Origin of the sequence: Gloeocapsopsis sp. IPPAS B-1203 (assembly GCF_002749975.1) — a bacterium.
Lineage (GTDB): Bacteria > Cyanobacteriota > Cyanobacteriia > Cyanobacteriales > Chroococcidiopsidaceae > Gloeocapsopsis.
Window position 1 is genome coordinate 1 of the sequence record NZ_PEIG01000004.1, and the last position, 230,686, is coordinate 230,686.

General features: G+C 41.3%; 190 protein-coding genes, 1 tRNA gene and 6 pseudogenes (1 of these 197 cut by a window edge). 110 read left to right on the plus strand and 87 right to left on the minus strand.

Annotated features, from left to right (window positions below; genetic code table 11):
- The 7 genes and pseudogenes from CSQ79_RS27545 to CSQ79_RS08220 form a co-directional block, all read left to right on the plus strand.
- Positions 1-188 (plus strand): DUF5615 family PIN-like protein (locus CSQ79_RS27545; RefSeq protein ID WP_289500874.1); only part of this gene is annotated, 188 nt, incomplete at its 5' end.
- Positions 189-301: 113 nt separating this feature from the next.
- Positions 302-688, plus strand: a pseudogene (locus tag CSQ79_RS27550) (transposase); the annotation flags it as partial.
- Between the two features lie 56 nt (positions 689-744).
- Positions 745-1,203 (plus strand): hypothetical protein, encoded by a 459-nt coding sequence (locus CSQ79_RS08200; protein ID WP_099700711.1) that lies wholly within the window; start codon positions 745-747, stop codon positions 1,201-1,203.
- Positions 1,167-1,400, plus strand: coding sequence for a hypothetical protein (locus CSQ79_RS08205; RefSeq protein WP_143755439.1), 234 nt, complete (start codon positions 1,167-1,169; stop codon positions 1,398-1,400). Before CSQ79_RS08200 ends, CSQ79_RS08205 begins: the two co-directional genes overlap by 37 nt.
- A gap of 94 nt (positions 1,401-1,494) precedes the next feature.
- A complete protein-coding gene (locus CSQ79_RS08210; RefSeq protein WP_099700713.1) occupies positions 1,495-1,719 on the plus strand; it encodes a hypothetical protein in 225 nt (74 codons plus the stop codon).
- A gap of 443 nt (positions 1,720-2,162) precedes the next feature.
- A complete protein-coding gene (locus tag CSQ79_RS08215) occupies positions 2,163-2,996 on the plus strand; it encodes a ParA family protein (RefSeq protein ID WP_099700714.1) in 834 nt (277 codons plus the stop codon).
- A gap of 42 nt (positions 2,997-3,038) precedes the next feature.
- Complete coding sequence (locus CSQ79_RS08220; protein ID WP_099700715.1) at positions 3,039-4,076, plus strand: ParB/RepB/Spo0J family partition protein; 1,038 nt, start codon at positions 3,039-3,041, stop codon at positions 4,074-4,076.
- A 123-nt stretch (positions 4,077-4,199) separates the two neighbouring features.
- Here CSQ79_RS08220 and CSQ79_RS08225 read toward each other — a convergent pair whose 3' ends face one another.
- Positions 4,200-5,456: a hypothetical protein gene (locus tag CSQ79_RS08225; protein ID WP_289500876.1), complete on the minus strand. Its 1,257-nt coding sequence runs from the start codon at positions 5,454-5,456 to the stop codon at positions 4,200-4,202.
- Positions 5,457-6,021: 565 nt separating this feature from the next.
- Here CSQ79_RS08225 and CSQ79_RS27555 point away from each other — a divergent pair.
- Complete coding sequence (locus CSQ79_RS27555; protein ID WP_289500877.1) at positions 6,022-6,162, plus strand: hypothetical protein; 141 nt, start codon at positions 6,022-6,024, stop codon at positions 6,160-6,162.
- Positions 6,163-6,330: 168 nt separating this feature from the next.
- Positions 6,331-7,344, plus strand: a complete 1,014-nt coding sequence (locus CSQ79_RS08230; protein WP_099700717.1) for an NAD(P)/FAD-dependent oxidoreductase — start codon at positions 6,331-6,333, stop codon at positions 7,342-7,344.
- Between the two features lie 28 nt (positions 7,345-7,372).
- Here the strand turns inward: CSQ79_RS08230 and CSQ79_RS08235 are convergent, their stop codons facing one another.
- Both CSQ79_RS08235 and CSQ79_RS08240 read right to left on the minus strand, forming a co-directional pair.
- Positions 7,373-8,536, minus strand: a complete 1,164-nt coding sequence (locus CSQ79_RS08235) for a cysteine desulfurase family protein (RefSeq protein WP_099700718.1) — start codon at positions 8,534-8,536, stop codon at positions 7,373-7,375.
- A gap of 5 nt (positions 8,537-8,541) precedes the next feature.
- Positions 8,542-9,168, minus strand: a complete 627-nt coding sequence (locus CSQ79_RS08240) for a type I restriction endonuclease (RefSeq protein WP_099700719.1) — start codon at positions 9,166-9,168, stop codon at positions 8,542-8,544.
- A gap of 268 nt (positions 9,169-9,436) precedes the next feature.
- On the opposite strand from CSQ79_RS08240, the gene CSQ79_RS08245 reads away from it, so the two are divergent.
- A complete protein-coding gene (locus tag CSQ79_RS08245; RefSeq protein WP_099700720.1) occupies positions 9,437-10,297 on the plus strand; it encodes an FAD-binding domain-containing protein in 861 nt (286 codons plus the stop codon).
- Between the two features lie 107 nt (positions 10,298-10,404).
- Here the strand turns inward: CSQ79_RS08245 and CSQ79_RS08250 are convergent, their stop codons facing one another.
- Positions 10,405-11,460, minus strand: a complete 1,056-nt coding sequence (locus tag CSQ79_RS08250) for a potassium channel family protein (protein ID WP_099700721.1) — start codon at positions 11,458-11,460, stop codon at positions 10,405-10,407.
- A gap of 128 nt (positions 11,461-11,588) precedes the next feature.
- Here CSQ79_RS08250 and CSQ79_RS08255 point away from each other — a divergent pair, with 128 nt between their 5' ends.
- From CSQ79_RS08255 to CSQ79_RS08295, 9 genes are all read left to right on the plus strand, one after another.
- Positions 11,589-12,014 carry a hypothetical protein gene (locus tag CSQ79_RS08255; RefSeq protein ID WP_099700722.1) on the plus strand — a complete coding sequence of 142 codons (426 nt, stop codon included), beginning with the start codon at positions 11,589-11,591 and terminating at the stop codon, positions 12,012-12,014.
- A 250-nt stretch (positions 12,015-12,264) separates the two neighbouring features.
- Entirely contained in the window at positions 12,265-14,046 is a 1,782-nt protein-coding gene (locus CSQ79_RS08260; RefSeq protein WP_099700723.1) for an ABC transporter ATP-binding protein, read from the plus strand.
- A 207-nt stretch (positions 14,047-14,253) separates the two neighbouring features.
- Positions 14,254-15,252, plus strand: a complete 999-nt coding sequence (locus CSQ79_RS08265) for a helix-turn-helix transcriptional regulator (RefSeq protein WP_099700724.1) — start codon at positions 14,254-14,256, stop codon at positions 15,250-15,252.
- A 45-nt stretch (positions 15,253-15,297) separates the two neighbouring features.
- On the plus strand, positions 15,298-15,867 hold the full coding sequence (locus CSQ79_RS08270; RefSeq protein ID WP_099700725.1) for a Uma2 family endonuclease: 570 nt from the start codon (positions 15,298-15,300) through the stop codon (positions 15,865-15,867).
- Positions 15,868-15,893: 26 nt separating this feature from the next.
- Entirely contained in the window at positions 15,894-16,379 is a 486-nt protein-coding gene (locus CSQ79_RS08275) for a DUF29 domain-containing protein (RefSeq protein ID WP_289500882.1), read from the plus strand.
- Between the two features lie 178 nt (positions 16,380-16,557).
- Entirely contained in the window at positions 16,558-19,149 is a 2,592-nt protein-coding gene (locus CSQ79_RS08280) for a TonB-dependent siderophore receptor (protein WP_099700726.1), read from the plus strand.
- A gap of 61 nt (positions 19,150-19,210) precedes the next feature.
- Entirely contained in the window at positions 19,211-20,179 is a 969-nt protein-coding gene (locus CSQ79_RS08285) for an ABC transporter substrate-binding protein (RefSeq protein WP_289500883.1), read from the plus strand.
- On the plus strand, positions 20,176-21,192 hold the full coding sequence (locus CSQ79_RS08290) for a ferredoxin family protein (RefSeq protein WP_099700728.1): 1,017 nt from the start codon (positions 20,176-20,178) through the stop codon (positions 21,190-21,192). Before CSQ79_RS08285 ends, CSQ79_RS08290 begins: the two co-directional genes overlap by 4 nt.
- Before the next feature lie 209 nt (positions 21,193-21,401).
- Positions 21,402-23,231, plus strand: a complete 1,830-nt coding sequence (locus CSQ79_RS08295; protein WP_099700729.1) for an ATP-binding cassette domain-containing protein — start codon at positions 21,402-21,404, stop codon at positions 23,229-23,231.
- Positions 23,232-23,344: 113 nt separating this feature from the next.
- Here CSQ79_RS08295 and CSQ79_RS08300 read toward each other — a convergent pair whose 3' ends face one another.
- Positions 23,345-24,025, minus strand: coding sequence for a Uma2 family endonuclease (locus CSQ79_RS08300; protein WP_099700730.1), 681 nt, complete (start codon positions 24,023-24,025; stop codon positions 23,345-23,347).
- On the opposite strand from CSQ79_RS08300, the gene CSQ79_RS27560 reads away from it, so the two are divergent.
- Positions 24,024-24,146: a hypothetical protein gene (locus CSQ79_RS27560; protein WP_289500886.1), complete on the plus strand. Its 123-nt coding sequence runs from the start codon at positions 24,024-24,026 to the stop codon at positions 24,144-24,146. The two genes, CSQ79_RS08300 and CSQ79_RS27560, sit on opposite strands and share 2 nt — an antisense overlap.
- Before the next feature lie 74 nt (positions 24,147-24,220).
- Here the strand turns inward: CSQ79_RS27560 and lepA are convergent, their stop codons facing one another.
- Positions 24,221-26,032, minus strand: a complete 1,812-nt coding sequence (lepA, locus tag CSQ79_RS08305; protein ID WP_099700731.1) for a translation elongation factor 4 — start codon at positions 26,030-26,032, stop codon at positions 24,221-24,223.
- Between the two features lie 374 nt (positions 26,033-26,406).
- Between lepA and CSQ79_RS08310 the strand changes: the two genes are divergently transcribed.
- Positions 26,407-26,634: a hypothetical protein gene (locus CSQ79_RS08310; protein ID WP_099700732.1), complete on the plus strand. Its 228-nt coding sequence runs from the start codon at positions 26,407-26,409 to the stop codon at positions 26,632-26,634.
- A 181-nt stretch (positions 26,635-26,815) separates the two neighbouring features.
- Positions 26,816-28,540, plus strand: coding sequence for a sensor histidine kinase (locus CSQ79_RS08315; RefSeq protein WP_099700733.1), 1,725 nt, complete (start codon positions 26,816-26,818; stop codon positions 28,538-28,540).
- Between the two features lie 7 nt (positions 28,541-28,547).
- Here the strand turns inward: CSQ79_RS08315 and CSQ79_RS08320 are convergent, their stop codons facing one another.
- Positions 28,548-28,844, minus strand: a complete 297-nt coding sequence (locus CSQ79_RS08320; protein ID WP_099700734.1) for a hypothetical protein — start codon at positions 28,842-28,844, stop codon at positions 28,548-28,550.
- Positions 28,845-28,956: 112 nt separating this feature from the next.
- On the opposite strand from CSQ79_RS08320, the gene ligA reads away from it, so the two are divergent.
- The 13 genes from ligA to CSQ79_RS08385 all read left to right on the plus strand — a co-directional run bounded on the left by ligA (position 28,957) and on the right by CSQ79_RS08385 (position 46,003).
- Positions 28,957-31,005, plus strand: coding sequence for an NAD-dependent DNA ligase LigA (gene ligA / locus CSQ79_RS08325; RefSeq protein ID WP_502693920.1), 2,049 nt, complete (start codon positions 28,957-28,959; stop codon positions 31,003-31,005).
- Positions 31,006-31,046: 41 nt separating this feature from the next.
- A complete protein-coding gene (locus tag CSQ79_RS08330; protein WP_099700735.1) occupies positions 31,047-32,513 on the plus strand; it encodes a polysaccharide deacetylase family protein in 1,467 nt (488 codons plus the stop codon).
- A 140-nt stretch (positions 32,514-32,653) separates the two neighbouring features.
- On the plus strand, positions 32,654-34,111 hold the full coding sequence (locus CSQ79_RS08335) for a sensor histidine kinase (protein ID WP_289500893.1): 1,458 nt from the start codon (positions 32,654-32,656) through the stop codon (positions 34,109-34,111).
- Positions 34,083-34,748 carry a response regulator transcription factor gene (locus tag CSQ79_RS08340; RefSeq protein ID WP_099700736.1) on the plus strand — a complete coding sequence of 222 codons (666 nt, stop codon included), beginning with the start codon at positions 34,083-34,085 and terminating at the stop codon, positions 34,746-34,748. The genes CSQ79_RS08335 and CSQ79_RS08340 overlap by 29 nt, the downstream gene beginning before the upstream one ends.
- A 212-nt stretch (positions 34,749-34,960) precedes the next feature.
- The gene (locus CSQ79_RS08345; protein ID WP_099700737.1) at positions 34,961-36,328 is read left to right on the plus strand and encodes a glycosyltransferase family protein; all 1,368 of its coding nucleotides are present in this window, start codon (positions 34,961-34,963) and stop codon (positions 36,326-36,328) included.
- Positions 36,329-36,346: 18 nt separating this feature from the next.
- On the plus strand, positions 36,347-37,576 hold the full coding sequence (locus CSQ79_RS08350) for a glycosyltransferase (RefSeq protein WP_099700738.1): 1,230 nt from the start codon (positions 36,347-36,349) through the stop codon (positions 37,574-37,576).
- A complete protein-coding gene (locus CSQ79_RS08355; RefSeq protein ID WP_099700739.1) occupies positions 37,576-38,745 on the plus strand; it encodes a glycosyltransferase family 4 protein in 1,170 nt (389 codons plus the stop codon). Before CSQ79_RS08350 ends, CSQ79_RS08355 begins: the two co-directional genes overlap by 1 nt.
- A gap of 3 nt (positions 38,746-38,748) precedes the next feature.
- A complete protein-coding gene (locus CSQ79_RS08360; RefSeq protein WP_099700740.1) occupies positions 38,749-40,593 on the plus strand; it encodes an ABC transporter ATP-binding protein in 1,845 nt (614 codons plus the stop codon).
- Entirely contained in the window at positions 40,580-41,860 is a 1,281-nt protein-coding gene (locus CSQ79_RS08365) for an aminoglycoside phosphotransferase family protein (protein WP_289500896.1), read from the plus strand. Before CSQ79_RS08360 ends, CSQ79_RS08365 begins: the two co-directional genes overlap by 14 nt.
- Before the next feature lie 10 nt (positions 41,861-41,870).
- The gene (locus CSQ79_RS08370) at positions 41,871-42,884 is read left to right on the plus strand and encodes a phosphotransferase (RefSeq protein WP_099700742.1); all 1,014 of its coding nucleotides are present in this window, start codon (positions 41,871-41,873) and stop codon (positions 42,882-42,884) included.
- A gap of 10 nt (positions 42,885-42,894) precedes the next feature.
- Complete coding sequence (locus CSQ79_RS08375) at positions 42,895-44,442, plus strand: iron uptake porin (protein ID WP_099700743.1); 1,548 nt, start codon at positions 42,895-42,897, stop codon at positions 44,440-44,442.
- Positions 44,443-44,574: 132 nt separating this feature from the next.
- Entirely contained in the window at positions 44,575-45,498 is a 924-nt protein-coding gene (locus tag CSQ79_RS08380) for a DMT family transporter (protein ID WP_099700744.1), read from the plus strand.
- Between the two features lie 46 nt (positions 45,499-45,544).
- Positions 45,545-46,003 carry a hypothetical protein gene (locus CSQ79_RS08385; protein ID WP_099700745.1) on the plus strand — a complete coding sequence of 153 codons (459 nt, stop codon included), beginning with the start codon at positions 45,545-45,547 and terminating at the stop codon, positions 46,001-46,003.
- Between the two features lie 57 nt (positions 46,004-46,060).
- On the opposite strand, the gene CSQ79_RS08390 is transcribed toward CSQ79_RS08385, so the two are convergent.
- The 3 genes from CSQ79_RS08390 to CSQ79_RS08400 form a co-directional block, all read right to left on the minus strand.
- Positions 46,061-47,371 (minus strand): MFS transporter, encoded by a 1,311-nt coding sequence (locus tag CSQ79_RS08390; RefSeq protein WP_099701018.1) that lies wholly within the window; start codon positions 47,369-47,371, stop codon positions 46,061-46,063.
- 191 nt (positions 47,372-47,562) lie between these two features.
- Positions 47,563-48,546, minus strand: coding sequence for an iron-siderophore ABC transporter substrate-binding protein (locus CSQ79_RS08395; RefSeq protein ID WP_289500898.1), 984 nt, complete (start codon positions 48,544-48,546; stop codon positions 47,563-47,565).
- Positions 48,547-48,577: 31 nt separating this feature from the next.
- Positions 48,578-51,196, minus strand: a complete 2,619-nt coding sequence (locus tag CSQ79_RS08400; protein ID WP_099700746.1) for a TonB-dependent receptor domain-containing protein — start codon at positions 51,194-51,196, stop codon at positions 48,578-48,580.
- A gap of 556 nt (positions 51,197-51,752) precedes the next feature.
- Here CSQ79_RS08400 and CSQ79_RS08405 point away from each other — a divergent pair.
- The 13 genes from CSQ79_RS08405 (at position 51,753) to CSQ79_RS08465 (ending at position 97,207) form a co-directional block, all read left to right on the plus strand.
- The gene (locus CSQ79_RS08405; protein ID WP_099700747.1) at positions 51,753-57,119 is read left to right on the plus strand and encodes a non-ribosomal peptide synthetase; all 5,367 of its coding nucleotides are present in this window, start codon (positions 51,753-51,755) and stop codon (positions 57,117-57,119) included.
- Between the two features lie 3 nt (positions 57,120-57,122).
- Positions 57,123-61,673, plus strand: a complete 4,551-nt coding sequence (locus tag CSQ79_RS08410; RefSeq protein WP_099700748.1) for a type I polyketide synthase — start codon at positions 57,123-57,125, stop codon at positions 61,671-61,673.
- 58 nt (positions 61,674-61,731) lie between these two features.
- Complete coding sequence (locus tag CSQ79_RS08415; protein ID WP_099700749.1) at positions 61,732-65,085, plus strand: non-ribosomal peptide synthetase; 3,354 nt, start codon at positions 61,732-61,734, stop codon at positions 65,083-65,085.
- Positions 65,086-65,156: 71 nt separating this feature from the next.
- Positions 65,157-68,930, plus strand: coding sequence for a condensation domain-containing protein (locus CSQ79_RS08420; RefSeq protein WP_099700750.1), 3,774 nt, complete (start codon positions 65,157-65,159; stop codon positions 68,928-68,930).
- 15 nt (positions 68,931-68,945) lie between these two features.
- Entirely contained in the window at positions 68,946-78,518 is a 9,573-nt protein-coding gene (locus CSQ79_RS08425) for a non-ribosomal peptide synthetase (RefSeq protein ID WP_099700751.1), read from the plus strand.
- Positions 78,511-84,195, plus strand: coding sequence for a type I polyketide synthase (locus tag CSQ79_RS28610; protein WP_099700752.1), 5,685 nt, complete (start codon positions 78,511-78,513; stop codon positions 84,193-84,195). The genes CSQ79_RS08425 and CSQ79_RS28610 overlap by 8 nt, the downstream gene beginning before the upstream one ends.
- A 91-nt stretch (positions 84,196-84,286) precedes the next feature.
- Positions 84,287-85,840, plus strand: a complete 1,554-nt coding sequence (locus CSQ79_RS08435; protein WP_099700753.1) for a condensation domain-containing protein — start codon at positions 84,287-84,289, stop codon at positions 85,838-85,840.
- Positions 85,837-86,844 carry a TauD/TfdA family dioxygenase gene (locus CSQ79_RS08440; protein WP_099700754.1) on the plus strand — a complete coding sequence of 336 codons (1,008 nt, stop codon included), beginning with the start codon at positions 85,837-85,839 and terminating at the stop codon, positions 86,842-86,844. The genes CSQ79_RS08435 and CSQ79_RS08440 overlap by 4 nt, the downstream gene beginning before the upstream one ends.
- A gap of 27 nt (positions 86,845-86,871) precedes the next feature.
- Positions 86,872-90,036 carry a non-ribosomal peptide synthetase gene (locus CSQ79_RS08445; protein WP_099700755.1) on the plus strand — a complete coding sequence of 1,055 codons (3,165 nt, stop codon included), beginning with the start codon at positions 86,872-86,874 and terminating at the stop codon, positions 90,034-90,036.
- Between the two features lie 195 nt (positions 90,037-90,231).
- Positions 90,232-94,713 carry a non-ribosomal peptide synthetase family protein gene (locus tag CSQ79_RS08450; RefSeq protein ID WP_099700756.1) on the plus strand — a complete coding sequence of 1,494 codons (4,482 nt, stop codon included), beginning with the start codon at positions 90,232-90,234 and terminating at the stop codon, positions 94,711-94,713.
- A 65-nt stretch (positions 94,714-94,778) separates the two neighbouring features.
- Positions 94,779-96,188, plus strand: coding sequence for an aspartate aminotransferase family protein (locus CSQ79_RS08455; protein WP_099700757.1), 1,410 nt, complete (start codon positions 94,779-94,781; stop codon positions 96,186-96,188).
- 38 nt (positions 96,189-96,226) lie between these two features.
- On the plus strand, positions 96,227-96,439 hold the full coding sequence (locus CSQ79_RS08460) for an MbtH family protein (protein ID WP_099700758.1): 213 nt from the start codon (positions 96,227-96,229) through the stop codon (positions 96,437-96,439).
- 18 nt (positions 96,440-96,457) lie between these two features.
- A complete protein-coding gene (locus tag CSQ79_RS08465) occupies positions 96,458-97,207 on the plus strand; it encodes a thioesterase II family protein (protein WP_099700759.1) in 750 nt (249 codons plus the stop codon).
- Between the two features lie 76 nt (positions 97,208-97,283).
- On the opposite strand, the gene CSQ79_RS08470 is transcribed toward CSQ79_RS08465, so the two are convergent.
- Positions 97,284-99,425: an acylase gene (locus CSQ79_RS08470; protein WP_099700760.1), complete on the minus strand. Its 2,142-nt coding sequence runs from the start codon at positions 99,423-99,425 to the stop codon at positions 97,284-97,286.
- 387 nt (positions 99,426-99,812) lie between these two features.
- Between CSQ79_RS08470 and CSQ79_RS08475 the strand changes: the two genes are divergently transcribed.
- Together CSQ79_RS08475 and CSQ79_RS08480 are read left to right on the plus strand one after the other, a co-directional pair.
- Positions 99,813-102,839, plus strand: a complete 3,027-nt coding sequence (locus CSQ79_RS08475; protein WP_099700761.1) for a DUF8508 domain-containing protein — start codon at positions 99,813-99,815, stop codon at positions 102,837-102,839.
- 259 nt (positions 102,840-103,098) lie between these two features.
- Complete coding sequence (locus tag CSQ79_RS08480) at positions 103,099-103,587, plus strand: DUF2721 domain-containing protein (RefSeq protein ID WP_099700762.1); 489 nt, start codon at positions 103,099-103,101, stop codon at positions 103,585-103,587.
- A 61-nt stretch (positions 103,588-103,648) separates the two neighbouring features.
- Here CSQ79_RS08480 and CSQ79_RS08485 read toward each other — a convergent pair whose 3' ends face one another.
- Positions 103,649-104,038 carry a hypothetical protein gene (locus CSQ79_RS08485; protein ID WP_099700763.1) on the minus strand — a complete coding sequence of 130 codons (390 nt, stop codon included), beginning with the start codon at positions 104,036-104,038 and terminating at the stop codon, positions 103,649-103,651.
- Between the two features lie 565 nt (positions 104,039-104,603).
- Complete coding sequence (locus CSQ79_RS08490; protein ID WP_099700764.1) at positions 104,604-105,515, minus strand: hypothetical protein; 912 nt, start codon at positions 105,513-105,515, stop codon at positions 104,604-104,606.
- A gap of 623 nt (positions 105,516-106,138) precedes the next feature.
- Here CSQ79_RS08490 and CSQ79_RS08495 point away from each other — a divergent pair.
- The 7 genes from CSQ79_RS08495 to CSQ79_RS08525 all read left to right on the plus strand — a co-directional run bounded on the left by CSQ79_RS08495 (position 106,139) and on the right by CSQ79_RS08525 (position 113,964).
- The gene (locus CSQ79_RS08495; protein WP_099700765.1) at positions 106,139-106,936 is read left to right on the plus strand and encodes an SDR family NAD(P)-dependent oxidoreductase; all 798 of its coding nucleotides are present in this window, start codon (positions 106,139-106,141) and stop codon (positions 106,934-106,936) included.
- A 73-nt stretch (positions 106,937-107,009) separates the two neighbouring features.
- Positions 107,010-108,299: a 2Fe-2S iron-sulfur cluster-binding protein gene (locus CSQ79_RS08500; RefSeq protein WP_099701020.1), complete on the plus strand. Its 1,290-nt coding sequence runs from the start codon at positions 107,010-107,012 to the stop codon at positions 108,297-108,299.
- Between the two features lie 142 nt (positions 108,300-108,441).
- Positions 108,442-108,813, plus strand: coding sequence for a nuclear transport factor 2 family protein (locus tag CSQ79_RS08505; RefSeq protein WP_099700766.1), 372 nt, complete (start codon positions 108,442-108,444; stop codon positions 108,811-108,813).
- Positions 108,814-108,862: 49 nt separating this feature from the next.
- On the plus strand, positions 108,863-109,354 hold the full coding sequence (gene msrB / locus CSQ79_RS08510; protein ID WP_099700767.1) for a peptide-methionine (R)-S-oxide reductase MsrB: 492 nt from the start codon (positions 108,863-108,865) through the stop codon (positions 109,352-109,354).
- A 201-nt stretch (positions 109,355-109,555) separates the two neighbouring features.
- On the plus strand, positions 109,556-112,210 hold the full coding sequence (locus CSQ79_RS08515; RefSeq protein WP_099700768.1) for an MGH1-like glycoside hydrolase domain-containing protein: 2,655 nt from the start codon (positions 109,556-109,558) through the stop codon (positions 112,208-112,210).
- A 126-nt stretch (positions 112,211-112,336) separates the two neighbouring features.
- Positions 112,337-112,690, plus strand: a complete 354-nt coding sequence (locus CSQ79_RS08520; RefSeq protein WP_099700769.1) for a DUF1622 domain-containing protein — start codon at positions 112,337-112,339, stop codon at positions 112,688-112,690.
- 182 nt (positions 112,691-112,872) lie between these two features.
- Entirely contained in the window at positions 112,873-113,964 is a 1,092-nt protein-coding gene (locus tag CSQ79_RS08525) for a catalase family protein (RefSeq protein ID WP_099700770.1), read from the plus strand.
- A 99-nt stretch (positions 113,965-114,063) separates the two neighbouring features.
- Here the strand turns inward: CSQ79_RS08525 and purU are convergent, their stop codons facing one another.
- From purU to CSQ79_RS08550, 5 genes are all read right to left on the minus strand, one after another.
- Positions 114,064-114,915, minus strand: coding sequence for a formyltetrahydrofolate deformylase (gene purU / locus CSQ79_RS08530; protein WP_099700771.1), 852 nt, complete (start codon positions 114,913-114,915; stop codon positions 114,064-114,066).
- Complete coding sequence (locus tag CSQ79_RS08535; RefSeq protein WP_099700772.1) at positions 114,912-115,529, minus strand: DUF4340 domain-containing protein; 618 nt, start codon at positions 115,527-115,529, stop codon at positions 114,912-114,914. The genes purU and CSQ79_RS08535 overlap by 4 nt, the downstream gene beginning before the upstream one ends.
- 172 nt (positions 115,530-115,701) lie before the next feature.
- Positions 115,702-117,240 carry a GldG family protein gene (locus tag CSQ79_RS08540; protein WP_099700773.1) on the minus strand — a complete coding sequence of 513 codons (1,539 nt, stop codon included), beginning with the start codon at positions 117,238-117,240 and terminating at the stop codon, positions 115,702-115,704.
- Positions 117,241-117,435: 195 nt separating this feature from the next.
- On the minus strand, positions 117,436-118,248 hold the full coding sequence (locus tag CSQ79_RS08545; RefSeq protein WP_099700774.1) for an ABC transporter permease: 813 nt from the start codon (positions 118,246-118,248) through the stop codon (positions 117,436-117,438).
- On the minus strand, positions 118,245-119,273 hold the full coding sequence (locus tag CSQ79_RS08550; RefSeq protein WP_099700775.1) for an ABC transporter ATP-binding protein: 1,029 nt from the start codon (positions 119,271-119,273) through the stop codon (positions 118,245-118,247). Before CSQ79_RS08550 ends, CSQ79_RS08545 begins: the two co-directional genes overlap by 4 nt.
- Positions 119,274-119,369: 96 nt before the next feature.
- Here CSQ79_RS08550 and CSQ79_RS08555 point away from each other — a divergent pair, with 96 nt between their 5' ends.
- The 5 genes from CSQ79_RS08555 (at position 119,370) to CSQ79_RS08575 (ending at position 122,275) form a co-directional block, all read left to right on the plus strand.
- Positions 119,370-119,963: a methyltransferase domain-containing protein gene (locus CSQ79_RS08555; protein WP_099700776.1), complete on the plus strand. Its 594-nt coding sequence runs from the start codon at positions 119,370-119,372 to the stop codon at positions 119,961-119,963.
- Between the two features lie 72 nt (positions 119,964-120,035).
- On the plus strand, positions 120,036-120,302 hold the full coding sequence (locus CSQ79_RS08560) for a BrnT family toxin (RefSeq protein ID WP_099700777.1): 267 nt from the start codon (positions 120,036-120,038) through the stop codon (positions 120,300-120,302).
- Between the two features lie 2 nt (positions 120,303-120,304).
- Positions 120,305-120,559 (plus strand): BrnA antitoxin family protein, encoded by a 255-nt coding sequence (locus CSQ79_RS08565; RefSeq protein WP_099700778.1) that lies wholly within the window; start codon positions 120,305-120,307, stop codon positions 120,557-120,559.
- 420 nt (positions 120,560-120,979) lie between these two features.
- Positions 120,980-121,654, plus strand: a complete 675-nt coding sequence (locus CSQ79_RS08570; RefSeq protein WP_099700779.1) for a HEAT repeat domain-containing protein — start codon at positions 120,980-120,982, stop codon at positions 121,652-121,654.
- Positions 121,655-121,711: 57 nt separating this feature from the next.
- Positions 121,712-122,275 carry a phycobiliprotein lyase gene (locus CSQ79_RS08575; protein ID WP_099700780.1) on the plus strand — a complete coding sequence of 188 codons (564 nt, stop codon included), beginning with the start codon at positions 121,712-121,714 and terminating at the stop codon, positions 122,273-122,275.
- Positions 122,276-122,385: 110 nt separating this feature from the next.
- Here CSQ79_RS08575 and CSQ79_RS08580 read toward each other — a convergent pair whose 3' ends face one another.
- Together CSQ79_RS08580 and CSQ79_RS08585 are read right to left on the minus strand one after the other, a co-directional pair.
- Positions 122,386-122,955 carry a hypothetical protein gene (locus CSQ79_RS08580; RefSeq protein ID WP_099700781.1) on the minus strand — a complete coding sequence of 190 codons (570 nt, stop codon included), beginning with the start codon at positions 122,953-122,955 and terminating at the stop codon, positions 122,386-122,388.
- A gap of 22 nt (positions 122,956-122,977) precedes the next feature.
- Positions 122,978-125,125, minus strand: a complete 2,148-nt coding sequence (locus CSQ79_RS08585; RefSeq protein WP_099700782.1) for a hypothetical protein — start codon at positions 125,123-125,125, stop codon at positions 122,978-122,980.
- A gap of 78 nt (positions 125,126-125,203) precedes the next feature.
- Between CSQ79_RS08585 and CSQ79_RS08590 the strand changes: the two genes are divergently transcribed.
- Positions 125,204-126,559, plus strand: a complete 1,356-nt coding sequence (locus CSQ79_RS08590; RefSeq protein WP_502693921.1) for a proton extrusion protein PcxA — start codon at positions 125,204-125,206, stop codon at positions 126,557-126,559.
- A gap of 117 nt (positions 126,560-126,676) precedes the next feature.
- Here the strand turns inward: CSQ79_RS08590 and CSQ79_RS08595 are convergent, their stop codons facing one another.
- On the minus strand, positions 126,677-127,351 hold the full coding sequence (locus CSQ79_RS08595; protein ID WP_099700784.1) for a hypothetical protein: 675 nt from the start codon (positions 127,349-127,351) through the stop codon (positions 126,677-126,679).
- Between the two features lie 181 nt (positions 127,352-127,532).
- Here CSQ79_RS08595 and cobU point away from each other — a divergent pair, with 181 nt between their 5' ends.
- From cobU to CSQ79_RS08625, 6 genes are all read left to right on the plus strand, one after another.
- Positions 127,533-128,078: a bifunctional adenosylcobinamide kinase/adenosylcobinamide-phosphate guanylyltransferase gene (cobU, locus tag CSQ79_RS08600; RefSeq protein ID WP_099701021.1), complete on the plus strand. Its 546-nt coding sequence runs from the start codon at positions 127,533-127,535 to the stop codon at positions 128,076-128,078.
- Positions 128,079-128,213: 135 nt separating this feature from the next.
- The gene (locus CSQ79_RS08605; RefSeq protein ID WP_099700785.1) at positions 128,214-128,642 is read left to right on the plus strand and encodes a hypothetical protein; all 429 of its coding nucleotides are present in this window, start codon (positions 128,214-128,216) and stop codon (positions 128,640-128,642) included.
- A 318-nt stretch (positions 128,643-128,960) separates the two neighbouring features.
- Entirely contained in the window at positions 128,961-129,671 is a 711-nt protein-coding gene (locus CSQ79_RS08610) for a hypothetical protein (RefSeq protein ID WP_143755440.1), read from the plus strand.
- Between the two features lie 3 nt (positions 129,672-129,674).
- On the plus strand, positions 129,675-130,352 hold the full coding sequence (locus tag CSQ79_RS08615) for a response regulator (protein WP_099700787.1): 678 nt from the start codon (positions 129,675-129,677) through the stop codon (positions 130,350-130,352).
- 183 nt (positions 130,353-130,535) lie between these two features.
- Entirely contained in the window at positions 130,536-132,419 is a 1,884-nt protein-coding gene (locus CSQ79_RS08620) for a sensor histidine kinase (protein WP_099700788.1), read from the plus strand.
- 272 nt (positions 132,420-132,691) lie between these two features.
- The gene (locus CSQ79_RS08625; RefSeq protein ID WP_099700789.1) at positions 132,692-133,468 is read left to right on the plus strand and encodes a DUF928 domain-containing protein; all 777 of its coding nucleotides are present in this window, start codon (positions 132,692-132,694) and stop codon (positions 133,466-133,468) included.
- A 37-nt stretch (positions 133,469-133,505) separates the two neighbouring features.
- Here the strand turns inward: CSQ79_RS08625 and CSQ79_RS08630 are convergent, their stop codons facing one another.
- Positions 133,506-136,103, minus strand: a complete 2,598-nt coding sequence (locus CSQ79_RS08630; protein ID WP_099700790.1) for a CHAT domain-containing protein — start codon at positions 136,101-136,103, stop codon at positions 133,506-133,508.
- A 311-nt stretch (positions 136,104-136,414) separates the two neighbouring features.
- Between CSQ79_RS08630 and CSQ79_RS08635 the strand changes: the two genes are divergently transcribed.
- A complete protein-coding gene (locus tag CSQ79_RS08635) occupies positions 136,415-140,134 on the plus strand; it encodes a two-partner secretion domain-containing protein (protein WP_099700791.1) in 3,720 nt (1,239 codons plus the stop codon).
- Between the two features lie 31 nt (positions 140,135-140,165).
- Here the strand turns inward: CSQ79_RS08635 and CSQ79_RS08640 are convergent, their stop codons facing one another.
- On the minus strand, positions 140,166-141,416 hold the full coding sequence (locus CSQ79_RS08640) for an RNA-guided endonuclease InsQ/TnpB family protein (RefSeq protein WP_099700792.1): 1,251 nt from the start codon (positions 141,414-141,416) through the stop codon (positions 140,166-140,168).
- Between the two features lie 179 nt (positions 141,417-141,595).
- Here CSQ79_RS08640 and CSQ79_RS08645 point away from each other — a divergent pair, with 179 nt between their 5' ends.
- On the plus strand, positions 141,596-143,428 hold the full coding sequence (locus CSQ79_RS08645) for a S8 family serine peptidase (protein WP_099700793.1): 1,833 nt from the start codon (positions 141,596-141,598) through the stop codon (positions 143,426-143,428).
- A 23-nt stretch (positions 143,429-143,451) separates the two neighbouring features.
- Here the strand turns inward: CSQ79_RS08645 and CSQ79_RS08650 are convergent, their stop codons facing one another.
- The 3 genes from CSQ79_RS08650 to CSQ79_RS08660 form a co-directional block, all read right to left on the minus strand.
- Complete coding sequence (locus CSQ79_RS08650) at positions 143,452-144,222, minus strand: SDR family oxidoreductase (protein WP_099700794.1); 771 nt, start codon at positions 144,220-144,222, stop codon at positions 143,452-143,454.
- Between the two features lie 159 nt (positions 144,223-144,381).
- Positions 144,382-145,098, minus strand: coding sequence for an HAD family hydrolase (locus CSQ79_RS08655; protein ID WP_099700795.1), 717 nt, complete (start codon positions 145,096-145,098; stop codon positions 144,382-144,384).
- Positions 145,099-145,113: 15 nt separating this feature from the next.
- Positions 145,114-145,980: a methyltransferase domain-containing protein gene (locus CSQ79_RS08660; RefSeq protein WP_099700796.1), complete on the minus strand. Its 867-nt coding sequence runs from the start codon at positions 145,978-145,980 to the stop codon at positions 145,114-145,116.
- 323 nt (positions 145,981-146,303) lie between these two features.
- On the opposite strand from CSQ79_RS08660, the gene CSQ79_RS08665 reads away from it, so the two are divergent.
- The 4 genes from CSQ79_RS08665 to CSQ79_RS08680 all read left to right on the plus strand — a co-directional run bounded on the left by CSQ79_RS08665 (position 146,304) and on the right by CSQ79_RS08680 (position 149,015).
- Positions 146,304-147,077 carry a DUF3891 family protein gene (locus CSQ79_RS08665; RefSeq protein ID WP_099700797.1) on the plus strand — a complete coding sequence of 258 codons (774 nt, stop codon included), beginning with the start codon at positions 146,304-146,306 and terminating at the stop codon, positions 147,075-147,077.
- Positions 147,078-147,104: 27 nt separating this feature from the next.
- Complete coding sequence (locus tag CSQ79_RS08670; protein WP_099700798.1) at positions 147,105-147,665, plus strand: Uma2 family endonuclease; 561 nt, start codon at positions 147,105-147,107, stop codon at positions 147,663-147,665.
- Between the two features lie 205 nt (positions 147,666-147,870).
- Positions 147,871-148,302, plus strand: coding sequence for a hypothetical protein (locus CSQ79_RS08675; RefSeq protein ID WP_099700799.1), 432 nt, complete (start codon positions 147,871-147,873; stop codon positions 148,300-148,302).
- Between the two features lie 197 nt (positions 148,303-148,499).
- Positions 148,500-149,015, plus strand: a complete 516-nt coding sequence (locus tag CSQ79_RS08680; RefSeq protein ID WP_099700800.1) for a hypothetical protein — start codon at positions 148,500-148,502, stop codon at positions 149,013-149,015.
- Positions 149,016-149,071: 56 nt separating this feature from the next.
- On the opposite strand, the pseudogene CSQ79_RS08685 reads toward CSQ79_RS08680, so the two are convergent.
- From CSQ79_RS08685 to csaB, 4 genes and pseudogenes are all read right to left on the minus strand, one after another.
- Positions 149,072-149,230: pseudogene (locus CSQ79_RS08685) on the minus strand (diguanylate cyclase domain-containing protein); the annotation flags it as partial.
- A gap of 293 nt (positions 149,231-149,523) precedes the next feature.
- The gene (locus CSQ79_RS08690) at positions 149,524-150,183 is read right to left on the minus strand and encodes a bacteriorhodopsin (RefSeq protein ID WP_099700801.1); all 660 of its coding nucleotides are present in this window, start codon (positions 150,181-150,183) and stop codon (positions 149,524-149,526) included.
- Positions 150,101-150,490, minus strand: coding sequence for a hypothetical protein (locus tag CSQ79_RS27045; protein WP_143755441.1), 390 nt, complete (start codon positions 150,488-150,490; stop codon positions 150,101-150,103). The genes CSQ79_RS08690 and CSQ79_RS27045 overlap by 83 nt, the downstream gene beginning before the upstream one ends.
- Before the next feature lie 330 nt (positions 150,491-150,820).
- Positions 150,821-151,864, minus strand: coding sequence for a polysaccharide pyruvyl transferase CsaB (gene csaB / locus CSQ79_RS08695; protein ID WP_099700802.1), 1,044 nt, complete (start codon positions 151,862-151,864; stop codon positions 150,821-150,823).
- A 126-nt stretch (positions 151,865-151,990) separates the two neighbouring features.
- Here csaB and CSQ79_RS08700 point away from each other — a divergent pair, with 126 nt between their 5' ends.
- The 4 genes and pseudogenes from CSQ79_RS08700 (at position 151,991) to CSQ79_RS08715 (ending at position 154,432) form a co-directional block, all read left to right on the plus strand.
- The gene (locus CSQ79_RS08700) at positions 151,991-152,365 is read left to right on the plus strand and encodes a DUF2499 domain-containing protein (protein ID WP_099700803.1); all 375 of its coding nucleotides are present in this window, start codon (positions 151,991-151,993) and stop codon (positions 152,363-152,365) included.
- A gap of 98 nt (positions 152,366-152,463) precedes the next feature.
- Positions 152,464-152,805, plus strand: a complete 342-nt coding sequence (locus CSQ79_RS08705; protein WP_099700804.1) for a DUF3593 domain-containing protein — start codon at positions 152,464-152,466, stop codon at positions 152,803-152,805.
- 58 nt (positions 152,806-152,863) lie between these two features.
- Positions 152,864-153,661 carry a 1-(5-phosphoribosyl)-5-[(5-phosphoribosylamino)methylideneamino]imidazole-4-carboxamide isomerase gene (gene hisA, locus CSQ79_RS08710; RefSeq protein WP_099700805.1) on the plus strand — a complete coding sequence of 266 codons (798 nt, stop codon included), beginning with the start codon at positions 152,864-152,866 and terminating at the stop codon, positions 153,659-153,661.
- A 225-nt stretch (positions 153,662-153,886) separates the two neighbouring features.
- A pseudogene (locus CSQ79_RS08715) lies at positions 153,887-154,432 on the plus strand (Uma2 family endonuclease).
- Here the strand turns inward: CSQ79_RS08715 and CSQ79_RS08720 are convergent.
- The gene (locus CSQ79_RS08720) at positions 154,429-154,665 is read right to left on the minus strand and encodes a hypothetical protein (RefSeq protein WP_071882445.1); all 237 of its coding nucleotides are present in this window, start codon (positions 154,663-154,665) and stop codon (positions 154,429-154,431) included. The pseudogene CSQ79_RS08715 and the gene CSQ79_RS08720 overlap by 4 nt on opposite strands.
- Before the next feature lie 216 nt (positions 154,666-154,881).
- Between CSQ79_RS08720 and CSQ79_RS08725 the strand changes: the two genes are divergently transcribed.
- Positions 154,882-155,775: a LysR family transcriptional regulator gene (locus CSQ79_RS08725; protein ID WP_099700807.1), complete on the plus strand. Its 894-nt coding sequence runs from the start codon at positions 154,882-154,884 to the stop codon at positions 155,773-155,775.
- 2 nt (positions 155,776-155,777) lie between these two features.
- On the opposite strand, the pseudogene CSQ79_RS08730 reads toward CSQ79_RS08725, so the two are convergent.
- Positions 155,778-156,483 (minus strand): annotated as a pseudogene (locus tag CSQ79_RS08730) (IS1 family transposase).
- 5 nt (positions 156,484-156,488) lie between these two features.
- On the opposite strand from CSQ79_RS08730, the gene CSQ79_RS08735 reads away from it, so the two are divergent.
- From CSQ79_RS08735 to CSQ79_RS08750, 4 genes are all read left to right on the plus strand, one after another.
- Positions 156,489-157,970: a GMC oxidoreductase gene (locus CSQ79_RS08735; protein ID WP_289500917.1), complete on the plus strand. Its 1,482-nt coding sequence runs from the start codon at positions 156,489-156,491 to the stop codon at positions 157,968-157,970.
- 302 nt (positions 157,971-158,272) lie between these two features.
- On the plus strand, positions 158,273-158,581 hold the full coding sequence (rbp, locus tag CSQ79_RS08740; RefSeq protein WP_099700809.1) for an RNA-binding regulator: 309 nt from the start codon (positions 158,273-158,275) through the stop codon (positions 158,579-158,581).
- 263 nt (positions 158,582-158,844) lie between these two features.
- Positions 158,845-159,486, plus strand: a complete 642-nt coding sequence (gene ccmP / locus CSQ79_RS08745) for a beta-carboxysome protein CcmP (RefSeq protein WP_099700810.1) — start codon at positions 158,845-158,847, stop codon at positions 159,484-159,486.
- 58 nt (positions 159,487-159,544) lie between these two features.
- Complete coding sequence (locus CSQ79_RS08750; RefSeq protein ID WP_099700811.1) at positions 159,545-160,378, plus strand: pentapeptide repeat-containing protein; 834 nt, start codon at positions 159,545-159,547, stop codon at positions 160,376-160,378.
- A gap of 193 nt (positions 160,379-160,571) precedes the next feature.
- On the opposite strand, the gene CSQ79_RS08755 is transcribed toward CSQ79_RS08750, so the two are convergent.
- From CSQ79_RS08755 to CSQ79_RS08775, 5 genes are all read right to left on the minus strand, one after another.
- A complete protein-coding gene (locus tag CSQ79_RS08755; protein ID WP_099700812.1) occupies positions 160,572-161,123 on the minus strand; it encodes a hypothetical protein in 552 nt (183 codons plus the stop codon).
- A 1,006-nt stretch (positions 161,124-162,129) separates the two neighbouring features.
- Positions 162,130-162,714: a hypothetical protein gene (locus CSQ79_RS08760; protein WP_099700813.1), complete on the minus strand. Its 585-nt coding sequence runs from the start codon at positions 162,712-162,714 to the stop codon at positions 162,130-162,132.
- A gap of 542 nt (positions 162,715-163,256) precedes the next feature.
- A complete protein-coding gene (locus CSQ79_RS08770) occupies positions 163,257-163,811 on the minus strand; it encodes a hypothetical protein (RefSeq protein WP_099700815.1) in 555 nt (184 codons plus the stop codon).
- A 33-nt stretch (positions 163,812-163,844) separates the two neighbouring features.
- Positions 163,845-163,979, minus strand: coding sequence for a hypothetical protein (locus CSQ79_RS27575; protein WP_289500919.1), 135 nt, complete (start codon positions 163,977-163,979; stop codon positions 163,845-163,847).
- A 32-nt stretch (positions 163,980-164,011) separates the two neighbouring features.
- Positions 164,012-164,434 (minus strand): Rho termination factor N-terminal domain-containing protein, encoded by a 423-nt coding sequence (locus CSQ79_RS08775; RefSeq protein ID WP_099700816.1) that lies wholly within the window; start codon positions 164,432-164,434, stop codon positions 164,012-164,014.
- A 356-nt stretch (positions 164,435-164,790) separates the two neighbouring features.
- On the opposite strand from CSQ79_RS08775, the gene CSQ79_RS28615 reads away from it, so the two are divergent.
- Positions 164,791-165,012, plus strand: coding sequence for a helix-turn-helix domain-containing protein (locus CSQ79_RS28615; protein WP_354000899.1), 222 nt, complete (start codon positions 164,791-164,793; stop codon positions 165,010-165,012).
- A 40-nt stretch (positions 165,013-165,052) separates the two neighbouring features.
- On the opposite strand, the gene CSQ79_RS27580 is transcribed toward CSQ79_RS28615, so the two are convergent.
- Positions 165,053-165,220, minus strand: coding sequence for a hypothetical protein (locus CSQ79_RS27580; protein ID WP_289500920.1), 168 nt, complete (start codon positions 165,218-165,220; stop codon positions 165,053-165,055).
- Positions 165,221-165,471: 251 nt separating this feature from the next.
- Between CSQ79_RS27580 and CSQ79_RS27585 the strand changes: the two genes are divergently transcribed.
- Genes CSQ79_RS27585 through CSQ79_RS08795 form a run of 4 tightly spaced genes read left to right on the plus strand, consistent with a single transcriptional unit; the run spans position 165,472 to position 167,070 of the window.
- Complete coding sequence (locus CSQ79_RS27585; protein ID WP_289500922.1) at positions 165,472-165,618, plus strand: hypothetical protein; 147 nt, start codon at positions 165,472-165,474, stop codon at positions 165,616-165,618.
- A 1-nt stretch (position 165,619) separates the two neighbouring features.
- A complete protein-coding gene (locus CSQ79_RS08785) occupies positions 165,620-166,090 on the plus strand; it encodes a hypothetical protein (protein ID WP_099700817.1) in 471 nt (156 codons plus the stop codon).
- On the plus strand, positions 166,080-166,820 hold the full coding sequence (locus CSQ79_RS08790; protein ID WP_099700818.1) for a hypothetical protein: 741 nt from the start codon (positions 166,080-166,082) through the stop codon (positions 166,818-166,820). Before CSQ79_RS08785 ends, CSQ79_RS08790 begins: the two co-directional genes overlap by 11 nt.
- Positions 166,810-167,070 (plus strand): hypothetical protein, encoded by a 261-nt coding sequence (locus CSQ79_RS08795; RefSeq protein WP_099700819.1) that lies wholly within the window; start codon positions 166,810-166,812, stop codon positions 167,068-167,070. The genes CSQ79_RS08790 and CSQ79_RS08795 overlap by 11 nt, the downstream gene beginning before the upstream one ends.
- On the opposite strand, the gene CSQ79_RS08800 is transcribed toward CSQ79_RS08795, so the two are convergent.
- The 21 genes from CSQ79_RS08800 to CSQ79_RS08905 form a co-directional block, all read right to left on the minus strand.
- A complete protein-coding gene (locus CSQ79_RS08800) occupies positions 167,051-167,575 on the minus strand; it encodes a hypothetical protein (protein WP_099700820.1) in 525 nt (174 codons plus the stop codon). The genes CSQ79_RS08795 and CSQ79_RS08800 overlap by 20 nt on opposite strands.
- A 272-nt stretch (positions 167,576-167,847) precedes the next feature.
- Entirely contained in the window at positions 167,848-168,189 is a 342-nt protein-coding gene (locus tag CSQ79_RS08805; protein ID WP_143755443.1) for a hypothetical protein, read from the minus strand.
- A 504-nt stretch (positions 168,190-168,693) separates the two neighbouring features.
- On the minus strand, positions 168,694-169,008 hold the full coding sequence (locus CSQ79_RS08810) for a hypothetical protein (RefSeq protein ID WP_099700822.1): 315 nt from the start codon (positions 169,006-169,008) through the stop codon (positions 168,694-168,696).
- A gap of 161 nt (positions 169,009-169,169) precedes the next feature.
- Positions 169,170-170,207: a hypothetical protein gene (locus CSQ79_RS08815; protein WP_099700823.1), complete on the minus strand. Its 1,038-nt coding sequence runs from the start codon at positions 170,205-170,207 to the stop codon at positions 169,170-169,172.
- Positions 170,208-170,209: 2 nt separating this feature from the next.
- On the minus strand, positions 170,210-170,866 hold the full coding sequence (locus tag CSQ79_RS08820) for a hypothetical protein (RefSeq protein ID WP_099700824.1): 657 nt from the start codon (positions 170,864-170,866) through the stop codon (positions 170,210-170,212).
- Between the two features lie 2 nt (positions 170,867-170,868).
- Positions 170,869-171,171 carry a hypothetical protein gene (locus CSQ79_RS08825; protein WP_143755444.1) on the minus strand — a complete coding sequence of 101 codons (303 nt, stop codon included), beginning with the start codon at positions 171,169-171,171 and terminating at the stop codon, positions 170,869-170,871.
- Positions 171,134-171,370: a hypothetical protein gene (locus CSQ79_RS08830; RefSeq protein WP_099700826.1), complete on the minus strand. Its 237-nt coding sequence runs from the start codon at positions 171,368-171,370 to the stop codon at positions 171,134-171,136. The genes CSQ79_RS08825 and CSQ79_RS08830 overlap by 38 nt, the downstream gene beginning before the upstream one ends.
- Positions 171,370-171,603 (minus strand): hypothetical protein, encoded by a 234-nt coding sequence (locus tag CSQ79_RS08835; RefSeq protein ID WP_099700827.1) that lies wholly within the window; start codon positions 171,601-171,603, stop codon positions 171,370-171,372. The genes CSQ79_RS08830 and CSQ79_RS08835 overlap by 1 nt, the downstream gene beginning before the upstream one ends.
- Positions 171,600-172,163 (minus strand): hypothetical protein, encoded by a 564-nt coding sequence (locus CSQ79_RS08840; RefSeq protein ID WP_099700828.1) that lies wholly within the window; start codon positions 172,161-172,163, stop codon positions 171,600-171,602. The genes CSQ79_RS08835 and CSQ79_RS08840 overlap by 4 nt, the downstream gene beginning before the upstream one ends.
- 940 nt (positions 172,164-173,103) lie before the next feature.
- On the minus strand, positions 173,104-173,535 hold the full coding sequence (locus tag CSQ79_RS08850; RefSeq protein WP_099700830.1) for a hypothetical protein: 432 nt from the start codon (positions 173,533-173,535) through the stop codon (positions 173,104-173,106).
- 32 nt (positions 173,536-173,567) lie between these two features.
- Complete coding sequence (locus tag CSQ79_RS08855; protein WP_099700831.1) at positions 173,568-173,927, minus strand: hypothetical protein; 360 nt, start codon at positions 173,925-173,927, stop codon at positions 173,568-173,570.
- A gap of 109 nt (positions 173,928-174,036) precedes the next feature.
- On the minus strand, positions 174,037-176,568 hold the full coding sequence (locus tag CSQ79_RS08860; protein WP_099700832.1) for a DUF3987 domain-containing protein: 2,532 nt from the start codon (positions 176,566-176,568) through the stop codon (positions 174,037-174,039).
- Positions 176,569-176,643: 75 nt separating this feature from the next.
- On the minus strand, positions 176,644-176,820 hold the full coding sequence (locus CSQ79_RS27590) for a hypothetical protein (RefSeq protein WP_289500924.1): 177 nt from the start codon (positions 176,818-176,820) through the stop codon (positions 176,644-176,646).
- Positions 176,821-176,944: 124 nt separating this feature from the next.
- Positions 176,945-177,973 (minus strand): tyrosine-type recombinase/integrase, encoded by a 1,029-nt coding sequence (locus CSQ79_RS08870; protein WP_289500925.1) that lies wholly within the window; start codon positions 177,971-177,973, stop codon positions 176,945-176,947.
- A gap of 77 nt (positions 177,974-178,050) precedes the next feature.
- Positions 178,051-178,123: transfer RNA gene (locus CSQ79_RS08875), tRNA-Ala, on the minus strand.
- A gap of 131 nt (positions 178,124-178,254) precedes the next feature.
- On the minus strand, positions 178,255-179,187 hold the full coding sequence (locus CSQ79_RS08880) for a PhzF family phenazine biosynthesis protein (protein WP_099700835.1): 933 nt from the start codon (positions 179,185-179,187) through the stop codon (positions 178,255-178,257).
- A 484-nt stretch (positions 179,188-179,671) separates the two neighbouring features.
- Entirely contained in the window at positions 179,672-180,322 is a 651-nt protein-coding gene (locus tag CSQ79_RS08885) for a hypothetical protein (protein ID WP_289500927.1), read from the minus strand.
- A 72-nt stretch (positions 180,323-180,394) separates the two neighbouring features.
- Positions 180,395-181,342, minus strand: coding sequence for a prolyl aminopeptidase (gene pip / locus CSQ79_RS08890; RefSeq protein ID WP_099700836.1), 948 nt, complete (start codon positions 181,340-181,342; stop codon positions 180,395-180,397).
- 196 nt (positions 181,343-181,538) lie between these two features.
- Positions 181,539-182,564: a ketol-acid reductoisomerase gene (gene ilvC / locus CSQ79_RS08895; protein WP_354000902.1), complete on the minus strand. Its 1,026-nt coding sequence runs from the start codon at positions 182,562-182,564 to the stop codon at positions 181,539-181,541.
- Positions 182,565-182,638: 74 nt separating this feature from the next.
- On the minus strand, positions 182,639-183,406 hold the full coding sequence (locus CSQ79_RS08900; protein WP_099700838.1) for an SDR family NAD(P)-dependent oxidoreductase: 768 nt from the start codon (positions 183,404-183,406) through the stop codon (positions 182,639-182,641).
- Between the two features lie 211 nt (positions 183,407-183,617).
- Entirely contained in the window at positions 183,618-184,499 is an 882-nt protein-coding gene (locus CSQ79_RS08905; RefSeq protein ID WP_099700839.1) for a DUF6544 family protein, read from the minus strand.
- A 188-nt stretch (positions 184,500-184,687) separates the two neighbouring features.
- Between CSQ79_RS08905 and CSQ79_RS08910 the strand changes: the two genes are divergently transcribed.
- The 3 genes from CSQ79_RS08910 to CSQ79_RS08920 are packed head-to-tail and all read left to right on the plus strand — an operon-like array spanning position 184,688 to position 187,572.
- Positions 184,688-186,964 (plus strand): FdhF/YdeP family oxidoreductase, encoded by a 2,277-nt coding sequence (locus tag CSQ79_RS08910; RefSeq protein WP_099700840.1) that lies wholly within the window; start codon positions 184,688-184,690, stop codon positions 186,962-186,964.
- A gap of 28 nt (positions 186,965-186,992) precedes the next feature.
- Complete coding sequence (locus CSQ79_RS08915) at positions 186,993-187,247, plus strand: TIGR03643 family protein (protein WP_099700841.1); 255 nt, start codon at positions 186,993-186,995, stop codon at positions 187,245-187,247.
- A gap of 31 nt (positions 187,248-187,278) precedes the next feature.
- Entirely contained in the window at positions 187,279-187,572 is a 294-nt protein-coding gene (locus CSQ79_RS08920; RefSeq protein WP_099700842.1) for a hypothetical protein, read from the plus strand.
- 490 nt (positions 187,573-188,062) lie between these two features.
- Here the strand turns inward: CSQ79_RS08920 and CSQ79_RS08925 are convergent, their stop codons facing one another.
- The 4 genes from CSQ79_RS08925 to CSQ79_RS08940 all read right to left on the minus strand — a co-directional run bounded on the left by CSQ79_RS08925 (position 188,063) and on the right by CSQ79_RS08940 (position 193,370).
- The gene (locus CSQ79_RS08925; protein WP_099700843.1) at positions 188,063-189,925 is read right to left on the minus strand and encodes an alpha-amylase family glycosyl hydrolase; all 1,863 of its coding nucleotides are present in this window, start codon (positions 189,923-189,925) and stop codon (positions 188,063-188,065) included.
- A 272-nt stretch (positions 189,926-190,197) separates the two neighbouring features.
- Entirely contained in the window at positions 190,198-191,199 is a 1,002-nt protein-coding gene (arsS, locus tag CSQ79_RS08930) for an arsenosugar biosynthesis radical SAM (seleno)protein ArsS (RefSeq protein ID WP_099700844.1), read from the minus strand.
- Positions 191,200-191,356: 157 nt separating this feature from the next.
- Positions 191,357-192,325 (minus strand): arsenosugar biosynthesis arsenite methyltransferase ArsM, encoded by a 969-nt coding sequence (gene arsM / locus CSQ79_RS08935; protein WP_099700845.1) that lies wholly within the window; start codon positions 192,323-192,325, stop codon positions 191,357-191,359.
- Between the two features lie 139 nt (positions 192,326-192,464).
- On the minus strand, positions 192,465-193,370 hold the full coding sequence (locus CSQ79_RS08940) for a carbohydrate ABC transporter permease (protein WP_099700846.1): 906 nt from the start codon (positions 193,368-193,370) through the stop codon (positions 192,465-192,467).
- A 3-nt stretch (positions 193,371-193,373) separates the two neighbouring features.
- Here CSQ79_RS08940 and purN point away from each other — a divergent pair, with 3 nt between their 5' ends.
- The gene (gene purN, locus CSQ79_RS08945) at positions 193,374-194,030 is read left to right on the plus strand and encodes a phosphoribosylglycinamide formyltransferase (protein WP_099700847.1); all 657 of its coding nucleotides are present in this window, start codon (positions 193,374-193,376) and stop codon (positions 194,028-194,030) included.
- A 304-nt stretch (positions 194,031-194,334) separates the two neighbouring features.
- The gene (locus tag CSQ79_RS08950) at positions 194,335-194,520 is read left to right on the plus strand and encodes a hypothetical protein (protein WP_099700848.1); all 186 of its coding nucleotides are present in this window, start codon (positions 194,335-194,337) and stop codon (positions 194,518-194,520) included.
- A gap of 10 nt (positions 194,521-194,530) precedes the next feature.
- Here the strand turns inward: CSQ79_RS08950 and tnpB are convergent, their stop codons facing one another.
- On the minus strand, positions 194,531-195,757 hold the full coding sequence (gene tnpB / locus CSQ79_RS08955) for an IS200/IS605 family element RNA-guided endonuclease TnpB (RefSeq protein WP_099700849.1): 1,227 nt from the start codon (positions 195,755-195,757) through the stop codon (positions 194,531-194,533).
- A gap of 136 nt (positions 195,758-195,893) precedes the next feature.
- The gene (locus CSQ79_RS08960; RefSeq protein WP_289500936.1) at positions 195,894-196,058 is read right to left on the minus strand and encodes a hypothetical protein; all 165 of its coding nucleotides are present in this window, start codon (positions 196,056-196,058) and stop codon (positions 195,894-195,896) included.
- Positions 196,059-196,305: 247 nt separating this feature from the next.
- On the opposite strand from CSQ79_RS08960, the gene CSQ79_RS08965 reads away from it, so the two are divergent.
- The 5 genes from CSQ79_RS08965 to metK all read left to right on the plus strand — a co-directional run bounded on the left by CSQ79_RS08965 (position 196,306) and on the right by metK (position 202,178).
- Positions 196,306-196,566: a hypothetical protein gene (locus CSQ79_RS08965; protein WP_289500938.1), complete on the plus strand. Its 261-nt coding sequence runs from the start codon at positions 196,306-196,308 to the stop codon at positions 196,564-196,566.
- A gap of 612 nt (positions 196,567-197,178) precedes the next feature.
- Positions 197,179-197,535, plus strand: coding sequence for a hypothetical protein (locus tag CSQ79_RS08970; RefSeq protein ID WP_099700850.1), 357 nt, complete (start codon positions 197,179-197,181; stop codon positions 197,533-197,535).
- Positions 197,536-197,556: 21 nt separating this feature from the next.
- Complete coding sequence (locus tag CSQ79_RS08975; RefSeq protein WP_099700851.1) at positions 197,557-198,075, plus strand: DUF5132 domain-containing protein; 519 nt, start codon at positions 197,557-197,559, stop codon at positions 198,073-198,075.
- 12 nt (positions 198,076-198,087) lie between these two features.
- Positions 198,088-200,997 carry a cation-translocating P-type ATPase gene (locus tag CSQ79_RS08980; RefSeq protein WP_099700852.1) on the plus strand — a complete coding sequence of 970 codons (2,910 nt, stop codon included), beginning with the start codon at positions 198,088-198,090 and terminating at the stop codon, positions 200,995-200,997.
- The gene (gene metK / locus CSQ79_RS08985; protein ID WP_099700853.1) at positions 200,994-202,178 is read left to right on the plus strand and encodes a methionine adenosyltransferase; all 1,185 of its coding nucleotides are present in this window, start codon (positions 200,994-200,996) and stop codon (positions 202,176-202,178) included. Before CSQ79_RS08980 ends, metK begins: the two co-directional genes overlap by 4 nt.
- A 19-nt stretch (positions 202,179-202,197) precedes the next feature.
- On the opposite strand, the gene CSQ79_RS08990 is transcribed toward metK, so the two are convergent.
- The gene (locus CSQ79_RS08990) at positions 202,198-202,425 is read right to left on the minus strand and encodes a DUF433 domain-containing protein (protein WP_099700854.1); all 228 of its coding nucleotides are present in this window, start codon (positions 202,423-202,425) and stop codon (positions 202,198-202,200) included.
- A 310-nt stretch (positions 202,426-202,735) separates the two neighbouring features.
- Here CSQ79_RS08990 and CSQ79_RS08995 point away from each other — a divergent pair, with 310 nt between their 5' ends.
- Positions 202,736-202,990, plus strand: a complete 255-nt coding sequence (locus tag CSQ79_RS08995) for a hypothetical protein (protein ID WP_099700855.1) — start codon at positions 202,736-202,738, stop codon at positions 202,988-202,990.
- A gap of 92 nt (positions 202,991-203,082) precedes the next feature.
- On the opposite strand, the gene CSQ79_RS09000 is transcribed toward CSQ79_RS08995, so the two are convergent.
- The 3 genes from CSQ79_RS09000 to CSQ79_RS09010 form a co-directional block, all read right to left on the minus strand.
- On the minus strand, positions 203,083-203,502 hold the full coding sequence (locus tag CSQ79_RS09000) for a tetratricopeptide repeat protein (protein ID WP_289500943.1): 420 nt from the start codon (positions 203,500-203,502) through the stop codon (positions 203,083-203,085).
- 170 nt (positions 203,503-203,672) lie between these two features.
- Positions 203,673-204,500, minus strand: coding sequence for a metal ABC transporter permease (locus CSQ79_RS09005; protein WP_099700857.1), 828 nt, complete (start codon positions 204,498-204,500; stop codon positions 203,673-203,675).
- A complete protein-coding gene (locus CSQ79_RS09010) occupies positions 204,497-205,225 on the minus strand; it encodes a metal ABC transporter ATP-binding protein (RefSeq protein ID WP_099700858.1) in 729 nt (242 codons plus the stop codon). The genes CSQ79_RS09005 and CSQ79_RS09010 overlap by 4 nt, the downstream gene beginning before the upstream one ends.
- A gap of 43 nt (positions 205,226-205,268) precedes the next feature.
- Between CSQ79_RS09010 and CSQ79_RS09015 the strand changes: the two genes are divergently transcribed.
- The 5 genes from CSQ79_RS09015 to CSQ79_RS09035 all read left to right on the plus strand — a co-directional run bounded on the left by CSQ79_RS09015 (position 205,269) and on the right by CSQ79_RS09035 (position 210,274).
- Positions 205,269-206,294, plus strand: coding sequence for a metal ABC transporter solute-binding protein, Zn/Mn family (locus CSQ79_RS09015; RefSeq protein WP_099700859.1), 1,026 nt, complete (start codon positions 205,269-205,271; stop codon positions 206,292-206,294).
- 98 nt (positions 206,295-206,392) lie between these two features.
- Positions 206,393-206,728: a 2Fe-2S iron-sulfur cluster-binding protein gene (locus CSQ79_RS09020; RefSeq protein WP_099700860.1), complete on the plus strand. Its 336-nt coding sequence runs from the start codon at positions 206,393-206,395 to the stop codon at positions 206,726-206,728.
- Between the two features lie 49 nt (positions 206,729-206,777).
- Positions 206,778-207,230: an SRPBCC family protein gene (locus CSQ79_RS09025; RefSeq protein WP_099700861.1), complete on the plus strand. Its 453-nt coding sequence runs from the start codon at positions 206,778-206,780 to the stop codon at positions 207,228-207,230.
- Positions 207,231-207,441: 211 nt separating this feature from the next.
- Entirely contained in the window at positions 207,442-208,926 is a 1,485-nt protein-coding gene (locus CSQ79_RS09030; protein ID WP_099700862.1) for a TldD/PmbA family protein, read from the plus strand.
- Between the two features lie 7 nt (positions 208,927-208,933).
- Positions 208,934-210,274 carry a TldD/PmbA family protein gene (locus CSQ79_RS09035; RefSeq protein WP_099700863.1) on the plus strand — a complete coding sequence of 447 codons (1,341 nt, stop codon included), beginning with the start codon at positions 208,934-208,936 and terminating at the stop codon, positions 210,272-210,274.
- Between the two features lie 19 nt (positions 210,275-210,293).
- Here CSQ79_RS09035 and CSQ79_RS09040 read toward each other — a convergent pair whose 3' ends face one another.
- Positions 210,294-211,577: an MFS transporter gene (locus CSQ79_RS09040; protein WP_099700864.1), complete on the minus strand. Its 1,284-nt coding sequence runs from the start codon at positions 211,575-211,577 to the stop codon at positions 210,294-210,296.
- Positions 211,578-211,605: 28 nt separating this feature from the next.
- Between CSQ79_RS09040 and CSQ79_RS09045 the strand changes: the two genes are divergently transcribed.
- The gene (locus tag CSQ79_RS09045; protein ID WP_099700865.1) at positions 211,606-212,289 is read left to right on the plus strand and encodes a Uma2 family endonuclease; all 684 of its coding nucleotides are present in this window, start codon (positions 211,606-211,608) and stop codon (positions 212,287-212,289) included.
- Positions 212,290-212,336: 47 nt separating this feature from the next.
- Here CSQ79_RS09045 and CSQ79_RS09050 read toward each other — a convergent pair whose 3' ends face one another.
- The 3 genes from CSQ79_RS09050 to CSQ79_RS09060 all read right to left on the minus strand — a co-directional run bounded on the left by CSQ79_RS09050 (position 212,337) and on the right by CSQ79_RS09060 (position 216,977).
- Entirely contained in the window at positions 212,337-213,290 is a 954-nt protein-coding gene (locus CSQ79_RS09050) for an ABC transporter substrate-binding protein (protein ID WP_099700866.1), read from the minus strand.
- A gap of 25 nt (positions 213,291-213,315) precedes the next feature.
- Positions 213,316-215,832 carry a TonB-dependent siderophore receptor gene (locus tag CSQ79_RS09055; protein ID WP_099700867.1) on the minus strand — a complete coding sequence of 839 codons (2,517 nt, stop codon included), beginning with the start codon at positions 215,830-215,832 and terminating at the stop codon, positions 213,316-213,318.
- Between the two features lie 140 nt (positions 215,833-215,972).
- Positions 215,973-216,977 carry a helix-turn-helix transcriptional regulator gene (locus CSQ79_RS09060; RefSeq protein ID WP_099700868.1) on the minus strand — a complete coding sequence of 335 codons (1,005 nt, stop codon included), beginning with the start codon at positions 216,975-216,977 and terminating at the stop codon, positions 215,973-215,975.
- 673 nt (positions 216,978-217,650) lie between these two features.
- Between CSQ79_RS09060 and CSQ79_RS09065 the strand changes: the two genes are divergently transcribed.
- Both CSQ79_RS09065 and CSQ79_RS09070 read left to right on the plus strand, forming a co-directional pair.
- Positions 217,651-218,592 (plus strand): Na+/H+ antiporter NhaC family protein, encoded by a 942-nt coding sequence (locus tag CSQ79_RS09065; RefSeq protein WP_289500949.1) that lies wholly within the window; start codon positions 217,651-217,653, stop codon positions 218,590-218,592.
- A gap of 14 nt (positions 218,593-218,606) precedes the next feature.
- Complete coding sequence (locus CSQ79_RS09070) at positions 218,607-219,368, plus strand: SDR family NAD(P)-dependent oxidoreductase (protein ID WP_099700870.1); 762 nt, start codon at positions 218,607-218,609, stop codon at positions 219,366-219,368.
- A gap of 8 nt (positions 219,369-219,376) precedes the next feature.
- Here the strand turns inward: CSQ79_RS09070 and CSQ79_RS09075 are convergent, their stop codons facing one another.
- The 5 genes from CSQ79_RS09075 to CSQ79_RS09095 all read right to left on the minus strand — a co-directional run bounded on the left by CSQ79_RS09075 (position 219,377) and on the right by CSQ79_RS09095 (position 221,858).
- Positions 219,377-220,471, minus strand: a complete 1,095-nt coding sequence (locus CSQ79_RS09075) for a precorrin-8X methylmutase (protein WP_099700871.1) — start codon at positions 220,469-220,471, stop codon at positions 219,377-219,379.
- Positions 220,472-220,491: 20 nt separating this feature from the next.
- Positions 220,492-220,722 carry a hypothetical protein gene (locus tag CSQ79_RS09080; RefSeq protein ID WP_099700872.1) on the minus strand — a complete coding sequence of 77 codons (231 nt, stop codon included), beginning with the start codon at positions 220,720-220,722 and terminating at the stop codon, positions 220,492-220,494.
- Positions 220,719-221,123: a nucleotidyltransferase domain-containing protein gene (locus CSQ79_RS09085; RefSeq protein WP_143755445.1), complete on the minus strand. Its 405-nt coding sequence runs from the start codon at positions 221,121-221,123 to the stop codon at positions 220,719-220,721. The genes CSQ79_RS09080 and CSQ79_RS09085 overlap by 4 nt, the downstream gene beginning before the upstream one ends.
- A gap of 149 nt (positions 221,124-221,272) precedes the next feature.
- Entirely contained in the window at positions 221,273-221,575 is a 303-nt protein-coding gene (locus CSQ79_RS09090; RefSeq protein WP_099700874.1) for a Txe/YoeB family addiction module toxin, read from the minus strand.
- Positions 221,556-221,858: a type II toxin-antitoxin system Phd/YefM family antitoxin gene (locus tag CSQ79_RS09095; RefSeq protein WP_099700875.1), complete on the minus strand. Its 303-nt coding sequence runs from the start codon at positions 221,856-221,858 to the stop codon at positions 221,556-221,558. Before CSQ79_RS09095 ends, CSQ79_RS09090 begins: the two co-directional genes overlap by 20 nt.
- Positions 221,859-221,975: 117 nt before the next feature.
- Here CSQ79_RS09095 and CSQ79_RS09100 point away from each other — a divergent pair, with 117 nt between their 5' ends.
- The gene (locus tag CSQ79_RS09100; RefSeq protein ID WP_289500953.1) at positions 221,976-223,913 is read left to right on the plus strand and encodes a heavy metal translocating P-type ATPase; all 1,938 of its coding nucleotides are present in this window, start codon (positions 221,976-221,978) and stop codon (positions 223,911-223,913) included.
- Here the strand turns inward: CSQ79_RS09100 and CSQ79_RS09105 are convergent.
- From CSQ79_RS09105 to CSQ79_RS09110, 3 genes are all read right to left on the minus strand, one after another.
- Positions 223,873-224,955 (minus strand): AI-2E family transporter, encoded by a 1,083-nt coding sequence (locus CSQ79_RS09105; protein WP_099700877.1) that lies wholly within the window; start codon positions 224,953-224,955, stop codon positions 223,873-223,875. The two genes, CSQ79_RS09100 and CSQ79_RS09105, sit on opposite strands and share 41 nt — an antisense overlap.
- Before the next feature lie 124 nt (positions 224,956-225,079).
- Positions 225,080-225,220 (minus strand): hypothetical protein, encoded by a 141-nt coding sequence (locus CSQ79_RS27050; protein WP_143755446.1) that lies wholly within the window; start codon positions 225,218-225,220, stop codon positions 225,080-225,082.
- A 31-nt stretch (positions 225,221-225,251) separates the two neighbouring features.
- Positions 225,252-226,193, minus strand: coding sequence for a GNAT family N-acetyltransferase (locus CSQ79_RS09110; RefSeq protein ID WP_099700878.1), 942 nt, complete (start codon positions 226,191-226,193; stop codon positions 225,252-225,254).
- Between the two features lie 212 nt (positions 226,194-226,405).
- Between CSQ79_RS09110 and CSQ79_RS09115 the strand changes: the two are divergent.
- Positions 226,406-227,054: pseudogene (locus CSQ79_RS09115) on the plus strand (IS1 family transposase).
- Here the strand turns inward: CSQ79_RS09115 and CSQ79_RS09120 are convergent.
- From CSQ79_RS09120 to CSQ79_RS09140, 6 genes and pseudogenes are all read right to left on the minus strand, one after another.
- The gene (locus tag CSQ79_RS09120) at positions 227,047-227,370 is read right to left on the minus strand and encodes an NAD(P)-binding protein (RefSeq protein WP_099700879.1); all 324 of its coding nucleotides are present in this window, start codon (positions 227,368-227,370) and stop codon (positions 227,047-227,049) included. The pseudogene CSQ79_RS09115 and the gene CSQ79_RS09120 sit on opposite strands and share 8 nt — an antisense overlap.
- Positions 227,371-227,532: 162 nt before the next feature.
- On the minus strand, positions 227,533-228,261 hold the full coding sequence (locus CSQ79_RS09125) for an acyltransferase (RefSeq protein ID WP_099700880.1): 729 nt from the start codon (positions 228,259-228,261) through the stop codon (positions 227,533-227,535).
- 41 nt (positions 228,262-228,302) lie between these two features.
- Positions 228,303-228,638: a hypothetical protein gene (locus tag CSQ79_RS27595; RefSeq protein ID WP_289500956.1), complete on the minus strand. Its 336-nt coding sequence runs from the start codon at positions 228,636-228,638 to the stop codon at positions 228,303-228,305.
- A gap of 93 nt (positions 228,639-228,731) precedes the next feature.
- Positions 228,732-229,196 (minus strand): sulfotransferase, encoded by a 465-nt coding sequence (locus CSQ79_RS27600; RefSeq protein ID WP_289500957.1) that lies wholly within the window; start codon positions 229,194-229,196, stop codon positions 228,732-228,734.
- Between the two features lie 92 nt (positions 229,197-229,288).
- Positions 229,289-230,422 carry a glycosyltransferase family protein gene (locus tag CSQ79_RS09135; RefSeq protein WP_289500958.1) on the minus strand — a complete coding sequence of 378 codons (1,134 nt, stop codon included), beginning with the start codon at positions 230,420-230,422 and terminating at the stop codon, positions 229,289-229,291.
- Between the two features lie 262 nt (positions 230,423-230,684).
- Positions 230,685-230,686 (minus strand): annotated as a pseudogene (locus CSQ79_RS09140) (NAD(P)H-dependent oxidoreductase) (it continues 1,310 nt past the right edge of the window).

Genomic DNA, 230,686 nt, shown 5'->3' on the forward strand with positions numbered 1-230,686 from the left:
CTGATGATGACGTGCTTGATATCGCGAGCAAAGAAGGTTGTCTACTCATTACTTCAGATAAAGATTTTGGTGAATTGGTTTTCCGATTGCAACGGATAACAGCAGGCGTGATTCTAGTCAGGTTAGCGGGGACTTTACTTGATGTGAAAGTAGAATATTATTTCACGCGCGATCGCCACCTATGCTGAACAACTTTCTTGTGCTTTTACAGTCATCTCTCGAAGTTCTATTCGCATTCGCAAACTCCTTTGATCTGATGAGCCATTTCCCGAGCACAATGCCGTAGCGCTACTGGTGTGAGGATGAAAGTCGCTTTGGACTCAAAACAATTGAACGTCGTCGCATCACTGCCCGAGCCATACAGCCTATAAGCATCCATCAGTGGGTGTTTGAGACCTTCTGGCTCTATAGAGCCGTTGAACCCAAAACGGGAGAGTCGTTTTTCTGGGAGTTCTCCCACCTCGATTCGCTCTGCTCTGAGCGCTACCTGCAGTATCTGAGTGAGGCGTATCCAAACCAGATGCATCTGATGCAGGTGGATCGCTCTGGAGCACATACAGCCGTTGAGCTTCACGCTCCAGACAACATTATTCTGCTGTTTCAACTCCCTTATGCACCGCAACTCAACTCCATTGAGCGGTTCTGGCGATGGCTCAAAGACCGATTGGTATGGCAGTTATGGTTCTAATCGAGCGGAATTGATTTGAGAGTTGGAATTTTACCTGCGTCAGTTGAGTTGTTCCATTGTTTCTTCATGCTGCTGAACAAATTGATTCGCTAGCTTTAGCTATCTTTAACCATGAGTTTAAAAATAAAGCTACTCTGATCGGGCATGACACAGGAATTGGTAAAACTCGAATTGTTTGTGGTCTAGCACGATATGCACAGCAGCCAGGACTGACACCAGTTATTGTTACAGCAGATCCCGTACTCTACACAGACATTCTGACAGGGGATGGTGTAGATACAGGCAACAACTTCAACTCGTTGATCGCAAATAACGGAATGAGAGTGAAACTGACCTCGCCAGATGGCACTTTGACCGGATCAAAGAAGATGTCGTTAAGCAAATTAGTGCAGACTTTGCTTTATCTGGAGAAGCTGCACAATCAAACAATCCGGCGTTGGGAGACGCCGACGCAACTAGTACAATTTTTACGAGCGTTTTGCACAACCTTACCGCCGTTACTGCTTTGGGTTTAAAAGCTGAAGAAACGGCAAATGCAGCGATCGCTGACATCGAACAGGGGCGCAAGCCAATTATCATGCTGTTCAACACAATGGAATCGACCATCAAGAACTTCATTGATACGCATAACGAGTTGGCAGATGCACATAATGCTCAATTCCCCGACTCCTTAATGAAGCGGAAAGCGGATCGAAGTTGGCGATGCAATTAATATTAACGCTGGAGAGTTATTCGCGCGCTACCTCGAAAAGTCGCGCACAATCAAGATTACTGAACCCTATCTTGATAAATTAACTGGAAAACAGGTGACACGTTCGCATCGCTTAACTGATGCAGAATTAGGTGAAGCGGGAGTTGCCGCCTTTAATCAGGCTGAAGCCGCGATCGCCTCCGACAGTGCGCTTAGCGCGATCGCCACTGCTGATTGGAGCCAACTACCTATATCGCCGATTGATTATATTAAGCAAAAAATTGAAGCTGCAGGGCATTCAATTGGAGAAATTACCGCACGCACTCACGTCCTTAAATAAGAATCAGCCGCAGAACTCGCGTCTGGGGTTATTACCTATGCCACTAGAGAACATGGCACTGCTCAAAAAAAGTAGGTAATGGACGATTTTCAGAACGGCAGGATAGATGCTGTTATCACTTCTACAACCGGCTATTCTTTGCACGCAGCACGCAACTGTTGCCGATCAGCGGCAGCGAGTTATGTACATGGAAGCATCAGATTGATTTTTTTTGAATATTGAATTTATGAGAGTAACTACCTTGTTGAAGTGCGACAACTTAAGATTCAAGCGGTCTTTACTCTGTCTTGCCTAGGTTTATATAGTGTACTTTTGCTCTTTACACGTCTAATCTAAAGTACAAGTTATATTTGATACTTTCCAGACGTTCTCTTAGCCGTTGTTGCTTTTTATCAAATACTTGTAATATTACTACTGAAAAGTAGAAGATCGATCTTCCTAAAATGCCCAAAGCCAAGAAAAGTAAAGATTTAAAGGCAGTTCGGCAAATTATCTTGTGGATTGTTGCAAATGCAGGTGGAATTGGTAAGACAACGCTGGGCGTTCATTTAGGATATCGACTTGCCCAGTTGGGGTTTAACACATTATTTGTTGACTTAGACACAAATGGTTCATTGGCTCGCTTTTGTGGATTAGAACCAGAACTTGATCCCAGCCTGACAACAGCAGCCTTATTTGATCGAACCTTTGCAGGAGATTATCCAATCCAGACACCAATATGGGGAACTCCACAAGGGAAATTTCAAATTTGCCAAGGTGGTCCAGTAATGATGCAGGTAGGAGTAGATTTACCAACTCGGACTGGACGTGAGTTTGTGTTGAGAAAAACATTGAAAAAATACCCTATTGTTTACGATGTAATCATTCTAGATTCACCAGCATCTTTAGATGTACTAAGTTCCTGTGCCTTAGCTACAGCAACTCACATTTTGATTCCTCTACCAATGTCAGTCAAGTTATCTGGAGTTGATTGGCTGTTGCAGTGGATTCGGGATGAGGCGGAAGCTCTTGATCTCGATCCAGTACCAAAATTGTTAGGTGGTGTTCCCGTACGTGTTGCGAGCAATGCTGACCAGCAGGTGTTTTATAGCGAGATTGGACAAGTGTTAGCCGCACAAGGTATCCCTTGCTTTCCTGGAATTCGATATAGTGCTGAGTTTGAGAATGCATCAAATCGTGGAGTAGCTCCCCTCTATCTTCACCGCCCTAGTCATAATGCGTGCAAGGATTTTGAGCCAGTCATCAACGTATTAACTAAAGAGTTGACACAAACGTAATCTAGATAGAAGATCGATCTTCTAAAAATCAGGAAGAGTTCAATGAGTAAAACACGTCCCAATGTTTCAACTTTTTTATCAGGTAGCAATCGAGCACTGCAGACACAACGGGAATTAGCAGATGCGAAAGAGCAAATTGCTCAATTAGAAAAAGAAATAGAAACAGAACGTCAAGAAATTCAGTCAATTTTGTCAGAACATAAAGTTAGCCAAGCAACTGTCCCTATTGCTCAGATTCTGCATCGTCCCTACCAATCGCGGCGTGAGAAAGAGCCTCAAGCATTTGAAGCACTGATTCAAAGTATTAAACTGTATGGTTTTCGGGGTGCTATATGGGTACAACGTTTAGCGAATGGTCAATTACGACTCATTGCTGGTGAAACACGGTTAGATGCTGCAATTGAAGTTGGGTTAACTGAGATTACTGTAGATATTGTTGAAACTGATGATATTACGGCAGTTAAGCTGTCTCGCATGGAGAACTCTAGACGCAGAAATCTAAATGCGTTAGATGATACTGAAGAAATTTTATATTTGTTGACCTTGGTCTTGGATCAACCACGAGACAAAGTAATATCGCTACTATATAGGTTTAAAAATGCAACAGAAGGAAAATCTTCATTAGATCCAGAGATTCGAGACAAGATTGAATCTGTGTTTCAAGAAGTTGCACCAGAGTTAGGAGTAATGACATATGTAACTTCTCGATTACCGTTACTCAATCTACCTAGCGATATATTGGAAGCTTACAACATGGGAATGTTACAGTACACAAAAGCTGTTGAGTTAGGACGAATTGAGGATAAAATACTCCGCCAAGAATTATTAAGCGAGACAATTGAGCAGGGGTTATCCCTAGCAGAGCTTAAAGCTCGAATTCGTCCTACAAAATCTCCACGCACAGTTGCTGACCGAATAGAAAAGATACGGGAGCAGATTAACAGCATTAACCAGAAGTCTGTTAGCAAGTTATCTAAGCAACAACGACAGCAATTGAAGAAAACAATTGAAGAACTAGAAATATTGCTTCAGGAAAAGCGTAAAGAGCTAGATTGGGACAATCGATTAACTGACAACTAGGCTACTAGAAAAAGACAAAGGAATTGCTAGCGCTTTGTTGTTGAGCAAGACTTTTCTGTACTTGTACTCTTTACCATCTCTTTACATAATAGGCTTACAGAAGCTAATTTATGGAAAACTATATTATTTGTCTTTCAATATCAGTGTATATGCACCTAACTGACCAGGTACGCTTTTCCAGCGCCCTTGTTTAGCACCATTCCAGAGGATTTTGCCAACTTGCGCTTTAGCTTTAGTCAAAGCCTTACCTTCAATTTCCCCATATAATGCTCGTGCCACTTTTTCAGGAGTCAAAACCTCGCTATGCTGTTCTTCTACTATCATTGTCACTGCTGCTGTGAAACTCATGTTTTGATAGCGCGCTAAGAGTTGCTCGTTCGATTTGGTTATTTGCTTTTGTTGGCGAGATTTAGTATCCTGAGCCGGCGAGTTTGATGCAATCAGTTTGAGGTCAATCGTATAGCAACCAGGAGAATCTGGGACTTTCTCCCAAAGTCCTTTTTCTACTCCCTTGCGCAGAGTATCATTCATCCTCAACCTTTCTGCTTTGAGGTCTTGTGGCTCAACTTCTCCATGTACAGCACGAACAATGTAATCTAAGTGCAAAATACTGCCTTCATTTTCCTGCAATAACTGTTCAACAGCTTCAGATTTACTCAAGTGCTGATACTGTGGCAAAAGTGGTGTTTTGAGAAATTGCGATTGTGCTTTGTGCAACTTTGGAGAAGGCAATTGCTGGGGATGCTCCAAGAAAGTAGAATGCTCTGGATCTGGGAATTGAATGGGTGAGTCAGATTCTGAGTGCTGTTGTTCGTCTTGCTGGCGATTGAAAGCCGAGTTAACCACCTCTTTTTGGAGAAAATTTGTAGCAACAGATTGTTCTGAGTGTTCCGGTACTTGCTGTGACGGTTGCTGTTCGCTTTCATGGAGCAATTGGGTTAATACTTCATCAACTAACGTCGGCGAAGAAACCTCGCTATCTCTTGAAATATCAAGATGCTTCGGCTCGACAGTTGAGGATACCTCTGTGCGGGAGGTTTCTCCACGAATAGGAGTGTCCGGTGCTGATTGGATAATCTGAAGCTCGTTGTGCTGTAAGATGAGCTGGTCTGCTAAGAGTGCGTTAATATGCGCAATTTGCTCTTTAGCACTTTGGGCTTTTGAGTGTTGTTGTGCGTGTTGTGTTTGGTAGTGCGCTCGGAGTTGAAGTAGACTTTCCGTCAGTTGCTGTTGTTCGACTAACTGATCCACTAACAAAGCATGAATACGATTAAGTTGTTCAGTTGCATGCGAAATCGCACTGGCGCATTCTTGCACAATTCCTTGATAGCGATCGCGCAGTTCAATGAGGCTATGAATGAAGTGTTGGTTTTGAAGCATTTTTCGCTCTTGAGCGTGGAGTGTCGCTAGCATAATATGGACAGCAGTGTGATACTTCTAACCTATGCCATCTAAGAGAGTTCATGTTAGAGAATACACCGTCAGAGCGCACGAGCGAGTGATTCATACACGAGTGTAACAGATCAGGCACAAACAAGACGGGAACTGGCTTTCCTATTAGGTTGTAATGAATTAACGATATATCGTTTTATGAGTTTTCGCATCTTGATTATGCCTGTTTTCAACGGTTTATTGACCTATTTGCGGCTGAAGAACCAGATAGTCTGAATTTGTTCACTTAGACCAAGCTATTTGTCACATTGCTACGATGTACTAGCACAAAAGGTTAGTATAGAAGGGGAGGAAGACTGAATCGGGAAATATACAGGCAGATCCGTCTCCATGCTAATGCGGCTCTAACTGTAAACAAAAGACGTGAAGTCAAATGACTGCACGAGGAAGAAGCAATGAAGATCAAAGCAATGGCGGAACGATTTCGAGTTCATAGCAGAACAATTCGACGCTGGATAGAGTGCTCAATTCCCGAAGAAAAAGCAGTGCACCATTGCAACCAAAACAAGTAGTGACAGAGGCTGACAAAGAAGCAGTGTTGGCATATCGAGCGCAACATCTGACTGAAGGAGCAAACCGAATTGCACAAGCACTCAAAGCCGAACTCAAGCTGTGGCAGTATCATTATAACTAGACTCGTCCGCATCAAGAGATTGGCAATCAGACTTCAATGCAGGTCTATCGACAAAACTCTGCTTTGCATGCTGCCACTCGCATGCTAACCTCATGTGTCATTACAACTAGTGGCTAGTTCTGTGTCACATCTATAGAACTTAAAGAATTCACGCTTGTTCTAGAAAGTATGTGTAACAAATTGATTGATGTACTCATTCTTGGTGCAGGACCCGCAGGCACTGCGACAGCGATACAATGTGCTCAAGCTGGACTTGATGTCACAATTGTTGAACGCGAACAATTTCCGCGCGATCGCCCTGGAGAAACACTGCACCCAGGAATTGAACCTTTACTACAACAATTAGGTGTTGCTGAAACTTTAACTTCTGACTTATTACGTCACACAGGAATATACGTGCAATGGAATCAATCGCAATTTATCCCCTACGGGAAAGATGATGCAGGCGTATGGCGTGGCTTTCAGATCTGGCGGGCAGATTTTGACGCTGCTTTACTCAACCACGCTAAAAAGTTAGGAGTCAAAGTGCTACAACCGTGCCACGCTAAAGCAATACTATTGAATCATAATCGAGTTGTCGGTGTAGAAACATCACAAGGCGCTTTACATTCAACCTTTGTTGTGGATGCAACCGGAAGTCACCACTGGCTAGCGCGTCAATTAAAATTATCGATTACACATTACACCCCACGCCTGATTGCCCGCTACGGTTACGCTATGGGAGAATGTTCCCAACAGACACCAGCGATCGCCGCAGATAACCAAGGTTGGACATGGACAGCCCAAGTACGTCCCCAACTGTATCAATGGACGCGATTATCCTTCAACCAACCCATCGATAAACACTGGATTCCCCCACAATATACCCAACTGCAACCCTTTTGTCAGCCCAACTCCGCCGATGTCACCTGGCGCATTGTTGAACATCTAGCAGGTAATGGTTACTTCCTCGTCGGTGATGCAGCATCCGTACTCGATCCAGCCGCCTCCCACGGCGTACTCAAAGCAATTATGTCTGGTATGATGGCAGGACACGCGATCGCCCAAATTCTCAATCACACCCAACCCGAACAAACCGCAACTCAAGCCTACAATCACTGGCTACACACCTGGTTCCACCACGACATCCAAAAACTCAAACAACTCTACACTACTCTACCAACCCCTCCTCAGTGGCTCTAATCCTCTGCGTTACGCCTAATAAGGTTCGTTACACAATCATCGCCTGCTGACGCAGACTAGCAATCGTTGCGATCGCATATTCTCCCACGCGATCAATCTCCTCATCTGTATTAAACCGCCCAATTCCAAACCGAACCGACGCATAAGCGAGTTTCTCAGTACGCCCCAACGCCATCAGAACGTGAGAAGGTGCTGTTTTTGCCGAAGAACACGCTGCACCAGAAGAAACCGCCATCACAGGCTGCAATCCGAGTAACAACGCCGCACCATCTACACCCTCTACAGAAATATTCAAATTTCCTGGTAATCTTTGCGTAGGATGTCCATTCAGATGAATTCCAGATTGACTCAAGTGTTGCCACAACTTATCTCTTAACGCAACCAAGCGTCTAGCTTCAGTTTCTTGTTCTGCTAACGCAATTTCTACCGCTTTCGCAAATCCGACAATTTGTGGTGGATACAGCGTTCCCGATCGCATTCCGCGTTCGTGCCCTCCACCATGTAACTGTGGCGCAATTTGTACCCTAGGATTGCGCCGCCGCACGTATAATGCACCAATACCTTTAGGACCATAAACTTTGTGTGCAGTCATTGATAATAAATCAATTTTCATCGCTTGCACGTCTAGCGGAATTTTACCAATTGCTTGCGCGGCATCAGTATGAAATAGAACATTGCGATCGCGACACATTTGCCCAATGTTTGCCAAAGGCTGCAACACGCCAATCTCATTATTAGCCGCCATCACGGAAACTAAAACGGTATCAGGGCGAAAAGCCTTTTCCAACTCAACTAAGTCGATTAATCCATCTTCTTGTACAGGTAAAAATGCAACTTCAAAGCCAAGCGATCGCAAATACTCACACGGGTCAAGCACTGCATTATGCTCAGTTTGGACAGTAATAATATGCCGTCCTTTTTGGAAGTATGCTTCTGCAGCTCCTTTAATTGCTAAATTATTTGCTTCTGTCGCCCCACTTGTAAAGATAATTTCTTCTGGTGTCGCACCAATTGCCTCTGCTAATATATTGCGTGCTTGTTTAACCGCCGCTTCTACTTCCCAACCATAAAGATGACTTGTACTTGATGGATTACCAAAGTGTTCGGTAAAGTACGGTAGCATTGCTGCTAACACGCGCTCATCTACAGGTGTGGTTGCATGGTTATCTAAATAAATTGGGCGATTAGCCATATTCCCTAACTTAATACTTGTCCTATATTTTTTAATATACCGAGAACTTTATATAACTCATTTTCGCGCTTGAGCAGTGTAAACTGCTCGGACAATGCATATTGAGGAATATCTTGTTTCAGTAGCTTGAGAAATATAAATTCGCTACCATTCGTAACTAATCCAAATACTAGGTTTTCTGGATAAGGGTTGCTTAGCATATAAGCTAGAGCTTGCGGTATTGCTGTATACAAAGAAAATACAGTACTTTTTGATTCGATAACAAGTAGCCAAAACTGATGCTTTAAGACTAATACATCAATCCTACCTTTTACGACTTCTCCTTCATCTTCTTGTCTAATTTCTATAGACTCCTCAGTCTCTACATAAAAAGGAGGACGATAAAAGCTTGCTAAATCAAGTAATGGTGATAACACTACCATTTTTACTAATTCTTCAGAAACAGCATGACGCTCAATTAAACTGAAATAGTTTGTTTTTACTCTATCTAGTTGCTGTCTCTCTGGATCAGAAATATTTGGTAAATTTTCAAACCACTCGTTAAAGAAGTTCTCATCAACAGCAAGATGCAAGTTAAACTTTTCTTTTAAGTAATAAAGGCTGATGTTTTGTGCTGAAATGACTTGAACCATAGTTTTTTTAATTTTTATGGTATTTTTCTTAAACAAATGACAGACAAACAAAAAAAGATTTTAGATTATTCATAATAATTAAGCGTTTAAAAATAATTATAATGTTATTTCTCAATGTATTCCAATGTATTCCTTATTTTTCTAACTTAGGCTTTTAAGGATATAATTATTATAGGTTATAAACACTTCAAGCATAAATAGCCTTCTCAAATAATTATATAATCTTTAATCTAAATTATAATTTAAAATATAGAAAAGAGCAGTACCAATGAGTAAAAACCTACGACGTGAATTTGGTAGCCGTGATGAATTAGCTGCCTACTTACGCGAACAATTTCCGGATGCAGCAAAACGCGACAATCATATTTCTCAAATAGTAGGAGGACGAGCATCTGCAGAAGCAGCGTTAGCAAAAATCGATGCAGCACAATACGCTAAGTCACGAAATTTCTTAACAGGTGCAGTAACAAAGCTTTCACCATATATTCGTTATGGAGTTTTGAGTTTAGCTGAAATTCGAGATTATGTTTTGCAAATCCAACATCAAGATGAAGCCACTAAACTCATTAACGAACTCGGTTGGCGTGACTATTGGCAGCGATTGTATGTCAAATTAGGCAATGGTATTTGGGAAGATCAAGAACCTTATAAAACTGGCTATAAAGTTCAAGAATATCAACAAGAATTACCAGATGATATTGCTAATGGAACAAGTGAACGAGTCTGCATTGATAGCTTTAGCCGCGATTTAAGAAAAATTGGCTATTTACACAATCATATGCGAATGTGGCTAGCAGCATATATTGTCCATTGGCGGCGCGTTCGTTGGCAAACAGGAGCAAAGTGGTTTTTAGAGCATCTTTTAGATGGCGATCCAGCAAGTAATAATATGTCATGGCAATGGGTTGCGAGTACATTTAGCCATAAGCCCTATTATTTCAACCGCGAGAATTTAGAAAGATACACTGCAGGAGTTTATTGTCGGGAATGTCCTTTATATGGGAACTGCGATTTTGAAGGTAGTTATGAGGAGTTAGAACAAAAACTATTTCCTCAAGGAGAGTTTAGCAACAATCGTGGTAGTCAAAGTTGGCAACGGGGAAGAAAGGGGCGAAAAGCGCGGGGTTAGGAGTGTGGGAGAGATTTAATTATTGTTCTTTACTACCCGCCTACCCTACTACTCTACTACCCAACTACCCCCCTACTCTCTTACCCAACTACCCGCCTACTCTCTTCCTATCTTTGGGAACCTCGATATCTCATATCGCGTTTTAACACGTAATTTTTGGCAAATTGAGGGATGTCCCCACGATGTCCCATGACAATGACTGTATCGCCGACTTCGAGTAACATCTCGTGTTTGGGGTGAATGACCATTGTACCGTCAGTTTTTCGTAATGCAACAACAATAAAGGCTCCTTTACCTCGAATCTCAATATCACTTACAGTTTGATTTGCTAAGGGAGAATCAGCAGGAATTGCTAACTCATCCACTCGTACATCTATTTCTGCTAAAAGTTCATTTAAAGTGTTGCGTCCGTCATCTTGCTGTAAAAAGTCCATTGCAGCAGGATGCGTAATCATATGTGCCATTCTCTCAGCACCGATCGCCGCTGGTAAAACAACTTGATCTGCACCTGCTAGGCGGAGTTTCTTTTCGGTTGAAGGTAATTCTCCACGGGCAATAATTTGCAAATCGGGGTTAAGTTCGCGGGCGGTTAGTGTGATAAAAACATTAACAGCATCATCAGGAAGTACGGTCGCTAGAGCTTTCGCTCGTTGAATTCCAGCAGCGTGTAATATTGTTTCATCTGCTGCATTACCTTGTTTGACTAAATAGCCTTTTGCTTCAGCTTTAGCAATGCGATCGCCACTGCCATCAATCACAATAAACGGTTGATTAACTCGTGCTAAGCGTCGTGCCAGAATTTCTCCAATGCGCCCAAAACCACAAATAATGACGTGCTGCTGTAGCTTGTCCATTTCGCGTTCCCTGCGTCTAGAATGTAGCGCTTTATTGATTTCACCTTCTGTCACCATCTGCACAACACCACCGACGATAAAAACCACCGATGTATAGCCTGCAACAATGACTAAAATTGTAAATACTCGCAGCGCAGGTGAGGTAATCGGTCGTACTTCGCCATAACCTACACCAAAAATGGTGATAGCTGACATATAAACGGCATCTAGTAAACTCCAGCCCGCAAGAACATACCCCATCACCGCAATTATGATGGTAGAGACAAACGCAATCGCTCCCAGAACAATATTTCTAAACGAGCTTTTCATTCAAATTGAAGTAAATGTAGCGTAATTCTCGTCTACCAGAGCAAAAAAATGTGATTTCAAGCACCATCTAATCAATAACAGCTAATGGCATAATTTTCTAGCTACTGCAAATACTCTTCCAGAATTTAATGAATCAACCGATTATTTGGGTACATGGTGATTGTCTCAGCCCATACAATCCTGCACTAAAAGCTTACCCAGGTGCTCCCGCAATTTGGGTGTGGGACGATGTACTGATCGCAGAATGGCAATTAAGCCTCAAACGCCTAACTTTTATTTACGAATGCTTACTCGAATTACCTGTAACAATCCGACGCGGAGATGTCGCCACCGAAGTGGTTGCTTTTGCTCAAGAACACAATACTAACCTTGTTGTCACCGCAGAAAGTCCTAGCCCGCGCTTCGATACGATTTGTGATGAAATTGAAAACTCGATGTCATTAGAAGTGCTAGCTATCGAACCATTTTTAGATTATGACGGCTATATTGACCTCAAGCGTTTCTCTCGTTACTGGAAAATAGCACAGAAGTATGTATTTGGTAAGAAATGGTAATTGGTAATGGGTGATAGTTGAAATTATATTATTTAATTAAAGCTTATGTCATCTTAAATTGATGATTTTTTCTATACAGATTATTGTGTAATACAAATTCTCCAAACTGAAAGTTTTATTAAGTTAAAACTTACCCATAATAAGCCGATAAATTACGTCATCATGCCAAAAAAATCTGCTTATATTATTACCAATTACCGATTACCATTTACCACCAAAATTATTCGTAATTATTGGCTTCTCACCTACTATGAATGTTCCTCTTAAACAGTATACTAAACTACTAAGTAGCTACTTGAAACCGCAGCAAGGTCGTGTTGCGTTGTTTGCTGTTGCGTTGCTTACAAGCATTGGTTTACAAGTACTTAGCCCGCAAATTTTAGGCTATTTTATTGATACTTCAATTGCTGGTGGATCAGGGCAAGTTTTATTTGGTGCAGCATTACTTTTTATTGGTGCTGCTTTCCTAACACAGTTATTGTCGGTTGTCGCAACCTATTTAGGTGAAAACGTTGCGTGGACTGCGACTAATGCACTCAGAGCAGATATTGTAGAACACTGTATCCAATTAGATTTATCGTTCTATAAATCACGCACATCTGGCGAGTTATTGGAAAGAGTAGATGGTGATGTTAATGTTCTATCGCGTTTCTTTTCGCAGTTGGCAATTCATACATTAGGTAATGCTATCTTGCTACTAGGTATTCTAGTAGCGTTATTTTTCGAGAATTGGTTAGCAGGAGTCAGCTTAACGCTATTTGCGCTCTTTGCCTTGACGATATTATTGGGTTTACATTCTTTTGCAGTAGCACCTTGGACAACTTATTTACAAGTCAGTGCAGAATTTTTTGGCTTTATCGGAGAACACTTAGTCGGAAGAGAAGATATTCGCGCGAATGGTGCGGTTAGCTATGTGATGCGGCGTTTTCATCAAATTTTACAACGCTGGCTGCGAGTTTACCAAAAGGCTCGTTTTACAAGTACAATTCTCTGGTCTACATCAGTTGGTTTATTCACGATTGGCAATGCGATCGCCCTTGGGGTGAGTGCCTATCTCTGGAATCAAAATGCAATTACTCTCGGCAGTGCTTACCTGATTTTTCACTACACTAACTTACTAAACCAACCTATCGAGCGCATCCGCGAAGAACTCGAAGATCTGCAACAAGTCGAAGCAAGTATTCACCGCATCCGCGAAATCTTACAAGTACAGTCGCGTTTAGGTACAGGAGGCGATCGCCCTCTTTCTCAAGGTGCGCTGTCAGTATCTTGCGAACAAGTTTGGTTTGCTTACGAATTAGCACAGCAAACAGCCTCAAACTCCTATCTCACGCCTCAAGAGTGGACACTTCAAGACATCTCGTTTTACCTTCCTGCGGGTCAAGTTTTGGGTATATTAGGGCGTACAGGTAGTGGTAAAACAACATTAGCTCGACTGTTGCTCCGGTTTTATGACGCGCAATTGGGTTGCATTCGTTTAGGGGATGTGGCGATCGCGCAAACACCATTAACAACACTCCGACAACGTGTTGGTTTAGTCACGCAAGATGTGCAACTATTTCAAGCAAGTGTGCGCGATAATCTGACCTTTTTTGATTCCACAATTCCCGACGCCCAAATTTGGCAGACACTAGAACTGTTAGGACTTGCACCCTGGCTGCGATCGCTTCCTGAACACCTCGACACTCAGCTTGATTCTAACGCTGGTGGACTTTCTGCTGGACAAGCACAACTTTTAACTTTTGCGCGTGTTTTTCTCAAAAATCCTGGTTTAGTCATTCTTGATGAAGCATCTTCTCGTCTCGATCCGCTCACCGAAGATTTAATTGAACAAGCAGTAGACAAATTACTCAACCGCTGTACAGGAATTATTATTGCCCATCGCTTACAGACTGTACAACGCGCCGATCAAATCTTAATTTTGGATCAAGGACGCATACTAGAGTACGGCGATCGCCACAGCTTGCTCAATAACCCTCATTCTCGTTTCTCTCAATTATTAAAAGCAGGAACAACAGATTTTTTGGTGTAGTCTGGTGACTAAAGTCACGGCTGAAAAACTAAGTCCACCTGCGCGGACTTATACAAAATAAGCGCTCTATAAACCTTTACTCTCCCGCTGCTTCACTTCTTACATAGCTGCTCTTTCAACCACTAAGCTCTTTTCTGACGTATGATTAATTAATGCAAAATATTAGCATTTATTCTCCTGTGTTCTGATTGTGTTGGAGATTGCTCAATGAGCTTAAAACTTTCAGATGCAGATTGGGGTGAATTGTGGCAAGAAGACACCACGATCACACAATCCGATTTTTCTGAACAAGTCTGCAAATTTTCTGGGCAAATCGGGAAGGGAAGCGATCGCTATATTGCGCTACGCAATGGACTGTACTTGATTATTTGCGATTATCAACTGTGGGAAGATGTAACTTTAGATAACCTATCTTCTTATGATTACCCAAGCAGTCTTTGTATCAGCTTTGTCGTTTCTGGAACGGTAAGAACGATTCATCACGGGCTAACAGACTATGTTTTTGAAGTGCCTGGAAAAAACCACATAGAATTTGTGTCTGAAGGTAGAGAGACTGAAGATTGGTCGGCGGGCGATCGCATTATTAAAATTCGAGTAGGCATCACAACAGAAGCACTACGGACAATGAGTCATGATTCCGTTACTACCTTGCCTAAAGAATTCAAACTACTCGTTGAAGAACAAGAATTACCGCCTTTCTATCGCCTAGAAACAACCACTCCTGAAATGCATATAGCGCTACAACAGATCTTAAATTGCCCTTATCAGGGATGGACGCGTCAGTATTATTTAGAAAGTAAAGCATTAGAATTACTCATTTTGTGGTTAACCCAAGCATCTGAACTTGACAAAACACTGAGATTATGTAGCCTTTCTTCTAGTGATATTGATTGCCTTTATCGAGCAAAGGATCTTTTAACCTGTAACTTAAGGCAACCTCCTTCATTACTAGAACTAGCGCGGCAAGTTGGTTTGAATGACCGCAAGCTAAAGCAGGGTTTTCGTCAAATGTTTGGTACAACAGTTTTTGGCTATTTGCACGATCGCCGAATGCAGCAAGCACAACAGTTGCTAATTGCAGGGCAGATGAATATTAAAGAAACAGCGCGATTAGTCGGTTACGCCAGTCAGAGTTCGTTTAATGCAGCATTTAAGAAAACATTTGGTATAAATCCTAAAGCATTACAACGAGGAGTGAAGCACTAACTGCATATACTGAAGCTAGATGATAACAGCATCAGGAGTAGCACGATGAGTCAAACGGCAACTGGGCAAGTGCGGTGGACGATCGCTGATGTCGATCTGCTAGCAGCAGATGAGTGGAAGCGCTACGAAATCATCGATGGGGAACTATTTGTGACGAGAGCACCGCATTGGGGACATCAGGATACAGCAGGCAATATTCATGCAGAATTACGTACATGGTCACAATCTACTAAACAAGGTAAAGCAGTGCCAACACCTGGAATTATTTTTACGGAGACAGATAGTGTGATTCCAGATGTGGTGTGGATTAGTAGCGATCGCCTTGCTGTGTTGCTTGATGAGGCAGGTCATTTGACAGGCGCACCTGAATTAGTTGTGGAGGTGCTGTCGCCAGGAGTAATAAATGAACGTCGAGATAGAGAAGCCAAACTGAAACTTTATTCGATTCAGGGAGTTCAGGAATATTGGATTGCCGATTGGCGTTTAAAGCAAGTAGAAGTTTATCGCCGAGATAATGCTCAGTTGACGTTGGTGATGACGCTATTGGTTGGCGATGAAATCACTTCGCCATTGTTACCTAATTTTTGTTGTGCGATCGCGCGATTTTTTGTATGAAAGTCTAACACTAAGAAGAGATTGCTATGAGTGCACCTTTAGAAACGCAAATAGGCATGACTCAGTATGAAACAGATTTTGTGACCTGGGTTGAACAACAGGCGGCGCTGCTAAAGGAAGGACGCTTGAGTGAACTAGATGTCACAAATCTCATGGATGAGGTGGAGGAGTTGGGACGATCTGAAAAACGGGCTTTGCGCAGTCAGCTTATCCGAGTGATTAAGCATTTATTGAAACTAAACTACCAACCCAATGCCTTTTACTACCTCAACAGTTGGCGCAGCTCGATAGCCGAAGGACGTACTCAACTCAAACTAATTCTACAAGATTCACCTAGCCTCAAACCCTATCTTGCACAGGTGCTTGCCGATTGTTACCAAGATGCTGTTACTGAGGCAGTCACTGAAACCGGATTAACTAAAAGGACGTTTCCTCAGGAATGCCCCTATTCCCAGGAGCAAGTACTCGATCCGATGTTTTTACCGTCCGATGATACTGTTGAGGATCGCTAACCATGCTTTACCACTTGTTGCCTAAGATTTAAAAAGTCCGGTTGGAACAAAAAAAAGTCCCGTTGGAACAATTTGCGATCGCTCATTGTACGCCGATACCTTGTAAGATTTTTTGCAAAAGATTATCAACTAAGGGATAGCGAAGAGGTATTCCTACTCCCTCAAGGTGTGTGGAGCAATGCAAAGTCAACAGTATCGACTAATTTGGATCGCGAGTGCTTTTTCAATTCTCATCGTTTCTCCAAGCTGGGCAAGTGAAGCGGTGGAAACCCAGAACAGGCAAACATTAGGCAGACAAGCGGAAATTAAGCAATCAATGTCATTCCAGGAGATTCCGGCACTCAATGAGATTGAACAACCTGCAAGAACATTGGACGAATGGCGCGATCAAATTGCTCAAACCATAATTGTGCCAATTACGGGAATTCGGCTGAGTATGACCGATGTAGGCGTTGAAATTATCTTAGAAACCGCAGATGGACAATTGTCTGAACCATCAACTTCTATTGTAGACAATACCTTGATTGCAGAAATTTCTAATGCCGTGATAGAACTGCCCGATGGTGATGAGTTTCAGCAAACAAATCCAGTAGAGGGGATTGCATTAATCAGTGTTACAGGTTTACCAGAAAACCGAATTCGAGTCGCTATTACAGGTACAAATACTGCTCCAACCGTAACTGTGAGAGAAGAGGTGCAAAGATTAGTACTGAGTGTAGTTCCAGGATCAGAAGTTGCTGAAGAATCTGAAGAGACGATTCAGGTCGTAGTGACAGCACAGCAAGAACAAGGCTATCAAGTTGATCGTGCGACTACTGCGACGCGCAGCGAAACGCCACTCTTGGATGTTCCTCGATCGGTTCAGGTCGTACCGCAACAAGTGATTGAAGACCAGCGAGTTACAACAGTGGGAGATGCACTTCGCAATGTCAGCGGTATTGCCCAAGACTCTACTCCACTCAGTATCTTCAGTGATTTTATTCGGGTACGTGGATTTACGATTGGTCGCGATTACTTTACGAACGGTATCAGAAATGAATTTACTGGTTATAACCTTGGACAAGAAACTGCCAATATAGAACGCATCGAAGTCTTGAAAGGACCCTCTTCAGTCCTTTATGGTCAGGGTGCACCAGGTGGAGTCATCAATATCTTAACGAAACAACCATTAACTGAACCCTATTATGCATTTGATTTTACGGCAGGCAGTTTCAACTCCTACCGCCCCACCATTGACTTTTCCAATTCCCTAAATGACGCTCGCACGATTCTTTATCGTTTAAATGTTGCCTATCAAAACTCTGGAACTTTTGTAGACGACATCGATCTTGAAAGATTTTTTATTGCACCTGTAGTGAGTTTTCAGTTGGGTAGCGCAACCAACTTAACAGTAGAAGGTCAGTATCTCGAGTTTTCAGGATTACTCTTTTCAGGTTTACCCGCAGAAGGGACAGTCTTGTCTAATCCTCTCGGTGAGGTGTCGCGATCGCAGCCCTTAGATAACTATCCTGGATTAGACAATCGCGATCGCAGTGTCGGTAACATTGGCTATCGCTTGGAACATGACTTCAGTGAAAATTGGTCAATTCGGAATGCGTTTCGATATGAGTTTCTTGATACCAACGAGGAGGAGGTGTTTCTTAATGATTTATTAGAAGACAACCGAACTGTGACTCGCGGTTCATTTAGGTCAGTAGGACATGATGAGAACTATGTGTTTCAAACTGATGTCACAGGTCGTTTTGCAACAGGATCGCTCGCTCACAATCTAGTGATTGGCACAGAATTTCGTCGAGTCACTACTGCTGGCGAGCTTTTTAACGCGGATGTTCCGCCGATTGATATCTTTAATTCAAATGATGCGGACAGCCCGCCGCTAGACTTCATCCAAACAGGAGATGGTCAAACTTTTCAAAACATTTTTGGTTTCTATGCTCAAGATTTGATTTCTATTGGAAATCAATGGAAAATTCTCCTAGGCGGACGACTCGATGTGGTCGATCAAACTGTTAACAACTTTTTAACAGGAGAAGACTATAAACAGCAGGACACGGCTTTTAGTCCTCAAGTTGGAGTAGTCTATCGAGTGGCTGAACCAGTGTCTTTATTCACAAGCTATAGCCGTTCATTTGCTCCTTCGTCCGCAGATTTTAGAAATGCAGATGGCAGTACTTTTGAACCGACCCGTGGCGAACAATTTGAAGCAGGGATAAGAACAGAATTCATCCAAAATCGCTTAATTGCGACTCTTACTGCTTACCATCTAACAAAGCAAAATGTGGTCACTGACGATCCTAACCGTCCTGGATTCAGTATTCAAATTGGTGAAGAGCGTAGTCAAGGCATTGAACTAGATGTCATTGGCGAAGTTCTACCAGGGTTCAACATCATTGCTAGCTATGCCTACACAGATGCAGAAATTACACGCGATAATAGCGGAATTGAAGGTAATCGTCCTTATAATATCCCCCTACATAGTGGTAGTTTGTGGTTAACCTATGAATTTCAACAAGGTGCGCTGGCAGGATTAGGCTTCGGCAGCGGTATATTTTTGATGGGCAATCGACAAGGAGATCTCGATAACAGCTTTGAGTTACCTAGCTATATGCGAACAGATGCTACTATTTTTTATCGACGACCGAACTGGGAAGTAGCGTTAAATGTCAAGAACCTGTTTGATGTAGATTATTTTGAAAGCTCTTTCAGTCGAACATCTGTGATTCCAGGTGCACCGTTCACGATATTAGGAACAGTTTCAGTTCGATTTTAAGATGCAAAAATTCATTATCTGGTTGGACATTTTGCGCTTACATAATCGAGGTAAGGGTCGTATGGCAATTCAACAGCGTTATCAACGTGTCCTGAAATTTTTCGTTTTGTTAAACTTTGCCATTCTGACTATTTCTGCTTGCGGTATTTCTTCGTATCGGGAATTAGAAGCAGTTTCTAATAACTGCCGTATTATTGCACACGCGATGGGTGACACTTGTGTTCCCCTCAATCCTCAGCGAGTTGTCGTTTGGGGTGGTACAGAATTAGACCCTGTATTGGCGCTGGGAGTCAAACCGATCGCCGGAACGCCCAATGTTCTCACCTATGTAAAGGAAAAGTTACCATCTGAACAATGGCAAGGAATTGAAGATATCAGCAATCCGCAAGGACCGAATCTAGAACGGCTCTTAAAACTGAAACCTGATTTAATTTTGGGGCATAAATCAAGAATTGAACAAGTTTATCCCCAGTTGTCAAAAATTGCTCCGACGGTTCTGGATGGGGCAGACGACTGGAAGAGTACGTTAAGGTTATTTGCTGAGGCATTGGGTAAGACTGACAAAGCACAGCAAGTAATGGACACCTATGATGCGCGAATCAAGAGGTTTAAAGCTGAAATGAGCAATCAGTTGCCATTTACGATATCTGCCATTGAGGTACGTGCAGATGCGTTCGTTCTTAGCACAAAAGACTCTTTTGCAATGAGTGTCATTCAAGAAGCAGGATTATCCTTGCCTCCGGCTTTGACCCAATATACCTGGAGAACCTGGACATTAAGCAAAGAACGGCTTTATGAACTCGAAAGTGATGCACTGTTCTTAAGAAGTTGGGGTGAAGTTGGTAAAGAGCAGTACAAAGCACAATCTCAACTTGAAAAATTAAAAACTGATCCACTCTGGATGCAATTACAAGTTGTCCAGCAAAACAAAGTATATGAAGTAGGTGATTATTTTCAAGGTGCTGGACCAATTACGGCAAACTTTGTTCTTGATGACTTATTTAAGCATCTCATTACAACACAATCATGACTCAAATTGACATTATTAAAGAATGCCAAATCTGCTCTGAAGTTTCTCAAGCTAATGGTGAAGCTTTGATCGGTTCAGCTGGCAACTACAATCATTTCCTCTTTGTGGAAATGGCAGAACCCTGGGCGAGAAATTTTGTCTATGAACATCCCCAGCTTGGTGCAATCTATGCAATGGCGGAAGATTTAGAACAAGAGCAAGTAAATATCAGAGTCATGGCGATCGCTCCTGATTACCATCATTCAAATTCCAATTTAACTCGTGTATTGCACTACCAACGCCCCACAGGGCAATTTGCCAGATTTGAGAAACAGGAATTTCTCATTCCTCATGAGAAGATAATGTCATTGGCGATCGCTCTTTTGAAACAACTCAGTGAGCTATCTCAGTTTGATGCTTATCGACAACAAACCAACCATATTCGAGACATGATGCTCTGTACGCATGGCAGCTACGATCTTGCCTGCGGTCGATTTGGCTACCCACTTTATCGCCAGTTGCGCTCTGAATATGCCGCTAATGCTGAGAGTAGATTTCGAGTCTGGCGATGCAGTCATCTTGGTCCACACAACTTTGCGCCTCTGCTCGTTGACTTTCCAGAAGGACGCTACTGGGGACATCTGAAACCTGAAATCTTACCGCTATTGGTACAGCGTAATGGTTCAGTTGCTAAACTTTATCCTTTCTACGTTGGCTGGGCTGGAATAAGTTGGGCTGAACAAATTGCTGAACGCGAGATCTGGATGCAAGAAGGCTGGGATTGGGTTAATGATCGCAAAAGTGGACAAACACTAGCGATCGACCCTTCAGACGAAGATTATCCTGATTGGGCAGAGGTTCGTATCGATTTTACCTCAGTTAATGGTCATTCTGGTGCGTACGAAGCCCGAATTGAAGCGAAAGGCACGGTTAAAACGATGTGGACTTCAGGAAAAGACCAACCGCTGTGGGAAGTGAAGCAGTATCATGTTAGCCGCTTAGATAAAGTCGTTAAGTCACAAATTCTGAGTTGACGAGAATCAAAACTGTTTTCCTGACTTAGGGGCTTCTTCCCAACTTTAGACTAATTAACTGCCAAATTACTGACTGGGCAAGGTAAATGCTTGCGCAGAAAATATATCATTTTATAGCTGTAAAAAGTATCAGTCCGCTAATGCCACAAAAATGACCTGTCACTAACACAAACATAAAGAAGTATGGCGATCGCCTTTCCCTTATCTGAATGAAAAACTCTGTTTCTATTTGGCAACTTCTCTGGCGGATGATTCTTTATACGCCAAGACTTTATTCAGCAGACACGATACTGTGGCTGTTTATCATGGGATTACCTGCAATTCCAGGTCTACTTGTCCGCGAGTTCTTTAATACTCTCACTAATGACTCACAACTCAACGCATCTCCTCAAACACTTGTTGCATTATTGTTAGCAACTGGGTTAGCAAGAATTCTCGCAATTTTTACAGGTCGCGTTACCAAAACTCAGCATCGGTTTACGATGAGTTCTCTGCTACGCCACAATCTTTTAGCACAGTTGCTGCAACGTCCTGGCGCACAACCTTTAAGTACCAATTACGAGGTTGCTACAGTATCTCCTGGAGAAGTATTGAGTTATTTCCGCGAAGATGCTGCCCAAGTTGAAGATAACGTCGTTGGGACTAATGAAATTTTAGGCGAAGGAGTTTTCGCACTGATCGCATTGGTGATTCTTTTAAGCGTCAATGTGTGGTTAACTTTGTTTGTGTTTTTGCCATTAGTCGCGATCGCCATTGTTATTCAACGCGCTGAAACCCGTATTAAACGCTATCGCCGTGCCAGTCGCCAAGCAACGCAAAACGTGACAGGATTAATTGGTGAAATCTTCAGTTCAGTGCAAGCAATTCAAGTTGCAGGTGCTGAACAACCTGTTCTAGCGCGGTTTCGGCAACTCAATCAACAACGGCAGCGCTTAATGGTGCAGGATCAAGTGTTTACTGCGATCCTGAATTCAATTTTACAGAATCTTGTCAGCCTCGGCATAGGGTTAATCTTGCTAGTGAGTGCGCTATCAAGGAGTGCCATAGAAATCAGTGTTGGAGACTTCGCGCTGTTTGTTTACTATCTGTCATTTGTCACTGAGTTTATCAGTTCTTTAGGAAGTTTTCTGGCACTATCCAAACAAACTAAAGTATCTTTTGAGCGCATGGGTTCATTGGTACAACAAGATGGTGTCGTTACTGCAACTCATCTCGTTGCACCTCAAGCATTGTATTTAGACGATCTCTGGGGACAAAAACCTCAGTTACCGTTAGTCATGCAACCATCCCGCGATGAGCAGAGTTATCTTAATGAGTTGCAGGCAGTTAATTTAACATACTTCTACCCTGGTACAAATCGGGGAGTTGTTGATATTAATTTAACAATACAACGCGGTAGTATTACTGTAATTACAGGTCGCATTGGTGCTGGCAAAACGACACTGCTACGCGTACTACTTGGGTTATTACCCAAACAAGGCGGCAAAATTTATTGGAATGGAAAGCTCGTTACAGACCCTGCTAATTTTTTTGTACCCCCTCGAAGTGCTTATACCCCGCAAGTTCCGCAATTATTTAGTGGTACTCTCAAAGAAAATATCACGCTGGGATGGCAACAAGGAAACATCGAACAAGCGATCGCTCTAGCAGCTTTTGATCGCGATCTTGCTACCATGCCTGAAGGGGTAGAAACTGTCATTGGAACCAAAGGAATGCGTCTTTCTGGAGGACAGTTACAACGTGCAGCAGCAGCACGGATGTTTGTTCATCAACCAGAATTACTTGTCTTTGACGATCTTTCCAGTGCGCTTGATATAGAAACTGAACAACTTGTCTGGTCGCGTCTCTTTGCTGCAAGTACTCAAGATACAATAGCAGAATCTACATCTACATCGCAGTGGCAACCCACTTGTCTTGCCGTTTCCCACCGTCATGCTGTCCTCCGCCGTGCTGATCGTGTTATTGTCCTTGCTGAAGGTAAAGTCACCGCCGAGGGAAGCTTTGATGAGATTAAGTCTTACGTTGGCAGTCCTGAATAAGTGGGGATAGAGGTAGGTTGCTCTAGTTCTAACCATGCTAGATTACTACAGCTGAATATAGGATTTCGGCGGCATAGCAACTATGGTGCCCAAGCTGCTAGCGCGGGTATGGGTTATACCGAGTCGGGATCAATTCCCAGCTCTCGCAACTTGGCGGTTAACCGTTCTGCTTTATTTTGTGCGGCTTGTCGAGCGGCTTCTGCTTCTGCGTGACTCAGGAGTTTTTCACCCGTCACAGGATTGTAAAAACGAAGTTCCCCTTGTTCTAAATGGAGTTCTAAACCCAAAACCTTACTGGTAATTGATAAGCCGTGATTGGGTAAGGTTGTTGCAGGTAGCAGGAAATAATTCCCATCAATGAGTTGGTAGCCCTGGAGAGGTGGCTCTAGATAGTCGGCACTGGGGTCATATTGAAAGTATTCAGACACACCCCAGAAGGCGTAGAGTCCTCGCTTAATGCCCTGATCTTCACTCACCGTAGAGCGAGACGTAATTTCCAAAATAAAGTCGGGATATTGGTTGTTTTCTTGCCAAACTTTATAGGATGAGCGTTTGCCTTTGGGACGATTCAGGACAACAAATACATCTGGAGAAACGCATGCTTTGGGGTTGCCCTCTTTGTAGAAAATTAGCAGATTGCCGGAGACGTAAACCTGGGGCTGATCGGCAAAGAAGATGTTCAAAATTTCAGTGCCATACGCCACATAGGGACATTGGTAGTCGCTTTCAGCCATTGGCTTCCCATCAGAATCGGGGTAGTCAATATCAGTATTTAGCGAGGTTGCGCTTGTCATGATGGCTGTTCTCCAGCAGGGCAACAGATTCAATCTAGCACGGGAACTACGGCATCGCGGTAGTGGACTGTCGAGCAATCGCAATCGTATTTTTGTCTTTGAGAAATCCAAGAACCGATGACACTACGTATTTGGGTGAAATGATGCACAGACGAAATCCGCCCCAGACACTAAGGGCGATCGCTTTACCCTCCGCTAAGCTTGATCCAACCGTAGCACTGCCATAAATGCCTCTTGTGGTACATCTACAGTGCCGACAGCTTTCATGCGCTTTTTACCTTTAGCTTGCTTTTGTAGGAGCTTTTTCTTACGGCTGATGTCACCACCATAGCACTTCGCTAAAACGTCTTTACGCAAAGCTGGGATATGTTCGCTGGCAATTACTTTACTACCGATCGCCGCCTGAATCGGAACTTTAAATTGATGGCGAGGAATCAGTTCTTTGAGTTTTTCTGCCATTGCTCGTCCTACATTGTAGGCTTTATCGCGATGCACAATCATGGCGAGCGAATCTACAGGATCGCTGTTAATCATGATATCGAGTTTGACTAATGGGTTTTCGCGGTAGCCGATCAGTTGATACTCCATGCTGGCATAACCGCGCGATCGCGACTTCATCTGATCGAAAAAGTCGGTAACAACTTCTGCAAGTGGTAACTCGTACGTTAATGTCGTGCGCCCTTGTGTCAAGTACTTCATATCCTTAAAGATACCGCGCCGATTTTGACACAATTCCATCAAAGTCCCGACATAGGTTTCTGGTGTAATCATGTCCACTTGGACATACGGTTCTTCAATTTTTTCGCGTTCGTTGGGTGCAGGTAACGTACTAGGGTTATCAATATACTGCACCTCGCCCTTGACAGTTGTGACGCGGTAAACAACAGAAGGGGCGGTAATAATCAGATCGAGATTATACTCGCGCTCTAAGCGTTCTTGCACAATTTCCATGTGCAGTAATCCCAAAAAGCCGCAACGGAAGCCAAAACCCATTGCACTAGAAGTTTCCGGTTCAAAATTTAAAGCTGCGTCGTTGAGTTTCAGCTTATCTAACGCATCGCGCAAATCTTCAAACTGATCGGCATCGATGGGAAACATCCCACAGAACACCATTGGCTTGGCTTCGGTGTAACCTGGTAATGGTTCTGCCGCTGGTTGCGGTGCTAAGGTAATTGTGTCGCCTACCCGTGCATCTGCGACTGCTTTAATTGCTGCGGCAAGATAGCCTACTTCCCCTGCATGAAGTTCGTCAACTTGCTTTTGAGTTGGAGAAAGAACGCCTAATTCGTCAATTTCGTATTCTTTTCGTGATGCCATTAAGCGAATGCGATCGCCTTTTTTGACCGTACCATCCATCACGCGGAAATAAACAATTACACCTCGGTAACTGTCGTAGTAGCTATCAAAAATCAACGCGCGTAAAGGATCTTTAACAGTATCTCTTGGTGGTGGCACGCGCTGGACAATTGCCTCTAAAATGTCCTCAATACCAATGCCTTCTTTTGCAGAAGCCAAAATTGCCCCACTACAATCAAGCCCAATAATTTCTTCAATTTCCCCAGCAACACGGTTGGGTTCGGCTCCTGGTAAGTCTATTTTATTTAAAACAGGGATAATTTCTAGATTATGCTCTAGTGCTAGGTAAACATTGGCTAAAGTTTGCGCCTCTACCCCTTGAGAAGCATCTACTACAAGCAACGCACCTTCACACGCGGCTAAACTCCGAGATACTTCATAAGAAAAGTCAACGTGTCCTGGAGTGTCAATTAGATTTAAGACATAATTTTGACCATCGTGAGCTTTATAGTTCATTCGAGCCGCTTGCAACTTAATTGTAATGCCGCGCTCCCGTTCTAAGTCCATGTTGTCGAGAAACTGCTCTTTCATTTGCCGGACTTCTACTGTACCAGTGGTTTGCAGTAAGCGATCGGCAAGGGTAGATTTCCCGTGGTCGATGTGAGCAATAATAGAGAAATTACGAATGCGCTCTGCGGGGACGTCAGTCATATTTTTTGATTTAGCGGCAAGTGATATTGTTAAGAAATAGGAATCTTTAACGCATTCTAAACTTTTTTGAGATACGACGCTGCTTTTGGACTGAAGTGGAGTGTGGGTAATAGAGTGTTGAGTTTTGAATTGAAGAAAATAACTCATAACTCAACACTCAACATTCATAACTCTCTTAGTCCCCGTGTCCCCGTGTCCTCTTGCTGACTTATCAGCCTGAAGTATGAATCTGTATGTTTGCTTTTGAGTATTCTTCATTGAGGGGCGTACAATGGACATTAGCGGGTGGATCTTCTTTTGACTCTGACATGTGATCGAACTAATCAACGCCATCGCCAGTAAAGTTCTTTGTTTTCAACTTTTGATCAATGCTTATGAATGAAAATGCTATCGAATCAGAAAGCTTAACCGACAAAGTAGAAATTGCCATCCATTTAGACCCAGAATTAGTTAAGCAAATTCAGCACTTAACAAACGATCCTAGTAAGGTAATTGAGGTGGCAATTCGACAATGGCTACGGGGCGAAACCCAACGTGATGATGAACTCAGCCGGACTTTCAGACGTACCCCCGTGCCACCTCGAGGTGAATGGAACGATTAAAGCTTCACAACAAACGAGTGAAACTGAATCAGCCCAGCATGGCAAGAGCGGATTAACGACTTTTGCCAAACATTTTTTTTGTTAAGCGTCAAACTGCCCTAATTTCCTCAAATCTGTGCCAAACTCAAAACAATTATTGACATAGCGATATTGCTTGCCACTTGTATACTTAGCGCCTGTAATGAGTGTTAACACCAATTATTCTCAACCGTCATCTGTGTCCAACAATCTAGGATCGCTCGACAGGAGCTTTTCGACTTCGCTATCAGCACTAGGTGCAGAGTTAGCTTTTATACAAGATGTCGAGGGTCGTTATTTGTCTTTTTATTGGCAACAAGCAGAAAAGGAATTCGCCCAACAAACAGCAGAAACTCTTGAAGAATTTTTTACTCCGGTAGAGCAAAAGACTTATCAAGCTAAACTTCAGCAGGTCTTACAAAGTCAAGTTCCTGAGCAATGCCATTGGTTGTTTCGTTGTGGACAGAAGCTATTTTATTTAGATGTTATCATTGCTCCTGTATTTGCAGCTAATACTCAGGCGAAAACAGTTTTAGTCATGGGGCGATCGCGGGAAACATTACAACAGGTAGAAACTGCGAATTCCTCCATGACGACATCTTCTGAATTCAAAAAACTGTTGACACAAATTGCCCGCAATATTCGTCGGACGCTAGATTTAGATATTATTTGGCAGCAAGCAGTTGATAGCTTAGGCAAAGCCCTGGGAGCAACTCAATGCACTATTTATTCTTATCTACCAGAACAAGGCTACTTACGTGCAGTTGCAGAATACGTTTCTGAACCAACTCCTTCAATGTTGGGATTAGAGGTTCTGACCGCGCAAGAACCAAGTTTTCGGCAAGCACTGACAACCTTACAACCCATCGTTATTGAGAAGACGAATCAGTTTACCCGCACTCAACAGACACAATTAATTGTTGCTACCTGTTATCAAGATCAACCGAATAGCTTAATTAGCTTACTGTACAACAATCAGCACGAGCAAGATTGTCCGCGACAGTGGAACGTCACTGAAATAGAACTTGTCGGAGAATTAGCAGATCAAATCGGCACAGCGATCGCTCATGCTACTCTCTACAAAGAACTCGAACAAGCAAGACAGCAAGCCGAAGAAGCTTCCCGCCTTAAAAGCGAGTTTCTGGCTAATACCTCTCACGAGATCCGCACGCCTCTCAACGGCATGATCGGCTTTTTAAAGCTAATTCTAGAGGGGATGGCAGACGATCCTCAAGAGCAGCAAGAATTTATCCAAGAGGCATATCGTTCGGCAATTCATTTACTCGATATCATCAACGATATCTTGGATATTGCCAAAATTGAAGCAGGTAAAATGGAGCTAGAATTAGGACCTGTCAAGCTTGATGAACTCTTTGTTGCTGTAGAAGATTTTACCAGAGCGCAAGCTGAACAGAAAAACTTGAGCTTCCATATTTATCAGCCCGACACCTCAGATGAAATTATCTTGCACGGTAATTATCAACGATTGAAGCAAGTGCTACTCAACTTAGTTAGCAACGCACTGAAATTTACCCACGAAGGCGGAATTACAATTAGTGCTGATATTGTCCGCAAAAAGTTTACTTTTCAAAATCAGGAATTTCCAGGAATAGTGAAAGTCCGCGTTGCTGATACAGGAATTGGTGTTTCACTAGACAAGCAAGACAAACTCTTCCAATCTTTTAGCCAAGTCGATGGTTCGCGCACAAGACAGTATGGTGGTACTGGTTTGGGACTAACGATTTCTCAGAAGCTAGTAGAAGCAATGGGAGGGACAGTCAACTTTTACAGTATGGGTGAAGGACTCGGTTCTACAGTGACATTCACTGTACCGCTGTATCAAGAACCAGTCATGGTATCGACGCCAGCAGAATCTTTTGAGGCGTAGTGGCAAACTACTGACTATCTTGAGAACGAGACAAATGCATTGGTTGTTTAGAATTATGAGCAGCAAGTATCGAATTCAAAGGTTGTGCAGTTGAATCACTGATAAAAGGTTGATTTACAGGATTCATTAATGATTGATCGCGTGTTAGCCAGCGCAATCCGCCAAGTTTATCGTAGTTAGAAGCGATCGCCAAAAATGCTCCGCCTAAAATATAAATGGGTAAAGGAAAAGAAAATTGTTTTGCCCATTGGAACAATTCAGCAAGGGCAAATAGTAGGAAAAAACAAGCTAGCCAGACCTTCATAGTTCGCACTCGAACGCTTGAACAACTTTAATTTTGGTATCAATACATAGCAGGATACTTGATGTTTCACAAAAAAAACTATTGTTAAGTTATTTTGTGCTGGGAACCTTAGATGAGTATGGAGAGATTAGTGGAAGCGATCGCACCGGAAGTTAAACAGCGTGTTGAGGAATTACGGCAGCTCGTACAAAAAGCAAGCTATGCCTATTATGTGTTGGACGATCCTATGATGGAGGATGCAGTCTACGATCAACTCTACCGCGAATTACAACAGCTAGAAACGCAGTACCCTGAATTAATTACATCTGATAGCCCAACACAGCGAGTCGGCGAAAAACCAGCAACGCAATTTTCTTCAGTACGTCATAATGTACCCCTCTACAGTCTTGAAAATGCGTTCAACATTAATGAATTAAAGACTTGGCAAGAACGCTGGAAACGTCATGCACTCAAGGAGGTAGAATCAGCAGAATACGTCTGCGAACTGAAAATTGATGGTTCTGCTTTAGCTTTAACCTATGAAAACGGTGTTCTGGTACGCGGTGCAACACGCGGTGATGGCGTTACAGGAGAAGACATTACCCAAAACGTACGAACTATTCGCTCGATTCCCTTACGCTTGAATTTAGCAAATCCTCCGAGTCGTGTAGAAGTTCGGGGAGAAGCTTTTTTACCTTTAGAGGTATTTCAACGAATTAACCAAGAACGACGCGATGCAGGAGAACAGCTATTTGCTAATCCTCGTAATGCAGCAGCAGGTACTTTACGTCAACTCGATTCGCGAATCGTAGCACAACGGCGGCTTGATTTTTTTGCTTATACACTGCATATTCCAGGGATGGATGACGCTAGTATTGCACGGACACAATGGGATGCACTAGAACTGCTGCAGAATATGGGTTTTCGCGTCAATCCCAATCGAAAACTGTGCCCTACATTAGAGGAAGTTGCAGCGTATTATGAGTACTGGGATACTGAGCGATTGAACTTGTCTTATCTCACAGATGGTGTCGTTGTCAAAATTAACTTGTTTGCCTTACAAGAACAATTAGGTTTTACTCAAAAGTTTCCGCGTTGGGCGATCGCCCTCAAATATCCTGCCCAAGAAGCACCTACCCGTGTCGAAAATATCGCCGTCAATGTCGGAAGAACAGGGGCGTTAACACCGTTAGCTGAGATGCGCCCTGTAGAGTTAGCAGGAACTACAGTCTCACGAGCAACATTACATAATAGCGATCGCGTCACGCAACTTGATATTCGCGTTGGTGATACAGTGATTGTCCGCAAAGCTGGAGAAATTATTCCTGAAGTTGTGCGAGTATTAACTGAACTGCGTCCTGCTGATGCCGAACCTTTCCAAATGCCAACGCATTGTCCAGTATGCAGTCAACCTGTCATTCGTCCTGAAGGTGAAGCTGTAACGCGCTGTGTGAATGCTTCGTGCCCTGCTATTTTGAAAGGAGCAATTGAACATTGGGTAAGTCGCGATGCGATGGATATTACCGGTATGGGCGAAAAGTTGGTGCAACAATTAGTTAATCGAGAGTTAGTGCATTCAGTTGCAGATTTGTACGATTTAAGCGCGACACAGCTACAAGCACTAGAACGGATGGGGAAGAAATCTGCGGAGAAATTAGTGCAAGCGATCGCTCAATCTAAAACACAACCTTGGTCAAGGGTATTATATGGATTAGGCATTCGTCATGTTGGTAGTGTGAATGCGCAGACTTTAACTCAACACTTTCCCACAGTAGACAAGTTAGCCACTGCTACCCCAGAAGATATTGCCGCAGTATATGGCATTGGTGCAGAAATTGCCCAATCAGTGCATCAGTGGTTCCGTATTCCAGCCAATCAAGCTTTAATTGAAAGACTGCAAGCTGCAGAGTTACAATTAGCACAAAAAGATACAATACCAGTGACGGAAGTTAAGACTTCAGTGAGTGGTAAAACATTTGTTGTCACTGGTACACTGCCAAATTTAAAGCGTGATGAAGCTAAAGCATTAATTCAAAATGCTGGTGGTAAAGTAACAGAGTCTGTGAGCAAAAAAACTGATTATGTGGTTGTTGGAGAAGCCGCAGGTTCTAAGTTAGAGAAAGCACAACAATTAAATATTACTTGTTTATCTGAGGCAGAATTTTTGGAATTACTGTCTTGAATCAAGCCATTTTCTGTAATTTTTAGCAGGCAAATATAAGCATGATTTCCTCAACAAAGTCTACTCAACTACCATTACTAGCAGAAACAATTGATGGATTACCAAATATTTCTGGCTGGGAAAATGAAGTTGCAGCAGTAGTACAGCATCAAGAACCGATTTTTTTACCAACAACGAACATTCGACTAGAGGAAGTCCAAGCAGCTTTTGCGATCGCACTGCATATGCATCAACCAACAATTCCTGCTGGTGTGGATGGTACATTAATTAGTAACCTGCAATATATGTTTGAACATCCTCAAGAAGGTGATAATCATAATGCAGGTCCTTTTAGCTACTGTTATAGCCGCATCGCTGATTTTATCCCTGAATTAGTCAGTCAAGGGCACAATCCGCGTGTCATGTTAGATTATTCTGGCAATTTGTTGTGGGGATTGCAACAAATGGGGCGCGGCGATATTTTGGAGAATCTCAAACGCATTACGTGCGATCGCGCTTATCAACCCTATGTCGAATGGTTAGGAACAATGTGGAGTCATAGCGTTGTTCCCTCAACTCCAATTCCTGATATTAAGTTGCATATTCAAGCTTGGCAACATCATTTTGCTGCAATTTTTGGTTGGGAAGCTTTAGCACGAGTGAAAGGTTTTTCACCTCCAGAAATGCACTTGCCTAATCACCCTGATACATTGTATCAATTTGTCAAAGCGCTTCTTGAATGCGGATATCGTTGGCTAATTGTACAAGAGCATACTGTAGAAACATTAACTGGAGAACCACTGCAATTTAAACATCTTCCACATCGCTTAATTGCGCGTAATTCTGCTGGGGAAACTCTAAGTATTACTGCATTAATTAAAACACAAGGCTCTGATACTAAGTTAGTCGGGCAAATGCAACCTTACTACGAAGCAAAAACATTATCTCGGCAAAATCTAGGTTCAGTTTCTATCCCCCCCCTGGTGACGCAAATTGCAGATGGGGAGAATGGTGGCGTGATGATGAATGAATTTCCCCCAGCGTTTAAGAAAGTATGGTACGAGCAAGAAAGTAGCGTTGTTGGATTAACTGGTACAGAATATTTAGAACTACTTGCGGCTGCTGGTTGTCAGCCTGAAAATTATCCAACGTGTCAAGCTGCAGGTCAACATCAAATTTGGCAAAGGGTGCAAGATAGCTTAAATCCTGATAGCGTAACTGATGCTATTGAGGAAATTAAGCAGGCTAACCCAAACTTTCACATCGATGGAGCTTCTTGGACAAATCATATCAGTTGGGTAGCAGGATACGAAAATGTTTTGAGTCCAATGAATCAATTGAGTGCTTTATTTCATGAAAAAGTTGATAGCACAGATGTAGATACAAAACAGCCACAATATCGTCAAGCTTTATTACATAACTTACTTTTGCAAACAAGCTGTTTCCGCTACTGGGGACAAGGAGTTTGGACAGATTATGCTCGAACAATTTACAACCAAGGAATATTAGTAATCAATGCCAAATTTTAAGATGAAATTTTAAATGAGTATTGACTTTAAGATTATGAGACTCAAAGTTCTTAATGAGTCTTTTATTTGTGTTTATTATTATTCACTTACATTGCTAATTACTTGTAGTTGAAATCGTTTATAAGTATTTACAGATAGATATGAATTGGCGTCAATTTTTAGTAAGTGCGAAAACACGCATTTTAGCTTGGCTAGCCGTCTTAATGATATTCTCTGTCATTGTTTCTGTATTAAGCATTCGCCACATTCTTTATACTTTATTAGAACAACGAATTGAAGCCTCGCTTTTACAAGAGGTGGAAGAAGTTAATCGATTAGTTGACGGAAGAAACCCAGTTACAGGAGATCTTTTTGGTGATGATGTAGCAGCGATTTTGCGAGTTTTTTTATCTCGTAATGTTCCAGACAATAATGAATACTTGATTGCTATCGTAGACAGAGAGATTTATCAGACAAGTCCTGTTACTATTCCAGATGTTTTGTACGAAGAATTAGAGTCAAATCGTTATTTTTTAAATCTAAATCGTCCTCAGCAAAATAGATTAGTTACTTCTTCAGGCACTTTTGTTTATCTAGCTCAACCAATCGTCACTAATGGAGGAAAACAGCAAGGTGTATTTGTTGTAGCTAACTTGATTACAAATGAGCAAAAAGAGGTCAATCAAGCTGTTTTTGTAGCAGCAATAGTGATTATTATTGTACTTTTTATTGCTTTGTTTTTGGCGTGGATGATTACCGGAAAAATTTTAGCTCCATTAAAAATACTAACTGAAACTGCTCGCTCAATTACTGATTTCGATCAAAATTTAAGTAGACGAATTCCAGTTAAAGGAGCAGATGAAATTGCTGAATTAACGATGACTTTTAATGAAATGCTCGATCGGCTTGAGGCTTCTTTTACTAGCCAAAGGGATTTTATTAACGATGCTAGTCATGAGTTACAGACTCCTTTAACAATTATTCAAGGAAATTTAGAACTCTTAAGCGATCGCCCGCAAGAACAGCACGAAACACTAGCATTAGTCAGTGATGAACTAAACCGCATGAGTCGGTTTGTTGGGGACTTACTCTTACTTGCAAGAGCAGAAAGACTTGATTTTTTGAATGTAGAGTTAGTAGATGTTCAAAAATTTGTAGAAGAAGTTTATGCAAAAGCAATTGCGTTAGCTAAACGAAATTGGCATTTAGAAGCAAAAACCTCGCTCCGCATTGTTGCAGATCGTCATCGGCTGACTCAAGTTATGATGAATTTAATCAGAAATGCTGTCGAACATACTACGAAGAACGATTTAATTGAAATTGGAGCATCGCTAGTTGACGATCGCGTTCATTTCTGGGTTCGCGATACAGGAGTTGGTATTAATTTTGCCGATCAAGAACGTATTTTTAAGCGGTTCGCCCGTGCTTCTTATGGTAGAAGGTGTTCTGAGGGTGCTGGGTTAGGATTATCTATTGTAGAGGCGATCGCCAAAGCACATGGAGGTTACGTAAAACTACACAGTTACCCAGGTGTTGGTTCCACCTTTACCGTTGTTATCCCACTCGAACCGCCCCAAGAAGTCGTATCAAATGAACCGTATTCTCATCGCCGAAGATGAACCGCGAATTTCTGCCTTTCTTAAAAAAGGTTTAGAAGCTAACGGATTTGCAACCACTATTGTGGAAGATGGTAACGGAGCAGCGTATCTAGCTCGCAGCCAAGATTTTGATGTCATGCTACTCGATCTAGTGCTTCCTGGAAAACATGGCTTACAAGTGCTAGAAGAAATTCGCGATCGCGGCGAACAGCTACCTATTATAATTTTGACAGCTTTTGATGATGTCCAAGATAAAGTCGCCGGACTTGAAGCTGGTGCCGATGACTATATCACAAAGCCGTTTCGTCTCGAAGAACTGATCGCGCGGGTTAGGGTGCAGTTGCGTAAAACTCACTCGCCACAAAAAGAGGAAATGCTACTGCAAGTTGGCAATATTGTGCTTGACTTGCGCAAACGTCAGGTACAAGTTGCCAAGCGCCTCGTTGAGTTGCCCATCCGAGAGTTTACGTTGCTAGAGATGCTGATGCGTCATCCAGGAGAAGTTATCAGTCGCGAAGATTTACTCAATCATGTTTGGGGCTATGACTACGAGCCTAATTCAAATATTGTTGATGTTTATATCGGCTATCTCCGTAAAAAGCTCGGTAATAAATTGATTGAAACCGTTAGAGGAATTGGGTATCGTTTACGAGAATGAGAGCTTTCTCATCTTTTCTCATCAATATTTCATGCAAAATTAGATACATGAAAGTTATTCTTAATGTGATCTTAAACAGCAAATAATCTTTTTTTAAAGTTGATGACTCGACTCAGGATAAGTCTCACAAAACATCTTCCCTGACTTGGTTTCAGGTTGGTAGATGCATTTGACATAAACGCTTCAAGCTCTCATGTGGGGGAGGAACAGTTATGAGAATGTCACCTAAGAATAACCGGAAGCGACAGTGGGATAACTATACTATCGGTTCCATCAACAAAGGAATTACGATAAACACCAACACCGTAGCTACTATCAAGGAAGGTTGTCGGTTGATACCGCTGCAACGCCAAAATTACGACAATCAGCAGGACAATAGCACGAATACACGAAAGCTACACATTGCGCTTTATTCGCATGACACAATGGGTCTTGGTCACAAGCGCCGTAACTTGCTTATTGCCCAAACTCTCGCAAAATCGTCATTGCAAGCGTCAATTTTGTTGATTACTGGAATGGGAGAAGCTAGTACCTTTGATATTCCCCCAGGAATCGATTATTTATCACTTCCAGCCCTGCGCAAGCAGGTAGATGGCAAGTATCAGTCACGACGGATAGAATTGCCATTACAAGACATCATTGCATTGCGCTCTCAAACGATTCGGGCGGCACTCGCAGCATTTAAGCCGGATGTCTTTATTGTAGATAATGTCCCACGAGGTGCAGTTGGTGAACTAAATTCCGCCCTAGAGTATCTCAAAAGTAGGGAACAGACACACTGCGTGCTAGGATTGCGTGATGTTCTTGATGCACCAGCAATAGTAAGCCGTGAATGGCAGCGTGCTGCCAACGAAGAAGCTATTTGTAAATATTATGATGCAGTGTGGGTTTACGGAGATCCAACTGTTTACGATCCTGTACAGGAGTACAACTTTTCTCCTGAAGTTGCTGAAAAAGTTCGCTATACAGGTTATTTTGACCAACGTCAACGCCTTCAGTTTAATCAATCTCGGACTGATGAATTACTGGCAAGTCTAGAATTACCACCTGGTCGTTTGGCACTCTGTTTGGTAGGAGGTGGGCAAGATGGAGCTTATCTTGCCGAAGCCTTTGTCAATGCCATATTACCTCCCAACACAAATGGCATCATTGTCACGGGACCTTTTATGCCGCAACAAGTACGGCAACAACTACATCAGAAAGCACAAATGTGTCCGCGACTGCGAGTATTAGATGTCGCTGAACCAACTCAACTACTACATTATGCAGATTGTGTCGTTGCGATGGGTGGATATAACACAACTTGTGAGTTGTTATCTTTTGGTAAGCGATCGCTCATCGTCCCGCGAGTGAAGCCGCGAACTGAACAACTGATTCGAGCACAGCGCCTTTACGAGCTAGGTTTGACCGACTTACTTCATCCTAACGATGTCAATCCTCAAGCGATCGCCGCATGGCTGGCACAACATCAGCAACCGCAGCCAAAACAATCGGTCGATCTCAATGGTCTAGAGCGCTTGCCATATTTATTAAGTGAGCTAGTGACGCAATCTTCAGAGGCACAAAGCCGAGCTTCGTAACAGGAGAATCAATTTAATATGTCTTTAAATGATACTTTTAAGGTAGGGTACGTATTAAAGCGGTATCCTCGTTATTCTGAAACTTTTGTCGTCTCAGAAATCTTAGCGCATGAAGCTGCCGGACTAGCAATCGAAATTTTTGCTTTACGCCCTCCGGTAGATGCATATTTTCAAAACATTATATCTGAAGTAAGAGCACCTGTAAAGTATTTGTTATCGCACGATCTGCGGGGCAGTACTTTATGGGCAGTGTTAGAACAAGCAAGCGCCGTTTTACCAGATTTATGGAGCAAACTTGCGATCGCGCGGGGCGAAGATGTTCATGACGTACATCAGGCGATTATGCTTGCTTGTGAAGTGCGGACTAGAGGAATTGCACATCTACACGCACATTTTGGCACTTCAGCAACAACAGTAGCGCGACTTGCTAGTCATTTTGCGGAAATTCCTTATACATTCACAGCACACGCCAAAGATATCTTTCATGAGAGCGTACAACCAGATGATGTGGAACGCAAGCTCAGCGATGCGGCAGCGGTTGTCACAATCAGCGATTATAATCTCAACTATTTAAACGAAACCTACGGACAAGCAGCAGCAAAAGTTCAACGGATATACAACGGTTTAGATTTAAATCAATTTACCTATGCATCGCCTCAAAATCGCCCACTGCGGATTATTGCCATTGGGAGATTGATTGAGAAAAAAGGATTTACCTATTTAATTGAAGCCTGCGATCTTCTGCGTAGTCGTGGTTATGAGTTTGAGTGTCATATCGTTGGTGCAGGAGATTTAAGAGACAACTTATCCGCACAAATTGAAGCCTTAAATCTGCAATCTTATGTAGAATTAATCGGTCCTCGTCCGCAGAGTGAAATCATCGACATTGTGCAATCGGCTGCGGTGTTAGCTGCGCCTTGTGTTGTTGGTACAGACAGTAACCGTGACGGTATACCAACTGTATTACTTGAAGCGATGGCTTTAGGTACGCCTTGTGTTTCCACAGACGTTACAGGGATTCCCGAAATACTGCGGCATCAAGAAACAGGATTGATGGTACCGCAACATGATGCGATCGCACTCTCGAAGGCACTAGAAAAGTTACTCACTGACGCTCAATTACGCGTACAACTAGCCACCCAAGCACGGCAATTAATCGAGGCAAATTTTGATATTCACTGCAATGCTGCACATTTACGCACAATTTTTCGGGCAGCACCCGTCGCAGCAGTACAGGAGGTAAGATAATGCGAATTGCCTGTATTTGTGTTGATCCAGGAGTTCCTGTATTCGGTTGCAAAGGTTGCTCAATTCACGTTCAAGAAGTGATGCGAGCATTACTTAAACAAGGACATCAAGTCGAGTTATTTACAACGCGCTTAGGTGGAGAACCACCACAAGATTTAGCAACAGTTACCGTTCATCAATTACCCAAGTTACCCAAAGGCGATCGCGCGCAACGCGAAACAGCAGCACTCTCAATAAACCTTGACCTACGTTTAGCCTTAGAAAATAGCGGTGATTTTGACTTAGTTTACGAACGTTACTCGTTGTGGAGTTTCACAGCAATGGAGTACGCCAATACCGCAAAAATTCCAGGAATATTAGAAGTCAATGCGCCATTAATTGAAGAACACGCCCAGCATCGGGGACTAGTTAACCATGAAGCCGCCTATGAAGTCGCACAACGAGTTTTTGGCGCAGCCACCGCTTTGGTTGCAGTCTCGCAAGGAGTAGCAGATTATTTGGCAAGTTACCCTGTGGCACAAGGACGAATTCATGTTATCCCCAATGGTGTAAATCCTGACCGCTTTGCAGTTAATCTCAATCCATCATTGCCTACACCTCATGATGTCTTTACAGTAGGTTTTGTCGGAACAATGAAGCCGTGGCATGGTTTAGAGACGTTGATCGCAGCATTTGAGATTCTGCATTGTGCTGATAATACAACTCGGCTGTTGATTGTTGGAGATGGACCAACAAAAGACGAAGTACTACAAAACTTAGCAACTCGCCGTTTAACTCAAGCAGTCCAACTGACAGGCGCTGTTACCGCCGCACAAATTCCAGGATTACTTGCCTCAATGGATGTTGCCGTTGCACCTTATGTCCACCAGTCGCACTTTTACTTTTCGCCGTTGAAAGTTTATGAATATATGGCAGCAGGACTGCCCATTGTTGCCAGTGATATTGGGCAAATCTCGCACTTGCTGCAAAATCGCGTCAATGGACTTTTGTGTGCGCCAGGTGATGTATTACAGTTAGCTGCACTCCTTTATCAACTACGACTGCAACCAGAACTGCGATCGCGCTTAGGTCAGGCGGCAAGAAAGACTGTATTGGAAAATCATACGTGGGATGTCGTCGTGCAAAAGACACTTCGTTTAGTCAGTTCTTCGGTTGTGGAGGTCAGTTAATCGATGGGTCGTCCGCAGAAAATACAAGAAATTGTGCCAGGATTTTGGCAGATTTTACAGCGCTTTCAACCATATATTCAAAAACAGCAAGCGTTAGTCGTGGGATCGCTGTTGGCACTTCTTGCTGAAGTCGGGTTGCGACTTCTAGAACCTTGGCCCTTGAAGTTCGTATTTGACCGCGTGATTGATCCTACAGGCGAAGCATCAGGGATTGCTTGGATTGATAACCTGGCGCCAACGGCATTGTTATGGCTGTCGGCATTAGGGCTTGTGTTGGTAACAGGATTGCGATCGCTTGCGGCATACGGTAGTACCGTAGGTTTTGCCTTGACGGGAAACCGCGTTCTCACTGAGGTACGCAATGATTTATATCGCCATTTGCAGAGTTTATCACTGTCGTTTCACACCAAAGCTAAAGGTGGCGAACTAACGATTCGAGTTATTAGTGATATTGGCTTACTTAAAGATGTGATTGTCACAGCGTTTTTGCCACTACTCGGTAATGCGCTGATTTTAGTGGGAATGGTAGCATTGATGTTCTGGTTGCATCTTGAATTGATGCTGCTGGCACTTCTGACTGTTCCATTGTTCTACATTGCTACAGCACGATTGACTAGCCGAATTCGCGATGTCTCGCGCAAACAACGTCAACGAGAAGGCGCAATGGCTGCAACTGCTGCCGAATCAATCAGCGCCATTAAAATTGTCAAAACGCTGTCGTTAGAAGAAACCTTTGCACAGACTTTTTCAGGTCAAAGTCACAAAAGCTTAAAAGATGGCGTGAAAGCCAAGCGGTTAGAAGCAAGTTTAGAACGAACTGTCGATTTGTTGATTGCGATCTCAACTGCAATTGTTTTAGGCCGTGGCGCGCAATTAGTTTTGAGTAATGCACTGACGCCTGGTGACTTGCTGGTTTTCTTATCTTACTTAAAAAACGCTTTTAAACCTGTCAAAGACTTTGCCAAATATACGGGAAGACTCGCCAAAGGAACCGCCGCAGGCGAACGCATTATTGACTTACTCGACCAAAAACCCGAAGTTCAAGACTTGCCAGGCGCAAAACCTGCACCGCCATTCCAGGGTTATGTTCAGTTTGAAAACATCACGTTTGCCTATGAACCAGGACATCCCACACTCAAAGATATTGATTTTAGTGTCGCCCCTGGTCAGCAAGTTGCTTTAGTTGGGCATTCTGGAAGTGGCAAATCGACATTAACTAGCTTAATCCTGCGGCTTTACGATCCAGATCGCGGTCGCGTACTGATTGATGGACATGATATTCGCGAATACACAGCGACATCACTGCGATCGCAAGTTAGTGTGGTGTTGCAAGAGAGTTTGTTATTCGCCGGAAGTATTTGGGAGAACATCGCTTATGGTTCGCCTGATGCTACACCTGAGGAAATTATCACCGCTGCAAAAATCGCCAATGCGCATGATTTCATTCAGAATCTGCCGCAAGGCTACGATACTCTAGTAGGAGAACGCGGGGTTACGCTTTCGGGAGGACAGCGACAACGAATTGCGATCGCCCGCGCCGCTGTGCGTCAAGCACCAATTCTGATTTTGGATGAACCGACAACAGGTTTAGATCAAGAAAATGAGCAAGTTGTTGTCGAAGCTTTAGAAAGACTGGCTTGGGGTAAAACGACTTTCACGATCGCTCACGATCTTTATCTAGCAGCGCGTGCTGATTTGATTCTTTATGTCGAAAACGGACGCATTTTAGAACGCGGTACGCATCAAGAACTGATGCAAGCAAACGGTCGCTATGCCGAATTATACAACTTACAAGCCGCACAACGAGATCTCAACAATCGTCAGGAGGCAACTCATGTTACCCGCTGATAGCAGCTTAATTCATCGCGATGCTGAATTACCAGGATTAGCAGTATTACTCGATGTTGATGCTTTTGCATCTGTACTACAAGCAGAACTACCTGAAATTAACATTCAATCAGTTCATAGCACTTATGTACGGTACAAGCGCGGAACTAACTGTTTAGTTGCTTATGAATTGAATGTCGCAGGAACCAAAGTGCCGATTTATGCTAAAGCCTTTGGTGCAAATAGCCGGAATAAATTGCAAAAGTTTAGAAATCGAACCAGCGTACCAGGATCGTTAGGTATTGGTCGGTTGATTTTAGCAGCTTACGGAATTGCAGTGTGTTTTTTCCCCAATGATAAAAATCTCAAACAACTGCCGCAGCTTGTCGATCGGCAAACTCGCAAGCATCTGCTAGACAAAATATCTGCAAATGATTTGTGCGAAACACAACTGTTGAATTTGCGATACAAACCAGAAAGGCGATATGTAGGGCAACTGCGTAGTGATACTAACATTCAGGCAGTGCTAAAAGCATACACAAAAGAAGATTATCTGCAAGCTAAAACAAACGCCCAAGCATTTCATTCAGGTACAGTTTTAAATATCGCACCAACTTTAGGTTATTCAGATCGCGATCGCCTATTAGCATTTGAATGGATACCGCAATTACCGTTGAACAAGGCGATCGCCCAGCCACAATTTAACTATGATACGATTACGCTGACTGGTGCAGCGTTAGCCGAAATTCATGCCCAAAATCCCGCCAACTTAAACATTCTTAGCCGTAACGCCGAAGCACAAAGTTTATTATTACTTGCTGCGGATCTCAGCTTTATTTATCCCCCAGTTGCTGATTTGGCTCAGAATTTAGCACAGCAATTTGCAGAACAACTACTATCACTACCTCAACTAACATACCCAATTCATGGCGACTTCAACGCTGAACAAGTGCTGTTAGGAGAAAATGTCACTATTCTCGACTTTGATCGGGCAGTACGTAGCGATCCAGCAGCCGATTTAGGCTCATTTGTTGCCCGATTAGAACATGACAAATTACGCGGTGACTTGTCATCATACCGCTTAGAACGTATTAAGGCAGCATTGTTACAAAGCTATCAAGCACCATTCCTACTTAACCGCGTCGAGTTATACACAGCGATCGCTTTATTTCGTCTGGCGTGTGAACCATTTCGCTATCGCGAACCAAATTGGCATGAAAAAACTGTGATGATTTTACAGCAGGTTGAGACAATTTTACAGCCATTAAGCACACCTCAATCAGCATAAAAGGAGGTGTATGAGCACCATTTCAGTTATCGATCCCTTTGATGTTGTCCGTGATGCAAAAATGCCATTTTTAACACAAGCATTGCATCCTGAAGTTGTTCAACAACAGTTTGATCGGCTTTCACTGTGGCAAAACACGCATCCAATAGAACTGCAAGCGATTCGCGTCATTCGCTATAAACCAGGACGTCGGTGTTTAATTGAATACGATGTTGTCGAAAATCAGTCAGCGATCACGTTAATTGGCAAAGTTCGTGCGAAGGGACTTGATCGTTGTACCTATCGTCTGCTGCAATTACTTTGGCACAATGGTTTTGATGCTGAGAGTGGCGATCGCATTTCGGTTCCTGAACCTATCGGGGTAATTCCTGAATTTCAAATGTGGCTACAGCGTAAAGTTGCCGGTACAGTTGCTACGAATTTACTACTACAACCTGACGGTATTGCCTTATCACAGCACATTGCCCAAGCCGCGCACAAGCTACATCAAGCAAATATTGTCCCTCGGCGTAGCCATACAATGGCAGATGAATTACGAATCTTGGGCGATCGCCTATTGAAGGTAGTGCAATCATATCCACATTTGTCACAACGTATCGAGAGGTTACTTATAGCTTGCGATCGCCTCGGTACTACGACGCCAGAGTTAGAAAATAGTGGAATTCATCGCGATTTTTACCCCGATCAAGTTTTAGTTGCAGGCGATCGCATTTACTTACTTGATTTGGATCTTTATTGTCTTGGCGATCCTAGTTTGGATATTGGTAACTTTATTGCCCACGTAACAGAACAAAGCTTGCGTACTTTAGGCAATGCAGATGCTTTAATAGATCGAGAAGAAGCGGCGATCGCTGAATTTACTCGTCTATCTAGTACTGCAACTCATGTCGCCATCCAGGCGTATAAAACCCTGACGTTAGCGCGACATATTTACATTAGTACGCTATTTCCTGAACGGCAAAAATTTACAGAGACACTCTTAGAACTTTGCGAACAAAGGTCTGTAGCCTCTCATTATGTGTGAGAACGGATTAATGACAATAACATCAACCAAAATATTAACACAACTCACCGTATTAGGTGTTTTTTCAGTCTTGACAAATGCTCCTGTTAGTGCATTAGAAATTTCTAGCACTACCGAGCCACTTGCACAAGTGACATCGGTGTCTCAGTTATCTGATGTAGCACCTAATGATTGGGCATTTCAATCGCTGCGTGCGTTGGTAGAACGCTATGGTTGTATTGCAGGTTATCCCGATGGAACATATCGCGGCGATCGCGCTTTAACTCGATATGAGTTTGCAGCGGGGTTGAATGCTTGTTTAGAACAGATCAATTCTTTGATTACAGCAGCCACAACAGATGCAATTCGTCAAGCAGACCTTGATACTTTACAACGATTACAAGCTGAGTTTGCGCAAGAATTAGCGACAGTACAAGGAAGTGTCGATCAACTCGAAGCCCGTACTGCTGAACTTGAAGCACAACAATTTTCGACAACCACCCGACTTGAAGGCGAAGTTTTATTTGCGGTGAGTGGCGTTACTGGCGATCGCAAAGCTGATGGTAGCGATGAGGAGATTGATGATAGCATTACACTCAGCAATCGCGTCCGGCTCAACTTTATTACTAGTTTCTCTGGTTCCGATGCCTTCCGAGTGCGTTTGCAAGCGCGTAATATCCCTGAATTAGAAGATGCGGCAGGTACGCCAATGGCAAATTTGGGGTTTGATGGTAATAGCGAAAATCGCATAGAAGTAAGTCGGATGGATTATGCTTTTTCGCTAGGCGATCGCGCCCAAGGTTATTTGAGTTTTGTTGGTGGAGGCTTGGGAGATTTTGTCACTAACGTGAATCCGTTATATGGTAGTAGCGGTTCGGGTGCAGTTTCGCTGTTTGCGCGAGAAAATCCAGTGCGACGTCAAGGCGGTGCGCCTGGTGCCAGTTTTGCTTATAGTTTTAGTGATGCAGTTACCCTCGAACTTGGCATTGCAACGAGTGCAGCAACTGATCCAGAAGTAGGTATTTGGCAAAGTCCCTATGCAGCGATCGCGCAGTTAACTGTACAACCGATCGACACTTTAAATCTTGGTTTAACTTATGTTCGCTCGTACAACAGCATTAGTACAGGTACAGGAAGCGAATTATCCAACGATCCGTTTGATGGTGATGCAGATGCGATTACGGGAAACTCGTATGGTGTCGAAGCCGCATTACAAGTGAGTCCGAATTTTACACTTGGGGGTAGAGTTGGTTTAATTCAAGCAACCGCAACCGATCTTGACAACAACCCTGCAGCAGATATTTTCACTTGGGCTGTGTCGCTTGCTTTCCCTGACTTAGCCGGAGAAGATAATTTAGCGGGTATCATTATTGGTTTACCGCCAAAAGTCGTGAGTAATCAACTTGATACAGATTTAGAAGAAGACAGTAGTTCTCTACACCTCGAAGCTTTCTACCGCTTTCAAGTTAATGACAACTTAGCAATTACTCCTGGTGTTTTTATGATTACTAATCCCGAACACGATGCAGATAATGACACGATTTATGTAGGAACTGTCCGCACGACGTTTGAATTTTGAAGTGGTAATGGGTAATTGGTGATTGGTGATTGGTAAGAGTGTTTCAGTCTATTGCTAGAAGCGTAACTACGGTGAGTTCAAGATATAAATAAATAAACACAAGCTGGTGTAGTTCAGTTTCATTAAATACAAATGCGATCGCACTTCTGTTCAAGTCGATGGCGCTTAGGTTTAGCCTTATCGCTATTGACAGTTTTCTTGTGGGGAATTTTACCCATTGCTTTATCAGTAACACTCCAAGCACTTGATGTTTATACACTCACTTGGTTTCGATTTTTAATTTCTTTTGGGTTACTCGCAATTTATTTAGCTAGCCGCCAGCAGTTACCACAATGGCAAAAACTCCGCAATGCTGGGTTAGGGCTTATTGTAGTTGCAACAGTATTTTTAGGAATAAATTACTTACTCTTCGTACAAGGTTTAACGCTAACATCGCCTGCAAATGCCCAAGTCTTAATTCAACTTGCACCAGTATTATTTGGTATAGGTGCGATCGCATTTTTTAAAGAACGCTTTAACCGCTATCAATCCATCGGGTTGAGTATCCTTGTGCTTGGTTTAGTGTTGTTCTTTAATGAGCAATTGCAGAGTTTACTCACAGCAAATTCTACCTATCTTGTTGGTAGTGGTATTCTTGTACTCGCAGCCGCAGCTTGGGCAGTTTATGCTTTAGCACAGAAACAATTACTGCGATCGCTTTCTTCCGCAAACGTAATGCTACTGATCTACGGTGGTTGTGCGCTGCTATTTACGCCTGTGGCGACACCGTCAACAATTCTGACGCTGAGTCTTTTACACTGGGGAACGCTACTATTTTGTGGATTAAATACTTTGATTGCCTATGGTGCATTTGCTGAAGCCCTCGAACATTGGGAAGCTTCGCGGGTGAGTGCAGTTCTTGCATTAACTCCAGTTGTAACTTTGGCATCCGTAGAGATAGTATCATCACTCCTTCCTAAGTGGATTGCCAGCGAACAATTAACATTGTTAGGCTTGATTGGAGCCATTTTAGTTGTGAGTGGTTCAATGGCGATCGCTTTAGGGAGATCGCATTAAATGCAGTAGCTTGGTAGATATACTCTTATCTTTACCCTATCTACTTATGAGTAAACAATTAGATGAAACTGTTTCTAGAGAAATCGCCAATAATATCAAAAGTAAAGCTAAAGACAGCTTTGATAACGCCTATAAAGCAGCCTTAGCTACTGAAGGCGCGCTGTATGTTCAAGGCTTTTTAGTTTTAGCAGCAAAACCTTATCGCATCATCGAACATAGCTGGATTGAACTCGAAGAACAAATTATTGATCCGACACTGCCTTTTTTAAATCACAAAGCACAAGATCTTTACTACTATCCTGCACAGCAACTGACAGTAAAGCAACTCAAAGCCGCCATAGAAGAAGCACAAGAAGATTATCCTGAAGACAATCCCCTGCCAGTTTACGGTGCTGCACCTTATGAATACTATGGTGATGTCATGTTGGGTGGTGCGGAATACTTAGCAGCATATCAAGCCGCCGAAGCAAAATGGAAAGAGTTAAGCGATCCGCAGTATAACTGAGGGGCTAGGAGCTAGGAGCGAGGGGCGAGTGAAAATGTTTAACCGGACGTTATATGATTAGCCTGCATCCTGATCGAGTAGCAAATCCTCGACATTTCGCAGTGAGTGAAACTGATACCCGCATAAGCCTACTAAAGACATACACAAAGCACAGATGACGTATAGCACAGATATACCAGCGCCTGTACCCGTGCCAAATAATCTGCCAAAAAATGGTGTTAGCATACCTCCTGGCTGCATTGCAGGTGCAAAAACATTGTCAGCTAGTAATCCAGCAACTAAGTAGGCGAACGCTGAAGTTAATTGCTCAACTAAAGAACGTGCAGCAAACACGCGCCCTTGAATGTTGGGGTGAACTTTTGCCATCCAAATCGCCGTAGTAGAACTGCCACTTAAAGGAGCATACAGCGAGGCGCTAAACTGAGCCAACATCCAAATCCAAGGTGTTTTACCTAACCCCAACACAGTTTTACTCAAACCAATTCCAGCCATACCAATTAAGACTCCTTTAATCCGGCGCTTGAAACCACCCCAGCGGCTAATAACTAAAGCGCCAATCACACCACCAACACCGGCTGCTGATGCTAAGCTACCCAGAACGACAGTATCGTTGCTGCTACGTGACAAAATCATTGGGGTGTAAAGCAAATCACAGATATCATAGGGTAGCCAAAATAAGAATCCGGCAATAAGCAGTGCAAGCATCCCTCGGCGTGCGCGAATGTAACGCATCCCAAACACAAATTCTCGCCAAATATTCGGATTAATTTGACTTTCGGCTTCCTGTGGGGAAGGTTGAGGAACTTTGACAAGTAATATGCTACTGATAGCAATTAAAAAAGTCACAACATCAATCACACAAATGCCAGCTAAGCCAATTGAATAATAAAGATATCCTGCTAATGCTGGACCAACAATATTAGCACCATAACCCGATACAAAATCTAGACTACTGGCACGGGCATAATGCTTTGCTGGAACCATTAATGAAACTGATGCCGAGTAGGCAAGCCACTGAATTTGATTAAAAGTTCCCGCGATCGCACCTGTAATATATAAATGCCATACTTGCAACTGATTATTGAGATACAACAAGACGATCATTACGGTTAAAGTGACAGTAATCGTATCACCCAACACCATCAGTAATTTACGATTACATCGATCTACAATTACCCCAGCGATCGGACTAAATAAGATACTAGGTAGCAGTGTAAAGATATCTACTAACGCTAAAGAAGTCACTTGACCGCTAAATTCCCATGCCCAAATATTAAAGGCAAAGGTACTCATTGTACTGCCAATTGTAGAAACTAGCTGACCGCTCCAGACAATAATAAAGTTACGCAGGCTGGGAGAAGGTGACATTTTGTATTTTGGATAATGGGTAATTGGTAATTGGTAATTGGTAATTGGTAATGGGGAGTTATGAGTTAAAAAAATCTTGTAATAAATACCTCCGGCACCTTTCTTCGCTAACACGCATTCAAAACTTTTCTAACCCAATTACCAATGAATAACCTTTAAGCTATGTTTATCTTCACTTACTTATTGATTATCTAATATTGTGATTCTGCACTCAGTAGGTATTTATAAATATCATCTAAAATAGCATTCGCACATAAGATATTACCAACAATCCAATACCCTGAATCAACTGTATAAATACGGTCATTTTTAACAACATTAAGTAATTGCCAAATTTGATTATCGCGATATCTTTTAAAATTCTTTTCCGAACCTGGATCAAGTGCTACAAACATGACATCAGCATCAAGTAATTCTATACTTTCTAAACCTACTGATACATAACTTTGAGCAGGATTGCTGACTTTTTTTTGTGCTTCTGGTATAGAAAGCCCAACTTCTTCTAAAATTTTGACAGGAAATGAAAATTGATTTTGAAACTGCGTTAGAGGCGACCCTCCATAGAAACGAATAATAGAAACTTCAGTATTTTGATGCTTTTGTGCAATTTCTATTCGCAAGTTTTCTACGCGCTGTTGATACAAGTTTAATGCTTGCGAAGCTTGCGCTTCTCTATTTAGCATTTTGCCGAGTAGTTGCAAGGTTTCTTTCCAAGCTGTTTCATCAAATTGTATCGATACTGTTGGAGCTATTTTTGAAAGAATTCCGTAATTTTCTGCACCAATTTCTAGCCCTAAGATTAAATCTGGTTGTAATTCCACAATTTTTTCTAGATTAAGTAGGCTTTCTTTACCAATAGAAATTATCCCCTCAATTTTGTTACCAAACTGACGACCTCTACTACCTAAAGCATTCGATTCAGCAGCAGCAATTGGTTTGAATCCTAAGCCAACTACAGCATCTAAAATGGTTTCATCTGTCACTATAATTCGTTGGGGATTTGTAGGAATACAACTTTCTCCCAACTGATGTTTTGTAACTTGACATTCTGATGTTGTAAATTGTCCCCTTGGGTTGCCTTTAGTAGCAATTTGGTTTGAGCAAGCTATCACTAAAAGATAAGTGAAAGTCACAAGTAAAACAAACTGAAAAAAATGATGTATATTTCTCTTCATCCTGACTACCCAAGGGTTAAATTATGATGAATTACCAAGTTATGCGGTAATTAACACTAAGAGTTCTCCCTCGTGCTGGAAACCGATAAGAATTACCGAGAAAATCACCTTGGAATTGATTGAAAACAGGAGTGTATTGGGTATCGAGTAAATTTTCAATGCCAATATCAATTGTGCCTGCACCAAGTTGAATACTACTGATGTAGTCCAAGACGAAATAGCCATCGATTGATCCATTATCTGAACCAGCTTCAAAACCGCGATCGCGATCGCCAATATATAACGCTTGCAAACGGTTGCGCCAGCCAGGGGTTGTTTGATGTTGTAGATAAGCCGTGAGTTTAATCGGCGAGACTTCTGCAGAATTGAGTGCTTGATAATTGCCATCACCCTCAAGATCGTTCTCACCTTCTTGCCATGTCAAAGAACCTCCCAGTGCAAGTGCGGTTGTTGCTTGCCAGTCAATCGCTGCTTCAATACCATAATTTCTTTGGGGTGCGCGTGCTAGAAGCAAAGTCCCAGGTAACTCAGGATTTTCAACTAAAGTTGTTCCTAAGTCAGATTGACTGTAGAATCCAGCTAGCGATGCTTGCACTGTGTTCCAGTTTCCCCGAATACCAATTTCGTAGTTATTTACTTTCTGCGGTTCGGAAATATCAACATCGCGATCAAACCGAAACCCTGTAGTTGCATTAGAAAAAAGAATTCGGGCAATTGGTGCTAGCGAAAAACCTTGCGCAAAGTTAGCATAAAGACTGATCGTATCACTCGGTTTGAAGACAACTCCGCTATTGAAAACCACATCGTCCAAGGTACGATTACCACCCTCGATTGGTTCGAGAAATTGATTAGTAAAGTCGGGGACATCAATTCCAAAGCGTTCGTAGCGCAAGCCACCACTTAACAACCATTGTTCGCTGACGTCCCATTGAAGTTGTCCAAATAAACCAAGGTTTTCAATACTAAAACGGGGATAGAATGTACGAGTTTCAGCAACACGTAAAACTCGACCGCCAGTTGCATCAAATTCATCGGCGTCGAAGATCGATAATTCATCTTCTAAATTGGCATTTGAATAGTCAACTCCCCACAGCAAGTTTGCCGTGTTAAAGACAGGAGTTTCAACTTGAAATCTTGCACCCCACTTGTCATCAATTGCGTTGCGGGTTGTAATTCCTAAGGGGTCATCAAAGGGTCTACCATCAAAGAATGTTGGGACAATGCGCGTGTAGCGGTAGTAAACTTGAGCATTTAATTCACTCCCAAATAAGTCGGCGTGATTGTAGTCAAGCGTTAGGGCATAGTTTAAAGTTCGTGGTGGGTCAACTCCGATATATATCGGGTCAAAAGGAATCGCACGGGCTTTACGCTCAAAAGGTAACAAGTCTACGCTGAGGTCAGAGGTGATACTGGGGTCATTGCGATCGCGTGTTAAATTTGCCGTCAGTTGTAAGCGTTGGTTTTCGTCAAAGCGTACCCCGACTTTACCCAATGCTTGCGTTGTGGCAGTTTCTGCCGTATTTTCATCGAAAGGAATGCGCGAACCTTCAGCATCATAATTAATCCCCGTCGTTCGGCGCGACAACAGCGCAAAAACATCAAAGTTACCTTCAGCAATTGAAATTGAATGACTGAAGAAATTGCCAAAACTGTCAGATGCTAAATTGTCCGCCGCCTCAATACCTACCTGAGTTTCGGAAACTAATCTGTCTTCAGTTGGTCTGCGGGTAATAATATTAATCACCCCTCCTGTTCCACCATCTCCATACACCGCAGAAGGACCACGCACAACTTCAATTCGTTCTACTGCACTCGGTGCAATACTTCTCAGGTCGCGTTGATAGCCGACATTACTATCATTTGAGGTGACGGGAACACCATCGATTAAGACTTGGGGTGGACGACCGCGTATCGTTGAATTTCTGATAGTTCCTGTTGGTGGAGCTGCGCCAGGAGTCAATTTACCGATAATATCGTCTAAGCCTCTCGATACTGGAGCTAATTGCTCAATCTGTTCTCGTTCAATAATTGTTACAGTACGCGGAACATTTTGTAATTCTTCTTCGGTGCGCGTTGCTGTCACGACGAGTTCAATTGCTTCGTCATCAGGTAATTGTTCGGATTGAGTTGTATCTGGCTGGGGTGGCGTTGGTGCGGTTGATGTTGTTGTACTTGGTGTTACACCTAAAATCAAACCTTCATCGCTGTCAAATAAATCTAGTGTAGGAACACCTTGCGTACCTGTGACTACCAGTCGAATTGTTTGGTTATCAAGGTTTATCAGTGCGATCTCCGCAATTCCTGAAACTGGATTACTTTGACGAAATTCTCCTGATGATAAACGCAGTTGTGCTGATTGAATGTCAGCAGTTAATACATTACCCTCACTTAGAGGTGTCACTTGCAACTGTTCGCCTTGGGTTGTTTCGAGAATAACTTCCAAACCTTGGTCGGTTTGTTCCACTCTGACGTTGCTAATCTCCACAATTGGCGATCGCATCAGCTGTGCTGTCTTAAGTGGCTTAGCTAACGTTGATACATCTCTAGAACTTTGTGCTAAAACCTGCGCCTCTGCACAATTTGCACTAGTCGATAAGACAGCAATAATTGAACCTGCTAAAAACAAACTTGGCAATAATTTGACATTCATTATTTTTCTTGCACCGAATCGCTACCTTCACACCGCAGTTAACAACGCCAAAACTTATCGCTATAAACAGCTAACCTTAGATGCAAATAAATTTATACTCTATCTTGGGTTTGTTGAAAATACTTGTCATATATTTCTTAGTGTGAGCATGCACGGCTTCCACGTACAGCTTGTGAAGTTCGCTGACATACCTTACTTAACAATTTTTGTTCTTGACCTTTAAATTTTATACCTCTATCTTAGGTAGTAAACAGCTATTGATAATAGCAGGCAATTAATTTTGTAGCAAATATAACAAATTTTTATTCTTTGGGGATTGTAAAAAGTAAGAAATTGCATTAAGTGTATAAGAGCAGTTGAAATAAATTCTCATCTATTGGCGTAAGGATTCAAGCGACGATAGCTCTACAGTATTTTTGACAACAGCAATTTATTCCTTTGTCTTGGATTCCTCGTGGTTCCATTTTATTTGTAATGAAGTTTTAATTCTTGCTTTCCCGTCCTGCAAAAGTGCTGTCAACTGTGTAATTTTCTGCATCAAGGTTTTAAAAGTGCAATGATTCAGCCTGTGAGTGGTTTGGAATGTCTTTTTGGTCAGTATTCTAGTGTCGTAGAAATATTACGGTATCAAAGTGCTACACAACCGGATGCAGCAGCGTTTACCTTTTTGGTAGATGGGGAGCAGCAAGCAGTAACATGGACATACCGAGAATTAGAGTGGCGATCGCATGCGATCGCAGTACAACTCCAAGCTTTAGGTTTAACTGGGGAACGCGCCTTATTGCTGTATCCACCAGGGTTAGATTATTTAGCGGCTTTCTTCGGATGCTTATCTGCTGGAGTGGTAGCCGTTCCAGCTTATCCACCACGAAATCAACGCAATACCCCCCGAATCTTATCAATACTGCAAGATGCACAAGCGGCAATTGTTCTGAGTACATCTCAGGCGTTAGGGCAAATACAATCGTTATTCGGAACTGTAAATGATACGTCGCTAAAATGGCTTGCGACTGATAATCTGACACTCGACATTACCCAAGCATGGCAAGAACCATCGATTAATCAAGACACTCTTGCCTTTTTACAATACACTTCCGGCTCAACGGGTACGCCTAAGGGTGTGATGCTGACACATGGCAATTTGCTCCACAATGCAGCTGCTACCTACTTATATATGGAGCATTCAGCGAGTAGTAAATTCGTGACTTGGCTGCCAATTTATCATGACATGGGCTTGATTGGGGGCGTACTCCAGCCCTTATACGGTGGTTTTCCTTGTATTATGATGTCGCCTGCGTTGTTTCTGCAACGACCGTATCGTTGGTTACACGCAATTTCTCAGTATGGCGGAACAACTAGCGGTGCGCCTAATTTTGCCTACGAGTTGTGTACTCAAAAAATTACTCCCGAACAGCGCTCAACACTCGATTTGAGTAGCTGGAGTGTCGCTTTTAACGGTGCGGAACCAATTCGCCACGAAACTCTAGAACGCTTTGCACAAACTTTTGCAGAATGTGGTTTTCGTTCCGAAGCTTTCTATCCCTGCTATGGAATGGCGGAAGCAACTTTGATGGTGTCGGGTAGTGTCAAAACTACCTTACCAAAGGTAAAAACTATCGAAAAATCTTCATTAGAAAGCAACCACATTGTTGATGCAACTCTTGGTGTAGAGAATTCAGTATCTTTAGTCAGTTGCGGTCGTAGTTTACCACAGCAGCAAATCATCATTGCCAACTCCGATTTAACTCGTTGTGCTGCAAATCAAGTTGGTGAAGTTTGGGTATCTAGCCCTAGTATCGGAAAAGGTTATTGGAATCGTTTAGAGGAAACAGCGCAAACCTTCCAGGCTTACCTGCAAGATACAGCGGAAGGACCATTTTTACGGACTGGCGATTTAGGATTTTTGCATGAGGGTGAACTTTTCATCACAGGTAGAGCAAAAGATTTAATTATCATTCGAGGACGCAACCTCTATCCACAAGATATTGAATTAACCAGTGAAGGTAGTCACTCTGTACTTCGTCAAGGGAGTTCTGCAGCTTTTACGATTGAGATCGCTGGTGAAGAACGGCTTGTTATTGTGCAAGAAGTCGAATTTCGTGCCAAACCTAATGTAGAGGAAGTTGCTGCTGCGATTCGTCAAGCAGTCACAGAAGAACACGAAGTTCAGGTTTATGGAGTAGTTTTGATCAAAGCTGGTACTATTCCTAAGACTTCTAGCGGTAAGATTCAGCGCCGTGCGACTAAAGCGCAATTTTTGGCGGGGGGTTTGGAGGTTATTGGCAGTAGTATTTTTGATAGCCCCCTAAATCCCCCACCAATGGGGGACTTTAACAGATTTGGTTCCCTCCTTCCTCTCTCACTTGAACAACGCCGTACTCTTGATAATTTGCCAGCATTAGGTACAAAGAATTTGACGCGAGAAGAATTGCTGGCTGTCGATTCTCCACAAAGGCTAGAACTCGTTGAATCATATTTACAAAGTTTAGTAGCGCGGATACTGCATACACCTCAGCAGTTAAATCTACAGCAGCCACTAACTTGTTTTGGGTTAGATTCCTTAAAGGTTTTTGAGTTAAAAAATCGAGTTGAGGAATTAGGGGTTGTTGTCGCGATCGCTGATTTGTTTGAAGGTATCACGATAACTCAGTTAGCACAGCAGATTCTTGAGCAAATTACTTCCGGCAATTCGGTTGTATCAACTATCTCCACAGTTGAAAGGAATCAGCCTCACTATCCCCTTTCTTATGCGCAACAACGGTTGTGGTTTATCAATCAACTGCAACCAGATAATGCTGCTTATCATATTGCGATCGCAGTTGAAATTGAGGGGTGTTTAGATGCTTCTATATTAATTAGCTGTCTTCAGGAAATTATTCATCGTCACGAAATTTTACGCACCAGCTTTGAGGTGGTTAATAGTGAACCTGCTCAAATTATCTCTTCTCATGCCACGATTACTGTACCTCAATTAGATTTGCGTCATCTGTCTGACGGGGAACAACAAGCTGAAATACAAAAGTTATCACAAGAAGAAATCCAGTCACCTTTTAACTTAGGAAAAGCTCCATTATTACGGGCAAAAATATTACACCTGGCTCCAGATAATTCAATACTATTACTAACGTTGCATCATATCGTTGCTGATGGTTGGTCAATTAAGGTTTTGGTTCAAGAGTTATCAATACTCTATCAAGCTTCTATCGGAAAATCCTCTTCACTTCCAGAACTACAAATTCAATATTTAGATTTTACTGCTTGGCAAAGACAATGGTTGCAAGGTGAAGTTGTCGAAACTCATCTAGCTTATTGGAAACAACAGTTAAGCGGACTTTCGGTTTTAAAATTACCTACAGATTATTCGCGGCAACCTATCCAAACTTATCGAGGAGCGCAGCAAAAGTTTAGATTATCTCTAGCTTTAACTAATAATCTCAAGCAGTTCAACGGAACTTTATTTATGACTTTGTTAGCGGCGTTTAACGTTTTACTTTACCGCTATACAGGTCAAGAAGATATTGTTATTGGTTCGCCAATTGCAAATCGTAATAGTACGCAAATAGAAAGCTTGATTGGCTGTTTTATTAATACTTTAGTTTTACGAACTGAGTTAGATAGTAATCTCAGCTTTCAAGAATTAATCGAACGAGTACGTAAGGTAGCAGTTGATGCTTATATTCACCAAGATTTACCGTTTGAGAAATTAGTAGAAGAATTACAGCCAAGTCGAGATTTGAGTTATCACCCGTTATTTCAGGTAATGTTTGTTTTGCAAAATCCTGATTTAACAAATATTGTGCTACCAGAGTTAAGTTGGAAAACTAGAGAACTGGATACTGGTACAGCTAAGTTTGATCTTTTTCTATCAATGATAGATGGTGAAGCAGGATTGATAGGAACACTGGAATATAATACTGATTTGTTCAAAGCTGATACTATCAGTCGGATGATAGGGCATTTTCAAACTTTACTAGAAGCCATAGTTCTTCATCCAAACGAGTGTGTTTCTCGACTACCATTGTTAACACCTACTGAACGCCAGACTTTATTACATGACTGGAATAATACTCAGATAAATTATCCTCAAAATACCTGCATTCATCATTTATTTGAACAGCAAGTAGCTAAAACTCCAGAGAATATTGCTCTAATATTTGAAGATCGACAACTTACCTATCGTGAGTTAAATCAACGTGCTAATAAACTTGCACATGATCTCATCAAACTAGGCATTAAACCAGATGTCATGGTTGGTATTTGCATGGAACGTTCCATCGAGATGGTAGTAGGAATATTAGGCATCTTGAAAGCTGGTGGTGCTTATGTTCCTTTAGATCCTACTTATCCAAAAGAACGTTTAGCGTTTATGTTGGCAGATTCCCAAGTATCACTATTATTAACAAAACCCAGCTTGAAGCAATTGCTAGAAGATCGAGCGCAAGTCGTGTGTATTGATACTGAAGATACAGTATTTGAGAATTGTAGTTCAAACCCAGTTGTTGACGTAAAATCAGAAAATTTAGCTTATGTCATTTATACTTCTGGTTCTACAGGTAAACCCAAAGGCGCAATGAATGTGCATCAAGGATTGTGTAATCGCTTGCTATGGATGCAAGAAACTTATCAATTAACTTCATGCGATCGCGTTCTGCAAAAAACGCCATTCAGCTTTGATGTTTCTGTTTGGGAATTTTTCTTACCTTTAATCACAGGTGCAAGCTTGGTAGTTGCTAAACCAGGTGGACATAAAGATGCTAGCTATCTTGTCGAACTCATTGCACAGCAAAAGATAACGATACTTCACTTTGTCCCCTCAATGCTGCAAGCTTTTCTAGAGGAACCAGCATTAGAAAAATGTCAGAGTATTGCAAAAGTTATTTGTAGCGGTGAAGCATTACCTTTTAATTTACAAAAGCATTTTTTTGAACGTTTAAATGCTGAATTACACAATCTTTATGGACCTACAGAAGCATCAATTGATGTTACAGCATGGCAATGTCAAAAAGATATTTATGATAAAATAGTTCCAATTGGTCGTCCTATTGCTAATACTCAAATATATATTTTAGATAAACATTTGCAACCTGTTCCCATTGGAATTACAGGAGAGTTGTATATTGGTGGTATTGGGCTAGCACGAGGTTATTGGAATCGACCTGATTTAACCAAAGAAAAGTTTATTTCTAATCCTTTTGTAGCAGGTGAACGACTTTATAGAACAGGAGATTTAGCGCGGTTTCGTTCTGATGGAAATATTGAATTTTTAGGTAGAATTGACTATCAAGTAAAGATTCGCGGTTTTCGGATAGAAATTGGAGAAATTGAAGCCGTACTGCAACAGCATCCCCAAGTACGAGAAACTATTGTTGTTGCTAAAGACAAATTAAACCAAGATCAAACTTGCTTAGTCGCCTATATAGTTTTGACACAAAAAGCAAACATTTTTGTGAATGAATTGCGAGACTTTCTCAAAGAAAAGCTTCCAGAATATATGGTGCCTTCGGCTTTTGTCGTATTAGATGAATTTCCCTTAACAACTAATGGTAAAATTGACCGTCGTGCTTTACCTTTACCTCAAATAGGATTGGAAATAAGGACAAACTACCAACCACCACAGTCTGAAATTGAAAAGGCGATCGCTCAAGTTTGGCAACAAGTATTGCAGCTAGAGAAAGTGGGTATTCATGATAACTTTTTTGACTTAGGTGGACACTCAATCATGATGCTTCAGGTAAATAACAAACTGCGTCATATCTTGCAGCGAGATATATCTGTAGTGTCAATGTTTCAACATCCAACAATTCACTCGCTAGCGCAGTCTTTGAATCAACAACTATCGCCACCTATGTTTGGCAAAACTCAAAACCGCGCCCAAAAACAAATTGCATCAATGCGTCGGCAATCATTGCGACAAGGTAGATAAATAATGAGCGCTACAGATCATGATAGTTTAGAAGGTATTGCCATCGTTGGTATGGCTGGGCGATTTCCTGGCGCGAAAAATATCACCGAATTTTGGCAAAATTTATGCACTGGCGTAGAATCTATCTCTCACTTGAGTGATGAGGAATTGATAGCTACTGGGATATCTCCAACGTTAATTAATCATCCTAATTTTGTAAAAGTTGGTGCTGTATTAGAAGATATTGATTTATTTGATGCAGCATTTTTTGGCTTTAACCCTAAAGAAGCAGAAATTACCGATCCGCAACACCGATTATTCTTAGAATGTGCTTGGGAAGCTTTAGAAGATGCTGGCTATGATTCACTCCGCACTGAAAGTCGAATTGGCGTTTATGCTGGTGCAAGTTTAAGTAACTATTTATCATTTAATTTTAATGACGATCAAATCGGCTCAGCTCATAGTTTCCAAAAATTACTAGGGAACGATAAAGATTTTCTGGCTACGCGTGTTTCTTATAAACTAAATCTAACTGGACCAAGCCTCACAGTACAAACTGCTTGCTCAACATCGTTAGTCGCAACATCATTAGCTTGTCAAAGCTTACTCAACTATCAATGCGATATGGCTTTGGCGGGTGGAATTTCGATTCGAGTGCCTCAAAAAACCGGATATTTGCATCAAGAAGGGGGAATTTTATCTCCTGATGGTCATTGTCGCGCTTTTGATGCCAATGCACAAGGAACGATTATTGGTAATGGTGTGGGAGTCGTTGTTTTAAAACGGTTATCGGATGCGATCTCTGATGGAGACAACATCTATGCCACAATCCGCAGTACTGCAATTAATAACGATGGTGCTGGTAAAGTTGGTTATACGGCTCCGAGTGTAAACGGTCAAGCAGAAGCGATTATCGAGGCATTAGCTTTAGCGGGTGTGGAACCTGAGACAATAGATTATATTGAAGCGCACGGTACAGGAACAGCTTTAGGCGATCCGATTGAAATTTCTGCCTTGACGAATGCTTTTCGTACTAGCACCCAAAAAAATAACTTTTGTGCGATCGCTTCGGTGAAAACAAATATTGGGCATTTAGACGCCGCCGCCGGAATTGCTGGTTTAATCAAAACTGCTTTAGCTTTAAAACATCAACTAATACCGCCTAGTTTAAATTTTGCCCAACCCAATCCTAAAATTGACTTTGCCAATACTCCCTTTTATGTCAATACAGAATTGAGACAATGGCAAGCAAATGGACCACCACGTCGTGCAGGTGTTAGTTCTCTCGGTATTGGTGGAACGAATGCCCATGCAATTTTGGAAGAAGCACCAGTTGTTGAAGCATCAAGCCCTGCTCATCCTTGGCATTTACTCGTTCTTTCTGCTAAGAGTGAAACAGCTTTAGAATCTGCTACAGCCAATTTAGCGGCATATCTCACAAAAAATCCTCATTTAAATCTTGCTGATGTTGCTTATACCCTGCAAATAGGGCGCAGAGAGTTTAACCATCGTCGGATGGTAGTGTGTCAAAATATCAGCGATGCAGTGTCTGCTTTAAAGGCAAAAGAACCACAAAGGGTATTACCACCTACAGAAGCAAACTCGATTACTTTTATGTTTCCTGGGCAGGGTTCTCAATATATAAATATGGCACGAGAACTCTACGAATATAATAAGCAATTTCAGGAAGAAGTCGATCGATGTTGTCTTATACTAAAACCACATTTAGGTTTAGATTTGCGTTCAATTATTTATCCTCGTGAATCTGAGAAAGCAGCGCTACAACTCAAACAAACATCTTTAGCGCAACCAGCGTTATTCGTCATTGAGTATGCTTTGGCTAAATTATGGATGTCTTGGGGCATTGTTCCGCAAGCGATGATTGGTCATAGCATTGGGGAATATGTTGCGGCTTGTCTTGCTGGCGTTATATCAATTGAAGACGCCCTTGCTTTGGTTGCTTGGCGTGGAAAACTTATGCAACAAATGCCAGCAGGCGCGATGGTTTCTATTGCTTTATCAGAAGCAGAACTAAAACCATTACTTCATGAAAACTTATCTTTAGCTGCTAGTAATGCGCCAAATTTATGTGTTGTTTCAGGTAGTTTTGAAATAATAGACGCTTTTGAGGAAAAACTCATTAGTTTGGGGGTAAACTACCGTCGCTTACATACTTCCCATGCTTTTCATTCTCAAATGATGGAACCTGTGTTGGAACCATTTATCGAGCAATTGAAAAACATTAAATTAAATTCTCCACAAATTCCTTTTATTTCAAATCTTACGGGAACCTGGATTACAGCAGATCAAGCAACAGATGTTAACTACTGGGCAAAGCATCTACGGCATACAGTGCTATTTAATACAGGCATTTTGACACTATTGCAAGAAGAAAACCGAATTTTCTTAGAAGTAGGTGCAGGGCGAACACTATCTACTTTAATAAAGCAACATCAATCTCCACAACAATTAGTATTACCTTCACTCCGCCATCCCCAGGAAGAGAAATCTGATATCGCTTGCTTGCTTCATACCTTAGGGCAACTTTGGTTAGCAGGAGTTGAAATTAATTGGTTTGGATTTTATTCTGATGAAAAACGTCATCGTGTTCCTTTGCCAACTTATCCATTTGAGCGTCAGCGTTATTGGATACAAGCTCAAATAGAGGGCAACAAACACAATCAAAAACTAGATTTCAAAGATTGGTTTTATGTACCTTCCTGGAAGCGAACGATATCGTCTGTATATTTAAATCAGAGTAGTATAAAGACAAAAGAATCTTGGTTAATATTCCTTGATGATCGTGGTGTGGGTTGCCAAGTTGTAGAAAGACTCAAGCAAGCAAATCAAGAAGTAGTTATTGTTAAGCAAGGAGAAAAATTTGCTAAATGCAATCAACAAGAATATATAATTAATCCTGAAATCAGAGACGATTACGATATTTTGCTCAAAGAGGTTTATAGTCGCAATCAATCCCAACATATTGTTCATTTTTGGAGCGTTACATCTAATGAATATTTAGAATGGGAAGATCAAAAATGTTTCTGGAGTCTATTATTTTTAGCACAATCATTAGGAGAACAAAAAACTAATATCAGTATCGACATTATCTCCAATCACTTACAATACATAAACGATGACGACAAGTTGTGTCCAGGTAAAGCAACAATTCTTGGACTCTGCAAAGTTATTTCTCAAGAATATCCAATTACTTGTCGCAGTATTGATATTGCGCTGGATACTGAGCGATCGCCTCTGGCGCTGCGCTACGCGCAATCGCACCAACTAACTGATAGCTTGTTTGTAGAAATTACTAGCCAATCTTCTGACTCTATCATTGCCTATCGAGGAACTCAAAGGTGGGTGCAATATTTTGAAAAGTTACCAGTTAAAGACGCAACAAATACTCCTAAGTTACGTCAAGAAGGGGTTTATCTGATTACAGGTGGATTGGGCGGAATTGGGTTAGAAATTGCGCAGTATTTAGCAAATACAGTAAAAGCTAAATTAGTGTTAATTAATCGTTCGGGTTTACCTATAAAAACCGAATGGCAAGATTGGTTATCTCATTATGGTAAAGAAGATCTTATTAGCAGCAAAATCCAGACAATTCAAAGCCTTGAAGAATTAGGGGCTGAAGTTTTAGTGATGCAAGCTGATGTTGCCAACTACGAACAAATGCAAGCAGTAGTTAATCAAACCTGTCAGCGATTTGGGAAAATTCATGGTGTCATTCATGCTGCGGGAGTTCCTGGGGCGGGCTTAATTCAATTAAAAAGTCCAGAAATGGCAGAAAAAGTTTTTCTACCAAAGATAAAAGGGACACTTGTATTAGATAATGTTTTACAGGACATTAATTTAGATTTCTTTGTTTTATTTTCTTCAATTACTTCGATTTGTGGTGGTTTAGGGCAAATAGATTATTGTGCTGCGAATGCATTTCTTGATGCTTTTGCCCAAGCTAATTTTTACAATCGTGGTAAATTTACTGTTGCAATTAATTGGGATACGTGGGAAGCAAATAACTGGCAAGATTCACTCCTAGCATTTGCTCCAGATATTCAAGCTTGGTTTCAGCAAATGCGTACCCAATATGGTATAAAATCTTTAGAGGGAGTCAAGGCTTTTGAAAAAGTTCTCTCTTGGCAATTACCACAAGTCATTGTCGCGACACGCAGCATTCAAGATGTTATTGCTCAGTACAATGGTTTTAGGCTATCAAGTGTATTAGAGCAATTAGATAATTCCAGTAAAATTACCTCAACACAACACAATCAACATAAGGTTGCGCCACGGAATTCTATTGAAGCTAAAATTGCAAAACTTTATCAAGAAACATTGGGAATTGATAAAGTAGGAATTCATGATGATTTCTTTGATTTAGGTGGTAATTCATTAATAGGGACTCAACTTGTTTTTCAGTTGCAGCAAGAGTTTCAAACTAACATCTCTATTAAACTCCTATTTACTGCTCCTTCTGTAGCAGAACTAGCCTTAGCAATTGAAGATCAAATGATTGAAGATTTAAATCAACTAACTGATGAAGAAGCTGCGGCAATTTTATCAAGTATTTAATCAGAATTTTACTAAATAAGTCGATCAAGTATTAAGTGATGACTGGCGGTAATCGAGTATGGATAGTAATGAAACAGAATTACAACGGCGATCGCAGCTTTCTCCTGTCAAACAGGCTTTGCTGAAAAAACGCTTACAAAACGAAACTCATTCAAATTCACAACTCAATCAAATTCCTCGACGCCCACAAAATTGTGCGATTCCGCTATCTTATGCTCAAGAACGGTTATGGTTAGCTGAAGGGTTATCTGGTGCTGCTATATACAATATGTTTAGTAGCATTCTAATTAAAGGAAAACTTGATATCTCTGCATTAGAACGCAGTATTCAAGAAATCGTTCAACGCCACGAAATCTTAAGGACATCATTCTCAGATGTAGAAGGGAAACCAATTCAGGTCATTGGTTCTACGTCGTTGACATTACCGCTAGTTGATTTGCGACATCTAGCAATTGACAAGCAGCAACAAGAAGTTCAACGCTTAACGATATCTGAACAAACGCAAGCTTTTGACTTAGCAAAAGATCCACTATTACGAGTTCAGCTACTTCATTTAAGTGAAGCAGAATACTTGATGCTATTGACTATTCATCATATTGTTGCTGATGCTTGGTCGCGGGGAATTTTCTTGCAAGAATTAGCAACGCTTTATACCGCCTTCAGCCAAGGAAAATCTTCTCCTTTATTGGAATTACCCATTCAATACGCAGATTATGCAATTTGGCAACGACAGCAACTTCAGGGTGAATTACTAGAAACGCAACTGGCTTATTGGCAAGAGAAATTACAGGGTGAATTACCAATTCTGAATTTACCAACCGATTGCCCTCGACCGCGATCGCAGTCATACAAAGGTGCAAGTTTATCCTTTACATTACCTCAAACACTCGCGAATTCACTGCAAGCTTTGAGCCATCAAGAGAGTGTGACCTTATTTGTCACATTGTTAGCTGCATTCAAGGTGCTATTACATCGCTATACCGGACAGGATGATATTTTAGTTGGTTCTCCGTTTGCTAACCGTAATCGCCCAGAAATAGAAAAATTGATTGGATTTTTCGTTAATACTTTGGTATTGCGTAGCGACTTATCGGGTAACGTGAGTTTTCGAGAATTAGTAAGTCGAGTCCGCGAGGTGGTATTAGGTGCGATCGCCCATCAAGATTTGCCATTTGAAAAGCTATTGGAATCGTTATCGCAGCGTCATCCTAGTAGTAATCCTCCGTTTCAAGTGATGTTCTCGTTGCAAAATCTACCAGATGTCACGCTGGAATTACCAGGAGTTACGTTACGTTTTCCTGAAGTGGAAAATCAAACAGCGTTTTTTGATTTGGTTTTGTCGATAACACAAACCAAGCAAGGATTAACTGGTGTGATGGAATACAACACCGATTTATTCAATCGAGATGCGATCGCGCGGATGCTAGGGCATTATCAGGTATTACTCGCAGGTATCATTGCCAACCCAGACCAGGCAATATCCAAGTTACCATTACTTACCGCGAAAGAACAGGCAACTTTAGCAACATGGCAACAAATTGAGTGTCATTATCCTTCAGATAAGTGCTTGCATCAGTTATTTGAAGCCCAAGTGGAGCAAACACCAAATGCTGTAGCCATCGTATTTGAAAATGAGCAACTAACATACCGCGAACTCAATCAAAAAGCAAATCAACTCGCGCATCATCTCCATAGCTTGGGAATTAAAACTCAAGCCAAAGTTGGGCTATGCGTCGAACGTTCGATCGAAATGGTTGTAGGGATATTAGGAATTCTCAAAGCAGGTGCAGCTTACGTACCCATCGATCCAAATTACCCACAGCAGAGGTTGGAGTTTATCTTAGCAGATGCACAAGTAGAATTACTTCTGACGCAGAGTCAATTCAATATTGAATATCCCACGCAATTAGCATTAGACACATTTTTTAGCAATACCCAATCAGTTGAAAATCTTAACTTAGAAATTACTCCAGATAACATTGCCTACGTCATTTATACTTCGGGTTCTACAGGGACACCCAAAGGAGTTTTGTGTACACACTACAATGTCGTTCGTCTGTTTCAAGCGACGCAAGCGTGGTTCAACTTTAATTCTCACGATGTCTGGACGCTGTTTCACTCGATCGCCTTTGACTTTTCAGTTTGGGAATTATGGGGCGCATTACTTCACGGTGGAAAACTCGCGATCGTTCCTTATTGGGTGAGTCGTTCTCCAGAAGAATTTTATGCGATGTTATCGCAACAAAAGGTGACAGTTCTCAACCAAACACCTTCAGCATTTCGTCAGTTAATGCGAGTCGATGCTGAACGCGATCGCCACGATTTAAACTTGCGTTTCGTGATTTTTGGCGGCGAAGCGTTGGAAATCCAAAGTTTGCAGCCTTGGTTAGAAAAACATGGGCGATCGCCGCAGTTGATCAATATGTATGGAATTACCGAAACAACCGTCCATGTCACCTATCGTCCGATCACCATCGCCGATATCTCCAATCATTGTGGCAATATTATTGGTCGCCCCATCCCAGATTTGCAAGTTTATCTATTAGATCAAAATCAACAACCCGTACCCATCGGGATTCCAGGTGAAATCTATGTTGGAGGTGCAGGTGTCGCATCAGGTTATCTCAACCGTACTGAAACCAACTCAAAGTTTATTCCTCATCTCTTTAACAATAACTCCTCAGCGCGTCTTTATCGAACAGGCGATCTAGCGCGTTACTTAGCAAACGGTGAGATGGAATACTTAGGGCGCATTGACAATCAAGTGAAAATTCGCGGTTTCCGTATTGAAATCGGCGAAATCGAAGCAACATTAGCTACTCATCCTGAAGTTGCTGAAGTTGTTGTACTCGTCAGAGAACTTGAAGATAAGCAGATTATTGCCTACGTTGTACCACAGCAAAAACACAGCGAACTGACAACGAATCTGCGTCAATTCCTACAACAAAAACTACCCGATTACATGTTGCCATCTGCCTTCGTCATCTTAGATACTTTACCACTCACATCAAACGGTAAAGTAGACAGACAAGCATTACCCGCACCAGACCATAATAGATTCGATATAGCAACATCCTTAGTTGCACCACGAACACCAATAGAAAAAGCACTAGCAGAAATTTGGTCAGAATTACTTCATATTGAATTTATCGGCATTCACGAGAATTTCTTTGAAATAGGCGGACACTCACTTTTAGCAACACAACTTCTGTCCCGCATTCGCCAACAATTCCAAGTAGATTTACCTTTAAAAATCATTTTTACCGTAGGTTTTACAATCGCAGAATTAGCAAAAATCATCCGAGAATACCAACTTCAACAAGTAGAAACTGACGATATTGTTGCCCTCCTGCAAGAAATAAACGCACTCTCAGATCAAGAAGTGCTAATGACACTCAATCAATTGCAGTGACTTTTAATAGATTTTCCTCTCAATAAAAACCTCCTCACCATTTAAAGCAGATTGCTATAGCAGCAAAGATTATGGCAAACATCTTACTCACAACACACTGGTCAAACGGAGAAGTCTACCCATTTATCAAAATAGGTAAGGAACTAAAATCGCGAGGACATAAAGTCACCGTCATCACCAACTGCTACTTTGAAAAAGCAGTACAACAGGCAGAGTTAAACTTTCTAGCACTAGACACTCCCGCAGAATTTGAGCAGTTAATAGCAGAGGGATATTTATTTAATACTCCGCAAGGATTCTTAAAAATTTATCAACAGTATGTTTTGCCAAAAGTAGCTGCAGAATATCAATTAATAGCTAAACTTTATTCTCCCAAAGAAACTGTTTTAGTTGCCCGTTCCACACCAGGAATTGCCGCGCGAATCGCTGCCGAAAAACTAGAAATACCACTCGTAGCGGTGATGTCTTCTCCGAGTCATGTATCAACTCAGTCGCTAGCTGAAGAAATGATCGGTTCAATTCTGGGTGATGAAATTAATCAAATCAGAACAAAAATTGGTTTACCTGTAGTAGATAATTGGTCAACATGGCTAAGAAATACACCGAGTCAAACAATCGGACTTTGGGCAGACTGGTTTTGTGATGCAATTACAGAATCATCGGGAGTCTTGCAGACAGGTTTTATCTGGGATAATGAACCCACAATCAGCCCTATTCCTGCGGATGTTCAAGATTTTTTGCAACAGGAATCACCAATTTTAATTACAGGTGGAACAACAGCACTAGCTGGAGAGAATTTTTTTGCAGTGAGTGCCGCAGCTTGTAAATTACTAGATTGTCCAGGGTTATTAGTAACTCGTCATCAAAAATTGGTTCCTAGTAAACTTCCCGATCGCGTGAAGTGGACAAAATATCTACCATCACTGGCTAGCTGTATGCCTTATACGAGCGCAATTATTCATCATGGTGGTTTAGTCACAAGCGGTCAAGGTTTAGCTGCAGGGATACCTCAATTAGTTTTAGGTGGTGGTGCCGATCAACTTTACACTGGTTCTTGCCTCAAAAATTTAGGTGTTGGCAAATATCTAGCTACTTTACAATGGCAACCTGAAGTTGTTGCGCAAAGTCTGCGTGAATTAATCAATTCAGATTTAGTGCGCGATCGCTGTCGGGTATTCGCAGCTAAATTTATTAATACAAATCCAGTTGCAACGACTTGTGATGTCATCGAAACGCAGATCCGGCGAAATACATCATTCCAACGTATTTTAGTCAAGGAAGGATTGGAATCTCAGGCGATCGCAACGAACACAAAACCCCAGAAATCAACTCACAGCCAACTTCTTGCGCTAGCAGAAAAACTATCTCCCGAAAAACTGGCACTGCTAGAACTAAAGTTGATGCAAAAGGAAAGAAATTCAAAAACGATTCCTGCTATTCCCCGCCAACCCGAACTCAATTATTTTCCCCTCTCGTTTGCGCAACAACGCCTGTGGTTTCTCGATCAATTAGAACCAGGCAACCCTACATATAACATCTCCGGTGCAGTTCAACTCACGGGAATGCTAAACATTACAGCGCTAGAACAATCATTTCAGGCTTTAGTGCAACGCCACGAAGCGTTAAGAACGACTTTTGCGATCGTACAAGAACAACCCATGCAGGCGATCGCTGCAAGTTTGCCGTTCGCAATACCAATAGTAAATCTACAAGAACTTCCACCAAGCCAACAGCAACAACAAATTCAATCTCTCATTGCTGAAGAACAAATTCGTCCTTTTGACCTCAACCAAGGTTCATTACTACGAGTTACGTTGCTACGGCTGAATCCAGAAAACCACGTGATGATGTTTTCCATGCATCACATTATCTCTGATGGCTGGTCGATGGGAATCTTGATTCGAGAAATTGCTCAATTTTATGACGCGTTTTCTACAGGGAAGTCTCCCAAGCTTCCCCCATTACCGATTCAGTATGCAGACTTTGCAGTTTGGCAGCGTCAATTGTTGCAAACAGAAGTCCTAAAAACCCAGATGAACTATTGGAAGCGGCAATTAGCGGGCGATCTTCCTGTACTCAATTTAAGCAGCGGGCGGGAGCGATCGCAAGTGACGAGTTGCCAAGGTGCGACTTATACATTTGCATTACCTGCAGATTTATCGCAAAAACTCCAAGCGCTTTCTCATCAAGCAGGTGTCACCCTGTTTATGACTTTGCTAGCAGCTTTTAAAACTCTTTTGCACCGTTATACAAACCAAGTAGATATTATTGTTGGTACTGATGTTGCTAACCGTAACCGTGCAGAAATTGAAGGGTTAATTGGCTTTTTTATTAACCTATTAGTCTTGCGAACCGATTTATCAGGAAATCCAACTTTTCGCGAACTTTTAGAACGAGTACGCGAGGTAGCTTTAGCAGCATACACTCATCAAGATCTCCCTTTTGCCAAATTAGTAGAAGAACTACAACCAGAACGTCATTCACACCCAACTCCGCTATTTCAAATTTTATTTGTTATGCAAAATATCCCTATAGCAGAGCAGTCACTATTGGGATTGAGTATTAAACAATTAGAAGTCGATATTAATACAACGAAATTTGATTTAGCATTATTTATGAGTGAAACCGAGCAAGGCTTAGTAGGTAACTGGAACTATAATACTGAGTTATTTAATGCTAGTGCGATCGCTCAGATAACAAGTCATTTTCAAGTTTTGCTGAATAGCATCGTTATCCAACCTGATGCGCGAATTAGTAGTTTAGAAATTTATACAGAAACAGAAATAAAGCAGCAAGCTATGCAACAAAGCGATCGTAAAGCTTTCAAACGAGAAAAGTTTATGAAGGTTGCGCCTAAAGCCGTTAATCTCTCAACACAATTAGTTAAAATAGATTATCTCCAGCCAGGGCAAACATTACCTGTAGTCATTACTCCTGCTAATGATGGAATTAATTTAATCGACTGGACTAAAAATAACAGTAATTTCATCGAGAAAGAATTACTCAAACACGGCGCAATTCTGTTTAGAGGTTTTCTAAAATCTGTCCCTGAATTTGAAAGCTTTGCACAAACCATTTGTCCAAATTTGTTTGGCGAATATGGCGATTTACCACGCGAGGGGGTTAGCGGTAAAGTTTACACTTCGACTCCTTATCCACCAGATAAAGCAATTTTATTCCATAACGAAAGTTCTCATCTACATCGCTTTCCTTTAAAAATTTGGTTTTTCTGCGTTCAACCAGCAGCACAGGGAGGGGAAACACCGCTTGTAGATTGTCGCCAAGTGTATCAACTACTCGATTCTAAAACTAAAGAAAAGTTTGCTGATAAAAAGTTATTGTACGTTCGTAATTATATAGATGGTTTAGATGTTACCTGGCAAGATTTTTTTCATACTACAGAAAAAGCAAAAGTTGAGGATTTTTGTCGTCAATCAGCTACTAACTTTGAATGGCTTACCAATGATAATTTGAAAACTTCAAAAGTATGTCATGCCATAGCACAACACCCAAGAACTCATGAAGCTGTCTTTTTTAACCAAATCCAGTTGCATCATATTGCCTGTTTAGAGCCAGCAGTGCGCGAATCTTTATTCTCTTTGTTTGGCAAAAACAAGTTACCCCGCAATGTCTACTACGGTGACGGTTCGCCAATTGAAGACACAGTAATCGAAGAAATTTTAGCTGTTTATTTGCAAGCAACAATTAGTTTTCCGTGGCAAAAAGGCGATGTTTTAATGTTAGATAATATGCTGGTTGCTCATGGACGAAATCCTTATGTTGAACCACGCAAGATTGTGGTAGCAATGGGTGAAATGGTTAACAGCGAAGATATTATTAAGTAAAAATCGAGAAGTAGAATGCAATCAAATACTATTCAAGGGTTTCGGCTTTCTCCTCAACAGAAACGTCTTTGGTCATTACAAATAAATAGTCCAGTTTATAAGACACAGTGTGCAGTTATTATTGAAGGCAACCTTGATGTTGACTTGTTAAAAAAATCTGTGCAACAAATTGTTGATAAACATGAGATCTTGCGCACTAAGTTTCACTGCTTAGCGGGTATGAAAATGCCGATAATGGTTGTAGAAAACTACAGCTTTCCTACATGGCAAGAGCTAAATTGGACAGATTATAGCCCGCAGGAGCAATCAGCAAAGCTTGATTTACTTTTTGACGAGCTAATTTATCAAAATATTAATTGGAATATTGGCAAATATTTTAATATTTATCTAATTCTGCTTACTCCAGAGAAGTATATTTTAATTATTAGTTTACCTGCAATTTATGCAGATACTTGTTCTGTTGCTAACCTATTACAAGAAGTTAGTAGTTTTTATCAAAATTGCCTAAGAAATCATCATGTTAATTATCAAGAAAAAGCTGTTCAATATGTTCATTTTGCTGAGTGGCAAAATCAATTACTCGAAGAATCAGACGCAGAAGCAGGTCAAAACTATTGGAGACAGGTTTCATCTTTATCCTCAAATACCTTATTATCCTTTGAAGCTAAAAACTATCAATATACATTTTCACCAGCATCTTTAAGATTGACGCTCGCTCCTAATATTACAAATAAATATGCAACATCCACCGAAATATTTTTACTCACCTGTTGGCAAATATTGCTATGGCGATTGACAAAGCAACCAAATATTATGATTGGGATGGTAGCTCGTGGTAGAGAATATGAAGAATTACATAATACTTTAGGTTTATTTGCAAAAACGCTACCAATTCGTTGTCAATTAACTGCTGATTTATCTTTTAAAGATGTGTTGCAACTAGTTGAAAAACAAGTAGCTGACGCGGAAGAGTGGCAAGATTATTTTGTTGATGAGTGTTTGGGAGAAGATAGCGATTGCATTGCGTTTCCGTTTGGTTTTGAATTTTCGCAATTTTCCATTTTAAGTAGTGGTTCAGTTAGTTTTGCAATTGATCGACAATATACTTGTATCGAACCATTTAAAATAAAATTATCCTGCATCGAAAGTCATAATTTATGCATTGACTTCAGCTATAACCAAGAATTATTTACGTTAGAAAGTATTCAACAAATAGCAGAACAATTTCAAACTTTAGTTGCTAGTGCTGCTCAAAATCCAGAAATTCCTATTGGTAAGCTAGAAATATTAAGCCCTAGCGATCGCCAAAAATTATTAGTAGATTTTAACAATACTCAAAGAGATTTCCCTCTGAATCGATGCATTCACCAAATTTTTGAAGAACAAGCTGCAAATCACCCAGAAAAAATTGCTGTTGTTTTTGAAGATAAACAATTAACTTATGCTGAATTAAACTCTAAAGCCAACCAAATCGCGCATTATTTACTCTCTTTAGAAGTCGATTCAGAACAAATTGTCGGAATTTACCTGGAACGTTCTCTAGAAACAATTATCGCTATTCTGGGTATCCTCAAGGCTGGTGCTGCATATCTTGTTCTTGATGTCAACCTACCAGCAGAAGCAATAGCAATGCGATTGCGCGCAGCGCAGCGCCAAAGGCGATCGCACATTGCTGAAGTAGCATTAGTTTTAACTCAAGAGTCTTTGGTGACAAAATTACCAAATAACGTAACGCATATATGTATTGATAAAGACATTACCCAACAAAGTCAAGAAAATCCCTGCACTCAGGTTAGTAGCAATAATTTGGTATATGTTGTCTTTACCTCTGGTTCCACGGGTACGCCCAAAGGAGTTGCCATTGAGCATCGACAACTGCTCAATTATGTCTGCGGTATTTTAGAGCGATTATCTTTACCCGCAGGTGCTAGCTTTGCGACTGTTTCCACTTTCGCAGCAGATTTAGGCAACACCGCAGTTTTTTCAGCACTTTGTAGCGGCGGCTGTTTGCATATAGTTGCACAACACCGCACTACTGACAGCAAATTACTTGCAGACTACTTTCAGCGTCATCCCGTAGATTGTTTAAAAATAGTTCCTTCGCATTTAGCTGTGTTGTTAGGGGATGATGCTAAATCAATATTGCCATTGCAAAGATTAATTTTAGGTGGTGAAGCAGCGAGTTGGAGTTTGATTGAGCAAATCCGACAATTATCACCACACTGCCATATCATTAATCATTATGGTCCCACGGAAACCACCGTCGGGGTAATGACGTATGCAATCAGCAACGAGCAAACAATTTATACCACGGAAACAGTTCCGCTTGGTCGTCCCTTACCAAATATTCAAGCCTATGTCTTAGACGAGCAGTTGCAGCTACTACCGATTGGCGTGCCAGGAGAATTATATATTGGTGGCGCTGGGTTAGGACGGGGCTATCTCAATTCACTAGAATTAACAAAAGAAAAATTTATTACACATTCCTTTGGTAATTCTCCGCAAAGGCTGTATCGTACTGGCGATTTAGTTCGTTATCTGCCTGATGGTAATCTAGAGTTTTTAGGACGCGTTGACAATCAGGTAAAAGTACGCGGTTTTCGCATTGAACTTGAGGAAATTGAAGTTGTTCTTAGCCAACACCACCAAATACAACAAGCCGTCGTTGCACTCCAGGAAGACAAGCCAGGAGATAAACGCTTAATTGCTTACTTAGTCACCAAGCCAAATCAACAACTCAGTATTGATGAACTGCGGCAGTTTTTACAACAGAAATTGCCTGACTATATGCTGCCTTCGGGTTTTGTGTTGCTTAAAAAGCTACCTCTCACCGCAAATGGCAAAGTCAACCGTCAAGCACTACCCGCGCCAGAACGACAAGAAGCAGTGGCAATCGCTCCTCCTAGAACTCCGGTTGAAGAAGTACTGACTGGAATCTGGGCTGAAATCCTCGGTGTCAAGCTAGGGATTTATGATAACTTCTTTACATTAGGCGGTCATTCGCTATTAGCAACTCAGGTTATTTCCCGCTTACGCAAAGTTTTTGAGGTCGATTTACCATTACGCCAGTTGTTTGAAACGCCTACAGTTGCAGAGATTGCTACCCATATAGAAACAGCAATGCGGACGGGGGTAACACCAGATACATCACCACTGGTACGAGATCCCCAATTACCCCTCTCCTTTGCCCAGCAACGCTTATGGTTTTTAGATCAATTCAATCCTCAGAGTCCTTTTTATAGCCTACCTCGTACGGTTCGTCTGACTGGAAACTTAAATGTCGATGCATTCCACGCCAGTATCAACGAGATCGTGCGCCGTCATGAAGCTTTGCGGACAAACTTTATCAGCGTTGACGGAGAACCAGTACAGCAGATTGCTGCCTCAATGCACGTACCTTTACCTATTATCGATTTGCGCGAGTTTCCAGAATCGATACGAGAAGAGAAAGCCAAGCAACTGGCACTTACCGAAGCTCAAAAAGGATTTGACTTGAGTGCAGAGCCTCTACTGCGAGTGACTTTATTACGCATGGCAGAGGACGAACAGATTTTACTGTTTGCCATGCACCATATCATTTCAGATGGATGGTCAATTGGGATATTAATTAACGAACTCACAACTCTATATCAAGCCTTCAGTGCAGGTAAACCTTCGCCATTACCTGAACTCTCCATTCAATATGCAGATTTTGCCACTTGGCAACACCGCTGGCTGCAAAGTGAGATTGAGCCGCAACTCAATTATTGGCAGCAACAACTCGCAGATATCACACCCCTACAACTGCCTACCGATTTACCCCGCCCAGCAATCCAAAGCTTTCAGGGTGCAACCACAACTGTTTCACTATCACCCTCACTCACTAGCGCACTCCAAGCCCTCAGCCGTCGTCAAGGCGTGACGCTCTTCATGACATTACTCGCGGCGTTCCAGACGTTGCTATATCGTTACAGCGGGCAAAGTGATATTGCTGTTGGTTCGCCCATTGCGAATCGTAACCGCGTGGAAATTGAGCCATTAATCGGCTTTTTTGCGAACACCTTAGTTTTAAGAAGCAACATTGTTGGGACTCTCAGCTTTACAGATTTGCTGCAACAAGTGCGACAAATGTCGTTAGCAGCGTACACGCATCAAGATTTACCATTCGAGTACTTAGTCGCGCAACTGCAACCCGATCGCAGCCTTGATCGCAACCCATTATTTCAGGTGATGTTTGCCTTGCAAAATGCGGCGGTGGAACTGAAGTTACCAGATCTGAGTTTGAGCGTGCTTGAATGCGATCGCACTTCCGCAATTTTTGATTTAAGTCTATCGCTGCAAGAAAGCAGTTCGGGATTATTGGGCAGTTTAGAATACAACACCGACTTATTCCACGCTGAGACAATTGCGCGGATGGTGGAACACTTTGAGATATTGCTAGAAAGCATTGTGGCAAATCCGCAGCAAGCAATTAAAAGTTTACCCCTGCTGAGTCAAGCTGAACAACACCAATTACTCATCGAGTGGAACAACACGCACGTAGATTATCCCCTCAATAAGTGTATTCACGAATGCTTTGAGGCACAAGTAGAACAAACACCCGATGCTTTAGCTGTCGTTTGCGGTGACAAATATCTTAGCTATCGCGAACTCGATCGCCAAGCTAATTGTTTAGCGCAGTATTTACAAACATTAGGTGTTAAACCAGAATTAGTTGGTCTTTGCGTTGAGCGTTCCTTAGATATGGTTGTGGGGATGATGGCAATCCTCAAAGCAGGTGGCGCTTATGTTCCCTTAGATCCCGCTTATCCCCAGGAACGTCTAGCCTATATTTTAGAAGATGCAAAGCTGACGGTTATACTAACTCAGACGCACTTACGCTCAAAACTACCTCCGCATCAAGCACAGATAATATGTCTGGATAGTGATGAGATAAATTATCAGGCTGACATAGAGTATTCTAGCGATCGCGTTAACGCTGAAAATCTAGCTTATGTTATCTACACTTCTGGCTCTACAGGAAAGCCCAAGGGAGTTTTAGTTAGTCATCGCGCTTTAGTCAACCATAGCTTTGCAGTCGCCCAAGCATACCAACTGCAACCGCAGGATCGAGTTTTACAATTTGCTTCAATCAGTTTTGATGTTGCCGCCGAAGAAATTTTCGCATCTTGGTTGAGTGGTGCAACTGTCGTTATTTGCACCGAACAAAGATCGAGTTTTGCCAATTTCCAACAATTCTTATCTCAAGAAAAACTCTCCGTCCTCAATTTACCAACAGCTTATTGGCACGAGTGGGTATCCTATCTGCAATTTACGAATACTTCCTTACCTTCCACAGTGCGCTTAGTCGTTGTTGGAACCGAACAAGCATCATCAGAAAAACTGGCACTTTGGCAAAAAATTACGCAAAATGTCCGGTGGTTAAATGCTTACGGACCAACCGAAGCTACAATTGACGTAACGGTCTACGAAGCTAATACCTATACAGATCATCACGCCTACGTACCGATTGGTCGTCCAATTGCCAATACCCAAATCTATATCCTTGACCAACACCTCAATCTTACACCTGTAGGAATTCCTGGCGAACTATACATCGGTGGTGCTTGTTTAGCAAGAGGTTATCTCAATCAACCAGAACTAACCGTTGAGAAATTTATTCCTAATCCTTTTAGTTGCGAACCAGATGCTTGTTTGTACAAAACTGGTGATGTTGCTCGTTACTTACCAAGTGGCGATATTGAACTCATCGGACGCATTGACGATCAAGTAAAAATTCGTGGTTTCCGCATTGAATTAGGAGAGATTCAGGCTGTCTTGCAACAGCATCCCGATGTATCGGTAGCAGTTATTCAGCCCCAAGCAGATATTGCGGATGGCAAGCGCTTAGTTGCCTACATCGTACCAAGCCGAGATATCGATACTGCTGAGTTACGTCGTTATCTGCAACAAAAATTACCCGACTACATGGTTCCGTGGGCATTTGTACTATTAGACAGTCTACCACTGACACCCAACGGTAAATTAGACCTTCAAGCACTGCCAGCACCACAGATAGAACGTAGCTCAACTCTACCCAAAACTGCTACTGAGGAAGTTGTCGCAGATATTTGGAAACAAGTTCTCAATCTCGAACAGGTGGGAATTCAAGACAACTTTTTTGAGTTAGGCGGACATTCATTACTCGCGACACAAGTCACTTCCCGCCTGAGTAGAATTTTTCAAATCGAATTTCCTATCCGTTGCTTGTTTGAGGCTCCTACTATTGAGGGTTTGGTAGAAACATTAGCAAAACTTGGTAATGGGCAAGATATTGAAAAAATTGCTCAAACGCTCAAAGCCCAACCGCAACAAATAGAGACAGCAACACAGATCATTCCCAAAAGAGACACTGATTCTTGTCCACTTTCGTTTGCTCAAGCGCGGCTCTGGTTCCTTAATCAACTAGGGACAGATAGTGCTTACAACATCTTTGAAGCAGTATGTCTCAAGGGTTGGCTCGATATTGAGATCCTACAACAGAGCTTCAATGAAATTCTTCGCCGTCACGAAGTTTTAAGGACAAGCTTTGCACTTGATAACGGTCAACCTGTACAGATCATTGCTCCTAGTCTAGGCTTAACGATTTCAGTTGTAGATCTGCAGCATTTACCCAAAAGCGAAAAAGCAGCAGAAGTTGAGCGTCTTACAAAAGCAGAAGCTCAATGCCCCTTTAATTTGGCTCAAGCCCCATTGTTGCGAGTCACCTTACTTAAATTGGCTGAAGCCGAGCATATGGTGTTATTGACTATGCACCATATCATTGCGGATGGATGGTCGATTGGGATATTGATCGACGAACTAACAACGCTGTATCAAGCCTTCAGTGCAGGTAAACCTTCGCCATTACCCGAATTAACAATTCAGTATGCTGATTTTGCCACTTGGCAACACCGCTGGCTTGAAAGTGAAATTGAGCCGCAATTGCATTATTGGCAGCAACAACTCGCAGACATCACACCCTTACAACTTCCTACGGACTTACCGCGCCCAGCAGTCCAAACCTTTCGCGGTGCAACCAAGACTATATCACTCTCACCCGAACTCACTAGCGCACTCCAAGCCCTCAGTCGTCGTCAAGGCGTGACTTTATTCATGACATTACTCGCCGCGTTCCAGACGTTGCTATATCGCTACAGCGGGCAAAGTGATATTGCTGTCGGTTCGCCCATTGCAAATCGTAACCGCGTGGAAATTGAGTCATTAATCGGCTTTTTTGTCAATACCCTGGTTTTGCGCAGCCATCTGACAGGCAACCAAAGCTTTCAAGATTTGCTGCAACAAGTGCGAAAAATGACGTTGGCGGCGTATACGCATCAGGATTTACCGTTCGAGTACTTAGTCGCGCAACTGCAACCCGATCGCAGCCTCGATCGCAACCCGCTGTTTCAGGTGATGTTCGCCTTGCAAAATGCGGCGGTAGAACTGAAGTTACCAGATCTGAGTGTGAGTGTACTCGAATGCGATCGCACTTCCGCAATCTTCGATTTAAGTCTATCACTACAAGAAACTGATTCCGGACTACGGGGAGGTTTGCAGTACAACACCGACTTATTCCACGCTGACACAATCGTGCGGATGGTAGAACACTTTGAGATATTGCTAGAAAGCATTGTGGCAAATCCGCAGCAAGAGATTAAAAGTTTACCCCTGCTGAGTCAAGCCGAACAACACCGATTACTCGTCGAGTGGAACGATACAAAAATCGATGATCAACAAAACTCTTGTATTCACGAGTTATTTGCCGCACAAGTAGAAAAAACACCCAATGCAGTAGCAGTTATCTTTGAGAATCAACAATTAACCTACCGAGAACTCAACGAACGTGCCAATCAACTCGCGCGTTACTTGCAAAAACTGGGAGTCAAACCAGAGGTTTTAGTTGGCGTCTGTCTAGAACGTTCCTTAGAAATGGCGATCGCCCTCTTAGGTATCTTGAAAGCTGGTGGTGCTTATGTACCTCTAGACCCTGACTATCCACCAGAACGCCTAGCTTTTCTGCTAGCAGATTCACAAACACCAGTGTTATTAACTCAACAACAACTGCTGACCAGATTTCCCGAACATCATTGTCTTTGTCTAGATAGTGATTGGCAGGCGATCGCACAAGAAAGCTTAGAAAATCCTGTTGCGAGCGTCAGCCTCGATAATTTAGCGTATACGATTTATACCTCTGGCTCCACAGGCAAGCCCAAAGGAGCAATGAACACGCACAAGGGTATCAGTAATCGTTTGCTGTGGATGCAAGCTGCATTGCAATTAACACCCAGCGATCGAGTTTTACAAAAGACTTCTTTCAGTTTTGATGTTTCTGTTTGGGAATTTTTCTTGCCTTTATTAACCGGAGCAAGTCTTGTTTTAGCAAAACCTGGCGGTCATCGCGATAGTGTTTATCTAGCCGAGTTAATTGCCCAGCAGCAAATTACAACACTTCACTTTGTTCCCTCAATGTTGCAAGTGTTTCTGCAATCAGGATTAGAATGCCATAGCTTGAAACACGCGATCTGTAGTGGTGAGGCGCTTGACTATGAACTGCAAGAAAAATTCTTTGAGCATTGCAATGCAAAACTATATAACCTTTATGGTCCTACTGAAGCATCAATTGATGTTACCTGGTGGCTTTGCCAACCAGATCAAATGCGGATTGTTCCTATCGGTTCTCCCATTGCAAATACGCATATCTATATAGTCGATCGCTACTTGCAACCTGTTCCGATTGGCGTTTCTGGTGAGTTACACATTGGTGGTGTGGGATTAGCCAGGGGTTATTGGCAACGACCCGATTTAACCGCCGAGAAGTTTATTCCCAACCCTTTCAGCACCGAACCTGGTGACTACTTGTACAAGACTGGAGATTTGGCTCGCTATCTACCCGATGGCAATATTGAATACCTCGGACGAATTGACGATCAGGTAAAAATTCGTGGTTTTCGCATTGAATTAGGAGAAATTGCCGCGCAGTTAAACCAGCATCCGCAAGTGCAGCAGGCTGTTGCGATCGCTCGTCAAAGTGACATCGTTGCCTATCTAGCTTCCCAAACCCACGAGACGCTGACAAGTAAAGAATTGCGTCACTTTTTGCAGGAGAAGTTACCGCAATATATGCTACCTTCTGCGTTTGTCATTTTACCAGAATTCCCACTCACGCCCAATGGCAAACTCGATCGCAAAGTTTTACCCGCGCCAGAAGTTAGACGTTCGGACTTAGAAACCTATGTAGTGCCACAAACTGATTGGGAAAAAGCAATTGCCCAAGTGTGGAGAAAAGTTCTGAATCTTGAGCAAATTAGTATCGATGATAACTTCTTTGAATTGGGAGGTCATTCGTTACTTTTGGCGCAGGTTCATAGCCAATTGCGTGAAATGATTACAGTCGATTTTTCAATACTCGATATGTTTAGGTATCCCACAATTAGGTTGCTAGCAGAGTATTTAAATCAAACAAAAGTGCAAATCAGTGATATTTCAACTGAAAAAATAGCTGCTGGGAAAGCACAGCAAAGAAAACGCTTGCAAAAAATTAAAAATATTAATCCTAATAACGATCGCGGAGCTGCCAATCATGAATAATTCAACTACTCAATATAATGGCTCCGAAATTGCAATTATCGGCATGACGGGTCGCTTTCCAGGTGCTAAAAATGTTGATGAATTTTGGCACAATCTCCAAAATGGTGTCGAGTCAATTTCTTTTTTTAGCGACGCCGAATTACTCGCCGCAGGAGTAGAACCGGAATTCATTCGCGACCCCAATTTTGTCAAAGCACAAGCTATATTAAATGACGTTGAATTATTTGATGCTCATTTCTTTGGTTTTAACCCTAAAGAAGCAGAAATTACAGATCCACAACAGCGATTGTTTTTAGAATGTGCGTGGGAAGCGCTCGAAAATGCAGGCTACAACTCCGAGACATATCAAGGTGCAGTTGGGGTATATGCGGGTGTCAGCTTCAGCAGTTATTTGCTCAATGTTTATTTAAACCAAGATATCTTTAACTCAGTCGATCATCTGCAAATGGCGATCGCTAGCGACAAAGACTATCTCAGCACGCGTGTTTCTTACAAACTCAACCTCACTGGACCAAGTTATACCGTACAAACTGCTTGCTCGACTTCACTTGTGGCGGTGCATTTGGCGTGCCAAAGTTTACTGAATGGCGAATGCGATATGGCTTTGGCGGGAGGTGTATCTATCAGTGGTTCGCGAAAAAGTGGCTACATCTATAAACCCGCAGGGATCATGTCGCCCGATGGACACTGTCGCGCCTTTGATGCGCAAGCCCAGGGAACTGTCAGCGGGGAAGGTGTTGGTATTGTCGTTTTAAAGCGCTTAGAAGACGCCCTAGCTGATGGCGATACTATTCATGCTTTGATTAAAGGTTCTGCGATTAACAACGATGGAGCGCGTAAAGTCAGCTACACAGCGCCTCGAATTGACGGACAAGCTCAAGTCATTAAAACCGCGCAGGCTGTTGCCGAAGTCGCGCCCGATACCATTACCTATATAGAAGCTCATGGTACAGGGACATCGTTAGGCGATCCGATTGAAATTGCTGCGCTCAGCCAAGCCTTTGGTACGAGTAGCGACAAGAAAGGATTCTGTGCAATTGGTTCAGTTAAAACCAATATTGGACACTTAGATGCAGCCGCTGGGGTAGCGGGTTTAATCAAAACGGTGCTAGCGCTGAAACACAAACAAATACCTCCCAGCTTGCATTTTGAACAACCTAATCCGGAAATTGACTTTGTTAATAGTCCTTTTTACGTCAACACAACACTTGCTGAGTGGTTTAGCGATATTCCCCGTCGTGCTGGTGTAAGTTCGTTTGGTATTGGCGGGACAAATGCGCATCTCATTCTTGAAGAAGCCCCCGCTGTGGAAGTATCACACCCTTCACGTTCTTGGCATTTACTCGTTCTTTCTGCCAAAAGTGAGACAGCTTTAGAATCTGCGACAGCTAATTTAGCTACTTATCTCGTACAAAATCCCCATTTAAATATTGCCGATGTTGCTTACACGCTGCAAGTGGGACGACGCGATTTTGATTATCGGCGAATGTGTCTTTGCCAAAACCTTGCAGATGCCATCTCTGCACTAAATTCAGCATCACATTACCAAAAACCGTGTCATCGTTCCGTTGTATTTATGTTTTCTCCTCAAGGCGCACAGTATGCCGCAATGGGGCGAGAACTCTATCAAACTGAGCCGATATTCAAACAAGAAATTGATAGGTGTTGCACATCTCTCATGCCGCATCTAGGCATTGATTTACGCGATATCCTCTATACAAGTACCGCCTCAGAGCAACTAACGCAAACTGCAATTACTCAACCAGCATTATTCATCACCGAGTATGCTTTAGCAAAATTGTGGATGTCGTGGGGGATACATCCCGAAGCGATGATTGGTCATAGTATCGGGGAATACGTTGCTGCTGCGATCGCAGACGTTTTTAGCCTCGAAGATGCTCTAGCAGTGGTAGCACTGCGCGGACGCTTGATGCAAGAACTTCCTGGTGGGGCAATGCTCTCGGTACAACTACCAGCATCAGAAGTTAAACCATTATTAGGAAGCACATTATCGCTAGCGGGAATAAATGCACCTTGTTTATGCGTTGTTGCAGGTACAGTTGAGGCGATCGCAAGCTTAGAGCTTGAGTTGCAAGCCAAAGGTGTTGGTTGTCGGCGACTGCAAACATCCCATGCGTTTCATTCCTCAATGATGGAAGCGATCGTCGAAGTATTTGCAACTCAGTTACAAAAATTTCACTTAAATCCTCCCCAAATTCCCTTTATTTCTAACGTCAGCGGCACTTGGATCACACCTACACAAGCAACTGATCCCAACTACTGGGCTGCTCATTTGCGGCAACCTGTCTTATTCTCCCCAGGAATTAGTGAGTTACTGCAACAACCTGAAAGAATATTACTAGAGGTTGGGCCAGGGCGGACATTGTGTACTTTTGCCTTACAGCATCAACAGGATGGAATTGTTGCCCTATCTTCATTACGCCACCCTCAGGAGCAACATTCGGATGTCGCATTTTTATTAAATACTTTGGGGCATCTCTGGCAAGCAGGTATAAAAATTAACTGGTCAGGTTTTTATGCCGATCAGCAACGCCGTCATATTCCTTTGCCGACGTATTCTTTTGAACGCCAGCGTTTCTGGATTGAACCAACGCGGCAATTATCTGCAGGAATGACTGATATTTGGCAGTCTGTTATTATATCTGGTCATCAACAAGCGAATACAAGTCTTGCCGAAATTGATACGCAAACCTATCTTAAAAAGAAACAGTGTTTAGAACAGCTTTGTGTTGCCTACATTAACCTTACTTTCCAGCGGTTAGGAGCTTTTAGCAATCCGACACGCTACTCCGTAACCCAATTGCAGGAACGCTGTAGAATTATTCCTCGCTACGCGCAATTGTTGCATCGCTGGTTGGACGTATTAGTAGAACGCGCTCAACTCCAGCAAACGCAAGATGTATTTACTAACTTTGTCCCTTGTTCTACCGCAGATTTCAATGAACTTTTAGCTGAAGTCAACACTAAATGGGCAGTACCGCAAGTCCCAACCTCTATTCAGTTTTGTAGTGATTTAGCAGATGTGTTAACAGGGGATAAAGAACCTTTAAGTTTATACTTGAGCGCAACTGAAAACCAAAATCCAACTATTGAAAAGCCTACCAACACTTGCTTAAAATCTATTCTGTGTAGCTGTTTAGCAGCAGTTGTCAAGGCATTACCCGCAGACAAGCGTTTGAGAATCTTAGAAATTGGTGCGGGACATGGTATTGCAACAACAGAATTGCTCCCCATCTTGCCACCGAAAACAAACTATACCTTTACCGATGTGGGTGGGTGGTTCCTCCAAAAAGCGCAGCAAAAATTTAGTGCTTATCCCTTCGTTGACTATCGGTTATTAAATATCGAACAACCACCGACAACCCAAGGCTTTGCACCCCACAGCTTTGATGTCATTGTGGCGGTTAATGTGCTGCATGTGACTCAACACTTAAGCGAAACCTTAGATCATGTGCGTTCTTTGCTAGCCCCTGGAGGATTACTACTACTTTGGGAAATCACCGAACCTCAATTAGAGTTTGATATTACCGATGCGTTGTTAATGAATCCATTAGCAGACGCACAACGCAGTCGAGGAAATCCCTTTTTATCAACGCAACAGTGGCGAGAAATGCTATCTGCACATGGTTTTGCCAAAGTCGAGGCGTTTGATGAAACCGCAGTGTTTGCCGAACAGGTGTTAGTAGCTGAAGCATCACCGAATGGTTCCGCGAGTGCAGCGTTTACAGTGCCATTAGATGAGACAGAGGATAAAGCGGATATCAATAATTGGTTTTATCTCCCGACTTGGAAGCGTACTCCACCATTACCACCATTTACATCTTACGTGTCGCACAATTCACCTGAAACATGGTTAGTGTTTGTTGATGATTGTGGTTTAGGCGATAAACTCGTTCAAAATTTAACACAAGCTGGTCAAGAGGTCATTGCTGTCAAGGCTGGTTGCGAATTTAGTGATGTTAACCAAAACACTCAGCAGAAATACATCCTCAACCCTCAACAACGTTCAGATTACGATCGCCTTTTTCAAGAATTACGCAGATTGGGTAAAATTCCCAGCAAGGTTATACATTTATGGAGCGTTACGCCCGATCAACAGGATGAGTCAATAGCGGAATTAGGTTTTTACAGCTTATTGTTTTTAGCTCAAGCAATTGGCGAGCAAAACTTTAACAATGAAATTGAAATTGGCATTGTCTCAAATCATATCCAAGACGTAACAGGCTCGGAGGTGCTGTGTCCCGAAAAAGCCTTGATTCTAGGATTTTGTCGCGTCATGCCACTAGAATACCCTAATATTACGTGTCGCAGCATTGATATAGATTTACTCGCAGCCGATTGGCAAGAAAAACAACTGATCGACCATTTACTCACAGAATTAGTTGCCCAAACACCAGATCCCGCGATCGCTTATCGCGGACACCATCGCTGGTTGCAAACCTTTGAACCAATGCCCATAGATCCTGTAGAAGCACCTCGCTTACGACAAGGAGGAGTCTATTTAATTACAGGTGGTTTGGGTGGTATTGGTTTAGCGTTGGCTGAGTATCTCGCCCAAACTGTAAAAGCAAAATTAGTTTTGGTTGGGCGATCGCATTTTCCCCATCGCGAAGAGTGGGTATCAACTCACACTCAAGATCCTTTTAGTGAAAAAATCCGCAAACTGCAAGCAATCGAAGCGCTGGGTGCAGAGGTGATGATTCACAGTGCCGATGTTGCAGATTATCAACAAATGGCTGTCGTCGTGCAGCAAGCAAAACAAAAGTTTGGTGCAATTCATGGAATCATTCATGCTGCCGCAGTTCCTGGAGGAGGTATGATTCAACTCAAGACACCTGCGGATATTGCGCAAGCCTTTGCCCCAAAAGTACAAGGAACGCAAGTACTTAATGCTTTGTTCCAAGATACTCACCTCGACTTCTTCGTACTTTGTTCATCACTCAGTTCATTTACTGGCACTCCAGGAATGGTAGACTATACTGCTGAAAATGCCTTCCTCGATGCCTTTGCCCACTGCAACACAAACCAAAATCGCCCCACAATCTCAATTAACTGGGATAGATGGGATATCGGTATGGCGATCGCCGTAGAAGCACGACACAAACAGCTTACAGGTCAAAACTTAAGCCCAGCAATGAGTACAGCTGAAGGAATTGCAGCCTTTCGCCGGATTCTTGCCACAAGTCAAACTCCTCAAATTCTCGTTTACACCCAAAACATCCAAAACTTAACTCAGCCCAAAACCTCCAAACAGTCTTGGGATGCACAATTAGCATTACGTAATTCTCAACCGACTCACCCGCGTCCGCAACTATTAAATCCCTATGTTACCCCCACTAACGAAATTGAGCAGAACCTTGTTCAGATTTGGCAACAACTTTTAGGTATCAATCAAATTGGCATTCACGACAACTTCTTTGAATTAGGCGGAGATTCATTATTTGCTACCCAACTAATAGCCCAAATTTGTAAAAACTTCCAAATCGAATTGCCTTACAGAAGTTTCTTCAACGCCCCAACAATCGCACAATTATCTGCAGAAATTTTACAACAATTAACTCAACTCACCGACGAACAAGAACTCGCAAAAGCTTTAGCTGAAATTGAACAACTTTCAAACGACGAAGCCCAAGCAATGCTTGCTTTGCAAGAATAATTTGTAATATCTAAACTCCTTTTGCAGAGGAAGAATAGCTTTGCAATATGTCTTCTCTACACCTTTGCAAGTCAACCACTCTAGAATTCATATGAATGATATTTCAGCCCGAGTTGCTGCACTTTCTCCAGAAAAACGCAAGCTACTCTTACAGAGTTTAAATAATAAAAAAGCTAGTGTTTCACCTCAAATCATCAAAACGCATCGAGAAACAAATCGCTTTCCCCTTTCTTTTGCTCAACAAAGATTATGGTTTCTCGATCAATTACAACCAGGAAACCCAGCATTTAATATCTTCTTACCAATACGCTTAACAGGACAATTAAATCTAAAAGCATTAAAACGTAGCTTTAACGAAGTCATCAACCGTCATGAAGCACTACGAACTATATTTACTCTTATCAATGGAGAACCATTTCAAGTCATTATTCCCAATCTAGAATTAAACATACCTGTTATTGATTTACAACAATCTCCAGCAAGAGAAGCAGAAGTATTGCAACTAACGCATCAAGCAGCACAGTTGCCGTTTAACTTAGCCAAAGCACCTTTACTACGAGTCACTTTACTACGACTAGCAACGACAGAACACGTTTTGCTATTAGCAATTCATCATATTATCGCTGACGGTTGGTCAATTGGCGTACTCACCCGCGAACTGAATATTCTTTACAAAAGCTTTTGTCAAAATCAACCTTCTCCACTTCCTGACTTACCAATTCAATACGTTGATTTTGCAGTTTGGCAACGACAGTGGTTGCAAGGAGAACATTTAGCAGCACAAATTAGATATTGGCAACATCAGCTAGCAAATATATCTGTACTTCAACTACCTACAGACTATCCGCGCCCGACAGTACAAACTTTTCGTGGTGCTAGACAAGCTTTTGTATTACCTAAACCTACATTAGAAAAGCTAAAGGTAATTAATGCCCACAAAGGTATTACCTTGTTTATGACTCTGCTGGCAGCATTTCAATCTTTACTGTACTGGTACACAGGGCAAGAAGATATTGCGATCGGTACAGATATTGCTAATCGTAACCAATCAGAAACAAAAGATCTCATTGGTTTTTTTGCTAACCAATTAGTGCTGCGGACAAATTTATCAGGGAACCCTACCTTTGAAGAGTTATTACAACGAGTACGCGAAATAACTGTAGATGCTTATGCAAATCAGGATTTATCATTTGATAAGTTAGTTGATATTATCAATCCCGAACGCCGATTAAATCGTTCGCCACTTTTTCAAGTAAAAATTATTTTAGAAAATACTCAATCATCTAATTTAGATCTCACTGGCTTAACTGTAAGTCCAGCTAAACTTGAAAATCCAACAACTCAATTAGATTTGTTATTAGAGTTAACCGAAAAACAAGAGGGTTTAGTTGGTGTTTTAGAGTACGATACAGATTTATTTAATGATACAACTGCAAGGCAAGTTTTAAATAATTTTGAAGCTATTTTACATCATATTATAGAACAACCCAATATCTACTTACAAGATTTAATCAAAAAAATTACACAAAGCAATAAACAAAATGAACTAATTCAGAACCAAAAAACAAAAGCGGAATATCAGCAAAAACTAAAACTAATCAAGCGTAAAATCATTCAGACGCATAATATGGAGGTTGCAGAATGAAATCAGGGTTGCAAATCAATAACGCTAGAAAGCGTCAAGGCGTGTCTCAAGAAAAGTTAGTTGCAATTGCTGAACCAAATAAAAACTATCCATTGATCATTCAGCCAGTTATTAAAAATCTAGATCTAGCAGATTGGGCAATTGGCAACCAAGAATTTATGACAACTAATTTGCTTAAATATGGCGTCATTCTTTTTCGGGGATTTAACGTTAGTACCGCGCCAGAGTTTGAAAGATTTAGTCGAGTTGTTTGTACCGAATTATTTAATGCGAATGGAGAACATCCCCGCGAAAATATCGAAAATAATGTTTATACTCCAGTTTTTTATCCTGGCGATCGCAAGTTGCTGTGGCATAACGAAAATTCTTTCAATCATCACTATCCGATGAAGATTTTATTTTGTTGTCGGCAACCAGCACAACAAGGAGGAGAAACACCAATTGTTGATAGTCGCAAGGTTTTTGACTTAATTGACTCAAATATCAAGGAAATATTCATTAACAAAAATGTCATGTATGTTCGTAATTATGGCAATGGATTTGGTTTAAATTGGCAAACTGTTTTTCAAACATCAGATAAAGCAAAAGTTGAAGCTTATTGTCGGCAAAATTTCATCAATTTTGAATGGAAAGCTCATGGAGGATTACGAACTCGTGCAGTACGCCCCGCAGTTATTAAGCATCCAAAAACAAGCGAAATATCTTGGTTTAATCAAGCGCAACATTGGCATCCGGCTTGTTTAGATACAGATACACGAGAATCTTTCTTTGCTTCCTTTGCAGAAGAGGATTTACCACGCAACTGCTACTACGCTGATGGTAGTCGAATAGAAGATTCAGTGATGAGAGAAATTTGTGCAGTTTATCAACAATTAGAAGTGAGTTTTCCTTGGCAAATAGGAGACGTTTTACTGCTTGATAATGTTTTAACAGCACACGCCCGCAATCCCTTTGTTGGAGAACGAAAATTACTCGTTGCAATGGGTGAAATGACTAGTTTTTAGAATTTATAAAATTAATGGTAAGAAGCAATGCAAAGTCAAATTCAAGGATTTCAGCTTTCTCCACAACAACAGCGTCTTTGGTTACTGCAAGAAAATAATCATACTTATTATGCTCAGTGTGCCATTCTTATTGAAGGCAATCTCGATGTCGAACTATTGCGATCGGCTTTACAGAAAGTAGTCAATCGTCATGAAATTTTGCGGACAAATTTCCATCGCGCTTGGGGTATCAAAGTTCCCCTTCAGCTTATTAAAGATGAGAATATCTCAATAAATATCCAAAATTTAGGAGATAATTACTGTGAAGTAGATATAAGTCAATTATTACAGCAAGCTAGACTAAATCAGTTGCATTGGGAGAAAGAGCCGCTACTATGTGTGTCTTTAATAAATTTATCTGTCAACAAATTGCTATTAATCAGTTTACCTGCGTTGTGTGCAGATTTAACAACGCTACATAACCTTGTTCGCGAACTAGCTTGCTGCTATACAGATGAAGAAATAACCGACGAACCACTGCAATATGCGGATATCGCTGCATGGCAGAATGAATTACTCACTGAAGCCAAAACAACATATTGGCAGCAGCCGGATATTTCTAGCTTAAAAAACTTACAATTAGTTAGTGAGAAACTTTGTACAGAAAACTCTGAATTTGAACCACAATTTATCAATTTACCAATTAATAATGATTTATTAGAAAAACTAAAACTAATTGCAGACAAGTATCAAGTTCCTTTAAACGGATTATTATTAACTTGTTGGCAGATTTTACTATGGCGTTTGACAGGAAAATCTAATTTGCTACTGGGTATTGGTGTTGACGGACGTAACTATGAGGAATTAAAACCAGCACTGGGTTTGTTGACAAAATATTTACCGCTTGTCTGTGAGTTAAAACCAGATTTTCAATTTAATGAGTTGATGTCACAGACAGAACAAATGACCAATGAAATTGCAGAATGGCAAGAAAGTTTTATTTGGGAAGTAGAACATGAACCGCAGTTTTCATTCTTTCCGTTTTGTTACGAGTTTGCAGATTTACCAACGAAATACTCTGCGGGTAATGTCTCTTTTTCTATCTGTCAGCGCTATGTTTGTACTGACCGATTTAAAGTAAAACTTAGCTGTTTTACACAAGACAACACGCTAAATGCAGAGTTTCACTATGATGCTAGTTTGTTAACAACCGAAGCTATTCAATGTTTAGCAGAACAGTTTCAATCGTTGTTGACGAGTGTTAGCCAAAATCCCGAAGCGGCGATAAAACGTTTAGATGTTCTTAGTCAAAGGGAACGAGAACAACTGTTATTTAAATTTAACGACACTCAAACTCCTCTATCAAAATACGAATGCGTTCATCATTGGTTTGAAGAACAATGTGCTACTACCCCCGATCGCATTGCAGTTATCTTTGGCGAACAACAATTAACCTACCACCAACTTAATAACCGTGCGAACCAACTAGCACATCACTTGCATTCATTGAAAATTGCACCCGACACTTTAATTGGTTTATATGTAGAACGTTCTCCCTTAATGCTAATTGGGCTATTGGGTATCCTCAAAGCAGGTGCAGCTTACGTTCCAATTGACCCCAGTTATCTCCCAGAACGTCAAGCTTATATCTTCAGAGATACGCAAACACCACTCGTACTAACACAGCAATCTTTAACCGCAAATATCCTTGCAGATAATCTCAAAGTTGTTTGTCTGGATCGCGATTGGGATCTGATTGCTACCCAACCAACAGAAAACCCTGTGACTTCCACAACCGCACTCAACTTAGCATATGTTATTTATACTTCTGGTTCCACAGGAGAACCGAAAGGAACTCTCATTCCGCATCGAGGTTTAGTTAACTACTTAAGCTGGGCGACTCAAGCGTATGCAGTTGCAGAAGGTACCGGAACGCTAGTTCATTCGTCGCTGGGGTTTGACCTAACGATTACCAGCTTATTTACACCATTATTGGTAGGAAATCAAGTTGAACTTTTACCCGAAAGTCACGATCTAGAAAACCTTGCGACGACACTGAAAGAACGAAACAACCTCAGTCTTGTTAAACTGACACCTTCGCATCTCAAGTTACTCAGCCAACAACTATCACCTCACCAAGTTGCAGAGAGAACACGCACTTTTGTGATTGGTGGCGAAAACCTCACGTCAGAAAATATCACCTTTTGGCAAGACTTCGCCCCAGAGACAATCTTAGTAAACGAATATGGACCAACAGAAACCGTAGTTGGTTGCTGTATTTACCAAGTACCCACAAACCTGCATCAATCCGGTTCAATTCCCATTGGAAAAGCGATCGCCAATACCCAACTTTATGTTTTAGACGAATACTTGCAACCAGTACCGTTAGGCGTTATCGGCGAACTGTATATCGGAGGCGCAGGACTCGCACGCGGTTACTACAACCGTCCAGAATTAACCGCAGAAAAATTCGTTCCTCACCCCTACAGCAACGAACCAGGGGCGCGTCTTTACAAAACAGGCGACTTAGTTAAATTTCGACCGGATGGCTTGCTGGAGTTTCTCGGACGGATCGACGAACAAGTCAAAATTCGCGGCTTCCGCATCGAACTAGGAGAAATTGAGTCTGCACTATTGCAGTATCCCGCAATCAAAGACTGCGTAGTTACAGTACGTCAAGAAGCAGAAAATGACCAACGTTTAATTGCTTACATTGTTCTCCAACAATCATCCTTTTCAATTGGTAATCTCAAAAAAATCCTGCAACAGCAAATCCCTGAATACATGATACCTTCAGTATTTATTACCTTGAAGGAATTACCATTAACAGCAAATGGTAAAGTGAATCGCCAAGAGTTACCATCACCAGATCAAGTACGACCAGAACTCGATGAATTTTATGTTGCTCCGCGCAATTCAATCGAAGAAAAAATAGCTAAAATCTGGGCACAAATCTTGAAATTAGAGCGAATCGGTATCCACGATAACTTCTTTGATTTAGGAGGACATTCTTTACTCATAACTCAAGTAATATCCCGTTTACGTGATGTTTTTGATGTAGAAATCTTCGTCCAGCAAATGTTTGAGACACCCACAATCGCCGATTTAGCACTCATTGTGACACAAAAGCTTGCCGAACAAACCAATGCAGAAATTTTAGCTCAAGCTTTAGCTGAATTAGACCTACTAGAAGAACATAAGAATCAACTTTAATTAATCCAAATTCCTGTTAACAAAATGTATCAAAAAAGAAAACTTTAGATATATGGCATTCCCACATCACTAGTGAAACTTCTCTTTACTCTTTTCTCTGCGTCTCTACAGTTCGTTAAAAAATAGTTTTCACAAATCAGATAGGAGTGCTATAACTCTTCAAAATAAATTTGTATAGTCAAATAATAGAAATAAATGAGTAGCCTACTAAAACGCATTAAAGAACTATCTCCAGAACAACAAGAAAAGCTTCTGGAAAAATTGAACCAGAAAAAGCCCAAAACCTCACACACCAAAATTCAACCACAAGATCGAAATACCAAAGTTTTTCCACTATCATTTGCTCAACAACGTTTATGGTTTTTTCATCAATTAGAACCAGATAGCTGTGCCTATAATATTCCAACCGCAGTTCATTTAACTGGCAATCTCAACATAACAGCACTTTCTCGTAGCATTAATGAACTTATCCGTCGTCACGAAACGCTACGCACAACATTTCAGATAGAAAACGGGGAAGCTGTACAAGTTGTTAATGAGCCATCTGAGTTTGAGATATCAATAATTAATTTACAGCTTCTCACTAAAACTGAACAACAAAATAAAGTTATCAAACTAGCAACTTCTGAAGCTCAAAAACCCTTTAATCTAGCAACAGAATCATTATTACGAATAACATTATTACAGCTTGGTGCAGCAGAACACGTCATCTTATTTACGATGCATCATATTGTCTCCGATGGCTGGTCAACGGGGATACTCATAAAAGAATTAACCGCACTCTACCAAGCTTTTTCTACTAACACACCTTGTATACTTCCGAAACTCCCAATTCAGTATGCAGATTTTGCCGTTTGGCAAAGACAGTGGTTGCAAGGAGAAGTTCTACAAAATCAACTAACTTACTGGAAGCAAAAATTAGGTGGAACTTTACCAATTTTAGATTTACCAACTGATCGTCCCCGTCGTGCAATTCAAACTGATTGCGGTGCGATCGCATCCCTCAAACTCTCCAAGTCATTATCCACAGCGCTTAAAACCCTTTCCCAACAGCAAGGGGTAACATTATTCATGACCTTGCTAGCTGCATTTAAGTTACTACTATATCGCTACACGCAGCAAACCGATATTATTGTTGGCACTCCGATTGCAAATCGCAACCGAGCAGAAATTGAAGGGCTAATTGGTTTTTTTGTCAATACATTAGTATTACGTACCGATCTTGCAGGCGATCCAAGTTTTCGAGAACTTCTAGAACGAGTGCGGGAAGTAACCTTAGGTGCATACACGCATCAAGACTTACCATTTGAGCAGTTAGTTGAAGAACTCCAACCCGAACGCGATTTAAGCCACAATTCGTTATTTCAGGTGATGTTTATCCTGCAAAACGCACCAACAGAGACTTTGCAACTTCCAGGATTAACACTTAGCCCGCTTGCTGTCGAACGCCAAACCGCAAATTTTGACTTGACGCTTTCAATGGTTGAGACAGAACAAGGATTGAGCGGGTGGTTTGAATACAACACGGATTTATTTGATGCTACAACAATTACCCGCATGATTGAGCATTTTCAGACTTTACTAACTGGTATTGTTGCGAATCCCGACCAGCGGTTGTCTGAATTACCTATTTTAACTGCAACAGAGAAGCATCAATTAGAAGAATGGAATAGCAAGTCTCTAGATGTACCCCAGCAATGCATCCATACATTATTTGAAGCGCAAGTAGCGCAAACTCCCGACGCAGTTGCGATCGCAACTGCTTTAGATCAATACCTTACCTATACACAACTCAACGAGCGTGCTAACCAACTCGCCCACTACTTACAATCCTTAGGAGTCAAACCAGAGGTTCTTGTAGGTATTTGCATGGAGCGATCGCTCGATTTAATCGTAGCAGTTTTAGCAATTCTCAAAGCAGGCGGAGCTTATTTACCACTTGACCCTGCATATCCGCAAGCACGACGTGCATTGATGCTAGCAGACGCTGAAGTATCAATCCTGCTTACCCAACCCCACTTACTTGCATCATCACATCACAATCAAGTCATCTGTTTAGACAATACCACTTGGGAACAAATCGCCAGCGAAGCCAAGGAAAACCCTAAAAGCACAGTTGTTCCAGACAACCTTGCTTACGTCATTTACACCTCTGGTTCCACAGGTAAATCGAAAGGCGTGATGGTAGCCCATCGTAGCCTTGTCAACGCATATTATGCTTGGGAAGAAGCTTATCAACTACACAAAGTTAATTGTCATCTGCAAATGGCAAGTTTTTCCTTTGATGTTTTTGCAGGCGATCTAGTCCGTGCATTATGTTCTGGTGGAAAGTTAGTGCTGTGTCCTCGTGATTTTTTACTCGAACCTCAAAAACTTTATCACCTCATGCTGCAACAACAGGTTGATTGCGCGGAATTTGTTCCAGGAGTGTTACGCAACTTAATCGAGTATCTCGAACAGTCACAACAGCATCTTAATTGGATGCAACTGCTTATTTGTGGCTCCGATAGCTGGTACATCAATGAATATAAAAAATTCCAAAATTTCTGTAGCCCTGAAACACGACTAATTAACTCTTTTGGTTTAACCGAAGCAACAATTGATAGTTCTTATTTTGAAGTAGATACAGTCAATTTATCAGTCGAACAATTAGTTCCAATCGGCAAAGCATTTGCAAATACCCAATTCTATATCTTAGACAATACTCTACAGCCTGTTCCAGTTGGAATTACAGGAGAAATTTATATCGGTGGTGCTGCTTTAGCTAGAGGCTATCTCCATCAACCAGATTTAACTGCTCAAAAATTCATCCCTCATATTTTTAGTAAAAATCCGTCAGACCGCTTATATAAAACAGGTGATATAGGTCGTTATCTTCTAGATGGAAATATTGAACTATTAGGTCGTATTGATAATCAAATAAAATTACGTGGTTTTCGGATCGAATTAGGTGAAATTGAGGCAGCATTAAGGCAATACCCAGGAATCCGCGAAGCTGTAGCGATCGTTCGAGAAGATACACCGAACCAAGCAAATTTAATTGCTTATATAGTCACATCAAAGATTCAAAATATTAATCAAGTAAGCGAACTACGCAAGTTTTTACAGACCCAATTACCTAACTACATGGTTCCTTCTACATTTATTGAGCTAGAAAAGTTACCACTAACCCCAAATGGCAAGATAGACCGTCGTGCACTACCAGCACCAATAAATCAGGAGTTGAAAGTAGCCTTTACTCCCCCGCGAAATGCTATAGAAAGAACTCTAGTCAACATATGGCAAGAAATTCTTAATATCGAAGAAATTGGTATTCATAACAACTTTTTTGAGTTGGGAGGACATTCTCTGTTAACAACTCGGTTAATGCTGCAAATTCGAGCAGCATTCCAAGTCGATTTACCCCTACGAGTTTTATTTGAGTCACCTACTATCGCTAGCCTAGCTGAGAGTATTGATAATATTTTAAATTCAGATTCTATAAGTTTAAGCAACAAAAGCAACACAAACTTGATTGATCTGAATACTGAAGCAGTTCTAGATGGCAAAATTATTCCTGAAGGAGAAATATCAACTCAATTATCGTGTATTCTCTTAACAGGAACAACAGGTTTTCTCGGCGCATTTTTATTACATGAACTTTTGCAGCAAACTCAAGCAGATATCTATTGCTTAATCCGCGCTTCTACAATTGTAGAAGGTAAAAATAAGCTACAAAAAAATCTTGAATCTAAATTACTCTGGCATAAGTCTTATAGTTCTAGAATTATTCCTGTCATTGGAGACTTGTCGCAACCACTTTTAGGCCTTTCTGAAGAGAAGTTTCAAGAAATGGCAGCCAAAATTGATGTTATCTATCATAATGGGGCTTGGGTACATCATATTTATCCCTATTCTGTTCTTAAAAATACAAATGTTTTGGGAACACAAGAAGTACTAAGATTAGCGTGTAAAACTAAATCTAAACCTATACATTATGTTTCGACTTCTAGTGTTTTTTCTGTAGCAGGAATGTCAGAAAATCTCATTATTAGAGAAGATGATAATTTGAATGATTATGCGCTACCTGATAACGGCTATGTCCAAACAAAATGGGTAAGTGAAAAGTTAGTCAATATTGCACGAGAAAGAGGATTGCCAGCTTATATTTACAGAGTTGGACGTGTATCAGGACATAGCCAAACGGGTGTTTTTAATAGAAATGACTTTGTTTATCGATTAATTATTGGTTGCGTACATCTTGGGAGCGTACCTGATGTAGATATTATGGAAGACATTCTACCAGTTGATTATGTCAGTCAAGCTATTATCCACCTGTCAAAACAACAAAGATCCCAAGATAAAAATTTCCATTTGGTAAATTCTCAACTTCTTCACACAGATATGCTGCTCAAAGTTATTAATTCACTTGATTATCAAATTCAACAGATTTCCTACAACAAATGGTACAAAAAGTTAATTGATACTGCTGGTTCTTCACCACAGCATCCTTTATATCCTTTAGTGCCTTTTTTCTCAGCTAGAGAATCGGAAACAAGTTCTCAACCCATAGCTTTAGAGTTTGATTGTAAAAATACTATGGCTGGTCTTGCAGATACATCTATTGTTTGTCCGGCAATTGATGAAAAACTACTGACTACTTATATTTCGTACATGATGCGCACCGGATTTTTATAACCTGCTATTTTTTTGAAGTTAGTAAAAGATTCAACTCAAATTAATTCAACAAAGGTTTAAACAGTATGCCAACATCTAGCTTATTAACTAACAATACAAATCTCACTAATCATCAACAGCAGTATTTGGAAAAATTCATTGCACGTTATACTGAAAAAACTCAAAAATCGAAACAACAAACACAAAAATATCGCTCAGTTTTAGCTGATGTCAGAGGTTCTGCAGGGTTTCGGGCGGAATATAAAGAAATAGTCTATCCCATCATTGGTAAGTATGCTGTTGGCTCAAAAATGTGGGATATCGACGGAAATGAATATGTAGATCTGATGATGGGATTTGGAGTCAATCTTTTTGGTTATAATCCACCATTTGTGAAAGAAGCTATTACACAACGACTTGAACAAGGTATCCACATCGGGCCACAATCAGATTTAGCGGGAGAAGTTGCTGAGTTATTCAGTGAATTAACTGGAATGGAACGAGTTGCTATCAGCAATACGGGTACTGAAGCTGTTATGACAGCATTACGTTTAGCACGAGCCGCAACTGGACGTCATAAAATTGTCATGTTTTCTGGCTCCTATCACGGGCATTTTGATGGCACTCTAGCAAAATCTCAAATTGTTGATGGCATTGCAACAGTTATGCCCACAGATATAGGAGTACCGCAAAATATCATTGCTGATGTTTCAGTATTAGAATACGGAATCCAAGCACTTGAAGTTATTAAAGCAAATGCAGATGACTTAGCAGCTGTTATTATTGAACCAGTACAAAATAGCCGTCCTGATTTACAACCGCGCGAATTTTTACAAGAATTACGGCAATTAACAGCAGAATTTGGCATTGCCTTAATCTTTGATGAAATGCTAACAGGTTTCCGCATTCATCCCAATGGCGCACAAGGATGGTTTGGTATTCAAGCAGATATTGCAACTTATGGAAAAATAGTAGGTGGAGGGATGCCCATTGGCATTATTGCTGGCAAAGCTACTTATCTCGATCGCATTGACGGTGGAATGTGGAACTATGGAGATACATCTTCTCCACAGGTAGAAACGACTTTCTTTGCTGGTACTTATTGCAAACATCCTTTAGCAATGGCAGCAGCATTAGCAGTGCTAAAACACCTCAAAAAAGAAGGAGCTTCACTTTACGAAAACCTCAACGATCGCACGACTAAATTTATCAATCAACTCAATACTTATTTTGCCCAAGATAACGTTCCTATCCGCTTAGCAAATTGTGGCTCTATTTTTAATGCTGTACCCTTAGATGATTCTGTATCTCCTGATAATGCTGCTGCGGCTGCAAACTTAGGTTTAATTTATTACCACCTCATTGAAAAAGGTGTTTTTCTCCGTCCAGGTGGTGGTTTACTCTCTACAGCCCATAGTGACGAAGATATTAATTACATAATTGAAGCAGTTAAAGAAAGTGTTCAAAACCTGCGAGAAGGACATTTTTTACCTTGATTAAATTACATCACAAATGATATTTAAGGAGATTAACTATGAACAAAGAAGCAGACAATACCATTTACAAAGTTGTGATAAATCATGAAGAACAATATTCTATTTGGTTTGCCGACCAAGCAAATCCTCTTGGTTGGCGTGATGCGGGTAAAACTGGTTTGAAAGCGGAGTGTCTTGAATATATCAAAGAAGTGTGGACTGATATGAGACCGCTCAGTCTACGCCAGCAAATGGAAGCTTCTAAAAACTAAGCAATAGAATTTAGAAACGTGGTGACGACATCAACCTCTAATTGGATTTGCCCTAACCCCAATCCTCAAGCAAGCTTGCGTCTATTCTGTTTTCCGTATGCAGGTGGCAGCGCTTTGAGCTTTCGCACCTGGTTGAATAGTTTACCGCCAACGCTTGAAGTTTGTCCTGTCGAACTGCCTGGGCGAGGCAGAAGGTTCACAGAAACCCCATTTAACAGGTTAGAACCTCTGGTAGGAGCGATCGCCTGCGCTCTTGTACCATATTTAGATAAACCATTCGCTTTCTTCGGTCACAGTATGGGTGGGCTTGTGAGCTTTGAGCTTACCCACCTACTGTACAAACAGCATGGTATTAGCCCAGTACATCTATTTATATCTGGTCGCCGCGCTCCTCAAGTTTGTGTTGGCGATGCACCCATCCACGCGCTACCAGAGCAAGAATTCTTAGCAGAACTGCGCCGTCTTAACGGTACACCTGAAGCAGTGCTACAGAATGTTGAACTAATGAAACTGCTGATTCATACTATCCGCGCCGATTTTGCCGTACTGGAAACTTACGTTTATACTAGCGAGCCACCGCTAGAATGTCCGATCGCTGTTTTTGGTGGGTTACAAGACAAAGAAGCTACTCGCGAACAGCTTGCAGCATGGCAGCAACAGACAAGTGCTTCCTTTTCATTACAGATGCTTCCTGGCGACCACTTTTTTATCCACTCGGCTCAAGCACTTTTACTCCAAAGCCTAGTTCAAAAACTCAACTTGCGTTGAAGTTATTTTCACTTTCAGCTTGGTGAGGCGTATGGCAGAGGTCAGGGGTCAGGGTCAAAACTGACTATTACCATACTTAAAAGACCTGACGCTCGGCTAGATGAGCAAAAATCTCTGGACGCGATCGCCACACAGGACGTAACTGTTTGCGGGCGAAAAATTGCAGTTGATCTCCTACGTGCGGGGAACCAGGCTGAGTCGCGTTACCATAGCTGTTGAGTACCATAGCCCGTACCGGATTAAAAAACTCAATTGCTGCAACAAAGGAATCTCCAGCGACCGATTGAAAGCGTCCATCTTCTGAGGGAGCAAAATCTAGAACGCGGAAAATTCCGAGACCTCCAGAACCACCATTGCTCGGTAAATCTACATCGCCGTAACTTAACCGAAAAACTTCTCCCCAAGCGACATCCAGCGATCCATAAGCTTTTTCAACCTTTGCTGCTGCATTTTCTAGGGTTGCTACTGCACTCTGAGGATCTGCTAAACCATCAGGAGTCACAAGGGGAGAATCTTCATTCCAAGGCTGACTAAACCCCTGCTCAAAATCCATTGCTTCTGCCCAAGCGGCAAAGAGAACTGCACCTCGGCTATCTGCATTTGCTTGGCGATCCCAAGTATTGAGTACATCTGCTGCTCGACGTGCTAAATTACTTCCCTGTTGGCGGGCTGCTGGAATGAGATCGTCTAGTATGCGATCGGCAAGTTCCATGCGTGTCGAATGTTTGTCATGAATCATCTGTGAAAAAGACATTTTTTGATTTTCTGTCAGCATCTTCACAGAGCGCTGCGATCGCCAATCCATAAAACGCGGTGCCATATAGGGCGGGAATTTATTAGGATCGAGGGCGAGGGGAAATGTCGTTGTCCACGGTGGATCGTTAGTATTCTGCAACCAGCCGCTTGCGGGATCGATAACGCGCGGTAGATCTTCATAGGAGTGGGTTTTTGTCCACAGTGTGTCAGATGTATTCCCTGGTATAGTCCCTTGCCAGAATTCAAAGTCACCTTTGGCTCGAACTGGAACTTGACCATTAAACAGGTGCATAATGTGCCCCTCGCGATCTGCATACATCACCGTAAACATTGGTAGTTGTAGTCGTTTCAAGGCAACTTCAAACTCAGAAAGATTAGTGGCACGTGCCATATCCCACCATTCTTCAAGTACGCCTGGTTGGTCAAGACCAACAACACGCAAAGCTAAAGTTTTGCCATTGTGGGCAACAATGGGACCATGTACGGAACGTCTCACTACAAGCGGCTCTAAATGCATCGTGCCGTCCTCCTGCTTGACTTTCAAGGCAAGAGTTTTTGTTTCAAAGGCGCGAACTTGTCCGTCGAAGCGATAACCTTTGTCTGCAAGTGTGAGTTCATAAGCATCCCAACCATCATGCGTGTTGACTGTGTGAGTCCAGCCTAGATAGTCATTGAACGCGATCGCTAAAACAGGAATGCCGACGAGTGTTGCTCCGTAAGCATCAATTCCTGGAGCCGTTATCTGGGCTTCATACCACAAAAATTGATCTGACCACGGTAGATGCGGATTCGCTAGCAGCATTGCATTTCCACTCGCAGACTTTGAAGGTGCGATCGCCCAAGCATTCGAGCCTGCTGAGTAGTCTTCGTCACTTATATCTGCAACTTTATGCGGGTTGACTACAAAAGTAAAATGAAGCAAGTGTTGAACGTGAGCTAGCACATCTTCTGGTGTAACTGGCAGCACAGCTTTAACTTCGTTATCAATGCGATCGCCGTGTTCTTGAGCATAAGTGTTGATTCCAGCAGTGAAGGCATCGAGATAGTTACGAAAAGTTGGGTTTTGTGCCAAATACCATGCGCGGGCACGTTCTGGAATGTCCATAGTCTGTACCCAGCGATCTGAATCTAGATATTCCTCTCCCCAGTACTCAGCAGCACGTCCTCGTGCTTGACCATAGAGACGCAAGATTAAATCGCCGTGGCTTTGCATCTGCGCCCAACCAAAGGCTCGAAATGCACCCTCGTCATTCTTGCCATAAATATGGGGAACACCGACGGTATCCCAAAGTATTTCAGTCTCTTGAGGTTCTACTGCTGAACTTTTTAAACCCACTAATACGGTGAACATTAGACCGAGCAAAAACAAGCTCAAGCTCAATTTAGCAATGCGCCAATAGCGTAAGCTTTGAAAGAGTGAAAAATTTCCAAGACGGAGCAACTGCGAAGATACTGTGAACATTATTTTGATGGCGTAATTCCTTGTTGCGAAGGAGTTTTAATAATTTTTGCTTAGAGGCGTGCAATATCTTGATGAAAAAGACGAGAATTTTGTTTAATACACCATTAATATGACAAGTTTAACGCCGTTTATAATATCACTAAACAGGAAACTTTCTCATTTTTATTCAAGGTTAATTGAGAAGATCAGTAGCTAGGTGTAATTATTGGTCGCACGTTTGATGCTGGTTAATAGTTGCTCTACTGACCATTGACCGATAACAGCCCTTAAGTGACGTTGATTTTCACCCACTTACTAAACATCTTTTAATCTTTCAATAGAGATTTGTTAAAGTTCCTATGGGATTTGTAGATGATATATCGCAGTTGTAATCCCAGAGGTTATTAAATGGCAGCAGTTAACCTTTCTCAAGATGGTTACTCGCAAAACTTTGATTCTATAATTAGTTCTGGTTCTGCAACTTGGGTTGATAACACTACAATTACGGGCTGGTACACAGCAAGAACTGGAAATGGAACTAGTATTGTCGCATCTACCGGAAGTAGTAATGCTGGAAATCTTTATAGCTTTGGTTTAGCAAGTGATAGCGATCGCGCTTTAGGATCGATCGGTTCAGGAAATGCAGCAGCAGGAGATTTCTATTGGGGAGTACGCTTAGTTAATAACACCAATGAGACAATTACTGGATTAGATATTAATTACTTTGGCGAACAGTGGCGCTTTAGTGGTGCAAATGCTGCCCAAACTGTTGATTTTTCTTACCAAATTGGAGCGCAAAATTTAACGACAGGTAACTGGATTAACTTCGATCCCCTAGACTTTACCAGTCCCATAACTAGTGGGACAACTGGAGCACTCAATGGCAATGCAGATGCTAATCGTACATTTAAATCAGCAACTTTAACAAATTTAGTTCTTGAAGCTGAACAAGAAATTTGGTTACGCTGGTTTGATCCCGATCATCCTGGCGCAGATCATGGTTTAGCAATTGATAATTTTACGATTGCAATTAGCGAACAAGGCGATCCAGATCCCGATCCAGTTGAACCTGGTGATGTGCGGATTTTTGATATTCAAGGAACATCGCACCGTTCACCCCTAGAAGGACAGCAAGTGACAAACGTTCCTGGAATTGTCACCGCCGTGAGAAATAACGGCTTTTACATTCAAGATGCAACAGGTGACGGCAATGATGCGACTTCAGATGGTATTTTTATCTTTACTTCTTCTGCTCCCAATGTTGCGGTAGGCGATGAAATTTTAGCTAGTGGAACTGTCGGCGAGTTTCGTCCTGGTGGTGCAAACAGCGGTAACTTGACAACAACGCAGATTGGTGGTGCAGGTAATCCAGCGGCAAATTTTAGCATATTGTCGCGTGGTAACGCGCTACCAGAAACAACAATTATTGGTGTAGAAGGAAGAAAGCCTCCTACCGAGAGAATTTATGGCGATGCTGTAGGAAGTAATGTCGAAAATCCTGGTAACGAATTTAATCCACAACGCAACGGACTCGACTTTTACGAAAGTTTAGAAGGAATGCGCGTGCAAGTTGATGGTGGTGTTGTTGTCGGTCCAACAAACCGATTTAATGAAATTTGGGTACTAGGAGACAATGGTGTTGCGGCGACAGGGCGCACTCCGCGTGGTGGTATTGTGATTAGTCCTGATGACTTTAACCCTGAACGCATTCAGATTCAAATCGATAGTAGATTGACACCAGGAAGCGCACCTCAAGTCAATGTTGGCGATCGCTTAAATAGTGTCACTGGCATCATGGATTACAGCTTCGGTAACTTTGAAGTGTTGAGTACCGTTCCTGTAACAGCAACACCAGGAGGACTACAGCGGGAAGTCACAACATTAAATCCAGTAGGCGATCGCTTAACAGTTGCGTCTTATAATATCGAAAACTTTCATCCTGGTAGTTCTGCATCACAAATTAATGGTGTCGCCGGACATATCGCCCAAAACCTGAAAGCACCAGACATTATTGCATTGCAAGAAGTTCAGGATAACTCTGGTCCAACAAATAACGGTGTTGTAGATGCTTCCCAATCTTATCAGGTATTAATTGATGCGATCGCAGCCCGTGGTGGACCTACATACAAGTTTCGCGACATCGCCCCTGTCGATGGACAAGACGGCGGTCAACCTGGTGGAAACATCCGCGTTGGCTACCTTTACAATCCTGAACGGGTGAACTTTATCGATCGCCCTGGTGGTACTGCAACAAGTGAAACGACAATTATTAACGGTCGGCTGTCAGAAAGTCCTGGTAGAGTAGAACCCAACGATCCAGCATTTACTTCTAGCCGCAAACCACTAGCTGGCGAGTTTGTCTTTAATGGTCAGCGGTTATTTTTAATCAACAATCACTTTAGCTCAAAAGGTGGTAGCGATCCGCTGTTTGGTCGCTTTCAACCGCCTAATAATAATGGAGAAGATGCGCGTACCGAACAAGCGCGGATTAATCGCGAGTTTGTCGAAGATATCTTAGCAGCAAATTCAGACGCCAGAGCAATTGTCTTAGGTGACTTAAATGAATTTCAGTTTTTCCCACCTTTGGAAGTTCTTGAGGGAGGGGCTGAACAAGTGCTAAACAATTTGACTGAAACCTTACCAGAAAATGAACGTTACAGCTACATTTTTGAAGGTAACTCGCAAGCCTTGGATCACATTTTAGTCACCGATAGCTTATTACCTAACGCTGAATACGATGTAGTTCATGTCAATGCAGAATTTGTCGATCAAGATAGCGATCACGATCCCTTACTATCGCGCTTTGCATTAGCAAATCCAACTTCTACAGTGGGTAATTCTCGTTTAGTGTTTGGAACTGCTAGTGATGATGAAATCGCCGCCCAAGGTAGACAAACTATCTTTGCAGGTAATGGTGATGACTTAGTAGGTCCTGCACCAAGTTCAACTGGTAACAATATCATTAATGGTGGTTTAGGTAACGACGAATTGTTTGCTCGTACCAATGATACTTTAATCGGTGGTTTGGGTAATGATTATTTAAATGCCGCAGATGGTACAGGTAATAATCAACTCTACGGTGGTATTGGTAATGATACTTTGTTTGCAGGTGGAGCCAATGATCGACTTTATGGTCAACTTGGTAACGATGTCCTCTATGCTGGTAGCGGTGGTAACTTCCTGAGTGGAGGTTTAGGAAACGATCAGTTTTGGATTGCGTTGAATCAACTACCAGAAACAGCAAATACGATTACTGACTTTAATCTAGGCAATAATGTCCTTGGAATCGGTGGAACTGCACAGATCAATTTTGATGACCTGACAATTGCCCAAAGTGGTGCTAATACGTTAATTAGTGCTTTAGACCAAGATATTGCTGTTCTCACAGGCGTTCAAGCTAGTACACTCAGTCGTAATAGTTTCGTATTTGCCTAACCTTTAGGTTCTTGTTATGTTTAGGCGATCGCCCAAAGCCGCGATCGCCTCTTTGCTTCAGATAAATTTGAAAACTCACAGCCAAAACTCAGGAAGTCCTCAGATTGGCTAAGTATAATCTGAGCGATTAAGGCTGAATTGTACTTTCCACGCTGGAACCTTAGTAAAGTTTGAGCTTGTCGAGGGCAAATTTGGTTTAACTGCTCGAAATGTGCAAAAACAGGAAAACTACTGTTAGTGTAAGTTCATTAAATTCAGTATGAGTGCAGCCGATGTTGCCAGAACCATTCAACTCATCATTGCTCCAGTAGTCCTGATTACTGCGTGCGCCATTGTTCAAGGCAGTGTTTTAGGGCGATTTATGTATGTTGGACAGCGGATGCGATCGCTAGCGAACGAGCGTTTGGAACTGTTACACACAGGCAAAATGGAAAATGCCTTTTCTCTAGAACGTTTACAGGAGATTGATCGCCAAACTCCCTTGCTCAAGCAACGTCATCAGCTTTTACAAGAGGCTGTGCTGCTCATCTACAATGCTATCTCCATTTTTCTCATTACTATGTTTGTGATTGCTTTATCGGTAGCTTTAAATGCTGGCGGAGTTGCTTTTGTTGCCCTCTTGTGCTTTCTAATAGGGACTAGCCTGCTTCTTATGGGTGTCATTTTTGCAGGACAGGAGATTCGTATATCTCATAAGGCAATCTGCTATGAAATTGATCGCATCAGTTCTTTGACTAAGTTTTTTTGATGAATAAACAAGCTGGGTTAACAGAGAACGTAGATTATGTTAGCAACACCACTTGCAGTTATTAGGTAATTTTATTTGGAATTCGTTTAATTACTAAAACAACGAACAGAAATAAAGCACAGCATGATACAGCTACTAGTGTTTCTTTAATCTTTGGAGATATAACTACGATAAATCCCTGTCCTTTAATCAAAGCAGAAAAGCTGGAAACACAGAATGGCATGAGATACAACCTGAATGTTTGCCAGCGATCGCGCTTGCCACCCTTTCCAGAAGAAACACTTAATACTAGCGCTGTACCAATGACAGCACTAATACCAACGGCATTAATCCATATTTTAGGCGATGGATCAAAATAGAAATAGACGATTACAATATACCAAATAAGATAGCACCAAAGAATTGCTTTATCTAATTTGAGTTGATAAAGATATTGAATTAACAACTTCATATATCTAAAGTGCCTTTTCTATTTCATCTAATACCTAAAATCATCTACTGCCAAAAACAGATGGAAGTGATTTTTTTATTGACATAGCTTAATATGCTAAGATAGCAACCATAGTTTACTTAGATTCTGTAATAACTGAACCAATAAACTCTCCTTTCATTGGTTGAGAAAAATTAGAATTATCGAATATGTTGATGATTTTCATCTTTAGGCTCTATCACACTACTGAAAATACCTCTCAAAGCTAAAAAACGCTACCTTTCAGAGTTCTCCAAGACTCAATCTGCTCATTGATCGCTTTGCAGCATTGCTCACTGATAACCTTACGTTGAAGAACTAAAGGAACTGTTGTAAGCGCTAAGGTAGGGTAAAGGTTGTATTTTAAAGTAGTGAAGGGTTAATAGAAGTAACATTTGTAACTGTTGTCCTTAGCTATTAGCCCCTACTGACATCAACCCAAGGTATCTATTTCAAATGGAGACATTATGTTACCTATTCGGGACTATCCAGAAATTTTATGTTGGTGTAAAGAATATGGTTTCATTTTCAACACGCATCATTAAATTCAGAGACAAGCTTCAGTTGTCCAATCTTGAGAACCGCGTCCTTGTTGACATCGCTGTTGTCTACCAGCCCATACCATCCGCCATTGCGATCGCTGCGCTACTGGCTCAAATTCTACGCGATAGCGCACATCCCGTACTGAATCATCAGGTAAGTTATTTTGCGTAATTGTGACGACTTGCTGGCGATCGCCATCATCAACAGTTACAGTTTGTTGAAAATTGCCTTCTTGTGGTTCTTGTATTCCAAATGCAGCGATCGCAATTTCTCTGGGGTTACTTCCAGTTAAATCTGAATTGATTTGTTCTAAATTAATTGCACTATAATTATCTCGTTCGTTAGTTGCAATAGGACATTCTGAGACAAGCGCAAGTGTATTTCCTTGCAGTGTATAAGTTTGCATTACTGCTTGTGGTGGGTCATTTTTCGTAACGTTTGCCTGAATTTGTCCAGCGTTTACTACAATGGACTGGACTTGTATGCGGTCGCCTAATAATACTGCATCAACAGGACGCGGATTACTGGCTATATTCAAAACTGAGGAAAGATAAGCTGTCTGTTCATTTACAGTCAATATAGCTACAGCATCTTCATTGCCATCATTATTCAAATCTGCAAATGTAATGAAACCTGGCTTGTCTACTAGAGTGACTGTCACCGCCTTAGCTTGATCTTGATAAAATCCATTCCGAAGTTGAACTGAACCAACGTTAGGTAGCTGATAAGTAGTATTTTTTACTCTTTCAGCTTTTTGACACCAAGCTTGCTTCTGTGGAGTCCAAACTTCACGAGTTCTACAGTTATACCAAGGTTGTGCAGACGGTGCATTACTTTGAGCATTTGCTATCATCAAAGGCATCAATCCTAAAGCGGCACTAACAGCAAACAAAGTGATTTTACTTTGAATTTTCATTCCTCTCACCAAATAAATAACTACTAAGTTATTGACGCTGATTACACCAAAATCCTTCCCGTATTATTTTCCATGATTTTGGGTAGAAGAAGATTGGTAAACAAGAATAAAAGAAGTTAGAGGAAACCATCTTAGAAACTGGTAGCTTGTGTGAAGCCTAAGAATCTTAAACACGTTCATAGATTATTTGAAATTACTGTGTAGCACTCACTTTATTTTTAAAACTCAATCGATTTGTACTAAAAAATTTTAAAGACACAAAAAAATACTTAAATTTTGCTGTAGAAATAGTGGCAAAAATTTAAAAAACTTAATTAAAAATAATTTGTTTTTTTTAATCATTAATACTATTCCAGAAAAAATTAAATTTTACTGAGAAAAACATTAAGAGGTTAGTAGCTAAATTCTCAGCTTAATTGACCAAAACTTTTAGAAAAATATCATTCATAGACTCATGACTCAGGCAAAAATGTAATTACATAGAGTTGTGATAAATAAATCACTTAAATATGTTTAATAAACAGCGTGCAGAGATTAACACCATGAGTTTTGTCACAACCAATACTGAGTATTATTTTTATGTCTTATTTGAGTAATTGCTATCCATCCGAGGAGAATTATCTATGAGACTTGAAGGTAAAGTTGCCTTGGTAACAGGTAGCAGTCAAGGAATCGGACAAGGAATTGTCGTGCGACTTGCCCAAGAAGGGGCAGATGTTGTCATTAACTATCGTTCGCACCCAGAGGGGGCAGAGGAAACCTTAGCGAAAGTACAAGCTACTGGTGGCAGGTGCTACATGGCTCAGCGTTCTAAATCACAAGGCTATACGATTCAGGCAGATTTAGGTAACGTCAATGAAATCCGCCAACTGATTGCAGAAAGCATTGCGTATTTTGGCAAGCTAGACATTTTAGTAAATAATGCTGGACTTGAGAAACACGCTCCGTTTTGGGAAGTTACAGAGGCTGATTACGATGCCATAATGAATGTCAATTTAAAGGGAGTTTTCTTTACTACCCAAGCTTTTGTGCAACACCTAATCGCAACTCAAAGATCTGGAAAGATTATTAACATCAGTTCCGTGCATGAGGAACTGTCATTTCCTAACTTCACAGCGTATTGTGCTAGTAAGGGTGGCATGAAAATGCTAACACGCAATTTAGCAGTTGAATTAGGTTCCTTCGGCATCACAATTAACAATGTTGCACCAGGAGCTATAGAAACACCGATTAATATTAAACTCTTGAACGATCCTCAAAAGTTAAGTGCGTTACTGCGAAATATTCCCCTTGGTCGTTTGGGACAACCGCAAGATGTTGCTTCTCTTGTTGCCTTTTTAGCATCCTCGGATGCTGGCTACGTTACAGGTAGCACCTTTTTTGTCGATGGTGGCTTGCTTTGGAATTATCAGGAGCAGTAATGAGGATAATATCTATACCCCAAAACTGGCACGATACACCAGACTGTTGCCAAATAGGAACTGAATGTCTGCAATGAGACAAATTGAAAATCCCATTTTCAGAAGTATTAAAAGAGCTGGTGCTGCTTTTGCAATCTCGACGATCGTTTCTGGTGCAGTTGTAGGGTTCACAAATGTGAAAGATAAAGCCAGATTGGGCGTTTATGCTTCATTGCTGGGAACTAGTTGTGGCGCGATCGCTAGTTTGGTTTCTAGCATCAGCACGAAAAAATCAATGACTCAGCCCACTGGTAGTTCTACTTGGCAAGACTGGCGCAATTTTATTGTCATTCGCAAGGTAAAAGAAAGCGAGGAAATCACCTCGTTCTACCTGAAACCAGAGGATAACGCTGAAATTCCTAACTTCCAACCAGGGCAATTTTTAACAATCAAACTAGACATTCCTGGGCAAGCTAAACCTGTGATTCGTACTTATTCACTCTCAGATGACTCTGAAGGCTGCGAATACTATCGTCTCTCGATTAAGCGAGAACCTGCGCCACCAGGATTAGATGTACCGCCAGGGATTGCGTCTAACTTTATGCACGATCGCATCAATGAAGGAGCGGTAATTTTAGTTAAGCCACCTAAAGGTAATTTTGTGCTTGATGTCAACAAGTCATTACCAGCCGTACTTATTAGCAACGGGGTAGGGATTACTCCCATGCTCAGTATGGTAAAAGCTTGTAGTCGTCTCAATCCCAACCGATCAATCTGGTTTTTACATGGGGTACGGAATGGTCAATTTCATGCGTTTCGGGACGAGGTATTAGCGATCGCTCGCCAAAATCCTAACCTACACGTTCATTTTTGCTATAGTCGTCCGCGACCGGAAGACGAAGGTTACTATCACAGTATTGGTTACATCAATGCGGCTCTAGTTAAAAGTTTAGTTGAGCAAGCGGAGTATTTTCTTTGTGGTTCTCCACCTTTTATGGAGTCCATAATGGCAGGACTTAAGGAAGCAGGAGTAGCTAGCAGCAGCATCTTGTTTGAATCTTTCGGTACGCCGATGAAAGCCACAGCTGAAAAACATCCTGTTGTCAATCGAGATGAGGTAGTTGAAGCAGCAGAAATTCTCTTTGCTAAATCGGGCAAAACCCTCACCTGGCGAAAGGGTGAAGGAACTATTTTAGAATTTGCGCAAGCCAACGATCTTCATCCTGCCTACAGTTGTCGTATAGGCATTTGCGGTACTTGTCAGTGCAAAATTCTAGCAGGCGAGGTTGCCTATCAAGAACCACCAACTGCAGAGATTGATGAAGGTGCGGTACTGATTTGTATTTCTAAGCCTAAAACCTCAAATCTTGTTCTCGATCTTTGATGAGGCAGAAGAACTAAAGGAAATCGAAAAGCGAGAGTGACATAATTATGAGTTAGCATCACGATACTTGAGTAGCCTGTATTTGCTGCAATACTTGTGACGGGTTCCCTGTAGACTGCTGTAAAAAAGGAGGGCAAAGTTGATGAAACCAGAGGAAATCCGATCGCGCATCCAACAAGCTGCTCATGCTTGGATGACAGGTAACGCTGAAGCCTTTGCAGAGCTGTTTGTGCCAGATGGAGAATTTATTGTCCCAGGCGATCGCTGGATAGGAAGAGCAGCAATTCGGCAAGCAGTTGTTGATTTCGCCGCAGCCCATTCTCATGTCCAAATAGAGATTCAACGCATTCTCATTGATGGAGATTCAGCTGTAGTAGAATGGCACTGGCAAGAAGAGATTGCAGGAACCCACAATTCAGCTGACGATGCGATCGCAATTGATTTTCAAAATGGACTTATCAGCCGCTGGCGGGAATATATTGATACTCAAAGCTGCATGAAATCAACTAGCTGATCCTCTAGAGCGATCGCAGATTAATTACTCTTCAGTCAGAATAGTAAATATGAAAAAACGAGACTTTTTGCAAGCTGGTGCTGCAATAGTTGGCACAGCATGGTTATCGCGTAATCTACTTTGGACGAACAATATGGCAATGGCAAATCATCAATTTGAGATCGAAAAAGCGGAGGCAGAATGGCGCGAAACCTTGACACCAGAGCAATTTCGTGTATTACGTCAACACGGAACCGAACGGGCGAGAACGAGTCCCTTAGATAAGCAATATGGTAAAGGCACGTATGTGTGTGCTGGTTGCAACCTGCCATTATTTACATCGGAGACTAAATTTGATAGCGGTACTGGTTGGCCTAGCTTTTATGCGCCAATTGAGGGTGCGGTTGCCACAAGTATTGATAGAACATTGTTTATGACGAGAGTTGAAGTGCATTGTCGGCGCTGTGGCGGGCATTTAGGACATGTGTTTAATGATGGACCGAAACCAACTGGTAAACGTTACTGCATGAATGGCGTAGCAATGAAGTTTGTTTCTGCATAATCCAAAGCCCTCCGACTTTAAGACAGCAGGGATGCAGGGGTGAAATGAGATCTCTTGGAAATTAATCTCAAGTTCTCTTTGTCAAGACTTATCTATTTCTCATTTTGATCTCAGGACTACATCAAGTTATCAGTAGATAATCCAAATAGCTAATTCATCGTGTCTATTTAGATGCTTTTTAGCTAGAAAGGAGACTTATTGATGACAACTCTAACCCAAGAAGAAATCAGGTTAGAAGCAGCCCTGAAACACGAAGCTCACTGGCGTAGGTGGGGACCTTATTTAAGCGATCGCCAATGGGGTACAGTCCGCGAAGATTATAGCTCTGATGGTGCTGCCTGGGACTACTTTACTCACGACCAAGCGCGCTCTCGTGCGTATCGTTGGGGTGAAGATGGTATTGCAGGAATTTCTGATAACCATCAACGGCTTTGTTTTGCGATCGCCCTTTGGAATGGTGAAGATGCGATTTTGAAAGAAAGGCTTTTTGGTTTAACAGGTAGTGAAGGCAATCACGGGGAAGATGTCAAAGAATATTACTTTTATCTTGACAATACTCCGACTCATTCCTACATGAAGGCACTCTATAAATATCCGCATCAAGCATTTCCCTACACTCAATTAGTAGCAGAGAATCGACGCAGAAACCGTAGAGAACCAGAATTTGAACTACTCGATACAGGGATATTTGATGACAATCGTTACTTTGATGTCTTCGTTGAATATGCCAAACAGACCGCTGAGGATATTCTGATTCAAATTCAAGTAGTGAATAGAGGGACAGCAGCAACACTGCATGTTTTACCAACGCTTTGGTTTCGCAATACCTGGAGTTGGGGTGGAGAAGAAATTAAGCCAATATTGCAAAAGTTCGATCGTCATGGTTTGAGCGCGCTCGCGGCTTTTCATCCCACGCTAGGGAAAAGGTATCTGTACTGTCAGGGAGAAACGGAACTTTTATTTACAGAAAATGAAACAAATACTGAACGGTTATTTAATTTCCCCAATGCTACTTACGTCAAAGATGGCATTAACGACTACATCGTACAAGGTCGCGAGACAGTAAACAGAGATTCTGGTACTAAAGCTGCGGCTTGCTATTTGTTAAATATCGGTGCAGGAGAGACGAGAACGATTCGGCTGCGCTTGAGTGATGTACCCAATTTGACAAGTCCATTTAGGACATTTGATACGACCTTTTCCATCCGCCAACAAGAAGCCGATGAATTTTATCAGCGCATTACTCCTTGTCCCCTGAGTGAGGATATGCGTCACATACAGCGACAAGCATTTGCCGGAATGCTGTGGAGCAAGCAATATTACCACTATATTGTAGAAGATTGGCTCAAGGGCGATTTAGCTGCACCTCCACCTCCACCCGATCGCAAAAGAGCTAGAAATCACCAATGGTTTCACCTTTACAGCGACGATATTCTTTCCATGCCTGATAAATGGGAATATCCTTGGTTTGCAGCATGGGATCTTGCCTTTCACGCTATTCCTCTAGCCACAATCGATCCAGATTTTGCCAAGTACCAATTAGACGTGCTGACGCGAGAATGGTATATGCACCCCAACGGGCAAATTCCTGCCTATGAATGGGCATTCGGCGATGTCAACCCACCGGTTCATGCTTGGGCAACTTGGCGCGTCTACAAGATCGAACAACAGATTTATGGACGCAGCGATCGCATTTTTTTAGAGCGGGTGTTTCAGAAATTGATGCTGAATTTTACCTGGTGGGTGAACCGTAAAGATGTCGAAGGTAGAAATGTCTTTCAAGGCGGGTTTTTGGGTTTGGATAATATCGGCGTCTTTGATCGCAGTGCTGTGCTACCTACGGGCGGACACATCAATCAATCGGATGGAACGAGTTGGATGGGGATGTACTGCCTAAATATGCTCGCGATCGCTTTGGAACTAGCACAAACTAACTGTGTTTACGAAGATATCGCTACCAAATTCTTCGAGCATTTTCTCTATATTGCTGATGCTATGAACCATATTGGCGAAATGGAAGCATCGCTGTGGGATGAGGCAGATGGATTTTATTATGATGTTTTGCATTTACCTAACGGTCAGCAAATTGCCTTGAAAGTGCGATCGCTTGTCGGGCTAATTCCGCTATTTGCAGTAGAAACGATTGAGCCAGAGACACTAGAAAAACTGCCAGGCTTCAAAAAACGGGTGGAATGGTTTATTCAAAATCGCCCCGATCTTACTCAAAATATTGCTTGTATGAAATCTGAGGGAGTAGGCGATCGCCGATTGCTAGCAATTGTTTATCACGACAAGCTACGGTTAATTCTGCAAAAAATGCTAGATCAAACCGAGTTTTTCGGAGATTATGGCATTCGGGCAATTTCTCGCTACCATGCCGAACATCCCTATATTTTTAATGTGAATGATACTCAATTTCGAGTCGATTACGAACCGGCAGAATCTAGTAGTGGATTGTTTGGTGGTAATTCTAATTGGCGCGGTCCGGTTTGGTTTCCAGTCAATTTTCTTTTGATTGAATCCCTGCAAAAATTTCATGATTATCTAGGAGACGATTTTCAGGTTGAATGTCCTACGGGTTCCGGTGAAATGATGACTTTGAGGGAAATTGCCGCTGAATTATCCCAAAGGTTAATCGGCATTTTTCTGAAAAACTCATCTAGCGATCGACCTGTTTATGGCAGCACCCAAAAGTTTCAAACCGATCTCCACTGGCAAGATTTGATTTTGTTCTATGAATACTTCCACGGCGATAACGGTGCAGGAATTGGTGCTAGTCATCAAACTGGATGGACGGGTTTAGTTGCACAGCTGATCCAACAATTTGGCGAGGATAAAGAAAATAAAGTGCCCTAGTTAGCCCCTCACAGCGTCGGGCTAGCCGGATTCCTGCCTATGCGCGATCGATATACGGCTCTCATCATTTGCAGCGCTCTGAGTTGGGCTTGTTGGAATTTTGGCTCTTAAATAGAAGTAGGTAGAATGGAAAGTCTATTCGAGCAATTAACCGCTAATTTAGCAATTGGTGTAGAAATTAGTGCTGGGTTAATCATTGGTTGTGCTGCAACAGAAGCAACTTGGAGAGCGTTTACGCTATTTTTTGTGCGGCGACGACCTGATACTATAAAAGAAGAAATTCGATTGCAGTTTGGAAGATGGCTATCGCTCGCATTGGAATTTGAACTAGCAGCAGATATTCTCCGTACTGCCATTTCACCTACATGGATGCAGATCGCACGACTAGGAGCAATCGTTGTTTTGCGGACAGTTTTGAACTTTTTTCTCCAAATGGAAATTGATAAAGCTACAAAGCGCGATCGCACCATTTGCAAATGATTTACTTAGAAAGTACGACGCACAAACAAAGCATAGTTAATTTTGATTAAGTTTTCAGTTTTTTTATCTTTAGCTGTTGATGTAAGAGTGTAGTTTGCCAACAATTATCGTGACTCATGTGACTTAGTGATAGCAATACAGTTGAATTCTTACTTCAAAATAGTATAAAAACAGAAACTATTATGCAGCTTAAAAAAGAAAAAATTGAACTTGGCAAAGAGTATCCTATTACAGGAGAAATTGCAGGTATCAAAGAAATTGAGCAAATTAGTATCGATGCCCTGAAGCAAAGTTTCCCAGATAATATTAGACCTGTTTTACGCGATGCTCATCCTAAACATCATGGCTGTGTTAGAGCAGAATTCGTTATTCATGATGATATTCCCCAAGAACTAAAAATTGGCATTTTCAAACAGCCTCGCACTTTCACCGCTGGAATTCGCTTTTCTAATAATAAAGTGCAGGATGATACTAAAAAAGATGTTCGAGGAATGGCAATTAAGCTCTTTGGAGTAGAAGGCGAAAAACTCTTAGAGCAACAAAAAGATGAGAAGACTCAAGATTTACTCTTAATTAATCATCCAGTCTTTTTTATCAAAAATGTGCAAGATTATGTTGAATTCTTTAGAGCAAGACAAGACGCAAAAGGGAATTTACCGCTCAAGTTCTTCTTTCTCAATCCGAATCCGTTTAAATGGCACTTGCGAGAATTTATTATTGGTATGGTCATGCTCAACAAAAAAGTGAGTAGTCCTTTAGCCATTCAATATTGGAGTAGTACACCTTATAAACTAGGCGATCGCGCGATCAAATTCACTGCAATACCGAGTTCCAAGAATCCTACACCATCAGTTGCTCAAACACCAAACTACCTGCGTGAAGCAATGATTGAGCATCTGAATCATCAAGATGCAAGCTTTGATTTCTTAATTCAGTTGCAAACAGATGCAAAGAAAATGCCCATTGAAGACCCTACAATTGAATGGAAATCACCATTTCAGAAGGTAGCTACTATCAAAATTCCTCGTCAGCAATTTGATTCTCCACAACAGATGGAATTCTGCGAACATTTATCTTTTACTCCTTGGCATTCTTTACCAGAACATCAACCTTTAGGCGGAGTTAATCGGGCACGGAAGCAGGTATACGAAGCGCTTTCGGAATTACGCCACAATTTGAATAATGTCGTTGTTAAAGAACCAACAGAAGAGGATTTTTGCAAACTGTTTGGTAGAATGCCTTCCGACAAAAGAGGAGTGAGAGGTGAGGGGTAAGGGATTAGTTTTGAATTAAAAGAATTTTCTTAACTCAACACTTCACGACTCTAAAAATTGGTGGAATTTGTTTATATAGCAGTAAATTCATTTGCGAAGCTATTCAAATATCACTGTACGATTTCCGTAAACTAAAACACGATTTTGTAAATGCGATCGCACTGCTCTTGCTAACACTACACGTTCTAAATCTTTTCCTTTACGGATCAAATCAGCTACATCATCGCGGTGACTAACTCGCGCCACATCTTGCTCAATAATGGGTCCTGCGTCTAGTTCAGGTGTAACATAATGAGCTGTAGCACCGATAATTTTCACTCCTCGTTTATAAGCTTGATGATAAGGACTTGCACCGACAAAAGCTGGGAGAAACGAATGATGAATATTAATAATTTTAGGAAAATGACTAATAAATTCTGTACTGACAATTTGCATATATTTTGCCAGAACGACTAAATCAATTTTATATTCTTGTAACAGTTTGAGTTGTTGTGCTTCTTGAGTAGATTTATTTTCTTTTGTAATTGGAATATGATGAAAATCGATACTAAATTGTTCTGCAACTTCTTTTAAATCAGGATGATTACTAATAATTACTGGAATTTCAGCAGTAAATTCTTTCGCTTTTTGTCGCCAAATTAAGTCAAATAAACAATGATCTTGCTTGCTTACCCAAATTGCAATACGCGGGATAGTATCAGAAAAGTGTAATTGCCAATGTGCTTGTAATGGTTGGGCGATCGCACTAAATGCTGGTGCAATGAATTCCCGTGGTAAATTAAATTCATCAAGTTGCCATTCAATGCGCGTTAAAAATAAGCCTGCAGCAAAATCTGTATGCTGATCGGCATGAATGATATTACCGCCATTGGCGTAGATAAAGTTAGCAATTTTGGCGACTAAACCTTTTTGATCGGGACAGGAAATCAGTAAAGTTGCAGTAGGGTTCATGGAGAAGGAGATGGGCTAGCCGGAGTAGGTGTTGGTGGTGTAGGATTATCAGCATCTGGTGTATCGTTTTCAATTCTCCATTCTGCTAAATCGCGATTGACTGCATTTTGAAAATCTGCAGACACCAAGAGTAAATCTACATTACCGCTAGGGTTATTTCCAGGATCAGCTTGAGCATATAAAGAGTTGCCACTAAAATCAGCATTGCCTAGATTCAACTGATGTGTTTGCTGGTTATTGAGCGTGACTGTAACAGTTGCTTGTGGCTCGGCTAAACCATAGTCTACAAGTTGATTTGCAGGAACTTGAATTGTGCGATCGCTTCTTCCTTGTACGAGTAAATCGAGTAAATAAGAAATTGACGCATTACTTGCGGGAGTCTTTTGCGGAGACGTCATCACCCATTGTCCATTCTCCCGCTCAAAGTTTAATGTTTGTCCTTGTGTTTGAATATTTAATGTTTGTACTTGTTCTTGAGTAAACGCAAAAATTTGCTGTTCTCTGACTTCCGCTTCTTGTCGCTGAGTCGCACCTCGGATTTCATAGAAATAAACAAATCCTCCTAACCCTAGTGCTAAAAGTAGCAAAATCAAAGTGGTACGCTGTAACTTCATAGTGGAAAGTGATTAGTGATTAGTGGCTAGTGACTAGTAGGAGTGTGGGCGAGTAGGAGAGTAGGAGTGTGGGAGCGTTTTAGAGTGGGAGTGTAAAAGATAATTGTCAATTTCCCTCATACCCTCATACCCAACTACCCAAATACCCGCCTACCTGCTACTCCTCTACTTTCTACCTTCTGCGCCACCATAAGAAGACTGCTGAGGCGAAGCCAATTAAGGGAATCAACAGTAGTGCAGTTAAACCTAAAACATTAGCTTGCTGTGCGGCTAAATTAATCCGGCGGTTTCTTGGTTCCCTGGGGCGAATTGAGAGTGTTTCTTCGTCTTGCTTACTTAACCAGCCAACAGAGTTAAGAAATACGTCGCCATTGAGTTGCTGTTCAAATAATCCATCTACCGCAAAATTAGAATCACCAAAAATAACAAGTCTTGCTTCTTGCGACCCTTGATTGTTAACTTGGCGGCTAAGTGCAGCTCCAATTGTGAGGGAACCTTGAACATCAGTTTCTGGATTAAACTGTAATTGATCGCCTTGCAAATTACTTTCTGCCCAAGTTTGCGGGCTAGTGATTAATAACGGTGTCGCTTGCACTCCAGCAACTTCACTCAGTTCTAGCGATCGCGCTTCACTGTAAAAAGAAATTCCATTATTAAAGTCTTGTGTAATCGGATGTTCGCCGTAAGTATCTACCACCGGAACCGCTGGACCAAAACCAATACTTGCGCCTGCTGGATCAATGACAATGCGATCGTCGAGTGTCACGCCCCAAGATTTTAACAAACTATCTAGCCCTGGATTCGTGTTGGGGTCAATCATCAACAGTAGACTACCACCCCCATTAAGATAATCAGTCAAAGCCTTGACTTCTGGAGGAAATAGTGCTTGTTTTGGACTTGCGACCACAATCATTGTGGCATCTTGAGGAATTGTCGGGTTTTGAATTAAGTTGAGTGGTTCGGTTGTGTAGCTGCGATCTCCTAACGCCGTGAGTGCTTGTGAGAGTCCGCCTTGTTCAGCCGTAATTGGAAGTTCGCCGTGACCTTGAAGAAAGTAAACTTTCGCAGTGCGATCGCTCAAAACTTGCTGAATGCTATTTGTTAAACGAACTTCCGACAATCGTTGCTCATTATTCACAACTTGCACTAATCGCCGCTGTTGTCCTGCTTCCAGATAAACTTCACCAAATTGTTTGACACCAAACTTTTCGGCTAATCCTCGTTGAACTTGCGGATCGACATACTCAAAGCTAAATAGAGGATTTTGCCGACGATAATTCTCTAATAATTCGCGATCTTGTTGATCTTGATTGCGGTCAAAAATCCACACGTTCACAGGTTGCGATAAATTCCGCACGAGTTGCTGTGATTGTGGTGCTAAGGTAAATAGCTGTGCTTCAGTAAAGTCTCGTCGCACTGGATAACGCACCGCTAAGAAGTTAATTAACCCTAAAAGTGCCAATACAGATAGAGTGGCAATAAGTGCATTAGTTCCCGCTTGAGTTGATCGCCGACTCCACCAGCGGTTTTGGTTAGCACTAAATATCAGCCATAAGCCAGTGATGACAACACCAGCAATCAGTAACCCTAAAGGTACTGGTTCCCAATCGTTAGATACCAATCCAGCAGTTAATCCAGCAACAAAGAGAACTGGACCAAGCCAAAACAGATACTTCCAATATTTATAATTTCTTCTCGCAACAGACTTCATCACAGCAATCCTAATTTTTTGTGAATTCCTGAACTCTTTCCTCTGCGTTACGCCAGTTGCTACAACGGGGGACACCCCCGCAACGCACTGGCTTCTCTGCGCACGCCAGTTCGCTCAACGGAGGAAACCTCCGCACCTTTCGCCTGGCTCCTCTGTGGTTCGTTCCTCAAAAGAATTTACAACTATGAGTTAGAGTTAAGAACGTTGAAAGCGCAATGCATCGATAGATTGGGCAGTCAGGAAAATCCCTAAAAGAATATAAGTAGCAAATACAACAATACTACCTGTGTCGAAAATGCCTTGGACTAAATTATTAAAATGTCTCAGTAACGAAAGATGACCTAATGCTTCTCCTATTGGACCACTAAATGCTCGTGCAACAGTATCAATTACCCAAAGAAATAGAACTAAGGCAAATGTGAGTACTGCTGCGAGTAATGTACTATCTGTCAGCGAAGAGATAAACATTCCCAAAGACAACACGCTGGCTGCTAGAAGAATCAAGCCCAAGTGTCCCAGTAGCGGAACTGCGGGCGGAACTGGGGGATTTGAGGCGCTAAGCGCGATCGCTTGATACGCTAATAACGGTAGAATCATGGCAATAAAAAACGTCAGTACTCCCAATAACTTACCGACAGCAACAGCCCAATTTGTGACGGGTGATGTTGCGAGTAACTCTAAAGTACCGCGTTTGCGTTCTTCAGCATACAAACCCATCGAGAGAATAGGTAACACAAACAACGCCAGCGAACCCATAATACCTAAGAAAGCGCGTAAAAACTCGTAGGCAACATCAATGGGTGGTGCGGGTACTCCGATTTGTTGTGATTGTAAGTCGGCTTGAGCAGCTAAGGAAATATATCCCTGGGGACCAAGTAAAATAATCACAAAGAAGAAGCCCGACAATAGCCAGAAGATTCCGGCAATTGCGTATGCTAAGGGCGATGCAAAGTAGCTTTGTAACTCTTTACGATAAATCGCCACAATGTTAGCCCAAATTAGTTTCATTGCGTTACCTCTTCTTTCTGGTGTTCTTCTGTTGCGGTAGCGTTCACGAAGTGTGCGCTTTGCGCATTCGCATTGTCTTCTAATTTTTCTTGAGTCGTCAGACGTAGAAAGACATCTTCTAAACTCGCCCGCGTGCGTCGCATTTCATAAACACCAATCCCCATACTCACTAAAGTGGCAATAATTTCTTTTCCTGGCTCAATTCCAGGTTCAGAGACGACGCGCAAAAGCGCACGATCTGCGGAAATTTCAGTTGTTGTTACTGGTTCTACTACCCGCACTCCTGGTAAAAGTTGTATTTGCTGTTGTGCAGCAGTTGAATTGCCTTCAATTTCTAACTCATAGCCCGAACCACCTGCTAAACTCGCTTCGAGATTATCCGGCGTATTTGTCGCCACAACTTTTCCTTGATTAATAATTGTGACGCGGTTACACGTCATACTCACTTCGGGCAAGATATGCGTAGACAGAATGATGGTGTGAGTTCCTGCTAGGCTTTTAATCAGATTGCGGACATCAATAATCTGTCGCGGATCGAGTCCTACTGTTGGTTCATCAAGAATAATTGCAGGAGGATCGTGAACGATCGCTTGGGCTATACCAACACGTTGGCGAAAACCTTTAGAAAGTTTGCGAATCAATACGCGACGTTTTTCTTGTAAATTACAGCGCTTGATTGCAGCAGTTACTTTTGAAGGGCGATCGCCTGCGGGGACTCCTTTGAGTCTTGTGACAAAGTACAAAAACGCCTCAACAGTCATTTCAGGATACAACGGTGGCGTTTCTGGCAAATAACCTATTCGCTGTCGTACGGCTAAGGAATTTTCATGAACATCGTACCCTGCAATTTTTGCAGTCCCACTTGTTGCGGGGAGATATCCAGTCAAAATCCGCATTGTCGTGGTTTTACCTGCGCCGTTTGGTCCTAAAAAACCGACAATCTCACCTGGTTCGACACTAAAGGTGACATCTTGGATTGCTGGGGTAGACCCATAAATTTTACTTAAATGCTCAACTGAAATCATCGTTTTGCAGCGGATTTAGTTTGAGACTCTATATTAAACCACCATGTGTTTTAGCATAAAAAGGAGCGAGGAGCGAGGAGCGAGGGGCGAGGAGTAGTGGAAACTTATCAATCGGAATATTGGGAACAGCGATATCAAGAAGGAACAACACGTTGGGATTTAGGACAAGCTGCACCAGCGTTTGTGAGTTTTTTGCAGTTACATTCTTTACAGCCAGGAAAAGCAGCGGTTTTAGGTAGTGGTCGCGGCTATGATGCGATCGCATTTGCCAAATCTGGCTTTGATGTCATTGGTTTTGATTTTGCGCCAGCGGCGATTCATGAAGCGACAGCAATTGCCCAAGCAAGTGGCAGTTCAGCAAAATTTTTGCAACGTGATATTTTTGACTTGCCTATTGAATTTTCTCAGTATTTTCATTACGTTATTGAACATACTTGTTTTTGTGCAATTAATCCACAACAGCGACAAGATTATATAAAAGTAGTACGAGAAATCTTGCAACCACGAGGCGAACTCATCGCAATCTTTTTTACACATTCTCGTCCTGGTGGACCACCTTTTGGTGTTAGTCCAGAGGAAATTGAACAGTACTTTGAGACAGATTTTGAAATTCTGAAGTTACAGCCAATCACTAATTCAGTACCAGCACGTCAAGGTGAAGAACACTTTGGACACTTTCGCTTGATGTAAAAATACAGAGTCAACAAACGCGATCAAAGTTTGCTTCTGGTAGTATGTACAGGTGTGCAGACTATAATTGAGATGGCTTACCAATGGAATAGGGACAAGGCAGCAGCTAATCTTCGCAAGCATGGTATTGACTTCGCTGATGCATTATCTATTTTCTCAGACGATCTGGCAATTACCATTCCAGACAAACGGTTTGACGAAGAACGGTTTGTCACTATTGGTGTTGATGCATTTGGTAGAGTTTTGGTAGTTGTATATACGTTGCGGGACAATGAGATCCGGCTTATTTCTGCCCGCAAAGCAACTCGGCACGAACGACAGCAATACGAGGAAAAATAGTAATGGAAGCAGAATATGATTTTAGTCAAGGTAAGCGAGGGGCAATTGATCCAGTGCCACCAGGAAAAACCCGCATCACGATCCGGTTAGATGATGATGTTCTATCGTGGTTCCGTGAGCAAGTTCATATTGCAGGTGGAGGAAACTATCAAACTTTGATTAATGAAGCTTTACGTCAGCATATTCAGCAAAGTCGAGAGCCTTTAGAAGAAACCTTACGCAGAGTCGTTCGTGAAGAACTTGAGCGTATTGAGTGATGAGGTATTTGCTAATGTCTAACATAGCGTTGGAGCCAAACATGAAGTCGCTAATCACAACGCTGTCTTCATTACTAAGAACGCAACGGCTGAGGATTGCAGAATAACAGATAGCCCTAACGCTGCGAATAACGTATGAATAATGATACCGCAACTCACTCCAATAGCAGAAATAATACCAGCTACTTTGCCTTAAGCAATACCTCGTGTCATAACATAAATCATGTCCCGCCCTGGGGTAACAATCAGTGCCATGGAAGCAAAGAGAAATAGAGTAATTTGCGAATCCATCCTATACAACTATTTGAAAAGCTTTTATACCAATAATTATTCTCCAAAACCTCTCGTTTGGAGGTGGATCTCAACGGCAAAAATGGTAACAGTATATTAAGAACATTAAAATAAGGCATTGAGAACTACATGGCAAATTCCAGCCTAGCAGAAATTTCTGCACAGTTAGAAAGTCCAAATTCACGCGATCGCATGTTGGCGCTTGCATCGTTGCGCGATGTTTCTCCAGCAGATGCTGTCCCTTTGATTAAAAAAGTTTTAGAAGATGAAATTTTGCAAATCCGCTCAATGGCTGTATTTGCGCTGGGTATTAAGCCCACAGAAGAATGCTACCCCATATTAGTCAAACTCTTAGAAGCCGATCCTGATTACGGAATTCGTGCTGATGCAGCAGGGGCTTTAGGATATTTAGGAGATGTGAGAGCGTTTGAACCTCTAGTACGCGCATTTTATGAAGATACCGAGTGGTTAGTTCGCTTTAGTGCAGCGGTATCGCTGGGAAATTTGAAAGATTCTCGCGCCCATGAAGTATTGTTGGAAGCCTTAGACAGTGATGAAGTTGTCCTGCAACAAGCAGCGATCGCAGCTTTAGGTGAAATTAAAGACATTGAATCAGTCGATCATATTTTGCGTTTTGCCCAATCAGAAGACTGGTTGACGAGACAACGCTTGGCTGAAGCTTTGAGTCAGCTACCTAGTGACAAGAGCGTATCTGCACTAAAATATCTAGAAAAAGATAGCCACCCTAATGTTGCTGCAGCAGCAAAAATTGCTCTAGAACGCCTTAACCAAGCTTCTACTTGATTGGAAACACTAGCAAGCTGCTAACTTAGGAAATAGCTGTAAATGCAGGATAAATTAATGAATATTCAAGAATTTTTTGAGCAAAGTGCTGGTAAATGGTTTTCACATCGCACAAGTCATCACTTAGCCTTTAAACAATCTGAGTCGGGAAAATCTGACATCACAATTGAAACATTACCAAACGATCACCCAGAAGTGCTTAAACTCTGCGAACAGTATGAGGTCGATCCTGCACAAGCGAGTTGTGGTGCGCGTGTTAGCTGGAATGGCACGATGGAATGGGATGAAGAAAAGCACGTTGGTTCTACGGTTTTAGTTTCAGTTCCCGATCCTGAAAATCCTCAACAAGGTAAGCTACTCCGCGAAATTGGTTACGCTGAGAAAGTTCCTGTTGCAGGGCGTTATATGATGGGTGACGATGGGGCGTTAACCCTAATAACAGAATACGAAACGATGTCTTCTGAAGAACGGCTATGGTTTGCTAGTCCCAATTTGCGGATGCGAGTCAGCGTGTTAAAGCGCTTTGGTGGTTTTAGCATGGCGTCGTTTACTTCTGAGATTCGTATGGGTGGTGCAAAGCCTGCTGCTCAAGAAACTGAAACATCAAATGTATCGACTTGAGCGAATAAATTCGCCGCTAAACAAACAAAGTCCAGATGGTGCGTGGACTTACTAGTAGCAGTATCATTCTCTAGTGTACGAAGGTGCACTTCCCTTGGATAGCCCCGACTTCAGTCGGAAGGCAAGGATTCTGATTGCTTTTTAGTACTGTTGCGGGAAATCGCTTTGAGTTTTGCGTGAAAGTCTGAAGTGGTCGCTTCTGGTGGGGTAAATCGCACAATCGGCGAACAGCTGCTTAGGGGCGATCGCACTTCGTCTGTGGAGCTACTCACATAAGGTTTAACAGTTACGGGCTTAACTACTATAACTGAAGCTTGCTCGTGCGGATTAGCAGCAGCAACAAAATGCATTTGCTCGTACTGTTTACTATTGTCTGTAGATTCAAGTTCAACAAGTGTATCAGGTAAATCAGCACAGACAAGACGCTCGAATTCATGAGTGAAATGATGCAGTGCATCACCCCGACGTTGCCATACTGCCAGAATTTGATCGATAGAAATTGCTTTGTAACGTCCGCGATACAAGGCTTCAATAACAGCAGCACGTACCCATTTTTCTGGGTAATTATGGAACCACTGAGCAATTAATTCACTACTTGAATAGCCTCCTAAATCAAAGCTGTAGTGAATTAACAACGCGGTCACTAATTCAGCAGTCATGTTTTTATCTAGTTGATTCATCAGACCCCATGAAAGCGTCAAGCTAGATGAGAGTGTAATCTTTAAAGTTGATTGGTGCAGCAGCATTGACTAATGCTAGCAAAGGACCATCTTGTTCTTGTCCATTAACAGCTAAATCGCTGTGACATAAATAAACTCTCTCTTCTACTCTAGAAAGTAAATCTTGCAAAATTCGTTGTAGTCTTTGCCAGTCAGCATTGATGGTATCTTCGGCTGTCCAACCACGGGCATAGCGATCGTGCAGAAACAACGGCGCACCGAATAATGTCGCTGCACCACCACTCAACCACAGTGGCGAACCAGCATCAAGCCAAAATTGCCAGCGGTGACATTTTCGACTCGAACGGTATTGAAAAATTGTTGCTAATGTAATAGCACGACTCATGGGACCAATTGGACGTACAGGATACGGATTAGCAGTAATAGTCCCACTTTGCAGGAGTTGCACAAATTGTGCTGTAGGTTGGGGCGGAGATTCCATTGCTTCGGTTTGCCGACGAGTATCAACTTCCCAGTAGTGTTGCGCAGTTTCTAAAAGTTCTCGCAGGGCGGCTAATTGTTCGTAAGGTAAATTGCTACCATTCCATAAAAATCTCTGAATGGCGCGATCTAACAGGGAAATTGGGCTAGGAATTAATCGTTGTTCTTGCTGCGATCGCTGGAATTCGATCCATTGCACGATTTCTGCATAAGCTGTCGTCGCAGCATATCCCAAGCGATCCCAGCGATCGTATGCTGTTACTGGTAATAAATTAGGTTGTTCTGGATGCGGCGCATAGCAATAATCGGCAATTAATCCCGCCCGTACTAAATCTATATTAGGAATGAGCGATGACTCCTGGCGGTTTCTACTCAATACAACCAGCATCTCAGCTACCGCATTGCGATCTACCAAGCGCCCTAAACCAGGATAGACAAAGCTTAATAGCGTCAGTAAAGCACGAATAATTGGATAACTCACCAGTGGACGCTGATCGTTCAAGGGGGCTACAGGAATTCCCTGTTTGGTCAGCAATTCTATCAGGGTGTATCGCGCGATCGCATCTAAACCTGGAGCAATAACAGCGATTTCTTGCGGTTGAATCTGGTGCGATCGCACCGCTTGAGCAATGGTTTCGGCTGTTTGTTGTAATAAGTCGCGCCGAGAAGTTGTTTGAATGGACTGAAATTCACTTGGTAACGATAATACTCCAGCTGTGTTATCGAGTAATTCGCTAACTGGGAGTGATAAGGTATTGGCAAGGCAATTTAGGAGTGGTTGTGGTAAAAGCTCTACACGACAGCGATCGCGTAACCCTGCCATATAATCGGGATCGGCACCTAATCCTAAACGTACGCGACCATCAGGATTATATGTAAATGCGCCAACAACTTGGCGATCGAGCAAGAAGTCAAACAAATCGCGCATCACTCCTGGATAGTCATCAACGTCATCGGCGAGAACTGCTTGATAACGGCGCAGTAGATGTTGTTGATAGTTGCTATCGGGTAATAAATGTTGATAATACAGCTCAGTAATGATGCCATAAGTCAACAATCCACGTTCTAGACACCAATTTCGCCATTGCAACAGCATTGTCTCTAGTAGAGGCGTTTCTACAATTCCTGTCGTAGTGACTTCTGCTGCGCCAAAACTGCGTTCCAACAAAGGCGCAATTTCTGCGATCGGCGTTCCACTATAAGCTGCGAGTTGCAAAATATCGAGGATACGACGAATTAACCGATACTCACTTACATCCGTACGGCGTAATTCACTGTCAAAATGCGATCGCCACAACCGAGTTGCTAACTCTTGTTCTGTCTCTGGACGTAATCGTACAGGAAACTGTGCCCTTAAGTTGAGGATCTGAATCAGGAGAGGCCAAAATAACATCACCTCGTCTTGCAAAAAACCCAAAGGAGTTTTGGCACGAACAGGATATTTTCCTGCGGTGGCACTGACAATTCTTTCTGCTAGTTCCCGACGATTCTCATCGTTTGCCGCTAAACACAATAGGGCTGGTGCTGTTTGATACTTGCTTAAGTATTCTTGACTATTTACAGCATTACGCTGCCTACGGGTATCAGATTGCCCGTTAGTCTTGTCTACCCAGGTGGAAAACTGCACTATCAAGCGAGTAGACTTACCGCTACGACTCGAACCTTCAATCCAAACCGAATCTGAAAGCACTAACTGTAACCTCTGAGATTTGTTAAGATACCTCGTACATTGATTAACTAATAAAAATTACTATACAAGGCTGGATAACTGCCTGCCATGAAAAGGTCTATTCCCCAACAAGTTTACTCATTCTTAGTAAAAGCACAGCAGTGGTATTTAGATACACCCGAGCGCTCTTTAGAAGAAGCATACAAAGCAGCCTTATTAATTAAGGCAATGGAAGATGAGCACTTTAACGGTCAAAAGATAGCACAAAATCCAAATTATGGTAGTAGTGCGATCGCCTACTTTCAATCAGAACTTAAGAAACATTTAAAAACTATCCGGATGCGCCTTACAGAGTTTAAGGCGAGTCGTTCTTGGATTAATCCAGACTATCAAAATATTACTAAAATTACTAAAAATGATGGCACATTTACTGACAAAGACTCCTTTGCAATTCAAAAAAGAAATAATCAATCACGGATTCTAGAGAAGCTTAGGTTTATTGATGATATTCTAGCTAAATACGATCCGGAAGCAAGTGTTGATGCTGTTGTTACTGAAACACCCATTGTTCCTGCGAACGTAGCAAACCCAGAGCCGAAACTTGCGCCTAACGTTGTTGTTAAAAACACTAGTACTGCTAAGAAACCAAAAACTAAGGCTGAAACAACAAGTGTTCTACCACGGTCTATTCTTAGCACTATTAATCGCCTTAAAGTTGAGTTAGATCCCCGCGCGGAAACTGAAGTTGTTAAAAATTTTCGTAATTCCCAAAAACGAACATTTATTTCTATTAGGTTAATCCTTTTACTAATTATAGTACCTTTTCTGACTCAACAGTTATCAAAGAATTTGATTATTAGTCCGATAGTCGAACACTTTCGTAACTCCCAAGAAGTTGTTATCTTTCTTAATCCAGAGATGGAAGAAAGAGCCTTAATTGAAATGCAAAGGTTTGAAGAACAGCTTAAATTTAGAAATCTTTTGAATGAAGAAATGCAGCTTTCTCCTATCCAAATTGAACAACAAATGCATGAGAAAGTCAGAGAACTTGTTGAACACTTTCGTCAAGAAAGTTCCAATGCAGTCAAAAATGTATTTGCTGATTTATTATCTGTAGGAGCTTTTACATGGTTAATTGTCACAAGTAGAAAAGAGCTAGAAGTCCTTAAAGAATTTATGGATAATGTTGTTTATGGATTGAGTGATAGTGCCAAGGCATTTATTATTATTCTATTTACAGACATCTTTGTCGGATTTCACTCAACACACGGCTGGGAGGTTTTATTAGGAACTGCGTCGCGTCATTTTGGTTTACCTGAAAATAGAGATTTTATTTTCTTATTTATTGCAACATTTCCAGTCATTTTGGATGCTGTGTTTAAGTATTGGATTTTCCGCTACTTAAATCGGATTTCACCATCAGCTGTTGCAACTTATCGTAATATGAATGAGTAGGCTTAGGGGCTAGAAGAGGGGTGAGGAGCGAGTGAAAAGAGTGACTAATGACTATTAACTGGGAACTAACCAAGGCGCAACGATGCTGGTAGTTTGATTATTTAACCGGAGATGATATTAAATATTCCCTCTTCTTTCTCGTTCTTGTAGTCGCTCTAAAAAAGCTTCTAAAGAACGCTTACGTGCCAAAAGATATTGCATTTTTTGGAAACGGGCAACTGCAAGACTTACACTAGCTAACTGTTCGACAGGACAAGGATAAGACCACTTTTGACCAAAAGTATCAACACCACAAAGGCGATAGCCTGGACGAGGTGATTCACAGGTAACTTCACTTTGATTGAACTTATAAGTCTCTGTTATATAGTCTACAGTTATAACTTCTGGTGTAGAATTTTGAGACTGCGACTCTAGCCAACCATCAACAATTGGTCCTTCTTGATAAAGATCTTTAATTTGTTGGACAATTTGCCGAATTTGGTTTTTGCACGTAGCCGCATCCATTTTTGGTTTGGGTAGAAATCGCCTGTAAGTTGAGTGATTGGTTTTGCGATCGCTGTTACTAGTACTAATAAACTGAGGTAACTGTGGTTCTCTATATGTTTGATCTGAAGCTGAAAACGAGTCGTCAACTTGTGGAGAGTGATGTGCAGACATTTGTTGCTTCGTCTTGTCGCTGCGAATTTTAAAAGAATAGCTGTGATTCAACGCAGTATCTTGAGGTGAGGCAGAAGTGCTGATAATTTTTGCCTGGTGCCGATTTGGCTCTAATTTTCGTAGTTTTGGCTTCATAGTCTCCATCCGAGGAATCAGCAGCTTGTTTATTTTTAATGTCAAAAATGCAGTTATTGAAGAAACTCCTCAAGTATCGCATTTCTAGTCATGATACTGGTGGTAATTTTATCTGTTAGCAGCAGTTAGTACCAAAAATCAGTACAAAATATTGTATGACTTAAAATAGATAAGGGTGAGTTTGAGCAAAGTAATTCTTGTAACAGGACCAGCAAAATCTGGTAAAAGTGAATGGGCTGAAAACTTGGCTACTCAGACGGGTAAACCTGTCATTTATGTCGCAACCGCATTAACTGACGAAAATGATACTGAATGGCTGTCTCGAATTGAACAACACCGCCAGCGCCGCCCTAAAGCTTGGGTAACATGGGAAATTCCACTGCAATTAGTTGATGCAATTACGACGTCTCAAGATAGTTGTCTTTTAATTGATTCATTAGGTACTTGGGTAGCTAATTTGCTAGAGCAAGATCAGAGTAACTGGGAGCATACTATACAAAACTTGTGCTCAGGGTTGCAAGATGCTGAGCAGGATGTGATTCTGGTAGCAGAAGAAGTAGGGTGGGGAATAGTTCCTGCTTATCCTGTTGGGAGAACTTTTCGCGATCGCCTAGGTCATTTAGTGCGTCGAATTGCAGCGATCGCTGATGTTGTTTACTTGGTTGCTGGCGGCTATGTACTGAATCTTACAGAGTTAGGTTCTCCTTTACCGTCATATAAGCCATGAAGCACCTAAGAATGGCTAAGTTAAGCTTTTCTTCCTAGCCATCTACCAAAGTTATTTGTCACTATTGAGTAGTAGATCAGTATATTTATACAATCCCTCGCCCCTTGCCCCTAATCCCTCACCCCTATCTTTGTTATGGCATCAGAACAAGAAGTGAGACAATATCTTGCCTACTGGTTTCAACTAGGCAAGAGAGTTATAGTAAACAACACTCAACAAGTTATCAAGCCAAAACTTGTGATTCAAAGTGGTCAGTATAGCCAAGAATTTGAAAATTGTTGGCAGCAACTAAAAGCATCGGATTTAAATGAATCCTACCTAGAAGGTACAGAACAATCGATTGCTGAACTACTGACGCCTGCTTGGGAGATGAATTCCTGTGCCCGTTGTGCTATGCCTGTACCAATTCCTAGTGTAGGAGTTCCTTCACTGTCTTGTCCCTGTAATGATTTACCGACTTGGCCTAACACTGAAGTTCCCGCACCGCGATCGCCTGTTAATTCCCAAGCGCAACTTGCAGATATTCGCGATCGCCTTCTTGGTATTCCTCATCAAGGTAACTAGCAAAAATTTATGTCTGTGTTGTCAATACCAGTATTTGTTCACATAGGTTTATATCAATCAAATATGACTGGGGTAGGGTAGGCATCTTGCTGCCCTGCCTGTTATTGCTATGACGGTTGCAGTTTTCTGCAATTAACCTGTCTCATTAATGAACGCACATTAGCACTTTATACCAGTGCAGATATCAATTGCTTTCAATTACTTTAGAAGAATGCTTGAGTAATGTACTAATTATTCGTCTATGAGCTAACGCTATAAAGATAGAAAATTAGCGTTTTGCAAGCTTTGTATATTCTTCTATTTATTGCTGTATCAATTGTGACTTTTCAAGATATTGTTTTGTCACTACTTTATTTTAGTAGTGCAATCTGGTTAGTTGCATCTTACTTGAAAACTCAAAAAGCTTTGCAGTGGTGGTCTTGCAGTCAATCAATTAAGCTTGCTAATGAGGCTAAACAAATTAGGGGCAGTTTACTACAAGAATCATGCTGTATGCGCCGTAGTATCGAGCGCTCAATTACTGAACCAGGAACTGCTAAAAGTAGTCAAGAATGGATACAAACTGTTGAACTGCTACATCATTCTTTAGCTCATTTAGGCGATCGCCTTGCTCCTCCTCATGTAGAATACAGTTTACCCTTAGCCATTGAATTCCTCATCGAATCGTGGCAAGCCAAAGCTCAGCTAAACATTAAGATACAACTACCAAAAGTGTGGCGGGACGAACTCCCCGATCGCAGCATCATTATTCTCCAAATATTAGACGAATTACTGAGAATGTTTTCAGTAAAAAATTTAACAAAATTTTCCCTAGAAATTAGCCTAATTCCACTACAATACGAACTCAATGAGCTAGCGATTGCAATTTCCTACCCTGATGTTCAAACACTTCTACTCTGTTCCAATTTAAAAGAACTGAAGTATCTTAAACAAACCTTTAGCTTCCTCACTTCTGGACAGTGCTTCTGTCGCAGAAAAAATCTCACCGAAACGTTATATTTTCGCTGGCGATCGCCTAAAAGGAGTTAAGCTATGAGCAATAATTTATTACAGCAAAAGCAAAAAATTCTTGTTATTGACGACCACGAAACTGTGCTTAATGGAACAATTTATGCTCTTAAGCAGCACTATCCAGAAGCAGAAATTCGCACAGCACAAACGGCACAACAATTACTAGAACAATTACCCAGTTTCAAACCCGATCTTGTGGTCATGGATCTTTCGATTCCAGAAAAGGTGGGGGAAGATGATAAATCTGATGTAGGTATTCAACTACTCAAGACATTAATGCAGCAATATCCTACGCTGAATTTTACAATCCAAAGTAGTTATATGAAAGCTTTAGTACGCATTAAACCTGCCATTGATGCTCATCAAGGAGGCTTCACTGTAGCAGATAAAAGTCTTTCTACCAAAGAAATGTTAAAGCGAGTGGATTGGGCTTTACAAGGTTTGACCTATACGAAAGACTTAAAAGCTATACATAATGGATTAGAAATTAAACAAGACTGGCTGACACTATTGCAACTCGCCTTTGAAGAAGAATTACAAGATAAGGAAATTGCCAAACGAATGTTGGTATCGGATCGTACTGTGCGCCACTACTGGACGAAAGTTCAAGACGTACTTGATGTCTATCCTGATGAAGGCAAAAAGAATATCCGCATTCAAACTGAAAAACGTGCCAGAGAAGCAGGGTTAATTGATTAGTTAGCAATTAGCAATTAGATTACAGCTAACAACAAAAATTGAATAGTGAGTAGGGTAGGCATCTTGCTTGCCCAAGCCCAAGTACATTTCATTAACTTAACTACTGCGCGGAATTATAAGTTGTGAATTACGAACTTTGAATAAAGTTAACTCAAAACTTAAAACTCAAAAGAAAGGTATTTAGTGAAACGCGGTGTTTGGCAAAAAATTCGTAATACATATGCACGCTGGCGGATTGGTGCGCTACCAGGATTCACTTTTTTGGGATTAATCATTTTTGTACGTTTAACAGGGTTTTTTCAATATCACGAGTGGTTAGTTTTTGATAGTTTCCTGCGTTGGCGCCCAACAGAAGAAGTTGATGACCGAATTACGATCATTGGCATTAATGAAACAGATATCCAAAACCTAAAAGCGTATCCAATACCCGATCGCGAACTTGCTTTATTAATTAATACATTACAAGAATATCAACCAAGAGCAATTGGTTTAGATATTGTCAGAGATCACCCTGTAGAACCAGGTCATCAAGAACTCACTACTGTATTTGAGAAGAGTAAAAACCTGTTTGTCGTTGAGAAGGTAATACCACCAGAGACAATTGCCCCACCACCGACAGTATCTACAGCACAGATTGGGTTTATCGATGCAGTGTTTGATGAGGATGGACGCTTGCGGCGTAGTTTGCTAGGAACGCCAAATCCACAAAATTCTCAAGACTATAAACACTCATTAACTCTACGTCTAGCAACAGCTTATTTAGCTTCTGAAGGGATAAGTTTAGAAAACGGCATTCGCGATGTGAAAACAATGCGGTTTGGTGGTGTTGAACTACCGCGCATACATCCGTATTCTGGTGGATATGTCAGAACAGATGCAGGTGGACTGCAAATTCTACTGAACTATCGTAACAATCAAAACCCATTTCATGCCTTATCTCTTGATGATGTCAAAAGTAGGAATTTTGACCCTGCGTGGTTGCGCGATCGCATCATTATTATTGGTATGACTACTCCTAGTGCCAAAGATGTTTTCAATGTTACGGCGATCGCCAGCAGTCATTCAGCACCTGGAGAGATTTACGGAGTCGAGGTTCAAGCCCATGCGGTAAGTCAAATTATTAGTACAGTCCTTGATGGGCGATCGCTGATTTGGACTTGGGCAGATGGATGGGAATATTTATGGATTATCAGCTGGGGTATTGTCGGCATTATTTTAGGATGGCTACCGCTAGCACCACACAAAAACTTTATTGGTGTTGGAATCGCCAGCATTTGTCTTGTGGGTGCGAGTTATTTACTGTTGACATGGTGGGGCTTGTGGATTCCTGTTGTACCCACAGTACTTGTTTTAGTTTTAAATGGTGTGGGACTCACGGCTTTTTATCAATATGACCGCGCGATGCGATCGCGCTTGAATGAGCGTCAGTCAACAATTAATCACACCTACACTACTATCCACAATGGACCTTTACAAACGCTGAAATTACTCATTAAACAATCTCGCGATCGCGATATATATCAAGATGAATTAATCTCAAAGTTGACACAGATTGATAGTGAATTAAGAGAAGTCTACGAATCTCTCGAAAGAGAAGTTCAAACCCAAGAACACAGTTTACGTATTGGTAGCGGGCAAGAAATTAACCTAAATGCCCCTCTACACGAAACTTTATACCAAGTTTACAGCCAAACTCTCGAACGCGATTTTCCCTGCTACAAAACACTTCAACTGAAAATACCCAACTTTGAGCTAATTGATGAAAAACACCTTAGCATTGAGCAAAAACGCAGTCTGTGTCAATTTTTGGAAGAAGCTTTATGCAACGTTGGTAAACACGCCAAGGGAGTTACCCGCTTAAGAACTGATTGTCTGCAAAAAGAAGACCAATGTATTATACGTGTCAAAGACAACGGTTCAAATTCCAGTGTATCTTCTGAAGGTCGCGGAACCAAACAAGCCATGCAGCTTGCTCGACAACTACGAGGAAAGTTTCACCGCCAATCATCTCCTGAAGGTACTTTATGTGAATTAACTTGGCGTCCTAAAAAGTCTTGGTTTAGTTAAAATTATGAGTTCTCAGTTTTGAGTGTTGAGTTGAGAAAATTCAAAATAGTTGCCTCCGGCACCTTTGTTCGCTTTCCAAAACTCTTTCACTATTGACTGGGTTCACTCACCCCTCGCCCCGCGCTCCTCACCCCTGTTCTAGCCACTTAAGTCTCACTTTGTATTTTTCTGTCATTGCGTTAGCTCAAATCTGCTATTTCTTTAACATAAAGCACCGATGAAATTGAAATATTTCTCTCATATTGTGAAACTGAAGCGTTGAAGAATCTATTATGTTAAGCAAACTTACTAAAATTCTCAAAAAACGCATTGATAGCAAGTTAGTCACAAGTTGTATTTTGGTTTACTCTTTAGTTCTCGGTAACACTGTTCTTGCTGAATACAGACCACCTGCTGATCAAAAACCTCCCACAACTAGGACAACTAGTACAGTGACGAGAACAGGGGGATGTCGCGGAGATCAACAAACAACACTAACAGCTCTTGCGCCTCAAAAACATACTGGACAAACAGTTTCTTCTCATCCAACTTTTGCGTGGTTTGTCCCTGATACAGAATCTCATCCGCTTGAATTTCGGCTTTATAGATATGAAGCAAGCGGCGATCGCGCACTCATCCAAAAGATTCAATTACAAAGCGATCGCGGGATCATGTCTCTTTCTCTACCGCTTGATACACCACCTTTAGTAACGGGACAAAAATACCATTGGCGAGTTGTTCTCTTGTGCAATCCAAATCGTCCTTCTAGTGCTTTAGTCACAGGTGCAGATCTCGATGTTGTCGCAACACCACATGAGTTGGCAAGCAAACTAGCAACAACTAATAACCCACAACAAAGATCCCATCTCTATGCAAGTGCAGGTTTATGGTACGACGCCCTAAGTGCAGCTTTAACTGCTACGAATACGCAACAAAGGCTTGAGTTAGAGTTATTAGAAGATTTAGCTCAGTTAGAAGAAGTGGATGATGCACATATGGTCAAATACAGTAGTCGCATCAGACCTATTATCGAGCTAGAACGACAACAAAATACATCGTACTTGTATTAAGCTGTCTGAGAGCAGGCAAGATGCCTACCCCAATTAACTATAACCAATTGCCAATGAGAATAAATGGTGCCCAGTAGGCTGGATGAGTGTATATACCACCTTGTTCAATGAGTGATAATTGGGCTTTTTGGAGAGCTTGTGCTTTGCTCATTCTAGACTCTTTTAAGCTTTCATAAAATTGTGCGGCTACTTGTGCAGTTGCAGCATCTTCAATTGACCATAGCGATGCTAAAGCACTTTTTGCACCGGCTTGGACTGCGACGCCAGCAAGACCTAAAGCAGCGCGATCGTCTCCGATCGCAGTTTGACAAGCCGTTAAAGTCAACAGTTCAATAGGTTCTGTACTCTTGTTAGTACTGCGGATCAGCGTATCAAGTTCGGTAATTGTTAGCTTCTCTTGATTTCCAGTGACGAGAAACGTATTTTCTGGAACAGTGCCAAACACTCCATGAGTGGCAATATGAATAATTGGATAAGTGTTTCCGCTCAACTCTTGTTGCAAACGCGTACGGTTAAACTCTTCGTTTAATAAAGGTGTACTACCTTTTAAATGTTCTTGAACTTCACCAATTTCTTGTTGTACATAGGGTAGTGGTGCAAATTCTTGACCGTCAATTTCAACTCTTTCGGTTAATCCTAACGCAAGTGCGCGTAAATTCTGTGGATTTGAGGCTTTTAACTCAGTCAAGCTTAAGCCAGGAGTTGTTGCCACAGCATATTTTTGAATTAAAAACTTTTCTCCATCATGCAACGCAGCCATTGGCACACTGCGTAAAATTCCATCTTGGATAAAAACAAGGGTATTAATCTGTGCTTGTTCTAATTCAGCTGTAAATGGACGAATTAACCAATCATAAACTTTCTGCGCAGATTGAGGATTGTAATCATCAAAAAAGCTTTCAAGTCCTAAACGAAATTCGTTGATTTCTTTCCTCAGACTTTCATTATCTTTATCCAACCAAGTGATTTTCTTATTACCATTAGGTAAACTAGCAATAATCGCCGTACGTTCATCTAAAATCAACGAACTAAAAATTGCGGTATTTCTATCTATGCTACCGATATTTACTCCCTGCTGATTGACAACTGTCAAAGCACAGTCATCACCAAAATAATTCTGAAGTTCTGCAAGTTTAAGTGAATCTGCTGTTGTGAGTACAGAACTAAGATTTTTAGTATTTGCATCTGTTGCAGCTAATAAAATAGCAGGTGGAACATCATCTAGTTTCAGTGCAATTAACTCGCGATAAATAGGTTCAACATTGTCTCGAAAATCAAATTGGAGATCGCGGTTAGCTGTCAGAATTTCGTCGCGAATTGTTTCAATAGTTGTTATTGCTTTTTCATACGCACTAATTGCTGCTGGCTTTTGATTTTGTGTTTGATAAATTCTGCCAGTTTGCCATTCCCAAAGATAAAGACTATCTTTATCTTGTTCGGCTGCCCACCGTGCTTGTTGTGTTAGTTTTAATGCTTGTGTGTAGTCTTGACGACATTCGTAAATATGACCAAGTTCACCTACTGCAAAGGATAAGGCACGATTATCTTGAGTTTTTTGGGCAATGCTAGTAGCCTGTTTCAGCAATGCGATCGCATTTGGTTGAACTTCTGCATTTAGGCATTCTAAGGGTGAATTGATACTTGATTGTTTTTTAGCTAGGTCAATTGCTGTGTAAATTTTGTTGCGGTTATCAGGTAGTTGCTGCCATAGTGCAAGTGCTTGTTGATTTGCTTGCGCGGCAGCAATGGAGTTTTTTTGACGATAATATAATGGAATTAAATTGATGTAAGCACGAGTTTGATTTATTCGATCGTTTTGTTGCTGTGCTAGTCTTAGGCTATTTTGAAAAAATTCTACAGCTTTTGTATTGTTACTTACTACTTCTTGTCGTAATTGATTTGCTTGTTCGCTTTCGCCAAGCTGTTCTGCAGATTTTGCCTGGCGATCGCCTACCTGGCTCAGATTACTATAAGTATTCCCTAAGCTATTCAAAGCAGAGATATGCAGTTGCGGATTAGCGATTTCAGCGGCAATTTTTAAGCTATTTTGCAGATAGTTGATGGCTTGTAAATAATCACCGCGAATGCGATAAGCTTCGCCTAAACTTCCCCAAGCTGCGGCTTCTCCTAATAAATCTTTGTGCGATCGCGCAATACTCACTGCTGTTTGGGGAAGACATTCTTGGTTTGGTTGTACTGCACCACATAAAAGGGCGATCGCCTGACGGTTTTGCCCCATACTGCTATAAGATTGGGCTTGTTCGGTGAAGAGTCTTCCTGTTTGTTGTCGATCAATCGGGCGGTAGTAGGCGATCGCTTGTTCCCAGTATTGAATTGCTTGGTTGCTTTGACCAAGTTGTTGATAAGTTCGGGCTAAATTTTCTGCTACTATTGCTACTTCTTGCTGACTATTGTTAGCTTTTTGATATAAGATTAACGCTCTGTGCCAAGGTGCGATCGCGCCGTTATAGTCTCCTGCTTGATAACGTTCAATTCCTTGCTGAACAAACTGATCAGCATAAGGAGGCGTCTGTGCTTTTAAGGGGATACCCCACCATAAGCAAATAGTCAAACTACTGAGGAACAAAAGTCCTAAGAAGCGACGAACGCGAATTTTACGGTAACTACTTAACATAGGAATGTTTGATGATTTAATTACAACTATGTCTTGAAACTAAAATCATTAAAAGAGTCTTTAAGTATCTCCTTTTCACAAAAAATATGTTACTCATCTTTGAATAAACACTTAAACTATTGTTAGCCTTTAAAGCTTGCAATATAGTTTAAAGCTAATTAAGGGTGGTAAAAGCTTAAGAACTGTTAAACATTTTTAATCATAAAAACTTAATTAAAAATAATCGAAATTATCATTTCGTTAATCGTCATTTATTTCATTGAAAATAGCTGTATTGATCCCAATAGGACTTTTGGAGAGAGGCAGAATTGATGAAGAATGATATAGCCCAAATTAGGGGCTGGCTAAAAGTAGCTAGTACGTTAGCGGTTAGTGGTGCGATCGCGTTGTCTGGAGGAGATGTCTTAGCTCAGCAAAGCAACATTGTACCTGATAGTACACTAGGCAATGAAAGTTCGATTGTTGTGCCCAACTTTCTAGGTCTTCCTATTGAAATAATTGATGGTGGCGCTGAACGCGGTCAGAATCTGTTTCACAGTTTTCAGGAATTTAACGTTAGTGAAGGAAGAGCCGCTTATTTCTATAGTCCGAGTGCAGCAATTCAAAATATTTTGTCACGAGTAACAGGTGGAAACCCTTCTACAATTCTTGGTACGCTTGGTACCTTTGGCGAATCGAATCCTAACTTATTTTTAATTAACCCTCATGGAATTATTTTTGGAGAAGATGCCAGTTTAGATGTAGGTGGTTCATTTGTAGCAACAACTGCCAGTGGAATTCGATTAGGAAATAACGGAATATTCAACGCTTTTGAACCTGCAGCAAGCAATCTACTTACGGTAACGCCATCTGCGCTCTTTTTTAATGCTCTAACTAATCAGGGAAAAATTGTTAACCGCTCCACTGCAACTTCCACGGCACTACTAGGAATTTCTTTTAGAGAGTTATGGTCAAGTGGTTCTATTGTTTTTCCTAACATTAGTGGACTTCAGGTTCCAGAGAATCAGAGTTTATTTTTAGTAGGCGGTGATGTCAGCTTAGAGGGCGGAATTTTATCTGCGCTAGGGGGGCAAATTGAGTTAGGAGGCTTGGCAGAGGTAGGGGTAGTAGGACTAAATGTAGATAGCAACACTCTTAGTTTGAGTTTTCCAGATGGTGTAGATCGAGCAGATGTATCTCTCACTGATGGCTCTCAAGTGAATGTAACCGCTGGAGGTGGAGGGAGTGTAGCGATCAACGCTCGGAATTTGAATATTTCAGGTTACAGTTCTCTATTTGCAGGAATTGATGAAGGGTTGGGAGCATCTGGCTCTCAGGCAGGAAATATTACACTTAATACTACAGGAGCTACAACAATTGTAAATAGTATAATTTTAAACAATGTGGCATCTGAAGCTGTAGGTAAGGGCGGTGATATTAACATTAATACACAGGAACTATCCCTAACTAATGGCAGTATTGTAAGTGCTAGAACGTTTGGACTGGGAGATGCGGGTGACGTAACAATTGATACTGGGCGATTGATTGTCCAGGATGGGTCATTTATCTCAGCTTCTACAGCTGATCAAGGTCAAGCAGGAACTTTGAAGGTGATGGCGTCAGACTCTATAGAACTAGTTGGTACTAGAGCAATTAATACTCCTGAGGGCTTAGTTACCCGACCTAGTAGCTTACTGGCTCAAACTTTTGGTAACGGAACGGGGGGCAATTTAATAGTTGAAACTAAAAATTTAACTATCCAAGACGGGGCAGGAATATCAGTATCTACTTTTAACGAGGGTCAGGGAGGAACTTTGATGGTAAATGCCTCAGATACAGTAGAACTAATTGGCACATCCTCATCTATAACCTCAGCGGTGGGTACTCCCTTGGCTAGCCTGTTACTAGCTGCAACTTTTGGCTCTGGAGACGCTGGGAATTTGCGAATTGACACTAATAAGTTGATTGTACGAGATGGGGCACAAATCCAAGCTACCACTGGAGGCGAGGGTCAAGGAGGAACTATAGAGATAACTGCTTTAGAGTTTGTAGAACTGATTGGTACTTCCTCAGTAGGCGGCTTTTCTAGTGGCTTGTTTACTGAGGCTTTGCGCTTGCCTAATACTGCAGATGGTGGAAATGCTGGAAAGTTGACAATTGAAACTGGAAACTTAATGCTCCAGGATGGAGCGCGGGTATCAACAGCTACTTCTGCAAGCGGTAACGGTGGCGATATTGATATCAAGGTGGGTTCAGCTTCCGTATTTAATGGCGCGCAAATTAATGCTAGTACCAATGGAGAAGGCAGAGCTGGGAGCATCAATATCGATGCACGTGATACTGTTACACTTGATGGAAACAATACTGGACTGTTTGCTAACACTTCTGGACAACAAGATGCAGGAAACTTAACCATTGATACTCAGGAACTAGCAGTCCGTAATGGCGCAAAAGTAGAGGTTCGCACGGCTGGAAGTGGTGATGCGGGATCTTTGACTGTTCGGGCTTCTCAAGCAGTAGAAGTGAGTGGCGAATCAGCAGATGGTGATTTCAGTTTTTTGTCCACCGCAACTGAGAGTAGTGGAAATGCAGGAAAGTTGACGATTGAAACTGGGCGGTTAGTTGTTCGAGACGGAGGTGTTGTATCAACTAGTACCTTTTTTGGTGGTGAAGGAAAAGGAGGAAATTTACACATTAGTGCTGCTGAATCGGTAGAGATTATTGGAACGACAGCAGATGGTCAGTCTCCCAGTGGTTTAAGTGCTGAAACACGTGGTTTTGGAGATGCAGGTAACTTAACAATTGACACTGGACGATTAATTATTCGTGACGGAGGAACCGTAACTGCAGAAACCTTTGGAGAGGGCAATGGGGGAAATCTCACTGTTAACGCTTCTGAGTTGGTGGAAGTAACTGGTGGTGCACCGGATGCTTCTTTTTCTAGTGGATTATCTGCAGAAACACGCGGTTTTGGAGATGCAGGAAACTTAGAGATTATAACTAGTCATTTAGTTGCACAAGATGGAGGATTTGTAGCAGCTAGTGCGCGGGAAGGCAGTACAGGAAACGCAGGAAGTATTACAATCAAAGCCTCTGATTTAGTGGAAGTTATTGGCATGACTCCAGATGGAGATTTTTCTAGCGGTATATCAACCGCAGTGGAAGAAAATACTGAAGGAAATGGGGGAGATTTAACAATTCAAACACAAAGGTTGAGCATCAGAAATGGAGCAATTGTCTCTGCTTCAACTGCTGGAAGTGGTCGGGGAGGTGATATTGATATCCAAGCAGGGGTAGTAAGTTTAAGCGATCGCGCTGAGATCTCTGCTCAAAGTGTTGGAACTGGTACAGCAGGAAATATTAACATTCGTGCTGATGAATCTGTAAATGCTAATAACAGTGATATTGCTACTTCTGCTAATCAATCTGTTGGTGGTGGTATTAATATTGTCGCTGGAAATATTCGCCTGCGTGGTGACAGTGATATTCGTACTAATGTTGCTAGTGGTGCGGGTGGCGGAGGTAATATTACCTTAAGTGCTAACTCTGTTCTGGCTTTCGATGACAGCGATATTCTAGCATTTGCCCGCGATGGTCAAGGTGGCAATATTTTATTGAATACACCTGTATTCTTTGCCGAAAACTTTCAACCTGCTGCATTTAACACGAACCCAGATAACTTAGATAATAATAACCGTGCTGATGTCAACGCAAGTGGTGCTGTAGCTGGAGTTGTCACAATACCTGATGTGAGTTTTATTCAAAATAGTCTGACAGATTTGCCAGAAAACCCTATCAATACTGATACTTTAATTGCCAATAGCTGTATCGCCCGCAGTCCTCAGCAAGGAGGAAATTTCTTAGTTACAGGTGCGGGTGGCTTACCATTGCGCCCTGGAGATTCTGTATCTGCATATCCGACAGGAACTGTGCAGTCTCTTCCTGACGATACATCCTCGCGTCCTTGGCGATTAGGCGATCCTATTGTAGAACCACAAGGAGCCTATCGCTTGACAAATGGACGATTACTATTAAGTCGCGAGTGTTTTTGACATACTCCCTGACTATCACGGTGCAGGGATTCTAGTTCTTGGTTCGCAGAAGTCCACTTGCTATATCAGATTGCTCATCAATAGTAGAGGTGGTCTTCTCCCCAAGCTTTCGCTCAATAGAGCCAGATTCCTCTTGCCCAGAGGTACTGTTGCTTTGCCACTCAACACCTAACACCTTCATGCCCTTTTTTAAAATATTGATTGCCGCATTTGTATCACGACATATCTCAACCTTGCATCTAGGGCATGAGTGAGTCCTAGTACTAAGTGACTTTTTCACCCGATGACCGCAAGACGAACAATCCTGGGATGTGTAGTTGGGAGGTACAGCTACCACTGCTTTGTCCCAAATCTTACCGTAGTAGTCTAACCATTGAGTGAACTGATACCAACTAACGTCAGAAATTGATTTAGCCAAGTGATGATTCTTGACCATGTTCGCAATCTTTAGATCCTCATATACAACCACATCGTTAGAGTGGACTACGCACCGAGCAGTCTTTATTGCCCAGTCTTTACGCTGTCTTTGGATTTTTAGATGAACTCTACCACATCTATTTCTTGCTTTGTGGTAGTTGTTCGATTGAGGTTTTTTACCCTTAACAAACTTCTTACTTAAACGCTTTTGAGCCTTTTTAAGCCTGCGTTCTGACTTTCTTAGGAATTGAGGATAACTGACTGCGTTATCATTTTGGTCTTTAGTGAAGTATTTTAACCCTAAGTCCAAGCCGACTACATTGCCAGTGTATTGACCAACTTCCTTGCGGTCAGCATCAAAGCAAAATTGAGCGTAATAACCGTCAGCACGACGCACTACACGCACACGATTGATTTTTAATCTCAATAAGTCTTCCCTTGTTTCTTTGTTGCAGTACAAAGATAAGGAACCTATTTTAAATCCATCGGTGAAGACAATACTCATGCCATCGTCTGACAACTTCCAGCCAGATACCTTGTATTCGACAGAACGACAATGTTTTTTAAATTTAGGATATCCTTTCTTTTTCTCCCCTTTTTTGCAACGAGTATAGAAGTTAGAGATTGATGCCCAAGCTCTTTCGGCACTGGCTTGACGGGCGGCAGAGTTTAATGCATGAGCAAAACTAAACTCTTTGGCTAAGTCCTTGCACAGCTTATACAAGTCTGCTTTACCAACGTTTTGATTATCTATCCAATAACGGACTGCTTTATTTCTAATAAATTGAGCAGTCTTGATGGCATCATCAATAGCTTGGTATTGTGACTTCGTTCCGTTTAGTAGCTTGGCTTCTCTTACTATCATGCTATTATTTTATCATGCATTATTGCAGATAAAACAATACAATAAAATAAAAAGTCCCCCTTCTAGGGGGAGGCTTTAGACCCAATTTTTCGGTAAAAAGAAAGACAAATTAATATTTATGTTCTTTAAAACCAGCTACTCGATGCAGAAGTCAAAATAATTTTATAGAGAAAACAAAAATGCTAGCTAGCTCTCGTCGCAACAATGAGTATTTTTCTGTTGCTAGTGCTAATGAGTCTTTAGAAAAATTACGTTCAACGTCTAAAGTACTTGAGTCAGGAATTTTACCAGAATTTGACGATTCACTATTAAACAGTAGGACATCTTATAGTTCAAGTATCTCTAATTCAGTAACACCACTTGCACCTGATCCTGGGAGTACTTTGGGTACTGCATACAATCTCGGTACTCTCAATCGTCCGTTTACCCTCACTGATTTTGTCGGCAATAAAAATGTTTCTGATATTTATCGCTTTAACTTAGCAAGTACTAGTAGTTTCAACTTATCTCTAAACGGCTTAACCGCAGATGTTAATGTCGAATTACTTAATGGTAGTGGTACGCGCATTAGATTTTCTAACGCTTCTGGCACAACCTCAGAATGGATAGACAGTATCCTAAATACAGGGACTTACTATGTTAAGGTCTTTCAGCACAGTGGCAACACGAACTACCGATTAAGCTTATCTGCTACACCAATTGTCAATGGTGTCCGTACTGTTTTAGGAAACTTAGGCGCAGATACATTTACTTGGCAATCTGGCTTTAATCGTACAGTCATTTCTGGCAATGGCAATGTGGATTTTGGTAGTGGAGGATTAGATACACTGAATCTTGCTCTTGCTAACATTTCCTCAACTACAACTAGATTAAATCTTGCCAATGCTAATGGAGGAGGGGTGCTTTATAACCCTGGAAACGGTGTGCGTGTATTTGATGCGATCGCACTTAACAATAACAATCAAATTCTATTTGAAGGAATTGATCGCATTCGCTTTGCAGATCGAACAATTAACCGCTTTGTCAGACCTAATGATCCCTTGTTTAATCAACAGTGGAATTTACACATGATGGGTGTGCATAATGCTTGGTACTTTACTAAAGGTTCCACAAATGTCCTGATTGGCGTTCAAGATACAGGGTTGGGAGTTAATAACAATGGTAATGTTCACCCTGAACTACGCGCAGGCAATACTATTAGATTTGATAATAACTACCGCGATGAGTTTACAGGTGGAGACTATTACACTTCCCACGGTAGTGCAGTTCAAGGCATTATTGCAGCGAGAAGTAATAATGGCATGGGAATGAGTGGCATCAACTGGAATTCTCCGGTTTTTAATATTGATGTATTAGGCGGAAATCACGCAGATTATAACTTGGCTGACGCTACCAAAGTCATGATTAATCAAGCTAATAGTCAGGGGCGAAAGCTGATCGTTAATATGAGTTTAGGAGGGGGAGGTCGTGATTTTGCATTTGAGCAATTAATTGCTAACAATCAATCAAATGCTTTGTTTGTTATTTCCTCTGGTAACAGTGATATCAATAGTATTTCTTACCCTGCTAACTTAGCTTCAATTTATAGCAATGTCATCGCAGTAGGTGCTTCTTGGGGTACTCGTAATGCAAACAATGGTGCAACCACACCAGGCGATCGCATCTCATATCCAGAGATCTGGGGTTCTCAGTATGGAACTGGACTTACTTTGATGGGACCATCAGAGGTTATCGCACCTTATGCTAATCTCAATGGACAATTTAGGTACTGGGGAACAGGAAGCACTCCTGGATTTAATGGCACTTCAGCCTCAGCACCAAACGTCGCAGGTGTCGCATCTTTAGTATGGAGTGCTAATCGCAATCTTTCGGCTACCCGAATCAAGCAAATATTATCACAAACAGCTTTTGATTTAGGTGCAAGAGGCTACGATACAGTTCATGGTCATGGATTTGTCAATGCTGATGCTGCTGTCCGACGCGCAATGGCAATTGGACGAGGTGCTGCATAACTGCAATGCAACAATGCCTACTACTAACTACGGCGATGAACTAAAGTTGCACTAGACTGATCTGTTGCTAAAACGACTAATTCACTAATGTTAACGTGTGGCGGGCGACTGGCACAGAATAAGACAATATCTGCAATATCTTCGGCAGTGAGAGGAGTTATTCCTTGGTAGACTTTCTTTGCTCGTTCCACATCTCCATGAAAGCGAACTTGACTAAACTCAGTTTCCACCATACCAGGATCTACCGAACTAACACGTATAGGAGTACCGAGTAAATCCATCTTTAAACCTTCTGAGAGTGCTCTTACCGCTGCTTTTGTAGCACAATAGACACTACCACCTGGGTAAGCTTGATGTCCGGCAATTGAACCAATATTGATGATATGTCCTCGTTCGCGATCAACCATTCCTGGTACAAGTAAGCGAGTCATGTAGAGCAAACCCTTAATATTAGTATCAATCATCTCCTCCCAGTCTTGAATATCGGCTTCGTACAGTTTGTCTAAACCTCGGCTTAAACCAGCGTTGTTAATTAAAACATCAACATTTATCCAAGGTTCAGGAAGAGATTTCAGTGCTGATTCTACTGAGGAGCGATCGCATACATCTAAGGACAAACAATGAACCTGAGTAGCTTGCTTAAGTTCACTGGCTAGTTCCTCTAAGCGATCTAAACGACGGGCTACAAGAATCAATTTTGCTTTTTCTTGAGCAAAAGCTTTAGCACAAGCTGCCCCAATTCCACTACTTGCTCCTGTAATGAGAACAACTTTGTCTTGAATTGAAAATCCCATGTGGTTGTGTTTAATGAATATATGGCTGCTTTTAAGCCCTCCGACTAAAGTCGAGGCTACTTAAACGAAGTGTACGAAGGTACACTAATCAGGAAAATTATCAGTAATTCCACGGAGGTGAACTTTGTTTTTTAGCTGCGAATTTATTCGCACTCGCTCCTAAGCTACCAACTGATTGCGGTTAGTGTAAACTTGCTGTACGTATTCTAGGTCTAGATCGCATAAGTAATCGACAACCCAGTTGGCTTGTCGTTGCAACATATGAAATGGATAAGTATTTGCTATACCAACAACAGGAATTCCAGCACTTTTAGCTGCGGTGATTCCGGCTGGGGTATCTTCAATTGCCAAACACTCTGTTGGTTGTAAGTTTAAATCAGGTTCTAGTTCGTTTAGTTTTTCTACAGCAAGGAGATAACCATCTGGTTCGGGTTTACTTGTCGCGATATCATCGCCTGCAACAATGACAGAGAAGTATTCAGTTAAACCAAGACGATTTAAAACAAGTTCCACTTCAGAACGTAATGCACCACTGACAACTGCTAGTTTGAGATGATGCGATCGCAATTGAAAAATGAGATCTTCTAACCCTGGGTATGTGGGCAACTTTTCTAGTTTTTCTAGTTCTTGTTGATATGCTTCAGCTTTTCGTTGAATAATGCGAGTGAGATATTCATCACTGACAACTCGACCTCGACGCTGCAATAATTCGCGGATACAAGCGCGATCGCTGCGTCCTAAGCAGACTTGGCGATACTCTCCTGGCTTGGGGCGCAGATTCTCTGCAATTAAAACTTGATCGATGAGTTGCTGGTGAATGGGTTCATCGTTAATAATCACACCATTGAAATCAAATAAAATCGCTTTTAAAGTCATACTGCACTGCCTCAACTAAGCTGGAGAAGGTATCCACCCTTCAAGCGGAATGTCTTCTTCAGTGCAATTGCTCACTCCTTCCTTTTGTATTATCGGTTTTACCCCGCGAGTGACTTGATGAATGAACCATAAATCTTTTGTCTGCACAGCTCCAAACCCTGCTGCACCCATCCAAGCATCAACACTTGCTGCTGCAAAGTCACGGATGTACGGTTCTTCAAATACGTTATTGAGCCAATCTAGTTGACGCAGTGTTTTTTGATTTCCATCGAGAATTAACACTTCACCTCCGGTGGTGAGTAAGCGAAAGCTTTCTTGCAAAATGGCTTGAGAAACAGCTGATGGTGTCTCGTGGAACAGTAATGAAGCTGTGACAACATCAAAACTAGCATCAGGAAATCCTGTATGTTCCGCATTCCCATGACGCCATTTGATATCTAGATGAGCAGTTTTTGCCTTATGCTCTGCCATCACTAACATATACGGCGATAAATCTAAACCAATCACCTCAGCAGAAGGAAACGCCTGTTTGAGCATTAGTGTTGTTGATCCAGTACCGCAGCCTAAATCAAGAATGCGTCGTGGATGACTTTGAATTGTGTCAATTAGTCCCTGACGTATCAGAGTTTCGTTCGGCGGTAATACATATTGCGTAATCGGATCGTAAGATACAGCTGCGCCAGGGTTGAGATAGCCCCGCTCAATGCCGTGGAAGTTTTGACTGCTGTAATATAAAGGTGTTTCTACATCCGCTCGCCGAAATCTTGCTGCTTCTTGCTGCCAATCAATACTCTCATAAAATTGCCGCAACTCTTTTTCATTAATAAATGAACGGACAATAGGTGAGAGAAAACGTTCCCAAATGGTATCTTGCCTCGGCATAGGAATTAATCTAAATAAGCGTGGATGGCGATCGCATTAAGGTTTATACCCTTTCTTTACAAATTGTAATATACAACTGCTAAGAACTGCTCTAATTGTCAGCGTAATTTCTAGCACTAATTATATAAGTTTTAAATTTTTACATGAAATATTCAACTCAATTAATAAAGAGTACATTTCCTTCTTTTGGGTGATGCATTTTTTTTATTAACTTTACCTAACAAAAATGATAGCAATATTAAATTGAATGAAACTAGAAAATGACAAATATTATGCCTATCTAATCAGACAATAAGTTTATCATCTACTCAAAGGATCAAATCATGCTACATCGCCAAGAAACAGCAGGACTTGTTGTAATTACTCAACCTACACATTCTTGGATTGCTGGTTGTCTAGCAAGGATGTGGGGAGAACAATGTGGTTTTGCTCCTAGAGAAGAAGTTTGTCTTGCAGCTGAACAGCATGATATTGGCTGGGTAGGATGGGAAACTGCACCCACTTTAAATTTTGAAACAGGATACCCCCACAACTTCATGGAATTGCCAACTGAGATACATACGCAGATATGGTCAGGTGCCAAAAAATTAGCATTACCCTTTGGTAGGTATGCAACCCTTCTTGTCTCACTGCATGGTACTGGATTATTTGAGCGTTTCCGTAATTGGCAAGAGTCACCCACATCTTCTCAGTTAGTTAAAGCTTATTTAGAGCAAGAATATGATTTTCAAGAACAGTTGATTGCTAACCTAAAGAACGACTCACATTATGCATCTTATGCTACTCCAGAAATTATTGATCGTAACCGTTCTCTAGTTGCGCTTTGGGATACGCTTTCGCTGACTTTATGTATGGGGCTACGCGAAGAGAGGCAATTTTATCAAGCCCCTATAGGATCAGGTGAAATGACACTTACTTTAACTCCTATAGAGAATGACATAATAAAAGTAAATCCTTGGGTATTTGAACAAAATGAAGTAACACTTGTCTATGAAGGGCGACTATTACAGGAAAAGTTTGTCGATGAAACCACAATGCGTAATGCGTTAGAAAATGCAACGTGGGTAAGTATTGTTAATAGATTAATTCCAGCCTAATTAAATTTTTAATAAAAGCGATCGCTCATGGTAAAACTATCAACACAAAACCTCACTCTAGAAGAGTTTCTCAAGCTGCCTGAAACTAAACCAGCTAGCGAATATGTTAACGGTCAAATTATCCAGAAGCCCATGCCCCAAGGAAAGCATAGTAAGTTACAAGGTAAGTTAGTTACTGCTATCAATGAGTTAGCTGAGCCGCAAAAGATTGCCCTTGCCTTTCCAGAACTTCGCTGTACCTTTGGTGGGCGCTCAATAGTACTTGATGTTGCTGTATTTAGCTGGGATCGTATACCTGTTGATGAAAATGGAGATATTGCTAATGTATTTACATCTGCTCCCGACTGGACAATTGAGATTTTTTCTCCTGATCAAAGCCCAACTAAAGTAATTAGTAATATTTTACATTGTCTAACACATGATTGTAAATTAGGTTGGCTAATTGATCCAGATGAGAAATCAGTTATAGTTTATCCACCAGGAAAACAACCAATTTATTTTGAGGAAGCAAAAGACTTACTCACTGTACCTGAGTTTTTAGAACTAAAACTTAAAGTAGAAGATTTATTTAATTGGTTAAGAATATAGAAAATAGTTTTGGGTTTGGTTTTGGCTAGCTACTAGCTATTTTTTATATTTAAGTAATTTCTCAGTAGTCTTTACTATGCTTAGTCAGCTAAAACGTTATATCAGTTAAAAAGACAGATATTAGCGATAACGGAATACAAAAAATGGCATACAGTAAAGGTGTAGCACAATTAGGATTATTTAGTGCAAGCATCTTGACATTCTTTTGTACTACTGCAATACCAGAAAAGTACTAGCTGAAGATAGTCTAAGCACAAATAATTTAACTAATTTAGAGACAAGCGATCGCTTAGACAATTTGAAGTTGCACACTTCTCAGGAATTGAAATTAGAGAAGAATATCGCAACAGTATTAGTTAATCAGTCTGTTAATGAAAATGACTTTACGACTACAGAAGTCGATAGCTCAAAGTTCAATGACAGCAACGTGAATAATAAATACCAAATTACATTAAGTACAAATTCTCAGCAAATAGAAGTTTCTCGCAATGCAGTAGATTTGTTGGCAGAAAATAGTTTAGAAAAGCAGTTCTTGATAGGTAAACTTGGTTTAGATACACTTTGTCGTGCTTTTCCGTTAAATTCACGCTGTACCGACTACCAAACCTCAGAACAACAAGCACAACGGTCTATATAACTCAGACAACGCTTATCACCATCAGAAGTAGAACGACAAAACTTAGAAACACGCTTATTAGAAAGATTAGCAGTTGCATCAGAAGCACCTGTGCGGAGTAGTTTTGCACTAGGAGCTAAAGTGAGTGCTTTAGGTGTTGGTCTTGAGGGTATTGGTGCAATTTCACCAATTTTAATGGCAGAGTAGGATTTAATTATTTGGGATTCAGTAGTGGTTTTACACAAAATGAGATTGATTACGACGGTGATTTACAACTACTAAACGCTACTGGAATGCTTGATTGGTTTCCTTCAAGTACAAGTGGTTTTCGAGTGACTGGTGGTGTAGTCTATCAAAACAATCGAGTTGATGCGATCGCGCGTCCGGCTGAAGTCTTAGAAATTGGTGGTATTGAATTTCCGCTAGCTGTAGTTGGTCAACTTGAGGGTTCATTAACATTTCCTAACACAATTGCACCTTATATTGGCATTGGTTACGGCAATCCGGTGAGACGCGGTAGTGCATTCAGCTTTAATATCGATTTAGGTGTTTTATTTCCAGGTTCACCACAAGCAGATTTGCAAGCAACAGGTCCAGGTGTAGATATTATTGGCGGAATTCCTATATTAAATAATTTACTAGAGGATGCGATCGCCCAGGAAGAACAGGATATTGAAGATAACGTCAGTTGGCTTGGCGTGTATCCAGTACTTTCTATCGGAGTTTCTTATTAGTTTTAATGACAAATTGGTGCTGGCAATTCTTTCAGCAATGATTACACCTGCTGTGCTCATTGTTGCTCTTTTTCACATTCAAAAGCCTCTGTTTTAGCGCGGTATAATGCAGCATCCGCAGCACGAAGGAGTTCTTCTGGAGTATGACCATTTTCTGGAAAACAGGCAACTCCTAGAGAAAGAGTAATGTTATTAAGTAACTGCTGACTGTACTGTACTCTAGAATGACTTGTTAATCAGTTAATCAGCACCCTGGTCAATTGTTGCCGCATTTTAGCTTCTATCAACACCTTGCGCTATACTTTGCTACAAATGGGAAGCAGAGGGAGCAGAGGAAGAAATTAACTATAGTTCTTATAAGAGTGAAATGGTATTACACCTTCCAAAGCAAAATTTGGATGTGGCAGTGCACATAGCATGTCAATCACAAACACAAGCTATCAGTGATTATGGTTGCGATGCTTGCACTTCGCTTCTCACAATCTCTACAAGTACAGCATTGATTTTATTAGAGTCTAGTTGACTCATTATGAGTGTTCCTTTCGATGTATTCTTGACTAGCACCACCACCGTCAATTTGTACTTGAATTGCTGGTTCGTAGCCTTCTGCTGCACTACGGATTTGTGCCACACTCGATAGCAATACGCCGTAAACTACTTTAGAGAAAATATCTGCCATCGTGTAGAGAAATTGTCGCGTTACGGCTGCCCACGCACCCCATGCGGGAAAAGCCTTCCAAGCCCAAGGTACCAAGTAGGCTAAGGGATAAAGCGTCCAAGAAATCAAGATTAACCACCAAATTGTCCCCATGGTTTTATAGGCTTGGCGAGGTAAATTTTCACGTGATTTGAAGATCCAATTCCCCATCATATAGAGAATGTAAACGTAGAAAACGGTACTTACCGCACCCCAAAAGAGAAACCAACCAGTGTTTGTAATTTCAAAGTATTGTCCGATATATCCGGTGTAAATCATTAATAAACCAGCAGTGATGAAGCGAAACCGCAGCTTGCGGAAACGTCCTGGCGTGACATCAATCACAAATAACATCTGAGTTAGCAAACATGGTACATCAATTGACCAATTAAGGTAACGATAACCATTCGAGAACGTGCTTTCTGTAATATCTGCCTGCTGTACCAACACCCAGCCCCCAAACTGTTCCATCAAAGGCAAATGCTGACAGCCACTCTACTAGTTGCAAACCTAGAATTAAGAAAGCTGACACCATGACGACAGCAGATAGCGTCGATGATGGTTGAAATCGCGGCAACGAGCGACTGTTAGTTGTAATAAAGTATACAAACCCTACTGCCATCACACTCACACCAAGTGTTAATAAATGCGATATTAATTGGTGCTGTACTGGCGAGTAAGTGAGTAAGTTTTCCATAATCGTACCTTCTGGTACGACTACAGTCTGTGCTATTAAATTTTGTATAAAGGAAGTTGTCAGCACTCCTAAATCAAACATTAATTATCCTCATTAATTGAACAGTAAAACAAGTAAAAAATATTTTTTACTCTATATTTATTTATTATTAGAATATCAGCTTGTTGCAGTATCAATTGCTCAAGTTCTCTTGAGAGTATTATCTCTAATAAATATATAACCAACTCTATCTCAAGATATATTTCATTTTGAAGAATGTGTATAGTATAAAACTAAAATCCCTAATAATACTAGTACGACTTGACAAACAGACTAATAACAGTAGTATACACAGGCAGGTTAACAAGATTAGATTTAGATGATATAGAGGGGCAGCTATTTGCATATTCAATGCGTTAACTTACTGTGCAATTAACTTGCGAATAGAACTTGATGTAGCAAATCTCGATGAATGGTTGCTCGATCTACTAAAGATTGAATTTGATCAGGAGTAAGAGAATCACCGTTTGCATAATGTTCAAGCAATGTATTATAAATTACATGATATTTATCAGGAATTTCAGTTAAATTCCATCCTGGCATATCAAGTTCTGCCATCAATTTACTCACTTTAGGATCGTAACTTAAGGCAAAACAGCGACATCCTTCAGCCGCAGCCATAATTAAACTGTGAAGGCGCATACCGATCGCCATTTCAACACCTCGAAATACACCTTTTAAAGCTTTAGGATCTTGCAAAGACAAAATTTTATGAACTCCAGGAAGTTGCGGTGCGATCGCTTCAGCAATGGCTAAATCTTGACTTTGTTGAAATGGCACAAGCAAAATACAAGTTTGTGTTGCTTTTTGAAAATCAACTAAAGCACGGGTGAGATTATTGAGGCGAGTTGATGTTAATTCAGGATGCGATCGCAATGTGACTGCAACTCTAGGTGCAGGTAAATCCCATAACCCAGGTACAGGCGAAGCTTCTAACGCCCATACTGGATCAGGGGCGAGAGTACATGAAATTCCCCATTTAGACAACAAAGCCGCACTACCTCGATCGCGAACACTCACTGCGGTACACTTTTTAAAAGTCCGTCGTGCCAATTGCTGTGTCATGTCGCGCTTAAGTGGACCAATTCCTTGCGCCCAAGCGATTGTTTTTAAGCCAAGTTGTTGTGCTGCAATCATCAAGCCGCCGTAATACAAAGGGCTAATCGCACTCGTCACATCTTGCATCAAACTTCCACCACCCCAAATGAACGCATCCGACTTGCGCAAAGTTTGAAGTACGCTGAATAATCCCATGCGATCGCACGCTTCCACATGATAGCGATCGCGCGTCTCCTGCGGATTACCCGAAAGTACAATTGGTGTCACATGATCTGGTAACATTTGCAAAAGTGTTGCTAATAAAGCCTCATCGCCACCATTGCCTTTACCATAGTATCCACACAAAACCGCCCGCATCTTGCCCACGTTATTACCTCAGATAACATAACAAAAACTCTATCCGAGATGTGCCATTAATTGAATCTGAGCCTTACGATAAAAAAGCACCAATCAATTGCATACCCTCACCCCTCGCCCCTCATTATGCACGCCCTCTCAATTCCAACTTGGATTATTCACGTCTCTAGCGTCATTGAATGGATTGCCGCGATTTGGTTAATCTGGATCTATGGTGAAGTGACTCGTAACCGTAGCTGGTGGGCTTTATCTCTGGCGATGTTACCTGCACTTGTGAGTGCAATGTGTGCGTGTACGTGGCACTTTTTCGACAATGCAAAATCGTTAGAGTGGTTAGTGACACTTCAAGCGACAATGACTGTTGTTGGTAACTTCACGCTGTTAATTGCTGCATGGATAATTTGGCGTTCTACAACTGAAGAAGAGGTCAGGAATCAGGGATCAGGGGTCAGGGATAGAAAAAATGAACTAAAACTCAGGGAGACAAGAGAGAAACTTTGATTGACATTAGCCGCAGCGCGAGAATCAAAACTGTAGAAATTCTCCGATTCCTGATCTCTGCCTCCTTTTCATTCCAGTGTTAGCCAAAAGGCAAACTTATGATTCAAGACGTCTCCTTTCTTTTGCATCCTTCCAAAGAAACCTTATTTGCTTTATCATTGTTTCCCTACTTGGGTTTCTTATGGTTTCTCACTCGTACTCCCCAAATGCCACGTTTAGCATTGATTGGCTTTTACTGTACTTTGGTATTTGTTGGTGTGACAATTCCAGCAGGAATTTATGCACAAATTCACTATGGTGAATCATTAGCAAACGTTGATTGGTTGCATGGGAGTGCAGAATTTTTCTTAACGCTATCGAATATTTTTGTTGTGCTAGGCTTCAGACAAGCAGTCATAGGGGCGAGGGGTGTTAGCGCAGCGGGACGAAGTCCGGAGTGAGGAGTGAGGGAGAAGAAGGTTATGGTTTGGGAGTTGTGTAGTTGTCATTCATAGATGTATGGAAGTTATACCAGCGATAGATTTACTTGCAGGCAAATGCGTACGGTTATATCAAGGAGATTATGCGCGATCGCAAGTTTTTAACGATAACCCTGCAGATATGGCGCATCAATGGGTAGAACAAGGCGCAACGCGACTACATGTCGTCGATCTAGATGGGGCAAAGCAAGGTAAGGTTGTCAATTTAGCGGCAATTGAAGCAATTACTTCAGCAGTATCGATACCACTTCAAGTTGGTGGAGGATTACGCGATGCCTGCGGCACGGGCAAAGCCCTACGCACTAGCGTTACCCAGTTATTAAACTTAGGCGTACAGCGCGTGATTTTAGGAACCGTTGCTGTTGAACAACCGCAATTAGTCGCAGATTTATGTCAAGAGTTTCCTGGGCAAATCATTGTTGGGATTGATGCACGCAATGGTAGAGTTGCAACGCACGGTTGGTTAGAAACATCGGAAGTGTTAGCAACGCAACTCGCAACGCAGATGCAAGAATTGGGTGTTGCTGCAATCATTTATACTGATATTCACCGTGATGGTACGCTATCAGGACCTAATTTAGAAGCGCTTAGAGAACTAGCAGCAGAAATCTCAATTCCGGTGATAGCATCAGGTGGTGTAAGTTCTATCACTGATTTATTAAGTTTACTCGCGCTTGAATCGTTGGGAGTTACAGGCGCGATTGTTGGTCGTGCGTTATACACTGGAGATATTTCGCTCAAAAGTGCAATTCAAGCTGTCGGACAAGGTAGATTACAAGATATACCACCCGATTTAGGATTTTCAGCGTTTGCTTGATTTTATCTGTGATTGGTAATGGGTAATTGGTAATGAAATTTAACTAAAAATTAGCGCCCAACAACATTGGTTTAAATTGAATAATGGAAAATCAAAAATTGATACTATCTACCTACGTACTAGTTACCTATTACCAGCCTTTAAGTTAGTACGAGTTGATATTCGCGTTAGTTACCAATTACCCATTACCAGCATTGAAGTTGAGTCGATTTTCACTCGGTTACTATGGAAACATTGGCAAAGTGGACAGTAGAAGATTACCACCGGATGATTGCATCTGGTATTTTAGACGATCGCCGCGTTGAATTGTTGGCGGAAGAAATTCACGAAATGACACCAGAAGCACCAATACACGCGTTTTGTGGAGGAAGCTTAGCTGATTATTTCCGCACCTGCCTCAATCGTCAAGCCTTAGTTCGCGAAGCCCGCCCCATTACACTTGAAACTTCAGAACCAGAGCCAGATATTGCCATTGTACGGGGTTCTTGGAGCGATTACCGAGAGCGTCACCCTGGATCTGATGACATCTATCTGGTGGTAGAGATATCTAATTCAAGTTTAACCAAAGATTTAGAACAAAAGCAGCCCATATATGCAGCAGCAGGAATTTAAGAGTATTGGATATTAGATCTTACTACGCTACAGCTAATTGTGTTTCGCGATCCTCAAGAAAACGAGTATCAATCGCGGCAAGACATTAAAACTGGAATAGTCTCTCCATTAGCGTTTCCAGAGATTACTATATCAATTGAGCAATTATTTTCGGTTTAATAGCGATCGCGCCCTTCAATCCAAGCCAAAATTTGTTCTTGGGAAACATGATAAATTCCACGTTTGGTGATTGGATCGTAAGCACTCCACCAAATATTACCCTGGCGATCGCAAATAGACCAAACTTGCAGTTCTGATGATATGAGAAAATATTTGCGTAGCACTTGCCAAACGCTGTGTAGCCTGAATCGAAAACCTTGTTGAGTACATTTATCGAGTTGATTTTCGTTCATTTTCCTTCGTTGAGATTTTTGCCAATTGACTAAATTCATCGTGTAAACTCTAAATTTCTTGTCCTAAAGATAGTAAAATCTGACTAATGTCTGAACATGACTTTATTGCTTTGATTGAGCAACAAACAAATCAGAAATTGAATCACGTCTATCAGTAAATTTGATAGATGATTTTTGTATTTTTGCGACAATGCAGATAGTGCTGATGTATTCGTTATGGGTTTTGACTACCAAAGCCAACTCAAGCTGTCTCAACTGCAAGTTTTAATCGCAGTCGCTGATTGTGGTAGTTTTAGTGAGGCTGCTTTGCAGATGCAAATGTCACAATCAGCAGTAAGTTATGCGATCGCAACTTTAGAAGAAGAATTAGGCATTTTACTTTTTATGCGAGGGCGTTATGGTGCGCATCTTACTCCTGTAGGCGAGCAAATTGTAGATCGGGCGCGTCAGATTTTGTACTTGATGGCAGATATTGTTAAACAAGCTAACTTAGCCAAAGGATTAGAAGGCGGCTTAGTGCGGATCTCTGCATTTCGCAGTGCGGGAACGCATATTCTCCCAAGAATCATTGCACAATTTTGCCAGCGCTATCCGGCGATCGCGGTGAGTATTGCAGAGTACGACGATCGCGCGGATGTAGAAGATGATTTACGTAAAGGACGTGCGGATATTGGGATTACGTATTTACCAACAAGCCATGAATTTGAAACTTGGGAATTGATGCATGATGAATTCGTAGTACTATTTCCTCCCAGCTTTGAGCCAAAATCCACTCAGCTGAGTTGGGAAGACTTAAAAGTTTATCCTTTGATTGTGCCTCCCGACGGCTGTGACTGCGATACGATGATGTACGCTCATTGTGCTAAATATGGTGTAACGCTACAGGCAGCGTATAAAATTCGCTCTGATACCACAATAGTTAACATGGTTGCACAAGGATTAGGAACTGCGATTAGTCCTCGCCTTGCTGCTGAACCAATTCCAGAAGGGGTACAAGTTTTTAGTCTTCCAGTACCTTTTTTTCGCACGATTAGTGCTGCTATACTCGCAGACGCGTTACTAACTCCTGCTGGATTTGCTTTGCTCGATCTTCTTAAAAGTAGTTGGTAGTGCTAAATAAGTAATGATGCATTGTAATAGTGGACAAAATACCAAATCGCACCAATGTGATTCTCTCATGATTTGGAAAAAGACAATGTTGTTCGTACCAAACCAGACACTCGTTGCCTAAGTGTGTTGTTTCATCGTTCAATGTCGCCAGTCTTACGGGTCTCTTGTCCTAGAGCACGATGCCTCTTGCTTGGTAGAACTGTTGCATAGGCAGACCCAAAAGTCCGTGTCAGCAACTGCACACTGGCGATAGGCAGGTGGTAAGGAGTGCCATAAACAGTGGGTGCGCCTTTTTCATCTCTGGCACCAAGATAAACACCAATAATCTCACCAGTAGAGGCATCAAGTGCCAACCACACCCACTGTTTATCAGCCTTGTGCTCCACAAATGACCATCACTCATCGCATTGAATCGTCAGTTTCCCCTTGTTTTGGCGCTCAGCTCAACTTGACGTGGCACCCGTGCAGACTTGTCGTTGACATAGGTGTGCAGCCATTGCTCACAAATCTGTACGGCGCGGGCAATTCCCGCCTGGGATCTACGTTCTAACAACAACCTATCAACCAATCGCGTCTTCTGGTCAATCACTCTTTTGTCCCGATGTTCCACAAATTGCCGACCACATTCACGGCACAGAAAGCGTTGCTTAGCGTTATGAATCCGACCATTTTTAACAGGCACCCAGAGCAATTGGGACAAGCCGGCATCGGACGTGAACAATCCATCACTCTACCCTCATTACTTCTATGGCACTACCCGCTCATGGATGCCTTATAGTAGCTGGCCTTTCACTAAGGCAGAGTTAAACCCGTACTACGAGCGATCGCAAAAAGTTTGTGGGTTGGAACGTTTTGATTACGAGTTTGCTGATTGGGAAAACGATTTAAGACGTCAGCATCGTTTTAATCTGTCACTATCACAAGAGCGAGTTGTTACTTATATTTTTCAAGTCATGTCGCGGGAACGGTTGCGCTTCGGTGAAGTTTACAAAGCAGAATTTGTGCAGGCAGCAAACATTAACATCTACCTTCATGCAAATGTTGTAGACATTGAAACCAACAATACTGCTAAAGCTGTAACGCGGCTATGTGTTGCTAATTTAGCAGGTCGCAAATTGTGGGTATCAGCAAAAATCTTTATTCTCGCGTGTGGTGGAATCGAGAATCCCCGCCTTTTGCTAGCCTCAAACAGCGTTTGCAACAACGGATTAGGAAATCAATATGACCTTGTGGGGAGATTTTTTATGGAGCATCCTTATATTAGGTCAGGCAAAGTTTTATTGACAAAGCCAAATGCTTTATATCCCACAGGTCCGCAGCAAAAGATTCAAGTTGCGCAAACTCGTCTATTTACAGTCTTAGCTCTTTCTAAAACAGTTCAAGAACACGAACAAATTCTCAATTTTGCGATTAGACTCGTGCCGATTGTTCCAGAATGGCTGAAAGCTTTGCAACGCCTTAAGAGTCGAGATTGGCAGAAAAAAAAGCTTGGCGATCGCTTATCTGCTGTTGGTGACTTGAGCAAAGTTATTGCTAATCTAGATGAGGTCATGGCGCGAATTTGGGTAAAACAGATTAAACATCCGCCATTTCCCCAGCAATTTTTTGAAACTCACCTGATATCAGAGCAAGCTCCTAATCCTGATAGTCGCGTTATGCTTAGCTCTGAACGTGACAAGTTGGGAATTCCTCGGATTCAACTGGACTGGCGTTTGAGTTCGATCGATAAGTATACAATTTACCGATCACAGCAGTTAATTCAAGAAGAACTAGCACGGACTCGGCTGGGGAGCATGCAAATTGAACTGGCAGATGATGCTTCTTGGCGATCTCTTCTTGAACGCTCGCAGCAGATTTTGACGCGCGCGATCGCGCGTTCTGATTCGCGTCAGCTTGAAATCGTACTGCATGAAGATAAATATTGGCAATCACTGCGCGGCGGTTCCTACCATCACATCGGTACAACCCGCATGAGTACTAACCCTAAACTTGGTGTTGTCAATGCAGATTGTCAAGTTCACGGAATTAGCAATTTATATGTCATCGGTAGCTCTGTTTTCCCGACAAGTGGTCTTTCTAATCCGACACTCACTATTGTGGCACTAGCGATCCGGCTTGCTGACCACATTAAAGATCGGATGCAAGTTGGAGTTTATCAGGAAGCGATACCGTTTTGCTATCAAGTAGATCCATAACTGGCTTTAAGATGTTTGGTGTTAGAGGTAATTTTGATCTTTAATACTTGGAAGTGCGATCGCAGATTTTTTTAAACATTAAATAACTATATAAATATGATGTTTAATTTGTGCAGTTTTTACATTTGTTTCTGCTTTGTATGTAGTAAAAGACAGAAATAATATGCTATTGTAGAAAGACATGAGAGTAAAATTCGGTTGCAGCGTTTGTTTTTAGAATTGATGGGCTTTTTCCTTTTAGTTTTGACAGGCTTCTCTCCGAAATCTAGATCTCTACACCTTTCTGATTTAGGAGATAAAGTATGTCAGTTTATGTAGGTAATTTATCCTACGAGGTTTCACAAGAAGACCTCAGTGCAGTTTTTGCAGAATATGGTTCTGTAAAGCGCGTTCAGCTACCTACTGACCGTGAAACAGGTCGGGTACGTGGCTTTGGTTTCGTAGAAATGGATACAGATGCAGAAGAAGACTTAGCAATTGATGCGCTAGATGGTGCAGAATGGATGGGTCGGACTTTGAGAGTTAACAAAGCAAAGCCCAGAGAAGACAGAGGCTCATTTAATGGCGGGGGCGGAAACCGCAGAAACAATAGTTTTTCGGCTCGCTACTAAAGATAGCAAACTAGTGCAATAACGCAGCACTACTGGATTTGCCTTTGCATTCCTGAAGGCTAGTGCAAACTGTATTAGTTGTAAAAACCAAATTTAATATTTAAGAGGCTTAGGTAATGTTGCTTGAGCCTTTTTTTTGTACGAGTGTCGCATATTGTGTAAGTATCTAACTGCATCAAGCTAGCGTTTCACGATTTCAGAAGCACAAAGTGTAAACTCAGATGTTGCGATCGCAAAATTCTAAAATGACGGAGATTTAAATCTTGGGTATAGAATTACGCAGTTATGTATTTCTAGACAGGTTGCAGCCTCAGCACGCAGCTTATATGGGAACAGTAGCTTTAGGGTTTTTGCCCTTGCCAGGTGATGCCTCACTTTGGATTGAAATTTCGCCAGGTATTGAAATTAACCGAATTATGGACATTGCTTTAAAAGCTACCTCTGTACGTCCAGGAGTGCAAGTTGTCGAACGACTTTACGGGCTTCTCGAAGTTCATTCGAGCAAACAAGGCGATACACGAACGGCAGGTAAAGCTATTTTAGACGCATTGGGTGTCCGCGAGCGAGAGCGGCTCAAACCTTACATTATGTCTAGCCAAATTATCCGTAACATTGATCCCCATCATACGCAATTAATCAATCGTACCCGCAGAGGACAAATGATTTTAGCAGGACAAACGCTGTATGTACTAGAAGTTCAACCAGCTGCTTACGCTGCTTTAGCAGCAAATGAAGCTGAGAAAGCGGCTTTGATTAATATCTTAGAAATTCAGGCTGTTGGTAGCTTTGGACGCCTCTATTTAGGTGGAGAAGAAAGAGATATCTTAGCAGGTTCGAGTGCTGCATTGACAGCAATTGAAAATGTAGTTGGACGTGAAAACCCTGCAAGTGGGCGTAAGGAATAGCCTTGTGTTTGTTAAAGTTGAAAGTTGGTGCTGCTTGATTGACTGAAGGAGAATTTGGATGGCGAATATCGAGCATCTTGCATTACTACAGCAGGGTGCAGTAAAGTGGCTTGAGTGGAGAAAGAAAAACATCCAAATAAAACCAGACCTTAGTGAAGCTGATTTAAGTGAAGCAAACTTTAGAGGTGCCAATTTAATCGCAGTCAACCTCCGCAGAGCCGATCTCAGTAAGACTAAACTGATTGCAGCTAACCTCACTAAAGCTAACTTAAGCGCAGCTAATCTCAACAAATCTGAACTCATCGATGCTAATCTGCAACAAGTCGAACTTGTTGATGCTCAGTTAACAGAAGCTCAGCTAACTGGAGCCAATTTGAGCTATGCCAATCTTATTGGAGCCGATCTCAAAGGCGCAGACTTAAGACGAGTAGATCTCACTCACGCCAACTTAATTGCAACTGAGTTGCGATGGGCTAACTTAAAAGAGGCAGATTTAAGTACGGCAGATTTAAGACGCGCTAATCTCAGTTATGCTAATTTGATGGCAGCTAATTTGAGCCATGCGAACTTGAGTCATGCGAATCTGTATGAAGCTGAGTTGATTGGTGCTTACTTGCATTTAGCTCATCTTGAGCAAATTAATCTCAGTGAAGCTCATCTCAACGGTGCTTATATGTTCGGCGCTAACCTTAGCGGTGCTAATCTGTTCAAAGCAGATTTGCGGTGGACGAATCTCAGTAAAGCTAATTTTGCTGGTGCTGATTTGAGCCAAGCTAATTTTACTGGTGCTAACTTGAGTCGGGCTAATTTTACTGGCGCTATTCTCAATCAAGTTAACTTTACAGGAGCAAACTTGAGTAAAGCCAACTTTGGAGAGGCAACTGATGTCTAAATGTAAGCAATATACTTGTCTTATAAGAAGTTTTGGTTGAATTTGCCTCTAAACCAGTAGTAGTGAGAAGCTTCAGCAGCCGATTTATTTTTGCGTACCTTGTTCTGCCCAAGCACCTTATTACCAAATTGAGTGGCAATTTAAGGGTTAATTTATAATGTTAACACTTGCTTTCAGTAAAAAAAATGATAAATTAATCTTCTTTACTATAGAGAAAAATAGAATTATTATCTATCTGGAGATTAGGATATAAAGTAATTAATTCTTTTGTTACATGACAGTAATAGTTTTCTATAGGAATATCAATAATTTTATTGCGTGTTAAAATAGCAAACAAGTATTGAAATAATGAAATACTACGTGGAATTTTATTATATGAAGTTGAGTGAATTTCTGTTTTTATTTTTTTAATAATTTCTGCAATATTGTTTTCTTTTTTTGCATGAGTAACAAGACTATATAAGTTATCACAAAAACGGTTCGTGTCTTTTGGTTGTAACTCATCAGGAATGTTACCTTGTTCAAATAGCTTGTTAATTTCACAGGCTAACTGACGTTTTATTTTTATATCAGAAAAACTATTTTCTTGAATAATAAGAGAGGTTTTTTCAAAAGCAAGAATAAGTGTATCTAGTTGTTCAACGTTTGCTTTAATCTGTGCTGCCAAACGTAATCTTTTCCAGTCAATTTCAGAATTTTTATATACCAGATCGTGAGTTGAAAATGAGATGTCTGTTTTACACATCCTTTAAATAGCTTTGGCAAAGTTAACGTCACTATATTTTTATTAGACTGCTAACTTTTCTTCCAAGCTTCAATAAATTTCATCTAAAGACACGGACATTACAGACTTACCTTGAACAATAAAAGCGCTCGCATCCACATCAAACTCTACAAGATCGAGTGATTGCTTCCTACCGACTACTAGCAAGACTAATCGTTAGCGCGATAAATTGATGCTCTTTTTCCTTGATCTGTTTTTCAGTTGCAGCTACTACCTCGAAGCTCAACCTAACTGCATAACCTTAACCGAATGAGTATAAAGGAGTATTGTTATTCTTGAAATGTATGGAGAATAGGGAACTCGAATCCCTGACCTCTGCGGTGCGATAACACACACCAACGTATTATGGTTATCCTACAGCTTCAAACTTCCATGTATACCCGTGTTTTGTACACGCCTGAGTATACCATCTTGTGAGTGCTACTCTTCCACTAAACAAGCATCGCCAACGCTATATTTGGGTCTAGGGTTCGACGTTGCTCTAACGAATTCCTGCATCGATAGCGGTATCGCTTTATCTTGAAATAACTCGAAATACTGACAACCCAAGCGTAGGTAAATGCTGTTACTCGACCGAGAATAAATTTTGTTACAAACTGTAATAAGTTTCTAAGTTTCATTGCTATTCTCCTTAGTTATAGCTGTAACCATCTTTGCGATGGATTGCTGTAAAGTATCTGTGATTTGAACTTTGTCGCTTACCACCAATTTTGAAATCAAACGAACCGCTAGCCTGACAGATTAGTCGTGCGACGTAGGTTTTACCTGCATTACGTCCTTTGGAGTTAGTAGGAAATACAATTTTGGCAATGTTTCCGTTCTTAAATCCGTAATAGACTGGGTTACGTTGTTTATGTGCAATCGGGAACCCAACTTATTTGTTTTGCACATTTGCCTACAACCGTATCCCATTGCCCGAATGGTTAGCGGTTTAACGCCGTTGATATCAAGCAGACCAATCTATAAATTAGCTTTTCCTTCGACTAAAAGCAGTTTTAATCCTCCCTATGGGGCGTTGCTTCCAACTAAATCGAAGAGAAGAAACCAGCTTATGAATATCATTAGCCTCCTTTTTTAAATTAGGTAAAGAACTTTGGTAGACACCTAGTAATCTCTTTGGTATTTCCTCACCTTCTTTGGCACAAAGTTCCATAATTGCATAATATGCTCTCAGACCTTCAACTAGAATCTTGAACGAAATAAGCTTCTCAGTGATTGTTGTCCGACCCCTCTCAAATTCCCATTCGGAAAATTGTTCCAAAATACGCTCAAAATTTTCAGGTAATGTGGGTGTAGGGTACGGAAGCCTTTTTATCCAGAATTCATCATCAAGGTCTACCATTCCCTTCAAAGTCTCTAGTCCACCAACATCTCTGTAGATGCGCTCAAACTCCAAACTAAAGCGAAACTTTGATATGGACAAATCGAGTTGAGTAAATAATTTTCGCTGTCGTTTTTTCTCATCCCGAAACTCTTTTAACAGAATTGTTAGGGTACTTAGTAACCAACCAAGCATAACGAGAGCTATTTTTTCTACAACATCGTTACTCACTGCCTGATGCTCCTAGTATCTTCCAAAGTCCTGTAGTTGGCTTGTTGTAAGTTCTCCTTCTCAGCTTCAGTTTGTCTTAGCTTACGTTCTGCTCTTGACACTTTCTCCTCAAGTTCTAGAATGTATTCGTGATGTGCAGTGTCAGCACTTCTTAGCGCTTGTTCCCTACGTTCCCTGTTGAAATGCTCTAACCAGTCCTTCTCACAACTTTGACGCCTCTCAGGTTGCTGCATTTGTCGTTGTTGTTCTACTTGTTGCTGGTCATAACGTTGCTACCAGTCTAAGGCTTCATTAGCAAACACTGGCGTTGCTACTAATACGCTATTAACGATTAAAGCTGAAACTTTTAATAAAGCTTTCATTTCACTATCCCTCCTTTATTTGTGCAAACAATTAAACCGACTCTTACTGCTGTTTCCTGGCAATCAAATCCGTTAAGTACAAGTGATGTCGAGAGTGAAAGAACGTTTAGTCCTCCATAGATGACACCACTTAGAGTTAGTCCTACAGTTTTTCTTTTGAAATAGTTTTAAACATTTGATTTACTCCTGTACTGGGCATAGGTGAGCTGCTGCAGCCCACACAGTTGAATCAATTAAAACCTTGACATCTTCTATCATTTGGTCATCGGAATCATGAGCTGGAAGGTTGCTTATAAAGGTTGATTGCATCTTGTCCGATACGTACTGTGGTGTAGAGCTTGGGTTATCAACCATTTCTTTACAAGCTGTATTGCCTAAGTTGTGAATCATCTCAGAGCCGTCACTGAAGCGACTAACGTAGTAATCAAACGAAACGTCACTTGAATCAGTAAGGATGTTGGCTGAGGCATAGAATTTATCACGGTTCTCTTCTTTCATTGCCCGTACAGTTGATACTGGTTCCGTTGGAGCTGTAGCTGTTTCCGGCTCTACTTCTTCAGGTATCGGTTCCTCAACAACTTCTGCTTGCTGTGGTTCCTGATTTTGTGCAGTATCTGGTGTTTCGTTTTCATTATCTGATGCTAGTTGACCGCACGTAACTAACAACAACAGTACTCCGAGTACGATAGCGAATTTCTTGGTTCTTTTATCAGCAGCGCTTGTATCACGTTTCATTGTTTAACTCGTAGTTAAAAGTGTTTACGCAACTTAAGATTTAATTGCTACTCCTAGAACAGTCCCAGTTGCTATCCCTGTAACAAAACCGAAGGTAAGCGTACCTGGGGATTTAGTGATAACTAAAAGAGAGATTGCTGATACTGCTGCGATAATGATGTATTTCATGTTGATACTTATGTGTGATTAACTCTACAAATTTATTGAGCAAGGGCTTGGATTAAGTCAGACTTGCGCATATTGCCGTACCTGGGGATGTGTCGCTCCTTAGCTTTTGACTTAAGCTCCCTAATGGTTAACGCTCCTAGCTTGTTGTTAGACTCAGGTGCTATCTCTTGCGCGTTTACGTAACTAAGTAGTTCAATATGTGCTAAATCCCAACGATATGTGTTGAGCAATTCTGCTGTGTCCATAGAAATTACTTCATAGTTTTGAGGTTCTAACGGAAGCTGTGGTGATTTATCTGTGGCTTCTATTTCATAACTATCAAGAGCTAATTCAGTTGAGTTTAGTTTTACCCACTCTTCATACAAACCACACACTAGATTTGCAATTGATAGTGTTGTGTAACCAATACAGATAATATTGAATGCTAATGTCAGTAATGCTTGTGTGCTTTCCATCTCTTTATCCTCATGAAGCGATATTGTTGGTAGCCTGTGGGCTGTAGATAAGCGTCGTGTACGACGGCTAAGTACAACCGTTTAGCAATCTTGAATCGAGTGAAGAAATTTCATCTTTTCCTTCCCTGGTAGGTTCCCGTGCTTCCGTTGGTTCGGGGCGTTTCCGTCATCCAGTTCAGTAGTATTCAGTTTTTGGAGTTCTTTTGGTTGGGTTGTTCTGTGATTCCCTTCCTCTGATGAATCTAATCTAACAGCTAACTGATACAGTAACAAGAAGATGTAATGTTTTTTTACAGCTAGCTGATACGAATATGGTAGGATGAAGCTGTAACGATGACAGGGATTGAGGTTGAATTGTGAGGAGAGTTAAATCACATCTGGCTAGATTAATAGACGAACAATATCCGCATTTAAGTCAGAGGAGATTAGCTCGTGAAACAGGTCTGTCCCCTACTACTATCAACCTGATATACCTGAATAAATTTAATCGAATAGACAACACAACACTTGAGAAGCTTTGTGGCTACTTTGGTATTGAGGTAGGTGAATTACTTTATTTGGAAGAAACAAAAGATTAAGGATATGGTTTTAAGTTCCATACCCTTAATAAGTTATAGATTATTCATCTTCTTCTTTTGATTTAACCGCAATAATACCAATAGTTTCTAATAACAACGGGTAGTTATCCCGAAGTTCGGCAAGTTTCGGAGATTGTATACCAAAAGCCGAACTCAGTAATACGTAGGCAATAGGTAAAAGCAGAAAGAATTTGCTCAATTTACTCATGAAGATGCTCACTTGTTAGTGTTCATCAATTACCTTGTAAAGCTATCTATTTTGCTTAGCAGATAGTGACGTTCATATCCTTAAAGGTTCTGAAGTTGATGTATACAGTCATAACCTTGGTTTAGGTTATCACTTCTGTACCTATGTTTCTCCTGAGGAGAAGGAGATAGTAATGGTAATGTTGCACAAGTCTGCATTCGAGTAATGAAACAAAAAATAACTTCAGAACCCGCCAAGTAGCGGGTATTTTTATGGATACGTATAAGTTTCAAATAAGTGGCACGGAGATTGAGATTGAAGCAGAAAGCGAAAGTGATGCTATGGAACAGCTAAAGGATATCATCACAATGCTTTCATTAATGTTTCCAGGAGATTGTACAGAGATAGGAGAAGAATAATATGAAAACTAGTGAATTGATAGGCATATCTGAACAGATAGCAGCCATATCTCTACAACTATCTAACTTGCAGAGAGTAATTGATTCATCAATAGAGAGAGCGCCCACATATGAGTCTGCAAAAGATAGAGCAGAGAGTTTAAGGAGGGAAACTAAAGGAGTATTTTCACCTAATATAAAACCAGTCCCCGCTCAAGAGCTAATGTTTAAAAGCTTACATCTACTGTTGTTTGACTTAAACATAAAATGGGCATCAGCTTCCGACATAAGAAAAGCTCAGATGTTGATAACAAATAGTGACAAGGAAAAGTGCCATCAATCTAATCTCAGAGTTATAAATAGGATAGGTGAAGCTTACATTACAAAGAATAAGCCTACTGAAAACTCTAGGTCTAGTGTCAGGTATACATTGACTGAAAAAGGAATAGAAAGAGCAAGAGAAATTCTAGGAATTAAAGAAGATGAAATCTGAAGTTATGGGTGAAGCTTGGAAGGTTAATGCCAAGTACATAGGAGTTGATGATGGTTCAGGTGAGTTTGAAGCTAACAAAATTAAGCAACCTAAGTTATTACCTCCATCATCTAGCGCTGTAGTTCAGGACTTAGAGTACGGTAGTCATGAGTGGATAAAACGCACTCATGATATGGCAATGTTATTTGAGGGAATGGCTCATACTTACAAGATGGACATGGGTCAGTTCCTACGTAGTAAAAAAGAAAAACGTGGATGGTTGAAGTTTGCTGAAACCTTACCGTTTTGTCGTAGGACAGCAGACGACTACATAGTGTACTACGAAAAAGAAAAAGGTTTGCCTCACCTAAATCTAAATAATGAGATTAAGAAGGACGTGGCAGATGGTTCCACGTCCTCAGAATCCTTGGAAAATAAGGACTCTTCAAATGAAAAGTTCGGGGAAATAGTAAAAGAAGCTTCAACTTTAACTGACATGGCAGTAGTTAGAGACTATGAGCAAGTAGCTTCTGGTAAGGATGCCAACAGGAAAGAAAACAAGTATAAACGTCAGAAAGATGACAAGGAAAGAGGTAGGGTAGAAGTTTCTACTACTCCAGAAATAAAAGAATCAATCAAGGTAAGAAGAATTCAACTAGGTTACAAAACAGATTGTGACTATTTACTACATCTAGTTTTTCAAGACTTGTTAAAAGCAGGTTATACACTACCAGAACAGAATGAACAATAGAATATTCACGTTACGCTTCTACCGTCCTATTAAGAATGACTGGTTATCCTACCTAAGTTACTTAATAGGATGGGTACTCGGTTACAACATGGACTTATCACATGTTGCTATCGAGTGGGACGGTGGGATAGTCGGTATCACACTGTTTGGTATTGAGTTGTACAACAAAGAAACTGAAGCAGAGTATCGTTCGCCTGACATAATTTTGTACTTCGAGGTTGACGATGCAGCTAATCGTCTATGGATATAAAACCTGCCATAGCATACTGTAAAAATACTTCTGGTGGATAAATCTTCATCAATCCACTTCTAAGCCGCTCTTGTACACCATCTTTTATTGCTACGTCCTTTTCCCAAAGTTTTACACCTTCACAAATACCTCTGCAAAAATTATCTACTTGTAGCTGAGCAGTAAAATGACCGCCAGCCTTCACCATGTTATTATCTGCACTTACAAACTCCGACGGTTTGGTGAAACAAAAACGCTTCGACACATCACGAGCCTTTTTATCACTAATATCGTCCGAACCCGAATGTAAGTAGGCACACCGCAAAAGATAAAAATCTTCGGTAGAGGGAAAACTGTTCTGGTTTCCTATATACTTCCTAAACCAATCTTTATAACGTTCACCAGTCCTCTTATTAGGATGTTCTAACCATCCACAGATATCAGGAAGTGTAAGAGCAAGTGCTAAAGCTGCGTACCAGTTCTGTTGTGCTAGTGCTTGTTCTACAGCTTCAATAAGGTGTTGCATATTCTTTAAAGATAAACACTTTTATTTTCTACCTCATTGTGTGTGCGGGACACTTAAAATCTACCCAACTTCTTGATTTCTTGATTAACGCTTCAAAAATTACAACTACTTTGTAAAGTTGTTTAGTCTGATGTGACAGTTGAGGTACACAATGTCCACGACTGTGGACAAACGTTAGAGTCTAATCAGGAAGAGGGTTCAGGTGATTACATCACTATTAAAAATATTTTTGCCTATTTCTCTATGCTGTCTTAAAGTGATGTAATCACCACCTAATTCTTAATAATGCTTCTATATCCGTCGTAGTGCAATTGTGGCAATGTACCATAATTCTTCTTGCCATCATAATGCAGCTTATTGCTGTAATCTGTATGACTCATCGACTGTTTCCGTTCACTCCTCTCCCACATCTCTGCAAGTCTATCGTAATGTTGCTGGCTAATCAGCTCCACCTCACGCCGGAGTGCTGATACCTCTCTGCCAGTAATCAATCTCAAATCACAATGGGTATCGCTGCAGTGCAGTACTTCGCCAAGATAAGAGACAACAGTAGCTACCTTGTTGCCATCATTTGCCCAGCCAACTCTACGATAGATACACTTAGGTTTAGCCATTAAACATATATCTGTCAGATACATATTGACACTAGCAAATAACATCTATATACTAAAAATTCTTCTTTTTGCTTAGTTGCAGCGTTGAGAGTTTTTAGGACATAATTTTCTCTCTTAAATCAAAAAAAAGCTAACTAAGTTTTTCTTCTGTTTTGATGTATCCCAGTCTTGCCCCGAAGGGGTAAATATATCTGACAGATATATGCAATTAATTGAGTATAGTTCCCTGCATAGCTAGACCAAGAACTTTAGAGGTATTAAAAAATAAATATCTTTTACCAGGTCTTAGGCATCGTAGATGCCATGCTTTAGCTTAGGAATCAAATAGAATTACAAGACCGGATTGAGTATAGATACAACGCATCATAGATACAAAAAACCTCAGAGGTGTTATTCCCTGAGGTTTTCTGCTCTTCTTTTACTTAGCACTAGTATAGCAGAAATATTTTTAATAGTGATGTAACCACCATAGGTGTATGCCCTTTGGGCTGTATTCACCAAGAATTAGAAACTACTGAAAAACTGGTACTGAATTACTGCTGATGCAGCTTGCTCAATCACTCTCACCTGTGCGCCAGGGAATAAATCTAGCCGTACCATACCATCAGCAGGTACTTGTTTGAATCCTAATCCTGTAGCTCCAGTAGTGGGAGTAGAGCCGTTAATCGTATAGTTGATAGCACCAGATTCAACACTCAGGAATAATCCACTACCATTAGCTGGCACAGTAAGTGTCACGGCACTTGAGAGTGCAGCATTCCTAGTATGAGTGCCTAGCATCCGAACACTAAACTGAGATTTACCTAATTGTCTAGTCATTTTCTTATTTGATTCCTATCAGTAATTCTACCAAACATAACGTTGACAAATGTTAGAATAGAAGCATATGAAACCTCCTAGTTTTTGTATAACATAAGTTTTCTTCCTGTCCACCTTGCCTCCACTCGGTGGAATTTTTGTGTTTAGAAACATACGCCACATCAACGATTTAAATCTACTAGGCGATGCTGGTACGCATAGAGAATTCTATCTGCATTAGCTTCATATTCTGCTTGGCTCATTGCACTGATTTCTGATTGTTTAAATCGAGTCTTAATTTGTTTAGGCTGATTGCTGGAACTCTTACCAGCATTGCGTTTCTCGTTCCATTTACCTTCAAGATAATTCAGTATCTTTCTTGCACCTTCTGGTGTATCATATTGCTTTTTTTTAGCAGGTGGCATCTGATGGTAAACGTCCATCATGCTACTAAGATAATAATCCCAAGTAGCAGAATCAAGCTTAGCCCATTTAGGATTACTGTTTTTAATACTGTTAAATTCCTTGGCGTAGTATTCCGCTTGCGCTTGTACATCTAGGTCTTCTCGTTCTACTGGTCTAGTCTTTAATTGTTGTTTTAGTTTCTCGTTCTCTTCTTTTAAAAGTTTCTTTTCCCAGTCAATAATTCTTGTATCTTCATACTCAGTTTCTTCCTCTTGAGTTGGTTGTACAGTTTGCGGTAACGGCTCAATCTTCGGCTTTCTATTGAGGAGTGTATCGGCAAATAGCTGTACAGCATTATCATCGAATCCAAAGTAAGCAATAGCGTGTTTAGCAGTGTCTGCATCAACGCCAAAGGTACGCTCTAAGGCATTAGCAAACTCTGGCGCTAACTCAATGGCATCAGCTTCAGCAAAATACTCATCAGATTCTAGATATTCCTGGAATCCTTTATCCTCAGCCAGAGTGTAGATGGTATTAGCTACTGCCCCGCCATACTGTGATTGATAATCAGGTTCTGTTAGTTCCTTCTGTTGCCTTGAAATTGCAGATTCATAAGCAGCAATCTCACCTTCAATATCTCGCTCAGCGGTATCGTCTACACCTCTACCAGGTTCAAACTGTTCTCTGCCATCAGTAACGTAAGCGTCAGGGAAATCATTCTTCCATACGTACTCCTCTGGTTTGTCTGGTGCAGAAGAGTAAGCATGATGCTCAGGAGTTGCTGGTGCTAGTGCAGATAAATCATATTCAGCCATATCTATGCCGCTCCATCTAGTAATGTTCCATTCATTCTCTTGCGGTCGTTTAGTTCAGCCGCTCGATTGTACTTTGCTTCAATATCTGCCATACGGTTATCAGGCTTTAATGGCGGCATCACACGACGTAAGAAGAATCTATCTATCGCTTGGTCTAAGACGTCCTGAGACTTCATTTGGAAGGCACTGGATAGATTAATTAGAGTCACTAGCAGGGAGGTTTGCAAGCTCACTACTAAACTCTCCATATCCTGCGTTGCTGGTACAGATTTATTTCTCATCTCACCAGCTACCTCAGGCAGTGGCAGATACTTCCGGTCAACCTTGGAAACTACTTTGATGGTTGCATTCTTACCGTTAACAATGGTCTTGACTAACGGATACTCAACTGTTTTGCTGTACCAAGTTTCTTTAGGTGCAGGTTCAGGTAATGGTAAACCTTCACAATCACTGAATAGCTGTTCGAGTATTTGTTCTACTATGTGTCCGGCTGGGACAGATTCAGCATTAGCTAGCTTCTGTATCCTGGCAACATCAGTTTTATGTGCTTTAAATGAGTAAGTTTTAAAGTTCTTTAGTGGTTCACTCTTGCCTTCATTCTTCTGTAATTCTTTCTCTCTAGTAGCCTCTAGATTTTTCTGTAGCTTCGTTACGGGCATAATTAGTCATCACTCCCTTTATCTGATGGTGTTTCTCTAAACGATTGAATGCTCACACCACCTTTAACATCAATACCGTTAGCGTATTGTTGCCAGTGTGGAGGTAAATTACTTTTGTGGTAAGGCTTGCCACCAATTTCGATATAGTATTGTCTGTCTTCCTCTGCATAATCCTCGATAGTGGTACGCTTAGGCTTTTCGTGACTAGCAACTGTGTACTCACCTGAGAAATAATTTCCACCCAAATCAGAAGTGTCACTTCCGTTTTTAGTCGTTTGTTTTGTCGTGCTTCGTTTCCGTGGCATTGTCCTGTAATCCTTTGTAGATTTTCTCTCTGAACTGTTCCATCTCTGGGCTATAACGCTCTATTCTTGGCTGTTTTTGTACTTCCTCCCGTGGTGTATCATCTGGCTTATCTCTGCCTACAATGCGTGGTTTTTTTGGTTGCGGTGGATTCGATACTTCAGCAAGATTCTTGATGTGTTTGAGTTTTGAACTACCCATTATCTCTCCTGCATTACTTGAAGGAAATTACGGCTGAAACCATTCCAGAATGTGGAGTTCTTTGTTTCACTCGCAGGGATAGGAGATTTAACAGGTGGAGTTATATCAATGCCACAGTTACGCTTGAATGTGGCTAGCATCTCAGGAGTCATCTGACTTTCGTGAGTTTTGACGTTATCAATCAGCCACCAACCACCGCCAAGACTAGTACAAAAGCTAGGGTTAATACTCATTTCAGTCCAAGCTCCTTATTGAATATTGCTTTCTGTTCTTTGGTCATGCCAGAGATTAGTCTCAAGAGATTCTCTCGTGCTGCATCATCACCGTATTGCTTTAGCTTGTACTGATTCTCAATGAACTCTTGATGCTTCTTAGCTACGTAATCATCGTGTGGTTTCTTGAGTCGTTTTAATTGGGCAACTTCCTCAGCTTCTAATGGTCTGAGTCTGGCTCTCTCTTCCTCATTTCTAGGTGTTACCAATCTCCGGCTAAGCTTGCCTTGTGATATTTCAGGGTCAGCATTTATTTCATCCAGCTTCTCCTGTGCAAGTCGTGCAGCTTTCTCTGCTTTAGTTTTCTCTATGCGTTGCTGTTTCTCGTATAAAGATTTTACGTAGTTAGCACTTTGCTCTGCCTCAGTAACTCTATCTGCATTCAGCAACTCAGGACTATCCATGCGAATGCTATGAGAGTTAACAGTACTAGGCGTTTCATACTCTTGTATGCTTTCTTTTCTCCATATCCCATATTTATCTTTCTGGTATCCGTAATCTTCTGGATTAGCTGTTGTCATACTATTCTTCCTTGTGAAATCATATTGTTTAAATTAGCTTGCAAGTTCTCGTAGTCATGTCTAGTCCTAGATAATTCAGACCTGAGACTACGATTCTGTTCATCAACTAGAAACTTCTCTTGCTGCAGTTGCCTGTACTTGCTAACACCAAACTGTTTAACATCCCTCAAGCTGACATCATTCTCTTTCACATACTCAATCAGTAAGTCCCTGATTAGCGTTGATATTGGTGAAGTATAGTTAGTCTTCTCTCGTGCCAGGTTGACAGCTTCACGTAATGTCTTGCTCAAGTAAAAGCAATACCTTGACTGTGATTCATCTTCAAATACCTTAGGCATATTAATGAGTGTATATGCACCTATCCATGTACACAAGTGTAACATCTATTGCATACTGATTGCACAAGACCTGTATTTCACACCTTAAAGCGAGCAAAGCTCGCAGGTACTACTGTGAATGCATGAGTGAGTATTCAGATGTTATGAGTGTTTAGTGGATTTGATGTGCCTATCCAATAGAGTACGCCATTCTCTATGATAAATAGCTTTACCATAGAGAATACTCTATAATTCCTATCTCAGCTATTCGCTGGTAGTAGCATCAAAGATGCATGCTCTACGAGCTGTACGATTCATTATTAATAACATCATGTGTATTCTCAATAACTATGTATGTCTAGAACTGTAGAATTACAGACATATTGTTTACATTAATATCTCTAGCTATGAATAATACTTGATTAAAGTATGATTCTAATTCCTGTAGAAAAAGACTTAGCTTTGTAATTCCTAGCAGAGCTAGGGTACGGGGTGGTACGCTGTAGGTTCTCTATAGTACATTCAAATTAAATTATTTTGACAGCACTATAACGTACATCAACTTACAAATTATTGGCAACATAAGCGTAAGCATGGCATCAGCAATCGAAGATTGCATACCTTTAGGTTCTTACATGGCACTTGCTATCGAGTGTTACAGCACATAACCAGTGGGGATGACCATCCCAATACCCTACCCCGACATTAATTCCAGTGAAGGGGATAGTGTAAACACCTTCTTCTTTAGCCATTTCAGTGGGATTAAAGGGGTCAGTGACACAACTGACAACTATGCGATTGATGCTGAAATACTTCATCAGATACACGTACAGCATAATTATCCAGTTGTTTAGCCTACGTGCTGCTACTTCATTTGGTGCATTCAGGAAAATGTAGGAACCCAAGCCAGTGTCATGTATCTCAAACCCACCACTATAAACTACTGACTTGAAAGCATCTTGAAGCATATCTTCTTTAATCGACTGAATACACTTCTCCAATGCAACTCTGTGTAGTGTTGTCAGTGGCGAAACAACGCTAGTCTGATTAATCATTCTTGCTATACTTCCCTGTCCCAGTGGTTACATCACTCTAACACCTCTACTTTGTCTTTTACCTCAGTATTTTTCTCAAATGTTCCTTCTGACGTGTAGCAAGCTGCTTCAGTAGGCACGCTGTTGTAAGTAATGTCGTGTAAATAATCTGAAGTGTCAGTACTGTCAGTAGCACTGACAATAAAGTGTCTGTGGTACTCTTCGGCTGAAACCAGCTCGTAGTCTACATCCTGGCTGTTTAAGTCCCATTTGTCAGTGTTGTCAGTGCTTTTTATGGGAATAAAATATTTTCCTTTTTGCTTTAAATACATTTTATTTTCTCCCAAAAAAGTATAGTGAATGAATTTACAATCTAAATCATCCATGTACCACTCTTGTTCTATTATTTCCATTGGTCTACTCCTTAATTGGTAAAGTACTATTATTCTCTTTATAGTGGTTAAAGGATAAATGATGTAATCATAAGATAAGTAATTATACTTAACCACTGGTAAAGACTAACTAAATAAATCTGTTTAGTCGTGTCGTTGGTATTACTGGAATATCTTTTTCTTCCTCTGTAGAAGAACCTGGTAAAAGTCCAATAATATTTTTATTTTCCCTAGAAGCACTGACATTACTGACATTTTGTGTTTTTAGAGGCTCAACTCCATACGGGGTATAGGTTTCATCGAAATTTTCCTCACTTACATCTTCCTGACAGTTATTGACATTACTGACAGTTGAGGTTGTTTGGGTAAAAGTTATAGTTCTTCCAGCCTTGGACAGTGTGCCATAGTTTAGTTTTGCTAGTTGTTCAAACCTACTGACAACTTCTTTTGTGGTGACTCCCTTCTGCTTGTCATAAGACCGTATAACGTCACGCGCAGAGATACTACCACCTTTCTTCTCACAAACCTCAAGAATTCTCACTAGTTCCGGTGCTAGTTCCTCTCTCAAACTGGAGAACATAGCCTTGAACTCGTTGATGTAAAACATGGAAAGCTTGATAGCTTTTGCCATAGTTTCACCACTGACAGTTGTATCTATGTCAACTCCATAAATGAATTGATTCTTGGGTTGCTTATCTAACTCAAACAACACGTGCAAATTAAGTGCTAATCGTCCTGTCAGTCCCTCATGCTTGGCGTAGACGTTAGCTAATGCCCCATAGGAGTGAAACTTATGTTGCTCCAGTTGGTTGTAGTACTCTTGATACAGCTTGAATGCTTCTCGTGACAGTTTAAGTTCAAGCACTGGCTGTCGGTCAATGCGTTTGTAAAACCATTTCAACTCCTCCACGATGTCAATATTGGAGTCACTACTATCTTCGTCTGGTAGCTTTGCTATCCTACGAGGCTGATTAATTAATAGAAATCTTGACCAAAAACCATCAGCGTCAGATTTATCAGCAAAGACTTCCTTGAGTTTCTCAGGTTGGATTGTTCCATAGATTGATAAAGAGGAGTTATCGACGTTGACTGTTACCCCTTCTTTGCGCAAAACAGTTATGGATGAACCATTGTAAGCCTCTAGAAATGTTTCCCTGTCATCACCTTTTCCACCTTTATATTGTCCTAGGGAACCAACAAAACCCGATAACTCATCTCGGTAATACAGCAACCCCTTCGTTGGATGTGCAGCAAACTGCGCCGTAATACCTTCGACTGTAGCGTTGGTGATTATGTACAGCTTTAGTTTTGGTTCTTTAGGTTGTCCGTCGGGGAATTGTTCCAACAAGTCATTAACAGCGCTTTTGGAATCTTTTTTCGCAGCCTTATACTGGAATGTGGATTCTGTATAGTCGCGCTGTGCCTCAAGGAATTCCTCATTAGCTGTTTTAATTAAGTCAGCCAGAGGTTTCATCATCATGGTTTGTGCAGTTGGTGATTTTATTTCTCCACTGGCTGCGACATTTGCTGCATAGAGGTTAGCTGGTACAGTAAATCTTGACTTACGCAGCAGAGTTATGTTTGTGTCGGTGTGATGCAGGGAAGCAGTAACGCAAAGGAATGGGTTAATTGTTGCCTCAGCTCGTAGTGTTGTGTACTTCGCAAATAGATTTAACGCTCTTGCTACAGAACGTGGAAACACTTCAAACAGATTAAGTTTGTTACTCGCTAGCTTGCGGTACTCCTCAACATCAGCTTTAAGTAAATTCAGTTCGTCATCATCGTCATCACTTAGTTCCTGTCTTTCGTCCTCGTGCTTTTTTACGAAGTAGTTCAGCGTTCCAAGCGTGACCCCATGTGATTTATGGTTAAAGCTTTCCCACTTCTTAATACAGCAATCTTCTTCGTACTTATCCGATAACTGGCTCCAAGTATCCCAAGCTTGTAACAGTGAAGCATCCCCTACAGAATGTAATGCCATTCCCACTTTTAACCAGGTTTCATAGTCATCAGCATAGGAGGCTGGTAGGCTGTACAATGCAGCCATAATATCAATCCGCTTTTGTGGTGATAGTTCCTCGTCACTAAATCTATACTTGGAAACACCGCGGTTGGGCTTTAACATCTTGTCAATAACCCAAGCGGGACAGCTTTGAATAGGCGAGTTTTTGGGGCTGTTTACCCAACTGTAAGACCCAGTTATTGGATGCTCACCAAAGATAACTGACTGTGAACCACTCCATCGAAACTCTAGTTGCTGACCTGGTTTATCAGTAGAAACTCTCGTAGTGCTAATTAAATCCCAATACTTTTGGTCAACATAAAAAAACTGTGAAAATCTTCCTGTTCGTCCTGACGTCACAGTTATTGTTTCCACAGCTATATTGTCTTGATTTGACAGTTGTTTTGCTAATTCTTGCGCTGCTTCGCCATCAAAGTCTACACAAACCAAGCCACCTGATTTAACGCCTAACTGCACACCAACAGCCGCTATAGGTGAGTTTGGTTTATCGATTTCCTTAATGATATCTGCTTTAGTAAAATGCCTTTCACTCCAGTTAGAAATGTATGGCGCTTTATTCGCTCCCACTGGTACTAATACCCAGTTATTTGGTATGTATTCGAGGTTCTCTTTCAGACTTTCTAATGTTACTCTAGACATAGGTATCTCTTGTTGTATTATTTGCTGTAGTACAAGTTTTGTGTAGTGCCTTGAATTCTCTTCAGGGCACTATTTTTATTCATTGGTTGTTGCTTCTAAACGCTTCTCTCGTGCCTTTAATTGCCTTGAAAATCCCTTAGCTAAGGCTTCATTAACCAAGGTTGATTTAGGTCTTTTTGTCTTTGCTGCTTGCTCTTCAATCAATTGATATATAGGTAAATCGATTGAGAAACTCATGTTAACTTTAGCCATATCTGTTATCTGTAACCTCCTAGTTTGTTTGTTATAAGTTTTACTTATATGAAACATATTAAAGGAGAATACACAACTTGTCAGCAACGTCAAGTTAAATGTGTTATAACTACACAAAAGTTAACTAAAACATTTGTGGTAGTTCAGGACAATCAATTAGATTCGCGTAGTTCTTCATCAGAACCTTGATATCGTGTCCTAATATTTGTGCAACTGCGACAGGTGAAACACCAGCCTCTAGGAACCGAGTAGCAGCAGTATGTCTAGTGCAGTAGAACGGACGATACTCAATGGAACACGTTTCTAGGACGACTTTCCAATACCTATTGTTGAAGTTGTTTAAATTGACCTTGTGTCCCTCAAACGTTTTAAACACCAAGTCAGTAGACTTAGCATCACTAGGCTTGATGTGTTTCAGTAGTTCCTGGAGATTCTCCGGTAATGGTATTCGCCTAGCCTTGTTGGTTTTTGTTGAAAGAATCCAGCAAGTCTTAAATTCAGTGCTGATGCTACCCCAAGTTAGGTTTACTTGCTCACCTGACCTACAGCCAGTTTGAAAAGCAAATTTAACAAAGGGTAGATAGTGCGGATACCAGTCCTCAAACTCAGAGATAATCATATTTACTTCGTGTTTGGAGAACGCATCCCTAGGCTGCTTTGGTGTGACCTTGATAAGGTTTTGTGCCTCAACCCAAGGATTAACAGGTGCTTTAAGCCACTTGTAGCACGCCCCAAGGATGCAAACCTTATCTTTTACTGTGATAGGCTCAGCATTCTCTAAGAGTTTCAAAACAAACTTCTCTGCATCTTCCTCAGTAACGCTGAGATAACACTTATTGCCTAGCTTGGAGTTCTTCAGGATATTGATTAGTGCCCAGTATTTGTAGAGTGTTCCTTGTTCTACACGCTTGGTTTTGTAAGCTGTAAACGACTCGAAGGCTGTTAACAGACTTTTGTTATCTTTTGGCTTATCTACCTTGTACCGTTTTAAAGTCCGGTCAAATTCACCAGTATCGATATCTGTTTCAATCTGTCGCTTTAGCAGTTCTGCACGTAGGAGGTTATCTGAGGTATAGCCTAGACCTGGATAAAATGCCTGTTGCTTACCATCAACTCTAAATCTAAGTCTGATGGTGTCTTTAATTCTTTCCACGGTAACTTTTCCTTTTGCCATTGTTTACATTTGTCTACCGACTCAGGCAAAGGTATACTTGGAAACTCTAGAATGTATGGAGAATAGGGAACTCGAATCCCTGACCTCTGCGGTGCGATCGCAGCGCTCTACCAGCTGAGCTAATTCCCCTAATTTCTTCACTATCTTAGCATTTCATAATACTGCTTTTTTCAACGCTATGCGTGCGTTCTGGCATCGCTTATAGGTAATTATTTTATGCCTCTTGCCTGCGCTGATGTAATTTCTGGGTAAATAGTCGGTTAATTTTTGTTCAGCAATTCGTCTGGTATCTCAATGACTCCTTCACTCACCATAACAGATTGACCGCCGACTCTCACTGCTACTATTTGCCCATCTACCTTCTGGGCTTGCACATTTATTATGCTAGGACGGTTCATTTCAAAACCTTGCTCGACTATCCACTGAATTACACCATCAGAGATAGAATTGCGATCGCCAAGATATCCAGCCAAAGCAGATGCAGCCGCACCTGTTGCCGGATCTTCTTCAATACCCATTGCAGGTGCAAACATGCGTGCTCGTAAATCTGAGCCTGGAAGTTCTGGATCGAAGCAGAACACGTACAGATGAGGTGCCCAAAACGTTTTTAGGTAGCTGTTCCAATGTTCGCGGCTTACGGATGCTTGACGAAGTGCATTGCGATCGCGTACTGGAACAAACAGAAAAGGAACACCACACGACACAGCAGCTGAACTCCACTCTCCTACGAGAAGATCGTCTTCATGTAGTCCGAGAATTGCCGCAAGAATCGACGGTTCAGGAGGATTTGGACCAACTTGAGGTAATTGAGCAGCACTTAGATATGCAGAGACAGGTTGACCATTTTGTGCATAGATGACAACATTGACTGGACCAACTCCTTCCTCAAAAATAACTGTTGTTTCTTCTTCTAAAAGAATCTCGCCAATAGCAGCTAAAACGTGTGCTGTGCCAATCGTCGGATGTCCTGCAAAAGGTAATTCAGTACCAGGCGTGAAAATTCTAAGTTGCTTGGTGCGATCGGATTGTACAGGTGGAAACACAAAAGCTGTCTCAGATAAATTAAATTCTCTAGCTATTTTCTGCATTAAACTATCAGGAATTCCTCGTGCATCTGGAAACACTGCCAATTGGTTTCCGCCAAAAATTACATCAGTAAATACATCAGCAGTATAAAATCTGTATTTTGCCATTTGAACTCCTCTTGATTTAAGGTTACAAACCGAGGAAATAACTAAATCAAAGTTGCCCAATAAAAAGCCTATGAAGTTTTAGTAGATTTCTTGAAGATGTCGCAACCTATTACCTTGTATTCGTTAAAGTACTTGAGTATTGTAGGCTTGTCATTACAGCAATTCTCTGTACTTCGCATGCTCTAGTCTCAACCCATCTCAGAAAACCACAGGTTGACTCAGCTTCACGGCTATTATTTGTTTTTTCATACTTCTACGGAATAGCAATTTCAAATGGATAGCCTGTGTAAATATCAAGCACGAGTTTTTCAATCGTCACAGTTTGATAGAATTGTAACAATACAATCCTAATTTACAGCATCACATCTGCATTGCTGCCATTTGAAATGACTAAGTTTTTATAAATGAATTGTAGAGTGCGATCGCACTCTACGTCTAATGAAGATTTTCCTAAAAGTTAATGCCTGAGCTTACAATCAACACTCTAAAAGTTGCGTACTATGTCTCTCACCATTTTCTTGACTGTCCGTAACTTACCTTGCGATTGACTCTTATGTTGAATAGAAGTTACAGATATTTGAGTACTGTTATATTTTGTTGACCATACATCTATTGCTGCGGAAAAATCTCCTTGTGCGTCGATTCTCTGCCAAAACTCACAAAAGTCATTGGTTGCATTTTCTAGCTTGAAGGTCATCTGTTTAGATTTATCTTTTAGAAAGAATTTAATATTTGTGTTGATAGTATCGCAGTAGTCCTTACAAATACTAAGTTGTTCTTTCTCTTTTTCCTCATCACGCATTAATATATCGCGTGCATAACCACGAATAATACTTTTTTTGTATTGCCAACGGCTGTTAAAACTTTCTGCTGTGTCGTTTTGATTTCTAATTAAATGAACATAAAAAGCGCGATCGCCAAACTTTTCATCTAATCTGCCCAAAAACCAAGATAACCGATTATCAGCTTCTATATGATTTTCTGGGTAATTAAGCCGCTCGTTTCCTAAAAGAGAAATTCTAGATTCATGAGCTGCCGTATAGTTTGAAATATGCTGACATGCTTGAATAAAAGTAGTAGAGCCACAGCGCCCTGTACATAAAATAAAAATATTCACACTGAGTTCATTGCTCAACTTAAATTTGCCTCAGTTATAGTATCCGTTTTGCAAATTTAAGCAAGTAAAGGTGATTACAATGTTAGTCAACTAATGTCCTACAAATTTGTCTGTTGCTTCAATTAAAGCCGTGCGAATTCCTGGTTCGCTCATGGAATGTCCAGCATCAGGAACGACTATAAATTCTGCTTCTTGCCAAGCACGGTGTAATTCCCATGCTGAAATCATCGGGCATACTACATCATAGCGTCCTTGCACAATGACCGCCCGAATGTGCCGAATTCGGTCTACATTAAGGAGTAGTTGTTCTTCGGTATCAACAAAACCTTTGTTAATAAAATAATGGCACTCAATTCGGGCAAAAGCGTCTGCGAAATTATCTTCACCAAATGTTTGGATCAAATTTGGATCGGGATAAAGTCTACTTGTACTTGCTTCCCAAATTGACCAAGCACGGGCTGCTTTTAGCCGCGTTTGGGCGTCAGAACTCGTAAGGCGTTTGTAATAAGCAACTAGTAAATCGTCGCGTTCGGCTTCAGGAATTGGTTTAACATATTCTTCCCAAGCATCAGGGAATATATAGCTAGCACCTTCTTGATAAAACCAGTGCAACTCTTTTTGGCGTAATAGAAAAATACCACGGAGAATGAGTTCTGTACAGCGATCAGGATGCGTTTGACTATAGGCTAAGGACAAAGTACTTCCCCAGCTACCACCAAAAACTGCCCAGCGTTCGATCTGCAAGTGTTTGCGTAATTTTTCAATATCACTGACTAAATCCCATGTTGTATTTTCACGGAGTTCTGCATGAGGTATACTTCTACCACAACCCCGTTGATCAAACATCACGATTCGCCACTTTTCGGGGTGAAAATATTGGCGATAAAATGGCGGACACCCGCCACCAGGTCCGCCGTGGAGTAAAACGACGGGTTTACCCTGTGGATTGCCTGACTCTTCATAGTAAATTGTATGCAAGTCAGAAACTTGTAGATTTCCTTCGTTGTAGGGTGCAACGAGTGAGTAAAGTTCTCGCATGAGAGTACTAATTATTAAGATGTTATTGATTAATCTTAAAAAGAGAAGCCTAGCGACTAAAGTCGCGGCTTCATGAACAAAGTCCACCTTCGTGGACTAAATTATGCTTGTAGAAACCTGTGAAGACAGGTTTTGTTTTTGTAGCTGCGGTTTCAACCGCTAGACTGATTATCCGTGCCATCACAGGACGTACGCCCTAGTCTTTCTTCATCCAACTGAACATAGCGCGTAAATCTTTGCCGACTTCTTCAATCGGGTGTTCAGCTTCTTGACGACGCATTGCGGTAAATCCAGGTTTACCTGCTTGGTTTTCTAGCACAAATTCACGGGCGAATTGACCTGCTTGGATCTCTTGCAGAATTTTACGCATTTCTGCTTTAGTTTGTTCAGTAACAATTCGCGGTCCGCGAGTATAGTCACCGTATTCAGCAGTGTTAGAAATGCTATCACGCATTTTAGCTAAGCCGCCTTCCACAACTAAGTCTACAATCAACTTGACTTCATGCAGACATTCAAAATACGCGAGTTCAGGTTGATATCCTGCTGCAACTAGCGTTTCAAATCCGGCTTTGATGAGCGCACTTAAGCCGCCACAGAGAACAGCTTGTTCGCCAAACAAATCGGTTTCAGTTTCTTCGCGGAAGGTTGTTTCTAGAATACCGCCACGAGTTCCACCGATACCTTTTGCGTATGCCATTGCGCGATCGCGTGCTTGACCACTGGCATCTTGATACACTGCAAATAATGCAGGTACGCCTTGTCCTTGTTCGTATGTCCGCCGCACTAAGTGTCCTGGTCCTTTGGGTGCTATCATCACCACATCAACATCTGCGGGTGGTACAACTTGACCAAAGTGAATGTTGAACCCGTGTGCAAAAGCAAGGACTTTGCCTTCTGTTAAATTTGGTTCAATTTCGTTCTTATAGACACTTTTTTGCACTTCATCTGGTAGCAAAATCATAATAAAGTCTGCTGCTGCTGCTGCATCAGCAACGCCATGAACTTTCAGCCCTGCTGCTTCGGCTTTGGCTGCTGACTTGCTACCTGGATACAGCCCAACGATGACATTCATGCCACTGTCTTTTAAATTTAAGGCATGGGCATGACCCTGAGAACCATAGCCAATAATGGCAATTGTTTTTTGTGCTAAAAGATCTAAATTGGCATCAGTGTCATAATACATCCGAGCCATAGGGGCAACTCCTTCGGTCAAGTGTCTAATTACTGCAAATTTTTAATCTTACCCCAAAATTGACAGCCAAATTCTGGTTAGTAACAACTCTACAGATAAATGAGTTACTGTGCAGTGTAACCGCCATCAATGATTAATTCTGAGCCAGTGACAAATTTAGATTCATCTGAGGCTAGGTAAAGAATACCATAGGCAATATCATCTGGATCGCCCACATGACCAATTGGATGCAAACTATCTAACTTTTGGCGTGCAGACTCAACATCACCTTGCTGTTTGAGAAATGACTCTACCATTGGTGTCCAAATAAAACCAGGATGCACTGAATTAACGCGAATCTGATTTTTGGCATATAGCAGGGCGTCATTTTTACTCATCAATCGTACTGCACCTTTTGAGGCATGATACGGTGGACTATCTGCTGCACCAACAAGCCCGTAAATTGAAGATAAATTGATAATACTGCCGCCACTTGCATTGATCATCGCGGGAATTGCGTGTTTAGTGCAGAAAAAAACACCATTGACGTTAACCGCCATTAAAGAATTCCATTCTTTTTCTGTAATTTCATGAGTAGGTTTGTTGACTCCAGAAATTCCAGCATTATTGACTAAAACATCAATTTTTCCCCACTTTTGCAGAACCTCTGTAAAAACTTTTTTGACTTCTGCTTCTTGAGAAACATCAAGATGCCAATATGCTGCTTCGCCACCGTTGTTTATGATGTCTTCTACAAGCGTTTTACCTTGTTCGTTTAAGATGTCTGTTACTGCAACTTTGGCACCTTCTTTTGCTAGTAAAATGCACGTTGCTTTTCCAATACCGGCTGCACCGCCTGTGACAATAACGACTTTATCTTTGACTCGGTTCATGATAGATGCTCCTGATTTGTGAAAAGAAGGAATAGAAAATGTAGCAAGCTTGTTTGAGTGATGGATTCTTTTTTGAAACGTAGACGGGGAGCGGTGAGCAGCGCGTTGGGCGGCTCTGCCGACTTGAAGCGACTGCGAACCCGAAGGGCATGCCGTAGGCTACCGCTCCAGACGCAGAGAACGCGGAGGAATAGAGATAGGGAGAGATATTTTAGAAAAACTTTAGGATTGCTGTATCACTTGGGATGTTTGTCTTTGAATTGGAAATTCCTAGAAATTCTGCTTGTTCAAGTGTGGCTTGGAAGGATTCAAAGTATTGTGTGCCGAAGTTGTAACCTAGAGTGACTTGTGAGGGAATAGTGTAACCGTTGAAGTTGCGTTCTGCTAGGAATTCACCACCTATAGGAATGTAAGTCCAATCTGTGTCTTTGGTAAGATCGCTCCAACGCAGGAAAGAAAGCTTGATGAGTTTACCTTCAGCGTCGATTGTTAAGGTTAGCGTGACAGGTTCGCTATCTACTTTTAAACTTGCTTGAATTGTGTTTTCGTCAATTGCTTGCCAACTTACTCTATTTTGGGGAAGTAAGGCTGATGGTAGCCAAATGTATTCTGCAACTAATCGCCCAATGCTTGAGCGCGTGATGTTAGGGTTACTAGCATTAACTATGGGTAAGAGTCCCCACAGTGCAAATTGCACTCTACCCGTACCATTAGCACAAGAATCGGCTCCTTTGAATTGCAATAAGCCGCGTCCTATTGTTGCTTGCCAAACGAAGCCTTTTACTGAAATAATTTCTTTTGCTCGCATCGGGAGCCAAGGTTGATCTTGCCCCATTCTCAAGCTACCACTCATTTGTAAACGCACAGATGTTGCAAGGGGAGTTCCTGGAGTTATAGCGTGTAAAAAGTAGCGCTGTACGGGTGTAGGTAAGGTTGCGATCGTTTTTTGGGTAAAATACTTACTTTCTGGTTGAGTTTCTAATGATTGCCAAGTTTGGTTTAGATGTTGTTTTTGTTTAGTTTGCCAGATCGCGAGAACAACAAAAGCGATCGCCCCTAATGCACAAACACTTAGAAATACTATAGTTAACATTTCCCTTGCCTCTTTGATGGTTTGAGTCCTCAAAAGTTCTTGTCACCATCTCTGCGTATCTACAAGTTAGGAAAAAATCGTGAGGAATTTGTGAGGCGAAGGTACTTTGAAAATCTATCGATAGAAGATTCCTCGCATCCTTTCATTTGCGCTACGGTTACAAATAAAGACTTTTGCTACATTGCCCTATGGATACTAACCCACAGTTCAAACCACCGTTTGACGAAACTAATGAGAATACACCTGAAATAGGTGGTGGGCTACCTGTGATTGAGTATTGGGCAAAACATACGCTGTCTCCAGAAGGTCCTAAACTTTGGCAAACGCTGCTTCACCATAGTGCTTGTTTGTCGTGTTCTTGGGGGACTGGTGGGCAAAAGGGTGGATTTACAAACGAAGTTGGTGAAAAGCTGCAACGTTGCATGAAAAGTGTCGAAGCAATCTCAGCCGAAATTCAACCTCCAGTACCAAAACATTTCTTTGAAACTCATTCAATTGCCGAACTGCAACAATTATCTTCTCTAGAAGCCGATCGCTTGGGAAGACTGAGTTTTCCAGTAATTTTACGGGCGGGTAGTTCGTACTACGATCGCATTTCTTGGGAAGAAATTTATGCGATCGCAACGAACGCATTTCAGAAACCACCTGAAAGAATTGCATCTTATAGTTCTGGGCGTGGTTCTAATGAAGCAGCGTTTTTACTGCAACTAATGCTGCGAACGCTGGGTTCTAATAATTTGGCAGATTGTTCAGATTTGTGTCATGCGCCGTCAACAACAGCACTCAAAGCAATGTTTGGCACAAACACCTCAATCGTTAGCTTAGAAAGCCTGAAACAAGCAGATTGTGTGGTGTTAGCAGGAGCAAATTCTGCCTACAACCATCCGCGTTTGATGAATGAATTAATTAAAATACGCGATCGCGGCGGTAAAGTTATCGTGATTAATCCAGTGATGGAAATTGGATTAGTCAAGTTTGGTTCTCCTGCTTTTCCTGTCAAATCTTTAATTCCTGGTTCGGAAATTGCTTCGCTGTATCTCCAGCCGATTCCTGGTAGTGATGTAGCTTTGTTTATTGGTATTCAAAAAGCGTTAATAGAAAAAGGATATATTGACCAAGCATTTTTGCAAGCACACACCGAAGGATGGGAAGCAGTAGTAGAAGACGCGCGATCGCTTTCTTGGGAAACTATTACAGCTACCTGTGGAGTCTCGCAAGCAGAAATTGAAACAGCAGCAACAATTATTAGCACATCCAAGAACGTTGTCTTTGGTTGGGCGATGGGTATCACGCAACATACTAATGGCGTTGATAATGTCTATAGCATTGCCAATACGGCATTAATCAGCGGTCAGATTGCTAAAATGGGAGCCGGTGTGATGCCTGTACGAGGACATTCTAACGTGCAAGGCTTTGGTTCTATGGGTGTGACAGTCAAACTCAAAGAAGAAATTAAGCAAGCTTTAGAACAACTTTTAGGGCGATCGCTGAATTTACCAAAAGGTTATCACACTCGCGATTTGATCGAAGCTGCAGAAGCAGGTAAAGTGGATACTCTGATTTGCGTTGGTGGTAATCTCTACGGTGCTAATCCTGACTCGACACAAGCAAAACGCGCTTTGGGTAACATCGACACGATTATTTATCTTGCGACGAAACCTAATATTGGACACTTTCACGGACTAGCAAAAACTAACACAATTATTATTCCTGTCCTCAATCGTTTTGAAAACCCACACAAAACCACAGTTGAATCAGGTAATAACTTTGTCAGACTTAATGATGAAGGTAAAACGCATTTAAAAGATGCCGATCTGATTTCAGAAGTGGAATTTTTAACAGAACTAGCACATCGATTACTAGGCGACTATCCTGTTGAGTGGCGCAAGCTGCAAGATACTCGCTATGTACGGCAATTGATTGCAAAAACCATTCCAGGGTATGAAAAAATCGGGACTATCGATGACACCAAAGAAGAATTTACCATCTCTGGGCGCATTGTCACCGAACCTCACTTTAAAACCCCATCAGGAAAGGCACAGATGTTTGCAACACCTCTCCCTTATCTCACCCTACCTGAAGCCAAAGATTTTGCCAAAGATTTTAGTATTGAAGCTGTTAATAGTCTCGTTCTCGCTTTAATGACTGGGCGTAGCTACTCGCAACACAACACCGTTGTCTATAAAATTGGCGATCGCTATCGTGGAATGCCTCATCGCCACTGCATTCTGATGAACCGCAGCGATGCTGAAAAAATAAATTTGGCACAAGGCGATCGCGTCACTGTACAAGGTGATGCTGGAAAATTAGACAACATAGAAGTCATTTACGGTGCAGTGCGAGAAGGTGCAGCGTTGATGTTTTATCCAGAAGTCAACGTCATCTTTAAGGCAAGAACTGAAACGCGATCTGGGACACCTGCTTATAAGCGAGTACCAGTATTAGTTTATAACAATCAGAAATAAAATCATAATTGACAAGCTAATCTATACAATGGATATTTCTAATCTAAGTTCTGATATTGACCGCATTATTGAAATGGCATGGGAAGATCGTACGCCTTTTGAAGCGATTACTCTTCAATTTGGGCTAACAGAACAACAAGTAATTGCCTTGATGCGGCGTGAAATGAAAGAATCGAGTTTTAAGATGTGGCGTAAGCGCGTTAGTGGACGTCAGACAAAACACCTCAAGCAACGCGGTTTTGATCGAGGACGATTTAGATCTCAAAATCAAAAGGGATCTTAGTGCAATATCAAAAATTAGAGGAAACGTAAAAATGACATCAGTTGATAACGAACGCCCTGACAACTTAATGCCAACACTATTAGAGATTCGCGACAGTGGTCAGTGTCGTACACTAGAGTTTTCTTGTGTCGTTAATACACTAAAAACGACAGGTCATGAAGATGTCGCTGTTTGGTTAGAAAATCATCAAGCAAGCTATCATGAAATCGTGACGCAAGACTTTGCGCAATGGCTCAAAGATCATTTTCCTGACGAACCAGAATCTATCGCCCAAGACGCAGCCGCAGCCACAGGCTTAGATATGCCAGAAGATTCTTTTAGTTAATTGCAATAGTAGGAGTTGAGCGATCTCTTTTCAATTTGCCCAAATGCGATCTACTTCAGTTGCTAAACGCAGCCCAAATAGTACATAAATTTACTGAATAATCTTCTGTGTTAGTGTGCGCTCGTCAACTTTGTTTGGATAGCCCCGACTTTAGTCGCAGGGCACCTTATTAAGCAATATTACTTACACACTTTAGTAATTTTGTCAATCCCCATTCATCCTAATGATAGATGTCCAAAGCTAAAAGTAAACAATAATATACAAAAGGTTGCATCTATAGCTTTGTAGTTATTTATCGCAGTATGAATAAACTTTTGAATAACAGACTTTACTTGTGGATAGGCGTAGTGTCATTTCTAGTGCTGTACTGGGTTGCAGCTAATGTATTTTTGTAATCTTTGATGAGGAGATGGAAGTACTAGCCTTTTTAATGAGTACTACTGCATCTCCCAAAAATGAACTCAAGATAGCTAGCCATACGTATCATTGGTTAGCTATTTTCATCTTTAGTCCAAATGCGCCCATAGTTACCAGGGATAGTTATCCAAGTTTCTTCAAGTTGAGGAACATCATTCAAGTTTTCGCCGTGTAGTTCCTCACGATAACTTCCACCGATAGGAAACCAAAACGGTACAGTTTGCGCAGTGTCTCCAAAATTCAATGCAACTAAGCTAAAAGCATTTTGTTCGTAGCGCGAGAACAGCAAAACATTTTTAGCATGATAGCGATCAAAATGATTGTAAAAGAAATGTTCCCCTGTGCGAAACTGCGATCGCTCTCGACGAAGTTTGACTAACTTGCGTACTAAAGAAATGACACTTTTACCGATAGGATCGTAGAAGTAATCCCAACGAACAGGACGAAACAACATCACACGCCCAAAACCTTGATCGGGGATATAGTAATTTTCGCCAAACTCTTGTCCTTGCCATAACATGGGAATACCACTCGCCGTTAGCATTCCAATCAGATACGGTTGAACTTTGTACCACAGATTGCGATCGCCTTCTTTTAATAACTCATTATCGCGGTTGATTACTCCAAAATTGCAGACAAACCGAGGATGATCGTGATTCTCAATATATTGCAGCGCTGTTTTTTCGAGAGTGTCATCATTCGTTGTGACTGTTTGAGGATAATCAATCAAACCAAAGCGAAACCCCAAATTTGTTAATTCATCACGATTACCTGAAGCAACTCCTTTAACCGCACCCAGCGTTTCATTTTGCCAAGTACAGTTGCTATAAGTTTTTGCTAAAATTTCTTGCGGTCCTTCTAATTGTTCTGCACACTGAATCAAATTAATCTTGTCGTTATTAAAAAATCTTTGCCAGTATCCGCCAGCACTTTGCTTATCTTTGATTGTTTGATAGGTATTGAACGTTAAACTTGCATAACCTACACCTGTTGCACCATCCCAATAGTTAGGAACGCAATCGTAGCGAAAACCATCTAAGTGATATGTCTCAATCCAGTGATAATTAACTGTATAAAAGAAGTCTTGAGTAAACTGACGAGTGAAATCAGTACTTTCGCCAAAATAATCTTTAGCAAAAGTTCCCATAAAAGGATTTTCGCGATAACCTAACTGGCGATAAACATAGCTGTAAGGAAAACTATCACTAGTATGACCATAGACTGCATCTAAAATCACCGCAATCTTTCTTTGATGTGCAGCATCGATCAACCGTTGTAAATCTTTGCGATTACCAAATCTTTCATCTACCCCAAAATAACCAATAGGTAAAAATCCCCAATCAACAGTCATCCCCACATTAGAAACTGGCATGACTTCAATACAGTTAATTCCCAAATCTGCTAGATAATCAAGTTGAGCGATCGCACCATCAATATCACCGCCAAACTCATTAATCATCAGTTCATACAGAACCAAATCCTTTAATGCAGGTGTTTTCCAGTCTTTTTCTTCTTGACTCCATTCGTAAGGACGATATCCTAACGTAAATGCAGACAGTTTCCCAACACCAAATTCTCTAGCAAAAGGATCGATAATCCAATCAATTTCAGTGCGATCGGGATGTCTCAAGCAATAGCGATAAACATACGTTCCTTCACTTCCCCAAGCTGAAATAGGAATTCTTCTTTTTGTAAATGCTTCACTTTTGATATCTACTTTAACTGACCAATAATCACCGTATTCTGAATCTAATGAATGTGTTAATTCAAACTCATGGGGAGGAATATCTTGGAGAAATTGATCTTTCTCGTGAATAATTTTCAACCACAGCTGATAGCCATCATTTGCAGATACCCAAGGAAGAAATAGTCCAAAATCTACAACCCCACCAGCAATTTCTCTAGCACCTAGCTTATCCAATGGTAAAAGGTTCATGACAAATCCTCTTTTCAATGCATTTTTTTGGATAAAGACAAACTTATCTACCAAATGTATATGCAGTTTTTCGGAAGATTCATTAAAGATAAGCAAATTAAATCAAGACTTTAAATCATGTCCTTCTACACAATTGTACTATTTGTAAGTAGGGTCAACTATAAACACAAAACCTATCTTTATATATTTTTATAAGTCTTTTTTTTAGTTAGTCCACGGAGGTAGACTTAGGTTATTAAGCTGCGACTTTAGTCGCCAAGCTTCTTAAATTTTTACGACTCTTCAACCAAAGCACCACCACAACTGGAACCCGAACCAGCAGTACAACCATAGCAATAAGGTGCTGTTTGAATTTCATCAATCAAATCTAAAGTTCCAGCCTCAAGTAGTTTAGTAACAGTTAATACTTCACCATTACGAGTTTTTGCAGGTAGATTCATCATCTGATTAAAGTCACAATCATAAATATTTCCTAGATAATCTACTGATAATTCATTGCGGCACATTAAATGTTCTACAGTACTTGAATTAAAATTACCTTCCAAAAACTTTAGGTATGGAGTGTAGAGTTTTTGACGTTGTAAATAACCAGCAGTTCTACCCACGGGTAAATTTGCGATCGTAAAGAGGTGATTAAACACAATATCAAAATGTTCTTGCAAGAACATTTTATAAGTTTGTTCTAGCTTACCTTGGTCTGGAGGCAAAGAAAATTTCTCTTCACTCGCAGGTAATTGTGGATTAAAGACTAAATCCAATATCAGATTTGACTCTTTACCATATCCTTGTTGATTGAGTTTTTGTAAAGCCCGAATTGATGCATCAAACACACCAGATCCACGCATCTTATCAACATTATCTGATAAATAGCAAGGCAATGATGCTACAACACGAAGTTGGTTTTTAGCAAAAAACTCTGGTAGATCTGCAAAGCCAGGTTCAAAATAGATCGTCAAATTAGAACGAACAATGACTTCTTTTCCTGTATTTCTTGCGGCTTGCACTAATCGCTTAAACCCATAGTTCATTTCTGGTGCACCACCAGTCAAATCGACAATTTCAATTTCAGGAAAAGTCTGAATCACTTGAATTAATTGTTCGCAAACTTCAAAAGAAAGTTCTTCAGTACGTTTTGGTCCTGCTTCAACATGACAATGCGTACAAGCTAAGTTACAACGCTTACCTAAATTAATTTGTAGTACTTTGATTTCGCTTTTAGTTAAAGATGAGCAAAGTTTTGATTGAAATGGTGTTACTGATAGTGTCTGTGTCATGGTAAATTGTGTTGATCGCTTGGCGATTAAAATTGCAGTTATATAAACAAAGTTCAGATGGTGCGTGGACTAACTAATAATAAAATTTCTATAAACCTATGAAGATAGGTTTTATTTGTGTAGCTGCGGTTTCAACTGCTAAGCTCGTTTTTATAATTTAGCAACAGCCACCGCCAACATAATGCCATGTTGAGTTGGTAATCATAACTTGTTGTTGTAATAAAGAGCCAAGTTTTGTGGCTGTTTTATCACAGACAACTGCTGGTACACCACGTTGTAAAATGTGACCATTAGCATCATCAAACATTTCTTCATGACCGCAGTATATAGCAGTTTTACCTGTAAAAATACACGCTCCATCTTGGGGAATAGGTACTTTAAAAGCTACGGAGTCGAGACTTTCTAAGAGTAGATCTGTTTCCAAATTATATGTGTCCCGATCTAATAAACGATAAGGACGACGCGCTCGAATTTCTACTTGACCAAAGCCAGCATCAACAATTTTGTCAATATACTGTTCGTAGGTAAGTGCGCCGGATAAGCACATTGCTCGCAATCTCTCATCTTGTTGTAGATGTGTCGGTATAGGGCGAGTAGCGATCGGATCGCTCATTTGCAATCTTCCACCAGGTTTTAATACCCGAAAAGCTTCTTTGAGTGCCTGAGAAAGGTCGTCTGGTGCAAAAATATTGAATAAACAATTTTGGGCAACAACATCAACCGCAGCATCTGCAATAGGTAAAGCGAAAGCATCACCTTCACGAATTTCAACAAAGCTAGGATCGAACCAAGGATTCTGTTGTGCAGCAACTTCTAGATTTTGCTTCGCAGCCGATCGCATCGCTGCAACAGGTTCTACTGCAATTACACCACCAGGACGGCGGGAGAAATAGGCAAATTGTAGTGCTTCTAAACCACCACCTACACCAACATATAGTACTGTTGGTTGATTCACAAGTTCAGCTGGATGAACAGTGGTTCCACAACCATAGTTCATCTGTTGCATTTGCAATGGAATCTGAAGTCCTGGAAATTGCAAAGGACTGCTTTGAACGCAACAAAGTCCAACTTGGGGAGTTTGCGCAACTTCACTGTAAAATTGCGCTGCAGTTTCTAAATAAGTCATGCACTTTCAACTGTTCCGGCGTTTTAATTCTAGCGAGAACAGCCACAACTTTAAGTTGGGTAATGGGTAATCGGTAATGGGTAATAAATAATAGATATTCTTACCAATGACCAATTACCAGTTACCAGTTACCAATTTCTTAATCCGACTCTTCACTCCAAGTCCGTAACTGTAAATAAACCAAAACGAGTGCGACTGCTAAGAGTACCGTAGCTGCTGCTGCTGCGTAACCAAAATCAAATTGGGCAAAAGCTTCTTGGTATATATAGTAAACCAATAAATTAGTCGAATTTAAAGGACCTCCCCCTGTAACAACATAAACTTGCTCAAAACTTCGTAGGGTGAAGATAACAGTTGTAATAGTTGCAAATATCAAAGTTGGTCGCAATCCTGGTAAAGTAATATGCCAAAACTGTTGCCAAGCATTAGCCCCGTCAATTTCAGCAGCTTCATAGCGACTTGATGGAATCGCCTGTAATCCCGCCAAGAAGACAACCATATTGAAACCTAATTGCTTCCAAACGCTGAGTAAAATTAAAATGGGCATTGCCCAAACCGTACTTCCTAGCCAAGGAATTGGTTCAATTCCAAAAGAACTTAAAAAAGCGTTAATAGGACCATTCGTTTGAAATAACCAGCGAAATCCTAATCCTGCTGCAACTAAAGAGGTAATGGAGGGAAGAAAATAGGCACTGCGGAAGAAATCTCGTAGGATAAAAGCACGGTTTAGGAGTGCGGCTAGCCCTAGAGGAATGACTAAACTAGGAATAACTGTGGCAATAGTGAAGTAGGCTGTGTTTCCCAGAACTTGCCAAAAATCAGGTGTGAGAAGTAAACGCAAGTAGTTCCTCAAACCAACCCAGCGAATACCTGCTGAGGTAAAACTACCTGTGGTAAAGCTGAGATAAAACAAGTAAGCAATTGGGTATAGCAAGAATATTCCCAAGATAATCGCTGCTGGTGCGAGAAAAACCCACGCGGCGATCGCCTGATTGTCCAACCACGATTTACTATATCGAGGAGTGTTTATCTTCTTCCCCTGCATTCGATGTCCAGTAATTTAAATCAATTTAGCCTTGATTCTACTGTGAGTCTGGTTTCTCCCTCAGTATCTCTAAGTGACATAACACTAGAAGTCCCCCTAAAACTAGGAATTCTCGCCTCTGGTAATGGGAGTAATTTTGCAGCCGTTGCTGAGGCGATCGCGCAAGGTAAACTCAATGCTCACATCCAAGTTCTCATTTACAATAACCCAGAAGCTAAAGCCGCACAACGCGCTCAAGAGCGAGGAATTCCAGCTATATTATTAAATCACCGCGTTGCCTCTAGAGAAGACTTAGATGCGCAAATTGTCAAGACTTTACGCGAATACGATGTCGAATGGGTAATTATGGCAGGTTGGATGCGAATTGTCACCCCAGTTCTCATTAATGCTTTCCCCAATCGAATAATTAACATTCACCCTAGTTTATTACCCAGCTTTAAAGGTGTCCGCGCAATTGAACAAGCATTAGCTGCAAAGGTAAAAATTACGGGCTGTACTGCACACTTTGTCAGTCTTGAAGTAGACAGTGGTGAGATTTTGCTGCAAGCCGCCGTGCCAATTTTACCTGATGATACCCCAGAAACGCTTCATGCGCGTATTCAAGTTCAAGAACATCGAATCTTACCGCAGGCGATCGCACTAGCTGCCTATCAATATTAAATGTTGGTGTAACTTAGACTAAATTAAGCCAAAAACTCAATCCAATCAGACTAGATACTCTTTTATCTGCTCACAAGTTCCTCAAATTGTTTTCATATCATTAAAGTGTTCGCAATAATGACTCAATAGTTAGATGCTAAGCAGCAAAAGATAGCACATTCAACCTAAAGACATACAAGACAGAAATTACATTCGCAAGAAAGTTGAAGTATCTTGCAGAACTTATCGCAGATGATCTTAAATTGCCTCAATCATAACCTATGCATCATCTACCGCTAATCTCTTAAGTCAAATAGGAGGAAATATGTTTGCCAGCAACAAAATTAAAGCTTTTTTGCAAGCTGTATTCCAAATTCCTGTGCAATTCGTTCGTTACCTCTGGGAAGGAGTAAGTAGAATTTTTAGCCCTAGTGACGATCGCTATCCATCCACTGGAGTTCAGCCCTTTGAAGGAGAACCGGCTGACGATAAAAGAAGGCATGAGTGGTAATATTTGAACCTCACACGACTATAAGTCGCATGATTCCTGCTTCATCGAGTCCTGCCTGAGTATTCCCAGGTCTTACAGATTCTCCACAGGCGTTTTGAGTATCCGGCGCACCGACGGCTACTGTTAATAGTCTCAATCCCTCACGAAGAATATTGACTGCTGCCGTGCAATCTCTCAAATGGTGAGTATTACACGCAGGACAATCCCATTCTCTAATACTCAAATCCTTGACTTCTGGGTTGATGAAGCCACAGCAGCTACAAGTTTGAGACGAGGGGAAAAACGGAGAAACTTTCTGCACAATTCGGTCATGCCATAGTGCTTTATATTCCAGCATGGCAACAAACTTTGACCAACTAGCATCCATAATACTGAGTGCTAATTTGTGGTTTTTTACCAGGTTAGCTACTCGTAAATCTTCAATACAGATAATGTTATTTTCTCTGATTAAACGAGTAGACAATTTGTGCAGAAAGTCATCTCTGACATTCGTTATACGTTCGTGAATTCGAGCTAGTTTGGTTTTCGCTTTAGCTCTGTTCATGCTTCCTTTAACGCTATGAGAAAGCTTCTTGTTAGCTCTGCGTAATTTTCGTAAGTGTTGGCGATAATGCTTAGGGTTTTCAATCTCTTTCAAATCACTGGTAACAAGGTATGATTTTATCCCCAAGTCCAGCCCAATACTTTTATCTACATAAGGATGTTTTTCTACCTCTATTTCGCACAAGATGCTAGCAATATACTTGCCTGTTTTTGTCCGAGTGACGGTAACGTTAATAATAGAGCCGTCTATGTTTTGAGATCTGCGAAACTTTAACCAGCCTAACTTTGGGAGCTTGAGGTAGTTTTCTCTAACTTGAATGTTGCCGTTGGTGAAGTTGGTTTTATACGACTGCTTAAACCCATGCTTCTTTTTAAACTTAGGGAAACCAAACTGTCTTTTTTGTTTGGGCTTCTTCAAGTCGGCAAAAAAGTTTTTGTAAGCAGTCTCCAAATTCCTGAGTGAATTTTGAAGGGCGAACTTATCGACTTCTTTTAACCACTCTATTTCCTTCTTGAGTTGTGTTAATTCCTGACTGCATCCACTGTAATTTAAAGTTTTCTGCTCGGATTCGTATACCTCTTTGCGTCTTGCTAAAAAGCGATTGTACACAAAGCGAGAGCATCCAATAGTCTTGTTGATTAAGACTTCTTGGTTACGGCTCGGAATTAGGATAACTTTAAATGCTTTTTGCACTTGAAAGAAGGTGTTTATTATACTCGATTATACCATCGGCGACTAACTCATGTCTAGAAGACACGAGTGTGCGTCGCCTTTCCATCAACAGTTTTTTGAGTGCATCGACCTTGGTTCTACATCGCAGTGAGAGTATTCACAGATTAAAGTTGTAAGTTTCGCCGTGGCTGAGATACTGCACGCGATCGCGCAATCCTGCATCTTCTAGTGCTTGCATAAACTCTTCAACTGGCGACTTAAACACAGTATAGTCGTTGTCATGAATGAGTATACTTAGCTGCGGCGCAATAATTTCACTCATATACCACTGATGAGTCGATACACCTTAACTTAGCCATCTGTGATTGCAGAAATACCCTATCTTCAAACTTAGATTCTGAATGAAGTTGCTCTCAATCTTCATTTTTTGTATTTATGAGTACAACTTATAGACACATACAAATCTATCTAGTGAATAGCTAATACACGCTACAAGGATGAAGTTGTGTCTTTTGGAACTATGAATAATTAAAGTATCATCTGTATTGGCATCAGGAGATCGGCATCGTATGTTTAGTATTGGAGACTATGTTTTTCATCAAAATACAGGTCACATAGGTAAAGTTATTGGATATGGATACGAAATCTTTGATAACGTTTACACAACAACACTGAAAGTGCTGCTAACAAGTGACAGCAATTCTGAACATAAAGGAGTAGTAGAGGATGTGATATCAAATTGGGTTCAATATTTATCTCAATCGGATTCAAGTTTTGAAAATAAGAGTTCTCAAGCTAACAACATAACTAATAATTCAGCAGTTGCTTAATAAGTAAGTTGGCGGTGCTTCTTTTCAAATTTCAGTGTTGAATGTAACAAATAGTTCTCCTAAATTTTTTGTAAAACTTGGTGTTGGGGAGTAGAAAATAGGAGATCGAGAAGAGGGAAATTGCTTGTCAGGAAAGCCTTTGTGCTGATTAAGCAGTTTCCCTGATTGCCGTAAACTCAGAAGAGTTTAGCGAAGTAAGTTTTATACTTCTATTAGAAATTCATAGTTGTGGTAGAAACGTCCAATATTAGCTAAAGCTTAAAACACATAAGTTCATATTATTTTATATAAGTTGACTTATTAGCTGGATTTTGGGCTGATTTCAACAAAATTATTGCTTGCTCACAAGTTCCTCAAATTGTTTTTATAAGTTCAAAGTGTTAGCACAATAATCGCTTCTTTAATGCTAAGCACAGAGGGAGGAAAAATTTAAGGATTAAGATAATGAGCAGCAGAACACAATAAAAAGTTTATAGCAACCATATTTGAGTTGTGTCATCTTTTTGCAACGAACTGCAAAGCACGCATAGGTGCATCAGTAGTTTTTTGTAGAATATGACACACAAAAAAATCAATAGGATAACTATTCAATAAATCAAAGAAATACAGCCGATGACTAAAACAATTGTGAATTTAACTTTGCCAATTCTCTTAGAAGAAATTGAGCTAGCACTCAATCAATATCCTCATCATCCATACCAACAAGCTTTTTCTAATCCTGACTTCCGTCAAGAACTAATTGCTTATGTTTTGAGTAGGGTTTTTAGCAAGTATGTCGTTGTTGATGATGAAAAACGGCAGCATACTGATCTTAAAAAGATGTACTACAAACCAGATCAAAAACAAGAAAGAGAAGCTTACATTCATGAGGGAATTCATTATCTTGTTGATAAATATGCTGAATATGTCTATCACCATATTCCCTCCGAAGTAAATTCGGGTTCTATCCCTTCTAATTGGTTTGGATAATTGACAATGAGGAGTGAATGAATGACATCAAATGAGTTACATCTTGAAATTTCAGACATGATTACTGGATTAACAGCCGCGATCCTTGCGCCGATTGTTTTTCCTGCTGCGGCAACATTAAATCATCCAGTAACTAAAGCAATTCTTAAAGAGGGAATCATTTTATCAGAGAAAGTCCAAGAAGCAACAGCACAAACAGAAGAAACAATCGCAGATTTAGTGGCAGAAGCAAAGACAGAATTAATTGCCCGACGTGAAAGTGAGGCGAATTCAACCTTGATAGGAAACACGCACAATTCACGAGCTACTGAGTACATTATTGATGCATTTACAGATATCAATACTCAAGTACGACAAGCTACTAATAATATGGCTGATTTACAATTATTACTACCACTAGGATTAGGCGCGATTGCCTTGCGTCAACTACTCACAAAAGGGCTACAAATTGAAGAAATTCCTTGGTACGTTCTAGCTTGGTATGCTTTTGATAGTTTTATCAAACTCAATGAAGCAACAACACAGCGATCGCTTGAATAAGAGGCAATTTTCGTGATTCAAGCAATACACACAGTAGTTCCAGGAAGAGCAAGATATCGTATTGACAAGCTTTATCGCTGCGAAGATTTCAAACAGCACCTAGAATTTTATCTATCTCAGCAATCAGGCATCATTAGTGCTACTGCAAATACTTTAACAGGAAACATTTTAGTTCTCTTTGAGTTACAGCTTAGTGTCGATCGAGTACAAGAATTAATTGTAGAAGTTGCACAAAATTACAATCCACACGCTGTAAGCAATCAAGAATTGAGTACCAATCCGCAACAAAATGGTAGTTGGTATACACTCGACATCGATGCTGTTTTAGCACAGTTGCAAACATCAGATACTGGATTAACACAGGTAATTGCTCATCAATACTTACAAAAGTACGGTACAAACACTTTACCCGAAACAGTAACACGCTCAGAATGGAGCATTTTACTTGAGCAATTTCAATCATTACCTGTTGGTTTACTGTGTATTGCAGCAGGGTTATCAGTGGCGACTGGAGGACTTGCAGATGCTGCGGTTATTATGGGTGTTGTTGGTATTAATGCAGCAATTGGTTATATTACCGAAAGTCAGTCAGAAAAAATTATTCATTCGCTCAAAAGCCGCGATCGCCCGTTAACTTCCGTCTTACGCGATCGCCAAATCGTTGAAATTAACACCGCCGAAGTTGTTCCAGGAGATGTTTTAGTTCTTAAAGCAGGAAACTATGTCGCCGCTGATGCAAGGTTAATAGCAACAGAAAATCTGAGTATCGATGAATCTGCACTGACAGGCGAAAGCTTAAGCGTGAGTAAAAGCACCGCATCACTGATTGCTGCTGATATTTCTTTGGGCGATCGCATCAACATGGCTTACAAAGGAACGTTAGTGCTTGGGGGACAAGGTTTAGGAGTTGTTGTAGCAACAGGTAAGTTTACTGAAATCGGTAAAATTCAAGCGATGATTGGTGAAACTCCGGTAAAGTCAACACCTTTAGCGCGACAACTCGATGAAGTAGGTTCGCAACTCGTACTACTTGCAAGTGGAGTTTGCACTCTCGTATTCGCTGCGGGATGGCTGCGAGGCTACGGTTTACTACAAATGCTTAAAACATCAATATCACTCGCTGTTGCTGCTGTACCTGAAGGTTTACCCACGATCGCAACAACAATTTTAGCGCTGGGTATCCAAGATATGCGCCAGCACAAAGTCATTGTCCGCAGTCTGAATGCAGTTGAATCCCTAGGTGCAGTCCAAAAAATTTGCCTGGATAAAACTGGCACAATTACGAAAAATCAAATGTCCGTTGTCGAGATTCACACCGACTCAAAATTAATTTCTCTTGCAGACGGGCATCTTAATATAACAGATGCTAACACGCTCAAACTAATTCAAGTCGCAGTTTTATGTAATGAGAGCGTCGTCACGCGCGATGATAATGGCGAATATGTTGTCACAGGTTCAGCAACCGAGAATGCATTAGTTGATCTGGCGATCGCTGCTGGTATTGATGTTTTAGCACTCCGCGAACAATACCCCTTAGTAGACACTAAGCCGCGTGCAGAAAATCGCAACTATATGAGGATGTTGCGTCGAGGTTCCCTCGACGCCCTGTCATCCGTGAGTACGCAACTTTATCAGCATCACCAACCACTTTTTGCGGTTAAAGGTAGCCCTGGAGAAGTTCTTGATTTGTGTCATTGGCGGCTCGATAATGGTAAAAGAGTCCCGCTTACTGATGCCGAACGACTGGCGATCGCACTAGAAAATGATCGCATGGCAGGTAAAGCTTTAAGAGTACTCGGTGTTGCTTACGGATACGAAAGTACTGAGTTGGTTTGGTTGGGCTTAATCGGTATGGCAGATCCGGTGCGTCATGGTGTCAAAGATTTAATCACGCAATTTCATCAAGCAGGAATTGATACAGTCATGATTACTGGCGATCAAACTCCTACAGCTTATGCAATTGGGAAAGAATTACAGTTAAGTCGTCACGATCAAATCCAAATTTTAGATGCGCAAGATTTAATTAACATTGACCGCGAAGCGCTGCAAGCTTTGTGTGATAAAGTCGATATCTTTGCGCGAATTAGCCCTGCAAATAAACTGCAAATCGTCCAAGCATTACAAGCAGTAGGTAAAGTGGTGGCGATGACGGGTGATGGTATTAACGATGCACCTGCTTTAAAAGCTGCCAATGTTGGTGTTGCGATGGGAACAGGAACCGATTCTGCACGGGAAGTTGCAGATATTATTTTAGAAGACAACAATCTCGCAACAATGATTGTTGCAGTCAGTCAAGGGCGGACAATTTACAACAATATCCGCAAAGCTGTCCATTTTTTACTCGCTACAAACCTCAGCGAAATTATGGTCATGGCGATCGCCACAGCAGGAGGTTTTGGTCAACCTTTAAATGCACTACAATTACTCTGGCTCAATTTAGTCACAGATATCTTTCCCGCACTGGCTTTGGCGTTAGAACCTGCGGAACCTGATGTTTTACAAACACCGCCACGTAGTCCAGATGAGTCAATTATCAAAGCATCCGATTTTCAAAGAATTTTGTTTGAATCAACAACATTATCTGGCAGTACTTTAGCAGCTTACGCCTACGGAGTTACGCGATATGGTATCGGAACGCGGGCAAGTACGATCGCTTTTATGAGCTTAACACTAGGACAACTTTTGCATTCCTTGAGTTGCCGCACTGAACATAGCATCTTTGAGCATATCCCCCCTAATCAGTATTTAAATCTAGCGTTAGCTGGCTCAATGACTTTACAGTTCGTTGTTTTAGCCCCTGGATTGCGCAATTTATTAAAGCTTGCACCATTGGATGGATGGGATTTAATTGTCATCGTTAGCAGTGCATTATTGCCGTTATTTGTCAATGAAAGTACAAAGCACCACGGTACAAATTTATGAAACAGGACTTTATGTTCACCTCAGAATCTGTCACTGAGGGACATCCTGATAAACTCTGCGATCGCATTAGTGACGCAATTGTCGATCGTTTTTTGCAACAAGATCCTTATGCACGAGTGATTACCGAGTGTGCGGTTTCTACCGCAATTGTCTTTATTGCAGCAAGGTTTGAACCAAACACAAATGTTGATTTTACCAATATTGCCCGCCAGGTGATTGCACAAGTCGGTTACGACCAACCTGCATTTAATGCCAAAACGTGTAGTATCTTAACTAGCCTGAAAGAATTGCCCTGCGATCGCCTATATCATTTTGACGATCAGTTAACTGATGCAGACATCGAGCAAATTCCGGTCAAAAATCAAGTCACAGTTTTTGGTTTTGCTTGCAAACAAACTCCGGCTTTCATGCCATTACCCATTTGGCTAGCGCACAAACTAGCGAAGCAATTAAGTACTGTCAATCACAAAAACATTCTTCCCTATCTTGCGCCTGATGGTAAAACCCAAGTAGGAGTAGAATATCGCGATCGCAAACCCGATCGCATTCACAGTATCACTATTGTTGCTAGTCAAGACACCATTCTACCTGATTTAGCACAACTACAAGATGACATCCGTCAAACAGTCATTGATGCGGTATTTGCTGATGAAGAGATTCGTCCCGATGCTGCAACGAGAATTTTTATTAACCCTGAAGGTTTATTTATCACAGGTGGTCCTTATGTCCACGCTGGATTAACAGGAAGAAAAAATGCAATTGATACTTACGGTGAATACTCTAAGCATAGCGGAGCAGCTTTAAGTGGTAAAGATCCGATCCGCATTGATCGCATAGGTGCATATATGGCACGATATGCAGCAAAAAATATCGTCGCGGCAAATTTGGCAGATGAGTGTGAAGTACAACTGAGTTATTCTATCGGTTTAGCTCGCCCAGTCAGCATCCAGGTTGAAACCTTTGGTACAGGCAAAATTTCTGACACTGAATTGACAACACTTCTAGAACAGCATTTTGATTTTCGCTTAGCGGCGATCGTGCGAGACTTTAAATTACGTTATCTCCCTGCACTCACCCCAGGTGGATTTTATACAAAACTTGCTGCCTACGGTCATGTCGGCAGAACAGATATAAATTTACCCTGGGAAGCAACCGATAAAGTTACGGCATTGGCACTGTAGACTTAAAATCTCAGTTCATTCATGCAGAACGAACACTAATCAATTGGTCTGAGACTACCCATGCAGCATAGTTAAGAGCTTGTTGAATGTCCTCATGCTCAAGTTCAGGGTACGCCTCAACAATCTGCTGAATCGACATACTTGCTAGAAGTTTCAGAACGAAGGCTACTGTGATTCGCATGCCACGAATAGTAGGTTGTCCAAGACAGATGTTAGGATCGATGACAATACGATTAACCTCTTCCATAACGATGTAGTTTCGAGCATTAGAACTGCTGTCAGCAATAAGCTTGTAGCGCTAATACCAACTTAGCAAACAACAGGTTGCCCTAGCCATTTTTCTGCATAATCAAACAATTCTAAAAATCTGAGTGCTTTATTTGAGCAATTACTAGCCTATCAATAGAAGTTTCATCTTTGCTAGAGTACCCTGCAGAACTTTTACGATCAATCAGTAAGCATGTAAGTTGCTGTTTAATTAACAAAAAACTATATTTTGCTCCAAGCTTCCCTTAATTTTTTAAACTGAAGGTGAAGTCAACGGAGGGAGTTTCAGTATGAATACGGATCATATTGAACAAGAAGCTCGTGAGGCAATGGCACAACAGCGCCAGCATGAGGAGCATTTGCAGCAATCAATGTTGAGCCGTTCTGAGGCGGAAGTTGATACACCACCTGGTAGTCACACCGCAGAAGAAGCTAGGGAATTAATGATTGAGCAACGCCAGCAAGAAGAGCAGTTACAACAGTCAATGCTGAATCGTTCTGCTGCTGAAGTAGGTTTGTCTCAGGATAAGTCTTCTCAGAAGTAGCTTGAGTTTAATTAGGATAACAAGTCTTACTGTTATTCATTGCCAAGGTAGCTATTGTGGGCTATCTTGGCTTACGAGAAGAAAAATCACGTTTAAGCTACATTTTTTAGGCTTTCAGAATCTTGGATACCAAGCAGCTTGTTCCACACCTGAGTAATTTTTTGCCACCATGATTGACGATTGATTCCTAGTGCCTTGTTATAACTCACGTATGACTGTTGATAGCGCCCTAAATAATGCAGGGCTGCGCCGCGAATTAACCATGCTTCTTGATGCTCAAAATCAAGTTCTAGGGCTTTCTCGCAACTGATAAGGGCTTCAGAGTACCTTTCTAAATGTACCAGTACAACTGCTCTTAATACCCAACTGCTAGGATCGTCATCTCGAATTGCTACAGCTTTGTTGATGTTTGCTAGTGCCTCTAAGTAGTGACCTGAGTTAGCTAACGCTGCACCCCTAGCAAACCAAACTTGGTAACTATTCATCGGTGTTGCTTTGTCGAAGCTTGTCATTATCACAGCCATATGAGTATGTCAGATAAGCCCACAATTTAAAGGTAGTATATTTGTTGCTTTCCCATGCTGTAGAAATTACGGTAACAATTGTAAATCTTTCGATAATATATTGGGGATGGCGATCGCACAAAAAATGTATTACTGTTCTACCAAGCGGCTAGAATTTACTAAAAGCGTTGCGCTAAAATACCCTGATGAGGGCTAAACAACAAAGCAAGCAGAAACAACCCTGAGACAACCAGGACTATCGCTGCACCTGAAGGGATATTCAAGTAATAACTAAGATACATACCACTTACACTGCTGATCATTCCAAAAACTGCACCTACTATCATCATGTGATGAAGTTCTTTGACAAGCATGTAAGCTGTGATTCCTGGACCAACTAGTAGGGAAACAACGAGTATCACTCCTACAGCCTGCATACTAGCAATAATAGTTAAAGTAATTGCAGCATTTAACCCAAAATGAATGAGTTGTACAGGTAAACCTATAGCTTGCGCTCCTAAAGGATCAAAAGTATAAAATAATAATTCTTTATAAAAAAGCTTGACTAAAACTAAAACAAAAATAGTGATAATTAAAGTCTGCCAAATATCTGTAGCAGTTACTCCTAAAATATCACCAAACAGAAATTGATGTAAATCAAGTTTACTCTGCAACACAGTAATTAAAGTAATTCCTAATGCTAAAAATCCAGAGAAAACTAACGCCATAGCAACATCAACTTTAATCCGAGATTGAGATTCAATCCAAGTAATGACAAACGTACTCAGTGTTCCAGAAATAAATGCACCGAGATAAATATCTATGCCAAAGAAAAAAGCGATCGCTAGTCCTGGTAAAACAGCATGAGCAATAACATCTCCTAATAAACCCATCCGCTGCACAATTAAATAAGTTCCCACAACCGCACACAAAACTCCTAGCAAAACTGCTGTGGCGATCGCATGACGCATAAATTCAAAAGTTAAAGGTTCAATTAACCAATTCATATAATTTGTTGATTCAAAAGTAGTACACTATCTCCATAAGCACGTTGAATATTTTCACTTGTAAAAACTTCTTTGAGCGATCCATGAGCAATAATTTTACGATTCAATAGCAAGAGGCGATCGCACTGCGCTAATGCACCTCCTAAATCATGCGTAATCAGTAACAAAATTTTTCCTTGAAGTTTCAATTCTTCAAAAACCTCAAACATAATCGATTCTGTCTTTTTATCAATCCCGACAAAAGGTTCGTCAAAAAAGAACAACTCAGCCTCTTGAGCTAGGGTACGAGCCAAAAATACCCGTTGTTGCTGTCCTCCTGAAAGTTCCCCAATCGAACGCCGCCGTAAATGAGAGATTCCTACACGTTCCATTGCTGCTGCAGCAATTTCTCTTGAGCGACGGCTATGTTCGCGCAACCAACCTGTGTGCATGGTGCGCCCCATTAAGACAACACGCTCTACAGTAATGGGATAGTCCCAATCAATCGCCGATCTCTGTGGCACGTAGGCAACTGAGTGTAATTGCTGTTTAAGCGATCGCGCCCTATACCTCACTCTACCACTCGCTGTTGGTACTAAACCTAAAATGCCCTTGACTAGCGTACTTTTTCCTGCCCCATTTGGACCAATCACGCCAACAATTTGTCCTGGTTGTAAGCAAAAACTGACATCCTCAACAGCAGAAATTCCTTGGTAGTTGACACCTAAGTGCTGAACCTCTAACATGACATTTTTAGAATGATAATGATAATCAAAAAATAAATTGAAAATGTTACACAAGCATTATCAGCAAATTGTCCTAACCATAACCTTGGGGTTAATCGGCTGTAATCCAACACCAACAGGACAAGATACAACAACACAACCTGCGGGCGATCGCCCCTCAGTGATTGCAACTACCAGTGTACTGTGTGACATGACACAACAAGTTGCCGCTGAGACTATTGATTTAACATGCATGGTTGCACCAGGAGAAGACCCTCATTTGTATCAACCTACACCTGAAGACCGCAAAGCGATCGAACAAGCAGATTTAATTCTATACGGTGGTTACGATTTTGAACCAGCTTTAATCAAATTAGTTGAAGCTACTAGTAATCCTGCACCAAAAGTTGCAGTACATGAAGTTGCAGTTTCGCAGCCAATTATGGCAGAACCTCACAGTCACGGACACGATCATGAGCATTCTCATGACGACGGTAGTACAGCAGAGGAAAATGCACCAGATCCTCATGTATGGCATAGTGCCCAAAATGGTATTGCCATGGTAGAAACTATTCGCGATAACCTAGAGCAAATAGCACCAAATCACGCATCGCTCTACAACAGCAACGCCCAACAAGTGACTAGCGAATTAACTCAAATCGATACCTGGATCAAATCACAAATTGCCACAATTCCACCCCAGCAACGCAAGTTAGTTACGACCCATGATGCGATGAACTACTATTCTCAGGCATATGGTATCCCTATTGAAGGAGCATTAGGAGGCATTAGTACAGAGGAAGCACCTACTGCTGCTAGAGTTAGCGAACTAGTCAAAGATATTCGCCAATCGAGTGTACCAACAATTTTTGCCGAAGCAACGATTAATCCGAGGTTGATTGAAACTGTTGCTAGAGAAGCCAATGTTCAAGTTTCAGAGCGTAAGCTTTTTGCCGATGGCTTAGGAGAACCAGGAACTGATGCTGATACCTACCAAAACAAGCTTATTGCTAATACTCGCACTATTGTAGAAGGACTAGGCGGTAACTACACACCTCCACAAGTAGCTAGTAAAAGGGGTGAGGGGTGAGGGGTGAGGGGTGAGTTAATCTCATTATTCTTAATTTTGCGTAGTGGTAATGGGGAATATGCTATATTAACCACAATTCATTTACTCGTAATCTTTCAATAATGGTCTATCAGGTTCGATTAGTGAATCCTGACATAGCACTTGATCGCACAATTTTAGTTTCTGAAGATCAATACATTCTTGATATAGCAGAAGAAGCAGGAATTCGTTTACCTGCGGGGTGTCGTCAAGGAAACTGTTCCGCCTGCGTTGCCAAAATTATTAGCGGAGAAGTCGATCAAAGCGAACAGAGATTTTTGCAAGCTGCAGAAATTGCAGCAGGTTACACTATTACTTGTGTAGCTTATCCATTATCGGATTGTATCTTACAAACGCATCAAGAACAAGTTTTGTATCATACTTCCTTGTATTATTCTGCTGAACAAAGTAGGTAATTGATAATAGTAATAAAATTGAAAATTTTTCAAGCAAAAGCAATTGTTAATGGTTAAATTTAAATATTCTTCGCTAATTGATGCACCTGTAGAAGTTGTGTGGAATTTCCATGAGCGTCCTGATATACTCAACCTTTTAACTCCTCCTTGGCAACATATTCAAGTTATCCATCGTGCAGGAGGATTAGAGGTAGGAGCATTATCTGAAGTGAGAATTTTTGTTGGTCCAATCCCCCTAAAATGGTTAGCTGTTCACACTGAATATGATAAATATCATTTCTTTACAGATGAACAGCGCGAAGGAATGTTTGAATATTGGAGACATCGCCATCAGTTTACAGCAGAAGATCATACAACTCTGCTTACCGATGATATAGACTTTAGTTTACCTGGTGGATTTTTATCAGACTTCTTTGCTAGTTGGTCAGTCATGATGCAACTCGATCAAATATTTCGCTATCGGCATGAAGTCACACAACGAGAATGTCGAATTCATCATTAAACTTATATAGCAAGTAGTGGAAGTATAAAAAAAATTAAGATTCTTCAATTCAAAAATCAAAAATCAAAACTTTCGAGACGTTATTTTCACACACTACTATTATATAAGTCATAAATATTCAAAAAGCTCTACCACCCAGCTCAATTAGAATAAAAAAAGAATTTGCTAGACTTGAGAGTAGTCAATCAACCCACTGAAGGACGCTGCACCGATGACGCTTTCCATGCATCCCAGTACGTTACTGCTAACTAGGGAATTACCAAACCTGCAATATAGCTCAACACGCGATCGCTTCGATGAAACCTGGGAAGCGCCATTATCAACTCTTTTAGGTTTAGGACGTGCAGCAGGGGCTGATTTTGTTGAATTTTTCTTAGAGCGAGTCAACTATATCAACTGTCTAGCTGAAGACGACACAATTACTAGTATTTCTCCACGACTATCTACAGGTGCAGGAGTCCGAGTTTTTCGTGGCAAAGCCGATTGCTATGTTAGTACCAACGATTTATCATTTACAGGACTCAAAGCCGCCCTGGAAAAAGGATTATCGATTTTAGGGTTACAACTTCCAGCACCTAACGGTTATGTGCCAGAAATTAACTTAGAACTTCTGCGCGATTACGCCACCAAAAAAGACAAAGAGTCTTGGCTTGCAGGATGCAGTTCGATGCGCGAAATGGGCGAAATTCTCCTTGACGCTAATGCGCACCTTAAACAAAAAGCAACTCACGTCCAATCAAGACGCGCAGTATATTTCCGCGATTGGCAAGAAGTTTTAGTTGCAGCGAGTGATGGAACTTTCGCCAGAGACATCCGCCTAACGCAATCGGTAGGTTATAACCTTTTGTGTGCAGATGCTGCAAATCGTTCATCGATTAGTAAGCGCGTTGGAAGCACCAGCGAACCCGACTTTTTAAGAAATTGGCACTATCAAACCGACGCGGAAGAAGTCGCCGACTCCGCCGGAAAAATGCTCTACGCCGACTATGTAGAATCTGGTAATTACCCCATCATCATGGCAAATGAGTTTGGGGGCGTGATCTTCCACGAAGCTTGCGGACACTTGTTAGAAACTACCCAAATTGAGCGCAAAACAACTCCGTTTGCAGATAAGAAAGGTGAGAAAATTGCGCATGAAAGCCTAACAGCTTGGGATGAAGGACTTTCTCAAGATGCTTTTGGGACGATTGACATGGACGATGAAGGAATGCCTGCGCAAAGAACATTATTGATCGAAAATGGCATTTTGAAGAATTTTATCAGCGATCGCACTGGTTCAATGCGTACCGGACACCCCAGAACAGGTAGCGGACGCCGCCAAAACTATACATATGCAGCAGCATCAAGGATGCGTAACACCTACATCGCCCCAGGAAATTACACCAACGACGACTTATTTGGCTCAATCGATAAAGGTATCTACTGCAAGAAAATGGGCGGTGGTAGCGTTGGTCCTACAGGACAATTCAACTTCGCTGTCGATGAAGCGTACCTGATTGAAAATGGCAAAATCACCAAGCCCCTCAAAGGCGCAACCTTAATTGGTGACGCCAAAGAAATCATGAACAAGATCTCGATGTGTTCGCAAGACTTGGGACTTGCAGCAGGATTCTGCGGTTCTGTTAGCGGTAGTGTTTACGTTACCGTAGGTCAACCTCATATCAAAGTCGATTCGATTACCGTCGGTGGAAGATAGATTAATTATGCCTAATATTGATGAACTTGCAGGATATACGCAAGCGAGTGCAGAACGCCTGGGAATAGAAAAATTTGATATTTACGGTTCATCTGTTGACGAAACCAGCGTTCAAGTTGATAGTGGAGAACCAAAACAAGTCAAAGCCTCGAATCGTTCCAGCGTCATTGTACGTGTTTGGAATAAAGATAATACCGTCGGAGTAACCAGCACTACCGATGTCGATCCTAATGGCATTGACTTGGCTTTAAAAACAGCTTATGAAGCAAGTACCTTTGGGGTAAAAGAAAATGTCCCTGACTTCAGCCCTGAAGCTACTGCTGAACTGCAAGCCAATACCGAAGCAACAGCCCCGCAAGCGCCCGTTTCACAACTTATTGACACTCTGATTGCAGCTGAAAAAGAACTCTTACAAGCACATCCTGCGATTAAAGGCGTACCATACAACGGCTTGTCGCAAAGAGACCTTAGTCGCTTCTACCTCAACAGTCAAGGTGCGGTACGTAACGAAGCGCGATCGTATGCATCGATTTATCTTTACAGCAAAACCGAACAAGAAGGCAAAAAACCCCGTAGTGCTGGCGCTTTTCGGATCAATCGTAGTTTAGAACAAATTGATTTGCAAGGTTGCGTCCAAGAAGCCGCCGAGAAAACAATTAGCCATTTAGATTACGAAAAAGTTAAATCGGGTAAATATCGTGTTGTTTTCTCCCCCGAAGCTTTTTTAAGTTTATTAGGTGCTTTTTCCAACCTTTTTAACGCCCAAAATATCTTAGATAAGCAAAGTCTTTCGACACCAGAATCTTTAGGTAAACAAATCGCCTCACCACTGCTTTGTGTTTGTGATGATGCGCTGCATCCTGAAAATATTGCCGCAGAAACTTTTGATGGTGAAGGTACGCCAACCAAACGTATTTCATTAATTGATAACGGAGTTTTGAGGAATTTTATTCACAGCGCAGGTACCGCAAAACGTTTCAATACGCAACCGACAGGACACGCGAATATTGGTGCGAAAGTTAGTGTAAGTTCGCATTTTTATCACGTATTTCCTGGAGAAACTGCATCACAGGAATACAGTTTAGATGATGCCGAAAACGTCATTTTTATTGATGATGTGCAAGCGCTTCATGCCGGAGTTAAAGCGTTACAAGGTTCATTTTCACTGCCGTTTGACGGTTGGATTGTGAACAAGGGTAAAAAAACAAGTATTGAATCTGCAACGGTTGCAGGAGACTTTCTGGAATTATTGCAGTCAATTATCTTTGTCGAGCAAGAACCTGAACTAACACCAGCAGGGGTTTGTCCAAGGATTTGGGTTGATAATCTTTCAATTACTGGAGAATAAAGAAATACCTAATTTCGAGCTATATAGTATGGTTATCGCGATTTGGTTTGATATCTTCTAATTCTTGTAATTCTCGGTAGGCGAAGCCGCCACAGCCGACTAGGAATAAACTGATGGCAGTGATCACATACAAAACTGCCATCCCAGCCCCAGAACCGCTGCTAAAGATACTACCTAGGATAGTTGCTATGCCTCCAGGTGACATAGCGGGTTCAAATACTCGATCTGCTAAAGGACCAGCAATAAAAATTGCGATCGCCGAAACAATTTGTAAAACTAAAGCATTGGCGGCAAATACCCGCCCTTGCTTCTCTGGAACTACGTTTGCCATCCAAAGTGCCGTTTCAGCGCTACTCAGCAATGGGAAATTTAACGAGGAGCAAAATTGTGCAGGAATCCATACGAATGTTGTACGTCCTAAGCCAAAGACGGTTTTACTCAATCCTGCCCCAATAAATCCTAGCAGCATGCCGTTGATTCGCCGCTGAGGACCACCCCAAACACTAACAATAACTGCACCTGTGACGCCTCCAATCCCAGCAGATGCCGCAACACTGCCTAAAACTTGAGCACTACCATCAGTACGCGCGAGAATCATCGGGTCGTAAATGGCTCCTCCAAGGTCATGCGCAAACCAAAATAGTGCAGTTGTCACTAATAAAGCACGTAAACCTCGGTGATTCCAAATATAGCGCAGTCCAAAAGTTAGAGTCTCTAAAACTTGCTGATCGGCATCAGGACGCGATGGCTGGGGAATATTAACAGCAATCAAGGTGGCGATTGCAACGGTAAAAGTTGTTAAGTCAATTAAGAGAATACCTAACAGTCCAACGACAGGATAAAGACTACCAGCCAACGCTGGAGCAAAGATTGCAGAGCCATAGTGTACCATTGAACCCATACTGCTAGCACGGGTATAGTGCTGTTGTGGCACAATCATTGCAATTGAGGTTGAGTAGGCAAGCTGCTGAATTTGTCCAAAACTACCATTAACCGCACTTGTTAAGTAAAGATGCCAGATTTGTAAGTTATCAGTAAGGTACAGTAGCAAGATAGCTATAGTAGAAAGTGCAGCAATTGCATCTCCTAAGATCATCAAACGTTTGCGGTTAAAGCGATCAACAATGATACCTGCAAACAGAGTAATCGGAATGCGCGGTAATTGCGAGAAAAAGCCGACAAGTGCCAAAGCTGTCGCTGAACCTGTCAGTTCCCAAGCCCAAATTATTAAGGCAAACTCGGTCATATAAGTGCCGATGGTAGAGACAAGTTGACCAAGCCAGATAATGGTAAAGGTACGCACAGGATAATACTATGTTGAAGAGGAATTGATGATGGAGATACAATCTGCAAGTCAAGTGGTTACTCCTCCATTAGAAAGTGGCGATCGCATGTCGCGATTTGAGTTTGAACGCCGCTATCAAGCCATGCCGCACATTAAAAAAGCAGAATTGATCGAGGGAGTTGTGTACGTGGCATCGCCATTACGCTTTAGAAGCCATGCTAGACCGCACGGACGTATAGTCACTTGGTTAGGCACTTACGAAGCCTCTACACCTCAAGTAGCATTAGGTGACAACGCTACAGTACGCCTAGACTTAGATAACGAACTCCAGCCCGATGCGATTTTGTTGATTCAAAGCGCGGGAGGACAAGCACGACTAACAGAAGACGATTATGTCGAGGGTGCGCCCGAATTGGTCGTAGAAGTTGCCGCAAGTAGCGCTGCCAACGATTTGTATGATAAGAAAAATGCTTATCGCCGCAATCAAGTTCAAGAGTATATTGTTTGGCAGATTTTTGAGAATAAACTCGACTGGTTCTGTCTACAAGCGGGAGAATACGTATCGCTAGTACCCGATGCTGATGGAGTCGTTCGCAGTCAGGTTTTTCCAGGATTATGGTTGGCTGTTCCAGCATTATTACAGCAAGATATGGTGCAAGTGTTAGCAGTTTTGCAAGCAGGATTGAATTCAGCAAAACACGCGGAGTTTGTTCAGAAGTTGTCAGGGTAGGAACTGGAGAATGCAATTTTTAATTTAAAACTCATAACTCCTAAAGACTAGCTTTTTTCAACTAAATACTTGAACAGATCGTCAATAACTGCATCAGCAGCTAGAGGATTACCCCCTCTCCAAGTTGGATAATTAACTGGATACACCCGATTGTGTTGAACGGCTTTCAACTTCTGCCATAGTGGGTTTTGTTTGAGTTGTGCTAATTTTTGCGCAGATTCATCGCCGTCTGTTGCCACAAAGAGGATATCACCATCAATATCCATCAATCGTTCCTCAGATAGCGAAGTAATACCTCCTGCGATGGGAGAAGCTTGAGCAGGTGGACGACGCAATCCTACATCTGCAAGAATGCTGCCATTGAAAGAATTTTGTAAATCAATATCGATTGTGCCGCAGCAAATATGCACGAACGAAACTTCCAGATCTTGAACGCGATTTCCTAGTGCTTTTTTTAAAGCTTGAATGCGTTGCTCGTAATTTGCCCAAACTTGCTTGGCTTCCTCAGTTTTCCCCAGCACTTCGGCAACAAAATTAAAGTGATTTCTCCATGACGGATATCCTTCCCAATCATCTAGAACAGTGGGCGCAACTTGCGAAAGTTGGTTGTAGATTGCTTCAGCAGAATATTTGAGACCAATAATCAGATCGGGTTGCAACACTAGTATTTTCTCAATATTGGGTTGTTCTTCTTTCCCAATAACCTTGATGTCTGCGATTAGCTGGGCGAGATACGGAGGAGGATCGTCAAAGTATAAAATTGAACCAATCGGCTTGACACCTAATGCTAGTGCATTACCTAGTGTAGGAACGCCTAAAACAACAACACGTTGAGGCTGAAGCGGAACGCAAGTTTCTCCTACTGCGTGCTGAATCATACGACAATTAGCAGCCGCATCCAGTGTAGGGGCGATTTGAGCAGAGCGGCTACTACAGGCTGACACGATACCAAAGGACATGACGACCAACAATACGAATCGCAGCCAACGGACGATGTTCATGGTGTTGTGAATGGTGCTGATATCATCAAAACTCTACAGAAATATTTGCTAGTACGGTAAAGGGAGCTTGAGGCGTAATAAAAGAGCCTTGCGTGTTGTAATATTTCACACTAAAAAGATTTTTGAAATTTACAGCAGCACGCCAATTGTCACGGCGGTAGAAAAAGCTGGCATCGGTGCGGAAATACGAGGGTAACGTAACATTGGTATTTGGTAGTCGTGCTTCGCGTTCATCGACGTAGACTAAACCTAGACCAAACCCCAAGCCTTGAAAATCACCCGATTGAATCTCATAAGTGCTCCATAAACTGGCAGTGTTTTTGGGAATTCCCGCCAGGCGATCGCCCTCTGGAATATCATTATCTTCGCTAACAAACGCATCAGTAAGCGCATAAGTTGCGATCGCATTCCAACCAGGCAAAATTTCTCCTCTAACATCTAATTCAATTCCTCGGCTGGTTTGTTCTCCCGTTTGAATACTAAAATCGGGATCTTCTGGGTCAGGAGTGGAAACGTTTTGACGGGTAAGATAATAGAGCGCTAAGTTAGCCGAAAGGCGATCGCTCAAATCTTGTTTGAATCCAATCTCGAATTGTTGTCCGCGTTCAGGTTCAAAAAGTTCTCCAGTACGTGTTGTGCCACCGAAAAGAGTTGGTGTAAAGGCATTTGCCCAATTAAAATACAGTGCTGTGCGATCGCTGGGTTGATAAACAATTCCCAATCGCGGTGAGAAGGATGTCTCTGATCGTTCGCTGTTAGTTGTGTCGTTGAGTGTGTCGCGGTAAAACGAGTCGTTGAAATCAAGCCTTCCTCCCGCGAGAACAATCAAGTTGCGGGTGAGATACACTAAATCTTGTAGATAGATACCGATGTTTCGCGTGCCATATTCTTCAAAAAATCCAGGAACATAGGCACTAGGTCTAGCACCATAAACTGGATTAAAAATATCAATAGGTCCTAGTGTGGCATCAAAGAAATCGTAGGCAAAGCGATAGCGGGCATATTCGACTCCAAACAGGAGATTGTGATTGATAGAACCTGTACTGAACTCACCAATGATTTCTGTTTGTACTGAAAAGTTTTCTTGCTGTTCATCGCTTCTTTGGGCATCGCGTTGTAACGTCCGACCATCATCATCGACAAACGGTGGAGAGTAATTACCAAGAACAGCAGCTTCGGTTTCTCCGTTAATAATCAGCCCAGCAAATCCTTGGCGAACTTTCCAGCGATCGCTTAATTCATGTTCGAGGTTGTAGCCAAAGTAGTAGGAATTAAACTCGGCTCGATTGACATCAGGTTCAAACAGAAAGCGATCGCGTGGTAACTGTAAAAACACTTCCCCTGATGGAAAGCCGCGATCAAACACGTAGTCGTAATTTTGATATTCAAACTCAGTCGTCAGCGTTGTTCGTGGTCCAATGTTCCACGTCAGTACAGGCGCAACAAAGATGCTTTGATTCTCGTTAAAGTCACGAAAACTATCCGCATTAGTATAAGCAATATTGAGTCGGTATAACAACGAGCCATCATCGACAAGTGGTCCTGTCAAGTCAACAGCCGACCGATAAAATCCGTAACTACCAACTGTACCATTGACTTCGGAGCGGGGATCTGCTAAAGGACGTTTTGTAATCGTATTGACAGCGCCAGTGAGGTTGAATCCACCCCCATAAAGCACAGAAGCAGGACCTCTTAAGAATTCTACTTGCTCAATATTGGCAGGATCGCGCGGGCTGATAAACGTAAAATCTCGAAATCCATTGCGAAAGCTTTCCCCAGCATTAAATCCTCGGATGTAGTAATCATTAGAAGCAAGCCCGCCATACCCCGAAAAAGGTTCTACCCCAGGAACATTATCAGCAAGTTCAGTTAAACGGACGATTTGACGATCTTCAATAACCTGGCGCGGAATTGCTTGCAGAGTGAGAGGTACATCACGTAAAGGTGCTTCAATTCGGGTTCCGGTGGTTGCGGCTGAGGGATTATATCCTTCGTCTTGCGTTTCTGTGACGGTAATTTGAATCGTATCGTCTTCAACCGCTTCAGTTTCTGCGACTCCTGGTGTTACGCTGAGGACAATGGCTGTTTCTTCTGCTTGAATGCTGGCTGTTGGTGGTGCATTTACCCCAGTTATGGTAACTCGAACGCGATTTTGTAAGTTGATAACAGATGTGAAAGCAATTCCTTCTCCTGGATTCGCTGTCTGGAGTTGACCATCAGGCGATACCAGCACTGCATTAGGAATATCTATAAGTAGCGCATTACCAACAACCGAAGTTCCAGGTGACACGAGTTGTCCTGTGGTTTCTAAAACTACCTCTAACCCAGTTTCGGTAGCATTGAGTCGGACTTCAGTGACTTGAATGGGTGATTCTGAAGATTGCGCTAGCCATTCCTTAACGGTAGTTGCGGGACGATTGATCTCTTCCAAACGTATTAGCTTATTTGCAGATTGTTCTAATACTACCTCCTTCGCTTGTACCGTTTGAGACACCAGTACAGTCACGAGCGCTGCAATTGATATTGATACTGACTGTTGCATATCCTCCTACACCACATGACTACAGTTACCGTGCGTTCTTAAGAGAAGTTCGCAAGTAGTATTGAGAATATGCGGTTTAGGCGATCGCATTTTGTCGCAAACGGATTTTTTTTTGTCCGATCCGGATCTTTTAGTATTGACTAGACTCTACGATATGTACTAGGAGTCATCCCAAATTGCCGCTTGAAGGCATGACAAAAGCGACTCTGGCTGGCGTAACCAACGGCGTGAGCTACTCCTGCAATACTTAAACTGCGTTCATTCAAAAGTTGCTTTGCGTGTTCCATTCGACAAGCTTGTAAGTAACCATATACTGTTGTGCCAAAAAGTTGCCGAAAACCCATCTTTAATTTGTAATCGTTTACTCCCACTTGGCGGGCTAAGTTCATCAATGATGGTGGATTGTCCAAATTACGGCTTAAAATTTCTCTAGCATAATGGAGTCGCTCAATGTCCTCACGCTGCAAGGTGCGAGTTAAAGTAGAGTTGCGATCGTCATTCCATTGATTGAGTTGTAAAACGAGTAATTCTAAAGTTTTGCTTTCAAGATACATTCTTTTCATCATCCCGTGATAGGGACAGTTAAGAATTTCCCGAAGCGTATCGCGCATTTTAGCGGTTATTTTACCCACAGCTTGATGAAAACGTGGTGCTGATTTACCTGCTTTCAATAGCTGTAGTTCATCGGGCAAAATATCAAAATCGGTGCTAAAAGCGCAAAAAAGGTCAAGTTCTAGAAAAATTCTTAAGAATTGCAATCGTTGGTTAGCTGGTGAAATCTCTATTTCCTTGATATCCGGTAGAAAAAATAGATAATTATATCCAGCCTTTTCTTCATAGTCTTCTTTAACGCCTTTGATACCTGGAGTGAGTACCCGATGCACTCCTGAAAGGTAAAACTTCGACACCAACACTGTCATCGAGTCATCGTGATGGTTTTCCTTGTTTAAACATCGGTGATAGTCATCTTCGATAAACTCCACCATCAGTCCAGGGCGTAGCTGAATTTCCCAAAAGTAATCTTTGCTATATTGATTCTGGCATCTTCCTACTCTATCAAAACCATCCACATTGTAAGCAAGATAGTGCTTGTGCAAGCTGGCTTCCCACTGTTCTGTGTATTCCGCTTCTGTAATCGTTTTCATCAGTTACTGTAGTGCAAGAGATACTAGCTTTATGATTAAATGAGAATATTTATCATCATTGCAGTATACAAAATAGCATCAGGTTTTGTTAATACAGTACGAAGTAAGTTAGAAAAAGATACCGTTTTACCTTCTAACTACAACATCTAAACCGTCAAAATCACAACCAAAATGGGATATGCGATCGCAGCAGCAACTATCTTTTTTATTCATGGAAGCTATTCACATAGATTTTTGCAAACTAAAACGCAAGTTGATATGCTGTTAAATAAAAAAAATTCAATAAATAATGGATTTAATAATCGCTATACTTATTTCGTTTCTTTGTATCATAATTAGTCTTACCAAAGGTTACTTTATAGCTTATCCCCTTTTATTTTCTTTAATCATATTTACTCTTGTTCTTTGGCGTAGAGGCTTTCCTTTAAAGACAATACTATTTTTAGCTTTTCATAGTAGCCAGAAGTCTTTTGCAGTTATCAGCATTCTCTTACTAATTGGTGTAGTGACAGCAGTTTGGATGGCAGCGGGAACTGTACCTGCACTCGTTTATTACGGCATCCAATTTCTTAACCCGCGCTACTTTATTTTATCAGCCTTCATCTTAACTAGCATGGTTTCAGTGCTACTTGGTACTTCGTTTGGAACTGTCAGCACCGTTGGCGTTGCGTTGATGATTATTGCTAGAGAAAGTAATATCAATTCTAATTTAGTTGCAGGGGCAATTATTGCGGGTGCGTATTTTGGCGACCGCGCATCTCCGATGTCTTCGAGTGCTAATCTTGTCGCCACTATTACTCAAACTAAACTGTATGTAAATCTAAAAAATATGATGATAACTGGTTGGCTACCTTTTTTAGCTGCTAGTTTTGTTTATTTAGTTTTATCAATAAGTAATCCGATCGCAGTAACAGACAACATTTTACTTACTGAAATTCCCAAAGTTTTTAATCTTGATTTATTTGTTTTACTACCAGCTTTTATAATTTTACTGCTATCTTTATTACAAATTGAAGTCAAAGTAACTTTATTTTTTAGTATTATCACTAGCCTAATTATAGGAATAGTTTTACAAAAATATTCACTGGTTCAATTACTAAATTATGCTGTCTATGGATTTAATTTAGATATCTCATCTCCCCTTACATCTATATTAAAAGGAGGTGGAATTATTGATATGCTGAAAGTTTCAATTGTTGTGATTATCTCCACGGCTTTAGCAGGTATGATTGCTGGAACTAGAGTTTTAGAGTTTGTTGAAGTTTTTCTAGAAAAATCTAAAAGTAGAAGCCGCTTATTTTTAGGAACAATTGTTATAGGAACAGCAGCAGCGGCTTTTGGTTGCACTCAAACAATTGCAATTCTGCTAACTCAGCAACTTGTACAAGAAAGCTATCATCAGAAGCTAGATAATTATCAACTAGCACTTGATTTAGAAAACACGGTTGTTGTAATTTCTCCTTTAATTCCTTGGAATATTGCGGGACTTGTACCAGCAACCGTTTTAATGACTGACTGGAAATTTATTCCATATACATTTTATTTATACTTTCTGCCAATTTTTAGCTTGATTCATTTTCAGAAGAATTATTCTAAAAAAGTGTTTGGTTTTTAAATATGTTGTGAACTATGAGTAAAGAACTGTTTGATTTAACAGGTAAGGTTGCAATTGTCACAGGTGCAGCGCGGGGATTGGGAAAAGCGATCGCACGAGGTTTAGCTGATGCTGGTGCTAGTGTAGTTATTGCCGATATTGATCGTGTCACAGCTGAAAATACCGCAAAAACAATTGGTAATGCATTCGCCTTGAGTGTTGATGTCACTAGGCGCGATCAGTGTTTGCAATTAGTAGAACAGACGGTAACGCACTACGGCAAGCTTGATATTATGGTTTGTAATGCGGGAATTGACATTATTAAATCAGCAGAAGATTTAGAAGAATCTGAATGGGATGCAATTATTAACGTTGACTTGAAAGGTTATTTTAATTGCGCTCAAGCGGCTGCAAAACAGATGATAAAACAAGGTACAGGTGGTTCAATTATTATGAATTCATCGATTGCAAGCGTTGTCGGAATTCATGGATTGGTTGCTTATGCAGCGGCTAAAGGTGGTGTGAATCAATTAGTCAAAACAATGGCGATTGAATGGGCAAGTAAAGGAATTCGCGTCAATGGTTTTGCACCAGGATACTTTGAAAATATCATGCAAGGCGCGGGTGATATTCACGCTGATCTTAAAAAGCAAGAACAAATTAAAACGTTTACACCAATGGGGCGTCGAGGAAAACCAGAAGAACTTGTAGGACCAGTTATTTTCTTAGCCTCGCAAGCTTCTTCTTACGTTACAGGGACGATTTTAATGGTTGATGGTGGATATAGTGCGATGTAAATCAGGAACTAACCCAAATAACAATGACAGTCGGGCTTTTCAATTAACGATTCGGCAAGTGCATTGAGTGCAACTGCTGCAAGTATTCCACCGCCTAATGTTCCTTCAGTAGTAATATATGGTATACGCGATCGCATCAATCGACGTTTAGCTGCGGGCGCATGACTAAAACCGATAGGCATTCCGATAATTAAAGCTGGTTGTATGCCGTTTTCTACCGCGTTACACGCTGCCATTAAGACTGATGGGGCATATCCTATCACTAACACGCAACCATGTTCCAGTTCGTGCAATTTCGCTTGATTTTGATGCCAAAAAACTTGTTCAGCGTCAGCCGCACTGGTAATGTGCGGATCTTTAATGAGGGTTGTCACTTTACAACCGAGATGTTTTAGCCGAGTTTGATCGAGGGCTGCAACTACAGCAGGAACATCGCCAACAACTTGGCAATTTGATGATAAAGCATTTCTAGCAGCAGCGATCGCTCGATTTCCCAACCGCACAAAGTTAACTAAACTCACATCACCACACGCTAACACGAGCTTAGAAAGTAGATCGGCTTCGATTTCAGATCGATCCGACAAATCGGGTAACAACCGCTGTAACGACTCGGCAAACGCCTCAGGATGGTTATGCGTTGCAGCATCCCAACTATCCCACAACTGTTCTAATTGTCCTAATCCATCTTGCGTTTCGACTTCTAAAAGTCGTAATTGGGCAATTGCTTCGGCTTGTAAATTTTGACACGCGCGATCGCGTCCTAGCAATCCCTCTAATGCGGCGGCGGTTTGGCGTAACCGCGCTAGTTGTTGCATCACTGACTGATATTGTTGTTGCAGTTGCGTTGTCAGCGTATTAACTTCGCTACTCGCATCGGTTTCGAGTAATTGACGAATATGCGACAGTTGAAAGCCTTGTTGTTTTAAGGCGACAATTCGTCGCAATTGTTGAACATCTTGCTGAGTATACAGACGATAGTTGCTGTGCGATCGCACGGGTTGCGGTAATAACCCCATTTGATGATAATGCCGTACCATGCGCGGTGTCATATTACCACCCACACTTTCAGTCAGTTCTTTGATTGTTAAATACTCATTTGCCATTATTTTCAAAAAGATACTAATTATACGTCTGAACCGCTAGGTAAATATGCATCAACGTCTCTCGCAATATCTATAAATATGCGTTCTGCTCCCATATAAAACTTTTGTAAATTCAAGGTTGCAGCATCATAAAAATCATGATCTTGAGTTGTTTGAGCTTTTTGGATCTGCTGTATAACTTTTTGAACTGTACGCTCAATATTAGCAAGTTCTTGATTGAGTCGAGCAATTAATAAGCTGTACTTGCTCATAACTCGATCCCTTGTGCGATCGCGTAGCGTGCGCGGAGCGCAATCGCATTTTTGATATACAAATAGGAATTGTCAATCTCCACCAAATCTACAGCAAAAGTAGAATCAATTTCCTGTAACCTAGCAACAGCTTGAAAGTAATATTTAGAGTTTAATCCCCCAACAGCCAAATCAACATCAGATCGTAGATGAATGCGTTGCTGATCCAATAACGATCCAAACACAACTACGCGATCAGCCCCAAAACGCTTGAGAATCTCAGCCGCTTCCCGCGCCACTTCCCAGCCACGTTGATAACGTTGTACCATTTGCTCAGCCAATAGCTGTTTTTGCTGTTGAGCAGTACGAATGTAGGCTTGCATTCGCTCATCGGTTAAGCTGGGCAATATTTCTGATATCAATTGCTTTACTCCTATTTTGCCTGACTAATGCCAATTTAAGAGATACGCGGAGTGGGAAAAGATTCCTCTATGTCCCCACGTCAGCCATTGTTTTGGAAACTTCGCGGACGTGACAATCAATCCCCGCGTCAGCCATCTGTAGCAATTTATCAGTAGTGATAACGAGCTTGTAAAAAGTCTACTCGGTCATGTCGAACTCGATAGATGAGGCGATGTTCTAAGTCTATCCGACGCGACCAAGTATCAGCATCTAAGTGCTTAAGAGCTTCGGGCTTACCTATTCCCTCAAAAGGATGCTTCATCGTGTCTGTGATTAACTCAAAAATCTTGTCTACTTTACGAGGAGCCGTTTTGTACCACCACCCTAAATCTTCTTTAAATTGTGGACTAAAGTCAGGAAAGCGTACTATCTCTAATGGTGGTGACGGCGGTTCAACTTTCTTCTTTGCCACATTGCTCCGCCTTTAACGAAGCGATTGCCTCATCAACAGCTACTAGTTCTAAAATCTCCTCATCCCTTGATTTTGACCACTCTAAAGCACCCAGCAGACGTGCTGCATTTTTAGGGCTTCTCAGAAGGTAGGCTGTTTCTTTGAGACTTGCAAGTTCGTCTTCGGCAATTAAGGCAACGTTTGGTTTGTTACGACGCTCAATCACAATAATTTCTCGGTCGTTAACAACTTTATCAAGAAGCGTAGCTAGGTTTTCACGAGCTTTGGTATATGTGGTTTGCATACTTAGCTGGCACTCTGTACAGTACTACTGTACATATTATAACAAAGGATATTGCAAATTAGATTTAAAGCTTGACATTGACATTAATGTTAAGGTTTAGCGTAGGGTAGTCGCCTGATGAAATTGACTACCGTGATGGCTCATTCCTTTGCAATTCCTCGCCTCAAAACACTGACAGAACATCCTGATGCAGTTGCTGCGATCGCTTGTGGCGTTCTTTTATTCTGCGGTTGGCTGTCGTTGTACTGGGGTTGGCTGGGTTTAGGATTGTTACTGCTGTGTGCAGCGTATGTGATTGGCGGCTACGAAAGCGCTCGTGAAGGATTGACAACGCTATGGAAAGAAAGAGAACTCGATGTCGATTTACTGATGATTGTCGCCGCGTTAGGTGCGGCAGGATTGGGTTTGTGGCGACGCGAGTATTATTTAATTGTTGATGGGGCGGTATTAATATTAATCTTTGCCATCAGTGGGGCGTTAGAAGGCTATGCAATGCAGCGTACCGAACGTGATATTCGTAGCCTAATGAGTTTGAGTGCAGATACCGCACGCGTATTATTGCACGGACAAGAACAAATGATTGCGGTGGCGAAATTACAAGTAGGCGATCGCATTCTTGTCAAACCTGGAGAATTGATTCCCACCGATGGCATTATTGTTGAAGGTTACACGACGCTTAATGAAGCCGCGATTACCGGTGAATCGCTACCAGTCGAAAAAACAGTCGGCGATGAAGTTTTTGCAGGTACGCTGAATGGTTACGGTGCATTGCAACTACGAGTTCATCAGCCACCCGAAAGTAGTTTAATTCAGCGCGTGATTCAACTTGTCAAACAAGCACAAACCGAAGCCCCACCATCGCAGTTATTTATTGAGCGTTTTGAACGCGGCTATGCGCGGGTGATTGTCGTGTGTGGAATTCTACTCGCAATTTTACCACCGTTGATTTGGGGTTGGAATTGGGAAACAACGATTTATCGCGCTTTGATTTTTTTGGTTGTGGCTTCGCCGTGTGCGTTGATGGCGGCGATTATGCCTACTTTATTATCGGGAATCGCGAATGGAGCGCGTCAAGGGATTTTGTTTAAAAGTGGCGCACAGTTGGAAATGATGGGAAAAGTAAAAGCGATCGCATTTGATAAAACAGGTACGCTGACAACGGGGAAGTTGCAGGTTGTGGAGGTGATTCCGGCGGATGGGGTTTCCGAATCGGAGGTGTTGCAAGTAGCAGCGGCGTTGGAAGCTTATTCGGAACATCCAATTGGTGAGGCGATTGTTAAGGCGATGAAGCGAGGAAACGACACACAAAAAATAGAGAATGTGCGCTCGCATCCTGGATTGGGAATTAGTGGAGAAGTCAATAATCAGGAAGTTTTAGTAGGAAAAGCAACCTTTGTTTGTGAACAAAGTAGCGTTTCTCGAACAGATTTGGAGGAATCCAGCCAGCAACTCGAAGCCCAGGGTAAAACTGTGGTGTGGGTGGCGAGAGAAAATCAAGTATTGGGAATTATCGCGGTGGCGGATACGGTGCGATCGCAAGCTTTTCAAATTGTGGCGCACTTGAAGCATTTAGGAGTTCAGCAGGTTGTGATGCTGACGGGGGATAATGAACGTACTGCACGTAACATTGCGCAAGATATTGGTGTTGATCGAGTTTATGCGGGGCTTTTACCAGAAGATAAAGTCAATGCGATTCGTGACTTACAAAAACAATATCAAACTGTGGCAATGGTAGGTGATGGAATTAATGATGCACCTGCACTTGCTCAAGCATCAGTGGGGATTGCAATGGGGGTGGCGGGGAGTGATGTAGCGTTGGAAACAGCGGATATTGTCTTAATGGCGGATCGTTTAGATAAGTTAGTTGCAGCGATAAAATTGGGAAGGCGATCGCAATCGATTGTTAAACAAAACATTGTGTTTGCTTTGGGGTTTATTATATTACTATTAATTGCGAATTTTGCGGGTAATATTACTTTACCTTTAGGCGTGATTGGGCATGAAGGTTCAACAGTTATTGTGACACTAAGCGGTCTGCGGTTACTGCGGAATTAGTCGCTTCCGGTTCATCTTGCATATTATCTAATACGTCTTTTAAACAACTTGCTAAAGGTACAGCAACAAGTAACCCTAAAAGCCCTGCAAGTTTTGTGCCAATAGCTAAAGCTGCAATAATTCCTACAGGGCTAAGTCCGGTAAAACTTCCAAGCAACCTAGGTGCAATGATTTGATCGATAATTTGATCGACAACAAGCGCAACAGCTAATGTTTTAACTCCTAGCCAAAAATCGTGCGAAGCGACTAACAAACTTACTAAACTAAAACTCAAAACATCGCCAAAGGGAATTAGTGTTAGAATTCCTACACCTAACCCAAAAATTGAACCAAAAGGAACATCTAAAAACAGAAATACTAAAGTCATCGCGATACCAACAATGACTGCTAAAGCAACTTGCCCGATAAAGTAGTTTTGAAAATTCTGTTTCAAAGATTGTTGTAAAGTAATACCAAAACGTGGTGGAAATAGTTTAATAATACCTTTCCAAATTCGTTCGCCATCTAGGAGAAAATAGAAACTAATAACGACTGTTACAATAAGTTCCGAAACGCTATCAATTGCCCCTAGTGCCACTCCTAAAAAGCGCTGTGCTAAAGATTCTAATTCGTCGGGTAGACGTGCGGTGATTTGACTGGCTAATTCAGTAAAATTAATTGGTAAATTTCGCGATGCAGCCCAATCATCAACGGCGTGAAGTTTTTCACTTCCTGAATCAATCCACTGTGGTAGTAGTTTAGCACTTTCATTTAATTCTTCTAAAAATATCGGTATTAAAGTGATACCTAAACCAACTAAAATGACTAAAGCTGTGATAAAAACAATTCCCACAGCATATTTACGTTCTATTTGACGTTGTTGTAAAAAATCAACAGGATAGTTTAAAATAAAAGCTAAAATAGCAGCCAAAACAAAAATACTCACTAATGGTTGAAAATACTCAAAAGCTTGTAATAGTAACCAACCATTTAAAATAACTAAAGGAAACGGCAATCCGATTGATAACCATTGCTGTACTTTAGTTTTATGTGAATTAGTCATAATGAGAGTATTTTTGAATATACAAATATTATCCTATGCTACGTAATTAGAAGATTAAACCTCTTGCGTGAATGCGAGTGCGAATAAATTTGCTGCTAGACAAACGAAGTCCACCTTCGTGGACTTAATCGGCAATTTCTTCAGGTTTCCCAATTTGCTTGACAGGAAGTCTTAGCGCGATCGCTTTCACAACCTCTGCAAGTTGTTCGCCAAATATTTTATTGAGCATTTCAGTATCAACTACACCAGCACCAACTGTATTCACTCGTATAGAAGCTAATTCAAACCTGTTTTCCCTAGCGCCAATCGTCTAATACAAAAACGTCTGGTCGATTGTAACCAGGCTCGTTTGGCTTGTGCATGACGACACCGACGATCTCAGTGCGAAAATGGCGAGCAACCATTCTGGTATAGGCTGCATCATGGCTGGTATTCACGCCAGCAACGAGACGCAACATTTTTTGAGACGCTCCATATGCTTCACACAGACTAAGTAACTTCTCAAACTGTTCTTCCGCTTGTATTCCTGGGCGCACTGCGCCAAACTTGATATAGCATACATCGCTACCTGCTTCGCTGCCTGCACCACAATGACAAACAGCGAATCCTGTTAGACCTGTTTCATCCCACAGCAAAACGGTGTCACCTAAATTTTGAGCATGAACGGCTTCAATCTCGCGCGATAAATCTAGCCCTGAATAAATCGCATCTGTGAGTTGAGAACACTCTTTGAGACAATGAGATTGTTCCTGTGGATCGAGTTGGGAGTACTTCGTTCCTGGTAATTCCTGCTGAATTGCTTGAATTGGTTTTGTCATAATAAAGGTCAGAAAGCGCGGGTAGAATCCAAACTTCTGATAAAGAGTGTGATGCTTTGGGCTATTTGGAAAGGTAAACAACCCAGCCTGTTGCGTTCCCCACTGAGCAAACTGAGTCATTACAGGTTCAATCAAACGTTGAGCAATGCCTCGATCCCAGAAGTCAGGGTGAATAGTGAGCGGTCCAAAAGTACCGACGCTACCCCAACAAGTGGCAATATTCGAGCCTACTAGTTTCCCCTCAACCTCAGCAGCAAATGCCGCTGACGGCTCAACTTTCCAACGGGGTTGAACATAGTTCGCATCACCGCCAAAATCAGTGGGTTGAGGCAATCCGATAAAAGTACCGAAGGCAAGTCGAAAGATATGGTCAGCCGTTGCTAGCTCATTTTCTTGAAGGAGCCGAATCGAGGTGTTCATAAGCGGCACTCTCCGCTATTGGTGTAAAAAGTTTAGCAATAAATCCTTGCCAACTTGGAACAACGAATTCAATCTTCACTAAGAGCTATCAACCTCTAAAACTCAAGCGAGAAGGTTTAACTATGAATTGGTATAAAACTACTTGGTAATGCCATAGAAGTAATGAGGGTAGAGTAGTGAGGTAGTCGTTACTGATGGATTGTTCACGTCCGATGCCGGCTTGTCCCAATTGCTCTGGGTACCGAAGTGTTAAAAATGGTCGGATTCATAACGCTAAGCAACGCTTTTGCCGTGAATGTGGTCGGCAATTTGTGGAACATCGGGACAAAAGAGTGATTGACCAGAAGACGCGATTGGTTGATAGGTTGTTGTTAGAACGTAGATCCCAGGCGGGAATTGCCCGCGCCGTACAGATTTGTGAGCAATGGCTGCACACCTATGTCAACGACAAGTCTGCACGGGTGCCACGTCAAGTTGAGCTGAGCGCCAAAACAAGGGGAAACTGACGATTCAATGCGATGAGTGATGGTCATTTGTGGAGCACAAGGCTGATAAACAGTGGGTGTGGTTGGCACTTGATGCCTCTACTGGTGAGATTATTGGTGTTTATCTTGGTGCCAGAGATGAAAAAGGCGCACCCACTGTTTATGGCACTCCTTACCACCTGCCTATCGCCAGTGTGCAGTTGCTCTAGGACAAGAGACCCGTAAGACTGGCGACATTGAACGATGAAACAACACACTTAGGCAACGAGTGTCTGGTTTGGTACGAACAACATTGTCTTTTTCCAAATCATGAGAGAATCACATTGGTGCGATTTGGTATTTTGTCCACTATTACAATGCATCATTACTTATTTAGCACTACCCCAAGAGCGGTATTCAAAATCAATGTCGTCAAGTGGTCGGCAAGTACCGCCCCAAAGATTAGTAGAACCACCAAAATATCGAGCGCGTGACTCACTTAAAGGAAAGTAGGGAACACCTACATTTGCACCCTGATAAAGTGATTGCGCAACTTCATCAAAGTCTAATCCGCCACTTTCTAGCAAGCAAATTTTGTATGGTTGACCGCGCAATTCTCGCGCTAGTGTAATGCCAGCAGCACCGGCACCAACAATACACACATCACTCTCAATCAGCGTGTTTTCCGGTAACATCAATGTATCAATTAACATAATTGTTTTTACTAAATGAATGACAAATGTCCTCCGACTCCCTTCGGGGCTACCCAGACAAAGTGTGCCTGCGCACACTCTTAAGCTCAAGTTTTATTAGTAATTCCACGGAGGTAAACTATGTTTGTTTAGTAGCGAATTTACTCGCCAAGCTTTGTTTATTTAGCTGCGCATAGCGATCGCCCGCGCTGGCACACCTACTGCGATCGCGCCATCAGGTACATCATTGGTGACAACAGCACCAGCACCAACTACAGCACCCTTGCCAATTCTGACTCCGTCTAAAACAACGACACCAAAACCCAACCAGGCGTCGTCATCAACGATAATGCCTCCTTTTGTCTGCAACGGTTGTTGCTTAATTAACTCTCCTGGTGCTATGCCGTGAGCATAGGGATAGAAAGCGCAGTTTGGTGCAATTTGGACGCCACAACCAATCTCAATGTATCCCTTATATGCGGAGAATTGGCAGCGGGGTTGAATGTGCGTATCAGAACCAATCTTGAGGCTGCCGCCATCACCTGTTTGAATACAGGTATCATTATGCAAATGGACGCGTTCAGCTAATTCTACGAAACCGCCATTGGTGTCACGAAAAATAATGACGCGATCGCCAATAAAAATATGCGTGCCGAGTTGCAGATGAGAATGATGGATAGTTGCACTAGGCGCAACATAGCCTTTTGAGTTATAACGAGCCAAACGACGGCGTTCTTTGTAAGGTGGAGCAAACCAAGTTGCAATCCAAGTTGAAGTTCGTCCTAAATAACCTAATCCAGCAAATTGCATCCAAAACATCGACCATTTGGTTAAGACAATGCTGTGCACGCTAGCCAATCGCTTGGCATGGGAAAAACGAAACCAAATACGCTGAGGTAACGCAGGTATCATAGTTAATTTCTAGATAGTCAGTAATATCTCGTCGTACGTACTTATTGGTCGCAAGTTAACCACTGAGAAAGATCGTGCTGGATGAGTTCTTGAAGCTGTAAAATATCTACGCGATATTCTGCAATCAGCTGCTTTCGTACTTTTAACGACAGTGGTACCAATGATTTCTTGAAGTTAGTGTGGTGCTGATTGATTGTGTTTGGAAGTAAGCGCTGAATAAAACTGATGAGATTTGCTTGAGTATGGATGGTATATAATTGATGATTTTTAGGAATAATGGTGACATTATGTTTTTTAGATACATCAGGGACAAAGCGATCGTCTACTCCTAAAAATTGGAAGATATCTTTAAGCAAGAAAAGCGGGCGATCGCACAACTCTTCATAAAGATAAATTCTGATCTGACTGCGCTCAAATAACTCAAAATAACGTTTTAGTTGAACATAATAAAATCCTAGTTGCTTATAATACTAAAAAGGTCTCCAGTTACTCTGCATTCGTATTTTCTCTTCGCGAAGTGCCAGAGCAAAATCAGTTACTGGTTCAGCACCAAATCGACACTGATGCAAAAAATTAGAGTATGCTCTATCAATAGGATTGTGTAGAAGAGCAATTATTTTTACTTGTGGCACATATTTATAAATTTGGATAGGAGCTTTTTGAAGGTAAAGATACCACGGAGATGCTTCACCAATTGCTATCTCATTTGAAACCCCTTGAAACAGTGATTGATATGTCTTGATATCAGTAATAATAGTGTGATTTTCCTTTGCATCGTCTGGTCTTTGAAAAATTATTTTTTCTCCTTCTAATCCAAAGAATTTAGGCTCTTTAATTGGACTTGTATAAACCTGTGGATGAGCTTTCAAATATTCATAAAGTGAAGTTGTTCCAGACTTTGCTGCACCAATAATCAAAAAATTAGGTAGAGTCATAAAGCAATTTATTTTGATTTAGTACTAGTTTCATCTGTAAAAAATTAGATTTTGTTTTTTGTCTTTTCAAAGGTTTGGTTTACATTAATTAACTAAAGTGTGTGCAAAATTTGACTGATAATGTCTTGATATTGAATAGGATTAAAAATTCTTAGTGCTTTCTGACGAGTTTGCTCCCAGTTAATTCTGGGAGCAGTGTTATTTGCAATTGTATATATTGCATGAGCTATAGATTCAGGTGAAGGTTCACACGTCCAGAAATCTTCTGGTTCAAAAAATTCCTCTAAAGCTGAGGATTTCATTGTTAAGCTTGGTATACCCATCGATAAGGCATCAATTAGTTTATTAGGCACAGCATTGTATGCTTTTTTTGTATTACCAAAAATACCTAATGCTAAGTCACAATTATCAATTAAATACAAAGGTAAAGAATAATTTGAGAATTTCAAATCTTTTCTCAACACAACACAATCTTCAAGTTGATATGAATGAATTTTATTTTCATATACTTCAAACAAAGGACTATCGACACCAAATAATGTGCAAGTAAAATGCACTTTTTTTATTAAAATTTGAAGAGCTTGAAGAATATTATCTAATCCATGTAGAGGAATAAAGTTTCCCCACCAACAAATTTTTAACTGACCATCTTGCATGAATGCTCTTCTAGATTGCAATATATTATTACTAAAAATAGGAGCAATATAAACTTTATCTGGATTTACCTTAATATCTAATTGTTTTTCCCAGTGTTTAAGTTGGTATTTTGCTGGAGTAATAATATAGTCTGATTGTGTTAGAGCAAGCCTATCTATCTCGGCTATTCGTCTAGCTTGTGGGCTATTAGGTAAATATTTTTTCTTATCTTCTACAAAAGTGTCATACGATAATATGTACATTTCTACAATTAATTTCTTGTTAAAAAAATCGGCTACTCGAATTGTCCTTTCGATAAAGTGGTTATTTATAGGTAGGACATAGATTACATCGGCAAAGTAAGCCTTTAAATAAAACTCAGCAGTTAGTAAGAATTCAAGAATACGTTTCTTGATGGAAGGTAGTTGGTATGGTCTTGAATAAAACTTTGGAGAAATTAATGAAACACAGCAGCCAGAATCAAGTAAAAACTTAATCAGAGTTTGAGAACGATACGCTCCAATGACGTCGCCAATGAGTAAAATTCTGATTTTACTTGGTGCTAGCATAAAGCATTGATCAAAGCTCATATTAACCTGCTTTACTTCAGTTCTAGATTAAGTATTTAAAGTATAAACTTATACTACGTCTGCCAAACATTAAGATTTTGCATCTGGTTTAGAACATCAGATAAGTTTTTAGATAATTTAATTTTAGTGTTGGGTATAGTAGAGTCACAAACCTTTGGCTCAGGGTTAGAAGTCAGTTAGGACAATAATTCTGAGCTTTTATGATAGAAGTGATTGCCAAGAGAAATCAAGCTTGCTTCTGCTTTAGTTTAGCCTACAAAAGCT

Excerpts from the sequence above, each read along its gene's own strand:
- CSQ79_RS08215 (WP_099700714.1), top strand. The coding sequence starts at position 2,163 with ATGCCCAAAGCCAAGAAAAGTAAAGATTTAAAGGCAGTTCGGCAAATT.
- CSQ79_RS08220 (WP_099700715.1), top strand. The coding sequence starts at position 3,039 with ATGAGTAAAACACGTCCCAATGTTTCAACTTTTTTATCAGGTAGCAAT.
- CSQ79_RS08225 (WP_289500876.1), bottom strand. The coding sequence starts at position 5,456 with ATGCTTCAAAACCAACACTTCATTCATAGCCTCATTGAACTGCGCGAT.
- CSQ79_RS08230 (WP_099700717.1), top strand. The coding sequence starts at position 6,331 with ATGTGTAACAAATTGATTGATGTACTCATTCTTGGTGCAGGACCCGCA.
- CSQ79_RS08235 (WP_099700718.1), bottom strand. The coding sequence starts at position 8,536 with ATGGCTAATCGCCCAATTTATTTAGATAACCATGCAACCACACCTGTA.
- CSQ79_RS08240 (WP_099700719.1), bottom strand. The coding sequence starts at position 9,168 with ATGGTTCAAGTCATTTCAGCACAAAACATCAGCCTTTATTACTTAAAA.
- CSQ79_RS08245 (WP_099700720.1), top strand. The coding sequence starts at position 9,437 with ATGAGTAAAAACCTACGACGTGAATTTGGTAGCCGTGATGAATTAGCT.
- CSQ79_RS08250 (WP_099700721.1), bottom strand. The coding sequence starts at position 11,460 with ATGAAAAGCTCGTTTAGAAATATTGTTCTGGGAGCGATTGCGTTTGTC.
- CSQ79_RS08255 (WP_099700722.1), top strand. The coding sequence starts at position 11,589 with ATGAATCAACCGATTATTTGGGTACATGGTGATTGTCTCAGCCCATAC.
- CSQ79_RS08260 (WP_099700723.1), top strand. The coding sequence starts at position 12,265 with ATGAATGTTCCTCTTAAACAGTATACTAAACTACTAAGTAGCTACTTG.
- CSQ79_RS08265 (WP_099700724.1), top strand. The coding sequence starts at position 14,254 with ATGAGCTTAAAACTTTCAGATGCAGATTGGGGTGAATTGTGGCAAGAA.
- CSQ79_RS08270 (WP_099700725.1), top strand. The coding sequence starts at position 15,298 with ATGAGTCAAACGGCAACTGGGCAAGTGCGGTGGACGATCGCTGATGTC.
- CSQ79_RS08275 (WP_289500882.1), top strand. The coding sequence starts at position 15,894 with ATGAGTGCACCTTTAGAAACGCAAATAGGCATGACTCAGTATGAAACA.
- CSQ79_RS08280 (WP_099700726.1), top strand. The coding sequence starts at position 16,558 with ATGCAAAGTCAACAGTATCGACTAATTTGGATCGCGAGTGCTTTTTCA.
- CSQ79_RS08285 (WP_289500883.1), top strand. The coding sequence starts at position 19,211 with ATGGCAATTCAACAGCGTTATCAACGTGTCCTGAAATTTTTCGTTTTG.
- CSQ79_RS08290 (WP_099700728.1), top strand. The coding sequence starts at position 20,176 with ATGACTCAAATTGACATTATTAAAGAATGCCAAATCTGCTCTGAAGTT.
- CSQ79_RS08295 (WP_099700729.1), top strand. The coding sequence starts at position 21,402 with ATGAAAAACTCTGTTTCTATTTGGCAACTTCTCTGGCGGATGATTCTT.
- CSQ79_RS27560 (WP_289500886.1), top strand. The coding sequence starts at position 24,024 with ATGATGGCTGTTCTCCAGCAGGGCAACAGATTCAATCTAGCACGGGAA.
- CSQ79_RS08300 (WP_099700730.1), bottom strand. The coding sequence starts at position 24,025 with ATGACAAGCGCAACCTCGCTAAATACTGATATTGACTACCCCGATTCT.
- lepA (WP_099700731.1), bottom strand. The coding sequence starts at position 26,032 with ATGACTGACGTCCCCGCAGAGCGCATTCGTAATTTCTCTATTATTGCT.
- CSQ79_RS08310 (WP_099700732.1), top strand. The coding sequence starts at position 26,407 with ATGAATGAAAATGCTATCGAATCAGAAAGCTTAACCGACAAAGTAGAA.
- CSQ79_RS08315 (WP_099700733.1), top strand. The coding sequence starts at position 26,816 with ATGAGTGTTAACACCAATTATTCTCAACCGTCATCTGTGTCCAACAAT.
- CSQ79_RS08320 (WP_099700734.1), bottom strand. The coding sequence starts at position 28,844 with ATGAAGGTCTGGCTAGCTTGTTTTTTCCTACTATTTGCCCTTGCTGAA.
- ligA (WP_502693920.1), top strand. The coding sequence starts at position 28,957 with ATGAGTATGGAGAGATTAGTGGAAGCGATCGCACCGGAAGTTAAACAG.
- CSQ79_RS08330 (WP_099700735.1), top strand. The coding sequence starts at position 31,047 with ATGATTTCCTCAACAAAGTCTACTCAACTACCATTACTAGCAGAAACA.
- CSQ79_RS08335 (WP_289500893.1), top strand. The coding sequence starts at position 32,654 with ATGAATTGGCGTCAATTTTTAGTAAGTGCGAAAACACGCATTTTAGCT.
- CSQ79_RS08340 (WP_099700736.1), top strand. The coding sequence starts at position 34,083 with ATGAACCGTATTCTCATCGCCGAAGATGAACCGCGAATTTCTGCCTTT.
- CSQ79_RS08345 (WP_099700737.1), top strand. The coding sequence starts at position 34,961 with ATGAGAATGTCACCTAAGAATAACCGGAAGCGACAGTGGGATAACTAT.
- CSQ79_RS08350 (WP_099700738.1), top strand. The coding sequence starts at position 36,347 with ATGTCTTTAAATGATACTTTTAAGGTAGGGTACGTATTAAAGCGGTAT.
- CSQ79_RS08355 (WP_099700739.1), top strand. The coding sequence starts at position 37,576 with ATGCGAATTGCCTGTATTTGTGTTGATCCAGGAGTTCCTGTATTCGGT.
- CSQ79_RS08360 (WP_099700740.1), top strand. The coding sequence starts at position 38,749 with ATGGGTCGTCCGCAGAAAATACAAGAAATTGTGCCAGGATTTTGGCAG.
- CSQ79_RS08365 (WP_289500896.1), top strand. The coding sequence starts at position 40,580 with ATGTTACCCGCTGATAGCAGCTTAATTCATCGCGATGCTGAATTACCA.
- CSQ79_RS08370 (WP_099700742.1), top strand. The coding sequence starts at position 41,871 with ATGAGCACCATTTCAGTTATCGATCCCTTTGATGTTGTCCGTGATGCA.
- CSQ79_RS08375 (WP_099700743.1), top strand. The coding sequence starts at position 42,895 with ATGACAATAACATCAACCAAAATATTAACACAACTCACCGTATTAGGT.
- CSQ79_RS08380 (WP_099700744.1), top strand. The coding sequence starts at position 44,575 with ATGCGATCGCACTTCTGTTCAAGTCGATGGCGCTTAGGTTTAGCCTTA.
- CSQ79_RS08385 (WP_099700745.1), top strand. The coding sequence starts at position 45,545 with ATGAGTAAACAATTAGATGAAACTGTTTCTAGAGAAATCGCCAATAAT.
- CSQ79_RS08390 (WP_099701018.1), bottom strand. The coding sequence starts at position 47,371 with ATGTCACCTTCTCCCAGCCTGCGTAACTTTATTATTGTCTGGAGCGGT.
- CSQ79_RS08395 (WP_289500898.1), bottom strand. The coding sequence starts at position 48,546 with ATGAAGAGAAATATACATCATTTTTTTCAGTTTGTTTTACTTGTGACT.
- CSQ79_RS08400 (WP_099700746.1), bottom strand. The coding sequence starts at position 51,196 with ATGAATGTCAAATTATTGCCAAGTTTGTTTTTAGCAGGTTCAATTATT.
- CSQ79_RS08405 (WP_099700747.1), top strand. The coding sequence starts at position 51,753 with ATGATTCAGCCTGTGAGTGGTTTGGAATGTCTTTTTGGTCAGTATTCT.
- CSQ79_RS08410 (WP_099700748.1), top strand. The coding sequence starts at position 57,123 with ATGAGCGCTACAGATCATGATAGTTTAGAAGGTATTGCCATCGTTGGT.
- CSQ79_RS08415 (WP_099700749.1), top strand. The coding sequence starts at position 61,732 with ATGGATAGTAATGAAACAGAATTACAACGGCGATCGCAGCTTTCTCCT.
- CSQ79_RS08420 (WP_099700750.1), top strand. The coding sequence starts at position 65,157 with ATGGCAAACATCTTACTCACAACACACTGGTCAAACGGAGAAGTCTAC.
- CSQ79_RS08425 (WP_099700751.1), top strand. The coding sequence starts at position 68,946 with ATGCAATCAAATACTATTCAAGGGTTTCGGCTTTCTCCTCAACAGAAA.
- CSQ79_RS28610 (WP_099700752.1), top strand. The coding sequence starts at position 78,511 with ATGAATAATTCAACTACTCAATATAATGGCTCCGAAATTGCAATTATC.
- CSQ79_RS08435 (WP_099700753.1), top strand. The coding sequence starts at position 84,287 with ATGAATGATATTTCAGCCCGAGTTGCTGCACTTTCTCCAGAAAAACGC.
- CSQ79_RS08440 (WP_099700754.1), top strand. The coding sequence starts at position 85,837 with ATGAAATCAGGGTTGCAAATCAATAACGCTAGAAAGCGTCAAGGCGTG.
- CSQ79_RS08445 (WP_099700755.1), top strand. The coding sequence starts at position 86,872 with ATGCAAAGTCAAATTCAAGGATTTCAGCTTTCTCCACAACAACAGCGT.
- CSQ79_RS08450 (WP_099700756.1), top strand. The coding sequence starts at position 90,232 with ATGAGTAGCCTACTAAAACGCATTAAAGAACTATCTCCAGAACAACAA.
- CSQ79_RS08455 (WP_099700757.1), top strand. The coding sequence starts at position 94,779 with ATGCCAACATCTAGCTTATTAACTAACAATACAAATCTCACTAATCAT.
- CSQ79_RS08460 (WP_099700758.1), top strand. The coding sequence starts at position 96,227 with ATGAACAAAGAAGCAGACAATACCATTTACAAAGTTGTGATAAATCAT.
- CSQ79_RS08470 (WP_099700760.1), bottom strand. The coding sequence starts at position 99,425 with ATGTTCACAGTATCTTCGCAGTTGCTCCGTCTTGGAAATTTTTCACTC.
- CSQ79_RS08475 (WP_099700761.1), top strand. The coding sequence starts at position 99,813 with ATGGCAGCAGTTAACCTTTCTCAAGATGGTTACTCGCAAAACTTTGAT.
- CSQ79_RS08480 (WP_099700762.1), top strand. The coding sequence starts at position 103,099 with ATGAGTGCAGCCGATGTTGCCAGAACCATTCAACTCATCATTGCTCCA.
- CSQ79_RS08485 (WP_099700763.1), bottom strand. The coding sequence starts at position 104,038 with ATGAAGTTGTTAATTCAATATCTTTATCAACTCAAATTAGATAAAGCA.
- CSQ79_RS08490 (WP_099700764.1), bottom strand. The coding sequence starts at position 105,515 with ATGAAAATTCAAAGTAAAATCACTTTGTTTGCTGTTAGTGCCGCTTTA.
- CSQ79_RS08495 (WP_099700765.1), top strand. The coding sequence starts at position 106,139 with ATGAGACTTGAAGGTAAAGTTGCCTTGGTAACAGGTAGCAGTCAAGGA.
- CSQ79_RS08500 (WP_099701020.1), top strand. The coding sequence starts at position 107,010 with ATGAGACAAATTGAAAATCCCATTTTCAGAAGTATTAAAAGAGCTGGT.
- CSQ79_RS08505 (WP_099700766.1), top strand. The coding sequence starts at position 108,442 with ATGAAACCAGAGGAAATCCGATCGCGCATCCAACAAGCTGCTCATGCT.
- msrB (WP_099700767.1), top strand. The coding sequence starts at position 108,863 with ATGAAAAAACGAGACTTTTTGCAAGCTGGTGCTGCAATAGTTGGCACA.
- CSQ79_RS08515 (WP_099700768.1), top strand. The coding sequence starts at position 109,556 with ATGACAACTCTAACCCAAGAAGAAATCAGGTTAGAAGCAGCCCTGAAA.
- CSQ79_RS08520 (WP_099700769.1), top strand. The coding sequence starts at position 112,337 with ATGGAAAGTCTATTCGAGCAATTAACCGCTAATTTAGCAATTGGTGTA.
- CSQ79_RS08525 (WP_099700770.1), top strand. The coding sequence starts at position 112,873 with ATGCAGCTTAAAAAAGAAAAAATTGAACTTGGCAAAGAGTATCCTATT.
- purU (WP_099700771.1), bottom strand. The coding sequence starts at position 114,915 with ATGAACCCTACTGCAACTTTACTGATTTCCTGTCCCGATCAAAAAGGT.
- CSQ79_RS08535 (WP_099700772.1), bottom strand. The coding sequence starts at position 115,529 with ATGAAGTTACAGCGTACCACTTTGATTTTGCTACTTTTAGCACTAGGG.
- CSQ79_RS08540 (WP_099700773.1), bottom strand. The coding sequence starts at position 117,240 with ATGAAGTCTGTTGCGAGAAGAAATTATAAATATTGGAAGTATCTGTTT.
- CSQ79_RS08545 (WP_099700774.1), bottom strand. The coding sequence starts at position 118,248 with ATGAAACTAATTTGGGCTAACATTGTGGCGATTTATCGTAAAGAGTTA.
- CSQ79_RS08550 (WP_099700775.1), bottom strand. The coding sequence starts at position 119,273 with ATGATTTCAGTTGAGCATTTAAGTAAAATTTATGGGTCTACCCCAGCA.
- CSQ79_RS08560 (WP_099700777.1), top strand. The coding sequence starts at position 120,036 with ATGGCTTACCAATGGAATAGGGACAAGGCAGCAGCTAATCTTCGCAAG.
- CSQ79_RS08565 (WP_099700778.1), top strand. The coding sequence starts at position 120,305 with ATGGAAGCAGAATATGATTTTAGTCAAGGTAAGCGAGGGGCAATTGAT.
- CSQ79_RS08570 (WP_099700779.1), top strand. The coding sequence starts at position 120,980 with ATGGCAAATTCCAGCCTAGCAGAAATTTCTGCACAGTTAGAAAGTCCA.
- CSQ79_RS08575 (WP_099700780.1), top strand. The coding sequence starts at position 121,712 with ATGAATATTCAAGAATTTTTTGAGCAAAGTGCTGGTAAATGGTTTTCA.
- CSQ79_RS08580 (WP_099700781.1), bottom strand. The coding sequence starts at position 122,955 with ATGAATCAACTAGATAAAAACATGACTGCTGAATTAGTGACCGCGTTG.
- CSQ79_RS08595 (WP_099700784.1), bottom strand. The coding sequence starts at position 127,351 with ATGAAGCCAAAACTACGAAAATTAGAGCCAAATCGGCACCAGGCAAAA.
- CSQ79_RS08605 (WP_099700785.1), top strand. The coding sequence starts at position 128,214 with ATGGCATCAGAACAAGAAGTGAGACAATATCTTGCCTACTGGTTTCAA.
- CSQ79_RS08615 (WP_099700787.1), top strand. The coding sequence starts at position 129,675 with ATGAGCAATAATTTATTACAGCAAAAGCAAAAAATTCTTGTTATTGAC.
- CSQ79_RS08625 (WP_099700789.1), top strand. The coding sequence starts at position 132,692 with ATGTTAAGCAAACTTACTAAAATTCTCAAAAAACGCATTGATAGCAAG.
- CSQ79_RS08630 (WP_099700790.1), bottom strand. The coding sequence starts at position 136,103 with ATGTTAAGTAGTTACCGTAAAATTCGCGTTCGTCGCTTCTTAGGACTT.
- CSQ79_RS08635 (WP_099700791.1), top strand. The coding sequence starts at position 136,415 with ATGAAGAATGATATAGCCCAAATTAGGGGCTGGCTAAAAGTAGCTAGT.
- CSQ79_RS08640 (WP_099700792.1), bottom strand. The coding sequence starts at position 141,416 with ATGATAGTAAGAGAAGCCAAGCTACTAAACGGAACGAAGTCACAATAC.
- CSQ79_RS08645 (WP_099700793.1), top strand. The coding sequence starts at position 141,596 with ATGCTAGCTAGCTCTCGTCGCAACAATGAGTATTTTTCTGTTGCTAGT.
- CSQ79_RS08650 (WP_099700794.1), bottom strand. The coding sequence starts at position 144,222 with ATGGGATTTTCAATTCAAGACAAAGTTGTTCTCATTACAGGAGCAAGT.
- CSQ79_RS08655 (WP_099700795.1), bottom strand. The coding sequence starts at position 145,098 with ATGACTTTAAAAGCGATTTTATTTGATTTCAATGGTGTGATTATTAAC.
- CSQ79_RS08660 (WP_099700796.1), bottom strand. The coding sequence starts at position 145,980 with ATGCCGAGGCAAGATACCATTTGGGAACGTTTTCTCTCACCTATTGTC.
- CSQ79_RS08665 (WP_099700797.1), top strand. The coding sequence starts at position 146,304 with ATGCTACATCGCCAAGAAACAGCAGGACTTGTTGTAATTACTCAACCT.
- CSQ79_RS08670 (WP_099700798.1), top strand. The coding sequence starts at position 147,105 with ATGGTAAAACTATCAACACAAAACCTCACTCTAGAAGAGTTTCTCAAG.
- CSQ79_RS08690 (WP_099700801.1), bottom strand. The coding sequence starts at position 150,183 with ATGGAACAGTTTGGGGGCTGGGTGTTGGTACAGCAGGCAGATATTACA.
- CSQ79_RS27045 (WP_143755441.1), bottom strand. The coding sequence starts at position 150,490 with ATGTTTGATTTAGGAGTGCTGACAACTTCCTTTATACAAAATTTAATA.
- csaB (WP_099700802.1), bottom strand. The coding sequence starts at position 151,864 with ATGCGGGCGGTTTTGTGTGGATACTATGGTAAAGGCAATGGTGGCGAT.
- CSQ79_RS08700 (WP_099700803.1), top strand. The coding sequence starts at position 151,991 with ATGCACGCCCTCTCAATTCCAACTTGGATTATTCACGTCTCTAGCGTC.
- CSQ79_RS08705 (WP_099700804.1), top strand. The coding sequence starts at position 152,464 with ATGATTCAAGACGTCTCCTTTCTTTTGCATCCTTCCAAAGAAACCTTA.
- hisA (WP_099700805.1), top strand. The coding sequence starts at position 152,864 with ATGGAAGTTATACCAGCGATAGATTTACTTGCAGGCAAATGCGTACGG.
- CSQ79_RS08720 (WP_071882445.1), bottom strand. The coding sequence starts at position 154,665 with ATGAACGAAAATCAACTCGATAAATGTACTCAACAAGGTTTTCGATTC.
- CSQ79_RS08725 (WP_099700807.1), top strand. The coding sequence starts at position 154,882 with ATGGGTTTTGACTACCAAAGCCAACTCAAGCTGTCTCAACTGCAAGTT.
- rbp (WP_099700809.1), top strand. The coding sequence starts at position 158,273 with ATGTCAGTTTATGTAGGTAATTTATCCTACGAGGTTTCACAAGAAGAC.
- CSQ79_RS08750 (WP_099700811.1), top strand. The coding sequence starts at position 159,545 with ATGGCGAATATCGAGCATCTTGCATTACTACAGCAGGGTGCAGTAAAG.
- CSQ79_RS08755 (WP_099700812.1), bottom strand. The coding sequence starts at position 161,123 with ATGTGTAAAACAGACATCTCATTTTCAACTCACGATCTGGTATATAAA.
- CSQ79_RS08770 (WP_099700815.1), bottom strand. The coding sequence starts at position 163,811 with ATGAAACGTGATACAAGCGCTGCTGATAAAAGAACCAAGAAATTCGCT.
- CSQ79_RS27575 (WP_289500919.1), bottom strand. The coding sequence starts at position 163,979 with ATGAAATACATCATTATCGCAGCAGTATCAGCAATCTCTCTTTTAGTT.
- CSQ79_RS08775 (WP_099700816.1), bottom strand. The coding sequence starts at position 164,434 with ATGGAAAGCACACAAGCATTACTGACATTAGCATTCAATATTATCTGT.
- CSQ79_RS27580 (WP_289500920.1), bottom strand. The coding sequence starts at position 165,220 with ATGAGTAAATTGAGCAAATTCTTTCTGCTTTTACCTATTGCCTACGTA.
- CSQ79_RS27585 (WP_289500922.1), top strand. The coding sequence starts at position 165,472 with ATGGATACGTATAAGTTTCAAATAAGTGGCACGGAGATTGAGATTGAA.
- CSQ79_RS08785 (WP_099700817.1), top strand. The coding sequence starts at position 165,620 with ATGAAAACTAGTGAATTGATAGGCATATCTGAACAGATAGCAGCCATA.
- CSQ79_RS08790 (WP_099700818.1), top strand. The coding sequence starts at position 166,080 with ATGAAATCTGAAGTTATGGGTGAAGCTTGGAAGGTTAATGCCAAGTAC.
- CSQ79_RS08795 (WP_099700819.1), top strand. The coding sequence starts at position 166,810 with ATGAACAATAGAATATTCACGTTACGCTTCTACCGTCCTATTAAGAAT.
- CSQ79_RS08800 (WP_099700820.1), bottom strand. The coding sequence starts at position 167,575 with ATGCAACACCTTATTGAAGCTGTAGAACAAGCACTAGCACAACAGAAC.
- CSQ79_RS08805 (WP_143755443.1), bottom strand. The coding sequence starts at position 168,189 with ATGGCTAAACCTAAGTGTATCTATCGTAGAGTTGGCTGGGCAAATGAT.
- CSQ79_RS08810 (WP_099700822.1), bottom strand. The coding sequence starts at position 169,008 with ATGACTAGACAATTAGGTAAATCTCAGTTTAGTGTTCGGATGCTAGGC.
- CSQ79_RS08815 (WP_099700823.1), bottom strand. The coding sequence starts at position 170,207 with ATGGCTGAATATGATTTATCTGCACTAGCACCAGCAACTCCTGAGCAT.
- CSQ79_RS08820 (WP_099700824.1), bottom strand. The coding sequence starts at position 170,866 with ATGCCCGTAACGAAGCTACAGAAAAATCTAGAGGCTACTAGAGAGAAA.
- CSQ79_RS08825 (WP_143755444.1), bottom strand. The coding sequence starts at position 171,171 with ATGCCACGGAAACGAAGCACGACAAAACAAACGACTAAAAACGGAAGT.
- CSQ79_RS08830 (WP_099700826.1), bottom strand. The coding sequence starts at position 171,370 with ATGGGTAGTTCAAAACTCAAACACATCAAGAATCTTGCTGAAGTATCG.
- CSQ79_RS08835 (WP_099700827.1), bottom strand. The coding sequence starts at position 171,603 with ATGAGTATTAACCCTAGCTTTTGTACTAGTCTTGGCGGTGGTTGGTGG.
- CSQ79_RS08840 (WP_099700828.1), bottom strand. The coding sequence starts at position 172,163 with ATGACAACAGCTAATCCAGAAGATTACGGATACCAGAAAGATAAATAT.
- CSQ79_RS08850 (WP_099700830.1), bottom strand. The coding sequence starts at position 173,535 with ATGATTAATCAGACTAGCGTTGTTTCGCCACTGACAACACTACACAGA.
- CSQ79_RS08855 (WP_099700831.1), bottom strand. The coding sequence starts at position 173,927 with ATGGAAATAATAGAACAAGAGTGGTACATGGATGATTTAGATTGTAAA.
- CSQ79_RS08860 (WP_099700832.1), bottom strand. The coding sequence starts at position 176,568 with ATGTCTAGAGTAACATTAGAAAGTCTGAAAGAGAACCTCGAATACATA.
- CSQ79_RS27590 (WP_289500924.1), bottom strand. The coding sequence starts at position 176,820 with ATGGCTAAAGTTAACATGAGTTTCTCAATCGATTTACCTATATATCAA.
- CSQ79_RS08880 (WP_099700835.1), bottom strand. The coding sequence starts at position 179,187 with ATGGCAAAATACAGATTTTATACTGCTGATGTATTTACTGATGTAATT.
- pip (WP_099700836.1), bottom strand. The coding sequence starts at position 181,342 with ATGCGAGAACTTTACTCACTCGTTGCACCCTACAACGAAGGAAATCTA.
- CSQ79_RS08900 (WP_099700838.1), bottom strand. The coding sequence starts at position 183,406 with ATGAACCGAGTCAAAGATAAAGTCGTTATTGTCACAGGCGGTGCAGCC.
- CSQ79_RS08905 (WP_099700839.1), bottom strand. The coding sequence starts at position 184,499 with ATGTTAACTATAGTATTTCTAAGTGTTTGTGCATTAGGGGCGATCGCT.
- CSQ79_RS08910 (WP_099700840.1), top strand. The coding sequence starts at position 184,688 with ATGGATACTAACCCACAGTTCAAACCACCGTTTGACGAAACTAATGAG.
- CSQ79_RS08915 (WP_099700841.1), top strand. The coding sequence starts at position 186,993 with ATGGATATTTCTAATCTAAGTTCTGATATTGACCGCATTATTGAAATG.
- CSQ79_RS08920 (WP_099700842.1), top strand. The coding sequence starts at position 187,279 with ATGACATCAGTTGATAACGAACGCCCTGACAACTTAATGCCAACACTA.
- CSQ79_RS08925 (WP_099700843.1), bottom strand. The coding sequence starts at position 189,925 with ATGAACCTTTTACCATTGGATAAGCTAGGTGCTAGAGAAATTGCTGGT.
- arsS (WP_099700844.1), bottom strand. The coding sequence starts at position 191,199 with ATGACACAGACACTATCAGTAACACCATTTCAATCAAAACTTTGCTCA.
- arsM (WP_099700845.1), bottom strand. The coding sequence starts at position 192,325 with ATGACTTATTTAGAAACTGCAGCGCAATTTTACAGTGAAGTTGCGCAA.
- CSQ79_RS08940 (WP_099700846.1), bottom strand. The coding sequence starts at position 193,370 with ATGCAGGGGAAGAAGATAAACACTCCTCGATATAGTAAATCGTGGTTG.
- purN (WP_099700847.1), top strand. The coding sequence starts at position 193,374 with ATGTCCAGTAATTTAAATCAATTTAGCCTTGATTCTACTGTGAGTCTG.
- CSQ79_RS08950 (WP_099700848.1), top strand. The coding sequence starts at position 194,335 with ATGTTTGCCAGCAACAAAATTAAAGCTTTTTTGCAAGCTGTATTCCAA.
- CSQ79_RS08960 (WP_289500936.1), bottom strand. The coding sequence starts at position 196,058 with ATGAGTGAAATTATTGCGCCGCAGCTAAGTATACTCATTCATGACAAC.
- CSQ79_RS08965 (WP_289500938.1), top strand. The coding sequence starts at position 196,306 with ATGTTTAGTATTGGAGACTATGTTTTTCATCAAAATACAGGTCACATA.
- CSQ79_RS08970 (WP_099700850.1), top strand. The coding sequence starts at position 197,179 with ATGACTAAAACAATTGTGAATTTAACTTTGCCAATTCTCTTAGAAGAA.
- CSQ79_RS08975 (WP_099700851.1), top strand. The coding sequence starts at position 197,557 with ATGACATCAAATGAGTTACATCTTGAAATTTCAGACATGATTACTGGA.
- metK (WP_099700853.1), top strand. The coding sequence starts at position 200,994 with ATGAAACAGGACTTTATGTTCACCTCAGAATCTGTCACTGAGGGACAT.
- CSQ79_RS08990 (WP_099700854.1), bottom strand. The coding sequence starts at position 202,425 with ATGGAAGAGGTTAATCGTATTGTCATCGATCCTAACATCTGTCTTGGA.
- CSQ79_RS08995 (WP_099700855.1), top strand. The coding sequence starts at position 202,736 with ATGAATACGGATCATATTGAACAAGAAGCTCGTGAGGCAATGGCACAA.
- CSQ79_RS09000 (WP_289500943.1), bottom strand. The coding sequence starts at position 203,502 with ATGACAAGCTTCGACAAAGCAACACCGATGAATAGTTACCAAGTTTGG.
- CSQ79_RS09005 (WP_099700857.1), bottom strand. The coding sequence starts at position 204,500 with ATGAATTGGTTAATTGAACCTTTAACTTTTGAATTTATGCGTCATGCG.
- CSQ79_RS09010 (WP_099700858.1), bottom strand. The coding sequence starts at position 205,225 with ATGTTAGAGGTTCAGCACTTAGGTGTCAACTACCAAGGAATTTCTGCT.
- CSQ79_RS09015 (WP_099700859.1), top strand. The coding sequence starts at position 205,269 with ATGTTACACAAGCATTATCAGCAAATTGTCCTAACCATAACCTTGGGG.
- CSQ79_RS09025 (WP_099700861.1), top strand. The coding sequence starts at position 206,778 with ATGGTTAAATTTAAATATTCTTCGCTAATTGATGCACCTGTAGAAGTT.
- CSQ79_RS09030 (WP_099700862.1), top strand. The coding sequence starts at position 207,442 with ATGACGCTTTCCATGCATCCCAGTACGTTACTGCTAACTAGGGAATTA.
- CSQ79_RS09035 (WP_099700863.1), top strand. The coding sequence starts at position 208,934 with ATGCCTAATATTGATGAACTTGCAGGATATACGCAAGCGAGTGCAGAA.
- CSQ79_RS09045 (WP_099700865.1), top strand. The coding sequence starts at position 211,606 with ATGATGGAGATACAATCTGCAAGTCAAGTGGTTACTCCTCCATTAGAA.
- CSQ79_RS09050 (WP_099700866.1), bottom strand. The coding sequence starts at position 213,290 with ATGAACATCGTCCGTTGGCTGCGATTCGTATTGTTGGTCGTCATGTCC.
- CSQ79_RS09055 (WP_099700867.1), bottom strand. The coding sequence starts at position 215,832 with ATGCAACAGTCAGTATCAATATCAATTGCAGCGCTCGTGACTGTACTG.
- CSQ79_RS09060 (WP_099700868.1), bottom strand. The coding sequence starts at position 216,977 with ATGAAAACGATTACAGAAGCGGAATACACAGAACAGTGGGAAGCCAGC.
- CSQ79_RS09065 (WP_289500949.1), top strand. The coding sequence starts at position 217,651 with ATGATTATTGCTAGAGAAAGTAATATCAATTCTAATTTAGTTGCAGGG.
- CSQ79_RS09070 (WP_099700870.1), top strand. The coding sequence starts at position 218,607 with ATGAGTAAAGAACTGTTTGATTTAACAGGTAAGGTTGCAATTGTCACA.
- CSQ79_RS09075 (WP_099700871.1), bottom strand. The coding sequence starts at position 220,471 with ATGGCAAATGAGTATTTAACAATCAAAGAACTGACTGAAAGTGTGGGT.
- CSQ79_RS09080 (WP_099700872.1), bottom strand. The coding sequence starts at position 220,722 with ATGAGCAAGTACAGCTTATTAATTGCTCGACTCAATCAAGAACTTGCT.
- CSQ79_RS09095 (WP_099700875.1), bottom strand. The coding sequence starts at position 221,858 with ATGCAAACCACATATACCAAAGCTCGTGAAAACCTAGCTACGCTTCTT.
- CSQ79_RS09100 (WP_289500953.1), top strand. The coding sequence starts at position 221,976 with ATGAAATTGACTACCGTGATGGCTCATTCCTTTGCAATTCCTCGCCTC.
- CSQ79_RS09105 (WP_099700877.1), bottom strand. The coding sequence starts at position 224,955 with ATGACTAATTCACATAAAACTAAAGTACAGCAATGGTTATCAATCGGA.
- CSQ79_RS09110 (WP_099700878.1), bottom strand. The coding sequence starts at position 226,193 with ATGAACACCTCGATTCGGCTCCTTCAAGAAAATGAGCTAGCAACGGCT.
- CSQ79_RS09120 (WP_099700879.1), bottom strand. The coding sequence starts at position 227,370 with ATGTTAATTGATACATTGATGTTACCGGAAAACACGCTGATTGAGAGT.
- CSQ79_RS09125 (WP_099700880.1), bottom strand. The coding sequence starts at position 228,261 with ATGATACCTGCGTTACCTCAGCGTATTTGGTTTCGTTTTTCCCATGCC.
- CSQ79_RS27600 (WP_289500957.1), bottom strand. The coding sequence starts at position 229,196 with ATGACTCTACCTAATTTTTTGATTATTGGTGCAGCAAAGTCTGGAACA.
- CSQ79_RS09135 (WP_289500958.1), bottom strand. The coding sequence starts at position 230,422 with ATGAGCTTTGATCAATGCTTTATGCTAGCACCAAGTAAAATCAGAATT.